This is a genomic window from Lysinibacillus sp. G4S2 (assembly GCF_030348505.1).
In the GTDB taxonomy this organism is placed as follows: domain Bacteria; phylum Bacillota; class Bacilli; order Bacillales_A; family Planococcaceae; genus Lysinibacillus.
Window position 1 is genome coordinate 2133844 of the sequence record NZ_JAUCFJ010000002.1, and the last position, 230686, is coordinate 2364529.

Annotated in this window: 235 protein-coding genes, 8 pseudogenes and 1 riboswitch (1 of these 244 cut by a window edge); of the genes and pseudogenes, 192 read left to right on the forward strand and 51 right to left on the reverse strand. The window is 35.1% G+C overall.

Features of this window, described 5'->3' with window-relative positions:
* The first annotated feature begins 56 nt into the window (after positions 1-56).
* From QUF91_RS10905 to iolI, 10 genes are all read left to right on the forward strand, one after another.
* Positions 57-1232 carry an MFS transporter gene (locus tag QUF91_RS10905; protein ID WP_289417782.1) on the forward strand — a complete coding sequence of 392 codons (1176 nt, stop codon included), beginning with the start codon at positions 57-59 and terminating at the stop codon, positions 1230-1232.
* A 131-nt stretch (positions 1233-1363) separates the two neighbouring features.
* The gene (locus QUF91_RS10910) at positions 1364-2800 is read left to right on the forward strand and encodes a sugar porter family MFS transporter (protein WP_483308083.1); all 1437 of its coding nucleotides are present in this window, start codon (positions 1364-1366) and stop codon (positions 2798-2800) included.
* 111 nt (positions 2801-2911) lie between these two features.
* Positions 2912-3835 carry a sugar phosphate isomerase/epimerase family protein gene (locus tag QUF91_RS10915; protein WP_289417783.1) on the forward strand — a complete coding sequence of 308 codons (924 nt, stop codon included), beginning with the start codon at positions 2912-2914 and terminating at the stop codon, positions 3833-3835.
* A 27-nt stretch (positions 3836-3862) separates the two neighbouring features.
* Positions 3863-5029 carry a Gfo/Idh/MocA family protein gene (locus QUF91_RS10920; protein ID WP_289417784.1) on the forward strand — a complete coding sequence of 389 codons (1167 nt, stop codon included), beginning with the start codon at positions 3863-3865 and terminating at the stop codon, positions 5027-5029.
* Positions 5030-5175: 146 nt separating this feature from the next.
* Positions 5176-6087, forward strand: coding sequence for a myo-inosose-2 dehydratase (iolE, locus tag QUF91_RS10925; RefSeq protein WP_289417785.1), 912 nt, complete (start codon positions 5176-5178; stop codon positions 6085-6087).
* 248 nt (positions 6088-6335) lie between these two features.
* Complete coding sequence (gene iolG / locus QUF91_RS10930; RefSeq protein ID WP_289417786.1) at positions 6336-7376, forward strand: bifunctional inositol 2-dehydrogenase/D-chiro-inositol 1-dehydrogenase; 1041 nt, start codon at positions 6336-6338, stop codon at positions 7374-7376.
* Positions 7377-7419: 43 nt separating this feature from the next.
* Positions 7420-8283, forward strand: coding sequence for a sugar phosphate isomerase/epimerase family protein (locus QUF91_RS10935; RefSeq protein WP_289417787.1), 864 nt, complete (start codon positions 7420-7422; stop codon positions 8281-8283).
* A 76-nt stretch (positions 8284-8359) separates the two neighbouring features.
* Positions 8360-9301, forward strand: coding sequence for a sugar phosphate isomerase/epimerase family protein (locus QUF91_RS10940; protein ID WP_289417788.1), 942 nt, complete (start codon positions 8360-8362; stop codon positions 9299-9301).
* A 74-nt stretch (positions 9302-9375) separates the two neighbouring features.
* Positions 9376-10581: a Gfo/Idh/MocA family protein gene (locus tag QUF91_RS10945; protein ID WP_289420053.1), complete on the forward strand. Its 1206-nt coding sequence runs from the start codon at positions 9376-9378 to the stop codon at positions 10579-10581.
* A 105-nt stretch (positions 10582-10686) separates the two neighbouring features.
* Positions 10687-11541 carry a 2-keto-myo-inositol isomerase gene (gene iolI / locus QUF91_RS10950; protein WP_289417789.1) on the forward strand — a complete coding sequence of 285 codons (855 nt, stop codon included), beginning with the start codon at positions 10687-10689 and terminating at the stop codon, positions 11539-11541.
* 60 nt (positions 11542-11601) lie between these two features.
* On the opposite strand, the gene QUF91_RS10955 is transcribed toward iolI, so the two are convergent.
* Complete coding sequence (locus QUF91_RS10955; protein WP_289417790.1) at positions 11602-12363, reverse strand: DeoR/GlpR family DNA-binding transcription regulator; 762 nt, start codon at positions 12361-12363, stop codon at positions 11602-11604.
* Positions 12364-12866: 503 nt separating this feature from the next.
* Between QUF91_RS10955 and QUF91_RS10960 the strand changes: the two genes are divergently transcribed.
* From QUF91_RS10960 to QUF91_RS10980, 5 genes are all read left to right on the forward strand, one after another.
* Positions 12867-13826, forward strand: coding sequence for a sugar ABC transporter substrate-binding protein (locus tag QUF91_RS10960; RefSeq protein ID WP_289417791.1), 960 nt, complete (start codon positions 12867-12869; stop codon positions 13824-13826).
* Positions 13827-14085: 259 nt separating this feature from the next.
* Complete coding sequence (locus QUF91_RS10965; RefSeq protein ID WP_289417792.1) at positions 14086-15573, forward strand: sugar ABC transporter ATP-binding protein; 1488 nt, start codon at positions 14086-14088, stop codon at positions 15571-15573.
* A 35-nt stretch (positions 15574-15608) separates the two neighbouring features.
* Complete coding sequence (locus QUF91_RS10970) at positions 15609-16607, forward strand: ABC transporter permease (protein WP_483308084.1); 999 nt, start codon at positions 15609-15611, stop codon at positions 16605-16607.
* Positions 16608-16834: 227 nt separating this feature from the next.
* Positions 16835-17368 (forward strand): cysteine hydrolase family protein, encoded by a 534-nt coding sequence (locus tag QUF91_RS10975; RefSeq protein WP_285397332.1) that lies wholly within the window; start codon positions 16835-16837, stop codon positions 17366-17368.
* A 16-nt stretch (positions 17369-17384) separates the two neighbouring features.
* On the forward strand, positions 17385-17930 hold the full coding sequence (locus QUF91_RS10980) for a GNAT family N-acetyltransferase (RefSeq protein WP_289417793.1): 546 nt from the start codon (positions 17385-17387) through the stop codon (positions 17928-17930).
* A gap of 101 nt (positions 17931-18031) precedes the next feature.
* On the opposite strand, the gene QUF91_RS10985 is transcribed toward QUF91_RS10980, so the two are convergent.
* A complete protein-coding gene (locus QUF91_RS10985) occupies positions 18032-18589 on the reverse strand; it encodes a delta-aminolevulinic acid dehydratase (RefSeq protein WP_289417794.1) in 558 nt (185 codons plus the stop codon).
* A 539-nt stretch (positions 18590-19128) separates the two neighbouring features.
* On the opposite strand from QUF91_RS10985, the pseudogene lepB reads away from it, so the two are divergent.
* The 3 genes and pseudogenes from lepB (at position 19129) to QUF91_RS11000 (ending at position 20635) form a co-directional block, all read left to right on the forward strand.
* Positions 19129-19694 (forward strand): annotated as a pseudogene (lepB, locus tag QUF91_RS10990) (signal peptidase I).
* 229 nt (positions 19695-19923) lie between these two features.
* On the forward strand, positions 19924-20475 hold the full coding sequence (locus tag QUF91_RS10995; protein ID WP_350224352.1) for a DUF6773 family protein: 552 nt from the start codon (positions 19924-19926) through the stop codon (positions 20473-20475).
* Positions 20441-20635: a helix-turn-helix transcriptional regulator gene (locus QUF91_RS11000; RefSeq protein ID WP_053482180.1), complete on the forward strand. Its 195-nt coding sequence runs from the start codon at positions 20441-20443 to the stop codon at positions 20633-20635. Before QUF91_RS10995 ends, QUF91_RS11000 begins: the two co-directional genes overlap by 35 nt.
* Before the next feature lie 206 nt (positions 20636-20841).
* Here QUF91_RS11000 and QUF91_RS11005 read toward each other — a convergent pair whose 3' ends face one another.
* A complete protein-coding gene (locus tag QUF91_RS11005; protein WP_285397339.1) occupies positions 20842-21435 on the reverse strand; it encodes a YdeI/OmpD-associated family protein in 594 nt (197 codons plus the stop codon).
* A gap of 172 nt (positions 21436-21607) precedes the next feature.
* On the opposite strand from QUF91_RS11005, the gene QUF91_RS11010 reads away from it, so the two are divergent.
* The 9 genes from QUF91_RS11010 to thrC all read left to right on the forward strand — a co-directional run bounded on the left by QUF91_RS11010 (position 21608) and on the right by thrC (position 33314).
* On the forward strand, positions 21608-22735 hold the full coding sequence (locus QUF91_RS11010; protein WP_289417678.1) for an IS4 family transposase: 1128 nt from the start codon (positions 21608-21610) through the stop codon (positions 22733-22735).
* A 263-nt stretch (positions 22736-22998) separates the two neighbouring features.
* Positions 22999-23814: a hypothetical protein gene (locus QUF91_RS11015; RefSeq protein ID WP_285397337.1), complete on the forward strand. Its 816-nt coding sequence runs from the start codon at positions 22999-23001 to the stop codon at positions 23812-23814.
* Positions 23815-24480: 666 nt separating this feature from the next.
* Positions 24481-25254, forward strand: coding sequence for a hypothetical protein (locus tag QUF91_RS11020; protein ID WP_289417795.1), 774 nt, complete (start codon positions 24481-24483; stop codon positions 25252-25254).
* A 1450-nt stretch (positions 25255-26704) separates the two neighbouring features.
* Complete coding sequence (locus QUF91_RS11025; RefSeq protein ID WP_289417796.1) at positions 26705-27925, forward strand: benzoate/H(+) symporter BenE family transporter; 1221 nt, start codon at positions 26705-26707, stop codon at positions 27923-27925.
* Positions 27926-27959: 34 nt separating this feature from the next.
* A complete protein-coding gene (locus QUF91_RS11030) occupies positions 27960-29111 on the forward strand; it encodes an NAD(P)/FAD-dependent oxidoreductase (RefSeq protein WP_289417797.1) in 1152 nt (383 codons plus the stop codon).
* 56 nt (positions 29112-29167) lie between these two features.
* Complete coding sequence (locus QUF91_RS11035) at positions 29168-29548, forward strand: Rid family detoxifying hydrolase (RefSeq protein WP_285400319.1); 381 nt, start codon at positions 29168-29170, stop codon at positions 29546-29548.
* Between the two features lie 82 nt (positions 29549-29630).
* Complete coding sequence (gene sbnA / locus QUF91_RS11040; RefSeq protein WP_289417798.1) at positions 29631-30608, forward strand: 2,3-diaminopropionate biosynthesis protein SbnA; 978 nt, start codon at positions 29631-29633, stop codon at positions 30606-30608.
* Positions 30609-30622: 14 nt separating this feature from the next.
* Entirely contained in the window at positions 30623-31588 is a 966-nt protein-coding gene (locus tag QUF91_RS11045; protein WP_289417799.1) for a 2,3-diaminopropionate biosynthesis protein SbnB, read from the forward strand.
* A gap of 517 nt (positions 31589-32105) precedes the next feature.
* A complete protein-coding gene (thrC, locus tag QUF91_RS11050; protein WP_285398237.1) occupies positions 32106-33314 on the forward strand; it encodes a threonine synthase in 1209 nt (402 codons plus the stop codon).
* Positions 33315-33541: 227 nt separating this feature from the next.
* On the opposite strand, the gene fumC is transcribed toward thrC, so the two are convergent.
* Both fumC and QUF91_RS11060 read right to left on the reverse strand, forming a co-directional pair.
* Positions 33542-34933 (reverse strand): class II fumarate hydratase, encoded by a 1392-nt coding sequence (gene fumC, locus QUF91_RS11055; protein ID WP_285398238.1) that lies wholly within the window; start codon positions 34931-34933, stop codon positions 33542-33544.
* 425 nt (positions 34934-35358) lie between these two features.
* Positions 35359-35574, reverse strand: coding sequence for a hypothetical protein (locus QUF91_RS11060; protein ID WP_285398239.1), 216 nt, complete (start codon positions 35572-35574; stop codon positions 35359-35361).
* Between the two features lie 913 nt (positions 35575-36487).
* Here QUF91_RS11060 and QUF91_RS11065 point away from each other — a divergent pair.
* Together QUF91_RS11065 and QUF91_RS11070 are read left to right on the forward strand one after the other, a co-directional pair.
* Positions 36488-37222, forward strand: a complete 735-nt coding sequence (locus tag QUF91_RS11065) for an AAA family ATPase (RefSeq protein ID WP_285398240.1) — start codon at positions 36488-36490, stop codon at positions 37220-37222.
* Positions 37219-38442 (forward strand): GNAT family N-acetyltransferase, encoded by a 1224-nt coding sequence (locus QUF91_RS11070; RefSeq protein WP_289417800.1) that lies wholly within the window; start codon positions 37219-37221, stop codon positions 38440-38442. The genes QUF91_RS11065 and QUF91_RS11070 overlap by 4 nt, the downstream gene beginning before the upstream one ends.
* A 396-nt stretch (positions 38443-38838) precedes the next feature.
* Here QUF91_RS11070 and pdxR read toward each other — a convergent pair whose 3' ends face one another.
* Entirely contained in the window at positions 38839-40230 is a 1392-nt protein-coding gene (gene pdxR, locus QUF91_RS11075; protein ID WP_289417801.1) for a MocR-like pyridoxine biosynthesis transcription factor PdxR, read from the reverse strand.
* Positions 40231-40341: 111 nt separating this feature from the next.
* On the opposite strand from pdxR, the gene QUF91_RS11080 reads away from it, so the two are divergent.
* The 7 genes from QUF91_RS11080 (at position 40342) to QUF91_RS11110 (ending at position 45020) form a co-directional block, all read left to right on the forward strand.
* Positions 40342-40782 (forward strand): GNAT family N-acetyltransferase, encoded by a 441-nt coding sequence (locus QUF91_RS11080; RefSeq protein WP_289417802.1) that lies wholly within the window; start codon positions 40342-40344, stop codon positions 40780-40782.
* Positions 40783-40803: 21 nt separating this feature from the next.
* On the forward strand, positions 40804-41232 hold the full coding sequence (locus tag QUF91_RS11085) for a GNAT family N-acetyltransferase (RefSeq protein WP_285396272.1): 429 nt from the start codon (positions 40804-40806) through the stop codon (positions 41230-41232).
* Positions 41233-41700: 468 nt separating this feature from the next.
* Entirely contained in the window at positions 41701-42309 is a 609-nt protein-coding gene (locus QUF91_RS11090) for a CPBP family intramembrane glutamic endopeptidase (RefSeq protein ID WP_285396205.1), read from the forward strand.
* A gap of 267 nt (positions 42310-42576) precedes the next feature.
* Positions 42577-42762, forward strand: a complete 186-nt coding sequence (locus tag QUF91_RS11095) for a helix-hairpin-helix domain-containing protein (protein WP_285396206.1) — start codon at positions 42577-42579, stop codon at positions 42760-42762.
* Positions 42763-42930: 168 nt separating this feature from the next.
* Complete coding sequence (locus tag QUF91_RS11100) at positions 42931-43554, forward strand: hypothetical protein (RefSeq protein WP_285396207.1); 624 nt, start codon at positions 42931-42933, stop codon at positions 43552-43554.
* A 121-nt stretch (positions 43555-43675) separates the two neighbouring features.
* Positions 43676-44194: an RNA polymerase sigma factor gene (locus QUF91_RS11105; protein ID WP_285396208.1), complete on the forward strand. Its 519-nt coding sequence runs from the start codon at positions 43676-43678 to the stop codon at positions 44192-44194.
* Positions 44160-45020: a hypothetical protein gene (locus QUF91_RS11110; RefSeq protein WP_289417803.1), complete on the forward strand. Its 861-nt coding sequence runs from the start codon at positions 44160-44162 to the stop codon at positions 45018-45020. The genes QUF91_RS11105 and QUF91_RS11110 overlap by 35 nt, the downstream gene beginning before the upstream one ends.
* 130 nt (positions 45021-45150) lie before the next feature.
* Here QUF91_RS11110 and QUF91_RS11115 read toward each other — a convergent pair whose 3' ends face one another.
* Positions 45151-45648, reverse strand: coding sequence for a DUF1648 domain-containing protein (locus QUF91_RS11115; protein ID WP_289417804.1), 498 nt, complete (start codon positions 45646-45648; stop codon positions 45151-45153).
* Between the two features lie 90 nt (positions 45649-45738).
* On the opposite strand from QUF91_RS11115, the gene QUF91_RS11120 reads away from it, so the two are divergent.
* From QUF91_RS11120 to QUF91_RS11145, 6 genes are all read left to right on the forward strand, one after another.
* On the forward strand, positions 45739-46479 hold the full coding sequence (locus QUF91_RS11120) for a sulfite exporter TauE/SafE family protein (RefSeq protein ID WP_289417805.1): 741 nt from the start codon (positions 45739-45741) through the stop codon (positions 46477-46479).
* A 13-nt stretch (positions 46480-46492) separates the two neighbouring features.
* Complete coding sequence (locus QUF91_RS11125; RefSeq protein WP_289417806.1) at positions 46493-47428, forward strand: PD-(D/E)XK nuclease family protein; 936 nt, start codon at positions 46493-46495, stop codon at positions 47426-47428.
* A gap of 566 nt (positions 47429-47994) precedes the next feature.
* Positions 47995-48822, forward strand: a complete 828-nt coding sequence (locus tag QUF91_RS11130; RefSeq protein WP_289420056.1) for an MBL fold metallo-hydrolase — start codon at positions 47995-47997, stop codon at positions 48820-48822.
* Between the two features lie 388 nt (positions 48823-49210).
* Complete coding sequence (locus QUF91_RS11135) at positions 49211-50104, forward strand: DMT family transporter (protein ID WP_289417807.1); 894 nt, start codon at positions 49211-49213, stop codon at positions 50102-50104.
* 200 nt (positions 50105-50304) lie between these two features.
* Positions 50305-50532, forward strand: coding sequence for a hypothetical protein (locus tag QUF91_RS11140; RefSeq protein WP_289417808.1), 228 nt, complete (start codon positions 50305-50307; stop codon positions 50530-50532).
* A 700-nt stretch (positions 50533-51232) separates the two neighbouring features.
* Complete coding sequence (locus QUF91_RS11145) at positions 51233-51631, forward strand: hypothetical protein (protein WP_289417809.1); 399 nt, start codon at positions 51233-51235, stop codon at positions 51629-51631.
* Positions 51632-51716: 85 nt separating this feature from the next.
* Here QUF91_RS11145 and QUF91_RS11150 read toward each other — a convergent pair.
* A protein-coding gene (locus tag QUF91_RS11150; protein WP_289417810.1) for an IS3 family transposase occupies positions 51717-52888 on the reverse strand; the annotation gives its coding sequence in 2 pieces (ribosomal slippage) (positions 51717-52627 and positions 52627-52888; 1173 coding nt in all).
* A 363-nt stretch (positions 52889-53251) separates the two neighbouring features.
* On the opposite strand from QUF91_RS11150, the gene QUF91_RS11155 reads away from it, so the two are divergent.
* On the forward strand, positions 53252-53737 hold the full coding sequence (locus QUF91_RS11155) for a hypothetical protein (protein WP_289417811.1): 486 nt from the start codon (positions 53252-53254) through the stop codon (positions 53735-53737).
* A gap of 52 nt (positions 53738-53789) precedes the next feature.
* Here the strand turns inward: QUF91_RS11155 and QUF91_RS11160 are convergent, their stop codons facing one another.
* Together QUF91_RS11160 and QUF91_RS11165 are read right to left on the reverse strand one after the other, a co-directional pair.
* Entirely contained in the window at positions 53790-54035 is a 246-nt protein-coding gene (locus QUF91_RS11160; protein ID WP_285396217.1) for a YkuS family protein, read from the reverse strand.
* A 630-nt stretch (positions 54036-54665) separates the two neighbouring features.
* Positions 54666-55850: a hypothetical protein gene (locus QUF91_RS11165; RefSeq protein ID WP_289417812.1), complete on the reverse strand. Its 1185-nt coding sequence runs from the start codon at positions 55848-55850 to the stop codon at positions 54666-54668.
* Between the two features lie 244 nt (positions 55851-56094).
* Here QUF91_RS11165 and QUF91_RS11170 point away from each other — a divergent pair, with 244 nt between their 5' ends.
* The 3 genes from QUF91_RS11170 (at position 56095) to QUF91_RS11180 (ending at position 57752) form a co-directional block, all read left to right on the forward strand.
* Complete coding sequence (locus tag QUF91_RS11170; protein WP_285396220.1) at positions 56095-56283, forward strand: transmembrane Fragile-X-F protein; 189 nt, start codon at positions 56095-56097, stop codon at positions 56281-56283.
* Between the two features lie 19 nt (positions 56284-56302).
* On the forward strand, positions 56303-56980 hold the full coding sequence (locus tag QUF91_RS11175) for an HAD family hydrolase (RefSeq protein WP_285396221.1): 678 nt from the start codon (positions 56303-56305) through the stop codon (positions 56978-56980).
* Positions 56981-57248: 268 nt separating this feature from the next.
* Positions 57249-57752 carry a hypothetical protein gene (locus tag QUF91_RS11180; RefSeq protein ID WP_289417813.1) on the forward strand — a complete coding sequence of 168 codons (504 nt, stop codon included), beginning with the start codon at positions 57249-57251 and terminating at the stop codon, positions 57750-57752.
* A 51-nt stretch (positions 57753-57803) separates the two neighbouring features.
* Here QUF91_RS11180 and QUF91_RS11185 read toward each other — a convergent pair whose 3' ends face one another.
* A complete protein-coding gene (locus tag QUF91_RS11185; protein ID WP_285396223.1) occupies positions 57804-58379 on the reverse strand; it encodes an LOG family protein in 576 nt (191 codons plus the stop codon).
* A gap of 140 nt (positions 58380-58519) precedes the next feature.
* Between QUF91_RS11185 and QUF91_RS11190 the strand changes: the two genes are divergently transcribed.
* Complete coding sequence (locus QUF91_RS11190; RefSeq protein ID WP_285396224.1) at positions 58520-58837, forward strand: MazG nucleotide pyrophosphohydrolase domain-containing protein; 318 nt, start codon at positions 58520-58522, stop codon at positions 58835-58837.
* A gap of 25 nt (positions 58838-58862) precedes the next feature.
* Positions 58863-59306: a GNAT family N-acetyltransferase gene (locus QUF91_RS11195; protein ID WP_285396225.1), complete on the forward strand. Its 444-nt coding sequence runs from the start codon at positions 58863-58865 to the stop codon at positions 59304-59306.
* A gap of 49 nt (positions 59307-59355) precedes the next feature.
* Here the strand turns inward: QUF91_RS11195 and QUF91_RS11200 are convergent, their stop codons facing one another.
* Positions 59356-59820 carry an NUDIX domain-containing protein gene (locus QUF91_RS11200; protein ID WP_289417814.1) on the reverse strand — a complete coding sequence of 155 codons (465 nt, stop codon included), beginning with the start codon at positions 59818-59820 and terminating at the stop codon, positions 59356-59358.
* A gap of 110 nt (positions 59821-59930) precedes the next feature.
* Here QUF91_RS11200 and QUF91_RS11205 point away from each other — a divergent pair, with 110 nt between their 5' ends.
* Positions 59931-60428, forward strand: coding sequence for a hypothetical protein (locus QUF91_RS11205; protein ID WP_285396227.1), 498 nt, complete (start codon positions 59931-59933; stop codon positions 60426-60428).
* 79 nt (positions 60429-60507) lie between these two features.
* Here the strand turns inward: QUF91_RS11205 and QUF91_RS11210 are convergent, their stop codons facing one another.
* Positions 60508-61680 carry a multidrug effflux MFS transporter gene (locus tag QUF91_RS11210; protein WP_289417815.1) on the reverse strand — a complete coding sequence of 391 codons (1173 nt, stop codon included), beginning with the start codon at positions 61678-61680 and terminating at the stop codon, positions 60508-60510.
* 480 nt (positions 61681-62160) lie between these two features.
* Here QUF91_RS11210 and QUF91_RS11215 point away from each other — a divergent pair, with 480 nt between their 5' ends.
* The 6 genes from QUF91_RS11215 (at position 62161) to QUF91_RS11240 (ending at position 65267) form a co-directional block, all read left to right on the forward strand.
* Entirely contained in the window at positions 62161-63024 is an 864-nt protein-coding gene (locus QUF91_RS11215) for a GNAT family N-acetyltransferase (protein WP_289417816.1), read from the forward strand.
* 99 nt (positions 63025-63123) lie between these two features.
* On the forward strand, positions 63124-63693 hold the full coding sequence (locus tag QUF91_RS11220; RefSeq protein ID WP_285396230.1) for a GNAT family N-acetyltransferase: 570 nt from the start codon (positions 63124-63126) through the stop codon (positions 63691-63693).
* Positions 63694-63836: 143 nt separating this feature from the next.
* Positions 63837-64067: a hypothetical protein gene (locus QUF91_RS11225; RefSeq protein ID WP_285396231.1), complete on the forward strand. Its 231-nt coding sequence runs from the start codon at positions 63837-63839 to the stop codon at positions 64065-64067.
* Positions 64068-64434: 367 nt separating this feature from the next.
* Positions 64435-64821, forward strand: coding sequence for a DUF2178 domain-containing protein (locus tag QUF91_RS11230; protein ID WP_285396232.1), 387 nt, complete (start codon positions 64435-64437; stop codon positions 64819-64821).
* A gap of 12 nt (positions 64822-64833) precedes the next feature.
* Positions 64834-65037, forward strand: a complete 204-nt coding sequence (locus QUF91_RS11235; RefSeq protein ID WP_068985171.1) for a helix-turn-helix transcriptional regulator — start codon at positions 64834-64836, stop codon at positions 65035-65037.
* A gap of 14 nt (positions 65038-65051) precedes the next feature.
* Positions 65052-65267, forward strand: coding sequence for a hypothetical protein (locus QUF91_RS11240; protein WP_285396233.1), 216 nt, complete (start codon positions 65052-65054; stop codon positions 65265-65267).
* A gap of 89 nt (positions 65268-65356) precedes the next feature.
* Here the strand turns inward: QUF91_RS11240 and QUF91_RS11245 are convergent, their stop codons facing one another.
* Positions 65357-65725: a hypothetical protein gene (locus tag QUF91_RS11245; protein ID WP_289417817.1), complete on the reverse strand. Its 369-nt coding sequence runs from the start codon at positions 65723-65725 to the stop codon at positions 65357-65359.
* A gap of 305 nt (positions 65726-66030) precedes the next feature.
* Here QUF91_RS11245 and QUF91_RS11250 point away from each other — a divergent pair, with 305 nt between their 5' ends.
* Complete coding sequence (locus QUF91_RS11250) at positions 66031-66813, forward strand: class I SAM-dependent methyltransferase (protein WP_289417818.1); 783 nt, start codon at positions 66031-66033, stop codon at positions 66811-66813.
* Between the two features lie 439 nt (positions 66814-67252).
* Here QUF91_RS11250 and QUF91_RS11255 read toward each other — a convergent pair whose 3' ends face one another.
* Both QUF91_RS11255 and QUF91_RS11260 read right to left on the reverse strand, forming a co-directional pair.
* Positions 67253-69817 carry an FtsX-like permease family protein gene (locus tag QUF91_RS11255; RefSeq protein ID WP_289417819.1) on the reverse strand — a complete coding sequence of 855 codons (2565 nt, stop codon included), beginning with the start codon at positions 69815-69817 and terminating at the stop codon, positions 67253-67255.
* Positions 69814-70566 (reverse strand): ABC transporter ATP-binding protein, encoded by a 753-nt coding sequence (locus tag QUF91_RS11260; protein ID WP_285396237.1) that lies wholly within the window; start codon positions 70564-70566, stop codon positions 69814-69816. Before QUF91_RS11260 ends, QUF91_RS11255 begins: the two co-directional genes overlap by 4 nt.
* Before the next feature lie 247 nt (positions 70567-70813).
* Between QUF91_RS11260 and QUF91_RS11265 the strand changes: the two genes are divergently transcribed.
* Together QUF91_RS11265 and QUF91_RS11270 are read left to right on the forward strand one after the other, a co-directional pair.
* The gene (locus tag QUF91_RS11265) at positions 70814-71512 is read left to right on the forward strand and encodes a response regulator transcription factor (RefSeq protein WP_285396238.1); all 699 of its coding nucleotides are present in this window, start codon (positions 70814-70816) and stop codon (positions 71510-71512) included.
* A complete protein-coding gene (locus QUF91_RS11270; RefSeq protein ID WP_289417820.1) occupies positions 71509-72921 on the forward strand; it encodes a sensor histidine kinase in 1413 nt (470 codons plus the stop codon). The genes QUF91_RS11265 and QUF91_RS11270 overlap by 4 nt, the downstream gene beginning before the upstream one ends.
* A 208-nt stretch (positions 72922-73129) precedes the next feature.
* Here QUF91_RS11270 and QUF91_RS11275 read toward each other — a convergent pair whose 3' ends face one another.
* On the reverse strand, positions 73130-74596 hold the full coding sequence (locus QUF91_RS11275; RefSeq protein ID WP_285398117.1) for an IS1182 family transposase: 1467 nt from the start codon (positions 74594-74596) through the stop codon (positions 73130-73132).
* Between the two features lie 103 nt (positions 74597-74699).
* Here QUF91_RS11275 and QUF91_RS11280 point away from each other — a divergent pair, with 103 nt between their 5' ends.
* A complete protein-coding gene (locus QUF91_RS11280; protein ID WP_289417821.1) occupies positions 74700-74834 on the forward strand; it encodes a hypothetical protein in 135 nt (44 codons plus the stop codon).
* Between the two features lie 100 nt (positions 74835-74934).
* Here QUF91_RS11280 and QUF91_RS11285 read toward each other — a convergent pair whose 3' ends face one another.
* Positions 74935-75333 carry a glucosamine 6-phosphate synthetase gene (locus tag QUF91_RS11285; RefSeq protein WP_289417822.1) on the reverse strand — a complete coding sequence of 133 codons (399 nt, stop codon included), beginning with the start codon at positions 75331-75333 and terminating at the stop codon, positions 74935-74937.
* Between the two features lie 251 nt (positions 75334-75584).
* Here QUF91_RS11285 and QUF91_RS11290 point away from each other — a divergent pair, with 251 nt between their 5' ends.
* The 5 genes from QUF91_RS11290 (at position 75585) to QUF91_RS11310 (ending at position 79322) form a co-directional block, all read left to right on the forward strand.
* Entirely contained in the window at positions 75585-76175 is a 591-nt protein-coding gene (locus tag QUF91_RS11290; protein WP_289417823.1) for an undecaprenyl-diphosphatase, read from the forward strand.
* A 149-nt stretch (positions 76176-76324) separates the two neighbouring features.
* The gene (locus tag QUF91_RS11295) at positions 76325-76759 is read left to right on the forward strand and encodes a MarR family winged helix-turn-helix transcriptional regulator (RefSeq protein WP_289417824.1); all 435 of its coding nucleotides are present in this window, start codon (positions 76325-76327) and stop codon (positions 76757-76759) included.
* A 54-nt stretch (positions 76760-76813) separates the two neighbouring features.
* Complete coding sequence (locus tag QUF91_RS11300; RefSeq protein WP_289417825.1) at positions 76814-77224, forward strand: serine hydrolase domain-containing protein; 411 nt, start codon at positions 76814-76816, stop codon at positions 77222-77224.
* A 256-nt stretch (positions 77225-77480) separates the two neighbouring features.
* Positions 77481-78275, forward strand: a complete 795-nt coding sequence (locus tag QUF91_RS11305) for a serine hydrolase domain-containing protein (protein WP_289417826.1) — start codon at positions 77481-77483, stop codon at positions 78273-78275.
* Positions 78276-78530: 255 nt separating this feature from the next.
* Positions 78531-79322 carry a DeoR/GlpR family DNA-binding transcription regulator gene (locus tag QUF91_RS11310; protein WP_285396244.1) on the forward strand — a complete coding sequence of 264 codons (792 nt, stop codon included), beginning with the start codon at positions 78531-78533 and terminating at the stop codon, positions 79320-79322.
* A 93-nt stretch (positions 79323-79415) separates the two neighbouring features.
* Here QUF91_RS11310 and QUF91_RS11315 read toward each other — a convergent pair whose 3' ends face one another.
* A complete protein-coding gene (locus QUF91_RS11315) occupies positions 79416-80888 on the reverse strand; it encodes an amidase (protein ID WP_289417827.1) in 1473 nt (490 codons plus the stop codon).
* Between the two features lie 132 nt (positions 80889-81020).
* On the opposite strand from QUF91_RS11315, the gene QUF91_RS11320 reads away from it, so the two are divergent.
* Positions 81021-81752, forward strand: coding sequence for a response regulator transcription factor (locus QUF91_RS11320; protein WP_289417828.1), 732 nt, complete (start codon positions 81021-81023; stop codon positions 81750-81752).
* A gap of 69 nt (positions 81753-81821) precedes the next feature.
* Here QUF91_RS11320 and QUF91_RS11325 read toward each other — a convergent pair whose 3' ends face one another.
* Positions 81822-81977, reverse strand: coding sequence for a hypothetical protein (locus QUF91_RS11325; RefSeq protein ID WP_289417829.1), 156 nt, complete (start codon positions 81975-81977; stop codon positions 81822-81824).
* 199 nt (positions 81978-82176) lie between these two features.
* Between QUF91_RS11325 and QUF91_RS11330 the strand changes: the two genes are divergently transcribed.
* Positions 82177-82401 (forward strand): hypothetical protein, encoded by a 225-nt coding sequence (locus QUF91_RS11330; RefSeq protein WP_289417830.1) that lies wholly within the window; start codon positions 82177-82179, stop codon positions 82399-82401.
* A gap of 336 nt (positions 82402-82737) precedes the next feature.
* Here the strand turns inward: QUF91_RS11330 and QUF91_RS11335 are convergent, their stop codons facing one another.
* Complete coding sequence (locus QUF91_RS11335) at positions 82738-83928, reverse strand: MFS transporter (protein WP_289417831.1); 1191 nt, start codon at positions 83926-83928, stop codon at positions 82738-82740.
* 334 nt (positions 83929-84262) lie between these two features.
* On the opposite strand from QUF91_RS11335, the gene QUF91_RS11340 reads away from it, so the two are divergent.
* From QUF91_RS11340 to QUF91_RS11375, 8 genes are all read left to right on the forward strand, one after another.
* The gene (locus QUF91_RS11340) at positions 84263-85171 is read left to right on the forward strand and encodes a DUF2268 domain-containing putative Zn-dependent protease (RefSeq protein WP_285396256.1); all 909 of its coding nucleotides are present in this window, start codon (positions 84263-84265) and stop codon (positions 85169-85171) included.
* 305 nt (positions 85172-85476) lie between these two features.
* Positions 85477-86343 (forward strand): carbohydrate ABC transporter permease, encoded by an 867-nt coding sequence (locus tag QUF91_RS11345; protein WP_285396258.1) that lies wholly within the window; start codon positions 85477-85479, stop codon positions 86341-86343.
* 3 nt (positions 86344-86346) lie between these two features.
* On the forward strand, positions 86347-87174 hold the full coding sequence (locus QUF91_RS11350) for a carbohydrate ABC transporter permease (protein ID WP_285396261.1): 828 nt from the start codon (positions 86347-86349) through the stop codon (positions 87172-87174).
* A 25-nt stretch (positions 87175-87199) separates the two neighbouring features.
* Complete coding sequence (locus QUF91_RS11355; protein ID WP_289417832.1) at positions 87200-88552, forward strand: extracellular solute-binding protein; 1353 nt, start codon at positions 87200-87202, stop codon at positions 88550-88552.
* A 110-nt stretch (positions 88553-88662) separates the two neighbouring features.
* Positions 88663-89370: an HAD family hydrolase gene (locus tag QUF91_RS11360; RefSeq protein ID WP_289417833.1), complete on the forward strand. Its 708-nt coding sequence runs from the start codon at positions 88663-88665 to the stop codon at positions 89368-89370.
* Between the two features lie 33 nt (positions 89371-89403).
* A complete protein-coding gene (locus tag QUF91_RS11365; protein WP_289417834.1) occupies positions 89404-89730 on the forward strand; it encodes a hypothetical protein in 327 nt (108 codons plus the stop codon).
* A gap of 67 nt (positions 89731-89797) precedes the next feature.
* Positions 89798-90760, forward strand: a complete 963-nt coding sequence (locus QUF91_RS11370; RefSeq protein ID WP_289417835.1) for a sugar phosphate isomerase/epimerase family protein — start codon at positions 89798-89800, stop codon at positions 90758-90760.
* 131 nt (positions 90761-90891) lie between these two features.
* Positions 90892-91992, forward strand: a complete 1101-nt coding sequence (locus tag QUF91_RS11375; protein ID WP_289417836.1) for an ABC transporter ATP-binding protein — start codon at positions 90892-90894, stop codon at positions 91990-91992.
* A 983-nt stretch (positions 91993-92975) separates the two neighbouring features.
* Here the strand turns inward: QUF91_RS11375 and QUF91_RS11380 are convergent.
* Together QUF91_RS11380 and QUF91_RS11385 are read right to left on the reverse strand one after the other, a co-directional pair.
* A complete protein-coding gene (locus QUF91_RS11380) occupies positions 92976-93098 on the reverse strand; it encodes a hypothetical protein (protein WP_285398116.1) in 123 nt (40 codons plus the stop codon).
* Positions 93099-93312: 214 nt separating this feature from the next.
* Complete coding sequence (locus tag QUF91_RS11385; RefSeq protein WP_285398117.1) at positions 93313-94779, reverse strand: IS1182 family transposase; 1467 nt, start codon at positions 94777-94779, stop codon at positions 93313-93315.
* A gap of 103 nt (positions 94780-94882) precedes the next feature.
* Here QUF91_RS11385 and QUF91_RS11390 point away from each other — a divergent pair, with 103 nt between their 5' ends.
* Positions 94883-95062, forward strand: coding sequence for a hypothetical protein (locus QUF91_RS11390; protein WP_285398118.1), 180 nt, complete (start codon positions 94883-94885; stop codon positions 95060-95062).
* An 85-nt stretch (positions 95063-95147) separates the two neighbouring features.
* Here the strand turns inward: QUF91_RS11390 and QUF91_RS11395 are convergent, their stop codons facing one another.
* Positions 95148-95834: a LuxR C-terminal-related transcriptional regulator gene (locus QUF91_RS11395; RefSeq protein WP_285398119.1), complete on the reverse strand. Its 687-nt coding sequence runs from the start codon at positions 95832-95834 to the stop codon at positions 95148-95150.
* A gap of 291 nt (positions 95835-96125) precedes the next feature.
* On the opposite strand from QUF91_RS11395, the gene QUF91_RS11400 reads away from it, so the two are divergent.
* The 6 genes from QUF91_RS11400 (at position 96126) to QUF91_RS11425 (ending at position 103692) form a co-directional block, all read left to right on the forward strand.
* Complete coding sequence (locus QUF91_RS11400; RefSeq protein WP_289417837.1) at positions 96126-97337, forward strand: iron-containing alcohol dehydrogenase; 1212 nt, start codon at positions 96126-96128, stop codon at positions 97335-97337.
* A gap of 24 nt (positions 97338-97361) precedes the next feature.
* Positions 97362-98315 carry an alpha/beta hydrolase gene (locus QUF91_RS11405; protein WP_289417838.1) on the forward strand — a complete coding sequence of 318 codons (954 nt, stop codon included), beginning with the start codon at positions 97362-97364 and terminating at the stop codon, positions 98313-98315.
* On the forward strand, positions 98312-99952 hold the full coding sequence (locus tag QUF91_RS11410; RefSeq protein ID WP_289417839.1) for a flavin-containing monooxygenase: 1641 nt from the start codon (positions 98312-98314) through the stop codon (positions 99950-99952). Before QUF91_RS11405 ends, QUF91_RS11410 begins: the two co-directional genes overlap by 4 nt.
* Before the next feature lie 51 nt (positions 99953-100003).
* Positions 100004-101422 (forward strand): NAD-dependent succinate-semialdehyde dehydrogenase, encoded by a 1419-nt coding sequence (locus QUF91_RS11415; RefSeq protein ID WP_289417840.1) that lies wholly within the window; start codon positions 100004-100006, stop codon positions 101420-101422.
* Positions 101423-101648: 226 nt separating this feature from the next.
* Complete coding sequence (locus tag QUF91_RS11420) at positions 101649-102902, forward strand: MFS transporter (RefSeq protein ID WP_289417841.1); 1254 nt, start codon at positions 101649-101651, stop codon at positions 102900-102902.
* Between the two features lie 28 nt (positions 102903-102930).
* Positions 102931-103692, forward strand: a complete 762-nt coding sequence (locus QUF91_RS11425; RefSeq protein ID WP_289417842.1) for an SDR family NAD(P)-dependent oxidoreductase — start codon at positions 102931-102933, stop codon at positions 103690-103692.
* A 61-nt stretch (positions 103693-103753) separates the two neighbouring features.
* Here QUF91_RS11425 and QUF91_RS11430 read toward each other — a convergent pair whose 3' ends face one another.
* Positions 103754-104572, reverse strand: coding sequence for a MerR family transcriptional regulator (locus QUF91_RS11430; protein ID WP_289417843.1), 819 nt, complete (start codon positions 104570-104572; stop codon positions 103754-103756).
* 711 nt (positions 104573-105283) lie between these two features.
* Here QUF91_RS11430 and QUF91_RS11435 point away from each other — a divergent pair.
* The 9 genes and pseudogenes from QUF91_RS11435 to QUF91_RS11470 all read left to right on the forward strand — a co-directional run bounded on the left by QUF91_RS11435 (position 105284) and on the right by QUF91_RS11470 (position 116427).
* Positions 105284-105913, forward strand: coding sequence for a GNAT family N-acetyltransferase (locus QUF91_RS11435; protein WP_289417844.1), 630 nt, complete (start codon positions 105284-105286; stop codon positions 105911-105913).
* 310 nt (positions 105914-106223) lie between these two features.
* Positions 106224-107954 carry a GMC family oxidoreductase gene (locus QUF91_RS11440; RefSeq protein ID WP_289417845.1) on the forward strand — a complete coding sequence of 577 codons (1731 nt, stop codon included), beginning with the start codon at positions 106224-106226 and terminating at the stop codon, positions 107952-107954.
* 1030 nt (positions 107955-108984) lie between these two features.
* Positions 108985-109167 carry an ATP-binding protein gene (locus QUF91_RS28120; RefSeq protein WP_353957869.1) on the forward strand — a complete coding sequence of 61 codons (183 nt, stop codon included), beginning with the start codon at positions 108985-108987 and terminating at the stop codon, positions 109165-109167.
* A gap of 25 nt (positions 109168-109192) precedes the next feature.
* Positions 109193-110461 (forward strand): VTT domain-containing protein, encoded by a 1269-nt coding sequence (locus QUF91_RS11445; protein WP_289417846.1) that lies wholly within the window; start codon positions 109193-109195, stop codon positions 110459-110461.
* A 442-nt stretch (positions 110462-110903) separates the two neighbouring features.
* Complete coding sequence (locus QUF91_RS11450) at positions 110904-112580, forward strand: S-layer homology domain-containing protein (protein WP_289417847.1); 1677 nt, start codon at positions 110904-110906, stop codon at positions 112578-112580.
* Between the two features lie 850 nt (positions 112581-113430).
* Positions 113431-114227, forward strand: a pseudogene (locus QUF91_RS11455) (MerR family transcriptional regulator).
* A 21-nt stretch (positions 114228-114248) separates the two neighbouring features.
* On the forward strand, positions 114249-114893 hold the full coding sequence (locus QUF91_RS11460) for a methyltransferase family protein (protein ID WP_289417849.1): 645 nt from the start codon (positions 114249-114251) through the stop codon (positions 114891-114893).
* A 79-nt stretch (positions 114894-114972) separates the two neighbouring features.
* Positions 114973-115869, forward strand: a complete 897-nt coding sequence (locus QUF91_RS11465) for a hypothetical protein (RefSeq protein WP_289417850.1) — start codon at positions 114973-114975, stop codon at positions 115867-115869.
* A 93-nt stretch (positions 115870-115962) separates the two neighbouring features.
* A complete protein-coding gene (locus tag QUF91_RS11470; RefSeq protein WP_289417851.1) occupies positions 115963-116427 on the forward strand; it encodes a hypothetical protein in 465 nt (154 codons plus the stop codon).
* Between the two features lie 466 nt (positions 116428-116893).
* Here QUF91_RS11470 and QUF91_RS11475 read toward each other — a convergent pair whose 3' ends face one another.
* Complete coding sequence (locus tag QUF91_RS11475) at positions 116894-117082, reverse strand: hypothetical protein (RefSeq protein ID WP_285399886.1); 189 nt, start codon at positions 117080-117082, stop codon at positions 116894-116896.
* 224 nt (positions 117083-117306) lie between these two features.
* On the opposite strand from QUF91_RS11475, the gene QUF91_RS11480 reads away from it, so the two are divergent.
* Positions 117307-117477: a hypothetical protein gene (locus QUF91_RS11480; RefSeq protein ID WP_285399888.1), complete on the forward strand. Its 171-nt coding sequence runs from the start codon at positions 117307-117309 to the stop codon at positions 117475-117477.
* A gap of 72 nt (positions 117478-117549) precedes the next feature.
* Here the strand turns inward: QUF91_RS11480 and QUF91_RS11485 are convergent, their stop codons facing one another.
* A complete protein-coding gene (locus QUF91_RS11485; RefSeq protein WP_285399890.1) occupies positions 117550-117699 on the reverse strand; it encodes a hypothetical protein in 150 nt (49 codons plus the stop codon).
* A gap of 321 nt (positions 117700-118020) precedes the next feature.
* Complete coding sequence (locus tag QUF91_RS11490) at positions 118021-119061, reverse strand: flavin-containing monooxygenase (protein WP_289417852.1); 1041 nt, start codon at positions 119059-119061, stop codon at positions 118021-118023.
* A 435-nt stretch (positions 119062-119496) separates the two neighbouring features.
* On the opposite strand from QUF91_RS11490, the gene QUF91_RS11495 reads away from it, so the two are divergent.
* The 6 genes from QUF91_RS11495 (at position 119497) to QUF91_RS11520 (ending at position 127585) form a co-directional block, all read left to right on the forward strand.
* Positions 119497-121656, forward strand: coding sequence for a type IA DNA topoisomerase (locus tag QUF91_RS11495; protein ID WP_289417853.1), 2160 nt, complete (start codon positions 119497-119499; stop codon positions 121654-121656).
* Between the two features lie 279 nt (positions 121657-121935).
* Positions 121936-122976, forward strand: a complete 1041-nt coding sequence (locus QUF91_RS11500) for a serine hydrolase domain-containing protein (RefSeq protein WP_289417854.1) — start codon at positions 121936-121938, stop codon at positions 122974-122976.
* Between the two features lie 405 nt (positions 122977-123381).
* A complete protein-coding gene (locus QUF91_RS11505; RefSeq protein WP_289417855.1) occupies positions 123382-124992 on the forward strand; it encodes a spore germination protein in 1611 nt (536 codons plus the stop codon).
* Positions 124993-125003: 11 nt separating this feature from the next.
* The gene (locus QUF91_RS11510) at positions 125004-126194 is read left to right on the forward strand and encodes a Ger(x)C family spore germination protein (protein ID WP_289417856.1); all 1191 of its coding nucleotides are present in this window, start codon (positions 125004-125006) and stop codon (positions 126192-126194) included.
* A gap of 2 nt (positions 126195-126196) precedes the next feature.
* A complete protein-coding gene (locus tag QUF91_RS11515) occupies positions 126197-126433 on the forward strand; it encodes a hypothetical protein (RefSeq protein WP_285399898.1) in 237 nt (78 codons plus the stop codon).
* A gap of 36 nt (positions 126434-126469) precedes the next feature.
* Positions 126470-127585 carry a GerAB/ArcD/ProY family transporter gene (locus tag QUF91_RS11520; RefSeq protein WP_289417857.1) on the forward strand — a complete coding sequence of 372 codons (1116 nt, stop codon included), beginning with the start codon at positions 126470-126472 and terminating at the stop codon, positions 127583-127585.
* A gap of 292 nt (positions 127586-127877) precedes the next feature.
* On the opposite strand, the gene QUF91_RS11525 is transcribed toward QUF91_RS11520, so the two are convergent.
* The 3 genes from QUF91_RS11525 to QUF91_RS11535 are packed head-to-tail and all read right to left on the reverse strand — an operon-like array spanning position 127878 to position 130292.
* Entirely contained in the window at positions 127878-128612 is a 735-nt protein-coding gene (locus tag QUF91_RS11525) for an ABC transporter permease (protein ID WP_289417858.1), read from the reverse strand.
* A gap of 13 nt (positions 128613-128625) precedes the next feature.
* A complete protein-coding gene (locus tag QUF91_RS11530; protein WP_289417859.1) occupies positions 128626-129384 on the reverse strand; it encodes an ABC transporter permease in 759 nt (252 codons plus the stop codon).
* Positions 129381-130292, reverse strand: a complete 912-nt coding sequence (locus QUF91_RS11535; protein ID WP_289417860.1) for an ABC transporter ATP-binding protein — start codon at positions 130290-130292, stop codon at positions 129381-129383. The genes QUF91_RS11530 and QUF91_RS11535 overlap by 4 nt, the downstream gene beginning before the upstream one ends.
* Positions 130293-130557: 265 nt before the next feature.
* On the opposite strand from QUF91_RS11535, the gene QUF91_RS11540 reads away from it, so the two are divergent.
* The 7 genes from QUF91_RS11540 to QUF91_RS11570 all read left to right on the forward strand — a co-directional run bounded on the left by QUF91_RS11540 (position 130558) and on the right by QUF91_RS11570 (position 138710).
* Positions 130558-131250, forward strand: a complete 693-nt coding sequence (locus QUF91_RS11540) for a response regulator transcription factor (protein WP_289420058.1) — start codon at positions 130558-130560, stop codon at positions 131248-131250.
* On the forward strand, positions 131247-132659 hold the full coding sequence (locus QUF91_RS11545; RefSeq protein ID WP_285399904.1) for a sensor histidine kinase: 1413 nt from the start codon (positions 131247-131249) through the stop codon (positions 132657-132659). Before QUF91_RS11540 ends, QUF91_RS11545 begins: the two co-directional genes overlap by 4 nt.
* Before the next feature lie 353 nt (positions 132660-133012).
* Positions 133013-133393, forward strand: coding sequence for a MarR family winged helix-turn-helix transcriptional regulator (locus tag QUF91_RS11550; protein WP_289417861.1), 381 nt, complete (start codon positions 133013-133015; stop codon positions 133391-133393).
* Positions 133394-133450: 57 nt separating this feature from the next.
* Positions 133451-135214 (forward strand): ABC transporter ATP-binding protein, encoded by a 1764-nt coding sequence (locus tag QUF91_RS11555; RefSeq protein ID WP_289417862.1) that lies wholly within the window; start codon positions 133451-133453, stop codon positions 135212-135214.
* The gene (locus QUF91_RS11560) at positions 135207-137036 is read left to right on the forward strand and encodes an ABC transporter ATP-binding protein (protein ID WP_289417863.1); all 1830 of its coding nucleotides are present in this window, start codon (positions 135207-135209) and stop codon (positions 137034-137036) included. Before QUF91_RS11555 ends, QUF91_RS11560 begins: the two co-directional genes overlap by 8 nt.
* Before the next feature lie 317 nt (positions 137037-137353).
* Positions 137354-138094, forward strand: a complete 741-nt coding sequence (locus tag QUF91_RS11565; protein WP_289417864.1) for a YwqG family protein — start codon at positions 137354-137356, stop codon at positions 138092-138094.
* Between the two features lie 256 nt (positions 138095-138350).
* Positions 138351-138710 carry a hypothetical protein gene (locus QUF91_RS11570; protein WP_285399911.1) on the forward strand — a complete coding sequence of 120 codons (360 nt, stop codon included), beginning with the start codon at positions 138351-138353 and terminating at the stop codon, positions 138708-138710.
* Between the two features lie 389 nt (positions 138711-139099).
* On the opposite strand, the gene QUF91_RS11575 is transcribed toward QUF91_RS11570, so the two are convergent.
* Entirely contained in the window at positions 139100-139246 is a 147-nt protein-coding gene (locus QUF91_RS11575; RefSeq protein WP_289417865.1) for a YrzI family small protein, read from the reverse strand.
* A gap of 908 nt (positions 139247-140154) precedes the next feature.
* Here QUF91_RS11575 and QUF91_RS11580 point away from each other — a divergent pair.
* The 9 genes from QUF91_RS11580 (at position 140155) to QUF91_RS11620 (ending at position 148126) form a co-directional block, all read left to right on the forward strand.
* Positions 140155-140502 (forward strand): CPCC family cysteine-rich protein, encoded by a 348-nt coding sequence (locus QUF91_RS11580; RefSeq protein WP_289417866.1) that lies wholly within the window; start codon positions 140155-140157, stop codon positions 140500-140502.
* A 540-nt stretch (positions 140503-141042) separates the two neighbouring features.
* Positions 141043-141432: a GntR family transcriptional regulator gene (locus QUF91_RS11585; protein WP_289417867.1), complete on the forward strand. Its 390-nt coding sequence runs from the start codon at positions 141043-141045 to the stop codon at positions 141430-141432.
* Positions 141429-142118, forward strand: coding sequence for an ABC transporter ATP-binding protein (locus tag QUF91_RS11590; RefSeq protein WP_289417868.1), 690 nt, complete (start codon positions 141429-141431; stop codon positions 142116-142118). The genes QUF91_RS11585 and QUF91_RS11590 overlap by 4 nt, the downstream gene beginning before the upstream one ends.
* Entirely contained in the window at positions 142115-142924 is an 810-nt protein-coding gene (locus tag QUF91_RS11595; protein ID WP_289417869.1) for a hypothetical protein, read from the forward strand. The genes QUF91_RS11590 and QUF91_RS11595 overlap by 4 nt, the downstream gene beginning before the upstream one ends.
* A gap of 12 nt (positions 142925-142936) precedes the next feature.
* On the forward strand, positions 142937-144112 hold the full coding sequence (locus QUF91_RS11600; protein WP_289417870.1) for a hypothetical protein: 1176 nt from the start codon (positions 142937-142939) through the stop codon (positions 144110-144112).
* Positions 144113-144538: 426 nt separating this feature from the next.
* Positions 144539-145009, forward strand: coding sequence for an inner membrane protein YiaA (gene yiaA, locus QUF91_RS11605; RefSeq protein ID WP_285399865.1), 471 nt, complete (start codon positions 144539-144541; stop codon positions 145007-145009).
* 212 nt (positions 145010-145221) lie between these two features.
* Positions 145222-145620, forward strand: a complete 399-nt coding sequence (locus QUF91_RS11610) for a hypothetical protein (protein ID WP_285399864.1) — start codon at positions 145222-145224, stop codon at positions 145618-145620.
* Between the two features lie 559 nt (positions 145621-146179).
* On the forward strand, positions 146180-147838 hold the full coding sequence (locus QUF91_RS11615; RefSeq protein ID WP_289420059.1) for a DUF6138 family protein: 1659 nt from the start codon (positions 146180-146182) through the stop codon (positions 147836-147838).
* A 24-nt stretch (positions 147839-147862) separates the two neighbouring features.
* Positions 147863-148126: a hypothetical protein gene (locus QUF91_RS11620; RefSeq protein ID WP_289417871.1), complete on the forward strand. Its 264-nt coding sequence runs from the start codon at positions 147863-147865 to the stop codon at positions 148124-148126.
* 109 nt (positions 148127-148235) lie between these two features.
* Here QUF91_RS11620 and QUF91_RS11625 read toward each other — a convergent pair whose 3' ends face one another.
* The 3 genes from QUF91_RS11625 to QUF91_RS11635 all read right to left on the reverse strand — a co-directional run bounded on the left by QUF91_RS11625 (position 148236) and on the right by QUF91_RS11635 (position 150333).
* A complete protein-coding gene (locus tag QUF91_RS11625; RefSeq protein ID WP_289417872.1) occupies positions 148236-149123 on the reverse strand; it encodes a sigma-70 family RNA polymerase sigma factor in 888 nt (295 codons plus the stop codon).
* Between the two features lie 82 nt (positions 149124-149205).
* Complete coding sequence (locus QUF91_RS11630) at positions 149206-149439, reverse strand: DUF2798 domain-containing protein (RefSeq protein ID WP_289417873.1); 234 nt, start codon at positions 149437-149439, stop codon at positions 149206-149208.
* A 36-nt stretch (positions 149440-149475) separates the two neighbouring features.
* The gene (locus QUF91_RS11635; RefSeq protein ID WP_285399859.1) at positions 149476-150333 is read right to left on the reverse strand and encodes an NAD-dependent epimerase/dehydratase family protein; all 858 of its coding nucleotides are present in this window, start codon (positions 150331-150333) and stop codon (positions 149476-149478) included.
* A 240-nt stretch (positions 150334-150573) separates the two neighbouring features.
* Here QUF91_RS11635 and QUF91_RS11640 point away from each other — a divergent pair.
* Positions 150574-151745 (forward strand): IS3 family transposase gene (locus tag QUF91_RS11640; protein ID WP_289417810.1). Its coding sequence is split into 2 segments (ribosomal slippage): positions 150574-150835 and positions 150835-151745, totalling 1173 coding nucleotides; the frame shifts between segments, so codons are not numbered across the junction.
* Between the two features lie 471 nt (positions 151746-152216).
* Positions 152217-154403, forward strand: a complete 2187-nt coding sequence (locus tag QUF91_RS11645; protein WP_289417874.1) for a helix-turn-helix domain-containing protein — start codon at positions 152217-152219, stop codon at positions 154401-154403.
* Between the two features lie 136 nt (positions 154404-154539).
* Here the strand turns inward: QUF91_RS11645 and QUF91_RS11650 are convergent.
* Positions 154540-154740: pseudogene (locus tag QUF91_RS11650) on the reverse strand (IS5/IS1182 family transposase); the annotation flags it as partial.
* 288 nt (positions 154741-155028) lie between these two features.
* On the opposite strand from QUF91_RS11650, the gene QUF91_RS11655 reads away from it, so the two are divergent.
* The 12 genes from QUF91_RS11655 (at position 155029) to QUF91_RS11710 (ending at position 167788) form a co-directional block, all read left to right on the forward strand.
* A complete protein-coding gene (locus QUF91_RS11655; protein ID WP_289417875.1) occupies positions 155029-155454 on the forward strand; it encodes an acyl-CoA thioesterase in 426 nt (141 codons plus the stop codon).
* A gap of 310 nt (positions 155455-155764) precedes the next feature.
* The gene (locus tag QUF91_RS11660) at positions 155765-155929 is read left to right on the forward strand and encodes a hypothetical protein (RefSeq protein WP_289417876.1); all 165 of its coding nucleotides are present in this window, start codon (positions 155765-155767) and stop codon (positions 155927-155929) included.
* A gap of 26 nt (positions 155930-155955) precedes the next feature.
* On the forward strand, positions 155956-156828 hold the full coding sequence (locus QUF91_RS11665) for a branched-chain amino acid ABC transporter permease (protein ID WP_289417877.1): 873 nt from the start codon (positions 155956-155958) through the stop codon (positions 156826-156828).
* A gap of 14 nt (positions 156829-156842) precedes the next feature.
* The gene (locus QUF91_RS11670) at positions 156843-157883 is read left to right on the forward strand and encodes a branched-chain amino acid ABC transporter permease (protein WP_289417878.1); all 1041 of its coding nucleotides are present in this window, start codon (positions 156843-156845) and stop codon (positions 157881-157883) included.
* Between the two features lie 2 nt (positions 157884-157885).
* Positions 157886-158653, forward strand: coding sequence for an ABC transporter ATP-binding protein (locus QUF91_RS11675; protein ID WP_289417879.1), 768 nt, complete (start codon positions 157886-157888; stop codon positions 158651-158653).
* Complete coding sequence (locus QUF91_RS11680) at positions 158653-159375, forward strand: ABC transporter ATP-binding protein (protein WP_289417880.1); 723 nt, start codon at positions 158653-158655, stop codon at positions 159373-159375. The genes QUF91_RS11675 and QUF91_RS11680 overlap by 1 nt, the downstream gene beginning before the upstream one ends.
* Before the next feature lie 46 nt (positions 159376-159421).
* Positions 159422-160588, forward strand: a complete 1167-nt coding sequence (locus QUF91_RS11685; protein WP_289417881.1) for an ABC transporter substrate-binding protein — start codon at positions 159422-159424, stop codon at positions 160586-160588.
* Between the two features lie 419 nt (positions 160589-161007).
* A complete protein-coding gene (locus QUF91_RS11690; protein ID WP_289417882.1) occupies positions 161008-161886 on the forward strand; it encodes a 3-hydroxyacyl-CoA dehydrogenase family protein in 879 nt (292 codons plus the stop codon).
* Positions 161883-162662: an enoyl-CoA hydratase/isomerase family protein gene (locus tag QUF91_RS11695; protein ID WP_289417883.1), complete on the forward strand. Its 780-nt coding sequence runs from the start codon at positions 161883-161885 to the stop codon at positions 162660-162662. Before QUF91_RS11690 ends, QUF91_RS11695 begins: the two co-directional genes overlap by 4 nt.
* A 114-nt stretch (positions 162663-162776) precedes the next feature.
* Entirely contained in the window at positions 162777-164480 is a 1704-nt protein-coding gene (locus tag QUF91_RS11700; RefSeq protein ID WP_353957846.1) for an acyl-CoA dehydrogenase family protein, read from the forward strand.
* Positions 164481-164963: 483 nt separating this feature from the next.
* The gene (locus QUF91_RS11705) at positions 164964-166139 is read left to right on the forward strand and encodes an acetyl-CoA C-acetyltransferase (protein WP_289417884.1); all 1176 of its coding nucleotides are present in this window, start codon (positions 164964-164966) and stop codon (positions 166137-166139) included.
* Positions 166140-166237: 98 nt separating this feature from the next.
* Positions 166238-167788, forward strand: a complete 1551-nt coding sequence (locus tag QUF91_RS11710) for a class I adenylate-forming enzyme family protein (protein ID WP_289417885.1) — start codon at positions 166238-166240, stop codon at positions 167786-167788.
* Positions 167789-167916: 128 nt separating this feature from the next.
* Here QUF91_RS11710 and QUF91_RS11715 read toward each other — a convergent pair whose 3' ends face one another.
* Positions 167917-168042 (reverse strand): hypothetical protein, encoded by a 126-nt coding sequence (locus tag QUF91_RS11715; RefSeq protein ID WP_289417886.1) that lies wholly within the window; start codon positions 168040-168042, stop codon positions 167917-167919.
* An 882-nt stretch (positions 168043-168924) separates the two neighbouring features.
* Here QUF91_RS11715 and QUF91_RS11720 point away from each other — a divergent pair.
* The 3 genes from QUF91_RS11720 (at position 168925) to QUF91_RS11730 (ending at position 170775) form a co-directional block, all read left to right on the forward strand.
* Complete coding sequence (locus tag QUF91_RS11720; RefSeq protein WP_289417887.1) at positions 168925-169659, forward strand: DUF2087 domain-containing protein; 735 nt, start codon at positions 168925-168927, stop codon at positions 169657-169659.
* A 178-nt stretch (positions 169660-169837) separates the two neighbouring features.
* A complete protein-coding gene (locus QUF91_RS11725; protein WP_289417888.1) occupies positions 169838-169981 on the forward strand; it encodes a hypothetical protein in 144 nt (47 codons plus the stop codon).
* Between the two features lie 71 nt (positions 169982-170052).
* Positions 170053-170775: an SDR family NAD(P)-dependent oxidoreductase gene (locus QUF91_RS11730; RefSeq protein ID WP_289417889.1), complete on the forward strand. Its 723-nt coding sequence runs from the start codon at positions 170053-170055 to the stop codon at positions 170773-170775.
* Between the two features lie 225 nt (positions 170776-171000).
* Here QUF91_RS11730 and QUF91_RS11735 read toward each other — a convergent pair whose 3' ends face one another.
* Positions 171001-171735 (reverse strand): helix-turn-helix domain-containing protein, encoded by a 735-nt coding sequence (locus tag QUF91_RS11735; protein ID WP_289417890.1) that lies wholly within the window; start codon positions 171733-171735, stop codon positions 171001-171003.
* A gap of 257 nt (positions 171736-171992) precedes the next feature.
* Between QUF91_RS11735 and QUF91_RS11740 the strand changes: the two genes are divergently transcribed.
* Entirely contained in the window at positions 171993-173087 is a 1095-nt protein-coding gene (locus tag QUF91_RS11740) for a DUF418 domain-containing protein (protein WP_289417891.1), read from the forward strand.
* Positions 173088-173423: 336 nt separating this feature from the next.
* Here the strand turns inward: QUF91_RS11740 and QUF91_RS11745 are convergent, their stop codons facing one another.
* The gene (locus QUF91_RS11745; protein ID WP_289417892.1) at positions 173424-174362 is read right to left on the reverse strand and encodes a helix-turn-helix transcriptional regulator; all 939 of its coding nucleotides are present in this window, start codon (positions 174360-174362) and stop codon (positions 173424-173426) included.
* A gap of 117 nt (positions 174363-174479) precedes the next feature.
* On the opposite strand from QUF91_RS11745, the gene QUF91_RS11750 reads away from it, so the two are divergent.
* Positions 174480-174932 (forward strand): VOC family protein, encoded by a 453-nt coding sequence (locus QUF91_RS11750; RefSeq protein ID WP_289417893.1) that lies wholly within the window; start codon positions 174480-174482, stop codon positions 174930-174932.
* A gap of 177 nt (positions 174933-175109) precedes the next feature.
* On the opposite strand, the gene QUF91_RS11755 is transcribed toward QUF91_RS11750, so the two are convergent.
* Complete coding sequence (locus QUF91_RS11755) at positions 175110-175820, reverse strand: hypothetical protein (RefSeq protein WP_289417894.1); 711 nt, start codon at positions 175818-175820, stop codon at positions 175110-175112.
* Positions 175821-176077: 257 nt separating this feature from the next.
* Between QUF91_RS11755 and QUF91_RS11760 the strand changes: the two genes are divergently transcribed.
* From QUF91_RS11760 to QUF91_RS11905, 32 genes are all read left to right on the forward strand, one after another.
* Positions 176078-176872, forward strand: coding sequence for a MerR family transcriptional regulator (locus tag QUF91_RS11760; RefSeq protein ID WP_289417895.1), 795 nt, complete (start codon positions 176078-176080; stop codon positions 176870-176872).
* A gap of 456 nt (positions 176873-177328) precedes the next feature.
* Entirely contained in the window at positions 177329-177931 is a 603-nt protein-coding gene (locus QUF91_RS11765; protein WP_289417896.1) for an NDxxF motif lipoprotein, read from the forward strand.
* Between the two features lie 258 nt (positions 177932-178189).
* Positions 178190-179023 carry a CPBP family intramembrane glutamic endopeptidase gene (locus QUF91_RS11770; protein WP_289417897.1) on the forward strand — a complete coding sequence of 278 codons (834 nt, stop codon included), beginning with the start codon at positions 178190-178192 and terminating at the stop codon, positions 179021-179023.
* Between the two features lie 568 nt (positions 179024-179591).
* Positions 179592-180062 carry an SMI1/KNR4 family protein gene (locus tag QUF91_RS11775; protein ID WP_285397705.1) on the forward strand — a complete coding sequence of 157 codons (471 nt, stop codon included), beginning with the start codon at positions 179592-179594 and terminating at the stop codon, positions 180060-180062.
* Positions 180063-180186: 124 nt separating this feature from the next.
* On the forward strand, positions 180187-180675 hold the full coding sequence (locus tag QUF91_RS11780) for a hypothetical protein (protein ID WP_285397704.1): 489 nt from the start codon (positions 180187-180189) through the stop codon (positions 180673-180675).
* A 159-nt stretch (positions 180676-180834) separates the two neighbouring features.
* Positions 180835-181413 (forward strand): imm11 family protein, encoded by a 579-nt coding sequence (locus tag QUF91_RS11785; RefSeq protein WP_285397703.1) that lies wholly within the window; start codon positions 180835-180837, stop codon positions 181411-181413.
* Positions 181414-181778: 365 nt separating this feature from the next.
* On the forward strand, positions 181779-181856 hold the full coding sequence (locus tag QUF91_RS28125) for a hypothetical protein (RefSeq protein ID WP_353957870.1): 78 nt from the start codon (positions 181779-181781) through the stop codon (positions 181854-181856).
* 71 nt (positions 181857-181927) lie between these two features.
* Positions 181928-182488, forward strand: a complete 561-nt coding sequence (locus QUF91_RS11790) for an SMI1/KNR4 family protein (RefSeq protein ID WP_289417898.1) — start codon at positions 181928-181930, stop codon at positions 182486-182488.
* A gap of 218 nt (positions 182489-182706) precedes the next feature.
* On the forward strand, positions 182707-183030 hold the full coding sequence (locus tag QUF91_RS11795; protein WP_285397701.1) for a hypothetical protein: 324 nt from the start codon (positions 182707-182709) through the stop codon (positions 183028-183030).
* Positions 183031-183305: 275 nt separating this feature from the next.
* Complete coding sequence (locus QUF91_RS11800) at positions 183306-183794, forward strand: SMI1/KNR4 family protein (protein ID WP_289417899.1); 489 nt, start codon at positions 183306-183308, stop codon at positions 183792-183794.
* Positions 183781-183966 (forward strand): hypothetical protein, encoded by a 186-nt coding sequence (locus tag QUF91_RS11805; RefSeq protein ID WP_285397699.1) that lies wholly within the window; start codon positions 183781-183783, stop codon positions 183964-183966. Before QUF91_RS11800 ends, QUF91_RS11805 begins: the two co-directional genes overlap by 14 nt.
* Positions 183963-184334, forward strand: a complete 372-nt coding sequence (locus tag QUF91_RS11810) for a hypothetical protein (RefSeq protein ID WP_285397698.1) — start codon at positions 183963-183965, stop codon at positions 184332-184334. The genes QUF91_RS11805 and QUF91_RS11810 overlap by 4 nt, the downstream gene beginning before the upstream one ends.
* A gap of 444 nt (positions 184335-184778) precedes the next feature.
* On the forward strand, positions 184779-185096 hold the full coding sequence (locus QUF91_RS11815; RefSeq protein WP_285397697.1) for a hypothetical protein: 318 nt from the start codon (positions 184779-184781) through the stop codon (positions 185094-185096).
* A gap of 509 nt (positions 185097-185605) precedes the next feature.
* Positions 185606-186181 carry an imm11 family protein gene (locus QUF91_RS11820; protein WP_285397696.1) on the forward strand — a complete coding sequence of 192 codons (576 nt, stop codon included), beginning with the start codon at positions 185606-185608 and terminating at the stop codon, positions 186179-186181.
* A gap of 285 nt (positions 186182-186466) precedes the next feature.
* Positions 186467-187114: a hypothetical protein gene (locus tag QUF91_RS11825; RefSeq protein ID WP_285397695.1), complete on the forward strand. Its 648-nt coding sequence runs from the start codon at positions 186467-186469 to the stop codon at positions 187112-187114.
* 497 nt (positions 187115-187611) lie between these two features.
* A complete protein-coding gene (locus QUF91_RS28295) occupies positions 187612-188400 on the forward strand; it encodes a DUF5713 family protein (protein WP_483308085.1) in 789 nt (262 codons plus the stop codon).
* A gap of 175 nt (positions 188401-188575) precedes the next feature.
* On the forward strand, positions 188576-189220 hold the full coding sequence (locus tag QUF91_RS11835) for a hypothetical protein (protein ID WP_285397694.1): 645 nt from the start codon (positions 188576-188578) through the stop codon (positions 189218-189220).
* A gap of 434 nt (positions 189221-189654) precedes the next feature.
* A complete protein-coding gene (locus QUF91_RS11840) occupies positions 189655-190176 on the forward strand; it encodes a hypothetical protein (protein WP_289417900.1) in 522 nt (173 codons plus the stop codon).
* A gap of 225 nt (positions 190177-190401) precedes the next feature.
* Positions 190402-190827 (forward strand): hypothetical protein, encoded by a 426-nt coding sequence (locus QUF91_RS11845; RefSeq protein ID WP_289417901.1) that lies wholly within the window; start codon positions 190402-190404, stop codon positions 190825-190827.
* 240 nt (positions 190828-191067) lie between these two features.
* A complete protein-coding gene (locus QUF91_RS11850; RefSeq protein ID WP_289417902.1) occupies positions 191068-191388 on the forward strand; it encodes a hypothetical protein in 321 nt (106 codons plus the stop codon).
* Positions 191389-191698: 310 nt separating this feature from the next.
* Entirely contained in the window at positions 191699-192148 is a 450-nt protein-coding gene (locus tag QUF91_RS11855) for an SMI1/KNR4 family protein (RefSeq protein ID WP_289417903.1), read from the forward strand.
* A 135-nt stretch (positions 192149-192283) separates the two neighbouring features.
* Positions 192284-192814 carry a hypothetical protein gene (locus QUF91_RS11860; protein WP_289417904.1) on the forward strand — a complete coding sequence of 177 codons (531 nt, stop codon included), beginning with the start codon at positions 192284-192286 and terminating at the stop codon, positions 192812-192814.
* Between the two features lie 783 nt (positions 192815-193597).
* Positions 193598-193945, forward strand: coding sequence for an immunity protein TriTu family protein (locus QUF91_RS11865; protein ID WP_285397688.1), 348 nt, complete (start codon positions 193598-193600; stop codon positions 193943-193945).
* Between the two features lie 71 nt (positions 193946-194016).
* The gene (locus QUF91_RS11870; protein ID WP_289417905.1) at positions 194017-194691 is read left to right on the forward strand and encodes a hypothetical protein; all 675 of its coding nucleotides are present in this window, start codon (positions 194017-194019) and stop codon (positions 194689-194691) included.
* A 13-nt stretch (positions 194692-194704) separates the two neighbouring features.
* Positions 194705-195379 carry a hypothetical protein gene (locus QUF91_RS11875; protein WP_289417906.1) on the forward strand — a complete coding sequence of 225 codons (675 nt, stop codon included), beginning with the start codon at positions 194705-194707 and terminating at the stop codon, positions 195377-195379.
* Between the two features lie 64 nt (positions 195380-195443).
* Positions 195444-195614, forward strand: coding sequence for a hypothetical protein (locus QUF91_RS11880; RefSeq protein WP_289417907.1), 171 nt, complete (start codon positions 195444-195446; stop codon positions 195612-195614).
* A gap of 31 nt (positions 195615-195645) precedes the next feature.
* The gene (locus QUF91_RS11885) at positions 195646-196287 is read left to right on the forward strand and encodes a hypothetical protein (RefSeq protein ID WP_285397684.1); all 642 of its coding nucleotides are present in this window, start codon (positions 195646-195648) and stop codon (positions 196285-196287) included.
* A 1-nt stretch (position 196288) separates the two neighbouring features.
* Positions 196289-196744 (forward strand): SMI1/KNR4 family protein, encoded by a 456-nt coding sequence (locus tag QUF91_RS11890; protein WP_285397683.1) that lies wholly within the window; start codon positions 196289-196291, stop codon positions 196742-196744.
* A gap of 38 nt (positions 196745-196782) precedes the next feature.
* On the forward strand, positions 196783-197142 hold the full coding sequence (locus tag QUF91_RS11895; protein ID WP_285397682.1) for a hypothetical protein: 360 nt from the start codon (positions 196783-196785) through the stop codon (positions 197140-197142).
* Positions 197143-197569: 427 nt separating this feature from the next.
* Positions 197570-197776 carry a DUF7716 domain-containing protein gene (locus QUF91_RS28300; protein ID WP_483308086.1) on the forward strand — a complete coding sequence of 69 codons (207 nt, stop codon included), beginning with the start codon at positions 197570-197572 and terminating at the stop codon, positions 197774-197776.
* Positions 197777-197888: 112 nt separating this feature from the next.
* Positions 197889-198329: an ankyrin repeat domain-containing protein gene (locus QUF91_RS11900; protein ID WP_285397879.1), complete on the forward strand. Its 441-nt coding sequence runs from the start codon at positions 197889-197891 to the stop codon at positions 198327-198329.
* A gap of 143 nt (positions 198330-198472) precedes the next feature.
* Positions 198473-198865 carry a hypothetical protein gene (locus QUF91_RS11905; protein WP_285397878.1) on the forward strand — a complete coding sequence of 131 codons (393 nt, stop codon included), beginning with the start codon at positions 198473-198475 and terminating at the stop codon, positions 198863-198865.
* A gap of 165 nt (positions 198866-199030) precedes the next feature.
* Here QUF91_RS11905 and QUF91_RS11910 read toward each other — a convergent pair whose 3' ends face one another.
* Complete coding sequence (locus tag QUF91_RS11910; RefSeq protein ID WP_285399037.1) at positions 199031-199393, reverse strand: hypothetical protein; 363 nt, start codon at positions 199391-199393, stop codon at positions 199031-199033.
* Positions 199394-199446: 53 nt separating this feature from the next.
* Positions 199447-199888 (reverse strand): annotated as a pseudogene (locus QUF91_RS11915) (IS4 family transposase); the annotation flags it as partial.
* On the opposite strand from QUF91_RS11915, the pseudogene QUF91_RS11920 reads away from it, so the two are divergent.
* The 4 genes and pseudogenes from QUF91_RS11920 to QUF91_RS11935 all read left to right on the forward strand — a co-directional run.
* Positions 199887-200075 (forward strand): annotated as a pseudogene (locus QUF91_RS11920) (IS4 family transposase); the annotation flags it as partial. The pseudogenes QUF91_RS11915 and QUF91_RS11920 sit on opposite strands and share 2 nt — an antisense overlap.
* A gap of 296 nt (positions 200076-200371) precedes the next feature.
* Positions 200372-200524, forward strand: a complete 153-nt coding sequence (locus QUF91_RS11925; protein WP_289417908.1) for a hypothetical protein — start codon at positions 200372-200374, stop codon at positions 200522-200524.
* Between the two features lie 153 nt (positions 200525-200677).
* Positions 200678-200992: a thioredoxin family protein gene (locus QUF91_RS11930; RefSeq protein WP_289417909.1), complete on the forward strand. Its 315-nt coding sequence runs from the start codon at positions 200678-200680 to the stop codon at positions 200990-200992.
* A 329-nt stretch (positions 200993-201321) separates the two neighbouring features.
* Entirely contained in the window at positions 201322-201531 is a 210-nt protein-coding gene (locus QUF91_RS11935; RefSeq protein WP_285399041.1) for a hypothetical protein, read from the forward strand.
* A gap of 95 nt (positions 201532-201626) precedes the next feature.
* On the opposite strand, the gene QUF91_RS11940 is transcribed toward QUF91_RS11935, so the two are convergent.
* Positions 201627-202607 (reverse strand): hypothetical protein, encoded by a 981-nt coding sequence (locus tag QUF91_RS11940; RefSeq protein ID WP_285399042.1) that lies wholly within the window; start codon positions 202605-202607, stop codon positions 201627-201629.
* 878 nt (positions 202608-203485) lie between these two features.
* Between QUF91_RS11940 and QUF91_RS11945 the strand changes: the two genes are divergently transcribed.
* Positions 203486-204013, forward strand: a complete 528-nt coding sequence (locus tag QUF91_RS11945; protein WP_289417910.1) for a sigma-70 family RNA polymerase sigma factor — start codon at positions 203486-203488, stop codon at positions 204011-204013.
* On the forward strand, positions 204003-205013 hold the full coding sequence (locus QUF91_RS11950; RefSeq protein ID WP_285399044.1) for an LCP family protein: 1011 nt from the start codon (positions 204003-204005) through the stop codon (positions 205011-205013). The genes QUF91_RS11945 and QUF91_RS11950 overlap by 11 nt, the downstream gene beginning before the upstream one ends.
* Positions 205014-205221: 208 nt before the next feature.
* On the opposite strand, the gene QUF91_RS11955 is transcribed toward QUF91_RS11950, so the two are convergent.
* From QUF91_RS11955 to QUF91_RS11965, 3 genes are all read right to left on the reverse strand, one after another.
* On the reverse strand, positions 205222-205371 hold the full coding sequence (locus QUF91_RS11955; protein ID WP_285399046.1) for a hypothetical protein: 150 nt from the start codon (positions 205369-205371) through the stop codon (positions 205222-205224).
* 193 nt (positions 205372-205564) lie between these two features.
* Positions 205565-206518 (reverse strand): TRM11 family SAM-dependent methyltransferase, encoded by a 954-nt coding sequence (locus tag QUF91_RS11960; protein ID WP_289417911.1) that lies wholly within the window; start codon positions 206516-206518, stop codon positions 205565-205567.
* Between the two features lie 202 nt (positions 206519-206720).
* A complete protein-coding gene (locus QUF91_RS11965; RefSeq protein ID WP_289417912.1) occupies positions 206721-207074 on the reverse strand; it encodes a hypothetical protein in 354 nt (117 codons plus the stop codon).
* A gap of 223 nt (positions 207075-207297) precedes the next feature.
* Here QUF91_RS11965 and QUF91_RS11970 point away from each other — a divergent pair, with 223 nt between their 5' ends.
* A complete protein-coding gene (locus tag QUF91_RS11970) occupies positions 207298-208125 on the forward strand; it encodes a DNA alkylation repair protein (protein WP_289417913.1) in 828 nt (275 codons plus the stop codon).
* Positions 208126-208230: 105 nt separating this feature from the next.
* Here QUF91_RS11970 and QUF91_RS11975 read toward each other — a convergent pair whose 3' ends face one another.
* A complete protein-coding gene (locus QUF91_RS11975; RefSeq protein ID WP_289417914.1) occupies positions 208231-208464 on the reverse strand; it encodes a TetR-like C-terminal domain-containing protein in 234 nt (77 codons plus the stop codon).
* 697 nt (positions 208465-209161) lie between these two features.
* Here QUF91_RS11975 and QUF91_RS11980 point away from each other — a divergent pair.
* The 11 genes from QUF91_RS11980 (at position 209162) to QUF91_RS12030 (ending at position 218533) form a co-directional block, all read left to right on the forward strand.
* Positions 209162-210520, forward strand: a complete 1359-nt coding sequence (locus QUF91_RS11980) for an aspartate kinase (protein ID WP_289417915.1) — start codon at positions 209162-209164, stop codon at positions 210518-210520.
* A 94-nt stretch (positions 210521-210614) separates the two neighbouring features.
* Complete coding sequence (locus QUF91_RS11985; RefSeq protein ID WP_285399053.1) at positions 210615-210797, forward strand: hypothetical protein; 183 nt, start codon at positions 210615-210617, stop codon at positions 210795-210797.
* A gap of 736 nt (positions 210798-211533) precedes the next feature.
* Positions 211534-212796: a group II intron reverse transcriptase/maturase gene (ltrA, locus tag QUF91_RS11990; RefSeq protein ID WP_289417007.1), complete on the forward strand. Its 1263-nt coding sequence runs from the start codon at positions 211534-211536 to the stop codon at positions 212794-212796.
* A gap of 96 nt (positions 212797-212892) precedes the next feature.
* On the forward strand, positions 212893-213576 hold the full coding sequence (locus QUF91_RS11995; protein WP_289417916.1) for an adenosylcobinamide amidohydrolase: 684 nt from the start codon (positions 212893-212895) through the stop codon (positions 213574-213576).
* Entirely contained in the window at positions 213573-214529 is a 957-nt protein-coding gene (cbiB, locus tag QUF91_RS12000; protein WP_289417917.1) for an adenosylcobinamide-phosphate synthase CbiB, read from the forward strand. Before QUF91_RS11995 ends, cbiB begins: the two co-directional genes overlap by 4 nt.
* Entirely contained in the window at positions 214516-215595 is a 1080-nt protein-coding gene (locus tag QUF91_RS12005; RefSeq protein WP_289417918.1) for a pyridoxal phosphate-dependent aminotransferase, read from the forward strand. Before cbiB ends, QUF91_RS12005 begins: the two co-directional genes overlap by 14 nt.
* 11 nt (positions 215596-215606) lie before the next feature.
* A complete protein-coding gene (locus tag QUF91_RS12010) occupies positions 215607-216215 on the forward strand; it encodes a histidine phosphatase family protein (protein ID WP_289417919.1) in 609 nt (202 codons plus the stop codon).
* Between the two features lie 12 nt (positions 216216-216227).
* A complete protein-coding gene (locus QUF91_RS12015) occupies positions 216228-216803 on the forward strand; it encodes a bifunctional adenosylcobinamide kinase/adenosylcobinamide-phosphate guanylyltransferase (protein WP_289417920.1) in 576 nt (191 codons plus the stop codon).
* A 40-nt stretch (positions 216804-216843) separates the two neighbouring features.
* The gene (cobS, locus tag QUF91_RS12020; RefSeq protein WP_289417921.1) at positions 216844-217620 is read left to right on the forward strand and encodes an adenosylcobinamide-GDP ribazoletransferase; all 777 of its coding nucleotides are present in this window, start codon (positions 216844-216846) and stop codon (positions 217618-217620) included.
* The gene (locus tag QUF91_RS12025) at positions 217593-218192 is read left to right on the forward strand and encodes a histidine phosphatase family protein (RefSeq protein ID WP_289417922.1); all 600 of its coding nucleotides are present in this window, start codon (positions 217593-217595) and stop codon (positions 218190-218192) included. Before cobS ends, QUF91_RS12025 begins: the two co-directional genes overlap by 28 nt.
* Positions 218141-218533 (forward strand): bifunctional adenosylcobinamide kinase/adenosylcobinamide-phosphate guanylyltransferase, encoded by a 393-nt coding sequence (locus QUF91_RS12030; RefSeq protein ID WP_285399062.1) that lies wholly within the window; start codon positions 218141-218143, stop codon positions 218531-218533. Before QUF91_RS12025 ends, QUF91_RS12030 begins: the two co-directional genes overlap by 52 nt.
* 1 nt (position 218534) lies before the next feature.
* Here the strand turns inward: QUF91_RS12030 and QUF91_RS12035 are convergent, their stop codons facing one another.
* A complete protein-coding gene (locus QUF91_RS12035; RefSeq protein WP_289417923.1) occupies positions 218535-218972 on the reverse strand; it encodes a hypothetical protein in 438 nt (145 codons plus the stop codon).
* On the opposite strand from QUF91_RS12035, the gene QUF91_RS12040 reads away from it, so the two are divergent.
* The 5 genes and pseudogenes from QUF91_RS12040 to QUF91_RS12060 all read left to right on the forward strand — a co-directional run bounded on the left by QUF91_RS12040 (position 218964) and on the right by QUF91_RS12060 (position 224329).
* Complete coding sequence (locus tag QUF91_RS12040) at positions 218964-219584, forward strand: ECF transporter S component (protein WP_289417924.1); 621 nt, start codon at positions 218964-218966, stop codon at positions 219582-219584. The two genes, QUF91_RS12035 and QUF91_RS12040, sit on opposite strands and share 9 nt — an antisense overlap.
* Entirely contained in the window at positions 219581-220264 is a 684-nt protein-coding gene (locus QUF91_RS12045; RefSeq protein WP_285399066.1) for a hypothetical protein, read from the forward strand. Before QUF91_RS12040 ends, QUF91_RS12045 begins: the two co-directional genes overlap by 4 nt.
* A 110-nt stretch (positions 220265-220374) precedes the next feature.
* Positions 220375-220561, forward strand: a riboswitch (cobalamin riboswitch).
* Between the two features lie 162 nt (positions 220562-220723).
* A pseudogene (locus tag QUF91_RS12050) lies at positions 220724-222025 on the forward strand (ribonucleotide reductase N-terminal alpha domain-containing protein); the annotation flags it as partial.
* Positions 222026-222363: 338 nt separating this feature from the next.
* A pseudogene (locus QUF91_RS12055) lies at positions 222364-223275 on the forward strand (ribonucleoside-diphosphate reductase subunit alpha); the annotation flags it as partial.
* A gap of 13 nt (positions 223276-223288) precedes the next feature.
* The gene (locus QUF91_RS12060) at positions 223289-224329 is read left to right on the forward strand and encodes a ribonucleotide-diphosphate reductase subunit beta (protein WP_285399067.1); all 1041 of its coding nucleotides are present in this window, start codon (positions 223289-223291) and stop codon (positions 224327-224329) included.
* Positions 224330-224674: 345 nt separating this feature from the next.
* Here QUF91_RS12060 and QUF91_RS12065 read toward each other — a convergent pair whose 3' ends face one another.
* Both QUF91_RS12065 and QUF91_RS12070 read right to left on the reverse strand, forming a co-directional pair.
* A complete protein-coding gene (locus QUF91_RS12065; protein ID WP_289417925.1) occupies positions 224675-225571 on the reverse strand; it encodes a M23 family metallopeptidase in 897 nt (298 codons plus the stop codon).
* Positions 225572-225791: 220 nt separating this feature from the next.
* A complete protein-coding gene (locus tag QUF91_RS12070) occupies positions 225792-226853 on the reverse strand; it encodes a tetratricopeptide repeat protein (RefSeq protein WP_289417926.1) in 1062 nt (353 codons plus the stop codon).
* Positions 226854-227136: 283 nt separating this feature from the next.
* On the opposite strand from QUF91_RS12070, the pseudogene QUF91_RS28305 reads away from it, so the two are divergent.
* A pseudogene (locus QUF91_RS28305) lies at positions 227137-227347 on the forward strand (multidrug ABC transporter ATP-binding protein); the annotation flags it as partial.
* 165 nt (positions 227348-227512) lie between these two features.
* Here QUF91_RS28305 and QUF91_RS12075 read toward each other — a convergent pair.
* Positions 227513-227941 (reverse strand): NUDIX hydrolase, encoded by a 429-nt coding sequence (locus tag QUF91_RS12075; protein WP_289417927.1) that lies wholly within the window; start codon positions 227939-227941, stop codon positions 227513-227515.
* A 262-nt stretch (positions 227942-228203) separates the two neighbouring features.
* Between QUF91_RS12075 and QUF91_RS12080 the strand changes: the two genes are divergently transcribed.
* The 4 genes from QUF91_RS12080 to QUF91_RS12095 form a co-directional block, all read left to right on the forward strand.
* Positions 228204-228626 carry a DUF1801 domain-containing protein gene (locus tag QUF91_RS12080; protein WP_289417928.1) on the forward strand — a complete coding sequence of 141 codons (423 nt, stop codon included), beginning with the start codon at positions 228204-228206 and terminating at the stop codon, positions 228624-228626.
* A gap of 130 nt (positions 228627-228756) precedes the next feature.
* A complete protein-coding gene (locus QUF91_RS12085; protein ID WP_289417929.1) occupies positions 228757-229746 on the forward strand; it encodes an alpha/beta fold hydrolase in 990 nt (329 codons plus the stop codon).
* Positions 229743-230414: a response regulator transcription factor gene (locus QUF91_RS12090; protein ID WP_285398843.1), complete on the forward strand. Its 672-nt coding sequence runs from the start codon at positions 229743-229745 to the stop codon at positions 230412-230414. Before QUF91_RS12085 ends, QUF91_RS12090 begins: the two co-directional genes overlap by 4 nt.
* Positions 230411-230686: the 5' end (the start) of a sensor histidine kinase gene (locus QUF91_RS12095; protein WP_289417930.1), read on the forward strand. 723 nt of this gene lie beyond the right edge of the window; 276 of the gene's 999 nt are visible here — the first part of the coding sequence; it begins with the start codon at positions 230411-230413; its stop codon lies beyond the right edge, outside the window. Before QUF91_RS12090 ends, QUF91_RS12095 begins: the two co-directional genes overlap by 4 nt.

A 230686-nucleotide genomic window follows, 5' to 3' on the forward strand; every position in this document is an offset into this window, starting at 1 on the left:
GATGTTGAAATGATAGAACCATCCCCATGTGTAATTGAAAAGATGGACGTGGTAAGTTGAGAAAGTTACATATTAATAAAACTAAGTATCTCTTCATCATCGTTTCATTTTTATTATGGTTTCCGCACTTTCTTTATGTTTCCATTTTATCACCCTATATGGAATCAATCGGGGGTGGTTATACATTTATCGGAATTGTGTTAAGCAGTTATGGACTAATGCAGCTTCTGTGCAGACTCCCGATTGGAATTTTTTCTGATTTACTAAAATTGAAAAAGCCTTTTATTATTTTAGGGATGATTGCAAGTACCGTCAGTTGTACGCTTTTTTTGACAACGGATCGTTTAGGATGGATTCTAGTGGCTCGTTTAATTGCAGGACTCGCAGCATCATCATGGGTAGCATTTACCGTATTATATTCTAGCTACTTCACAGATAAAGAAGTTCATCGGGCAATGGGGCGCATTTCATTTATTATTGTCGTAGCTCAATTTTTAGGTATGACTTTTAGTGGATATTTAGTAGATGCGTGGGGATGGAAGGCTCCATTTTGGATTGCCGCACTATTTAGTCTGCTCGGTACCATTCTTTCCTTCTTTATTTTTGAACCGAAAGAAAGAATTGAAAGGCCTTCTGTAAAGTTGAATGAATTAGCATCCGTTATACGAGAAGCGTCGTTATTAAAAGTATCTGTCTTATCAATATTAGCCCATAGTATCATCTTTTCCACCATGTTTGGATTTACATCCCATTATGCTTTAGAGATCGGATTTAAACCTAGGGAACTTACATTTATTGTGAATGCTTTTATGATCCCTCATGCAGTTGCAACACTTTTTATTGGGAGTGTTCTAGTTCCACGGTTAGGTGAATGGCGATCCTTGTTAATAGCATTTTCTATAACAGCCTTTATTACATTAATGATTCCTATTGTACAAACTAAATGGTTATTTTTGGTCATTCAAGGATTTAGCGGTTTTACGCTTGGATTAATTTTTCCACTCCTATTAGGGATGTCAATAGAAAAAATCTCACCTGATAAAAGAGCGACAGCGATGGGAGCATATCAGGCACTATATGCTATTGGAATCTTTGCCGGTCCGTTTTTTACAGGAATATTTAATTCAATGTTTGGAATTAGTGCTGGATTTTATTTTGTTGGGCTACTAGGCTTACTAGCTACTATTTTAGTTATTATGTGGGGTAAGAGTGGGAAAGTTCAAAATTTGTAAACGTTCAACAAAAATGACTGGAGAGCAAAAAATTTAGTATTTATCTAATCTTAACTGTAAGCGCTAACATTGGGTTTTGTGTGAGAAAAATGGTTTTGATTTGTAATGGAGTTTCAGGGGGAGGGGAAAGCATGAGTAATCAAACAATTAAGACAAATAATCACAAAAGCTATTTGCAAATTATTATGATTTCTGCAACATTCGGGGGACTTCTTTTTGGTTACGACACAGGTGTAATTAACGGTGCCCTACCTTTTATGTCAAAAGCTGATCAACTGAATTTAACACCAGTTACACAAGGTCTTGTTACGAGCATTCTCCTAATAGGGGCAGCATTAGGTGCTTTGTTTGGAGGTAAATTAGCTGATCATTTTGGTCGACGCAAAATGATTCTTAATCTAGCATTCTTGTTCTTTGTTGCATCTCTGGGAACTAGTTTTGCACCAAACGTACCTGTTATGGTTTTAGCTCGCTTTTTCTTAGGTCTTGCAGTTGGTGGTGCATCTTCAATGGTACCAGCCTTCTTAGCTGAAATGGCGCCTACTGAGAAAAGAGCACGGATGGTTACACAAAACGAACTAATGATTGTAGGTGGACAATTTTTAGCATATGTTTTCAATGCAATTCTCGGAGTTACAATGGGTGATGTTGGGCATGTTTGGAGATATATGTTATTGATATGTACGATTCCGGCAGTAATGCTATTTTTAGGGATGCTTATTGTTCCAGAGAGTCCACGTTGGCTTATTTCAAAAGGGAGAAAAGAAGAAGCCTTGCAAGTTCTTCGACAAATACGTGATGAAAAAAGTGCAAATATTGAATTTAAGGAAATTGAAGCAGTAATAAAAAAAGAAACGGATATTGAAAAGGTTTTATTAAAAGACTTTTCTACACCATGGCTACGTCGTATTTTATTTATTGGAATTGGAGTTGCCATTGTTAATCAAATTACAGGTGTTAATTCGATTATGTATTACGGCACTCAAATTCTCGAAAAATCTGGCTTTGGTACACAGGCTGCATTAATCGCTAATATTGCTAATGGTCTTATTTCAGTAATAGCGGTATGTTTCGGTATTTGGCTTATTGGTAAAGTTAACCGTCGTCCAATGTTGATTCTTGGTTTATCTGGAACTACAACAGCACTGTTTCTAATTGCGATCTTCTCAATCATTCTTGAAGGATCTTCTTTACTGCCATATGTAGTTCTTTCCTTAACTGTTATGTTCCTTGCCTTTATGCAAGGGTTTGTTGGACCGGTAACATGGCTAGTAATAGCTGAAATATTCCCACAAAGATTAAGAGGTCTTGGTACGGGGATCAGTGTATTTTTCCTATGGATCGTAAACGCTGTTATTGGTTTTTCCTTCCCAATTTTACTAAGTTCAATAGGTTTGGCTGCAACATTCTTTGCTTTCGTGGCAATTGGATTATTAGGAATCTGGTTTGTTTATAAATGTATGCCAGAAACTAATGGCCGTTCCCTTGAGGAGCTAGAACAAGAATTCCGTTCAATATATGAAAAAGAAAACAATATTAATCTAGCTACAATAAAAGAGGCTCAATAAGAATTGTTGTACTTAGGTGTGCATTGGTTTAGGTGAAATTTCTGAATTTTTCAGAATGGGAGATTTCCCCTGCTAAACGAATATATAATTCTAAGGGGTGAGGTGTTTTAGATGAGCATTAAAATTTCAGGAGCCCCATGTTGTTGGGGTGTGGATAATCCAAAAAATCCTTATCTTCCACCTTGGGAGAGGGTGTTAAATGAAGCAGCGGAAGCAGGTTTTAAAGGGATTGAGCTAGGCCCATATGGATATATACCTATGGATATTGAAAGGGTAAAAGCTGAGCTTTCTAAAAATGAATTAACGATTATTGCAGGAACGATCTTTGATGATTTAGTATCTGAATCTAATTTAGAAAATTTATTACATCAAGTAGATGACATTTGTTCATTAATAACCAAACTTCCCTCAACACCACAGGAAAAGGGTCAGAAATTTCCAACGCCATACTTAACGATTATGGATTGGGGACATGATGGACGTGATTACTACGCAGGTCATCCAGATAAAGCAGTAAGATTATCAGAGGAGAATTGGAATCAAATGATGAAACATATTCGTTTAATCTCTGAGCGAGCTTGGAAAAAATACGGGGTACGTCCAGTTATTCATCCACATGCAGGGGGATATATCGAATTTGAAGATGAAATAAATAAGCTTATTGGGGACCTTCCATATGAAACTGCGGGTCTTTGCCTAGATACGGGGCATCTATACTACTCAAAAATGGATCCGGTTGAGTGGCTTAGAAAATGTGTAGATCGTCTTGATTATATACATTTTAAAGATATTGATCTTACTATTTATAATCAAGTAATGGGAGAACGTATACGCTTCTTTGATGCATGTAGTATAGGCGTTATGTGTCCGATTGGTCAGGGCGTGATTGATTATGATTCTATTCACCAATTATTGATGGAAATTAATTATCATGGATACATTACAATTGAACAAGAACGTGATCCTAGAAACGCTGGTACAAGTTTACATGATGTTAAACAAAGTATTGATTATTTAATAAGTGTTGGTTATTAATTCGAAAAAGAAAAGAGGAATATAGGCATGATCTATGGAGAAAAAAATGTTGATAAACCAATTCGGTGGGCAATGGTTGGTGGTGGCAAGGGAAGTCAAATTGGGTATATCCATCGTTCAGCAGCATTACGAGATAATAATTTTCAATTAGTAGCTGGAGCATTTGATATTCATCCAGAACGCGGAAAGGATTTCGGGGTCAATTTACATGTTGATCCAGAGCGCTGCTATCCCGATTATAAAACAATGTTTGAGGAAGAAGCTAAACGCGCAGATGGCATTCAGGCTGTTTCTATTGCTACTCCAAATGGAACTCATTTTGAAATAACGAAAGCTGCGTTAAACGCCGGTTTACATGTGGTTTGCGAAAAACCATTATGCTTTACGACCAAAGAGGGTGAAGAATTAGAGACTCTTGCCAAAATAAAAAATCGCGTTGTCGGTATTACATATGGTTATGCTGGATATCAGATGATTGAACAGGCACGTCAGATGATTGCTAACGGAGATTTAGGTGAAATAAGAATTGTCAAAATGCAATTTGCACATGGCTTCCATTCATCAGCGGTTGAAGAAGGAAATGCGAGTACGAAATGGCGTGTCGATCCTAAAATAGCAGGCCCTAGCTATGTATTAGGTGACTTAGGAACACATTCTGTTTATTTATCTGAGGTGCTATTGCCAAATTTAAAAATTAAGAAATTAATGTGCTCACGTCAAAGTTTTGTAAAAAGTCGTGCTCCGTTAGAGGATAATGCTTTTACGATTATGGTATATGATAACGGTGCAATTGGAGAGGTTTGGTCTTCGTGTGTGAATGCTGGTTCCATGCACGGGCAAACGATTCGAGTCATCGGTTCAAAGGCAAGTATTGAATGGTGGGATGAACACCCTAACCAATTACGTTACGAAGTTCAAGGGAAACCTGTCCAAGTTTTAGATCGTGGAATGGACTATCTTTACCAGGAGGCTTTAGCGGATGACCGTATAAGTGGAGGACATCCTGAAGGACTCTTTGAAAGCTGGTCTAATCTATATACGCGTTTTGCCATTGCCATGGAAGCTACGGACCGTGGAGAAACATTAGAAAATATATGGTACCCAGATATTAAAGCAGGTGTCGAAGGAGTTCGGTGGATAGAGAACTGTGTACGTTCTGCTGATAATGGTGCAATTTGGGTTGAATATAAATAAATATCACTGATTGATCTAGTGATAAGGTTTTGGAACAGCTTACACCAATAACCATTTTTAATTTTCGGAAATTTAAAACTACTTCGATAAATATAAGTAATAATTTTCGGGTCTTATGATGAATTAAAAGTAGAAAGGAGACTTTAATGCGAACAATTGAGAAAATCAAATTTGCCTGTGCTCCTATCGCATGGACGAATGATGATATGCCAGAGTTAGGTAAAGAAAATACATTTGAGCAATGCATTAGTGAAATGGCATTAGCCGGCTATTCTGGAACAGAAATTGGTAATAAGTACCCTAAAGATCCAGCTGCATTAAGAAAATATTTAGAACCGAGACAACTTCAGGTGGCAAGTGCCTGGTTCAGTACTTATTTAACAATAAAACCATTTGAAGAGACGAAACAGGCTTTTATCCAGCATCGTGATTTTTTACATGCAATGGGGGCAAAGGTTATTGTTGTAGCGGAACAAGGGCTAAGTATTCAAGGTCAAATGGATACACCCTTATTTCAAGAAAAACCAATTTTTAAAGATTCAGAGTGGGGTTTATTAATACACGGCTTAGAATCCTTAGGTGAATTAGCGCACGAAAAGGGGATGGAGATTGTTTACCATCACCATATGGGAACGGGGATTCAAACAACAGAAGAAATTGAATACTTAATGGAAAATACATCACCCAATAAAGTATCCCTATTGTTCGATACAGGACATTTAGTATTCTCGGGGGAGGATCCTTTGGAGATTTTTAGGAAATATCAATCTCGTATCAAGCATATACACTTTAAAGATATTCGTGAGGATGTGGCAAAAGAAGTTAAAGAACAGAAAGATAGTTTTTTAACAGGGGTTAAAAAAGGTGTCTTTACGGTACCAGGAGATGGAATCATTGACTTTCATCCTATCATGGATGCAATTGTTGGAAGTGGATATGAGGGATGGATAGTAGTAGAGGCCGAGCAAGACCCCGCAAAAGCCAATCCATTTGAATATGCTCTTAAAGCAAGAAAATATATCAATGAATTAATAGTAAACAAACTTATTGTTCGATAAATAGTTTCAAGTAGAATGGATGCGATAAAGTCGGATATCCTCCTTTTTTCATAAAGTTGCTCATCACCACACGTTTTGGTGAAGAGCTCATAAAGTCGTAAAGCTGTGGATTTTTGGAAATATAGATTAGTTAGTTTATAAGATTATTACCGAAACATTTTTTTAAGAGTGCTTTAAATTTACAGAATATTTATAAAGTAAAATTTCTTGATAAAAATTGAAGGTTAAAAATGAGGGGGATTTTAACTATGACATTACGATTTGGTGTAGTAGGTACAGGCGCAATAGGTAGAGAACATATTAATAGAATTACAAATAAATTATCTGGTGGTGAAATAGTTGCCGTAACAGATGTTAATCAAGATTCAGCAAGACAAGCAGTTGAAAAATATCAATTGAATGCAGTAGTGTATCAGGATGATAAAACCTTAATTGCCAGTGAAAATGTAGATGCAATACTTGTTACGAGTTGGGGGCCTGCGCATGAAGGAACTGTTTTAGCTGCTATTGAAGCTGGAAAATATGTATTTTGCGAAAAACCTTTAGCAACTACTGCAGAAGGTTGTAGGAGAATAATTGAGACTGAAATGAAGAAAGGGAAAAAATTAGTTCAAGTTGGTTTTATGCGCCGTTATGATAGCGGTTACATCCAATTAAAACATGCGATCGAGAATAATGAAATAGGCGAGCCATTAATGATTCACGCTGCACACCGCAATCCAGAAGTTGACGAAAGCTATACAACTGAGATGGCTGTTGTTGATACATTAATCCATGAAATTGATGTCTTACATTGGCTAGTAAGTGATGATTATACATCAGTACAAGTTGTTTTCCCGAAAAAAACAAAATATGCACATAATCAATTACAGGATCCTCAACTATTTACAATCAAAACGAAAAGCGGAATTGTTATAACTGTAGAGGTATTTGTCAATTGTAAGTATGGATATGATATTCAATGTGAAGTGATTGGCGAAGAGGGAATCGCAAAGTTACCTGAATACTCCAGTATCGTATTAAGAAAAGCTGAAAAATTAAGCACCAATATCTTAAATGATTGGAAATCCCGTTTTATGGAGGCGTATGACGTTGAATTACAGGATTTTATCGATTCAATTACCAAAACTGGTGAACCTAAAGGACCGACATCGTGGGATGGCTATGTTGCAGCTGTAACGTCTGATGCCTGTGTTAAAGCTCAACTAACAGGCGAAAAGGAATTCATTACACTTCAAGAGAAACCAGAGTTTTATTGTGAAACTACAGTTAGTGAAATTATGAAATAAACTGTTGGTGCTTGTGTACCTACTAAAGAAAGGGGAAATTAAATTGCGTTTAGCATATGATCCGTCACATTACCGTGACAATACTAATTTAAAAAATACTATCGATACAGTTGCTAGATTAGGATATGAATGGGTAGAGTTATCTCCACGTAAAGATTTTATATGGTTTTATCAATATCCGAAGGTTGATAAGCAGCTCATAAAAGATTTAAAAAGATATTGTACAGATGCTGGCGTGAAAATATCTTCTGTACTTCCTGTTCAACAATGGTCTTCACCAATCGAAGAAGAACGTCAGGCTGCGGTGAGGAATTGGAAACGTAGTATAGAGATCACTTCTGAATTGGATGTAGATTTGATGAACACTGAATTTGCCGGTGACAAAAGCCGTCCTGTAGATAGTGAAGGCGCCTTTGTGAAATCAATGGAAGAGCTCATGCCACTTTTTGAAAAGGAAGGCATCAATCTGAATATACAATCCCATCCTAATGATTTTATTGAGTTGAACTCAGAAGCAATTCGAATGATTCGTGCCTTTGATAAAGATTGGATTAAGTTAGTATACTCTGTGCCACACGCTTTCTACTATGATGATGGCATTGGTGATGTAGCAAGGCACTTAGATGAAGCTGGAGATTTACTTGCCCATGTTCTAATTGCTGATACGCTTAATCACAAAGCTGCATTTGGGTTACGTTATATTATTAACCCTCCTAATGCCAATGTAACTATCCATCAGCATTTGAATCCTGGTGAAGGGGAAATTAACTTTGATGCATTGTATCGGAAATTAAGAGAAATGAAGTTTGATGGGATTGTCACAAATTCAGTATTTGCTTATCCTGATAAACCAGAGTGGTCAAATGAAGTAACGCTGAAATCGATTAGAGAGGGATTAAATATTTAGGTAGTTTGAAATCCCCATCTTACGGGAAGCCGATTTTCAGAATACGTAACTTGAAAGAGAAGGAGGAAAAGATTCTATGAAATTATCATATGTAACAGATAGCTTAGGCCACTTACCCTTTGAAGAAATGTTGGACTTTGTAGCAGAGTTAGGTATTGATACGATTGAAATGACTACGGGAGGGTGGTCTTCAGCACCTCATTTAAAATTAGATGAATTATTAGAAAGTGAGCAAAAACGAAGTGAATTTTTAACTAGTTTAGAAAAACGTAATATCAAACTTTGTGCTTTAAATTGTTCGGGCAATCCTTTAGAGCCGGGTGAACTTGGTAAACAGCATCAGGAAGTTACAGAGAAAACAATGGAATTAGCTAAATTGTTAGGCGTAAAAAAAGTCATTATGATGAGTGGACTCCCAGCAGGAGGCCCTGAAGATAAGATTCCCAACTGGATTACATATACTATTAGCTGGCCGCCAGCCCTTAAAGAAATTTTAGATTATCAATGGAATGAAGTGGCTATTCCGTATTGGAAATCTTTGGTGAAAAAAGCTGGAGCATGTGGTGTAGAAAAGATTGCTCTAGAAAATTTCAGTTCCCAATTAGTATATAATCCAGAAACTTTATTTAGATTGCGCAATGCAGTTGGACCAATCGTTGGCTTAAACCTAGATCCAAGCCATCTAATTTGGATGGGTGCCGATCCAATTTTGGCAGCTAGAGAATTAGGGGAGGCTATTCATCATGTTCATGGTAAGGATGTTCGACTAGAGAGACATCTATCAGCTGTGAATGGTGTTTTGGAAACAAAAGAAATAACAGATATTACAAAAAGAGCTTGGAATTATGTAGCAGTGGGTTGTGGACAAGACTTGCAATGGTGGAAAGAGTTCTTCTCAGTAGTGAAGATGATGGGATACGATGCAGAAGTATCTTTAGAGATGGAAGATTTAACCATGTCAGCGGAAGCGGGGATAAGAACGTCTATCAATGCTTTACAACAAACATTAAGCTTTTAGAGATCAAAGGGAAATAATCACTATCGCAATTCTATGTCAGAATATTCTAACGAAAATTTCGGAGAGAGGCGATTATAATGTTAAACGGTGAGAAAAAAATTCCAAGACCATTACGTTGGGCTATGGTCGGAGGTGGGCGGCTTGGTCAGGTTGGATATAAACATCGTACTGGTGCACTGAGAGACAATACAGCTTTTCAATTAGTAGCAGGTGCATTTGATATAGATCCCGTAAGAGGAAAGGATTTTGGTATTAATATTGGGGTAGATGAAAACCGTTGTTATCCTGATTATAAAACAATGTTTATGGAGGAAGCGTTAAGGGAGGATGGTATTGAAGTTGTATCGATTGCAACCCCCAATGGGACTCATTATGAAATATGTAAGGCAGCACTAGAAGCTAACTTGCATGTTATTTGTGAAAAACCTTTGTTTTTTACCTCTGAGGAGGGTGAAGAGATTAAATCTCTTGCAGAGGAAAAGGGAAGAATTGTTGGTGTTACTTATGGTTTCTCTGGAAATCAAATGTTACTTCAAATGCGGGCTATGGTTGAACAAGGTAAGATTGGTGACATACGTGTGGTTGAATTGCAGTATACCCATGGTTTTAATTCCAATGACAATGGAGATAAAACAAGTGATGCTCAAAAATGGCGTGTTGATCCTAAGATTGCAGGACCAAGTTTTGTTTTAGGGGATCTTTCCACCCATACGTATTATATGTCTCAGCTGATCATGCCACATATGAAAATTAAAAAATTGCTATGTGATAGGCAGAGTTTTGTTGGGAGCCGTGCTCCTTTAGAGGATAATGCTTTTGTTCTAATGCATTATGAAAACGGAGCAGTAGGAAGGCTTTGGACTTCCTCTATTAATGCAGGTTGTATGGACGGTCATAGAATTCGCATTGTAGGATCAAGGGCAAGTTTAGAATGGTGGGATAGCAAACCGAATGAACTTAGGTTTGAGGTTCAGGGTGAACCTATTCAAACCCTCATTCGTGCAATGCCTTACTTAGACGAATCCTGTAATGCGGATGAGCGTTTAGGAGCACTACATCAAGAAGGATTGTCTGAATCGTGGGCAAATATTTATCTAAAATTGGCCCTTGCTATTGATGCTAAAAATCGGAACGATGAGGAAACATTAAAGAATCTAGTTTATCCTGATATCGACGCAGGTATTGATGGGATTCTTTGGATTGAAAATTGTGTTCGCTCTGCTGAAAATGGATCGGTGTGGGTAGAGTTTAAAGACAAAAAAACTTTCGGTATAAAGTGAAACTTTAATCAGTGGAGGTTTTTCTTCATCCTTCACTGATTACTAGTCACCAATCAGAGCAAGTCTTAGTTTACTGATTTTATATAAAAATTGGAGATGATACTTATGAAATTATGTTTTAATCAAGCTACTACACGTGATAATTCAAATCTTGCAAATGATTTGGAGTTATGTGAAAAACTGGGCTTTGATTCGATTGAAATCCGTACAATGGACAAGTTGCCTGAGTATCTAAAAGACCATCCAATTGAAGATTTAGCTAGTTACTTCAATACGCATCATATTAAGCCTCTAGCATTTAATGCATTAGTTTTCTTTAATAATCGTGATGAAACTGGACACCAAGAAATCATCAATGAATTTAAGGAGATGATGGAAGTAGGTAAAAAGTTAGGCGTTCAATATGTCGTAGCTGTTCCACTCGTGACGGAAGAAAAAATAGTAAAACATGATATTAAAAATAGTTGTGTAGAAGTATTAACAGAACTATCAAATATTGCAGATCCATATGGTATTAAAATTGCAGTGGAGTTCGTTGGACATCCACAATGTACAGTTAATACATTTGGCCAAGCATATGATATTGTTGAATCCGTTAATCGTGATAATGTAGGTTTAGTGTTGGATTGTTTCCATTTCCATGCGATGGGATCCAGAATAGAAGACTTAAAAAAAGCTGACGGTTCTAGAATCTTCATCTTACATATCGATGACACAGAAGACTTCCCTATTGGATTTCTAACAGATGAAGATCGCTTATGGCCGGGGTTAGGTGCAATCGATCTGGATGGAATTTTATCAACATTAAAAGAAATTGGTTTTTCTGATGTTGTATCCGTTGAGTTGTTTCGACCAGAATATTATCAACTTGATGCGGAAGAAGTAATTAAAACAGCTAAAGAAACAACAGTAAAGGTTGTCTCTAAATATTTTAAGTTTGATACTGCTAAAGTGGGGTGAAAGTGTTAAATAACGGCCTTTCCTTAGTGCAAAACACTATGAGGAAAGGCCGTTCTGGAATTATTCAGCTATAATAAGTTGGATATCATTCTTTTTTGCATAACTCTGGTAGACCTCACTAGGTATTGCATCAGTTATAAGGAAGTCGATTTTATCTAAGCCGCAATAGGTCATTAATCCATACTTATCAAACTTATTATGGTCTATTAATAAAAATACTTCAGAACTTCTGTTAACAATAGAAGATTTTAATTCACTTTCAAGTGGTGAAGCATTCGTAACACCATTTGATAAGGAAATTCCTGTCGATGCCATAAAAGCTTTATTAATATTATAAGTATTTAACATATCCATATATTTCAAAATCCCGAATGAATTTGTTTTTCTTTCAAGGATTCCTCCAGGTGTAATTACATTTATATTTTCATATGGAAGAGCGCGAACAATAAAATCGAGATTATTGGTGATAACTGTAACCTGCTTTATATTAATATAGTCAATCATTTCAATTGTTGTTGTCCCTGAATCGATAAAAATAATATCTCCGTCATGTACATAATTTGCAGCTGCTTTCCCGATCATTTCCTTTTCTGTTTGATTACGTACTTGACGGTCATGGAAAGACTCTAATTTTGCACGCTCATCATTTACCGCTACTCCTCCATATACCTTTTTAAAATCTCCACTGTCTACTAGTTCCTGAACATCACGGCGAATCGTATTTTTAGATACTTTAAACACGTTCATCAATTCATCTAAAGACACTGATTTGTGTTGAATAATATATTCCTCAATTTTATTGACCCGTTTATCTTTAATCATTCTTAACCACCCTTTGTTTCCGAATAATACTCTATATATAATTATATATTACCAACAAATTATCAAAACTTCATTATTTAAATAAATAATGTCGTAAAAATAATGATCATTTTAATGGTATTTCACTGTAATTGCAGACTCCTTTGTATAAACTAGCTTAATAAAAAGGGTTTAGGATTGTTAAATTGTCGGAAAATAAAAATAATATTGACTGAAAGCGTTTTTATAATTATCATGAAAGTATCAATATGTAATCAACATTTAACAAAAAGTTAATTAATAAGATAACTTTAGGGAGTTTTTTTGGGGGATGATACTTTGGATTACAAAAAGTTGACCAAAGTTATATTGAATCTCTTTTTGTGTGAAACAAAATAGTTTCAAAGATTCTTTTTAACTATTAAAGGAGGTGAATCGCTTTAATTTTTCGAAAATTATGACAATTTGATTTTTAATGCGTGAAATTTTTGGTCTCCAAATTAAATATTAAAGGGGGAGTAGAGATGAGTAAGAAATTAATCGGTTTTCAAATGCTTTTTGTGTTGCTTGTAATCATACTGGCTGGTTGTGGATCTAGTGAAAAGGATAAAAAGAACATCGTTATTGGGGCAGCAATGCCGGTATTTGATGATAAATTTTTATCTTACTTGTATGACGGGATAAAAGAATATGACAAAGAACATGATGATGTTGAAGTGAAGATGGTTGACGCGAAGAATGACTCAGGTAAACAGATTTCACAAGTAGAAACCTTTGTTTCACAAGCTGTGGATGCTATCATTATCAATCCGGTTGATACAGATGCTGTTGCGCCAATGGTAGATATAGCTAACGGGGCTGGAATACCAGTTATTATGGTTAATAGAATGCCAGATGAAAAGACTATGGAAAAAATCTATGCCTATGTTGGTTCTGAGTCACTTGAAGCTGGATTCATCCAAATGGAAAAAGTAGCTGAAATGCTTGATGGAAAAGGGAATATCGGCATTATAAACGGAACATTGGGAGATGAAGCCGTAGTCAAAAGAACAAAGGGTAATAAAGACGTGGTTCAGAAGAACCCGAGTATCAAGATTATTCGCGAAGCTACAGCTGATTGGCAAAGATCGCAAGGAATTACCTTAATGGAAAACTGGATTCAATCAGGTGAACATTTTGATGCGATTGTATCAAATAATGATGAAATGGCAATTGGAGCCATTATGGCTTTAGAACAAGCAGGTAAGCGTGGAAATATTATCGTTGCTGGTATTGACGGAACCCCAGATGCTTTAGAATTTGTAAAGGAAGGGAAATTAGATGTCACAGCCTTCCAAGATGCATATGGTCAAGGCAAGGGGGCAATTGAAGCAGCTATCAAGGCAGTCAATGGTGAGGTAGTAAACGATAAGTTCATTAATATCCCATTCGAACTAATAACGAAGGATAACGTTGATGAATACATCAAAAAGTGGGAAAAGTAATGAGCTGCACAAAGTGAAAGGATTTAATGCAGGCCGTTCAGGACGGAATATGGGCGGCCTTTAAAAATTCTTTCAGCAGGTGAGTATTCGTAGTGAAAGTGAAACGTCAGCTGCAAATGTTCCTTGTATCGAAAGCGTAGAGATAGGTACAAAAGCCTCCCACCTCTATAGGTGGAGAGATGAAGCGGATTTAAGCTATCTTTCAGTAGTGTCCAAACACCGGCTGAAAGATTCAATTATGATATAGGTGGTGACTAAGGTGGCTGAATATATTTTAGAACTTGAGCACATAACCAAGGAATTCCCTGGTGTAAAGGCTTTAGATGATATTCAATTACAAGTGAAGAAAGGGACAGTTCATGGCTTGATGGGGGAAAATGGTGCAGGAAAATCTACTTTGATGAAAATTATATTTGGCATTTTTTCCCCTGATAAAGGAACGATGAAATTTAAAGGCAAAGAATTAAAAGCTTCAGGACCAAAAGAATCAGTGAAAAACGGAATTTCTATGATTCACCAAGAATTAAGCCCAGTCCCGCATATGACAGTAGCAGAGAATATATTTTTAGGCAGGGAATTCACATATGGAAAGACTAGTTTGATCAACAATAGAAAAATGATTATGGAGTCAAGGAAATTATTTGAGTCGTTAAATATGAAAATTGATCCAACAGATAAGATGAAGGATTTGAGTATTGCGAACATGCAAATGGTGGAGATTGCTACTGCAGTGTCGTACAATGCGGATTTAATTATTATGGATGAACCGACATCGGCAATAACGGACAAGGAAGTAGAGCAATTATTTGGGATTATTCAATCCTTGAAAGCAAAAGGGGTTTCTATTATTTATATTTCACATAAAATGGATGAGATTTTTAAGATTTGTGATGAGCTAACAGTATTCCGAGATGGCAAATATATCGGTACAAAGAGTACAAATGATTTTGATCAGGACACTTTAATTCACATGATGGTCGGCAGAGAAATTAAGCAAGTGTTTCATAAAGAAAAGGCTGAAATAAAGGAGGTCGTGTTATCCGTACAAAATTTATCCCGAAAAGAGAAGTTTCAGAATGTTAGTTTTGAATTAAGAAAAGGGGAAATCCTTGGAATTGCTGGATTAATGGGGGCAGGGAGAACAGAGGTAATTGAAAGTATTTTTGGCATCGCTCCTTATGATTTTGGTGATATTTATGTAAATGGTGAAAAAGTGAAAATTAAATCACCACAAGATGCGATTAAACACAAAATGGCACTGTTAACGGAAGATCGTAAGTTAACGGGTGCATTTCTGCCAATTTCCATTAAAGAAAATATGATTATCTCTAATATCAATAAATTTTTAAAGTTTGGTTTAATGAATCGGCAGTTAGTAAATGATGCGTGTAATGAAATGGTACAGCTTTTAAATATTAAAACACCGCACCTTAATCAGATTATTATGAATTTAAGTGGAGGAAATCAACAGAAGGTGCTCCTTGCTAGGTGGTTGCTGAATGACCCTGACATACTTATTTTAGATGAACCAACAAGAGGTGTGGATGTAGGTGCAAAATCGGAGATTCATAAGATTATGTCAAAGTTAGCTCATGAGGGAAAAGCGATTATCATGATCTCCTCTGAACTGCCGGAAGTATTGGGGATGAGTGACCGAATCGTTGTTATGCATGAAGGATATAAAAAAGGTGAACTAGCCAGGGAAGAAGCTAATCAGGAAAGGGTCCTAGAACTAGCCTATAGTTAATTTTTTATTAGAAAGATTAAAGGGAGGTTCTTCATTTGAGTAATCCAATTAACAGTACAGTTTCTGCAGTTGAAAATAGTAGTAATAATTCCATATGGAAAGAAAAGATTGCTCCGTTCATGAGCAAGTATGGAATTCTATTTATTTTGATTGCTATGATTATAGTAATGTCTTTTATGTCAGATGCTTTTCTTAAAACACAGAATATTTTGAATATAATACGTCAAATTTCCTTTATCGGAATAGTGGCGATGGGAGTTACAATTGTTATTATAACAACGGGTATTGATTTATCATCTGGTTCTGTTATCGCATTAACATCTGTTTTGGTAGCAAGTGTGGCTCATCCGGGTGATTCGTTGATTGGAGCATTAGCACTTGGTGCCGGAGTCGGTCTTGTTTGCGGCGCGGTTAATGGAATTCTTACTGCCAAGGGGAAAATTCCCCCGTTTATCGCGACCCTTGGAATGATGACCGCAGCAAGAGGGCTAGCCTTACTATTTAGTGATGGAAGGCCAGTTCCGAATTTATCTGAATCGTTCATGTTCTTGGGGAAAGGTGTAATTGCGGGTATCCCAGTTCCAATTATTGTGTTTGTTTTAATTGGTATTCTCTCACACGTTCTATTAAGTAAAACAAAGTTTGGTAAATATACGTATGCAATAGGAGGAAATGAACACGCGGCGAAAATTTGTGGAATCAATGTGGATCGCTATTTAATTTTGATTTATATGTATGCGGGCTTACTTTCAGCGATTGCGGGGATGATGCTTACAGCAAGAATTAGCGTTGGACAACCAAGCATGGGAGTCTCTTTTGAATTAGATGCCATCGCTGCCGCAGTTATTGGTGGGACTAGTCTTTCAGGGGGAGTTGGGACAATTCCTGGGACCATTATTGGTGCATTGATTATTGGTGTCTTAAATAATAGCCTTGATTTATTAGGTGTATCCTCTTATTGGCAACAAATTTTAAAGGGTTTAATTATTGTGAGTGCAGTGTTAATTGATTCACGTAAAAATAAAAAGGTGTAATGATTAAAGTGAATGTGTTAAGTGGCTTGTACCTATGATAGGTTTAAGCCGTTAATCGCTTTTGGTATCAGAGTTAAGCTGTGGAGGAGAAAACTGCATTGAAAAGAACGTTAAGGATGGTGTTTTTTTAATCTCTTTATGCTTTCATTTCTCATAATTCCCTTTAAATAGAATGTGAATTTCTGTACAATAAGAGAATTAAAGTCAGATTCTTGAAGGAGAATGGAATGAAGCGGGCAGTAATTATTATAGATATGCAAGAAGCTTTCTTTTTGGATAGCCAAAACTACTTATTTGATTATGAAAAAGTGGTAGATAATATTAATATGTTAATAACTTCGGCACGAAATAGCGAAGTCCCGATCATTTTTATCCAGCATACGGATTCAAATGAAGACGATGATTTCGCGTTTGGCAAGCCAGGGTGGGATTTATATCACGGGCTTCTACGACAACCAGAGGATAAGGTCATACAAAAAACAACGTGGGATGCATTCTATCAAACGGAATTAGCGCAATACTTACAAGAACAAAAAGTTGAGCAGCTTATTTTTGCAGGAGCTCAAACAGAATTTTGTCTTGATACGACAATTCGAAGTGCGTATAGCCATGGTTACCACCAAAATATTTTAGTCGAAGATGCACACTCTACATTAGATAGTCAGGTATTAGATGCGCAACAAATTATTAAGCACCACGAGTCCGTTTGGCATAATCGATTCGTGAACATTCAGCCAAGTACCTTTTTCAAAAATAAGTAGTAGAGAGGATTCAACTTTGATAATAAATAGCCAAGAATTTAATGTAAATGAACTCCAATATACAATTAGATCTGCCAAAATAGAAGATGCCGAAGCTTTATCTGCAATAAGGTTACAACTTGATGGAGAAACGGAAAACTTTGATCGAGAACAAGGGGAAGCTCTTATCGATACAAAAGGTTTTGAGCAGATCATTAGGGTTGACACAGAAAGTCCAAGGAATTTGTGTTTAGTAGCAGTAGTTGATAATCGCATCGTCGGATTTTCTAGATGTGAGGGGTCTCCATTAAAAAGATTTGCTCATAAAGTAGAATTTGGCGTAGGGGTATTAAAGGAGTTTTGGCGCTATGGGATAGGGAAAAATTTCTTAAAAGCATCGATAGAGTGGGCTGACGCTAATGACATTAAAAAAATAGCCCTGAATGTTGTAGAGACAAATGACAAAGCGATTTTACTTTATAAAAAACTAGGCTTTGAAATTGAAGGCGTTTTAAAAAATGATAAGATCCTTTCAGATGGCAACTATTATAATACGATTGTCATGGGAAGAATTGTGAAATGAAATAAACCTAGTTAAGCGAAAGATGAAATGACCAAAAAAGTTAGACTTTGAATTTAGTCATGTAAAAAACTGCACCGCCAATAATGGGGGTGCAGTTTATTTTATGATAAATAAAGATGATACATTGCAGTTTCATCATCCAAAGATTTTGCAATTTCAAATGCTTCTTGTTGATTTTTTTTATTGTTAATTATTTCATACATAAATCGAATTAAAAACAATAAATTTGCATTACCATCTATGTAATCATCAGGCCCCATATATGAATGACAACCGCATTTTAGAAATGCTGAAGCTAATTGTTCAACACCTAATGTACAGCCTGCTGCGATAACTTTTACATCATTCAATTTTGAATAACGTTTTACTTCTTCTGCACCAAAAAATTCTCCTCTTGGCTCGTCGGCTTCATAATCCTCATCATCCAGTTCAGGTATACAAAATCTTCCTTCATCGCCATGGAAATATAAAATCAAATAATCCATTTTCTCTACTCGATCTTCTCCAGAAAGAACATCCACCAAATCATTTGGTCTTCCACCTATCCAATGAATGTTAACTCTTGCTCCAAAGTACTCAAGTGCTGAACGCAAAGCAAATGCCGCCCCGTCACAATCTGGGCCAACAGCTAAACTAACATATAATTCTGGTTTACTCATTAAATAACCTCTTTTCTTTATAACCATTTATTCGAAATATTGGTTTAAATTATATTGTAGGATTCTAGAAGTTACTTTTCAAATTTTCACCTTGCCTTGAAGGCCACGAACTAAATCATAGTACATGACATAGTATAGAAATGAAACATTTATAAAAAAGGATGATGTATATACATGTCATTGATGTTATTGTGAGTATTTCAGTAAAAAAAACTGGTATCCTTCCCTGTGTCGGCGAAATAACTGACAGCTGGGACGATGTTGTTTGGGACATTGATCGTTGGGAGAATGACGGAGGTAGAAGTGTTGATACATGACTTGGCTACGGCCGTTGAATGAAAAATTTTTTTGTATTGAGAGGGAGGCAAGCCTGTCTCCCTTAAAAATTTGTACGGACACCAATCAAATAAAAACTTACGACCTTTGTTTGTAGATGAATTTCCAAAAAATATAATATTTGATAAGAAAGTTGAAACTATTTTCCTTGTATAGCGTATTAAATAATAGAACACTAGGAGGTGAAATTTTTGGAAGAAAAAATGCATGGAAAACAAAAAAGTGAGCTCTTTGAATGGGTAAAAGCAATTGCGTTTGCTCTAGTGGTTACGTTTGTAGTGAAGCAGTTCTTATTTACGCCAGTACTTGTTAAAGGTGCTTCTATGATGCCGACACTTGAAGACCAAGATCGTGTGATTGTTAACAAAATTGGTCCAAAGTTTAAGTCATATGATCGCTTTGACATTGTTGTTGTTGAAATGGATGAAGAAACAAACTATATTAAGCGAATCATTGGTTTACCAGGAGATAAGATCGAGTATAAGGACGATCAATTATACATAAACGGTGAGAAGTACAATGAACCTTATTTAGACCAATACAAAAATAAATTAAGGATACTGGGACACTTACATATGATTTTACATTAGATCAAAATTTAGGTGAAACTACCGTACCAGAAGCGCATTACTTTGTATTAGGCGATAATCGTCGTATAAGTAATGATAGTAGAAATCCTGAGGTTGGGTTCATCCCTGAAGAAAAAATAATGGGGACAACCAGTATCATCTGTTGGCCGATGGAACATATTGACTTAAGCTTTAACTAAATTGAACCTCAAAGTTTAAAAACTCAATAAAGATAATAATCATGACCACTCTACAAATGAGTGGTTTTTTTGTATTGTCATTTGTTTAATCAACAGCTGTGGAAACAAACGCACCTAGCGTCTTATTTCACTGATGAAAAATATAATTAGCTTTATGCAATATATATATTGCTAAAAGACAGATATTCTGTATAATATAAATTATAAAATAAGGGGAGGTAAAATATTGATGTTTGGAAAAAGTAAACACGTTGATGAACGAGTTATAAATCAGCAAAATAAAATTTACAGAGAGATTAATTACATTGTCTTATTAGTATGTTCAATATCGATCCTAATAAAGTCCATTACAATGGGAGCGCCCTCACAAAATGTATTAACAGAGTTGTTGATTTTAATAATCATATCAGTATATTATTCTGTTAGAGTAGCTTATCTCGGCATATTTACAGATGAAGTAGAGATTCACGACAGTACAAGTAAAATTAAATTAAGTACTAAATATATTATTTCTGGAGTGTCTATTGGCATGATTGTTGCTATTATTATGGGTGTTAACAGTGCATTCAACTATGCAGAAAGCACTCCACAAGCAATATATTTTTTCTTTATGGTATTTTTTGTATCACTGTTCATGTATTCTTCATTTATTGCCGGAATTTTAATTTTATTTTATGGGCTTGCTAAAAAGAAAAGTGATCGAGTTATTCAAAGAATGTTAGAAGATGAAGATAGTGGTGATAAAGGTGAAAAACATACGTTTGAAAATGGCTCGAATTGAACACGATTTATCACAAGGTGAATTGGCTGAAAAAGTGGGGGTCACTAGGCAAACAATCGGTTTAATTGAATTAGGAAAATATAACCCGACGTTGAATTTATGTATTGCTATATGTAAAACTTTAAATAAAACCCTAGATGAATTGTTCTGGGAGGAGTAAATTGTGGTCAATATAGGATACTAACTTGGTAAAGATTCAGTGATATCCAAGGATTAGTTCAAGATGTAAAAAACTCGTGTTATTCTTTATCGAAGAGGCTATCGACTAAACAGATAGTCTCTTTTATTCTTTGGAATTTTAGTTACGCCCAAAATAAAAAAGATTGAAGCAATTTGCTCCAACCTGCTATTTTCTCACGAATGAGCTTAATCATTTAATCCCTTACCATCAAGAATTTGCTGTGTGCATTTTTCAATTCTTGACACGCGAGTTTTGGATTGTTTAGGCTGAGAAAAATGTAGAATGTATGCTCTCTGCCTTCCTGGCGTCAACTCTTCAAAAGCAGTTTTTAATGCAGGCATTTCATTGAATTTATTGTGAAGTTCATCAGGGATAATGTATTCCTTATGCTCTTTCATTGGCACTTCTAAACCTGCTTTTTCAACTTCAATGGCTTCATTAATATAGTCTTTAATGATCGTTTCCATTGCAACTATTTCTTGAACATTGGTGAACCGAATTTGGCGCGCTGCTTGTACATTTTCCGTTTGTTGGATTAGTATCCCCTGGGCATCCTTTAACAGGGCACCTTTGTGAAACAGAAGCGCACAATACTCCTTAAATCCATGTATTAACACAATGTTTTTTTCCTCTAACGTGTAACAAGGATGCATCCACTTGAATTCTTCGGTCAGCTCACAGTCAAGAACGATATTTCTCAATGCCGAATATTCTTCCTGCCACTTTTTAGCTTTACTTAAAAATTCATCAACCTTTGGATTCGTTCTACTATTTGTCATCAAGGAACACCCCTCTACAATTTTTTAATTACTCTAATCGATTTATAATAAAACATTAATTAGTCACGCGTGTTGATTATCTAATTTCTTCCAATAAAAATTATACAAAAAGAGAGATTCTCATGTAAAATGTTAGTTACTACACAAACAATTACGAAATGAGGAATCTCTCTTGAACAAGAATAACACGATTTTTACACTCATTCAAACCTTTCTTTCAGAGGAAGAATGGCAATCAATCTTAAGCGAATTCGGTTATGTAGAAACAGCACGAAAATGTACAGTTCCCACGCTCATTTCGTATTTAATTGGTGCTGCCACGAACGAGTGGAAAAGTTTACGCCACGCAGCGGATGTGGGTCCAAGTAACGGTCTTGTTTCGGTGAATCATTCATCGCTTTCTAAACATTTAAAGGCACTTGATTATGGCATCATCAAACGAATTTTTGAAGTGATTGTCGGGAAGCTCAACCGTGCAGCTCGTCGTAAATTGAAATTGCCGAAAAGATTATTAGCCGTTGATTCAACTACCATTACAGTAGGCAAAACAAGATTACCTTGGGCTGTCTATCACGGCGAACGTTCAGGAATCAAATTACATGTTAGTTTTACTAATGAAACTGCGATGCCCTTAAAAGTCGTAGAAACAACCGGTTTAAAACATGATGGTCCCATTGGCGAATTCCTTGAAGATAAAAGGTTTATCCTCGTTTGTGACCGTGCCTACTTTTCTATTGATAAAGTCGATCGCTACCTGAAAGAATATCAACATTTTGTGTTACGTTTAAAAGACAATGTGCAATTAAATCGCAAAAAATCGCTCCAAGGTAGTCGTACCAACGATTCCAATGTGACAGCTGATTTTACTTGTACGCTTGGGACGCCACAAAAACAAACGAAAAAACGCCATCGTGTCGTTCAATTCATAGATCATGAAGATAAAGAAATACGTGTCGTGACAAGTTTAATGGATATCACCGCTGAAGAAATTGCCAACATGTATAAGTCACGTTGGGCGATTGAAAATTTTTTCCGTTGGATTAAACAAAACTTGAACGTACCTGTTCTATTCGGAACAACAAAAAATGCTGTATTCAATCAGCTATTCGTAGCCCTTATTGCCTATGTTTGTTTGAAATTTCTTCATACACAAGGGAATAAGAAAAATAATATCAAACCCTTATCATTCGTAGGTTTTACACGGATGTTTCTTTGTGCTGCCCTGCCAATAGAATGGCGAATCAGGGTGAAAGAAATCCTGGTGTTTCATTGGAACATAAATCATTCAACTACTGTATAATTTTGGTTAATCAACACGTGTGTTAATTAGTATCATGTCTAGCTAAAAAAACACTCTAATTTTGTTTTACATTATTATGCTCATGACCATAACTAGGTGTTTTATTAGCCGCTTCGCTTGCGCTCTAGTGTCTCATCTGGGACGCTGATGCCCAGAACTTTTGGTGATGAGCCATTATTATATTTTTGTTGGTAGAATATTATATTACTAGTATATAATACAAATTGATTATGTTTAGTAAAATTAAGCTGAGGAGGAGAATGATGAAAAAATTATTTATTATGTTACTAGCAGCATTTGTATTTGCAACAGTAAATGCAACAAAATCAGAAGCAAAAGTGATGTATGATGGAGCAGAAATTGTCAAAGGGCAAACAGGGAAAATGACCTTTAATAAAGATGTAAAAGTGTACAAGAAAAACGTCAATGGAAAGTTTGAATCGATGTTAGTTAAAAAGGGAAACTATTTCCGCGTATATAATATCGAAAAATACAATGGACAAACGTATTATTGGATGAGCTCTGGTTATCGTGTACAAGCCACAAATTTAACAGTATTTATGGCGATTCCATTTGAACAGCGTGTACAATTTTATGATAACCCAGCATATTTGTGGATAAATAGAGATAAACCATTTAAATCATTTTACATGGAAGATGATAGTTCGGGGACTCATACACATTCCTATTACACGTATTTAAATAATTGGGGAGATTTTAAAATTGAACAAGGAGAGCTTGTCCATACCTATGATATGGGTTTTATAGGTGGCGGTATTGAAAGAAATAAAATTGATTCAACAGACATTCTAATAATAGAACCTCAACCTGTTAATACGGATACATTATTTATTGTAACAAAGGATACAGTGCAGCATATAAAACCATATCTAATCAACAATAATGATTATTATCAAAGAATTGCTGGTCAATTGAAAGCAGGAACCGTTCTAAAAAGTGAAGGTTTTAAAATTGGTAACTATTACGCGGTGAATTTAATTGAACCAGAACCAGAGTTTTACACCCGAACATTTTTCATACCTCAAAGCTATGTAATTGAAAAATCTTTAGAGAATTAAGGTGCAAAATGTTTTTATTCCTAAGTTAAACGTAAGGTTTAGTTGTAGTTGCTACATTCGATCATCCTCCAAGTTTATGGTAATTGATAATTTCAGTCACAGTGCTATATGTTAATATGCTTATTAAACTAAAAATAGAAGCATTTAATAGTTTTTATGAAAAAGCATCCGCTCCAGTAGATGCTTTTTTGTGCTGCTATTCCTCGTTTTCTACCAAAGTACATTACACAACGCTCCTAAATTATGTCGTTGGTATTGTATAGTAGTTTCATTATACAGACGACGAACGGTTTCTTTTTTTAACTATGCCATTTCAGTACACTTACTAATCGAAAGACCTCTTTCATCGAGAACTTCCTTTTCATTTAATGGAGTAATAGCTATCTTCGTATTAACAAAAAAACACTTACATCAAACAATAAAATTAACAATGAGTTTATTAAAAAACAATCGTAAAATGTTGCTATGAAGCTTTCTATCAAGTTTCAATCAATAAGTAATAGACCATGTAATTTAGAGAATTGGCTTGAATGGTAGATGCATGAAGTTATGTTATGGAAAAACACACTATTTTTGTTTGGTTTTTGACATCCTTAATTTCTATTGATAAAATATTACGTTCTTAGTATATAATGCTAATTAATTATCAATACGAGGAGGAGAATGATGAAAAAATTATTTATTTTGTTACTAGCAGCATTTGTATTTGCAGTAGTAAATCCAACAAAATCAGAAGCAAAAGTGATGTATGATGGAGCAGAAGTTGTAAAAGGGCAAACAGGAAAAATGACCTTTAAAAAAGACATCAAGGTATATAAGCAAAATTCAAATGGTACATTTGATTCGTTAGTGGTTAAGCGAAATAACTTTTTTAGAACGTATGATATTGAGAAATATGATGGAAAAACATTCTATCAAATGGGGCAATATCGGGTACAAGCAACCGATTTAGTGGTTTTTAAAGAAGTACCGATCGATATTCGTGCATCTTTCTATAACAATCCAGCCTATGTCATGATTAATCATAAGGGCTTGAAATTTGAAGGAGTGTATAGCCTTGAATATGGTGAACTTTTAACAGTTGGAAAACGAGAAGATGCTTGCAGACCACAAATATTTGTAGTTTCTATTGGGAAGGGTAAATTAAATTACTATCTATGTGCTGGAGATATTGAAGGAGAGGATGTAATTACTCCTGGTATTCTTGATAGCACTGATATTCGAATTTTTGAAAAGATAATAAGAAATAAAGGCTCGTATATATTGACAGAAGATACAGAACAATACAGTGGTCCGATGATAACAAAATACCATGGGGAAGAGTTGAAAGGAACTGTCTTTTATTCACCAGGAATTGAGATAAATGGATATTTGATGGTGGGAGATGTGAATTTTGGTTTTATTCCAGCAAACCTACTGAAGCCAGTGGATGGTAAGTGAGGTTTTAAAAATTAAACCTTAAAAGAGAAATGTGCTTGCGTTCCGAGCTAACAGAGAAGACAGGAGCGCAACTGAGTCCAGTTAAAGGATACGTTGTAGATTGGGATAACAGAATTTATTTAAAGGAAATTTTTATCGATAGGTATTGAAATTAATGGTTGTCAATATGTAAAGAATGAATTTGATTCGTTAGCTAGCTATTTTTTAAGCAAGTTAGAGATAAATGATAGATTATGAATTATAGCTCTCTTAATTTTTGTTAAGAGGGCTATTTTATATGGTTGGTTGACATATGGATAGGATGTTTGTCGATGTCTTAGGCTTAGCTGAATAAACGATAAAAGATGGGACTCCTAATTGTAAGACATAGTTATTTTATTAGTCAGCGGTTTGGGCATGTGTATTGGACTCATGCCTTTAATTTTGCCTTAATTCGTTTGGTATTGTAATACGTTATGTGATTTAGAGAATTGGCTGGAATGGTAGATGGGTGAAATTATATTATGGGAAAACAGGCCTGTTGATTAGGAAAAAATAGGTTTATTATTGATCGATGAAAGGGTTTTTCTTGTTGCTAATTAGTGTCGAGCCCTAAAATAGAATCGCTAAAGCTACTTTCGTTCGTTTTATAGGAAAACTTTGAAGATTTATCGAAACAAAATCGCTCTTTATCGAAACTATTTGAGCTTTTATCGAAATAAAATCTCATTTTATCGAAACTATTTGGGCTTTTATCGAAAAACAAGCTCTTTCTATCAAAGAAATCAACCACATGTTATGATGAAGAGCTTGTTGCGTAGGGCTACTCGACGCTCGCCCGTAGCGAAAATCAGCCTCTTCGAATGTATAAATGGTTAATCGACACACCTGATATCAAAATTAAATAACTGTATTATCACCATTATGTAATCCATAAAAATAAATTTTATTATATCGAAGTATGATAGTCAATTAATTATAAAAATTTTCTTTTGTGGTGAAAATTAACATTATTCTTTTGTATAGACAAATTTGAAATAGGATAATAATTTAATCCGGCGAAACTTTAGCTAGATAACAATTTAAATAATTAAAGTGTCCATCTCTAAAAATTGAAAATAGTTAAATGGATAAACAACTTTCCAAATGTGTTTATAAAACAAAGTGATCCTATCTGAGGTATGCATAAAGTTTTGTTTCTTCTTAGATATGTATACTATTCAAGTATTCAAAAATAAAAAAGATTTTTAAAAAAATTCTTGATATTCAGAGCTGTTTTTGTTTTCTTCAGATAACTTAAGTTTATTTTTCAAAAAAACAAGAAAGTTTTATTAAAAATGACAGAAAATCGAACGTGGAAAAAAATGGTTTTCGGCTGAGGGTTGTTGTGATATTGTAAAAAATAGTAAAAGAGGGAGGGGGGAAAGGAATATAAATTTATGAAAACAGATACTGGAGGAAGGGTTGCTTTTTGTTAAAGACAAGACACTCCTTTAATATGGGAATGTTAAAAGAAGATTTATCAATATCATCTGTAGTTGTCGGATTAATTGCCACAATGGTATCTTATGCAGGGCCTCTAGTAATTGTTTTTCAAGCTGCGAAAGTAGCACATTTAAGTGATTCTCATTTGTCCTCGTGGATATGGGCGATATCAATGGGGAGTGGGATAACTTGTATTTTGTTGAGTATTTGGTTTAAAGCTCCAATTATAACAGCGTGGTCTACACCAGGAGTGGTTTTACTTGTTTCAAGCTGGTCAACTTATTCTTATACAGATGCTATTGGAGCGTTCATATTTTCTGCATTAATTATCACATTCTTAGGGTTTACAGGGATATTTGAGAAAATGATGAATCGGATACCATATTCAATCACAACTGCTATGCTTGCCGGAATTCTTTTAAACTTTGGAGTTGAAGTTTTTACGTCTTTAAGAAATCTACCTGAATTGGTTTTTCCGATGATACTGTGTTACTTACTTTTTAAAAGGTTTTCACCACGTTATACAGTCGTAATTACATTATTTTTAGGATTATTGATTACTTATTTTACTGGGAATCTAAAGACTGACAGTATTGATATATCTTTAGTGAATCCTATTTTTACAATTCCTACATTTTCGCTTGATGCTTTGATTGGGATTGGCGTTCCATTATGTATTGTAACGATGGCATCTCAAAATGCTCCTGGCATAGGGGTACTAAGAGCGGATGGATACAATGTTCCTATAAGTCCATTAGTTACAACAACGGGTATTTTTTCTATTTTACTTGCACCATTTGGTTCTCATGCTATTAATTTAGCGGCAATTACTGCTGCGATTTGTACTGGAAAAGAAGCTCATGAAGATAAAAATAAAAGATATATTGCGGGTATTTCATGTGGATTATTTTATTTAATCTTTGGTTTATTTGGAGCTGCAATTGCATCAATTTTTCAAGCACTTCCCGGTGAGTTTATAGCAACTATTGCTGGTTTGGCTTTATTTGCTTCACTTAGTTCGAGCCTAGCTTCAGCAATGGAAGGTACTCAAAAGGAAAGTGCATTAATTACTTTTCTAGTTACTATATCAGGTATCTCCTTTTTAGGTATTGGAGCTGCTTTTTGGGGATTAATAGCTGGCATTCTAACAAATTCAATTTTTCAAATGAATTTTAATATTTTCTCAAAAAACAAAAGAATTGACTAAAGAAACTAGTAATTCGCAAAAGGGATGATATTTAATGAAGGATCAAAGCGTAGATTATTTAATTATTGGTGCGGGAATTGCAGGTGCATCGGCAGCATATGAATTGGCTAAAGAGGCTAATGTAATCCTTATAGAAAAAGAGACTCAATTAGCCTACCATTCCACAGGACGTTCTGCAGCAATTTACATGCAAGCATATGGTAATAAAACAGTAAGAGGATTAACAAGGAATAGCTATGAGTTTTATACTAATCCCCCAAAAGGATTTAGTGATAAACCTTTATTAAGAGAAAGAGGGGCAATTTTTTTAGCAACAAAAGAACAGAAGATATTAGCAGAACAACATTATAAAGAAATGAAAAATGAAGTAAATAATTTGGAACTGCTAGAAGGTGAAGCGTTACGAAGTCTTGTTCCAGTCATTAATACAGATATATATACATCGGGTATATTTGAAAAAGATGCAATGGATATCGATACACATGCTGTTCATCAAGGATATATCAATGGATTTAAAGGAAATGGTGGGACTCTGATTACCAATTGTAATGTGAATTCAATATCTCGCCATAACAATATTTGGTGTGTAGATACAACCCAAGGTAAGATTGTCGCACCGATGATTATTAACGCAGCAGGTGCTTGGGCTGACCAGATAGCAAGTTTAGCAGGAGTTAGAACTATTAACCTTGAACCAAAGAAGAGAAGCGTCTTTTATCTATCAATTGATGAATATAATACAAATAAATGGCCGTATGTAGGAGGTTTAAGTGAATCTTTTTATTTTAAACCAGACTCGGGAAAATTGTTTGTAAGTCCATGTGATGAAATTCCAATAACACCTTGTGATGCAAAACCATCAGATTTAGATATCGCTATAGCTGTAAATAATCTTGAAGCGGTAACTAACATAGAAGTTAAGAAAGTTGGTCATACATTAGCAGGTTTGCGCTCTTTTGTGGCAGATAGGACGCCGGTGGTAGGTGAGGACGCAGATGTACCAGGTTTCTTTTGGTTAGTAGGACAGGGAGGATATGGGTTTCAGACAGCACCTGCTATTGCAAACTGTTGTAGAATGCTTCTAACAAGGAATTGTTTTCCTGAATCTTTAAAAAAACTAGGAGTCGTAGAAGAAGCACTTTCACCAAATAGAAATAGTTTAGATCGTAACAGTGTAACGGTATAGCATTTTGAATGACCAAGTAAAACGTATGAACTTAACGAGAGAAGGAGAGTATAAAAATGTCTATTAGAGAAATTTATACAAACAAGGCGCCAGAACCAATAGGTACCTATTCACAAGCAATTCTTTCAAACAATATTGTATTTCTATCAGCTCAAGCGCCCATTGTTCCTGAAACAATGGAAGTAGTAGAAGGCGGAATAAAGGAACAGATTCAATGCTCTTTTAATAATTTGAAGTCAGTTGTGGAAGCTACAGGCGGAAATCTTTCTAATATTGTTAAGCTAACAGTATACCTAACTGATTTAACTCATTTTTCATTAGTTAATGAAGAAATGGCAAAACTTTTTACAGCCCCATACCCAGCAAGAGCGGCAGTTGGTGTTAAGGCATTACCTAAAGGAACAGACTTTGCAGTTGAAGCCATTATGAGTTTATAACTTAACTGATTTTATTACGAACTTCTGAGATACAAGTCGTTTATTTTTAATACTTTTATTTATGAAGGGAGATTATTAAAATTTGCTTAAAAAACTGGATCTTCTTAATCAATATATAGGCAATACACCTTGTGTGAATCTAGGCGTAAATCCTATTAATTTATTTGCAAAATTAGAATCTTATAATTTAATGGGTAGTGTGAAAATGAGACCAGCCTATTATGTTATTAAAGAGGCAATTAAAAATGGAAAGATTGACGAAAATACAACAGTAATTGAATCATCATCTGGAAACTTTGCTATAGCATTAGCTACTATATGTAAATTCTTGGGAATTAAGTTTATTCCTTTTATTGATATGAATATTAGTCCAACCTATGAAAAATTGCTTCATACAATATCACACGATGTAGTAAAAGTTACTGAAAGAGATGAAACAGGCGGATATCTCTTAACAAGACTTAACGAGATTAAACGTTTTCAAACTGATAATGATAATATTTTCTGGACCAATCAATATGGAAATATAGATTGTTTACGAGCGCATTATTACGGATTGGGAACTGAAATATCTGAAAATTTTGATAAAATAGATTATGCATTTATTGGTGTTAGTTCTTGCGGTACGATTGCAGGAGTTTCAAGGAAATTAAAAGAGAAATTTCCTAATATAAAAATTATTGCGGTAGATACAGAAGGTTCAGTTATTTTTGGAAAACCACCAAGTAAACGTTACATTCCCGGTATTGGCTCTAGTATGACACCAGATATTTTAAAAGAAGCATTAATAGATGAAGTAATATATGTCCCTGAAACCAAAGCAGTAGAAGGATGTTATGAGCTTTTTGAGAAATTTGCTATCTTTGCAGGTGGGTCTTCAGGTGCATCATATTATGCAATTAGTGAATATTTTAAAGATAAAAAACTTAACCAAGTTCCAAATGTAGTGTTTTTATGTCCCGATGGTGGTTCACCATATGTTGACACTATTTATAGTAATGAATGGGTAAAATGGATTAACAATCAAAAGGATACAGTGGTGAGTTTGAAATACACATAGGAGTTGAAAATACTATGCTCTATTTAAACAAAACAGATATATCAGCAATTCCGATAGATTGGGATGAAAATATTTCTAATCTTGAATACGCTGTAGAATGTTTATCAAACAATGATTTTTCTCAACCGATTAAACCTTATTTGAAATTTAAAGATCCGAATGATCGTATCATTGCTATGCCTGCATATGTTGGCGGTGAAATTTCTGCTACAGGTATAAAATGGATTGCTAGTTTTCCGAAAAATATTAAAAAGACTATTCCAAGAGCTCACTCAATAACTGTATTAAATGATGTTAATACAGGAGAACCAAAATGTATAATAAATACCGCTTTAATAAGCGGGATTCGTACAGCATCTGTTTCGGGATTGATGATACGTAAATTTCAAGCAGCTAGGAACTTAGATAAAATTAATATCGGCATTATTGGATTTGGACCAATTGGACAGTTACATTATCAAATGGTCACGGAGTTATTAAATGAAAAGATAGATAAAATATGTATTTTTGATCTTGCTGGAATTTCTATGGAGAAAATACCTACAAATTGGTTAGAGAAAACAGAAATTTGTAGTTCTTGGGAAGATGTTTATAAAAATAGTGATATCTTTATAACTTGTACAGTTTCAGAGATGAGATATATAAATAAAGAACCTAAAAAGGGTGCACTGCTGCTTAACGTTTCTCTTCGAGATTATGAACCTAGTATTATTGATTTCACTCAATCGATTATTGTAGATGATTGGGACGAGGTTTGTAGAGCAAATACTGATATAGAAGTTATGCATAAAGAACGGAATTTGAATAGAGAGAGTACAAAATCCATTGTTGATGTAGTTTTGCATAATGCAATGAATGAATTTCCTGACAATCAAGCTATAATGTTCCATCCAATGGGAATGGCTATCTTTGATATAACTATAGCTAAATTGTATTTTGAAAAAGCTAAGAAAAATAATATTGGTCTCATCCTAGATTAATGAAAGAATTTTTTTGTTATTACACGCGTGTTGATTAGGAATAAAAAAGGTTTATCATTGAGCGATAAAAGGATTTTTTTTGTTGCTATTTAGTGTCGAGCCCCAAAACAGAATCGCTAAAGCTCCTTTCGTTCGTTTTATAGGAATACTTTGAAGATTTATCGAAACCAAATCGCTCTTTATCGAAACTATTTGAGCTTATATCGAAACAAAATCTCATTTTATCGAAACTATTTGGGCTTTTATCGAAAAACTAGCTCTTTCTATCAAAGAAATCAACCACATGTTATGATGAAGAGCTTGTAGCGTAGGGCTATCGACGCTCGCTCGCAGGAAGCCTTGCTCTGTGCGAAAGCGCAGCGTCAGCGACAAATTGTTTTATCTGTGCGAAAGCGAAGCGACAGCAACAAAGCGAGTAGCCCGTAGCGAAAATCAGTCTCTTCGAATGTGAAAAAATGGTTAATCAACACACCTGTTATTTTTATATTAAGGAGTACGCAAGGGAGGGGCAATTAAAGTGATACGATTTAGTTGTGTTTCATGTGGATATGAATTTCAATCAGAAGGAATCGTTTATCTTTGTCCTGTCTGTAAAAATGCTAAGAATAATGGTTTTCAAAAAGGTATATTATCCGTTAAATATGAACCAAAAAACAATGTTAAGAGAAATTCAATGGTTGAACCAGATTCATTCCTTCCGATTGCCATTCAAAATTCGAATTCTTTAAAGGTTGGTAATACACCATTACTAGAGCCTACTTATTTAAGAGAAGAAGTAGGACTACCCAATCTTTTTATTAAAAATGAAAGTTTAAATCCATCAGGATCATTAAAAGATAGAGCATCATTATTAATTGCAGAACAGGCTATCTTCCATAATGAGCATAAAATTGTACTTGCATCAACTGGTAACGCCGGTTCTGCAATGGCTTGTATTTCTGCAGCTTATGGATTAAAAACCGTTTTATTTATACCCGAAACTGCACCTAAAGAAAAAATAGCACAGGCCAAATTTTTTGGAGCGAGTGTTATCCCTATTCAAGGAACATACGATGATGCATATAAACTATCAATAGAGTTTACAGAAAAATTTGGAGGTATTAATAGAAATACCGCTTATAATCCTTTTACGATAGAAGGAAAAAAAACAGTATCCATTGAATTGTACAATCAGTTAGGCTTCAAAGCACCCGATATTATTTATATACCAGCTGGAGATGGTGTAATTTATGCTGCTGTTTGCAAAGGTTTTATTGACCTTAAACAAGAGGGGCTTATTGATAAGTTACCTCAATGTATTTTAGTGCAAGCAAAAGGTAGTGATGCAATAGTAAGAAGCTGGAGAGAGAAAAGAGATTTAGTACTAGACAAAACAGATTCTATAGCAGACTCTATCTCTGTTAAATCACCTGCAAATGCTGAAATGGCAATTGATTATATACTGAAGACAAATAGTTGGGGCGTTTCCATATCGGATGAAGAAATTTTAGACTCGCAAAAAAAACTAGCTACCAAGGCCGGAATTTTTGTTGAACCTTCAGCAGCGGCAGCATGGGCAGGTTTAGAATCGGATCTTAGAAACAAGCTAATAAATCGAGATATGAATGTAGTTGTTTTAGTTACTGGCTCAGGATTCAAGGATATGAATAGAATGAAAGAGTCGAACAATGGTTTAATGTCATGTACGAATAATATTTCTGCAGTTAGAGATTATTTGAAAAGTTAAGGACAAATATAAGAGTTCGGATTCCAACTTTATTTGTTCTGTACACCAAGCACTTTTTCAAATCTTCAATTAATGGAGCCTGGGCTTTATTATAGTAATAGAAAAACACTTTCAGCTGCATGATTAGCCGAAAGTGTTTTTTGCTCGATTTATTCTTTATTCGACTGATGAATAATCTTCTACTTCGAACTCCAAGTAATCACATAATTTGTCTATCATGCTAATGATCACTTTACATTTGGATAAATCATCGTTGCAGGGTCCACATATTCATCGAACTGTTCCTCTGTAAGTAAACCTGTTGCAATTGTTGCTTCTTTTAATGTTGTGCCTTCTTTATGGGCTTTCTTCGCAATTTTAGCCGCATTTTCATAGCCGATATAAGGGTTCAAAGCTGTTACAAGCATTAAGGAGTTTTGTAAATTGTGGTCGAGTACTTCTTTATTTGGCTCAATCCCTTCAGCACAATGATCATTAAATGATTTCATTGTGTCTGCTAATAGACGAGTTGATTGTAAGAAGTTATAGATAATTACTGGCTTAAAGACATTCAGCTCAAAATTACCTTGGGAAGCGGCAAAGGCAATTGTTGCATCGTTACCAACGACTTGTGTGACAACCATTGTCATCGCTTCACTTTGCGTTGGATTTACTTTACCAGGCATAATGGATGAGCCTGGTTCGTTTTCTGGAATTGTAATTTCTCCAATACCTGAGCGGGGACCACTTGCTAACCAGCGAACATCATTGGCAATTTTCATTAAGTCAGCTGCAAGAGCCTTTAATGCGCCATGTGCGACAACAGCTTCATCATGACTTGTCAGTGCATGGAATTTATTTGCTGCAGAAGTAAAATGTTTTCCTGTCAATTCACTAATTTCCACTGCAACACGCTCACCAAATTCAGGATGTGCGTTAATACCTGTACCTACTGCTGTTCCACCAATTGCCAGTTCCTTCATATATTCAATATTTTGGACAATCATCTGTTCAGATTTAGCAAGCATTGCTGCCCAGCCACTAATCTCTTGGCCTAAAGTCAATGGTGTTGCATCTTGTAAATGTGTTCGACCAATTTTAATAATATCTTTAAACTTCTCTGCTTTGTCATCAAGTGTTGCTTTTAGCAAGCGTAGACGCGGAAGTAAATAATCTTCAACTTTTAACACTGCTGCAATATGCAAAGCTGTTGGGAAAGTATCGTTTGAACTTTGAGATTTATTGACATCATCGTTAGGGTGAATACGATCAGCTTCACCAGTATTTTGTAAAATCTGGTTTGCTCGGTGCGCAATTACTTCGTTGACGTTCATATTTGATTGTGTACCACTACCAGTCTGCCAAACGACAAGAGGGAATTGATCGTCCCATTGTCCATTTAAAATTTCATCAGCTGCTTGTACAATTGCATTTGCTTTTATATCTGAAAGTTTACCTAGCTTGTTATTGGCAATAGCAGCACTTTTCTTTAAAATTGCCATTGCTTGAATAAGCTCAATCGGCATTTGCTCTGTACCGATTTGGAAATTTTCTTTACTGCGCTGTGTTTGAGCACCCCAAATTTTATCTGCAGGTACTTTAATTTCACCCATAGTATCTTTTTCAATACGATAATCCATGTCAAACAGCTCCTTTATTTATGTAATCTCTCCAATTAATTAAAGAGCAATTACACCTTGGCATAATTGCGTCCGGATTCGGCTTTGTGCTTACACAAAGTACTCCTTTCCGATTCCGTGACATCTTTCAGTGAGTGTCCTAACATTCGCTGAAAGAAGTAAAAAAACGGATATTCTTAGTCTGATGTAAGAATATCCGTTTGATACATGCTTATATCAAAAAAATAGGGGGGATTCTGAACTAAGCAATGTGGAGTAAAGAAATAATCTATTGATAATGATAATTGTTATCAATTAAAAAGTCAATTATTTAACTTGAAGAAATATAAATAGTTGAGAATGATTCGCGATGAATAATTGCTTATAGTTCGATCCCCACTTTTAAAAATTAAACGCTACCCATTGGATGATAGCGTGGGAAAGAGCTATCTCTTTTTCTTCCCAAGTTCTTTTAATGGTAGTTTCTTAGGTATTTTTTCAAAAATGATACTCACATGAAAGTTGTTGTCGTCTATTTGAGCAACTCGAACAACTTTTGCTTTACGACCTTTAATTTTAATGTTCTCTTCAACGGTAGGTAGAGTTACTAGAAGCTGACTTAAAACGGACGTTTTGTTTTCATAAAAATGAGTTACAAACATAATTTTTCTCCTTATAACTTTTTTATTTTACTTTGAAAAAAGCTTGAGTTTTACCTTCCTTTACAGGGGTAATTAGCAGGAGGGAAGGTTTACTCAATGTATGAAGAGGACCTTTAAGATAGAACATTTGTGAAAACGGCTTTTAGAACAATAATGGATTTTGTGCATATTGAATGTAGTTAGCAGTAGAGAGATGATGGCTGGTAAAAATCATCGCAAACCATTTATGAACTCATTCAACGCTAGAAATATAGTAAAGTGAGCTTTTTAGCTATTCAGAGGTACCCCGGATCACTTCGTTTTAATATTTATTTGGGAAATCAGGTAAAGGCTCCTATACAGAAGCGCTTAGGTAAGTAAAATTTAAAGCACAGGTTGGAGGGTTTACGGCAAGAAAATAAGGGAAAAAAGGATGGGAATCACTAGAAGATAGGCAACGACGATTGGTTTAGTAGCTCTTGTTTCAAGTCGGGAGCACAATGGAAAATTACAAGGAGGACATTCATTGCTTGTACTAGTAGTGGTTGTTATTGGGAAATTAGCTGTTCAAAGGGCCTTCGATATTGGCAGTAGTAGTAGGACCGATTTCTGAACAGTAAGGCTGATTGGTGTTCCTCAATGTTTTTGGTTAATCGCTATTATATGGCATGATTTTATTATTTTTATTGCAACTTTCGACACGCTTTTTATTTATTTCTCGGGAAATATTTCATAGGGATAGTAGCAGAAAGTGATTTGTATGTAATGGATCGCATTTACACAACTAGGAATCTGAAATGTTCAATGTCAAAGATAATGATGAGTTTTTGCTAAGTTAAAATATTCCGAATTTAAATTTTGGGTGCAATTAGCTAAATGGCGGTTTCAGAGTAGTATAATCGCGTTATAATAGTAGTAAGGGAGGAAACAAAAAATGTATTTAAAATCATGTAAGGTATTACAGGATAACATTACAGATAAAGATGTGTATCCCTTTAACATACCGAGTTTGCAGGACTTACAGGAGATAGAGTTTCCTACGAATGTGACCTTTTTTGTTGGGGAAAATGGCTCTGGGAAATCAACACTTTTGGAGGCAATAGCTGATCGTTGTGATTTTAATACAGCGGGTGGCGGTCGCCAAAACTTATATGACGTACATAAAGCTGAATCGGCACTTGGGGAATTTATTCGTTTATCCTGGTGGCCAAAAGTTTCAAATGGCTTTTTCCTTCGTTCAGAAACGTTTTATCAATTTGCGAGTCATATTGATTTGTTGCAGGAGGTAGACTTTAAAAAGTATGCTGCGTTTGGTGGCAAGTCATTACATCATCAATCACATGGCGAGTCCTTTTTATCGTTATTTATGAATCGCTTTAAAGGGAAGGCCATTTATTTATTAGACGAGCCTGAAGCGGCGCTGTCACCAACGAGACAGCTCAGCCTACTGAAAATTATTAAAGATTTAGAGCATGAGGCACAGTTTATTATTGCTACACACTCACCTATTTTACTTGGCTATCCAAATGCCACTATCTACAGTTTTGATAATGGGGAAATTGAATCAATTCGCTACGAAGATACTATCCATTACATTGTCACAAAGCGTTTTTTAAGTGCTCCAGAAACGATTTTTTCGGAGTTATTTGATGAGGAGAGAGAGTCATGAATCAACGAAAAGGCTTAGTCATGCGAGAAATTCGATTAGATGAAATGGCACAGTCAATCGATTTACTTAATTATGTGTTTCAAGTGTCCATGTCCATTCATAAGGACCGCCGCTTTGTAAATGCCAAAAGCAAGCAATTTAATGAGGGACATGCAATTGGTTGGTTCGACGGTTCACAGCTTGTATCCCAAATTTTAAGCTTACCATTTGAAGTAAATGTTCATGGTAGGATTTATGAAATGGGAGGCATTACCGCTGTTGGAACTTATCCTGAATATTCAGGGCATGGTTTGATGGAGGGCCTCATTTTTGAGAGCTTGGAGCGGATGCGAAATGAAGGGAAATGCATATCCTATTTATTTCCATATTCTATCCCTTATTATCGAAAAAAGGGCTGGGAAATTATGAGTGATATTGTGGAATTTCAGATCAAGGATACGCAGCTTCCTCGCTACGCAAATTTAAACGGTAAAATACGTCGTGTCGATCCGAAGCATGAAGATGTTGTGACCATCTATGCGCGCTATGCCCAAAAGACGCATGGTGTTATGGTACGTAATAGCATTGCCTGGAATGAAAAGTTTCAGGAAGATTTTTGGGAAGAGAAATTTATTGATAGCGATGTGAACCTCCAGGCAGCAGTATATTATGATGAGGATGATATACCTCAGGGTTATATGTTTTACCACATCATGGAGGAAAATTATTACATTGATGAAATTGTTTATTTGCAGGAAGAGGCGCGAAAAGGCTTATGGAATTTTGTCTCTGCACATAGCTCGATGATTTACAATGTCTATGGTAAAACAACTGGTAATGAAGCAGTCGCCTTTTTATTAGAGGATAGTGAAATTATTCAAAAGGTATCGCCGTATTTTATGGCACGAATAGTAGATGTAAAAGAATTTCTACTACGTTATCCATTCATGGGCAATGATTTTCAGCTTCGACTAGCTGTTAGTGATCGCATTGTGGCCTGGAATAATGGCACATTTGTCATAACGATGCAAAATGGAAAAGCTACCGTTGAAAAGGTTAGCGAGACATTGTCTGAAAATGCTATTCAGCTAACAGTCCAAACACTTGCTACGATGTTACTAGGCTATAAAAGACCAAGCTATTTAGAAAAAATCGAGCGTCTACAGGGCAATGCCATCGAAATTGCGCTATTAGAGACTGTACTACCAGTCGGCATTCCAACGTTTATTGATTACTTTTAAATATGATGGGAATTTGTGCAGGGGGGCCTGTGCAAATTCCTTTTTCTATGGGCTCAACTAAAATTGCTACTGTCAGGAAAAGTAATGCTCGGGTCCAAGAGAAAAGTGATCGGGTCAGCCGAAGAACCGCTCGGGTTCAAGGGAAAAGTGATCGGGCCAGCCGAAGAACCGCTCGGGTCCAAGAGAAAAGTGATCGGGTAAGCCGAAGAACTGCTCGGGTTCAAGAGAAAAGTGATCGGGTCAGCGGAAGAACAGCTCGGGTTCAAGAGAAAAGTGATCGGGTCAGCCGAAGAACTGCTCCTGTCCCCAAAGAACTGCTCATAAGAACAAATAATTTCCTAAAAAAGGAAAAATCACTCCACTGAAATTGCCCCTTAAAACCATTGCAGTTATGGCTTAAAATTGCGTTATCCAAGCCTTTTTCAAGAGTTGGACACCGAGGATGATTTCCTCCATTGTTAACTTACTAAAGCCTAATTGTATAATTGGCACAGAGCTTGGCTGTTGTAGAAAATATGGGCTTGTAGGGTAGACCTTGATTCCGTGTTGTTCTGCATTTTGAATAAGCTGCTCTTCTGAAAGTTGTGTATGCACCTTCACCAATATATATAACCCAGATTGCTCTCCTAATATCGTAATTTTTTCTCCGAATTGCTTGTTAAGCTCCTCTACAAGACCGTTTATTTTATGTTTATAGGTGATACGCATTTTTTTAATATGCCGTGTCCATTCACCTTGTTCCATAAATTTCGCCATTGTTAATTGATGTATAGCCGAAGCGTTATGTTCAAAATGAGCAAAGCGTTTTTTATATGAATGAACAAGTGTTTTCGGTAGCACCATATAGCTTAAACGAATGGCTGGTAAAAACGATTTTGAAAATGTTCCCATATAAATAACACGTGATTTATCAATAGAGGCGAGAGAAGGAAATGGTTGCTGTGTATATCGAAATTCACCATCATAATCATCCTCGAGTATATAACCATCAACTTTTTTTGCCCACTGAATTAAAGCTTGCCGCTGCTGAATACTCATGGAAACTCCATATGGGAAATGATGAGAAGGTGTGACATATAGTAAGCGCGAAGGTAAATGGGCTAAATGCTCAAGCTGTGCACCAGTTTCCAACACAGGTAATGTCTCTATTTGAAAGCCATGCATTTTGAATGCTTCCCTTGCACCGTCGTAGCCAGGATCTTCTAAAATAACACTTGGGAAATCCCACTTTAATAGAAAGCCCAGATAAATTAACATTTGTTGCGTGCTGCTACCGATAATAATGTCCTCCGCATGTACCTGAACTCCACGAGCTTGGAGCAAATAATGCACAAGCTGTTCCTTTAAAAGTGGCTCACCGAAAGGATCTCCATATGCATAGCAATTTTTTAAAGCTAATACTTGATTAGCCATTTGACGCCATGTTTTTAAAGGAAAATGTTGTTGATCGACAGCACCTGCACGAAAGTCAATGATGATATCTCCAGATTTAGTAGTCGTTTTTTGTGGAAGGCTTGGTCGTTCCTCCTCCAGTAGAAAAACTTGCTCAAAATCATTAACGAAATAACCTTTTCGTCCCTCGCCACGTATGTATCCTTCTGCTACAAGTTGCTCATAGGCAGTTAAAGTTGTATTCCGACTGACATGTAAAGTATCGGCTAGCCTTCGAATAGAGGGAAGAGAATCATTCGTTTTCAATCGCCCTTTTTCGATTAACCATTTGATTTGCTGATAAATTTGTTTATATTTTGCCTCTCCTTCTGTGAATAAAAAAATAAAATCATCCATGTAAACCCTCCTTGACATGTTGAAATGTCTTGAACTGTTTCTTTTTAAATGTCAGTTTGTTTTTTATCATAATACTAGAATTACATATGAAAAGAAAAGGGGAGAAAGTTAATGGAGATTTGTACAGTAACTCTAGCAACAGTTGGAGAAGTGGTGCCATTATTTAATGCATATCGAGAATTTTATGGTCAACAAGCTAACTTAGGGCAAGCCGAGCAGTTTCTAACGGAACGTTTAAATAAGGGAGAGTCGGTTATTTTTCTAGCATATTTGGATGCGCAGCCAGTTGGTTTTGTTCAGCTATATCCTGTTTTTTCATCTGTAGCGATGAAAAAAGCTTTTATTTTAAACGATTTATTTGTGGCAGAGCATGCCAGAAAACGAGGTGTCGCACAGGGCTTAATTGAACAGTGTTATTCATACTGTTTACAGAAGGATGCAAGGTATATAGCCTTAGAAACAGCGACAGATAACGTTCGTGCTCAAAAACTATATGAGAAGCTCGGAATGAAGATAGATGATGGAGTATTTCATTTTATTAAATATTGGTAACGGAGAGGAGTCTTGGAAAAAATGACGGCAACAATCAAACAATTAACAACTCAGCAAGAATGGATTGAAGCGTATGCTGTTTTGGTGCAACTTCGTACGGAATTAACAATAGAAAAGTACCTACTATTATTAAAGGAAATGATGCAAGATGGCTATATGTTGTTTGCCTTATTTGAAAACAAACAAATGGTTGCAGTAGCCGGATTAAGTTGGAGAGTCAACTTCTACAGTGAACGTCATATTTTTGTCTATGATTTAGTAACGCATGAGGCCTATCGTTCAAGAGGCTATGGTGAGAAATTATTGCACTATATTCATCAATGGGGCAAAGAAAAGGGTGCACACTATATTGCTTTAGAATCTGGAGTACTAAGAAAAAATGCACATCGCTTTTATGAAGATCGATTAGGATATGAAAAATGGTGCTATTCTTTTCGAAAAGCATTGTGATCGATTATTTTTAATTGAACGAAATCAGCATTAAGAATGAAAGCAGCGACTAGTATATTGCTAGTCGTATTTTTTTGGAGGAGATTACTGATTAACATTTATTATTTAATTATAAAAAATAAATATTTAACGATTATCATTAAATTAATCTTGATTTTATATCTGCTATTTAATATGCTTAACATGAAGAATGAAAGAAATATTGACTACCCGCGATTTTCGAACATAAATCGGCGGGAAAACATGAGTTAGCGGCGGAATCGGAATGTTTACCGGCGGAAAAGCGTAAGTTAGCGGCGGAACTGGAGAGTTTACCGGCGGAAAAGCGTAAGTTAGCGGCGGAACCGGAACGTCACCCGTCGAAAAGCCGGAGTCACCGTAGCAACTGTAACATCAACTGGCACAAAAGCATCTACTACTAGCTCTAGACATTCTTCATGGAAAACTTCATAAACAGGAGGCAAAATCATGGTTATGGAAAGTGCAATAAGTGCAATTATTCAGGTCATTTTATTTTCAGTTATACCGTTTATTTGGTGGTTTTTCTCAGGGAAAAAGGAACAATCATTTTTAGCATGGCTCGGCATCAAGAAGCCTGTCATTGAAAGTAAGGGTAATTATTTTGTATGGTTTTTAGTCATTATTGTTTTATTAGTCGTTCCACTTGCTACAATTACCTATTTCTACCTAGATAGTTCAATCTTAGCGTCAAATCGTTTTATAGGACTTGGCTTTTCAGCGCTCGTACCAGCACTGTTCTATGCAATTGTCCAAACAGGGTTATCGGAGGAGCTGTTTTTCCGAGGTTTTTTAATGAAGAGATTCATGCATAGGTTTGGTTTTCAAATAGGGAATATCATGCAAAGTTTACTATTTGGCACTATACATGGGTGGATGCTGTTTTCTTTTATTCCTTTTGGAGGTGTTGTGTTAGTTGTTATGGCAACTGGATTTGCAGGTTATTTAATGGGCTGGATCAATGAACGAAAATCCAATGGCTCTATTTTAACAAGCTGGAGCGTACATGGCATTGCTAATCTATTTGCCTCTGTTATGGCAATGTTTAATATGCTCTAAAGACTGACTAATTTGCATTAAATTGTTTTCGATTGCATAATAGCTTAGAGGTGTTTGAATGAAATTGATGGAGCACATTGTAAAAGGATGCTTATTTGTTGGTTTTATTTTGCTGGGAGGGCGTATTCTTACCGCAATATGCAGTTATTATAATATAGCATTACAACTTTTTTCGTTGATTATCATGTCGCCTCACTAATTATACTATTAATAGGTATTATAGGAACAGAGATCCTAAATAGACGAAAAAAGAAGGGACGAGCATAAATGACGGAATGGCCAAAGGGTGTAGCGAAGCCTGCTATACGTGCATTAAATGCGGCGGGGTATACACAATTAGAGCAATTGGAAAAGGTTGATCTTTCAACATTAAAAAATTTACATGGTATGGGACCGAAAGCGCTGGCGGCCATTGAAACAGCACTGAATGAAAGTAGGAAGCACAGTGAATAAGCTGACATTATTTTTGCTGGTAATGGTCGTCTATTATATTTTTGTTGTGTTCCTTATTAGTAAGCTATTTATTATTCCTATCATGAAGTTTATGGCACTTGTATTTTTCCTGGGGGCAGGCTTTATTTTTTCTCGAAAGATGCGAAGGAAACTACAGTAGGAGGAATTATGAAAATTACAAAACTAACCCTATTTTATTTGGTCGTTATTTTGGTTGCAATGGCGCTATCACTAGCTGGGGTTCGTCTATTCATTTCGCTCGGCATTATTGCCTTTATTCTGATCGCAATGATTTATAGACATATACATATTTTATTTCGAACAAATGATATGAAGTTGGTAGATAAGCTAGTAAAAGATCGTAAAAATGATCCTTTTTTTGCCTATCTTTTCGCTGCTGCTTATGGTACAAGGGAAGATCAGCTGCACTCATTAGAAACAGCCATTGAAAAATATAAGCAGCCAGCCATGAAGTATAACTGTAAATTTTTAAAGGCGATCATGGAAGAGAATTTAGAGGAAGCAAAAGATGCAGCTGATAAAATAAATAAAGAGCCTTTAACAAGCTATGCAAAATGTTATATCGCTGCGCTTGAAGGACGAACAGCAGATATGCGAAGCGATCAGCTTACACAGCAATGGATGCAGCCAGCGATTGAAGCGGTTTATGCATACAAGGTGAAGAATGAAGCCGCGTTTGAGCAGAATCAGAAAGAAAGCATTGCCTTTGCACGCGGCGTACAAAAATATGTGTTAATACATACCTTTGAACAGATGAAAATGGATCTATAATAAATATAGGCTACTTGATGCTAATTGGTGTCAAGTAGCTTATTTTTTAGCATAGAAAATTTACATTAATCATACAAATCTTGTTTACTCATTCGTCTAATAAAGTAAGAGAGGTGAGAAGATGGAGTTTGATGAGCTTTATGAACAATATTTTCAGCGCATTTATCAATTTATTTATTATATGGTCTCGGATCCAAGCTTAGCGGAGGATTTAACGCAGGAAACATTTATTCGGGTTTATAAAGGACATTTTAGAAACGAGGCTGCTATAGGCACTTACATAAGGAAAATTGCACGAAACCTAGTCTATGACACTTATAGAAAAAAAGCACTTATTAAATGGTTGCCATTTCAAAAAGAACATGAAAAACGGGAGACGCAATATGTCCCACATGATTGGATTATGCAGTCTGAGGATCGACGACTATTATATGAAGCAATTCAATTATTAAAGCCTGAATATCGAGAGGTTCTTATATATAGAAAAATTGAGGAGTTAAGTTTAGCCGAGACTAGTGAAATTTTAGGATGGTCTACAGTGAAAATAGCGAATACTCAGCGAAATGCTATGAAGGCATTGGAAAAAGTACTTGGAGGTGATGAATTTGGATTTAAACAATCGACTGAAGAAACTCAATAAATTACCGGAGGATCATGCTGTAAAAAACCGTATTTATAAACGCATCCAACATAAGAGGAAAAAAGACTTACCGCTATGGAAAGAGAGTGTTCTACTACTAACGATTGCCATGATTGCTCTATTTTTTATTATGATTCCACAAAATTCTTCACCTCCTCAAACCGCTGACCAATCCATCCAAGCAATATATAAGCATTTCGGAGGAAAAGAAGGGAAATTTTTTGCGAGAAGTTCGAGTTTATATATATCTACGGAAAAGGTTGAAGATACAATAGTTTATAACTTTTTTGAAGATTTAACTCAGTATGTTGAAGAGGCTGATGGAAAGTTAGGTAACTATATTACAGATGTAATCGTTGTTAGAGATCGCGAAGAAGAGCACTATCAGATTTCAGATACAGGCATGCTAAATGTTGATTCTGGCCAGTTTTTTGTTGGGAATACTGAAATGTATGATGATGTATTTGAAACGTTATATTCTGCAGATACAATAGCTTGGATGTTTTTCCTTCCACTTATCGTAGTAGTGGTAAATAAATTCTCTATGTACTATTATAAACGTCATAATCTAGAAGAATCTAATCCATTTAAGCATAATTGGTGGCTGTTTGTATTTGTACTTACAATGTTATCTGGCGTTTTTGCTTGGGCAACTTGGGTCGGTCCATTATATAAACCGTTAATGATTATGTTGGCGCTTTTATATGGTGTAATTATTTGGCATTATATAAAACGAGATGTACAGACATATTCCATATATAAAGTAGAAACAATCAAAATAAGTATTATTAGTGCAACAATTGTTGTTATTATTATGCTTTATTAACAGATTTATCATCAAATCCAAGAAAAAACACCTTTACTTTTTTGCATAGACAATCGCAAATGTAAAGGTGTTTTTAATGATATATCATGGCAGCGCGTTAGGGAGGGGTGTACCTTTAGTTACTGATTAATTATTCCTTTTTGCTCAACAAAATTCCTCGAATGATGCCAGTGATAAAAATTAAAAATATCAATGCCAAAAATAAATAAGCATGCCACTGCTGTAAAATACGATTATTACCTAAAGCAACTGTTAAGTCATTGAAAAGTGAATATGTAAAGTACAGTAGAATACTATTTTTGATCAGACAAAAGGTAATGATCCCATTTTGTCGCTGTACATGTGATAGAGTGGGCTTATTTTTACGTAGAATAGGATAAGCGGCTTTAATTTCTAAGTAGTGTAAAAGTAAAAATAGCATTAAGGCAATAAACGGTAAGTAAAAAATAGCGATTTTTGGTCCGAATTGTGCATGTTCACTCGAAAAGCTTTGTAAAACTGGTATAGATTTTGGGAGCTTATTGTATTGAATAAGCGTTGCCGTAATGGCAGCTAAATAAATGGTTGCGACAATCAACGTCAGCTGCTTACAAAAACGCGGTGTAGTTGTTTTTTGTTGTTCTAGCATTCATTCACCTCATTTTTCATCTTTAAAATACTATTCTGTTATACTGTATCATATGAATTGCATCATGTGTGTTATAGAAAGAAGGGTTGTATGGAATACTTATTGTTTTTACTTATAGGAATCATCGGTAACGTTATTGGAACGTTAGTTGGTGGTGGCGGATTAATTACATTACCGACGATGATGTTAATGGGGGTACCAGTCCATTCAGCGATTGGTGCAAATAAAGTTTCTAATATGGTAAGTGCCTTTTCAAGTTTCTATACGATTTTTAAAAGAAAAGAATTGTTATGGTCAGAAATGCGTTCAGTATTACTTGTTTCCCTAATAGGTGGTACACTTGGTGGTCTGTTTGCATCGTTCATGAGCAGTCAAACATTGACACTCATCGCTATTGTGTTATTAGGCTTTGCTTTTATTATGTCCTTTATCGGTGGGGCTGATTTTGGAGAAAAGGAAAGCTTTACAATGAATCGCAAAAATGGTCCAATACTTTTTGCTGTAGGGTTTTATGATGGGTTGTTCGGTCCTGGTAGCAGTACGTTGGCACTTTATACATATGCACATGAAAAAATCTCCTATATGAAAGCTGTAGGTCTGTCACGTGTTGGTGTTTTTGCGATGTGCTCAGGTGCCGCGATTACGTATATTGCAACAGGTAAAATTGAATGGTCAATGACAATCGTTTTAATGATTGGTTCAGTAATTGGTGCGCAAATAGGGATTATTCTAGCAAGGAAGGTTAAGGCAAATCAAGTAAAGCTATTGCTACGAATTGTTACGATTGTGTTGATACTACAGCTTGTGTACGACTTTATCAAACAAATATAGGGAGGCGATATCAATGTTTGAAATCACACCGTATCCATCTTTTTCGTGGTCACTGTCACGTCATAAAACGTTAACAAGCTGTGCGCGAAAATATGGCTATGAATATTATTTTTCTCATAACGGCTGGCTTAGTTATAATGTGGAGCCATATCATCAACATGTCTATCGCTTAAAAAAGCTTCAATCTATGCCAATTTTATTTGGGCAAATTGTCCATCATTTAATAGAGCAATCGATCAACGATTATTTACAAACCCGCAAAACGCCGACATTGGAAGAGCTAGTAAATCGTGCACGTGGCCAGCTTAATGCAGCTTTTATTGATTCTACACGACATGTAGATTTATGGAGGCATAAGCCTAATAAATTTTATATGATGCAGGAAATTTATTACGAAGGGAAGCTAAATCCTGAACTTGTACAGGACTATAAGGAGCGAATGACGGCTGTGTTTGACAACTTTCTGAACAGTGAAACGTTCCAGCAAATTACTGCACAAAAAGGCTCCTTACGAATCGGCGAGCCTGAACAATTTCGCTCCATGAAAATTGAGGGTGTTCAGGTTTTCGTCGTGATGGATTTTCATTATTATGATGAGATGGCAGACAAGTGGATTATTATCGACTGGAAAACAGGCGGGGAGTCCGATGATGATCGCCAACAATTAGCGCTCTATGCTTATTATGTTCAACAGAAATATCGTGTAACTCTTGACCAGATTGATGTCTATAATGAATATTTACTGACTGGTAAACGAAAAAAATACGCCTTTACAGCATTTGATATGGATAATATTTTACATACGTTTCAGCGGAGTGTGCTGGAAATGAAAAAATACCAAGCAGATATTTTCGCCAATGAACCAGTAGACGTTGAGGAGTTTGAGCAAACCCATGAAAAATGGCACTGTAAAGGGTGTAATTTTAAAGAATTGTGTGCTCAAAATTAATTGAAAAATGAAGTAGGAGACCAAAAATAAATTGTCAAACTTGCTTCATTATTAATGATTATAAGTACTTATGTGATCTTTATATTATAGTGACCTAATTGCCCTTGGATTGGTTTGAAATTGGATCCTTACCATAACATGTGGTTGATTTCCGTTCCGACTTGGCGCTTTGTTGCTGTCGCTACGCTTTCGCACAGAAAAAACATTTGTAGCTGTCGCTTCGCTTTCGCACATAGCAAAGCTTCCTCGGGGTGTCCAATGAGCCGCTTGGGCCAAGGATGATCGTTATAAAGACGTTATCATAGGATCTGATGCCATTCCTTTATTTGCTTGCTTCTTGGTCTCATCTGTGACGCTGTGAAGCCAAGGAGCCGCCCAGCCCCCACTATTGACTTGAAAAAACGTGATATCTGTTCGGAATATGTAATATACCAAACGGAAAGTACAAATAAAAAATGAAATACATAATAATGAAATTCATCCTAAAGTTGTAAACAATTTTTCGGATCGCGTTGGTAAAATAAGGTGTGTAATGAATTGAAGTCATGGATTTTAAAGGGGGAGTAATTTTGAATTACTATATTTGTGAAACATGTGGGGCGCAGTATGAAATTTCAATGGAAGAGCCAAAGCAATGTACTATTTGTTCAGAAGAAAGACAATATGTTAGTGTAAATGGGCAAACTTGGACAACTTTGGACAAAATGATTTCTTCTGAGATTTATAAAAATAACGTTATTCTTGAAGAAAATGGGTTGTTTAGCATTACAACTAGTCCAACATTTGGAATTGGACAAACAGCTTATTTAATTCAAGAACAGGGTTTTAATTTGTTATGGGATTGTATTTCATATATTGATCAAGAAACGATTGATAAAATAGAGGAGTTAGGGGGAATTGATGCCATCGCATTATCTCATCCTCATTATTATTCAAGTCAAGTTGAGTGGGCAGAAACTTTTAACGCACCAATTTATATTCATGAGGATGATAAAGAATGGGTTACACGAACTAGTGACAAGATTATTTTTTGGTCTGGTGAATCTCTTACTTTACAGAATGGATTAACTCTTTATCGTATGGGTGGTCATTTTAAAGGAGCCACTATACTAGAATGGAAAAATGGTTATCAACAAAAAGGCATATTACTAGTTGGAGATATCATTCGTGTAGTTGCTGACCAAAATTGGGTAACATTTATGTATAGTTTCCCTAATTTTATACCTCTTCCTGTTCAAACAGTGGAAAGAATCTTAAGCCAAGTAGAGGATCTACATTTTGAACGAATATATGATGCTTTTCTCCGGATTGTGAAAAAAGATGCAAAACAAGCTGTTCATAACTCAGCTGTAAGGTATATAAATGCTTTAGAGGGTAAGCTGTTCACTACTTAAGTTAATTCTACAGGGCGGATTAAGATAAATAAAAGTAAAAAGATCACTCGGTATGAAATGCACCGGAATTAGAGGTGCATTTTTTCTATCTAAATTTATATTTGGGAACTTTGGGGTTTAGTTCTCAGTTTCTACATTGGTACGTTTAGTTTGAGCAAATCCTTGATAAATAAAAATGGTAGAAGATGCAATTTTAAAAAATTGTGTGCGCAGTGATGACGAAGACACTCGAATGGTATTGCAACAGGGAATTTTGCCCAAATGAAAAATATAATGTATTATTACTTAAGATTACTATAAAAGAAATACTGACTATCTACGCAGCTCCTATTATTCTGCAAGTGAAGTAATTAAAGAATAACGATTGACAGAAGGAAGATAATAGTTAATGACAAATCTAATGTATGTATTTTGTTTAATAGTATGGGGTCTTAATTTTATTGCAGTGAAAATTCAAGGAACACCAGTAAGCTTAGAATTATCGTTGACCTATAGGCTAGTTATGACTGCAATTTTATTTACTGTACTAGTTTTATTTCTTAAACCAAAAGGGAAACCGAAAAGTAAAGATATACCATTTATCGTTGTGTTTGGTGTTTGTAACTTTGCTTTAAGCTATTTATGCTTATATTACGCAACAATTTTAAGCTCAGCTGCAATTGTAACATTAATCTTTTCATTGAAAGTGATATTGACTCCACTAGCTCTTCGAATTTTTTTGAAAGAGGAACTACATCCACGTGTTATATTTGGTGGAGTTCTAGGGGTATTTGGTGTATGTGTTTTAATTTATCCGACTTTAAGTAGTTTTTCTGGTTTAGAGGATTTAAAAGGCATTATGATTGCTCTTTTAGGTACGATACTTACAGCTATTGGAGATGCAAGTTCAGCAAGGAATGCCAAAGTAAAGATTGATCCAATCTATGCAAATGCAATTGGCTTTACTGTAGGAAGTATTTTAATGTTAATAATTGTATTGCTGCAAGGACAAAAGATTATGATTCCTACATCAATAACTTATATTTCTGCTTTATTGTACTTAACATTGATAGCATCTTTCCTAGCATGGCTATTTTATTTAAAGCTTGTTGAACGAATTGGCGGCGCAAAAAGTGGGTACATGGTGGCATTATTTCCGGTAATTGGAGGCATTGCTTCAGTTCTAATTGGTGAATCTCCGCTTTCAATATATTTGATAATAGGATGTCTATCTAGTTGTATAGGTGCTGCTATAGCTTTAGGATTTAGAATTCCAAGGAGAATTAATACGCTTGCTGATTAGGAGGTATATGATTAGACTAGCAAAAATGTACATGGTTATTTTGACATTTACACTCGGAATTGAGTTAGAAAATGGAGCGGAAGACCAAAAAGAGAAAACCTATATAAAATGTCATACCAAAACTAGGTGTGGCTTTTTATTTTTCTTCATATTTTTTGTAATTGTAATCCATGATAAAGGTAGATGGGAGGTGTTTACTTATGGAGTATGAATATAAAGTGAAGTTTTACTTTAACGAAGGTCGTGAAGAAGAATATAAAATCAAGAATAATATTGAACAGGAAACATTTACAGAAGAAATTTCTAATGAGTTCAATGAGAAATCTTGGTACTCATTTACTGAAACGGAAAATTATAAATCGATTTTAATTAGTGTTGAAAATGTTTACAAAGTAGTAGTAGAACAAAATATTTTAGAATTTGATTAATCTAATGTATGAAGTCACATCTTTTTAACAAGGTGTGACTTTTTGCTTTGATAAAGACAGGATTAATTTTTGAAAACGACTATAAGATTGTGTATGAAGAAGTACAACGTCAAAGTTATTCAAAAGTATCGAGCTCAAAAAAACATTTGTGAAGATTGATAAAGCGAAATTCAGGAAAATAGGGAGTGAGTTATAAGGCACCAATCTACGCAATGGAGAAGGAGACCAAAAAGAAACCTTAATATAAATCGTCAAATTGATCACTTGTAAATAACAAACTGGTTTTTAAGATAAATGGAAATATTTATCCAAATGAATCGAATTTGAGGTATTATTAAATTAACAGTGAAGATTAAAGATTTCTTATTGAGGAACATAAATGCTGGAGGGGTTTTATTGAATAATAAAATAGTTGGAATAGTATTCTCGTTAATATTCGGTAGTTTAGCCATTTTGCTAGTATTGATTCTTTTGTCTATTTCATTTTTTGGCCGAGAAATACTAGAAGCGTTTTTTGGGAATCCCTAGTCAATATTTATAATATTCCATTCCATTTCGGTATCTATTATGAAAATTTAAAAAAGAAAGAGACTAAAATATGACAGAGAAAAAAATAGTTCAAAAAGTTAAAGAAACTATTGATTGAATTGAAATTGGATATTTTGACACAGCTAAAAGTTATAGTTTTGATGAATACTATATGTATTTTAATGATGAAGATAAAGAGACTAGAAAATACTCATTATTAATTTTTATTTCAATGTTGGGGAATTGGTATAGTAAGTCTACTTTCGTATTTAAACCAGAAAAAGAACGGTTAAAATATAAAGATAAAATAACTAATTATTATAATTTTGAGGATTATTTACGTTCATTTATAGACCACTTTCAAAATATTGAAAAGGAATTTCCCTATATGTTTGAATATATAGTAAGTTTTTTAATTTTAATTGAAGAAGATAGAGGATTAAGCTATGAAGAATGGTTTCCTGAAATCAATTTAGAAATATTTAAAGAACTAAGAGAAAAAATTTTAATTCCTAACAGTAATGATACTATGTCAAGAAAATGGACAGGGAAAATTGAGATTTTGCTTTAAATCTAAGCGCGCTATCGCTTGCTCGCCTCACAAATAATTTAAGGGGCGTAACCCTTAAATTATTTGTGAGGTTAAAAGGGTTTAATTATATGACCTTAGTTTTTTGTGAAGTTTTGAAATATTGCTTTTCGTATGCAATGGGCGACATATAATTTGTAAAAGAATGGATACGCTTGTAGTTATAAAAACTAACGATGTATTCAATGATACTTTTCTTGGCCTGATCTCTCGTTTTATACTTTTCATGAAAAACTAACTCTCTTTTGATGACGCTATGAAATGACTCGATACATGCATTATCGTAACAGTTTCCTTTTCTACTCATACTTGTAATCATTCTGTTAGTTCGTAACACTTGTTGGTATTCCTTCGACGCATACTGGCTCCCACGATCTGAATGATGAATGAGCCCAGGCGTTGGAGTCTGAGTTCTGATTGCTCGTTTTAAGGCGAGGATCACTAATTCCTTTGTCATTCTCTCATCCATTGCCCAACCGATGATTCGTCTTGAAAACAACTCCATAATCGTTGCTAGATAGAGCCAACCTTCACTGGTCCATATATACGTAATGTCAGCTACCCACGCTTGTCCAGGGCGTTCTACTTTAAATTGTTGGTCTAATAGATTTGGATATACTGGTAGATTATGTTTTGAATTCGTCGTCGCTTTGTATTGTTTCACTGTTTTTGAGCGAATGCCTTCTTCTTTCATAATTCGCGATACTGTTTTTTGCGATACAGAGACTCCTTCTGAATTCAATTGTTTTGTAATTTTCGGACTACCATAATTTCTTCTTGAGTCCAAATACACTCGTTTTATTTGGCTGGTTAACTTTTCTTTCCGTTCTTTTTGATTACTCTTTGGTCGGTTCAGCCACTCGTAGTAACCACTTCTTGAAACACCTAATACTTCGCACATCTTTGCCACACGGAATTCGTGTCGGTGCTGTTGAATAAAGTTGTAAATTACTTCCGGTCTTTCGCAAAGATGCCCATAGCCTTTTTTAAGATGGCATTTTCCTCTTCTAGGTCACGTATTCTTTTTTCTAATTCTTTATTTTCCTTATCCTCAGGCTTTAAATTCCCACTACCAACAAATGCAACTTCGCCATCTTTACTAAATTTCTTTACCCAATTGTGTAATGTCTGTTCTGCAAGATCCAGCTCACGTGCAACCTCAGCAACTCTCTTGCCACTTTCAACTAATTGTACTGCCTCTAATTTAAATTCTTTGTCATAACTTTTTCGTTTTGTCATCTTAGACACTCCTAGTAAATTGTTAAGATTATTATACTTTATAAACTCCCAATTCTCTGTGTCCATTATTTAGACTAACATCAGTAATGTGGTTCAGGACCGCCATCCAATAAAGTACTTATTTAGAGAAGTTGGAATTGAACCATTCTTTTTAACGGATTTTTTTGAAGAATAAATTAAAGTGACAAGTTAAAATTAGAGTTCAAATACTATGAAAACAGGAACTGAAACGGACATGCTGTAAAGGATAGTATTATTCGAGCTTCATATTTGTAGTTGGGGTGTATATTACGATCCAACAATATAGAACAAACTAAAGCTCTGATATACTCAATTATTTTATAGTGGAAAGGAGATTTATTTATGGCTATATTAAAAGATTGTTCTAGTAAACCTGATTGTGAAGTTGAACTAAATATCAAATTAGTTAATGATCAGAGTGTAAAATTTCACGTTGATTTTCGCTATGGTCCTGCTTTTCCTGAGGTGAATACGGAAATCCTTTGTTTAAAAAGAGACTTCCTAAAGATGTTAGATGATTTACAGCATATGGATAATATCCATCTAAGTATGCTAGATTTTCATGACCCAGGATTGTGTATTTATAATATTCCTGAATATGGTACCTATCATGTTCCTGGATATGGGCTTTTTCAAATTCCTGAGCAGGAAAGACAAGAAAATGAGCCTCGTTTTAGATTAATTTTTGTTTTAGATGCTGGCGAGAAAAATCATTTTAGTGCAACGGAATGTGGACCAGCACTATGTATAATAGTGAAAATGGAACAAATTAAGGAATTTGTAGAAAGTTTGAAAATGGAGGTTTCTCATATTTGCGGAAAAAATTAAAAGGTGCTGCTCTATAGTCAAAAAAGCTACAGCAACAGCACCTAGTTGTTTGTTAGTGGAAATATTTGTCGACACGTTGGAGTACTTCGTCAGCAGAAAGACCATTCGCATCAATAACAGGCCCTGCCAGAACAGGATCGCTAATACCCATAATATCTCTGTCCTGCCCAGTGATTACACAGGCATCACATTTTTTTGCATCTTCTTCAGTACGAAGTTGAATAACTTCATAACCTTGTGCTTTTAAAGCATCTTCAACGTTTGTTAATGATTGTTCCACACCAATTATTCTAGACATTATTCTTCCACCTCCTATATGTAATGTGTCATATAGGATTGCTATTTATTCACTTAAAACGCTTTTTTGTTGGGATTAATAAATATCCAAAGCAGTGACATATAATATTAATAACATGAATTTGAATTTTAAATATGATCATCATCAAAAGTAGGGGATGACATTTGTAAACCGTATGCCTTTGGAAAGGAAATCAACTACACGTTATGGTGATGATCCAAAATATGGTGTAATGTAAAATGCTTTTCCATGACAGCGAAATTGTTTAGCAATATTATGAATACTTGGTTAGGGGGGATTCAATTTGGGAAGTCTAGGATGAAAATAATAAGTATTTTATTTATTATCGCATTTATATGGATTATTATGCTACTTAATGCGGGACCACCCAAGCCTAAGGTATTGTCAGAAGGTAAAGCGATACCAATAGTACAAGGTTCATATTGCTGGTAAAAATTTACAGGTACTAAATGTGTTGATAAAATCTCACTACCAGAAATTATTGCTCATAATAAAATTGCTCCGTTTTCTGTTTCACCTCAAAGTGAAATCAAAATCAATTTTAAGAAAAAAAAGGGATAATCCCAAAAATCAATTAATGACTTTTGAGACACCCCTGAATTTTTTTACTTATTGAGGAAGATATTCTTGGCCGTTTATTGTTAATTTAGAAGCAGAGATTAGAGTTTCTTTATTTGCTATAAAATATGGGTCTAAAATTTTGAAAAATTCGTCCCATTTTTCTTGAGCTTTTTCAGTTTCCTCTTTTTTATCAAGAGCTACGGCTTCTTCATAAAGCGGTTTTAATTGCTTTTTATCCTCTTCACTGATTTTAAACTCGTAGTCAGAAATGTATTCTTCAAATGTTACTGGCTTGATGAACTCGCTAATAATTTTATGGAATTCCTGCCATAGCTTATCAGACAACTCCACATCTTCCTCTTTATCTGCTTTTAGAGCATTTTCATAAATAGGTTTTAGTTTGGCTAAAGTTTCAGCAGGGATATCCAATTCCAATTCTTTTATTAACTCTTCAAAAGTTAGTGGTGGATATAGTTCATCTAAATATGGTTGAAGGGTTTTATAGAATTCTTCCAATTTATCGCTAGCTTTTTCTTCATCTCCACTTTTTTCAAGCTTCACCCATTCTGTATAAATAGCTTTAAGCTGTATATTATCGTTTTCTTTAATAACGATATTTTTCTCTTTAAATCCGAAGTCTTGCATATATTCTTCATAAGTTTGAGGTTGCCAAATAGCTAAATAATATGGCTTCGTAATTTTATGCATTTCTTCGTAAACTTTATTCATTTCCTCATATTTTTTATCGATCACTTCATCTGTTGCGTTTTTATCTAACTCAGCTGACACTTCTTTTTCTAGCTTCTTGATGTCATTAAACATTTTTTCTAATTTTGTTAAATCTTCTTTTGTTACCTCTTTAGGCAAATCTCTTTTATAAACTTCGAATGTGTAGAAATCTGAATAACTTTCTACAACGCTACCTTCTACAGAAATTTCCTGTCCTTCTACTAAGTTCATTTTTTCGATTTGCTCTGGAGAAAATTTATAGAAATTAACATAGTAATTTTTTCCATCAATTCCTTTTAGGTTCATTCCATCGCCATTGAGGTATTGAATAGTTCCTGTAATTTTTTGTTCAAGTTTAACAGTAATACTACTATCTGTTGTTTTTACTTCTTCAGCTCCTGCTTGAAGTGGTGTCAGAACAGCCATTCCTATTGTTAATGCAGATGCAAGCATCCAAGTTTTTTTAATCGGTTTTCTCATATTTATTTCTCCTTTTGGTTTCAAAATTAGTTGTTACCAATAATTAGACGATTTACCATTTGAAAAAGTTCATTATTTTAGAAAAAAAGTTAAAAAGAAAAAAAGATGAGTTGATGAAAAGACATATTGCATGATTGGTGCTTTAATAGTTGTATAACAAAAAAGTTTAAGCATTCTAATTTAAGTACAGACTTCACCATAAAGTCTGGGGCATGATGAATGTCAGGCATGCATTGTAGAGACTTTATAATTGACAGGTGGTGTGAACATGGGAGTCGCTGAAGTATTAACAATTGTCTTGGTAGTGTTAAAGCTTACAGGTGTTATTGCATGGTCTTGGTGGTTAGTGCTATTACCAGCAATCATATCCTTTAGTATTTACCTATTAATTTTTGTGGTAAAGATAATAACGGTCATAATTACTGCAATAGCAGTGAAAAAACGTAAAGAAGTGTAGGGAAAGGAGATAAATAACTTTGATTAAAGCGGTAATATTTGATTTAGATGGAACATTATTAGATCGTGATCAATCTGTTCGTGTATTCATTAACCAGCAGTATGAGCGATTAATGCCACATCTGTCACATATTTTAAAAGAGAACTTTGTTCAACGCTTTATTGAGCTGGACGATCATGGGTATGTTTGGAAAGATAAAGTCTACCAGCAATTAATCGAAGAATTTACTATTGAGCTTTCTCAGGAAGCGTTGTTAGAGGATTATTTACAACAATTTAAACATCATTGTGTTCCATTTAAAAACTTGCATAGCATGTTACACAATTTGAAAAAGCAAGGCTTAAAACAGGGTATGATAACGAATGGATATGGACAATTTCAACTAGATAATATACGAGCTTTAGGCATTGAAGATGATTTTGACGTGATTCTTATTTCTGAATGGGAAGGCATCAAAAAGCCAAATGCTGAAATATTTCATCGAGCACTATCCAAATTAGAGGTATCAGCTAACGAAAGTATGTACATAGGGGATCATCCTTTCAATGATGTGGAAGCTGCTAAAAAAGTAGGGATGGTGGCTATTTGGAAAAGAAATGATGGATGGCAAAGTGTTGAAGCGGATTACATCATGGATAATTTAATTGAAATTCAAGATATTTTAGTAGTTTTGCAAAAGACCAGGCATGATGATTAGGAAAAAAACGGGTTTATTATTGAGCGATAGAAGGATTTTTCGTTGCTATAATGCCAATGGATTTCCATTTTTACTGATTGTAGCGTAGGGCTACTCGACTCCTGCGGGAAAGCGAGTAGCCCGTAGCGGAAATCAGAGACTTCTAATTAGAGTGGATAAAAATGGTTAATCAAAAACCTAGCAAAAGACATGAAAAGACTAAAATTCATATTCCTTCTGATTTAGGAGATATTAAAAAGAAAACGAAATCAGGAGGCAATAAAATTTATTGAAGAAAATTAGCGTAAGTCTTTTATTATTTCTATGTATTCAAATCCATCATGTAGAGGCAATTACTACTGATTTAGGAAAGATCTATTTAGAGGGTGGAGAATATACAGAGGTTAATGAGGCGATTCAAGAATGTGAAGCGTTTCTTAAGCGTGACATAGCTTTACCAACACGACTTCCACCAATTGCTTTTACTCATGTTTTTGGGTCATTTGATCCTAAACATGTTCCACAATTATCAATCTATTATTTAGTGGAGAATGCTGGCCGTACACATTATACGCTAAATATAGTCGACAATGTGTATGAACGTTCATTTCCTAAAGACGCGAAGACAGTGAAATTACCAGATGGAAATGAAATGGTCTATTATAAACGCTCAGATTTTGTGCATTTTAATATCGTTAAAAATGATTTTCAGTACACTTTTACTGTAGATAAAGTCAGTGCTGACACTATTACTGTTGATGGCATGGTAAAAATAATTAATTCCATGAGATAATAGGGAAGGCCAGTTATTCCATATGTTGAATACTGGCCTTTTTGTAATACCTTATTTAGTTGTTTGATATGTTTTAACTGCAGGAGGAACATACGCTGCACATTTATCCAAAAGCGCTGCAACGTCTTTATCTACAAGTAGTGCTTCTCGATATTGGGCTTGTAAAAATTGTTCGTTTTGCATATGGTCAAATAATCCAATAAGTAAATCGTAATAATGATTGATATTTAAAATACCACAAGGTTTTTGCAGAAGGCCGATTTGATTCCATGTGAATACTTCGAAAAATTCTTCTAACGTACCAGGTCCACCCGGTAAAGCGATAAAGCCGTCAGCTAGTTCCATCATTTTGCTTTTACGTTCATGCATTGAATTAACGACAATTAGCTCTGTTAAATGCTTATGAGAAATTTCTCGTTCCTCTAACAAAGTAGGGATAACTCCAATCACTTTGCCACCTTCACGAAGAACTGTGTCTGCAACTGTTCCCATTACACCGACACTAGCTCCTCCATAAATTAAGGTAATATTACGTTTTGCTAATTCTTTTCCTAGAAGAATAGCTCCTTCTTTATATGCCTCAGAAGCACCGATGCTTGATCCGCAAAATACTGCAATACTATTCATAATCGTTCCTCCATATCTGATAAGTTTTTTCCTCAATTACGGTTAGTGAACAATAAGCGGGATTAAAAAAACTTACCGATTCACTTTTCACTTTTATAGTATAATTTAATTTTAAGAGGAAAGAAATGGAGGAAATAGAAATGGAATTAAATGAGTTTCAAAAATTCGTGAAAGATTACTACGATACACGTGGATGGTCTGATTTAAGTATATTTACGCGCATAGGCTTTCTTGCTGAAGAAACAGGGGAAGTAGCAAGAGCTATACGAGCATTGGAAATTGGTAGGGATCGACCAGATGAAAAGATTCAATCCTATGAAGAAAATAAGCAAGAATTAGTAGAGGAGCTTGGAGATGTTTTAGGGAATATTATTGTGATAGCTAATAAATATGATATTTCACTCGAAGAAATTTTCACAGCTCATCAGGAAAAGCTAATGGAGCGTTATAAAGCATAGAGATACATATGGAAAGGGGAAACATATGGATTATCAAGTAGAGATTTTGTTAGAAAATCACGATGACTTTACTACGTTTTTAAATACAAAGATTAGAGAGTACAACGATGAACATTCAGCGTATCATAAAGAAAGTAGACAAAAGGGTACTATTCTTCCGTTGAATTTAATCGTAACCGATCTTCAACAGCAATGGATTGGCGGTATTACTGCTGAGGTTTATTGGGGATGGGTGGAAATCAATAAGTTTTGGTTTTGTAAAGAATATCGTGGAAAAGGCATTGGTGGACAGCTACTAGCGAAGGCTGAAGAAACAGCTAAGCAAATGGGGGCAACAAAGGCACTATTAACTACATATGACTTTCAAGCACGCACGTTTTATGAAGCTCGAGGTTATCAGGTTGTTGGAGAAATAAAAGATTATCCTCCGGGAAGTAGCTATTTCACAATGGTAAAACATCTAGTTTAAGTTTTGAAAGGCTGTCCAATATTTTACCGCGACAGCCTTTTGCCACATATTAATTTATATCTCCTAAATAGATGGGAGTTACTTGACTGTTATTATACTGCTGAATATACTTTATTAATTCTTTCGGGTAAAGTTGATAGCTTGATAAGTCTTCAATCGATACCCATTCTAATCCGATTTGATGACTATCAGGATTTGTTGGTTGAAAGTTCGTTTCTTTTCCTCGTGCTAACTGACAAACAAAATAAAACTCTACTTGATGAGCATTGAAATCGAAAGAAGCATGCTCATGGTTTTTTCCAATATATTCACGAATAAAAAGTAGCTCTCCGATATCAACCGAACAGCCAATCTCTTCGATACATTCTCTTATCAAAGCAGCGTGAAAAGTTTCTCCATGCTCTTGCCCACCTCCAGGACAAAGATAAAAGTAGTCTTCGGTGTATTTATTTTTTGTCAGTAAAATTTTATCTTCTTCTATTATTAAAGCCTTAATGGAATTTCTAATATGCATGTATATCGCTCCTAAATTAAATTGGGTAATGAAAATATATGGCTTAAAGATGACTAAAAAAACTCCCGAATGTCAAACTTATAGAAAAGGGGAGATTTAATGTGTACTCGATGTCAAATTTTAAATTACTCGTTGAAAAGCAGGCAGAAATTGATACTATTTATCAAAACTGCGATACATTAATACAAAATACGGTAACGCCAAAATTAGATGCTGAAGTCAATACATTTCTTGATAGCATAAATAAAAAATTAACAGAACAAGGTTTTACAATAACAGTGACATCTACAGGACTGATTGCCAATTATAATGAAGCTGTTATTAATGTTGATAAGTCTTCGAAAAATCTAGAGGAGTGCTTTTTCATTAATTTAAATAATTATGCGGAGGATCAAGTTTCCATTGTGTTAGACATTTCGGATTCGAATATGACAAAAATATCTAATAATCTTGATGGCTATTCTGAGATAATCGAGCAAATGACCGATACGCTGAAACAAGCAAAAAGTCTTGAAGAAGCCTGTACTTCACCAAAGTTTATTTATAAAACTAAAAATAATGTCGTTTTAACTTCGGCGGACGAGGCAGTCAATTACTATTTTCAGTAAGAAGAAGCCACCCGAATAGATATAAAGGGTGGCATGAAAAAGAAGAGTTATTGAATATGTTTATTCCCGCTACAATAAGTTAAACAATAAACTTTCTTCCGAATATCAACATAATAATCGTTAAGATGAAGAAATATAGTGGCATAGTTATCAACGAACCATTATGCAGGAAACTCATCCCAGACGTTATAAGGCTAACGAGTAAATAATAGCCTAAGCTGAAAATCGCGCCAGCTGTTCCTATAACATCTTGAAAATTGACAAGTGCAAGGCTTAAACAGTTTGGTAGTGCAATTCCTGATCCTAATAACGTAATAAACATAGTCACTAAAATGCCTATTATTGAGACGATATTAGGGAGTGGTAAAGTACTAACGATTAGTAGTAATAGAGCACCGACCGTCATGACAAAAATGCCAAGATGAATTACTTTTTCTGGCTGATAATTGTTTACTAATCTTTTGGAAATCATAGCACCGATAATAGATGCAAGTGCTACAATGATGCCGAGAAATCCATAAAGTCCTGGCGATAATTTGAAGTGGTCAATAAAGATAAAAGGTGCTTCAGCATAGTAACTGAATAATACACCATTTATCCCTCCAATCAGCAATCCAAAAACAAGAACTCTTGGAGATGAAATAATGCGTTTCACTACTGGGAAAATAGCGATTCTTCTTCTCGTTGATTTATCTGTTGTTTCAGGAAGTCTAAAATAAGTATAAATAAACAACAAAATACTCATCGCAACGAGCACAAAGAAAACAGCTCTAAAACCAAGTGCTTGATCGACCCAGCCACCAATAAGCGGTCCCACTGCAGGAGTAAAGGCAATGACTGCAGAAATTTGAGCAAACATCGCATTTCTTTTACTGCCAGATACACTTTCTCGCAAAATGGTTTGTGTGATAATAGAGCCTGTCGCAGCTCCAAAAGCTTGTATAAATCTACTAACTAATAGAAATGTAATCGTTTCCGCGTAAAAACACATGAAACTGCCAATACCATAAAAAATTAAACCGGCCAACATTGCTGGTCTTCGTCCGCTTAAATCAGAAATCCATCCCCAACAAAAGACACCAATAGCAAACCCTATAAAATAAATACTTAAGGTTAACTGTACAGAGCTATTTGAAGCATTCAAGGCATCTGAAATATCAGGTAGAGATGGTGAATAGATTGTCTCGCTAATCTGTGGAAAAGCTACAAGAACAATCATTAAAAGTAAAGATGGTGCTGTATATTTTTTCAACTTATTGCCCTCCTACAAGCAAAATCTACTTCTTCAAAAAAGAGTAGACGTAGCTAGGGAAACGGCGGGACCATTATAAGTATTCGTTCATAAGATGTCATTTTCAATCACCTAAATATGCTTAAAGTAGGAGTGCATAGTCTAGCTACTAGTATATAGCATTTTTGCTTAGGATAGAAATAATTCCAATCATTAATAATATATTCCTTGGTTTCCAATTACGTTAGTTACTATCATAACGTGTGGTTGATTCACATTTCGATGAGCCGCTTCACTCGCAATGCTCGCTTCAGGATCCCATCTGTGACACTAATCCCCCAAGGAGTCGCCCAGTCTCCACTTCAATCAAATGACATATGTTATAACAAAATGCATCCTCAATTTTCGGTAATGAGTCAAAATTTTTGAAAAATTAGACTTGTGCATAATAGTGAATACATATAGAATGGAAACAAATGTTCTTAATTGTGGGGGGGAAGAATGACTACATATAAGCAATTAAAGTTAGTGTTATTCGATGCAAAAGATATTCCAGGATTAATTGCTCTATCTGACTCTGTCGGGTGGGATTACGATGAACTAGAAATTAGAACGGTTATGTTGTCGGGTAAAATATTTGGTCACAGAAATGCTGAGGGGAAAATCGTTTCAAGTGCTGCTATTATTGCTTATGATAGTAATTTAGTTTCAATTGGTATGGTCATTGTGCATGAAAATTATAGAGGTTTCGGTCTAGGGAAATTAGCTACTCAAAAATGTATTGACAGTGTTTCAGAGCATACAGCAATTATGCTCGTTGCAACGAAAGAGGGCGAACCGTTGTATAAGAAAATGGGCTTTACCACTGTAGATTATGTTCATAAATATATTGCAGATAATTATAGCGGGGAAAAAAACTTTGTTTCTCACGAGTGGTCAGTAGAAGATTTTCAAGAGGTGGACTTTGCTGCCATTGTTCGTCTGGATGAAGTAGCCTTTGGTGAAAAAAGAAGCAATTTTCTAAGGAACAGGATAAAACAATCTAAGCGTTGTATTGTTGTGAAAGATCATCAGGCAAATATTATAGGCTTTGGCATGTCTATTGCAGGACCTATCAATCTAATTTTAGGTCCAATTGTAGCTCCAGATGCACAAACGGCTACCGATATATTTGATACTTTAACTAAAGATCATAACGGGAAATTAAGAATTGATGTACCATCTGGTCATGCTGAATTTACAAAATTTTTAGAGCAAAGTGGCTTTACAGAGGCAAATACACCTCCAGTTATGATCCTTCGTGCTGAAAAAATGCCAGCAAGAAATAATACACTATTCGCCATTGCCGCTCAAATTTTTGGATAAAACTAATAAGGGCATCATTCAATTGGATGTGCTCTTTTCTTATTTTTTAAAGGATTTTAAAGGAAATAAAGAGAAATAGAAAGAAAGGGGGAGATCTGAATGTTTCCTAATTTAGAGACAGAAAGACTTATTTTAAGAGAGCTAACACAGGATGATGCAGAGAGCGTTTTTAAGTGTTTTTCTAATGAAGAAGTCACTCGCTATTATGGACAAGAGCCATTCGTAGAACTACAGCAAGCAGAAAAACTAGTGAAATACTTTTCAAAGAGCTTTGCTGAAAAAAGAGGAATAAGATGGGGAATTGAAAGAAAAGAAACGAAGGATATTATCGGGACAATTGGTTTTAACGTTTGGTCACCGATCCATAAACGAGCAGAAATCGGTTATGAAATACATCCTGATTATTGGAGAAAAGGATATACTTTTGAAGCGGTTACCGAAATAGTATCTTATGGCTTTGAACAAATGGGGCTGACTCGTATAGGGGCTGTTGTCTTTATAGAAAATGAAGCCTCAAATAAATTACTAACTAAAATTGGATTTCAACAGGAAGGGATTTTGAGAGATTATATGTATCAAAATGGCCAAGCGCACGATACTTTTGTCTATTCAATTTTACAAAGAGATCAGAAAGAGACTTTCCGCGATAAAAAGCCTATTAATCTATAAAAATATCATCTGTAAACACCGTTAATTGGAAAATAAACAGTAAATTAGATACAGTTTTGCCCTTACTTTTTTCGGTTAAATTACTAGTAAGAATATAAAAGTCTTATTAGTGGTGAAAAAGTAATATGTAAGGGGTTTTAAGTATGGAAATACAATATAGCACAGCTTATTTTGAAAAGTTGGATTTATTAGAAATTCTATATGCAGGGCAGGCAGCGTTAAAAGAAGCCATGCCAACGCATAACGTCAGCAGGCGTCAATTGGAGCGTTTTGAACAAATAGAAGCTGCAATTGCTAAGTTAAATAAGGAAATTCGAATACTTGAGCTAAACATTATCCAGTCCGTAGATTCTGCTGTAAATATGAAAGAATAATAAAATAAATAAGATGAACTCATGCAAAAAACAATTAATTGCATGAGTTTTTTGTTGAGAATATTAGCTTTTTGTAAAGTAGCTAATATTGAATACCAGGTACTCGATTTTATTTGAGTATTTGGTATTTTTTTGTTTCTGTACTTATTCTAATTTTTATTCGAAATGATAAAAAACTCAGCATTATTTTCTCCTTTTGACGTCCGATGATAAACATGTTACATAGTAAAATTAGTAAATTCATTAGTAATTTAAATAAAATATTCATTATTTGGCAAATATTTAACTTGACTGCGTTTTGAGAAGTATGTAATATGAAATAAACTTCACATGAAGTAAACTTCATATTTCGGAAGGGAGTATTGTATTGAAACGAAAGTTATTTCAAAGATTATTAACATCTTTCCTTGCGATAATGTTAGGTGTTATTAGTCTTTTGATGGATCCGGCAGACAAAATGACAGCAATCTATCTTTTCATTACGGGAATTATTATTTTGATTGTATCGATTACAATCTATTCAAGAAAATCAGAAAATGAGGACGATTTATCGAAAGAGTATGATGAAAGAGATGCTCTTATTGATGGTCATGCTTCAAATATAACTATGCAGTGTATAACGTCATTAATAATAGTGTTGCTATTTTTGAGTAATTTTATTGTATTATCTGTAAAAGCGGTTCTTTTACTATTAATAATCGCTCTTTTCATCTTCAATACTGTAACGAAATTTTTCTATGAACGAGTCCTTTAAAGGAGGGCGAACATGGAGAATAGAGTACGTGATTTAAGAAAACAGCATAATTTAACTCAACAAGAATTGGCTGATCGTGTAAGCGTATCTTCAAGGACGATTATTTCACTTGAGAATCAGAAGTATAATCCTTCTGTATTACTTGCCTATAAAATTGCATCGATTTTTAATCAATCGATAGAAGAAGTGTTTATTTTTGATGAAAATGACAAATAAGGAGATTATTTAATATGTTAGGTTTAGTAAGTATTTTTATTGTTTTTGGGATTGTTTTAACTGCTTGGGGATTTTATAGAATGAAAACAGATGATGCTTTGTTTGGAAAGTCTCAAAAAAGCAAAAATATTTTTAATCTGTTTTTAATGGGACAGGCATCCGGAATTGGACAATTTTTAAGTGGAATTGTTTGTGTAATTATAGGGGTAGCTATTTTATTGTTCGGGTAATCCAAAAAGCTACCAACCGTTCAATTTAATACATTAAAGCAAAAACCAGGACTCACTTTATTAATGAGTACCTGGTTATTTTGTGTTTTTTAAATCGCCTTTTCTTTTTGGTTGAATAGGGAAACAGCTGCTAAAAATACCATAGCTACGTTAATGACAAGTGCAACAATATTTAAAAAGTCATTTGTCGGCATAAATACAATAATCAATGATGTTACTGCGACAAATAATGGAATTACATTATTGATGTTTGAGACTAATTGTAGCTTGTGATAATGTCTTAGGATGAAATAAATACCTATTAACATTGGCGCTGTAAGGAATACTCCTAAATATCCCCATGCATCTTCAATAAACCAAGGGGAAAAGCGCATAGTTGATGTAAAGATAAAAAGATTTAATATGATAGTTCCTATTAATACGCTGTTTAATATAGTGACTTTCTTGTTTTTTTTCATTTTAAAAACTCCTTTTGAGTAACTTATAGTGTAATTTTACACCATAAGTTACTCTTTTGTAAAGGGTGATTTTAGTGGTAAATATTCACATTTAATACGGTTGTTTATGTCTCGGAAGGGGAAATGTTTTGGAAAACACCTAATTGCAGCTTTTTATGCATACGAAAACTAAAATTAATAGAGAAGATTTTATATACATAAGAATAACTTATGGAAAACTATAATTAACATTAATTTTACTTATGTTCTGTGATGGATGTAAAATAAAGATAACAAAAATATCCATAAAGAAAAGAGTGATGAAGATGGGCATTGATTTTCATAACAAGGGCAATCAAACTTCTTACACAACTCGACATGCTGACCGCTCATGGGTGGAATTAATGAAAGAACTTGTCCCGGTCATGAATATTTCTAAGGCCGCTGATATTGGCTGTGGTGGGGGGATTTATTCAAAAGCATTAGCCGATATGGGGGTCCTTACTGTGATCGGCGTGGATTTTTCGGAGGCTATGCTTGTAGGGGCAAAAGAAAATTGTAAAGACTATCATAACGTAACGTTTAAGCAAGGGAATGCATTGGATACAGGCTTAGACGATGACAGCTTTCAATTAGTACTGGAACGAGCTTTAATACACCATATCCAAGATTTAAAAACTTGTTTTCAAGAGGCATATAGAATATTGGAGGATAAAGGGGTTTACATTATACAAGACCGAACACCAGAAGACTGTCTTTTAAAAGGTGATGATTCCCACATTAGAGGCTTTTTCTTTGAACAATTTCCTAAATTAATGGAACAAGAAATTAATCGCAGATATAATAGTGAGTTAGTGGTTGCAATGCTAAAGGAAATTGGATTTAGCGAGATTAAAGAGGTAAAGTTATGGGAAATAAGAAATGTCTATGAACAGAAGGAGCAATTATTCCAAGATTTACGAGAAAGAACAGGAAGAAGCATTTTACATGAAATAAACGATGAAGAATTACATGCATTGGTGAATTATTTAGATAAATCAATTTCAAAAGAAAGCAATATTGTTGAAAAAGACAGATGGACAATTTGGAAAGCAGTGAAAATTAGATAGATTATTATTATGAGCAGTAATTAACGTTGAAGATGCGTATTCGGGAGAGAATACTATCGGAAACAACAAATTGTACTGGAAAACTAAACAGCTAATGAGGAAGACCTAGACATGTCAAAAGATGTGATGATTGCAGCATTGCAAAATAGAATGAGTAACGCTATCCTTTTTGTGTATTTCTGCAAAAAGAATAGCGTTTTTTTCGTTTTACGGATACAAATTTTTTTCTTTGCTTGATTGCAATGTGGCTGTACCCCTTTATTAAAAGGCAGTTAGTGGAATTACATAATCATAATAGTGTTTTTTACCAACTTGATAATTGGTCAATTTGACAGCATTGTGCGCAACGGTTTGATTAAGTAGATAGTAAATTTCTTGTGAGACGTAGGATAATTCCTCAATTTAGCCTTTAGAGATACTGGTGATCAAGTCGAGCTGTTTACTTTGTTAACATTTGTGTAATGTTTTGTCTAGTTATCCATAGAGCAGGCGTAAATACAGATAATAGACCGAGCAGTGGGCTAGCTACTATTAGACTTATAATTAACTTAATCGGAATACTAGTAACTGGAGATCCTAAAGCTAATATAAACATACAACCTATAAGCGTGGCGGTAAGGGTAGAAATAATGCCAACAAGACTAGTAATGAAAGAACCTTCTAATAATAAGATCCGCATCAATTGGCCTTTAGAGCTTCCTAGTGCGCGAAGCATTGCCAATTCTGATATTCTTTCTCGGATACTACTAGCAGTATTATTCATTAATCCTATACCTGCCATTATAATAATCAAGAAAACTGTAACAGATAAAATCAATAAGCGTTGTTTGGATTGTTTTTCGATTTTATCTAATTCTTGTTTTTGATCGTATAAGATAGTAGTAGAATAGGCAGAATCATTTAGAAGTTTATTTATGTTAGCTTTAATTTCTGAACTTTTCTCCGGATTATTTATATTAATTTGAATTTTATAGAGAGAGTTTATACCGAATTGTTGTGACATAATATCGGCAGTTGTCAGTAGTGTATAATCAAGTTTTTCATCTTTGATAATACCTTTTAAAATAAAAGTCTTTGCTTCATATTTTTTACCACTTATTACATCATCAAATTGACCTATCTCTATTTCATCGCCAATCTGATATCCTAATTGTTTACTAGTTTTTTCATTTAAAATAACTCCGTTTTGTCCTAAATCTTCTTCATTAATAGTTCCATCAACAACTTTTACTGTCCCTTGCTCATTTATTATTGGAAAACTAATTCCTTGAATGCCCAGCATAGCTTGTTTTTCTTCATTAACAAGTAATTCAGGATTACCTCCTGACGCATGGATAGGTAAATTCAGTGTGGATAATAGCACTAAATTAGTAAAGTATATATTCTCTAATTCTTTTATCTGCTGTAATTGTGAAAAAAGTTTTGGTGAAAAACCATTTTCTTCAGTTGGATTAAGAGAAATAATACTTAAATCAAATGGATATTGTTCTTTTAGAAAGGTTTCTTCTCCTTCCTTTAATGAATTAAGTATAATATTTCCAATGATTAATACGTGTATGCCCACTATTAAAATACTAGCAATTTGACTATTTCTTCTCATTTGACGCAGTGTATTACGAGAAGCAAGCATCCATTCTGGCGAATATAATTGTTTAGGTAAACAATTATAGAAAGAAGTTGAAATAATAAAGATGAGAGGAATGCTGATAAACAAACTACAGAATAATAATAGTGCGATCATTACATAGAGTATTTTTTCTTCAAAGTATAAGTAATTGGCCAAGAATAAACTAATAGTACTCAAGCTTAAGATGGATGAAATTATAGCTCGTTTCTTTGTTGGAGCTTGATGGACAGACGTTGATTGATGATAGGCAACTAATGGAGATAACTTAGTAGCTTGATATGCAGGTACGCAAGAAGAAATAATTAGAATAAGGAAAGCAGCTGTAATCCCTAAAATAATATTTATCCAAGGTAACGATAGTGTTACGTCTGTAGCAGCTAATCCCATTAGATGACCAACTAATTCAAGTAATAGCATGGAGGATATAATCCCCGCCATCAATCCTAATAGAAGTGAAAATACTCCAATTATACATCCTTCTATTAATATAAGTAGAAAGATTTGTTTACGATCAATAGCTACTAGACGTAGCGTTGCTAGCTCGTGTTGTTTTTCTTGAATAGACATTTGAAGAGTGCTAATGACAATTAGTCCACTTGCAATGAATACAGCGATACTAAGCCCTTGAATAATCGGTTTTAATCCTCCGATATTTTCATGTTCTTTATCAAGTTCTTTGCGTTTATCGATAAAAGTATCTGGAAATTTTTCTTTTATCGCCTTTACTACATCATCTTTGTTAGTAGGACTGTCTAATTTAATTAGTAAAGCGGTAGTATTATTATTGTTATTTGTAATACCTTGTAACCAATTATACTGAAAGACGGCGACATGGTTTAGACGCTGATCTGTATCTAGAATTCCTGAAATCTTAATTTTCTGAGTTCTGTTTGGTGGGAACGGCCATTCGATATATGACCCCACTTCTAACTGCTTACTTTTTGCGAAAGATGCTGGAATTAGCACTTCTTTTTCTTTCGGAAAGTTCCCTTCGGCTATTTTAATGAGGGGATATTCGTAAGCTAACTTTTCATCTTTAAATCCTACATAACTTGGATAATCAGATAGTTGCATCTCTACTTCTTTACTTAAGTAGGGATACAGAAATGGGGAGGTGTCCATAATATGGTTAATGTTCTTTATCTGTTCAATATCTTGAGTTGACAGGAACTGGTTAGAATTTTGATAACCTACAACTAAGTCATAATCACCGTACTGTTCACGTATAGAATCGCTATGAGATTCCTCAACGCTAGTAATTAAAATTTGAGAAGAGACTAACAGAACTATGCCCATAGAGATACCAATAATTGCAAAGATAGTCCGGTTTTTACGTACCGCTAAAGAGTTAAGAGCTATTTTAAATAGTACCTTCATTGTTTTAAGCCCTCTATTCGCGAAATAATATCAAAAATATTTTTTTGCCTGTCATGTTCACAAGTACTTAAAGATAGTTCATCTACAATTTTACCATCATGCATAAATAGTACACGATGTGCATAAGAAGCAACATGTGCATCATGTGTAACCATAATTAATGTATGGTTCATATGCTCACAAAAATTTTTCAAGATACAAAGAATCTCTTTCGATGTTTTCGAATCAAGGCTTCCGGTTGGTTCGTCAGCTAAAATAAATTCTGGTTCATTCAATAATGCCCTCGCAATAGATACACGTTGTTGTTGCCCTCCAGACATTTCACTTGGTTTTGAATGAGATAGATGACCGATACCAACAAGCTTCAATAAATCTTGGGCTTTTTTTTCTACAATCTCAGGGTTTTTCCCTGCTAAAATTGCTGGCAATGTTACATTTTCTAAAGTCGATAAAACAGGAATTAAATTAAAAAATTGAAAAATAAATCCGATATGATGTCTTCTGAAATTTGTCAGTTCTTTATCCGATAAAGAACTAAGCTGTTTTCCTTTTATATAAACTTCGCCACTAGAAGGAACATCTAGCCCTGAAATTACATTCAATAAGGTTGACTTACCAGATCCACTCGTTCCCATTATAGAAATAAACTCGCCTTTCTGTACTGTTAAATTGATATTGTTTAATGCAAACGTTTTATTTTGTTCCTGACCATATACCTTAGTTATATTTTTTACATTTAATATTTCCATTATTAACCCCTCCTATATTTCTAGTTTAGCTATTAGTTATCAATACAATCTCAAGGAAGTATAAAAATAGTATCAAAATATGTCGGGTGTGTTGAGTAATCATTTTTATCACCCTAAACTAATTAGAAGGCGTGGCTCATCGGACGCTCCAGGAAAGAGCCCCGTCGGAACGGAAATCAGCCACATGCTATGGTGATGATCCTTAAAGCTGGTATAATTGATAAAAATTAGTATCAGGAGTGATAAAATGGAACGATTTGAAACAATTATGATTGTAGATGACGAGGAAGAAATTATAGAGTTAATGACAGATTTCTTATCTTTAGAAGGTTATCAAGTGTTACAAGCAACGGATGTAAAATGTGCAACAGAGTTATTTGCTAACAATAGAGTGGACTGCATATTATTAGATGTAATGATGCAAGGGGAGGATGGTTTTTCTTTTTGTAAAAAATTACGCATGCATTCTGATGTGCCAATCCTTTTTTTAAGTGCAAAAGAGACAGATACGGATAAAATAAGAGGATTTACATTGGGTGGGGATGATTATATTGTTAAATCAGCAACTCCTAGTGAAATTGTTGCGAGGGTGAAAGCGGTAGAGCGAAGATGTATGAAGCCCTATTCTTTTAGTCAACAAAGAAGTTTAATATTTGGAGATTTTCAAATTGACGTGGAAGCACAGAGTATATCTTATAGAAATCAGCAACTTATTTTCACGACAACTGAGTATAAAATTTTGAAATACTTAGCTGAAAATGCTAATAAAGTACGTACATATGAGCAGATTTTAGAACAAGTATGGGGAATGGAGCATTATGACTTTCATACTGTCCGGGTATATATTGCAAAAATTAGAGAGAAGCTAGATGCATTTAATTGCGGTGTAACGATTGAAACCGTGTGGGCTACAGGATACAAATTTAAGCAAGGTAGAGCGGCATGAAAAGAAAACAATGGAAATTAAAATATTTCATTTGTATTTTTTTACTAGCTATTTTTGTTATTCCAATTGGCGTTACGAAAATAATTATAACGAATTATGAATCTAATCAAATGGAGAAAAAGGTTAGAGATGATTTAAATGGAATTACATGGATAGAAGATGTCATTGTAGCTGGATATGATAAGTGGGAAGAGGAATCATGGCAGCAACATGTTCTCCAGTTGGCAAAAGAGAAAAATATGCAAATTTCTCTTTCTTCATCTCAAGGAAATACTCTTTTTTCGAACATAGAGTTAGTAGGAGAGTATCCTATTAATCGAATAGATGGAGAGTTATCTTATCAATATTCCAATTATGAGGTTCAACAAGTTGAAATGTATAATAAAGAAGAGCCTATTGGTACTTTAAAAGTAAGGGATATGACCAATCCATCATTGTCAGAAACTAGTTGGTTTGATGAATGGGGGACCATGCTATGTATTAGTATAATTGTCTCTATCATTATCATTATAATGTCTCTTTTTATTCAACATAATATTTTAAAACCGCTATCGAATTTAAATAAAGCAACACGTTTAATAGCGCAAGAAGAATTTCGAGTCTCGATCGAACAGTCTTCCATTCAAGAAATGAACAGTGTTTTAACAAGCTTTAAAGGAATGGCAGAAGAGTTAGCACGGTTAAGGAAACAACGGACAAGTATCGAGAAAGAACGGCAATTTTTCGTCTCAGCCATTGTGCATGATTTACGAACACCTATTTTTTCGTTACGAGGATATTTAGAGGGCATTTACAATGGAGTAGCAAATACACCTGAAAAGTTACAGCGTTATTTACATATTTGCATCAATAAATCAGAGTTACTAGAAAAGCTAGTGACGAATTTAAGCCAATATACGAACATATTAGAGTCTATTTCCGTTCGTAAGATAGAGGAGATAAACTTAACAGAGTTATTTACTAGTATTTTAGAAGATAGGTATTTAGATATACAGAATAAGGGTATTACAGTAAATCATACGTTCAATGGACAAGTGATCGTATATGGAGATTCCCTTTTATTACATCGATCATTTGAAAATATAATCAGCAATGCCATTCGGTATACACCAATAGGCGGCATAATAGAGCTCCAAGTAGTTCGTGAAATAGATATGGTGAAAGTTTGTATTACTGATAGTGGTGATGGCATCGCTGAGGAAGATTTACCTTATATTTTTGAGCCGTTGTACCGCGCAGAGAAATCGAGGAATAAAAATACAGCAGGATTAGGATTAGGGCTAGCCATCGTAGAGAAAATTATGACAGAGCATAAAGGCACTGTAAGAGCGTATAACCATCTTGAGAAAGGCGCAGTGTTTGAAGTAGTGCTTCCACTTTTATTATGTAAGCAAGATATTAAACGATAAAAAAATGGCTCATTACCAAAAGTTGTGGATGACATTTTTAAAAATATATGCACTGTATATTGGTTGATTGGAGTGGAGGCTGGGCGACTCCTAGGGGATTAGCGTCGAGGGCACTGAAAAACTCATCAAAATTAAAATTTTTTAACTCAAAAAAAATATCGGGCGCCATTTCATCCTTTTTTAGGAAGGGGTCGTCCGATTTCTTTCATTATTCTTTGCTTTTTTCGTTCATTAGTTTTAAAATTCTCTTCATATTCACGACAAATAGCGTTGCGGCTGCTTGTATTTGCATACCAAATAGACCCGTGGCGTTTGCTTGATTATACCCGTGTCTGTTTTTTATTTCACTATTCTTTGCTTCGATTTTATAGCGTTCTTTTGCCAATTGTTTAAAGGATTCCGTTTCCTGAAACACTTCTTGTTCTATGTGTTCATTTGACAGAAGAGAAACTGAATAACTTTTTGTTTTCGCTCCTTCTTTATAACACCCTTCTTTTAAAGGACAAACTTTACATTTTTCTATATCAAAGAAATATTTTAATTGTGTATTTTGCGTGGAATTCTTACGCTTTTTAATACTTTTACTCTTTGCTAAATGTCCAGCAGGGCACACATATAAATCGGCATCTTTATTAAACTCAAACTTACTTTCTTGCTTCCGTTGACCGTTCGTAATAACAGGATGTAGCCTTGAAATGAGTTGAATCTCTTTCTTTTTTGTGTATAATAAATTCTCTTTACCAGAATACGCTGTATCTCCAAGAATGGTGTTCACTTCTATGCCTGCTTGCTCACTCTTCTCTACTAGCTCTTGTAAATAATTCCCGTCACTTTTTTCACCTGTTGTTACAACTACTGCTGTTATAAGTCTTTCATCACTCATTGCCAAATGTGTTTTATAACCAAAGAAAGGATTCTCTTTAGATTTATAACCGACACGTGCATCAGGATCAGCTGAGTAATTTATTTTAAGCTCATAATCTTCAATAACTTCTTTGAGGACATTTACTTTTTCTTGTACACTTGGTATTTGAGCAATAGCCTTATTTTCTTCTATTATTTGAATGACTTGGTGACAATAGTCCACTTCTTTTTGGATATCTTGAGAAGTCGGTTTAGTGGGAAATTTTGATTTCATTGTTTCATCGAATTGATACACGGCTTTTCGTACCTGTTTTGATTTCTCTTGTAAAAACTCTTTCGGGGACTTCTGTTGGTAGCGTGCCTTCGTATGTGTTGCGTCTACAATCAATGTTTTACTTTTTAAAACACCCTGTGCAATAGCTAGTTCTACGGTTTTGTGAATGAGTAAATCTAACAATTGGACATCTTGTAAACGTAATCGACGGAATTTTGTTAAAGAACTTGCCTCAATAACACCTTCTTCTGGTGCCATATCTAAAAAATATTTAAAGGACATATCATATTTAGAACGTTCTACTACATCAACATCAGAAATATCATAAATTGCCTTAAGTAATAAATATTTGAACATACGAATAGGTGAAATAGCGTAACGACCATTATCTAGACAATATTTAGTCTCTAATTCCTCTAAAACAAAAGTAAAATCAATTAATTCCTTCATTTGACGAAGCATATTATCTTTTGGCACAACTAAATCATAGATTGCCATATGAGGACTAAGAGCAAGCGTTTCTTGTTTGGAAAGCATAAAAAGCACCACCTAAAATGAACAGTATACTAATAATTATAGATGAAAAAGAAAAGGAAGTAGAGAAAAAATTCGCTACTTCCTTTATCTAACCACTTTTTCAGTGCCCTCGATTAGCGTCACAGATGAGACCCTGGAGCGAGCAACGCGAGTGAAGCGGCTCATCGGACGCCCCCTGGAAAGCGCCCAGTCGGAACGGAAATCAACCACACGTTATGGTGATGAACCAAAAAAATAGATTCTTAATTCTTTCAAAAATGGTTCGGCAGGAATGTTGTGTGCATTCACCTCCATTCTAAAGAAGCTCTCGTTTTAATTTTAAACGAGAGCTTCATCTTTTATTTGCCTATTAGTGCTAGAAGGTATTTGTCTCGATCTGCTTCCTCTTGCATTTTATTATCGACCAGCATGGCACCGTATCTCACTTTTGTAATGTCACGGTCAACTAAAAATTGAACATTCACTTTTGCAGTTTTATTATTGACTGGACAATCTCCTTTAAATTCTACAACGTCCTGTCCTTTTTGTGTTTCAAAATACACCCAATGTGGATTTTCACAAGCATTTGTAAAGCCCGATTCTATAGTTTTACTACTATTTTCAAATGAATAGTTTTTAACGTATGTAATATATTCATTATCTGTAATTTCTTTTTGCGGACCATAAAAATACCAAAATACCCCTAAAATACCGATTGGTACAATCCACAGTATGTTTCTTTTGCTTAATTTCCCCATATTTGTAGCCCCCTTTATTAGAATATTTTATCACCTTTATACTAATTTTTGCTAGCTTACAATAATATTTTCTGTTTAATGATTTTATTTTGTAGTGAAAGAAATTAAGGAAACTAAGAGGCGAATGATGACGTCAATTATGAATGCAATAAGGTATTCAATTTGTATCTTTTAAATTATGTTAGATGATTTTCAGAATGACTTGGAGGCCAAATGCGACATCCAAATATAAAGCAAGGAGATAAACATTAATGAATTATGAAGTATTTCAATGGATTAATGATATAGCAGGTCGTTATCCTTTTCTAGATAAAGGGATGATTTTCATCACTAATAGCGTTCCTTATGTCGTAATCGTATTCATGTTATTTTTGTGGTTTACTGGAAACAAGGACAAAAGAGCTGAAAAACAATATACAGCTATATACATTGTCTTTACCTGTTTACTAGGATTGGCTCTAAACGCAATCCTTCACTCTGTCTATTATCATTCACGCCCATTCGTGACGCATCATGTTCATCAACTAGTACCTCATAATACTGACTCTTCATTTGTAAGTGATCATGCGGTATTAGTATTTTCGGTAGCTTGTACGTTGTTGCTACGAAAAGACTCGTGGAAGTATCCTGTATTAGTATGGGCTATCATTGTCGGTATTTCGCGTATTTTCGTTGGAGTCCATTATCCAGCAGACGTGATTGGCGGCGCTCTTCTTTCTTTAGGAGCAAGTATGATTGTTATGCAGCTCTCAAAAAAATTGGAGCCTATAGTACAAGTAGTTTTCAATATATATAAGAAACTAACAAAATATATCCCAGTCCTAGCGAAATTTAGCCATTAAGACGTAAGCCAGAAAAGATAAGGAATATAAATTCAAAGATTGAAAGAGTCGTATTTTTATACGGCTCTTTTTGTAAGCAATAATAAAGATTGACGTTTTATCATACACTCGCTAATATGTTAGATATCTAACGCATCAGGAGTGATTTTTTGTCTTTATATGAACAAGTTAAGCGTATTAATGAGGCTGAATATTCAATAAACCGTCTGATCTTTAAACATTATAAGCAATATTTAAATAGTGGCATTACAACACAACAAGCGGTTGTATTAGATATTGTGTACTTAGCAGAACGCATTACGGTCGGTGAAATTGCGAATGAAATGAATATTAGTTCTAGTGCAGTTAGCCAATTGATTGCGAAATTAGAAAAGAATCAATATATTAAGCGAGAGATTAATCCACAAAATCGACGCGAAGTATTTATAACGTTAGATGAAAAGGGAATGGAGTATTTTTCAAAGCAAGATTTTGTAGAACAACAAATTGCAGATAAAATTTACAGCAAACTTTCATCAAAAGAGGTTGACGAATTAGAACGCATTGTTAAAAAATTAAGACAGATTGCGATGAAGGAATTATAATAATTTCTTCATGTTTAATATGTTAGGTATCTAAAATATTTAGGAGACTAATAAATGAAGGATTTACTTAAAAATATTGAGTTTAATGGCGCTGTGTATCATGAAACAAATGGGCAAATAAAGGAGTATTATCATGGTTTTCAAGAAATCACAAAGCAGCATCTTATTACAGAAAATACACAATTTAATCTCGCATCATTAAGTAAAATGATTACAGCCGTAATGACGTTCCAGCTAATTGAAAAAGGACAATTGCAATTAGAAGATAAAATTACAAATTGGTTTAACGTACCGCATTTCCCAGAGGTGACAGTTGCACAGTTACTTACACACACATCTGGCATCCCGGAATATATTACAGAAGATTTAACAATAAGTATTGAAACATTTAACGAAGTGATGCTACCACAATTCGAGCCAAATGAGCATTGGGGCTATAGTAATACAAATTATCAGGCGTGTTGATTAGGAAAAAATAGGTTTATTATTGAGCGATAAAAGGATTTTTTGTTACCATTTTGCTAATATATTTCCATTTTAACTGATTGTAGCGTAGGGCTACTCGACTCCCGCGGGATAGCGAGACAGACGAGACCCTGCACGGAGCGGAGCGGAGGAAGCGGCTCGACGCTCGCCCGCAGGAAAGCGAGTAGCCCGTAGCGGAAATCAGCCTTTTAAAATGTATAAAAATGGTTAATCAACACACCTGACAAATTATGTTTTGCTTGCGAAAATTATTGAGGAAGTGAGCGGTGAATCGTATGAAACCTGTTTACAACAAAATATTGCAGAACCATTAAATCTTACCTACATGACAACACAACCTTCAAAGCAATACGAAGCGCAAGGTCAAACGTATAATTATGAGAAGCAGCAATATATAAAGGTCGTTGATGACCCGTATTTGTGCAAAACTGAAAAGTATAATGATGTGTATGGTGATGGTGGTATTTATGCAACAGTGACAGAAGTAGCGAAGTTTTTAAAAGGGCTATGGCAAGGTCAGTACATTAGCAAAGAGATTGTGCAATTTATGCTAACACCAACAGAAGTTGCTAAGCATTATAGTTATGGGTTTATCATTCAAGATGAGTGGGTTGGACATACAGGTGGATGGAGTGGTTGCTCAGCACAAGCCTTTATTAATATATCAACGGAAGAAGTAATTGTGTTAGCGACGAATCAAGAAGTTTTTCCGCAATATGAACAAGAAATTATGGATTGCTTAATGGGTAAACATCATGCAGTTGAAGCACTAAAACATGTAGTAATTTTGCCGCTCACAAATAAAGATGATATTACGGGGCGATATGAATTAGCAGATGGATTTGGAACAAGATTTACGATTGAAAAGGATATACAATTGATCATTTCATTTGAGCATCAGTTGTCAGTGCCACTATTTAAAATAGATGAGTCGTATTATTGGGTACGCAATACGATGAGTTATGTAGATGTTGCAAATCAATTATTTATCGACGAAGGTGTTGAAGTAACTTATAAAAAATTTGATTGAGTTAGTTCGAATTGAATAGTATTAACTTTTCTCAGACATCACTTAAAGAAATATATACCTTTTGAAATGTAAATGAAATGTTTAAAAAGTTAAGTGTTAATAGGAGAACTTCCATTTGCTTAGTAACTTAATTACAATATAACTAAGGGTCAATACTGAAGTCTGGTCTTGAAAAGTACGTCGGTATAAAAGTTATATTTTAGTAATTGTTCTTGAAGGTTAAAATATATTTGTGGAATACAAAGAGGTGTTATGATGAAATCTTATACACAATTTGAGCGAAGAAAATACATACTCGATGAGCTAGATCAATACAATCGTGTGATGGTCAATGATTTAGCAAAAGTGTTAAATGTTACGACAGAAACCATCCGAAGAGATTTAGATTTGTTGCATAAAGAAGGCAAGTTAACGAAAATACATGGTGGAGCTCTTAAGAAAAATGATCATACCGTGGAATTATTTTTTAATAAACGTCGCAATGAAAACATTGATAAAAAACGTAGTATAGCAATGGCAGCAAGTAAATTGGTAGAGGATAATGATATTATTGCCATTGAAGTTGGAACAACTACGCTGCAAATATTGGACTATCTTTATGACAAAAAAAACCTCACCATTTTGACAAACTCCATACCTGCTGCTAATAAAATTATTGAACTAAAAGAGCAGTATGAGTCATTTGATTGCAAACTTATAGTAGCTGGTGGAATGTTAAATACAAATTCATTAGCGTTGTCTGGTGATATGACGTTAAACTTACTTGATCATTTTACGGTTAATAAATTATTTGCTTCTTGTGATGGAATCTCATTAGAAAAGGAATTAACATGTACGTATATTGAGGATGCTCAAATATTTAATCGCTTAAAGAAAAATGCAAGACAAGTTGTCATGCTGGTAGATGAATCTAAATTCAACTTAATGAAGTTTTATAAAAGTGGGAGTTTTGATGATATCGATCTATTATTTACGAATGCTAAACTCGATGCAGAATGGCAAAGTGCTTTAACAGCAAAAGGTGTTGAAATAATAACCGTACGATAAGTAAATGAGGTTAGTTCAAGTTGTAATGGAATGTCGTACATGGCCGAGACTAGTAAAAAGTAGGTACAAGAAAAAAACTTGCACCTACTTTTTTTATGTTGTCGCAATTTCCGCAACTTCTGCACTCACATGAACGGGTGGTTTACGATCTTTCCACGGAGCAGATTCTTCTAATTGTTTTCCGAGCTGTAGAAGGGTTAGCTCATCTGCGAAGCGACCTGTAAATTGCAGCCCGATTGGTAAGCCTGATGCACTCATCGCAAGTGGCAATGATAACGACGGTTGACCTGTTGCGTTAAACAAATTGGTAAACGGCGCGTATGTGAAAATTTGCTCTGTCCATTCAGTCGCCGAGATATTTGGATTATCCGCATTTAGCTCACCAATTTTCGCTGGTAATGTACCGATTGTTGGGCTTAAAAGCACATCATAATCTTCAAAGAATGTCGCTACTTGACGTGATACAAGTGCATTCGTATTAATGGCATCTAAAAGTGCGCTAGCTTTTAAGTTTTTGCCATATTCATAGCATTGCCAAATGGCTGCTTCAATATTATCACGTGAAGGTGTTTTACCTGTTAATTCCGCTGCACCCATAATCATTTTATAAATATTCGCTGTCCAAATATTTACTGTTGCGCGTGAAAATGGTGCTTGGTCGTAAACTGGTCGAGCTTCGACTACTTCATGCCCTAACTCTTCTAATAATTTTACGGCCTTATGTACGGCCTCGATACATTCCGGATCAACGAATGCACCAGAATTTGCTTCTGTTGTCCAGGCGATCTTCAGTGGACGTACCTTGTGCTGAATTGCTTTACTGTAAGGCATTTCTGGGCTTTGAATAATCGAATAACATCCTAAGTCTGGCCCAGCTACTTGGTCCAATAATGTAGCAGTATCACGAATGGTTTTTGTCAGCGCAAATTCAATTGCTAGCCCATTTAATGCCTCACTATTATAAGGTCCCATTGGCACGCGACCACGTGAAGGCTTTAAGCCAACAACACCACTGCATGATGCAGGAATACGAATGGATCCGCCCCCATCATTACCATGCGCGATTGGGACGATACCACTTGCGACAGAAGCGGCTGCACCGCCACTTGAACCACCAGGGCTATGGTCTAGATCCCAAGGGTTACGTGTTGGCCCATAAATGACAGCTTCCGTTGCGGCATTATAGCCAAACTCGGGTGTTGTGGTTGTACCGCTTAACACAAAACCAGCGTTTTTAAATCGTTTCATTAATTCACTATCGACAGAAATCACAGCATTTTCTGCAATACGACTGCCCATACTATGTGGCACACCTTCCGCATGGAGTACAACTTCTTTAATTAAAAATGGGACACCTGCAAATGGTTGATTATCATTTAAATTTAAAGTAGAAATCGCGTTGTCAGCCTGTTCCTCTAACACGCTGACAACGGCATTAATCGAAGGGTTAACTTTTTCAATACCTTGTAGTGCTAATTTTGTAAGTTCTTTTGGTGTCACTTGCTTTGTTTTTACTAACTCTGCTAATCCAATACCGTCATATGATGCATATTCCTGTAAATTCATCTGATCACCTCAATATAGTTTTGACTTACAAATTCATCTTAGATTGAAATGAAAAAAATTGATATTACCCAAAAGGATAATTCTTCTTTAGCGAGAATATATGGGTTTAATGGAGAAAAGGAGGGATTGATATTGTATGAGCAAAAAGAGGTGGGAAATTTATTAGAAGCAACGATTAGGATCTCGAATATGAATATGCAGCAAACAAGTAGAGACTTTAAATTGAATATGTTGCAAGTATTGAGTGAATGTTTTCAATTTGAGCATACGCTATTTTGGGAAGTGGCAGATGGGGAGTTAAATGAACAGCCTGTCTGTTTCAATGTTGAGACATATACGATACAAAACTATTTGCATGAATATAAATATTATGATCCTTTACATCCAGTGAACATGCAAAACCAACCCGATATTCAATTAATGCAACGAAATGAAGCAATATCGAAGAAGAAAAAGCGGTATTATGTTGAGCGCTTTTTGCAATTAAATGATTTTATAGATGAAATGGTTATGTATCTGTACAATCAGCAAAAGCCAACAGCAGCTATTGGCTTTTTGCGAAAAGAAGGGGAAAAACCTTTTACAGAGCAGGATAGTCAAAAGCTATCTTATATTAAGCGGATGATTGAAAATGCTTATTTATTACATCAATATGTTCAGCCAAGCGAGTCATGGCAAATTACACAACGTGAAAAAGAGCTGTTAATGTATTTATGTAAGGGATTTAAAAATGGGGAAATTGCCAGTTGTTTATATGTCAGTGAAAATACAGTAAAGAAGCATCTGCAAAATTTGTATCGGAAATTTAAAGTAACTTCACGAACACAGCTTGCATTAAAATATGCAGAAAGCTTACGAGCATAAAAATATGATGTAGGCAATCGATAAAAACCGAGAATGAGATTTTAGGAACATGAGAATTCCATCGTGTTATTAATAGTAATAGTCTTCATCACGCGCTACAAAATCATTCATTTCTCTATTGTAAACAAGCTCACTAAAGAACGGTGCGTCAATATTTACAACTACATCTACATCATCACGTTCTTTACCTACCCAAACACTTGCTGCACCCCAATCGATTCTCATAATAATTTCTGAGCTTACTTGACTAACTTACAAGGTAGGATACTGAAAAGGGGGGACTTGTTGTTGAAGTCCAAAATTTAAAATCAAAGCTTTAAATTTCAGAGAACCAAATTTGTGTTTGATGAGCATAGATGATTAAACGGAAGAATAAAGAAGGAAACAATTTTTGGGGATACTCCCTCACTTTTGGGGGCAGGGAATGAACCATATCACAAGTAAGAGCGGTTTTTTTAGAGGCTGGGACAAAAAACCTCATTTTTCTGAAGCGAAAGTGGAGCGGGGCGCAACGGCAGTGACAAAATCTTTAATGGGCTGCAGTTTTGAGATTTGTCGAGAACTTTTGATTGTTTATCGACCAACTTTATCGATTTATCACCCAACTTTTGAAAAATATCGACATCTACCTTCATGCAACACTTTCTGACCGTACTGTTATGACATAAGCATATTTTTTTACGCAAAATTTAAAAACTTAACATCAAAAAACGCGATAAATCAACGTTTCTAAATTGATTTATCGTGCTTTTTAAGGTTTTGACCAGTTTTGTCCCAGCCATTTGAATTGTATTTCTACTTATAAATAATGTCTATTAATCCTGTAACAACTAGGTACAGCGCACATGACATAAAAAACCACATACGCTTTATGTGTTCGTTTTTTCATAAGGAAGTGTGTCAGTATACTGAGTAAAATAATTAGACCCAGCCCAGCAATAATCGTTGTAGCGTAAAGTTCACTCATGAATAATCATTTCATTTTTTATGCTGATTTCTTTTGTTTTTGGTCTAAAAGATGACAAAAGATAGTTAGTAGACTTGCACAGACTGCAACTATTCCACCGACCCATGTTACATTCATTAAATTTCCTTGATGGTATACAATTCCTCCTAATGCAGAACCAAAAGCTATGCCTACGTTGCTTGCCACTGGCATAAGTGAAGCAGCGAGTCCTGTAGCATTTGGCTGATAAATTCCGGCGAGGTCTATTAAATATAGCTGAGTAGACGTTGTTAAGAGGATGGACATTAACGACATTAGGCCAATGTTTACCAGTCCTAAAATAAAATGATTTGTAGTCCAAAATAAACTTGTTAGAACAACTGCCTGCACGAGAAAAACAAACCGAAGGCGACCGATTGGATTGTGGCTGGCAATTTTACCGGCGAGGATATTGCTGAAAATCGAGATAAATCCGTAACCAAATAAGATTAAACTAATTGAATTATTTGGTGCGCCCATTCCCTTTAAGATAGGAACAAGGTACGTAAAGACGGCATAAGTTGCACCAAATCCGAGCGCTGGAATGAAAAAAGCCATCAAAATTCTAGGCTTGGTCAGTAAAGAAAACTGATCCCGTATCGAACTACGTACTTGGCTGAGATTATTAGGTAAGACAAAGAAGGACGCCAAAAACGCCAGTACTCCTAGGAAAGTGGTTAACATGAAAGTGGCATTCCAGCCGTACCATTCGGCGATTACAATACCAATTGGCACTCCAACGACATTTGCAAGTGTGAAACCACCGAAAACGAATGATATCGCAAGTCCGCGTTTTTTAATCGGCATGGTTTCACTTGCAACAATCATAGCTAGGGAGATTAATACTCCTGTTACAATCGCTGTCAAAATTCGAAGGGCAAGGAGCATGATGTAGCTCGTCGAAATAACACACAAAGCATTTAGGATGATGAAAGATCCTATCAAAAACAACATCCATTTACGCTTTGGAAAATGACTTGTTGCTGACATCACTAGTGGTGTGGCGATGGCAAACGTAATGGCAAACGCAGAAACGAGTGTGCCTGCTTTCGCATTTGTCATATGTAGGCTTGAAGAAATATCAGTTAAAATTCCAACAATCACAAATTCACTTGTCCCGAGAACAAATGTTAATAAAGAAAGTGTTAAAATGAGCAACCAATGTCGCTTGGATAATTTTGTGGGGTGCATAAATACCTCTTTTCTAAGATGAATGTAAATGTGTCAAATAGTAGATACACAACCTGAACATCATACCATAAAATTTTTAGCGAGAAAAACCCTTTCAAAATAGAGGTTAATGGATTGCCAGAATCGACAAGGCTGCATGGTTAGAAGAAGACTATTTAAGAAAGAACACTTCTGTTGATAATGCTATTGATTGCAGTAGGTTTTAAAAAATATGTATGTAAATTATTAAGAAACGGACTAAGTACATTGAATTTATATATAGCAATTTAAAACATTAAAAGCTTTACATTGCCGTTGCGTAAAGAATTAAGCTATTCGATATGGAGGAGATAAAATGGAAAAAGTAAAAATCAACTTAATCAATAGCTTAGATTTCTATAATAAGTGTTTAATAGGAAATGATAATGAGAATTCATTCCGATATGAATTGATGCAACCAATGAAAATAATGTGGGATTATTTAAATGTACCGTTAAAAGCAACCCAACCTAATGGATATGATGTTGTTATGGCATCTGAGATGTTAGGGATTTGGACTCCTAGAAAATCTATTCAACAAGTTGAGGATAATCTACCAGAGCTAATAGAATCTAGAATTTTTGATGAATATCAGGAAGTGATCTCAAAAGGAATTGATAAATTTGAAAAGATAGATTATTTTATTCCACTAGAAGAAATCACTGTAAATATTCTTTTAGGGGATGAAGATAGTCAAGAAATGAAAGTAAATAAAGGATATTCAGGTTTTGGTGGAATACCGGGATATATTTTGCTAATGGTTGTTCCTAATGATTTTAATAAGAAAAGATTAAAATCCGCTTTAGCTCACGAGTTTAATCATAATGTTCGTTTTACATTTGAACCATTTAATCATGGCGACGTGACTGTAGAAGAATATTTAGTATTGGAAGGTTTAGCTGAATGTTTTGCTGAAGAAATGTATGGGAAAGAATTGATAGGACCTTGGATTGAAGATTTTGATAAAGGAGAGATGGAGTACTCAATCGAAGTGATAAAAGAAGGACGGAAGACTAAAGGTTTTGGAGAAGTAGCAGCTTATATGTTTGGTGATGAGGTTGCGAAGAAACAAGGATACAGTCCAGTTGGTTTATCACAGAATGCAGGATATACTATTGGTTACCACCTGATTAAGCAATACTTAGCCAACAGTAACAAAAGTATTGCCGAAGCGACACTGACACCTACTGAAGAAATAATTAGAGTCTCTAGATTTTTCGATTAACCTCATATACAGCTGATGCGGTGAATAAATTAAACGAACTTTAATGCAACAAGGGTTTTAAAAATAATCAAACTTTTGATAAAGAATTTAGAATTTAATTTGCAGCATTAAATAAGAGCATATCAATATCGCTAATTGAATCAAACTATTTCTCAATGACAACGAGAAATAGTTTTTTTATGATAATATATTGGTTTTTGTGTTGTTTTACTTTGTTTATATGTTTATTTTTACAACTTGTTAATAAAAATACAACATCTGATTAATAATTTGGCTTTACAATGTGAAACAGGAGGTGACACTGAATGCAAATAAAATTTTCAAAGGCTGCGTTCTTTTTATTACCGGTTGGAATACCTCTTACACTCTTTTGGATTATTCCGAATTTGTTTAGTTTAGGTATTAGTTTTACAGACTGGGATTTCATGACAAATGATTTTAATTTTGTTGGTTTAGATAACTATTTCAATTTATTTACCCAGTCAGCTTTTAAGCAGGCATTGCTAAACACGCTGTATTTTGGATTTGGGACAGTTATTCCAACGATTGTATTAGGATTAATTTTTGCTTTGTTCTTTAGAAAAAATTTCAGAGGCTCTGCCATTTACAAATTGATGATTTTTTCGCCATGGGTAACACCAACAGTAGCCGTATCGATTGTATGGTCACTTCTATATGAACCGGAATTAGGTGTTATCAATAAGGTGCTAGGTTTGGTAGGCATACCTGGTTTGGATTGGCTGAAGAGCAGTGAAACCGCGATGCTAGCCGTCATTATTGTAACGGTTTGGAAACTAGTTGGATGGACAATGATTTTCTATATTGGAGCGCTCGAGAAGGTACCTGATAGCTTATATGAAGCGGCAAGTATTGATGGAGCTAATGCATGGCAGAAGTTTCGACATGTCACACTTCCGATGGTTTCACCAACAACTTTTTTCTTAATTGTTGTAAATACGATTGTATCGCTGCAAGCATATGATCAAATTAAAATCTTAACACAAGGTGGACCGAGTGGTTCGACAAGAACATTACTCTATTTATTCTTCCAACAAGCGTTTGAACAATTTGATATGGGATCCGCGACAGCCATCGCGTTTATCATATTAATTATTACAATCCTATTATCGTTTATAAACAAGATAATAGGTGACAAGTGGGTGAATTATTAAGACATGAGTAATCATAAAAAGACACCGAAAATTTTAAAGCATCTCTTTTTAGCTTTATCGAGCATCTTGTTTGTCTTTCCTTTTATTTGGATGATCCTTAGTTCGTTTAAAACATCCAGTGAAGTACTACAAGGTGGTTTTTGGCCAAAAGAATTTCATTGGGAAAATTATCAAGAGGTATTAGGAGTCATTCCTTTTCACACGTATATATTTAATAGTTTCTATACTTCATTGATTATTACGATCTATGTTCTTATTTCGTCGGCACTCTTTGCTTATATGTTGGCATTTTATAAATTTAAAGGGAAAGAATTAACGTTTGGCGTTGTCATGGCAACATATATGATTCCAGGCGCTGTATCGTATGTTCCTGTGTATGTGATGTTAGCGAAAATGGGAATGTTAAATACTCATTTTGGATACATTATTTCTTTATCAGTTAGTGTATTTGGGATTTTTTATTTTAGACAAGCGTTCCTTAAAGTTGGTCATGAAATCGTAGAAGCAGCCAAGATAGATGGAGCAAGTGATTGGAAGATTCTTTGGAAGATTGTCTTCCCGATGACAAGATCATCATTTGTGACACTAGGTTTAGTGACATTTATCGAAAACTATAATAACTATATTTGGCCAGCGCTAGTATTAAAAGATAATGATAAAAAATTAATTACTAATGGGATTGCTGATTTTTTCATTAATAGCTCATTAGGCAGGGATTGGTCACACATTATGGTTGCAAGTACAATCGCTACAGTCCCACTTTTACTTGTATTTTTAGTATTACAAAAATGGTTCCTCTCAGGTGTTTCTGATTCTGGAATAAAGGGTTAACTAATTTTAAAGGAGGCAGTTCATGTTGAAGAAATTATTAGCGCTTTTGATGGTTGTATCATTATTTGTTGGTGTACTTGCAGGTTGTTCTGGAGGAGAAGGAAATACAGTTAAGGTAACGAAAGAAGGGGATAAAATCGTTGTCCCATTCATAAACGGGGTTGGGGGATCACTTGCTGATCGTTTAGATAAAATTGTGATGGATTTCAATCAAAGTCAGGACAAGTACGTTGTAAAAACGACAAAAGCAGGTAACTATGATGAGTCTTATCAAAAGCTTCAAAGTGGATTTGCGGCAAACAATCAAGAAGCCATTGCTTTACTAGGTTCAGACGTTATTCAAAACTATATTAACAAAGAGCTAGTTGTCCCAATCGATAAATTAATAAATGATGATAAAGAATTAAAAATAGAAGATTATGGTAAAGGTTTTGTTAGTCAAGCAACAGTTGATGGGAAATTATATGGAATTCCTTTATATGGCACAACACAGATTCTTTATTATAATAAAAAAGTATTAGAGGAAAATGGTTTTACTACAGATGACTTAAAGACATGGGAAGGAGTAGAAAAGGTAGCCAAAAAAGTATCAAAGCGTGATGCAAATGGAGACGTTCAATACGCAGGGTGGATGCCAATTTGGGGTACGACGAACTTAATTGATTCTGTTCGAAGTGCTGGAGGAAATGTATTAAGTGAAGACGGAAAGAAAGTTTTAATTAACGATGAAACATGGGTAAAGGTATGGGACAAATACCGTACGTGGCTTCATGAAGATAAAATCATGAACATTCATACAGGTGGTACTGGATGGGAATATTGGGATAACACAATTATTGATTTTGTTGAAGGTAGAACATTAGGATATACAGGTTCATCTGGTGACCAAGGATTTGTCTATAAATCGTTAGGTGAGGGAATGGATGAGGCCGAAAGACTGGCTACATTTGGAGCAGTTCCACAACCAGGCTGGGGTGACCATAAGCCAGCACCTAAATTAGAAGCTTATTTTTTAACATTAACTAGAAATACCGATCCAGAAGTAGCTAAAGGTGCATATGAGTTTATGAAATTTGCGACAAGTACTGAGAAAACAGCAGAATGGTCAATGGAAACAGGCTATATCCCTGTACAAAACAATGTTACTGATTATAAGCCTTATGCTGATTTCGTGAAAAAACAACCACAGGCGTTAGTTCCGTTAGAGCAAGCAAATAAAAATGGAGTTTCGCCATTTATCGATCCAACAGGCGGAAAAATCTATGATGCATTAGATATAGCGAAAGATAAAGTAGAAATCGAAGGAATCTCTGCTAAGGAAGCATTAGATGAAGCGGCGAAAATTGCTCAGGAAGAATTAGATAAAGTGAAGAAGTAAATTTTTTAAAAGAGGGGTGGAGGTGCTTCTCTCTTGAATGAAAGAAGTACCTTCATTATTTCATGAATGGGTCTTATATAATAGGTTTTATGTTTAGGGAGGCGAAGAAGATGAAGAAAGGAATCATTTTCGATAAGGATGGAACATTAATACAGCTAGATACTGTTTGGTACAAAATTGTTGATTGTGTGCTTAATGATATATTTCAAAAGTTTCCGAATGAAAAAAACAAACGTGATGAATATATGCAGATAATTGGAATGGACAATAATGATTTTGAGAGTACGAGTTTACTTGCTAGTCAAACGAATTCTTTTATTGCAGCTGCATGGTATTCAATTTTGGGAGAAAAAAATATTAAAAAAGGGGAATTTATACACGATGTTTGTGCTTCATTCAAAAAGCATTCTACATCAGATGACCTCGTATTTACAGAAGTAAAAGGTGCACAGGAAACATTAAAGTATTTAAAAGATCATGATTATATTATCGGTATTGTGACAGCAGACGATGTTGATGCAGCCATTCATTCGCTTAAAATGACGAAGCTATATGACTATATTGATTTTTTAGGTGCAGATGATGGCATCAATAAACCTAAGCCTAATAGTGAATATTATCATATTTTCAAAGATAAATTCCTACTGAATGATGAGGAAGTTTTAATGGTAGGTGACACGTTAACTGACATTCGATTTGCACGAAATAGCCGTATTGAAGTAGCCGGGGTACTTTCTGGTGCATGCAATAAGGAAGATTTAGAAGGAAAAGCAGACTATATTATAGATAGTGTTAAAGATATTCAAAAGATTTTATAGCACATTGTAGAGAGGTCTATCTGTCGAAAAACAATGACTACTTTAATTGAAAACAAATGGGTAATATTGTTGTGCTTAGAGATTTTAGCGTGGTTGTCAACATTTTTTATGTTGTATGCAAGATACGGCTTGAAGTCAAAATTATGGTTCCGGATTAGTTCAATCGCATTTGCAATTACCGGAGTGATACCGCAAGTGATTATGGGAATAATTAATTATTGGTTTACAAAGGAATTGGATTTATTTACATTCATTATTGTTTTAATAATTGGATATGGTATGACTTTCGGTAAAAAACAAGTTAAAAAGCTAGACAAATGGGCTGAAGCTAAATTTTCTAGGAAAGTAAGCTTGAAATAGTTTTATAGGAATATATTAGGCTTACTCATGGAAGATTCGAGAAATTTTATAAGAGATGGTGAAACGGATGAAATTAGGATTAGAGACGGAAACCTATCATTTACTTTTTCAAAATGGCCGAATGGATATTTTTGATTTTATTAGAAAAACAGCGGAACACGGTTTGGATGGGGTAATGATTAATGTCATTGCTTATCCCGGCGATAAATATTTACATCCTAAGTGGGGTGCTCTTGGCGGCGCTGAACCTGATCATTTAGAGAAGGTGCGTAAAGAAATTAAAAAATATGGATTATACGCAGAGATTGACGCGAGAGGAACAGAACCAGAGCATTTATCAGAGGTTATCGAAGTAGCACATAAAATTGGAGCAGATGTGATTCGGACGTATTGCTGTCCAGGCAAATATGATAAAGAATTACTAGATCAGGCCCCAAACAATATAAAAAAAGTGGTGCCACTTCTAAAAAAATATCGAATTAAATTAGCTATTGAAAACCATGAGGAAGAAATAGCTGACGAAATTATACAAATTGTCAATGAAGTAAACAGCTATTGGGTAGGAGCTCATTACGATTTTGGAAATTCAATGATGGCATGGGAAGACCCAGTGGAAGCAGCAAGAAAGCTTGCTCCGTATACGTATACAACCCACTTTAAAGATCATATTATCATCGAAGCAAAAGATGGTTATAAAGTGTGCGGTGTTCCGGCAGGACAAGGAAATATCGATTTAGACGAAATCTTTAAAATTATGGTGGAGCATTCCCCATTAACAAGAATTAATATTGAAATGTGCTATCCGTATGTAGCTCAATTTAAAAGGGAAAAAGGTACAGGTGGTGTTTTTGAAGTAGGAGAAGGTGCGTTTAAAGTGGAGAATCCTCCATTTGATCGAAATGTGATCGAGCCAGAAAATTATTACTATCCTGCTGATGAACATTTAGAAGTACTGATTGAAAAACAAATTCAAGGTGCTGAACAATCGATTAAACATGCAGTAGAGCTTAGAGATAAGTATTGTAGATAACGTCAATTTTATTAGAATATTGGCCAAGCGTAGGGTTGATTTCGCCTTGACGTAATGACATATGTTTTATTAAATGACATACTCAATTTTCGGCGATGATTCTGAAAAAATTACAATATTAGGAGGCAATGATGGCTCAGCTATTATTCGAACATATTTATAAAAAATATGATAATGATACAACGATCATAAAAGATTTTAACCTAGAAGTAAATGATGGAGAATTCATCGTTTTTGTAGGACCTTCAGGGTGTGGGAAATCGACAACATTACGTATGATCGCAGGTCTTGAAGAGATTACAGATGGGGACTTTTATATTGATGGAAAGCGTATGAATGATGTTGCACCTAAAGATCGAGATATCGCAATGGTCTTCCAAAATTACGCTCTTTATCCACATATGACGGTTTTCGATAATATGGCATTCGGTTTAAAACTTAGAAAGTATAGCAAAAAAGAGATTGAAGAACGTGTAAAACATGCAGCGGAAATCCTTGGGCTTGAGAATTATTTAGACCGAAAACCTAAAGCACTTTCAGGTGGACAACGTCAGCGTGTGGCATTAGGACGTGCGATCGTTCGGAATGCAAAAGTCTTTTTAATGGATGAACCGTTGTCAAACTTAGATGCCAAGCTACGTGTTCAAATGCGTGCTGAAATTTCGAAATTGCACCACCAATTGCAAACAACAACGATATATGTTACCCATGATCAAATCGAAGCGATGACGATGGCTTCACGTATTGTTGTGTTAAAGGACGGCATCATCCAACAAGTGGGTACACCTAAAGAAGTTTATGATCGACCTGCAAACGTATTTGTAGGAGGTTTTATAGGCTCTCCTGGAATGAATTTCTTTAAAGGAACATTAACAGAAAGTGCTTTTATAGTTGGCGATTGGAAGCTTCAGGTACCAGAAGAGAAGTTAGAGTACTTTAGAAATAACGGATATATGAATAAAGAAATTATCTTAGGTATACGACCAGAAGACTTCAATAATGGTCAAACATCTTTAGACGTATCCGATCAAACGAAAGTAACGGTCAATATTGAAGTATCAGAATTAATGGGATCAGAAACGTATCTCTATTCGAAAAATGATGGTCAATCCTTCGTTGCACGTGTTGACTCCTCAACAGATGTGCATAGCCAATCAAAGATAGACCTTATGGTGAATATGCAGAAAGCTCATTATTTTGATGCTCAAACTGAAAAAAGAATAATTTTATAGATTATTCATTATGGAAGTAGATTTCTATAGAAGAATATAAAAAAGAGGCTAAACAAAACTGGGCAAAACCTAAAAAGCGCGAGAAATCAATTTAGAAACGTTGATTTCTCGCGCTTTTTTGATGTTAAATTCTTTAATTTTGTGTAAAAAAATATGTTTATGTCATAAGCAAAGCAAATGCATGAAGGTAGATGTCGATATTTTTTGAAAGTTGGGTGATAAATTAAAAAAGTTGGGTGATAAATCGATAAAGTTGGTCGATAAACGATCAAAAGTTCTCGATAAATCTGAAAACTGTTTCGTTAAACTCTCAATGCGAACAGAGATACTGTATTTTTTAATATGTTCCGATAAATTGATGAAACATTCCGATAAAATCTGAAATTGTTCCGATAAAACACGAAATTATTCTGATAAATCACTCATCCGCGCTTTGTCGCTGCCGTTACGCTATCGCTCCACTTTCGTCGCAGAGAACTTGTCGCTGCCGTTGCGCCTCGCTCCACTTTCGAGACAGAAAAATGAGCTCCCCACCAGGTATTCTATTGAAAGGCTGAAAGTAAATGACTTTAGAAAAATTCCTTTGATCAAGTGAAGCGGTGCAAACCATCAGTGCAGTCAGATAGTGTTGCATGAAGGTAGATGTCGATATTTTTCGAAAGTTGGGTGATAAATTAAAAAAGTTGGGTGATAAATCGAAAAAGTTAGTCGATAAATCGAAAAAGTTAGTCTACAAACAATCAAAAGTTCTCAAGGTAGTAAATCTCCGGAAATATACTGCTATTAACAGAGAAATAGAGTAAAGAAAATAGAATGACTTAGTCAAACAAGAAAAAAGAGAAATCGAACAGCATCGATTTCTCTTTTTTCTTTAATAGCAGCTAGTTTTATCCTAGCCTCTTTCTTGTGTTGAAAAATAAAATGGTCAAGGAAATCTTTGTGAATGTTGGGGCGCTTTAGATGAAGGTGATTTCAGTTCCAGGCTACTCGCTTTTCCATGGGCGAGCATCGAGCCGCATCCTCCGCTTACGTTGTTGCTGTCGCTTCGCTTTCGCACAGATAAAACAGATTGTTGCTGTCGCTTCGCTTTCGCACAGATAAAACATTGCTGAAGTTTCGTTATATCACTATAAATTAGAGTGATATGCCAGAAGATACATGCTATGTGAAGTAGGTTGATTGGAGTGGAGACTGAGCGACTCCTTGGGGATTAGCGTCGAGGGCACTGAAAAACTCATCAAAATTAAAATTTTTTAACTCAAAAAAAATATCGGGCGCCATTTCATCCTTTTTTAGGAAGGGGTCGTCCGATTTCTTTCATTATTCTTTGCTTTTTTCGTTCATTAGTTTTAAAATTCTCTTCATATTCACGACAAATAGCGTTGCGGCTGCTTGTATTTGCATACCAAATAGACCCGTGGCGTTTGCTTGATTATACCCGTGTCTGTTTTTTATTTCACTATTCTTTGCTTCGATTTTATAGCGTTCTTTTGCCAATTGTTTAAAGGATTCCGTTTCCTGAAACACTTCTTGTTCTATGTGTTCATTTGACAGAAGAGAAACTGAATAACTTTTTGTTTTCGCTCCTTCTTTATAACACCCTTCTTTTAAAGGACAAACTTTACATTTTTCTATATCAAAGAAATATTTTAATTGTGTATTTTGCGTGGAATTCTTACGCTTTTTAATACTTTTACTCTTTGCTAAATGTCCAGCAGGGCACACATATAAATCGGCATCTTTATTAAACTCAAACTTACTTTCTTGCTTCCGTTGACCGTTCGTAATAACAGGATGTAGCCTTGAAATGAGTTGAATCTCTTTCTTTTTTGTGTATAATAAATTCTCTTTACCAGAATACGCTGTATCTCCAAGAATGGTGTTCACTTCTATGCCTGCTTGCTCACTCTTCTCTACTAGCTCTTGTAAATAATTCCCGTCACTTTTTTCACCTGTTGTTACAACTACTGCTGTTATAAGTCTTTCATCACTCATTGCCAAATGTGTTTTATAACCAAAGAAAGGATTCTCTTTAGATTTATAACCGACACGTGCATCAGGATCAGCTGAGTAATTTATTTTAAGCTCATAATCTTCAATAACTTCTTTGAGGACATTTACTTTTTCTTGTACACTTGGTATTTGAGCAATAGCCTTATTTTCTTCTATTATTTGAATGACTTGGTGACAATAGTCCACTTCTTTTTGGATATCTTGAGAAGTCGGTTTAGTGGGAAATTTTGATTTCATTGTTTCATCGAATTGATACACGGCTTTTCGTACCTGTTTTGATTTCTCTTGTAAAAACTCTTTCGGGGACTTCTGTTGGTAGCGTGCCTTCGTATGTGTTGCGTCTACAATCAATGTTTTACTTTTTAAAACACCCTGTGCAATAGCTAGTTCTACGGTTTTGTGAATGAGTAAATCTAACAATTGGACATCTTGTAAACGTAATCGACGGAATTTTGTTAAAGAACTTGCCTCAATAACACCTTCTTCTGGTGCCATATCTAAAAAATATTTAAAGGACATATCATATTTAGAACGTTCTACTACATCAACATCAGAAATATCATAAATTGCCTTAAGTAATAAATATTTGAACATACGAATAGGTGAAATAGCGTAACGACCATTATCTAGACAATATTTAGTCTCTAATTCCTCTAAAACAAAAGTAAAATCAATTAATTCCTTCATTTGACGAAGCATATTATCTTTTGGCACAACTAAATCATAGATTGCCATATGAGGACTAAGAGCAAGCGTTTCTTGTTTGGAAAGCATAAAAAGCACCACCTAAAATGAACAGTATACTAATAATTATAGATGAAAAAGAAAAGGAAGTAGAGAAAAAATTCGCTACTTCCTTTATCTAACCACTTTTTCAGTGCCCTCGATTAGCGTCACAGATGAGACCCTGGAGCGAGCAACGCGAGTGAAGCGGCTCATCGGACGCCCCCAGGAAGCTCTGCTCTGCGCGAAAGCGAAGCGTCAGCGGCCAAAGCGCTCAGTCGGAACGGAAATCAACCCCTCGTTTTGCCGAAGAGCCATACTGTATTTAAAATGAACCTTAATATTATTGAGATAATAGTTTTCAACAACATAAAAAGAGAAAGGTTCTCACTACATCATTACTTTTGTGCAAAATGATTTTATTGAATTAGACCTCTACGTAATGCTTCGGCAACTCCTTGGACACGATTGAAAGCATCAAGTTTGCGAATGGCAGAACGAACATAATCTTGGACAGTAAACTCACTAATACCAATAGATGCTGCCATCTCCTTTGTACTTTCTCCCCAGGACATTTTTTGCAAAACCTCTAACTCTCTTTTACTCAGTTTCTTAGGATTGTTTGAGTAATCGTCTTTGCCGAAAATTTGCCCTAAATGCTCACCGTACAGACCTAAAGAATACATAAGACTATCCTTAACAGTAAAAGTATCTGTACTGCCCATACAAGCATATCCAACTACATGTGAATTGTCACTGAGCGGAACAACAAGCATTTCTGTTGAGACACCATTCGTATATTTTACAGGAATCTCTCGAATTAAATTTGTATCGATATGCTTCGGTTTGCGTTCTTGAATAGCAGCATAAATCGGTGGCATGTTTCGTACATCTTCTCGCCAATCCCTTAAGGAAGAAATCCCTTGCTTGTCTATTCGTAATATACCTTCTCCAACCTTGCTGAGTGTTGAATAGAAATATAGACCTACACGTGAAAATTGGAAAATATCCATGAAACCTCTAACGGCAAGAACTTGCTTATCATCAAGAGAAGTAGCAGAAGAGATCGATTGTATTTGATTTTTAATCGTTGTACTAATAAGCAAAAAGACATACCTCCTCTCACTAAAACTATTAGAATATTCTCATAATATCAAAAATACTGCAGTTTGAAAATGACTAAATTCCTTTTTCCATGTTATTAATGAGGTTTATGTATATATAATGCTGAAATTGTTAATTTGAAACCCCCTATTTTTAGGGATATGTAAAAAGAGAAGAGCAAGTTATGATGAAAATGTAAACCCTTACATTGCGAGGGAGCACGGTGTAAGTGCAGGTATGATGTACATCATTTCCACAGTGTTGACTATTACTTTGAAAAGTAGGTGAGAGAAATGAATAATTCTTTTTCGGAATTTCATTTAAGAACCGCTATCTCAAGTGGAGAAGGTTCAAGGAAGCAACTTTTACAAATGATTCATGGGTTAGGTGGCAAAAGAGTTTTATTAGTAACAGATAAAGGGCTAGTTCAAGCAGGAATTACTAATGAAATCATTGATTTGTTTCAGGGGCCAGATAGTTTTATAGAATTGGTTGGTATTTTTGATGCTATCGAACAAGATGCCAAAGCCCAAAATATTACGAAGGCGGTTCAATTTTTTAAAGATCAGCAGGCAGATACGTTGGTTGCACTTGGCGGAGGAAGCGTGCTAGATGCAGTGAAAGGGATTAAGTGGTTGCTTGGGAAAGAAAGTGATGATATGGAGGGGCTATTGCTAAATAGTGTAAGAGAGTTTCCTCCAGAAGCAAAGCCAAGTAGCGTTCCACACATAGCCATCCCAACTACTGCTGGAACAGGCGCAGAAGTATCGCCAATGGCAGTTATTTTCAATGAAAAATTAGGTGCAAAATTTGTTGTAAGAACACCTTATTTAAATGCAGATATTGCTATTTTAGATCCAGAGTTAACGGTTGGATTGCCTCCTCGGATAACGGCATTTACAGGAATGGATGCATTAACACATGCAATTGAGGGGTACTTTTCAACAACTGCCACACCATTCACAGATTCGTATGCATTGCATGCAGCTCAAATAATTGCAGAAAATCTACCGAAAGTAGTGAAAGATGGGGCCAATGTAAAAGCACGTGAAAATATGCTAATAGCCAGTGCGATGGCAATTACTGCTTTTGGCTTTGGTAATAATGGCGTGCCTGTACATAATATGGCGCATGTCTTTGGAGCAAAATTTAGAATTCCACATGGATTAGCAAATGCTGTTCTTTTACCGAATGTAATGGCTGCCATTCCTTCACTCTATTTGCCAAAAATTAAAGGCTTCGCAAAAGCGTTAGGAATCGAAAATTCATCATCAGATGATTTGGAATGTTTAAGGGAAGTTATTCAGTTCATTCGAGATTTACGCGATGAAATAGAGATGCCAGAAACATTTTCTGAATTCGACATCCAACCTTCCGCGCTAGAGTCAATTGTTCAAGAAGTCCAAAACGATTCAGCTGCAGGAAAGTTTCTGATCCCAGCAGAAATTATTTTGAAGGTAACCAATGAAGTTTCAGCTGTAACATCGCGTAAAGTTGAACAATGATTAGGGAAAAGAGGTGAAGAACATATGCTGGACCCTCAGGCAAAAGTATTTTTAGATACTTTGAAAGGAAGACCGTCAAACTCGACGTTAACGGTTGAAGAAAATCGGGCAAAAAACAAAGAACTTCGCAAACTGGCAGGCCCTACTGAATCTGTAGCAGAGGTGCGTGACTATATGATTCCAGTAGAAGGTGGCGAAATTGGACTGAGGATTTATAAGCCAGAAGGTGAAGGTTTATTTCCTATTTTTATCTACATTCATGGTGGGGGATGGGTTTTAGGAGATCTTGAAACAGTAGATGTGCCCTGTCGGAATATCGTAAATAAAGCAAACTGTATCGTAGTATCTGTAGACTATCGTTTAGCTCCCGAGCATAAATTTCCAACGCCATTAATGGATTGCTATGCAGCGGCAAAATGGGTGTTTGAACATGCACATGAATTAAATGGAGATTCTGAAAAAATAGCTGTTGGCGGAGATAGTGCAGGTGGGAATTTGGCAGCAGCAGTTACAATGATGGCGCGAAAAAGTGGAGAATTTAATTTTGTGTCACAAGTATTAATTTATCCAGTGGTGGATTTCTCTTTTAATACCGATTCGTATAAAGAAAATGGAAAAGATTATTTTTTAACATATGAGAGTATGGTGTGGTTTTCACAAGCATATTTGGAGAAAGAAACGGATAAAGGAAATATTTATGCAGCACCGTTACTTGCAGAAGATTTGACCAAATTACCTCCAGCGTTAGTCATCACAGCAGAATATGATCCTTTACGTGATGAAGGATTAGCATATGCAGAGCGACTAAAATCCGCAGGTGTTCCAGTAACATCGACATGTTATAAAGGCATGATACACGGATTCTTTTGGATGAGTGGAATTTTAGAACAAGGAAAAGAAGCGGTAAATGAGGTTGCTACCTATCTAGCAAACAATTTCAATAAATTAAACGTTTTCGGAAAAGAGGAGATAACATGACCAATACAAATAAGGGAGTAAATGTAGACGCAATTGTTATTGGAGCGGGCTTTGCAGGATTATATATGGTTCACCGTTTAAGAGAAGCGGGATTTTCAGTGCAGGCTTTTGAAGCAGCACCAGATGTAGGTGGCGTTTGGTATGCCAATAGATATCCTGGAGCGAGATGTGACTCAGAAAGTATTATTTATAACTACACATTCTCAGAGGAATTAATTCAGGAATGGACATGGACTTCTAGATTCCCGGAGCAAGCAGAAATTTTAAAATATTTGAGTTTTGTAGCAGATCGCTTAGATTTACGTCGTAGTATTCAGTTTAATACACGCATTGCAGCAGCACATTATGATAAAAAGCAAAAAAAGTGGCTTATTTATACGGATGAGGGAGAGAAATTAACTGCAAAGTATTTTATCACGGGTGTAGGTTGTTTATCTGCCTCGAATATTCCGAACTTTAAAGGCTTAACTAGCTTTCAGGGGCAAGCGTATCATACAGGACATTGGCCACATGAAAAGGTAGATTTTACAGGGAAACGAGTTGGTTTAATTGGGACAGGCTCAAGTGGAATCCAAGCTACGCCAGTGATTGCACAAGAAGCGGAACATCTTACTGTTTTCCAACGAACGCCAGCATATAGTACGCCTGCGAGAAACTATCCGTATGATCCAGAATTTCTGAAACAGGTGAAGGAAAACTACGCTGACATTCGTCAAAAAATTCGCTGGTCTAAAATGGGATATCTTCATACGATTGTGAATGATCGTTCCGCCCTTGAAGATTCACCGGAACAACGTAATGAAGAATATGAAAAGATTTGGGAACGAGGCGGCTTAGGGTTTAGTCAAACGTATAATGATCTTTTAGTCGATGAGGCTGCCAATGAAACAGCAAGTGAATTTATTCGCTTAAAAATTGCTGAAACAGTGAAAGATCCAAAAGTAGCTGAAAAATTAAAACCAAGTTATTACTACTCGGCTAAACGACCAGTATTGGATACAAATTATTACGAAACATTTAATCGTGAGAACGTCACTCTAATTGATGTGAAATCTTCTCCAATTGTAGAAGTGACACCAAAAGGCTTAAAAACTTCTGAGCAGGAACATGAATTAGATATTCTTGTTTTTGCGACAGGTTATGATGCAATGACAGGTCCGTTATTTAAAATTGATATTCGTGGTAAAAACGGTGTATCACTGAAAGAAAAATGGGAAGACGGTACTCAAACAAGAACTTATTTAGGGCTTACAACTGCAGGATTTCCGAATATGTTTATGATTACTGGACCTGAAAGCCCATCTGTACTTTCCAATGTGCCTATATCAATTGAGCAACATGTAGAGTGGATTGGTGATTGCATGGAGCATATGCGTGAGCAAGGGATTGAAACGATTGAAGCGAAAGTAGAAGCGGAAGAAGCTTGGAGTAAGCATTGCTTTGAGTTAGCGCAAAAAACGCTTATGACAAAAGTAGACTCATGGTACACAGGAGCAAATATAGAAGGGAAATCTCGAGGATTCCTCATTTATGTAGGCGGTGTAGGTGAATATCGCAAAATTTGTGATGAAGTAGCTGCTAAAAACTACGAGAGTTTTAACCTAACTCTCAAAACAGAAAAGATACCACTTTCGTAAAATGGTGTACGTTTTTTATGACGTCTATTATGAGCAGAGGATGTGTTAGCTATGTATATTAATGGGAAGTGGATTACGACAGATACGTTGTTTGATGTTCATAATCCAGCAACTGGAGAAAAGGTGGATTCGGTATATTTTGTAGGTGAAAAAGAAACAGAGGACGCAATTAAGGCAGCAGAAAAGGCCTTTAAAGAATGGTCTTCACTTGCCGCAGAGCAACGAAGCTCATATTTATGGAAAATAGTCGAAAAGCTCAAAGAACAAAGAGAAGCATTTGCTCAAATCATTACGAAAGAAATGGGGAAAACCATTCATCATGCGAGGCAAGAGGTTGCTTCAAGTATAGCTTTCTTTCAATGGTATGCCGAAGAGGCTCGTAGAATTTATGGTGATATTGTTCCTGCATCAGCCGCTAATAAACGTATTCAAGTAATTAAGCAACCTGTAGGGGTAGTTGGAGCGATTACACCTTGGAATTTTCCGTTGTCGATGGCTGCGAGAAAACTGGGACCTGCTTTAGCAACGGGCTGCACGATTGTTTTGAAACCGTCTAAAGAAGCGCCGTTATCGTCTATTGCACTTTTTAAAATCTTTGATGAAATTGACCTTCCTGAAGGGGTAGCGAATTTAGTGATGGGTAGTTCCGGCCCTATTGCAAATACATTGATGAAAAGTAAAGCCGTTAAAAAAATTTCATTTACAGGATCTACAGAAGTAGGAAAAGTGTTAATTGGCCAATCCGCAGAAACGGTAAAACGTGTATCGATGGAGTTAGGTGGACACGCTCCGTTTATCGTTTTTGATGATGCAGATCTTGAATTAGCGGTTGATGGACTGATAAAAAGTAAATTCGGTTCTAATGGCCAACAATGTGTTTGTCCAAATCGTATTTATGTACAAGAAAAAATTTATGATGAATTTTCGGAAAAGTTAAATAAAAGAGTTCGAAATATTCAGGTTGGTAACGGATTAGATGAAGGAAATGACATGGGACCTTTAATCAATGCGGAAGCACTTGAAAAAGTTCACGAACAAGTTGAAAATGCGGTGGGGTTAGGTGCTAGCATTTTAAATGGCGGAAGAAAATTATCGGATGGTCAGTATGCTCAAGGATATTTTTATGATCCAACAGTTTTAGCTAATGTTACAGATGACATGCTAATCGTAAAAGAAGAGACATTTGGGCCTGTTATTCCATTGATTAAATTCCAAACAGAGGAAGAAGTAATTCAACGAGCAAACGATATTGAATATGGATTAGCTTCGTATTTTTATACTACGGATTTATCCCGCAACTATAGGGTTTCTGAACAATTGGACTATGGGATGGTTGGGGTGAATGATGCATTACCATTCGCAGTTCAGGCACCATTTGGTGGTGTAAAAGAAAGTGGAATGGGCCGAGAAGGTGGCAAGTACGGCTTAGAGGATTATTTAGATATCAAGATGATTTCTGTGCAAATTTAGGATTACTACTAAAATCTGTTCTTGAAAGTAGGTTGAAAAGCACATTCTTTTGTGGGAGGTCACGTCCTCCCGTAGCGGAATGTGCAGTCAAGTACATATTTTGGTGAAGAGCCCAAATTTCAAAATAATAGCTTTATATAAATTTATTCCACGAAATCAAAAAGTGGAATTACCACCTTTTTTTCCGTGACACAAAGTTTTTACTAACCATGTAGGAGGAGTGCTTATGCGGTGGATTGTACTCGGTATTCTGTTTTTGGGGTTTTTAATTAACTTTGCTGATAAAAGTGTAGTTGGTCTGGCCTCGGTACCCATAATGGATGAATTAGGATTGTCCTATGCGCAATGGGGCATCATTGGCAGTAGCTTTTTTTGGATTTTTCCTATTGCTGCCATTGTAATTGGTGCACTGACAGATAAATTCGGCTCTAAAAAAATGATTACCATTATGCTATTAGTATGGTCTGTGCTTCAATTTGGAGGCTATGTGATTGTTGGATTTTCTACACTTCTGTTGTATCGCATTTTACTTGGTATGGCTGAAGGCGGCTATGCACCAGCCTCTTTACGTCTACTATTCTCTTATTTTCCAACTGAAATGCGAGCGAGGGTTACGACTATTTTTACATCAGGTGCAACAATTGGAGCTTATGCTGTTGCACCGATAGTTGTGTTTTTAATTCAAGCATTTGGTTGGAGACATACATTTGCCATGATGGGGGTAGCTAGTCTCGTATTACTTATTTTATGGGTGTTTGTTGTGCCTAAAAAGAGTCCAACACTTTATGAAGAAGTAGAAGTAGTAGAAACACCAAAAAACAAAGTGACGTGGGCAGAATTATACCCAGTATTATTGTCTAGAACATGCTTATTTACACTCTTTGCAACGTTTGGTTATTTCTGTTTATCTAGTTGGATGCAAATTTGGATGCCTTTATACTTTACACAAGTTGTTAAATTGTCTGAAATGAATATGGCATACTCTACGTTGATGATTGGTGGATCATCTGTATTTATCGCCTTCTTAATGGCATGGATTTCTGACAAAGTGTTTAAGAAAACTAAGAGTATTCGTAGAGCACGTGTTGGTGTAACAGGGGCTGGAATGTTAGTAGGTTCTGTATTCTTCGCTTCACTTTATTTTATTCATTCACCAATATGGTCGGTTATTGCAATTAGTTTAGCGTATGGCTTAGGATACCTTATACTTTCAACATCACATATTATTATGAGTCATCAACTGCCAGAACGTACTTCAACTTTATCAGGTATTATCGTGGCATTCCAAAATGTAGCTGCGGCAATAAGCCCAATTTTAACAGGCTTTATTATTGAAATGGTTGGGAAAGACCATTTAGCACAAGGATTTAACTATTCATTTTTAATGGTTGCAGGAATTATTTTTATTGTAGCTATCTTGTTTATTGCTTTAGTTCATCCGGATCGAAAAAAAGCAGACGTGCAAGAAGCTGTAAATTAAAAATTTGCAAGATACGAGGAGTGGGGATATGGAATTTACAGAAAAAGTTGTGTTGATTACAGGTGCAGCTGGAGGTATTGGTAAAGAAACTGCTAAACTATTCGCTTCTCACGGAGCAAAGCTAGTATTGGTTGATTTGGATAAGAAAGCGGTAGGTGCACTTGTCGATGAATTGCAGCTAGAAGATTATTTAATCCAAGAAGCAGATGTTACAAACGAACAGCAAGTAGCAAATTTTGTGCAAAATACAAAAGCTAAATTTGGAAAAATAGATGTATTTTTTAATAATGCAGGCATAGAAGGAAAAGACGCTTCTATTATCGAAACAACTGCTGAAGATTTAGATAAAGTTCTAAATGTAAATATTAAAGGTGTTTTCTTTGGCTTAAAACATGTGTTGGCGCTGATGGTGGAACAGGGATATGGCAGTGTGATCAATTCAGCGTCTATTACAGGGCTTCGAGGTGCTAGAGGACTTGCACCATATTCAGCATCCAAACATGCAGTTATCAGCTTATCAAAATCAGCAGCATTAGAAGTTGTAGATGCTGGAGTTCGTGTAAACGCTATTTGTCCTGGCTATGTAGATACACGTATGATGCTTGCCATTGAAGAAGGTAAAGCGTCTGGACAAGCACAGCAATTAAGAGCAAAGACAATGGAGAATGTCCCAATGAAACGTTATGCGAAGCCAGAAGAAATAGCTAATCTCGTGTTATTTTTAGCCTCAAATGCGTCCTCCTATATTACGGGAAGTCATTACGTGATTGATGGCGGTCTTCTAGCATAATAATGGCTCATCACCAACTTTTGGTGATGAGCCATTATTAAACTCTGAGAAATATTTTTTCTTAACAGTCAACTGTGTCATTATTTTCTATACATATTTGAATTTGACAACTATAAGATTCTGTATTAAAGAAATCGTTATATAACTCCACTTCCATGAAGCTTTTTACCTTTAAATTATGCTCTTTTACATATTTAATTATTTTATTTCGACGCTCCTCTTCATTTTCTTTCCTATAAGCTATCGTTAAATACTTTCCTTTTGGTAATATTTTTATATTTTGTTCAGCTTCTAAAGTGGCATTTCCTTGAAGTCTACTAAAAACATACATTGGTACTACATTCGACTCTGCCTTAACGTTGTAGAGGATTCCTCTTTCAAGTGACATTTTTCCGCCTTTATCTTGAATGATTTTTTCTAAGTCTGAATAGTATAGTAATTCCTGCAAACTTCCTACTTCATCACAAGGGGCTACAACTACAGCACGCTGTTCAAGGAACTGAATAGAAATCTCATCATTCATTAATAGTTCCTTAGAAGTCTCTACCTTCGTATTTAAGTTATCAATGGTTTGGATGACTTCCTGCATTTTCTTTATTTTTTCTGCGGCTTCACATTTTTTTAATTGTAAAAATGCTAGTAATTCATTCGTATCACAATTCTTAAAAATATCTTGAAGTTCGACGATACTTGTGTTTAACTCTCTACAGCTTTTAATAATATCTATATGAATAAATTGATCTATAGAATAGTATCTATAACCTGTTGCTTCATCAATATTTTTTGGAATAAGAATCCCCACTTTGTGATAATATCTTAACGCTTTTATTGTAATGTCTTTCATTTTCGAAACTTCGCCAATAGAAAATAAATGTTGCATCTTAATCACTTCCTTTATATTTTTCCAGTTTTTTATCCAATGTAATTAAATTAGAAGGCTCTGATTCGCTGTGAGCGAGCGTCGGGCCGCTTCCTTCACTAGGCACGTGCAGGGTCTCGTCTGTCTCGCTTTCCAGCGGGAGTTAAGTAGCCCTACGCTAGAATCAGTTAAAATAGGAATATATTAGCTCTTCACCATAATGTGTGGTTGATTTCTTTGATAGAAAGAGCTTGTTTTTCGATAAAAGCCCAAAAAGTTTCGATAAAGAGCGATTTTGTTTCGATAAATCTTCAAAGTATTCCTTGCGCTGAGACAACTTTTTTTGGCTCTTCGGCAAAAAAACGAGTGGGTGATTTCCGTTCCGACTGGGCGCGTCCGATGAGCCGCTTCACTCGCGTTGCTCGCTTAGGGTCTCATCTATGACGCTAATCCCCAAGGAGTCGCCCAGCCAGAACGAAGATCAACTAATACATGACATATGTTTTAACAAATGTCATCCACAACTTTTGGTGATGAGCCAATATATTAGCAAAACAAGAAAAACCCTTTCATCGCTCAATTATAAATCTATTTTTTTCCTAATCAACACGCCTGATATTTTTCCGTACAGAATCGTTGACTCTCCTCTTAGGGGAGACGTTAATATCATAATATAAGGTATTCGCAAGAAATACTAAATAAATTTACTTATATAACAGGGAGTTTTTAAACATGGAAAAAGTAATATACAGAAGTCTAGTTAAAGAAGATTATGAATCCGTTAAAGAATTGATTGGTGAAGCATTTGGTTTCAACGAATTTATTAAGGATAAGAAATTTTTAGATTCTGTATTAACCATCTATCTTCAAGGTTGTATTTTAGAAAGCTCATTTAGCAAAGTAGCAGAAAAAGACAATAAGGTGATTGGTATTATTTTGGGTGATTCAAAAAAAGACAAAAACCGTTTAAAGAAAGCTCATAATATTTTCAGCCTTGCCACTTCCATGCTTAAAGCACTTATGACTAATAAGGAAAATAAAAAATTCATGAAAGAGTTTGGAAAGGTTCAAGAGGCATATAAAGAGCTTATAAACGGAAAAGAAAATGATTTTCAAGGTTGTATAGAATTATTTATTGTATCGGGGGAATCAAGAGGTCTTGGGGTTGGGAAGGCTCTAATGAATCATCTGTTTAATTATATGGAAAGTATGGATGTAAAATCTTTATATTTATATACAGATAATAGATGTAACTATGGATATTATGACAGTCAAAACTTCGATCGTATAGATGAAAAAGAAATTCAATTTGATAAAACGAAAGAAAACCTTAACGTATTTTTATATAGTTATGATTTTTAACTAGAGGCGTTAATGTACCGGACATTGCGCTTAGGGCCAATGTCAACCAGTTATACTTATCCAAACTATATAAAGCATAAAACAAGCGCACACCACATGACAGGTGTGCGCTTGTTTTCGCTTACTTTGTGAATGGTAGCTACGAGTTGCTGTTTGTGAGAGATTTTTTTAAGAATCCCTTGTGTGCAGTACGATAATGTAACTTCAAAAAGAAAAAACTTTTATAGCATTTTATTCAATGGCCCTTACGAGAATAAAGATTCAAACATATGATAAAAAGATTCAAAATTCATAAGAAAAGGAGAAACGAATGAGTAAATGTGAAATTTTTGATTATATTATTATTGGAGCGGGCACTGCAGGTGGAATTATAGCAAAAAAGCTTACTGACGATAACTGTACATCTGTATTAGCACTCGAAGCAGGTACAAATTTAACGAAGCAACTTAGTAGTCCCTCGATAGAAGACGCACTGAATTTTGCGAATGATAATAAGTTTTCGTATAATATTTTATCGAAAACAGAGCAAACGCTTGGTCGTCAATTAAGATTAGCAGGTGGTAGAGCAATCGGTGGCAGTTCATCGCATAATGCGATGTATGCCGTACGAGGCAGTAGAGAGTTATATAATGAATGGGCAAGTTTAGTAGGAAATCAGTGGGACTATCGAAATATTACTCCACTATTTAAAGAAAATGAAACTTATACAGGAGCTTCACAAAATCCAAATCAGCGGGGAACTGACGGTCCTATCTTTATCCGACAACAAATTACTCCTGCAAGAGGATTAATCAATACACTCGCTCAGGCATCTTCTGATGTATTAAACATTCCGATTGCTAGAGATTATAATACTGGGATAAGAGATTGTACATTTTTAAAATCTCAATTTTTACAACAAGAAATAGAGGATGAATTTGTTCGTTCCTCAACAGCTACAGGATATTTAAATGAAACGATTGTTACACAGGGCAATCAAGTTGACTCTGATGAGTTTGGTGTTGATGGAAGGAAATTAATTATTTTAACGAAAACAACGGTAAATAAAATCCTCCTTCAGAAAAAAGGCGAAGAGTACGTTGCATATGGGGTGGATTTTGTACGAAATGGTAATTCTCAAATGGCATTTGCGAGAAAAGGTATTATTGTGGCAGCAGGCGTTTTCTCTCCTACTATTTTGCAACGCTCAGGGATTGGCAAACTAGAGGATCTAGAAGTTGCTGGTGTACCAGTTCTCATTGAAAATGAGCATGTTGGGCATAATCTTCAGGCACATCATGCAGTGGGGATGGGTGTAGAAGTTAGAACAGACCGACTGTTACCAATATTATTTGCAGATCCGAATGAACCCATTGCATTAGGCGCCTTTAAAAAAGTAACTGGACCTGGCCGTAATATTCAAATACTAGGCGTTCCATCGCCACTCTTTGTACCAAACCAAGATGTACTCATTAATAATTGGGAATTCAATATTAATAATCTAAGTAACGTAATGAGTTTTGGTCTTGTCAATTTAAACCCCAAAAATCGAGGTGAAATTGTCATTGCTCACAGCGATCCAGAGGCGACACCAACACTTCAATTTAACCCACTAGATAATGACGACGACCTTAATTTCATCATCGATCAATATATTGAAGTTTATAATATTGTACAAAGAGCTAAACAGTTAGATCCAAAAGGTATTTATCGTACTGTGTTTCCAGATGAAGCGATTTTTAAGTTAACAGATGAAAATGAAAAACGAAGTCAACTAGCTAATTTTGCGAAAGCCTCCTATATTAGTTTTGAACATTATGGCGGGCAATGTAAGATGGCAAAATCGATTCAAGATGGCGTTGTTGATGGGTTTTTAAATGTATTCGGAACAAAAAATTTAAAAGTAGCAGATCTTTCAGTTTCACCAATATTACCTGATGGAAATACAACCCTTGCTGCACAAATGATTGGCTTAAATGCTGTGAAATTCATTCAAAATGAACAACAAACGGATACGATACAAGATTATGAATTCCAATTTTTTATGGACAAGATTGAATAATTTTCATTGAGGACACTTAATGGGTGTTTAGTAAAAAAATATTGTACCGTAAAGAAGAAGCCAAAAAGAATTTATGGATATTAGTAAATCATTGAAAATTTACGATATTAATAATAGAACCAAAAGTCTATCTGTTAATAGGTAGGCTTTTTATGTATTTCATTAGGTGTATTGTTTCACCATTTTTATCCATTCTGATTTACTTGAAGACGCTGATTTCTGCTAAAGGCTACTCGTGTTCATGCGGGCGAGCAGTCGAGCCGCTTCCTATGCTACGTTGCTGCTGACACTTCGTTTTCGCGCAGATAAGCATTGTTGCTGTCGCTACGTTTGCACTTCGCTTTCGTACAGAAACATTCGCTTCATGCGGGATCTTGTCTGTCTCACTTTCGCTACGCTACAATCAGTTAAAAAATGATGTGTTGTTGTTTTAAGTTGTAGAGGAGAAAGGGGATAAAGTAGTTCTTTCTCCTGTAAATCTAAAAAGAAAAAAGAAAGAAAATGCGATCATCTCTTTTGCTAATTGTAGATGGTGAAATATCTTATCAAGCGTGTTGATTAGGAAAAAAATAGGTTTATTATTGAGTGGTAAAAGGATTTTTTTGTTACCACTTCGCCAATATATTTCCATTTTAACTGATTGTAGCGTAGGGCTACTCGACTCCCACGGGAAAGCGAGACAGACGAGACCCTGCACGGAGCAGAGCGGAGGAAGCGGCTCGACGCTCGCCCGCAGGAAGCCTTGCTCTGCGCGAAAGCGAAGCGTCAGCGACAAATGTTTTATCTGTGCGAAAGCGAAGCGTCAGCAACAAAGCGAGTAGCCCGTAGCGGAAATCAGCCTCTTTGAATGTATAAAAATGGTTAATCAACACGCCTAATATCTTATATCAAAAAGGTTCGTCAATTGTTGGCAATCCTATTGCACTTCCTGTAACCGAGAATAATATTGCCTTATCAAGAGGATACAAGCGTTACTTGTGCAGAAGAATTAAAGATTAAGCAAGTAATCATTATTTTGTTGGATAATGCAATGAAATATAGCCATGATAAGATACAGATTTATTTAGATAAAAATGCCCAATATGCCATTATACGTGTAAAAGATTATAGTATTGGAATCCTTCAAAATGAAATGAATATATTTTTGAACGTTTTTATTGAGTGGAAAAACAAGAAATCGAGAAACAGGAAGAACTGGTGGATAAGACTTTAAAAAAAATAATAAAGGACGGCAATCCATGGGCGATGTTACAGCATATATCGATCAGTTTGGATATATTGTGTTATTTACAGCACTTTTACTAGAATTACTCGCACTCCCATTACCTGGAGAAGTGCTTATGAGTTATACTGGATTTCTTGTTTACAAAGGAGATTTAAATTGGATATTAAGCATAGGAATAGCTGGTACTGGATCTTGTTTAGGGATGACCATTTCCTACTGGATAGGTTATAAATTAGGAAAACCATTCTTTGAAAAATACGGTTATCGTGTTCATTTAGGGCCAAAACGATTAGAAAATACATCTTTGTGGTTCAGCAAATACGGCAATAAGCTCTTGGTTATCGCCTTTTTTATACCTGGAATTAGACATATTACAGGGTACTTTTCTGGGATTACCAGACTTCCCTATAAAACCTATGCTATTTTTGCCTATACTGGGGCATTCCTTTGGGTGACAGTATTTATTTCACTCGGTAAAATATTGGGGCCACAATGGGAGATGTTTCACAGTTCAATTAAAAAATACCTCATTATTGGTGGAATAGCTATTGCCATTATTATTATCGTTTATTTCCTATACAAAAAAAACAAAACATTCATTATAGAGTCGACCACTAAATTATTAAACATAACTTTGACAATATTCCAGACGAAAAGGAAAGTTGCATTTCTATTAGCACTGACTTTAATACTGACTTTAGGACTAATCATTTTAATGATAGGAATGATAGAGGACTTCCTAAGCAATGAATTTACCACTTTTAATCAGGTTGTGGGTATGTTAATGCTGTTAATTTTCAACCAAAATTGGTCAGAGGCTATGCACATATTCTCATTAATGGGTTCGAGAATAGTTCTTTGTATCGTGATTATTTTTACTCTATTTTTGATTTTATTGAAGGGGCAAAATAAATTAATGGAATTAAGCTCTTTTTTGATAGTTCTTGTTGGGGGAGAGCTGTATGAAGAAGGTTTAAGAACAATTTTCCAAAATCATTTTCCAAACGAGCAAACTCTAATGAATTTTATCATCTATGGTTTCGCAAGTTATATTGTTGTTCGTTCTGTTGAAAGTCGATGGATTCACACCTTCGTTCCAGTTACTGGATTAGTTGTATTAATACTAATCGCAATCAGTCATTTGTATTTTAACGATGAACTTCCAAGCGATATTACTGCTGGTTTTGTTTTTGGTGGAGTTTGGTTAGGTTTAAATATACTTTTACTTGAAATATGCCGATTACTAAGAAGTATAGATAGGCATCAAGCAAATACAAAATAGAGGATATCGGGAGTAAAAAATCGATTTATACAAAGAAAGGAAAGAAGGTAGAGCAGTAACAAAAGCTTGGGCGGATAAAATAACTTTAGATGCAATGAATGAATAGAGGCTGGGACAAAACTGGTCAAAACCTTGAAAAGCGCGAGAAATCAATACGTTGATTTCTCGCGCTTTTTTGATGTTGAATTTTGCCTTGAAAATATACTTATGTCCCAGCCGTAATTCTAAAAAGATTTTCTTTTATACGTAATTTATTTTATCACTTATTTAATAATCTGTTTATTTTTTTAGAAAAGTTCATACATTGTTTTTCTTATTTAATACTGGTATAATTTTGGGAAAATTCAAATAAAAGGGCTCGTTACCAAAAGTTACGGATGACATACGTTATGGTGATGATATCCATATAAAAAGAGTAGTTACATCGGGGGGACCGATCGATTTGCTTAAACGAAAAATCTGGAGCAAAATTTTATGCTCTATGTTAGTGTTAATGATCTTGACTTCATTTCCATTAAACAGCACAGGTGGCGATGAAAATAAAATATCTGAACCTAGCGAGAGAGTTTCTCTAGCATTACCGAATTCCACACAATTACATTTGGAAGCCAATGGTTTACTACTACAAAAAACAACAAGTTCCAATAAAACGTATATTCGTTCAATGGATCAAACAACGGTTTATGATCTATTTGAAGATGGGGAAAACTTAGGTTCTATCAAGGTTACTGTTCGAGAAATCGATAATGGGGATTTCTTCATTTTCACTCAATTACAAAATAAAAGCAGCAAAGGGTATAGTGCTTCGATATCGTACCCTATCAGCGGAAATGTACAGTATGATTTGATAGATTTTGAACGACAGGAAATTCAACATGAGCACGATAATGTATCAGGTGTAGATCCAACCACCTATCCTATCGGTCTGTTAAAAGTAAACGAAAACGAAAACGAAAACTTAGTTACTAATATGATGATAAGCAGAAACTACGTAACGAAAGAACTGATAAAAAAGTATGAGAACGGTGACAAGAGTGTGGTTCGGGAGTTGACGAGTGAAAATAAGAACTTGAATTTAATTAAAGATAATAATGGACTTACTGTAACACTTCCACTTCACTCAGTAGGAAATGATTTATCTGAAAACTGGGTGTTAGTGGCACAAGAGCCTCTGTTTAAAAAAGAACAAGCTCTCGATGAATGGATTAGTCAAAGTACCAAACATTACAAAGAAATTAACAAATGGTATACAGCCGAAGGGCCTTATACAAAACTCCCGTGGTCGATCGAACCGGAAACTAAGTTAGGATATGGGCGAAATCTAGTGAGGGTTCAAGATAAGAAAGCATTAAATTACTATGAAACTACACAGGAGCGATACTTCTACGATTTGCTATTAAATTCTATTGCTAACTTATTTATTTTTCAAGGAGATAAAAAAGGGTTATGGGAAACGGAGTATACGAGTACGTGGTTGAAAAAAGATTACGGAATCAATGCTCCCTATATCGATACTAGGCATAACGAAAAAATCGCGTTATTCCTAAAAGAAGCTGGGAACATTCTTGACATCAAAGAGCTCAAAAACTCGACCATCATCTATGCGGATTTCTTGGTCAATCAGGCGAAAAACGGAAACATAATAGAAGTTCCCAAAGGTGGTTACCTTGTGACTGATTATTATTCTCCTCAGCAGGCAAAGAAGACACATGTATCTTTAAATCATGCTTTAGGAGAAATGAATTTTTTACTAGAAACCTATCAACAAACAAAAGGAGAATCCTATATAGACGTAGCCAGAAATATGAGAAGGGGCGTTGAAAGCATCGGAGAAAAATGGTTACGAGAGAATGGGGATGTGTGGTATCAAGTGAATGGTGATTTCACATTTGAAGGAACCGATTATCCTCTCTTGACTTTAGAAGATTTACTGAAGTCTCAACAAACTTGGGAGGCAGTCGGAGAAAAACGAAGTGAAATATTTGATCGTCTCATTCGCTCGAAAACACAATATCTTGTGGAAAGCAAACAGGAAATTCTTCGACCGGTAGCAATTTCTCTCATCAACCAAGGATTTGGGGATATCATAGAAGGATACAATAATATTCCTAAGTTCTAATAAAACCCATTAAGGCTATTCTTACTCTATAAATGGGGGTCGTGATTGTTTGACAATAAAGGAAGAAAATGACCAATATTTTTTATAAAAATCAATCTTCATACTATTATATAAGAGCAGGCGTGTTGATTAGGAAAAAATAGGTTTATTTTGATCGATGAAAGGGTTTTTCTTGTTGCTATTTAGTATCGAGCCCCAAAACAGAATCGCTAAGCTACTTTCGTTCGTTTTATAGGAATACTTTGAAGATTTATCGAAACAAAATCGCTCTTTATCGAAACTATTTGAGCTTTTATCGAAACAAAATCTCATTTTATCGAAACTATTTGGGCTTTTATCGAAATACAAGCTCTTTCAATCAAAGAAATCAACCACATGTTATGATGAAGAGCTTGTAGCGTAGGGCTACTCGACGCTCGCTCGCAGGAAGCCTTGCTCTGTGCGAAAGCGAAGCGACAGCAACAAATTGTTTTATCTGTGCGAAAGCGAGTAGCCCGTAGCGGAAATCAGATCCTTCTAATTTAATTAGGGTGGATAAAAATGGTTAATCAACACACCTGATATAAGAGTCCATTTTGATTAATTCTTTAAAAATGGATTCTTTTTATTTATCTCAAAATGCACGTGACATTGACCAAAAGGTGTTACTAGAAAAATAAAAATCCCCTGTGAGTGTATACCCAACTTAAGGTTTAAATCAAATTCAATAAAATTCTTCCTGATGCAGTCTCATAATCGATTACTCCTGAATTTTACCAATATCTTATTGACCTAATAAAAATTTAGCTGTATTGATTGACCCTCCCCTTACAGGAAACATTATATTTATAACAGGAGGGAGGTGATTGTTATGTTGACAATTGGTGAGTTTTCAAAAATATCACATCTCACATTGAAAACTCTTCGCTACTATGATGAAATTGGACTTTTAAAACCTGCTTTCATAGACGCTAAAAATAACTATCGTTATTATAATATTTCTCAATTAGAAACAGCTTTATTGATTGCTCGCTTAAAAAGCTATTTATTTTCGTTAGAAGAAATTAAGGTTATTTTAGCTAATTGGGAGGATACCGAACTTTTTAACTCTAAAATGAAAGCGAAACAACAAAATCTGACACAACAGATTACATTTTATTCTTCGTTGTTAAAAAAATTAAAGCTTGATATTCAACTGTTAGATGAAGAAAAAAATATCATGGGTTATTTAGATCAGATTGAGATTAAACTTGTGGATCACTTAACCTATAATATATTATCTCAACGAAAACAAATGAATACTGCTGATTTTCTAATGCACTTTAATGAGTTGTTTTGTAAAATTATGTTTGAAAAATTATCAGCTATTGCAAAGCCACTTGCTATTTTCCATAGTTCAGAATATGAACCTGAAAATTATGATATAGAAATGGCGATTCCCCTTGCAATGGCCACAAATGAAACAAAAGTGTTTAATCCTGGTCTTTGCGCAATGGCTGTGCTTATTGGCTCTTACGATGATTTACCTTCTATTCATACAAAGCTGCATGTTTGGATTGAGGAAAATAACTATAAACTGAACGGTGCTCCGTTTGAAGTTTATCAAACGGACCCTATAGTACACCGGAGGAGAGTAATATCATAGAGGTATATTTTCCTATAAAGTAAAAAATGAAGGAGCGTCTTGCAATGTATGGTATAAAAAAGTCAACGATAAAAGAAAAAATCTTGATATTAGTTGCTGAGATTATCTATTTAATCATTGCCTATTATTTGCTTTTCATTACATATGACAAATCAGGCATTTCACTTGGACTTTTTATTGCTTTAATTATTACAGCTTTACGATTAACAGCTATGATGTTTATATGGTTGCCTAGGGGGATTGCATGGCAAGAAGCCATCATGAACAGTATAGCTTTTGGGATTTATTATTTAGGTTTCCCCATTTTAATGATTACTAGTAATCAGGATCCAAACGTAACAGTACTTATTGTAGGCTGGGTATTATTTTTAGGTGGCAGTATGTTAAACACAGTTTCAGAGTTACTTAGAAAACCTTTTAAAGACAATCCTGAAAACCAAGGTAAACTATATACAGATGGATTATTTAAATATGCAATTCATATTAATTATCTTGGAGATTGTCTTTGGGTACTAGGTTTAGCGCTAATCTCCAACAATATTTATAGTTTGCTTATCCCTCTAAGCTTATTCTTAGTATTTGTTTTTGGCTATATTCCAAAATCTGATGACTACTTACAAAACAAGTACGGAGAACAATTTACAATATATAAACAGAAAACTAAAAAACTTATTCCTTTCGTTTGGTAAATAGTAGCATGGGAATGAAGGGTTCATCACTTACATTAATTGCAATTTACGTAATTTTTTTCATGAGGGAAATGAAACATTGAGTTATTCATTAGAGTTTTCACCAACTGGTGGTTTTGAAAAGCTTAATCGCAAATTAGAGGAAATGTCGTATATTTCTGACGGATACGGTTGGACCAATTACATTTTTGATAAATTTAAACAAGAAAAAGTTACTTTTAAAGAAGTCATTGAAAGTGATTCTGAATCTGAAACTTGTGTTTTGATAACGTTTAACGAAAACGATTTTAGAATGCTACTGCAAAAAGTATCTCTTTATGTCAGAGAGCTTTCGCTAACGAAAATTAGTGATAACTGTGAAGAAAATACAAAAACCATGATAATCAGCCGATTTTGGAGTCACGAAGATGAAGACGATGAAATATGCAAACCTGAGATTATGTTTAGAAGACCACGCGTGGACTATAGAATTAGCGAATATATATGGTCTTTTTTGGAAAGCACTCTGTTGATGGAAAAAAGGATTTTGCAAAAAAACAGTATGGCGATAACCTTGTTTATGGGGCCGATATACAAACGTCATAAGTTCTTTTATGATTCCGCATACAACACAGAGACCAAAAAGTTCCGCCCAGCGATGAGGGGAAGTAAACTGAAGGATATCAGTATATCATGCAGTTATAATGGTTTTAATGAAAAAATGTCGCCCGCAGAATATGCAGATATTGTTTATGATATGTACTGTTCATTTTTAGTAGACAGTTATAAAAAAATAACAAAGGAAGAATGTGATGAGTTAAAAGGCATGATCGATTTTGATGTCATCCATTCGTTTGAATTTCCTGCGACTTTTGATAATCAGAAGTACTGTGCAGATGGAGGCGGATATGGTGGCAGAACTGTAAATGGAATTGTGGATGAAAAGGCTGTTCCCTATAATTATCGAGAAGCCTACATTAACCAGTTTGGAAAATAACTATACCGAAAAGAAAGCGGGAGCTTGCGGAAAATGCATAAATGATTGCAGATGAGCTGTTATAACTCAACTTTCGCTAAATTTGGAGGTTTTATGAAAAACAAGAATTTGATTTGTCGAAAACAAGGTGCATATTCCGAAGCATTAACAAGAGGGAATACATACCAAGTAATTGATATAAATAATGATAAAGAAATGGTTCGTATTAAATGTGACAATGGACGAATAAGATGGTTTCCATTATACCTTTTTAATATGAATAGTGAGGACGTCATAGATTTAATAAGCTGGAATTTTGATGATGAAGTATCAAATGACGCTAATGAAACAAATTGGATAGAAATAAGTTTGAAAATGAGTGACGGAAGTGAAAGATGGTGTATTCTTTATACTCCAGAACGGTTAAGAAACTGTTTACAACAGCCAAACGTATATCCAACAGGACTTCACATAAAGCATATGATCGTTGTTAAAAGTTACAATGTAGAGGATATACAGAGTGTTTTGGACTATCTTAATCAGGAAGACGAGTTGATTGGTGCAACATTACCACTATAGCAGTTCTTATTGAACTAACGAGGGTTTGACTTCAATAAGAAGTAAAACCTGTTTTTATTTATATTAAAGGTGCAAATTAGGGAAAGAAGATTATAAAAAGCTGATTAGAATAAAAAAAACTACGCCAATGATACGAGTTGTTTTTCGTTTATTTAATTTGATGTTATTGAAATAGGACTTTTAGTTTCAGTATCAAATATTGGGCTCGTCAAACACTTTTAGGAGCTTGCTAATATAGGTTAATACTCAAAGCTGAAGCTGTTTAGTCACTTTCATAACGGTTGAAAATACATATGGTACAGATACAAAGAAATCTAACCCACCACATTTTTCGGGCGCAACTTCCATGCATTTTCCGATCTACTTCCCGAGTAGGCGGTCAAAGGTTTGGTGTTATTCCGTTGGCCACTTGTTGTTGTTTAGCAGATAAAGAACCTTTGAAATAAAATCTTCCTTTAAAGCCAAACTAAATCGTGTTTTTGCCATCACTGTACTTTTTGATGCCCAAATTTGGTTTGTTGGGTGCATCTTGCCATAGTGTTTCTAGTGGGGGATCGAGTTGGTCTTTGATTTCTGCTTGTTTCGTAAGCCAAGCGTCTCGTTCTTCTTTTGACTTTCGTCCATTTTTTGGGGTGGTACCGCCTCTTTTTTTCATCAGTATACTTCAGTTGAAATTACGCTTCGGTTTATCGAATACGTGGTAGATAGCAAAACAATTCGTTTCGTAACAGGTAAAGGTATTCGGGATTGTTCTCTATTTTTGTTATTGGATATTTATGTTAATATTAATTTGTACTTAAGCTAACCGCGAAGTTTATTTCAATAAAAAATTTTATATATTGATTTCCTATAATCTTATCTGAAAAGAAGGGAAAATGATTGAGCCAAAAAAATCAAGATAGAAAACAGATGCAAAAAAAGATTCAAGTTTTATATAGAAAGATAAAACAGCAGCAGAAAGAAGATAAAGATGTCAATAAAATTGCAATAGTCATTGTAAATATTTGCGCAGTATTAGCTATTTTAGTACTTATCTTATACTATTGGTAGATTCAATTGAAAAAAGAACTCCGAATAAAGAAAACCTAGGGAGATTTTAGTCTTCCTAGGTTTTCATTCATATTATTTATCTGTTTGTTCTTGCTTCTTTTTCAAATACTCCGCACGTATTTTTTCAAGTTGCTGCTTTTTATCAAATTGGGCAGGCTTGTGTTTTTCATGATACTTTGTCACAGCTACCTTACCTTTGGTATCCAATTGATATTTCCCCACTTTGTTCACCTACTTTTCTTGTCCTTGAAGAAAATCTATTCTACAAATATAATATACCTTATTTTACTGAAGTAAACCTTATTAGTGTACTGCTAACCTTGCATATATCCGTAAAAACATTAAAAACAAAGTAAGCCCGAAATATAAAAAGAAAGCGTCCCTTTTCGGTACACACGACGAATGGTCAGAAAAGCTGTGGTCGTCTTTTCCTTGGGATTTTGTATAGGTTAATGGCACATAGAGCAACAGTTAAGAAGAGCTTATTAATGAAACGGAAGTGGGGAAGCAATTATCAATTACGCCAAGGTGAAATTGAAAAACTTAAATCCTCTTTTTCAGAACCGAGTATAAAAACTCAGCATCTTTTCCGACTCCACAAATAAGTGCCGATCCTCTTTGATGTTGCCACGGTAGTCCGATATAATATAACCCTTGTATTGGACTCAAACCTCTTTTATGAAGAGGAAAACCATTTGCATCTAAAACTCCCTCTATGTCTATCCATTTGTAGTCAGGAACAAATCCTGTTGACCAAATAATATTTTGCACGTTACTTTTACTATGATCATTAAACATTATTTCTCTGCCTTGTGTCTTTATGACTCTCGGTTTAATATGTATTCTCTCATTGCTGATCAGATGCTTTAACTCAAGGCCAAAAATTGGGTCATTTTGTTTTCGAAACCATAATCCGCGCCTTGTATCCGTTCCTGCATATAAGAGACCAATTTTTTCTAACCAGTAAAAAATGCTTTTGCCTAAAATATTTAGTGGCAAAAATTTAAAAGGATGGCTAATAGCAATGGTTACTTCGCGATTTTCTGCAAGCTCTGTTGCAATTTGCGTGCCAGAATTTCCTCCTCCAATTACAAGAACAGGACCATCTGGAATCATCTCAGGTGATAGGTATTGGGAAGAATGAATTTGAAACACCTCTTGTGAAAGACTTTGGGAAATTGAAGGAATGAACGGTTTCTGAAAAGCGCCAGATGCGATGATAACATGTTTAGAATGAAATATCCCCTTATCAGTATTGACTTCAAATGTACTTTTTATTTTTTGTACTTTAAGTACAGTCGTTTCCATTTTCACAGGTAACAAAAAATGTTTAGCATATGCTTCAAGATAGTCCGCGATTTCCTCCTTTGTAGGCAATGCGTTTTTATCTCCTTCTAATCTCATCCCTGGCAGTGAACTATATGATTTAGGTGTAAATAAAATCAAGGAATCATACCTATTTCTCCATGTATTTCCAATTCTTTTTTCTCCATCGAATATGACAAAATTATAGCCTCCTTGTTGCAAATAATACCCCATGCTTAATCCTGCTTGTCCAGCACCAATCACAATAATATCTAACATCGCTCTATCCCACTTTCTATTTTAAATTAATATATGTTCATTTGTTCATATATTCATATGTTAACGTCATTATAACAACTCTTTCTCAGACGTCAAGTAGTGTTCGTCGATTATTCTGGTCACGTATGAATCCTCAAATGATGATTCTTGAATAATGACCCTGTGAGGTGAAAAATGATGGAAATGTTCTGTTACAATCGTGTGTGTAAAAAGAAGTGCAAATATTCTAGTATAATAGAGCATTTTTTAGTAGATATATTTTCTAAAATCTGCTCTATTTGATATAATTTTTCGATAGATGAAAAAGGTGAAAAAAATATATAGTAGTTAAATGACATTGTATTTATAACCAGTATGTTTATTTAGGAGCCTTAATGAGGTTTTCCTAAAATGAATAATTCGAAAGAGAAAAAGGATAGGGGAGGTTGATCTAAAATGGGACTTAGAATGATCATTGCTGAGAAGCCGTCCGTAGCGAAGAACATTGCAGATGCTTTAAAAATTAAAAACAAAAAAGATGGTTTCTTTGAAGGAAATGGTTATGTCATTACATGGGCTTTCGGCCATCTATTACAGCTTTTTGATGCCAAGGATTATGATAAAAAGATGGAAAAATGGCATATGGAGAACTTTCCATTTATCCCCGAGCATTTTCGTTATAAGGTGAAAACAGATCCTAAAAAAAGAGGGAAAGAAGATTTTGGGGCAAGAAAACAGCTAAGAATCATTAATAGTTTAATGAAGCGACAAGATGTTCAAATGGTCATTTCTGCGTGCGATTTTGATAGAGAGGGACAAATTATAGGAGATAGTATTATTTATCAGCTTAATAGCCAAAAGCCGGTGTATCGTCTGCTCTTAAATGAATGGACAGCGGAGGAAGTACTTAAAGGGCTAGAAAAAATTATGCCTAATAGTGAGATGAAACCTCTTCAAGATGCAGGTATTAGCCGTCAATGGGCTGACTGGATCATTGGCATTAATTTAACCTCTGTAGCTACATTAAAATACCAAAAAGGCTCTGGGAAAGCGTTGAATATTGGACGAGTATTGCTGCCTACTTTAAAAATAATTTATGATCGTGATAAAGAAATAGAAAATTTTGTACCAGAGGACTACTTTAAGCTTGTAGCTACGTTTAGCACGGATGATGGGCGAGCATATGAAGGCATTTATATCGAAAATAAAGTAGAAAAATTTAAAAATAGAGCTGAGTTAGAAGCAATACAGCAAGAGCTAATAAATAAACAAGCGGTGATTGTGGATAAAAAGGTTGAACTGAAAAAAGAATATCCTCCGTATTTATTTAATCTTTCAAATTTACAAGGATTTATCACAAGTAAATTTAAAGGCTGGACTTCAGATAAAGTGTTAAAAGTAGCACAGTCTTTATATGAAAAGAAATATATTACCTATCCTCGAACAGCAAGTGTTGTCTTAGAGGAAAGTTTAGTAGAGAAGACAGCAAATGTATTGAATAAGTTGAAAACAGGATTACCGTATGAACATGAAATCCAATTTTCCAAAAAGAAACGTGTTTTTGATAACGCTAAAGTAGAGAGCCATAGTGCGATTATACCGACGTATGTCATCCCTAAGTCGCTTAATAATGATGAGGCCATAGTTTACAATGCTATCAAAAATCGCTTCATTATGCAGTTTATGCCTGTTGCTGAATATGAAGAAACTCGAATTTCTACGAAAGTGAATAGTAGTGATATAAAAGGGATATTTGCAACAAAAGGAAAGGTTCAATTAGTTGAAGGTTGGAAAAAAGTCGAAGAAATTAAATCGAATGACGTCATTCTTCCTTTAGTAAATATAAATGAACTAGTAAATATTGTAGAGCATAAGATTACAGCCCATACAACAACGCCACCTAAACAACATACTGAAAAAACATTACTTAGAGTGATGGAGACGTGTGGAAAAGGGGTTGAAAATGAAGAGAGTAATGAAATCATGGCTGCTATTTTAAGCGGATATAGCATTGGTACCCCAGCGACGAGAGCGGAGACGATAAAAAAACTGATTACAGTCGGCTATATAGCTATGGACAATAAAAATTTGGTGTGTACAGAGCTTGGTAAAAACTTAGTAGAAACATTTCCGGTTAAAGATTTATTCGATTTAGAGTTCACGGGTCGATTAGAAAAAACATTATCGGAAATAGAAAAAAGAAAGTTTACGAAGGAGCAGTTTCTACATTTAATTGTTAATTTTACAGTCAATGCGGTTCATACGATTAAAAATAGTGAAGATGTGACACTCAGCAAAGTAACACGAGCGCAGAAGAAATTTGAAGTAGTAGGGAAATGCCCATTATGTGGTCATGGTGTGATCGAAGGGCAAAAAGGATTCGGCTGCAGTAACTGGAAAAAGGGCTGTAAATTTGTCATCTGGAAAAACGATAAATTTTTAGCCACTATGAAGAAGAAGCCTACGAAAACAATGGTGAAGAAATTGCTAGCCGATGGAACGGTCTTGGTAAAAGGCTTAACGAGTAAAAAAGGCTCTAAATTCGATGCTCATTTAAAATATGAAAAAAATCCAGACAATGAATATTTTAGTTGGAAGATGGAATTTGAAAAATAAGGATTGAAATTTTGAATCTTTTTGAATTAATTCTCTACTATCCTAAACAATAAATAAGTGCAAGTCTGTAGAGAGCACTGAAAGATTTGATAGTAGATCATGTAGAGTATTGTCCTCACTGTGGTGTTAGGTAAAGGTTTTTGATTCTAAATTTCGCTATATTATTAAAGGTATGCCTCCCATTAACTATCCTTTCGATGTAATAGAAAAGCAAAAGCAGGTGAAATTTGGTGCTTCGTAGAATGTATCCAATAACATAATCAGGGGAGGTAATAACCATTGAATATAGAAATCGAATTGTCAACGGATTATAACTCTGTTATAGACCATGTCAGAAATACTCGTAATGTGGTGCAGGCTTCTGGACAATCTTTAATTATCATTCAAAATGGGAAGATTGTAACGGAGCATTATGAAGGTCATCATTCAAATATAAGGAATGCTAAATCTCTTACGATGGATTCGCTATTTCATATCGCTTCTGTACGTAAGAGTTATACTGGTTTTTGCGTGGCTTGGGCTATTTGTAACGGACATATAAATTCAATCGATGACCCTGTATTGAAATATCTTCCGGAATTAAACGAAGAGACTTTAAAAGGAATTACACTAAGACATTTTCTTACACATACACACGGTTTACGAACAAATCCAGATGGAAATCTATTTAATTATTTCCACGCTGGTGAGAGATGGGATTATCGAGATGAAAACATTCGAATGCTGGCTGAAATTATACGTCGCACAACAGGAAAAACAGTAGCAAAAATTGCTTCTGAAGAAATCTTTGTTCCTTTAGGATTTAAAAAAGCTGGTTGGTATACTGAACCTTCTGATGATATGGTTTTAACAATCTTTGAACCTGATGGAAAATCTTCATTTGAAACTCGAAACAGTGCAGATGGCGACCGACCGAATATGTTCTCTACTGCTCGCGAATTAGCTTATTGGGGCTTTCTACATTTAAATAACGGGAAAATCGGCGATGAACAGATTGTTAATCCTGAGATACTAAAAATGGCAACAACGGTGCAGAGTCCGAAACTATTACGAAAAGAATTTCCGAATAATGGTTTCTTGTGGCAAGTACAAATGAATCCTACAAAGAACAGTGAAATAGGTTTAAATGTTCCAAAAGGGTCATTTCAAATTCTTGGCATTTGTAATCAAACCCTCTTAGTTATGCCTGAATTTAATCTGGTAGCTGTCAGATTACTAAATCGTCTAGGAAATCCTCCGGGGTTCAACTATTTAGAGGACGTTAAGTCGTTTGGTGATTGTGTAACAGAGGCTTCAACTAAGTTATTAGTTAAAATATAATTTTGTGTTAAAACAATAAAGTCGTTTAATTTTGTCCTAACAAACAACCACCTATCAAATATAGATAGGTGGTTGTTTCATTAAGTCCAGCGTGTTGCACTGGAGTGTACAAGTGTCGAAAAAAGCTATATTAATCCATTCAGTTTTTTTATTTATTGGTAGATTTGGGATGTACATTTTCCCATTTACTTTTTTTTGTCCCTTAATTAGAAGTTTTGTCGAAATCATTTTGCTAGTTATTTAAAGTAGTATAATTCAAAAAAATAGTAGGTGTATTGATTGGGGAAAAATTTATCATTGAGCGAAAAAAGATTTAAACGGATCAATCGATATTTTCCTGATTAGCAAAGTTATAAATAAAATTATTAAAATTGCGCAAAAAATAAATAGTAAATGAGGTAGTCTATGGGCTTTTTTAAAAAGAAAAGTAATTCTCAATTGCATGCCAATTCTATTTCAACTAGCCAAATGATGAAGACAGGTTCAACAAATGAATTAAAAATAAATCTTCAAGAAAATATAAAAAGAATTAAAGATTCCCTTGGAAAAAGCTCGGATATTATCATTCGAGAAATTCGATTTGGAAAAGAAGAAAGTATTAAAGCCGGTATTATCTATACAGATGGATTAACCGATACAACCTCATTACAAAATTTTATTTTAGAAACGCTCATGATAGATATCAATGGGACCGAATTACAAAAAAAGCTATCTCCTGATCAAAATCTTATTAGCGTATTAAAAGATTTTGCCATGACTGTGGGAGAAATTAAAGAACTAACTAATTTTGAAGAACTTTTTACTGGACTATTATCGGGGGATACGATTATTTTAATCGATGGATATGCCCAAGGTTTAATCATTTCCAATAAGCATTGGGTTGAGCGTGGAGTTACGGAAGCATCAGCCCAAGTGGTAGTAAGAGGACCCCGCGAAGGATTCTCCGAAAATTTGCGTGTAAATACAGCCTTAGTTCGTAGAAGACTGAAAGATCCAAATCTCTGGATGGAATCGAAAGTTATTGGGAAACGCACGAAAACGAATGTTGCCATGATGTATATCAAAGGTATTGCAAATGACAAAATAGTGAAAGAAGTCCGTTTACGTTTGGATAAAATAGATATCGATGGAATTCTCGAAAGTGGGAATATCGAAGAATTAATTCAGGATGCACCTTATTCACCCTTTCCAACTATATTCAATACAGAACGGTCGGATGTCGTAGCTGCAGCATTATTGGAAGGGCGCGTAGCCATTTTGGTAGATGGAACACCATTTGTCCTTATTGTTCCAGCATTATTCGTCCAATTTTTTCAATCTTCAGAAGACTATTATCAACGTGCGGATATTGCTAGTCTTATTCGACTTCTTCGTTTTTTTGCATTTGCGATTGCAATGCTTGCACCTGCACTATTTATTGCCATCACAACTTTTAATCATACAATGCTACCTACTGGACTCCTAATAAGTCTGGCAGCCCAACGAGAAGGTGCTCCATTTCCGGCATTTGTTGAAGCAATCATAATGGAAGTCACCTTTGAAATCTTGCGTGAAGCAGGCTTAAGAATGCCACGAAACATCGGTTCAGCCATTTCTATTGTAGGAGCATTTGTAATTGGAACAGCAGCAGTTGAAGCAGGTATAATCTCTGCTGCGATGGTAATCGTGGTTTCAATAACCGCCATTTCTAGTTTCGTTTCTCCAACTTACAACCTAGCTATCTCGGGGAGGATGCTACGTTTTGGATTTATGGCAATAGCTGCTTCTTTTGGTTTATTAGGAATAACGATTGGTTTAATAGCTCTACTTCTGCATTTATGTAGTTTGCGATCTTTTGGCGTGCCTTATATGTCTTCAATAGCTCCATTTAATCTTTCCGATCAGAAGGATACGTTTATTCTCTTGCCTATATGGAAAATGTTTACTCGACCTCGTCTAATCAGTCAACAAAATATCGTTAGGCAACAAGATTCAGCCTCTGCAAAACCAGAACCACCAATAAATAAAAGAGTCTGAGGGGGGAAACGATGAAAAAGTGCATGTTGGTTCTCCTAATTCTTATCCCCCTTCTTACGGGCTGTTGGGACAAGAGGGAATTAAATGAGCTTGGCATTACACTGGCAATCGGAATAGATAAAGTAGGAGGTGAATATCAAGTAACTACTCAAGTGGTTGTACCTTCGGAAATATCCATGAAAACAAGTACTGGGCGTTCACCAGTCATTCTGTTTCAAGAGAAAGGCGAAACAGTATATGAAGCGTTTCGAAAAATTACAAAGACATCACCTCGAAAAATATATCCAGGACATCTTCGAATGCTTGTGCTTGGTGAGGATTTAGCTGAAGAAGGTATAGCAGAATCCTTAGAGTTAATGTCAAGATATCGGGAACTTCGATCTGATTTTTTTGTTGCTATTGCCAAGGATAGGACCGCAGAGGAAGTACTGAATGTTAGAACAACGATTGAAAGTATACCCGCCAATAAAATGTTTAACTCCCTTCAAACGTCAGAAGCTTCTTGGGCTGCAACGAACGGCATTAAGTTAGATGAGTTGATAGCTTCTATGACAAGTGATGGAAAGGAAGCCGTATTAACAGGGATACTAGTAACAGGGGATCAAGAAAAGGGGTCAAGCAAAAAGAATGTGGAATCGATTAATCCTTCTGCGCGAATTGTATATGATGAATTAGCGGTGTTTAAAAAAGATAAGCTGGTGGGCTGGTTAACTGAACGAGAAAGCAGAGGGTATAATGGCATCGTCAACGAAGTGCAAAATTCTGTAACTGCTATATCTTGTCCTGAAGAAGGGAAAGCCACTATAGAGATTATTCAAGCGGATACTAAAATGAAAGGAAAAATAAACAAAGGTAAGCCTGAAGTAGATGTCAATATTAAAGTTAAAGGAAATGTTGGGGAAGTAGAGTGTCAAATTAATCTTAATGACCTAGATACGATTGTTGAGCTAGAGAAGATTACTGAAAAACAGATGGAAGAAACCGTTAATCTGACCATTGAAACGTTACAAAAACAATATAAGTCAGACATATTTGGATTTGGTGAAGCCATTCATCGGTCTAACCCGAAAGAATGGAAAAAGCTTAAAGAGCACTGGGATGAAGAATTCGCTGGGATGACAGTGAATGTTAAAGTAGACGTAAAACTTGTGCATACGGGCACAGAAGGTAATTCCTTCTTAGAAAAGATAGAGGTTAAATAATCATGATAAAAACTATAGGAATACTTATAATTGCGGCAATTATTGTGTGGATTGAAGTTCCGCCTCTCTTGGAAAAAAAATATAAAAAAGAGTTACTTGTATTTTCAATTCTTCTTGCAATTGGGGTAGGTCTAAGTATTACACTTTTCGGATTTGAAAGATCTATTCCAAATCCATTTGATTTACTCACTTTTATTTTTAAACCTCTTAATGACCTGATTTCACTTTTGTTGACATAATAGAACAGTGTAGAGGGGAAGGTATGATGTGAAATGATGCAAGACGTTAAAATTAATTCGTACCAATTTCTAGTTTTAGTTATTTTATTTACGATTGGTACGAGCATCTTGACTGTGCCATCAGCATTAGCAACCGACGCAAAGCAAGACGCCTGGATTGCCACTATAATTGGTACGGGAATCGGTTTATTAGTCGTATGGCTATTCATCACTATAGCACAATGGTTCCCTAACCTCACCTATGTCCAAGTCATTGAAAAACTATTTGGAAGATGGATAGGTAAAGCTTTTTCTGCTTTTTTTGTAATCATATCACTTCTTTATGCTTCTGAACTTTTGTATTACTTTGGACTATTCCTAAACATCCATATGATGCCGAATACTCCAATGGTAGTCCTTAATATTCTTATGGCGGGTATTGTGGTGATGGGAGTCCGTCTTGGATTGGAAACCTTCGCTCGTACTGCAGAAATCTTAATAGTCGTGTTTTTCGTCTTTTTTTTTATTTTAGTTGTGTGTATTTCACCTGAAATGAAGTTTGAAAATATACAGCCTGTCTATGAGATGGGGACAAAAAAGATCGTCCAATCATCCATTTTCTATGTCATAGTATCTTCAGTAGATGCTATTGTTCTCTTAATGATTTTCCCCTCTTTTGTTAATAAAATGAAACAAGGTAAAAAAGCTTTTTTCATTGGAAACTTAATAGGTGGCATCGTCATCATCATTATTACATTTTTATGTGTTACAGTATTAGGTTTTGAGAAAACTGCAGGAGAGATTTATCCAAGTTATGAATTGACCAAAAAGATAAATATCGGGAATTTTATACAGCGTATTGAGGGATTAATGGCATCGCTTTGGGTTATCACTCTCTTTTTTAAGACGACCCTTTATTTTTACGCCTCCGTTTTAGGGATGGCACAAATTCTGAATTTGAAAGATTACCGCCCTTTAACATTACCGTTAGGCATGATTGCTGTTGTCCTTTCACTAGTGATTTATCCTAATATCATCTATCAACAGCATTTTGACAAAACAACGGGTAATTCCTTAACATTATCAATCGGACTTTTCTTACCTCTTTTGTTGATAGTAGTATATACAATTCGAAAAAGAACGAAAAGGAATGAAATAGAAATAAAAGAATAGAAGATTATTTTGAAAAATCTATAGATAGGCCTTTAATGTGGATAAAAACGTAGATAGAAACTCTATAATACATAGAGAATATAGATTTAAAAAATATGCCGTATTCACTTGGATTGGCAATGTCCAGATTGTCATAATAGTTAGTCATTGAAATAAGCCGTATATAGCTCTTTTTTAGACTATACGGCTTATAATATTTTTTACCACAAGCTCTCTGGAAACGATTAATTCCTTTACGAAAAACCTCAGAGGACCTTTTTCAATTCTTTTGCATTCCTGAATACATAATCGGTCAATATGTGTCACGTGTACTAAAACTTTTCAATCCATAAACTAGTAAAATGATAAAAGTTCCACTCAATAGTGTATAAAATAAGAAATAAGATTGAATAGGTGATTCATCCTCAGGTGACATCGCTAACATTGGCTGTGTCCATGGATAAATCTGGCCTAATGGGGTGCTGGCAACAATAATGGCTGGAAGTGTGAAAACAATACTGATGGCTAATGGTATGCCAAATGTCTTAGCTTTTATGGAGATAATTAGTTGTAAAAGTATTAAAGGTAGGCACGTTATAATGCCTTTAATTATATACCCCAGTATTGTAAAGAGCGGAAGGTTGCCTTCGATTCCCGTTATATAACCAACTCCTATAAAAAAGATTAATAAAATTAGCATCGTAATGGTTACCATTCGAACCACTGTAAGAAATTTACCTAGAAAGATGTCTGAGTGTTTGACAGGTAAAGCTAGTAGTTGTTTCCATCCGCCTCCCACATGTTCACCTCTACAAATAAGGGCTGAGTATATTCCTACTAAAATTGGTAATACAAAAGGGCCCATAAATAATGCGACTTGTGTCCATACTTCTATCCAAGCATTTTCTCCAGGTTGCATAAAGAGGTCATAGTTTTTAAAGAAATTAATATACGCTAATGACACACCTAGTAAAGGGCCAATAAAGTAAAGTAACCATGAATTGGAGCGTTTTAACTTTAATCGTTCAACAAATAAGATGTTTTTCAAAATTAGCCCTCCCTTACTGGACATTCCGTTTGGCAAAATGCATGGACCCCATAAAAAATAGGATGATACCTACTATTAGATTAACAACAAGAAATGCCGAAAAATCTGGGTTATATCCTATTCCTTCATACTGCAATATAACTGTCGATGATTGAATTGGATAGGCAATTGGGAACCATCTTGTTGTTTGGGTAGCTGCTAAAAATAGCCCCATAATAGCAGAAACTGATCCGATAAGAATAGAGAAGGCCTGATTTTTAATGCTCATAGCTAGCCAAAATTGAAAAGCCATTATTGGTAATACTGCAATTAACATACCGTAACAATCGCCTATCAATAAGCCCCAAGGAATATCCCCTTCAAATGATAGTACCTTTCCTAGAAAAACCATGCCAATCAGAAAAATCGTAATTGAAAGGAATAGACTAATCGTTAACCAAGTAAATTTACTCAAATAAATTTTTCCTCTTGCTATAGGCATTGAAAGGGTTTGTTTCCATCCATTTGCCTGATGTTCAATATTTGCAATCACTGATGCAGCAAGTGTAACGGCTAATGGAAAACCTAGACCAAATAACAAACTATTGTCATATATTAAATACATCCACAAGGAGCCTGCACCGAACATCTCAGCTTGCTTTTCCACAAACTCAGCGCGATAGGTGAGATTCACCAACTCATATGCAATGATAAGTAACGGAACCAATGAAACAATAATCAATAACGACGAACGTTTTAATTTGATTTTATCTGCCCATAATATATTTTTCATAAGCTTCCCTCAGTACCAGTCAATTCTAAGAAAATATCTTCAAGTGATCTTTTCACTTCTTCAAGTCGATACACAGATAGTCCTGAGTGCACTAGAATGGAATTGATTTCCGAAACAAACTCAGGCTCTGTTTGGTGAAGCCACAAAAAATCTTTTTGCAAATCGGTCTTTAATCCTTTTCCTTTTAGAATTGTATTTGCTTCAACTAAATTACTAGCTCCTACTTTTAATAATGGTTGCCGTTTTTGTCTTAATTGCTCAATTGAATCTTGAAAAATCATTTTTCCGCAATTAATAATCCCAACTTGTGTGGCCATCTGGTCTATTTCACTTAATAAGTGACTAGATACAAGGACGCTCATACCAGACGCAGGCAATTTTTTTATCAACTCTCTTATTTCTTGAATGCCTGACGGATCCAAACCATTTGTCGGCTCATCCAATATTAATAAATCTGGCTTGCTTAATAGTGCTGTAGCAATCCCAAGGCGCTGCTTCATTCCAAGTGAATATTCTTTTGTTAATCTGTTCGCAACGTTGGTTAATCTTACTACTTCCAATACTTCGTTAACGCGATTTTCTGGAAGGTTTCTTAGCCTACGAACAGCCTCTAAATTTTCATGTCCTGTTAAGTTCCCATAGAATGTTGGAAACTCTACTAATGATCCAATTCGTTGTAAAATTTGAAGCCGATCTTTTTTTAGACTTTGACCAAAGATTTCAATATTTCCCTTTGTCGGTTTAATTAACCCTAGTAACATTCGTATTGTTGTAGTTTTTCCAGCTCCATTAGGTCCAAGGAATCCATAAATTTGTCCACGTTCAATTCGTAAGTTTAATCCATCTACTGAAGTATGTTGTTTATACTTTTTAGTAAGCTCATTTGTCACTAAAATTTGATTTTTCATCTATTTCCTCACCTCATTTCAATCGTAAATGAAACTTACTAAACACGAATGAAACTCTTTCTAAACATTTGCTAAACGGCTAGTTCAAAAATTTTAATAACCAACATGAAATGCTACGGATTCCACATTCTGACTTTTCTGAAACTTAAACGGAGTATTAATTCTTTTATTAACGACTTTTTATATTTCTGTTTAAGGTAAAATAATAATTGAGATAGAGAGGATGATGTAGGTGACTTTTAAAATCGAGAATCATAAAATTCTGATGGTTGATGATGATCAGTACATATTAGATTTATTAGTAACAGTCTTTGAAAAGGAAGGTTTTCAAAATATCTTAATTGCCACTAATGGAGCAGAAGCACTTTCTATAACAACTCAAAAAAACCCAGACATTATATTGTTAGATGTAATGTTACCTGATACAGACGGCTTTACTTTATGCAATAAAATTCGTTCGGAGACAGATGTACCAGTACTGTTTCTTACAGCTAAAACTACCGATTTAGATAAATTACAGGGGTTTAGTTTTGGAGGAGATGATTATATTACAAAGCCTTTTAATCCATTAGAAGTTGTTGCTCGTGTTAAAGCACAATTAAAACGTTCTACTAAAACTCCAGCACAGCATGTAAGAAAACAGATTTACGATTACACATACTTTTCCCTAGATCCCAATATGGGAAAACTGATCGTTAATGGCGAAAGAATAGAGTGTCCTACTCAGGAGATGAAACTTTTGCTATATTTTTGCGAGCATCCCAACCGAATTTTAAGTAAACTTCAAATTTATAAGGATGTATGGGGTGAAATATATGGTGGAGATAGCACAGTGATGGTACATGTACGACGTTTACGTGAAAAAATAGAAAAAGATCCTAGTAGACCTAAATGGATAAAAACCGTTCGAGGATTAGGCTATATTTTTGAAGTAGACACTAAAGAGGACTTATTGTGAAATTAAAAAATCGTATTGCCTATTATTTCATATCACGCCTTTTCTGGTTAATGCTTACTTGGAGCTTACTCATTGTAATAACCATTATTCTTTTCAGTTTCTTTCTTGGACATAACAAAACAGAAAGCACACAACTGTTGATTAACAATGTTGTGGAACATACGAGTGTCGTAGATCAAAAACTTTCAGTCAGTTCTAAGGTTAAAGATGCTTTATTGAAAAAAAAATTGTGGATGCAAATATTGGATGAAAATGGCGATGAGATATTTTCCTTTAACAAACCTCAAAATATAAAAGAACATTATACTCCAGGAGAACTAGTTTCTGATTACCTGTATCCCGATAAAAAAGGATATCAGCTGTCTACATGGTATAAAACTATTGAAAACCAGAATCTCACATGGGTTTTAGGAAAGCCGATGTCAAATAATAATCCGTTTTTCTATTGGGTAAATAATCTATGGATACTTTCAATCATAATACTTGGAATATTGCTTGCTTTATTTTTTGGAAGACAACTTGGTGCTCCTTTACTACATATTGTATCTTGGATTGAAAATCTATCGAATAATAAATATGAAGAGCCTTTTTCTATATGGAAGTTTAATCAAAAAAAACGGTGGAGAAATAAAACTAAATATAGAACGTATGAAGAATTGACGCAGGCTCTATCTAACCTTACATCAACTCTTCAAAGAAATTCAGAAGACCAAAAGTTATTAGAAAAGACTAGGGAAGAGTGGCTGACAGGAGTCTCGCATGATCTTAAAACCCCATTGTCTGTTATAAAGGGTTATACTGTTCTATTATCTTCACGTGAATATAAATGGGAACAAGATAAGATACGTCAATTTTCCGAAATTATGGAGAATCGTGTAGCGTATATGGAACGATTAATTGAAGACTTTAACTTAACATTTCAATTAAAAAATGAAGCAATCCCGATACAATTAGAACAAAATAATCTTGGACATATTCTTCAAGATGTTTTAGAACAACTGTATGGATTGCCTGAATCGAAAAATAAGATGTTTTCATTTGAATCAAGTAAGGAACAAATAGTCTTTAATATGGATGTAAGATACATGAAACGTGCATTTGAAAATTTAATTGCTAACTGCATTAAGCATAATCCTCCTGAAACGAACATTAAAATTTCCCTTCATGAAGATCTGTCACAAATTCGAGTTTTAATTGAAGATGATGGAGTCGGTATGGATCAAGAAACGATTGAACACTTATTTGATCGATATTACCGTGGAACTAGTGCATCTTCTAACAACCAAGGAACAGGGTTAGGGATGGCAATTGCAAGACAAATTATTATAGCTCATGGGGGAGATATTGACATAAAGAGTACACCGCAATTAGGAACTCAGTATAATATTACTTTCCCGATTGAAGTATAGATTTTAATCATTGTATGGGTAGAGACGATTAGTTATTTTGCTTTTGGAGAATATACGGAATTGCAAGCAAAACCACTTATTAAAACTTAGTAAGTGGTTATGCTTGTTGTTGGATTTTTTGCAGACAATATGGCAGAATTAATACGTCTGAACGTGATCTAATCACTAAAGGCATAAGCATCTTACGTTTTATTATGTATTGAGATCAGTATGCCATATTCCACCAGGGACACTATAAACTAGTTTTTAAATACTAAAGTTTAGACGTTAACATATTGGAGGTAGAAAAATTGAGCACAAGGAGATCAGTTGGGTTAGAGTTGCGCACATTGTCCCTTTTGATGAGAAGACAATTGGATCAAGCCGCATGCACTACTCTAACAGAAAGGGATAACCTTACTGCAATGCACGGTTGGACTATTAGTTATCTTTATAAAAACCAAGATAAAGATGTGTTTCAAAAGGATTTTGAAAGAGCATTTTCTATTCGCAAATCAACAGCGTCTAGAATACTAAAATCCATGGAAAGTAATGGTTTGATTACAAGGCATTCTGTTCCCTACGATTCAAGACTTAAAAAAATTGTCTTAACAGAAGATGCGCTGAAAATACATGACAGTATCATGATTCGTAGAGCGATGCTTGAACAAAAATTACTAACAGGTATCCCAGAAGAGAAACTTGAAGTTTTTTTTGAAGTGATGGATGCCATGAAAGAGAATATTGAATCATGAAGAAGTTGTATTTTTTATATAGTTAGCACGCTAACTATAATGAGGGGGAAGGCAAATATGTTGAAAATATTTAAATACTTAAAACCAAAAGAATGGACGCTTATTGTAGCCAGTATTGTGTTCATTGTTGGGCAAGTATGGTTGGATTTGAAGTTGCCGGATTATATGTCTAAAATTACGACCCTTGTACAAACAGAGGGCAGTGAAACGAGCGACATATGGGCAGCTGGAGGGAAGATGCTGTTATGTGCCCTTGGCAGTATGATATTGGCGGTCATTGTTGGCTATTTTGCGGCAAGGGTAGCAACATCTCTTTCTAAGGAATTGCGAAAAGGAGTATTTGACAAAACATTATCTTTCTCTATGGAGGAAATTAACGGTTTTTCAATCGCAAGTCTTATTACCCGTTCTACTAATGATATAACGCAAATACAGCAAACTGTTGCAATGGGTCTTCAAGTTATGATTAAGGCTCCAATCCTTGCAGTATGGGCTATTTTGAAGATTATGGGGAAAAGTTGGGAGTGGTCTGCGGCAACAGGAGTAGCTGTCCTTGTTTTACTTATTTTGATAGGTAACCTGATCATCTTTGTGTTACCGAAATTTAAAATCGTTCAAAAACTAACGGATAATCTTAACCGAGTAACAAGAGAAAATTTAACTGGTATTCGTGTTGTTCATGCGTATAATGCACAAGCGTATCAGGAAGAAAAATTCGATAAAGTCAATAACTCTTTAACGGATACAAACCTTTTCGTGAATCGACTTATGGCCCTTATGCAGCCGGGGATGGGTCTGATTATGTCAGGTTTAACTCTTTCTATCTACTGGATTGGCGCTCATTTGATTAATAATGCAGGCGGTATGGATCGAATCGGTTTGTTCAGTGATATGGTCGTATTTTCAGCTTATGCTATGCAGGTGGTTATGGCATTTATGCTTTTATCAATGACGTTCATTTTACTGCCGAGAGCATCAGTATCTGCAGCCCGAATTAATGAAGTACTAGATACACCTCAAACAATTATTGATGGAGAAATGCAATCGTCACCTAAAGGAATCGAGGGTGAAATCGAACTGCGTAATGTTAGCTTTAAATATCCTAATGCAGAGGACTATGTTTTAAAAGATATTAGCTTTACAGCACATAAAGGCGAAACTGTCGCTTTTATCGGTTCTACTGGTAGTGGTAAAAGTACGCTTATTAATTTAATCCCAAGATTTTATGATGTGACTGAGGGAGAGGTATTAGTCGACGGCATTAATGTGAAAGAATATGCACAGGAAGCTCTTCACAATAAGATTGGCTATGTTTCTCAAAAGGTCGTACTATTTTCAGGTACAGTAAAATCTAATGTTGCCTACGGTGGTAACGGCCAGACCCCATCAACAGATGAAGAGATCAAAAAAGCGGTGGAAATTGCTCAAGGGAAAGAATTTGTAGAGAAAATGGATGACGAATATGATGCAGCTATTGCCCAAGGCGGTACAAATCTTTCGGGGGGACAAAAACAACGTCTTTCTATTGCTAGAGCAGTGAATCGAAATCCAGAAATCTTTATTTTTGATGACTCGTTCTCGGCCTTAGATTATAAAACAGACCGTCAACTTCGTTCTACCTTGAAAAAAGAAACGAAAGGCGCAACTTCTTTGATTGTGGCACAACGAATTGGAACGATTAAAGATGCTGATAAAATCATTGTTCTTGATGAAGGTAGCATCGTTGGTATGGGAAAACATAGTGAATTATTGAAAACGTGTAAGACATATCAGGAAATTGCCTATTCACAACTATCGAAGGAGGAGCTGGAAAATGAGTAATATACAAACAAATAAGCCCAGAAAAGGTCCCGGTGCTTCAGGTCATATGGCAGCTCCTGGAGAAAAGCCAAAGAATTTTAAAAAGCCTTGGGGAAAGTTGATTGCTTATTGTAAACCTTATTTACCAGCGATTATCTTTGCCCTTGTATTGGCAGTTGTAGGAACAATTTTCACGATCATTGGGCCCAATAAGCTTAGTGAGATCACCGATTTGATAACAGAAGGCATTACTGGTGAGATTGATATTGCGGCTATAGGGAAAATTGGTATGCTCCTTGCTATTTTGTATGGATTGAGCTTTATTTTCAATTACATTCAGGCCTTTATTATGGCTACAATTACGCAGCGAGTTTCCAAAAGTTTACGTACAGATATTTCGAAAAAAATCGATAAATTACCGTTGAAATACTTTGACTCAACAACGTATGGAGATGTGTTAAGTCGTGTCACGAATGATGTGGATATGATTGGACAGTCTCTAAACCAAAGTATTGGTTCGCTAGTAACAGCGGTCGTTATGTTCTTTGGGTCTTTGATTATGATGTTCACTATTAATGTGACGATGACACTTTCTGCCGTTGCTGCAACTTTTGTTGGGTTTGTATTAATGACCTTTATTATTTCCAAATCCCGCAAATACTTCACACGCCAACAGCAAGACCTTGGTAGAATGAACGGCCATATTGAAGAGATCTATTCAGGGCATGATGTCATGAAAGTTTATAACGGTGAAAAAGCAGCAAAGCAAGAATTTAATGAAATCAATGAAAGTCTTTTTAGTAGCGCTTGGCGAGCACAGTTTATGTCGGGGATGATGATGCCTCTCATGATCTTTATTGGAAATTTAGGCTATGTTGTTGTGTGTGTCGTAGGGGCTGCACTAACAATGAACGGTTCCATTACATTTGGTGTGATTGTTTCATTTATGGTTTATATCCGCTTATTTACGCAGCCATTATCACAGTTAGCACAAGCAGCTACAAGCTTGCAGGCAACTGCTGCAGCAAGTGAACGTGTATTTGAATTCTTAAGTGAAGCGGAACTTGAAGACGAAAGTGATAAGAAAGCCATTTTAGAAGCCAAAGATGTCGAAGGTAATGTGGAATTTAAAAACGTTAAGTTCGGCTATACGAAAGAGAAACTTATTATTAAAGATTTCTCTGCTCATATAAAAGCAGGTCAGAAAGTTGCTATTGTCGGACCTACTGGGGCAGGGAAAACAACACTTGTGAACCTTCTTATGCGTTTCTATGAAGTAGATAGCGGGGAAATCATGATTGGAGACGTGCCGACTAAGTCGATTTCTCGTAAAAATGTTCACGACTTATTTTGTATGGTGCTACAAGACACTTGGCTATTTGAAGGTACCGTTAAGGAAAATATCGTGTATAACAAAGAGAATGTAACGGATGAAGAAGTAATTGCAGCTTGTAAGGCTGTAGGTCTGCATCACTTTATTAGAACTTTGCCAAAAGGTTATGACACGATTTTAAACGATAAAACTAGTTTATCTGTTGGGCAAAAACAGCTTATTACCATTGCAAGAGCGATGGTTAAAAAAGCGCCATTGCTTATTTTAGATGAAGCTACTAGTTCCGTTGACACACGTACTGAAGCACTTATTCAAGAAGCAATGGATAAATTGATGGTGGGAAAAACATCATTTGTTATTGCACATAGACTTTCAACGATTAAAAACGCCGATTTGATTTTAGTGATGAAAGACGGAGATGTTATTGAAAGTGGTAATCATGAAGAACTGATTGCAGAAAAAGGATTCTATGCGGATCTTTATAATAGTCAGTTTGAAAATGCTTCTTAAAAATGAATGCCCATATACACTCGCTTTCGGCTACTAGGGTAGAGTGTAGCTTTGTAAAAAAGATTGATCGTTTAAAATAAAGATTTAAAAAATCACCTCGTTAGTTTTTCTAGAGGTGATTTTTTTTGTTGGATATTTATGTTAAAATCGATTTGGAGATTGGGAAGAGTAGTTGAGAGTGTTGTTAACAATAAACAAAGTAATATAGTTTTTTCCATTATTAGTATAAACATTTGTCTCAGAACTACGATGAAGTATAATTAAATATGGGGAAAATTTCAAACCGCATTTAAAAAAACACACGTATGGAGGATATAATGAATAGGAATAATTTTCTAGAGATGATTGAACAGTCAAAAATTGCAAATCATAAAGAGTATTTATCTCAAGTGTTGAGGCCAGCAATTGATATACTTAGGAATAAAGATGCGGAACCACAATTGGGCTGTAGTCGGTTTGGAGGAGCACCTGATTTACCAGTTGGTAGCGAATGGCCAACGTATGAGGAGAAGCCGTATCGCTTCCTTGGCCAGATCAATTTCAAAGAAATCAATTCAACTGATAGAGATCTGCCATCGGAAGGACTTCTAAGTCTCTTTGTAGCAGATGATAATTATGATGATGATGCTTATCTAGAGGCGTTTGAGGACGGATATATTCATGGTATCTATATTCCTGAAACAACGAATCTAGAGACGATAATGCCGCCCCATGCAGATATTGGCATGACCACAGTGATTGAGTTTTTCCAGACTATTGATATTCCTTATGACGAATACCAGTTGAAGGACTGGCCTTTCGATGAAGTTCAGAGCGACATATACACTGAAATCCGGGATTCTCTACATAAAAGTTCGGACTATCTTTTAGGATACCCTTCTCATTATTCACTAGCATATGATCCAACGCCTGAAGGAGAATGGATCTCACTGTTAACAGTTGATTCGGATGATAGTCTTGAGTGGTGTTGGCATGACGGCGATAAATTAATGATATTTATCGAAACAGAACGACTGAAAAATTTAGACTTTAGTAGACTAAGGTCTGATGCAGGCTGAAGAGCAATTTCTAACTACAAACGCGCGCAATTGTTTAATAAGCTCTGTTTTCTTATTCAACTAACTGGTGTGTTAATTAAAAATCATTGAGTTGCATAGGCAGCTCTTTTTTCTTTATTAAACTCTCACGAAAGAACGTAATAATCTTTGATTCTCTGTGTATAGCGCGGGTTTTGCGCTAAATGGATGGCTAACGGGTAACCGATTTCTAGCATTGACTGGAACAAATATTCATATAAAAGGAGGGAGGGGCAGCATGAAAAATAAGTATAAAAAATTATTGATGTACTTATTTTCAATCGTGGTTATAATTATTATTTCTTTTGGTATTTATCAATATTCGACTCACTTTTCAACTCGTGATGAAGCAATTGAAAAATATATAACAACAGTGTTTGATAATGATTCTACACAGTTAATAGATGTTGTTGAAACTGATATTTCTAATACTTATTTTTTGTTATTAAGAACAAATGGTTCAGATATTATTAATACGACATCAAACGTGAAAATCCAAAATAACATATTTGGTTGGAAAGTCACTGCTGGGTATGAAAGTGCAAATGTAGATTTAGGTAAACATCTAATAGATAGAGAAACTAACACATTAAAATAATTCGTAACACTAATTGTTAAATCCTTATTGTGCTAACGGGGCAGAATAATTGAATTAAGCTAAAAATCGCCAAATTCAATTTTAGTATCGAGGAATTATGCTTTTTAGAATTAGAATTTCCCTTACATTGTAATTCCGCATTTTCTTAAACTACATCAAGTTGTATGTGTAAAATATCGCTTAAAAAAGTGCAAAATACCTCCTGAAGCAACCCGTCCTAGGTTAGAACGGGTTAGCTTTATTGAAATTATAAAATTAAATAGCTATATTGTCACTTTATATTACTTCATCTGGTGGTTGTGTCTTTCTCCACCCATAAAACTGCATGACGTCTTTTGATCATATAAATCATTTCAATTCCCACCTTTCATGTTTTTTAATTAACAAAATTAATATGGACGAATACGAATATAACTTTCTACTTTTCTTCGGTTCTCTTCAAAGATTTTTTTTACATTTTCATTATGAAGTGCTTTCTCAAGAGAGATCTCACGTTTAGTAATAGTTATCGTGAGAGCAAAAAAGTTTAATATCATTTATTATCACCTCCTTAAATTACCATGAAAAATGAAAAAAAACGTAGAGAGACTCCCCTACGGTGAAAAAAGGCACAAAAATACCGCAGGGGCACACTTCTCCCTGCGGTATGGGTATGCTTAATTACAAAAAAACTTAAGCGATCCATTCCAATCTGGTCGAATGTGTGATTTTCATTTTTACTGAAGTTGTAACTACCAATGACATCAATTTAACGATAACGATCATTTCATTCGACCTCCTTAAGAATTTTTTGTTTACTTTGGAAGTATATCCATCTTTAAGTTGTTTGTAAACATCTTTTACTAAGTTTTCCTGATTGTGTTAATGACTAGAAACACTCTTTGCTGCTTTACATTGTTAGTTACCTGATTTTTTCGGAGGAGCAAATAGAAGGTATAGAAGACTTAAAGCCAAAAAACATAATTATTATTAAGGCAGGGATTTCTGAAATGGTTTAGAATTATTAAATTTAAGGACAATTTAAAGGAAAACCTAAACAAAAACTGGATCTTTGGAATTTTAATGTACTTGAGAATTTTTGTACTTAAAGTAAAGGAGGCTTTAGTTGAAAACCAATCTTCAACAATTGGGCGCTTTTCTGGAATAAGGAAAGTGCTTTTTCCACTAAAGGGCAATATTGTGTGGCAATATAGTTATGTGCTAGTCCAAAACAGGAAAGCGTTGTGAAGAAATTTACTTAAACTAAACGAAGCAGGTTGCTCAATAATAAGGAGATTATAATTTTAAAAACTAATAAAACTAAGAAACTCATAGTATTTTATCAAAATGAAAAGATAAAGATTGTTGTTCCAGAACTTAGGTAAAGAGAATTTGAAGGGTTTTACCACAATTTTGATACAATAATAAGGATAAAGTTGACGGGTATGTTGGAGGTCTATGAAAAATGAAAAACGAAGAAAATAAGACAAATAAATACGTGCCAAAAATAAGCTGCGATGATACAACTAACTGCGAACATGACATTGAATCTGATATAGTAGTTGGAAATTCACCATGCCCTTGCTGCGAGTTTATTACAATTCCGAATAATGGCGATGCCCTTGCTTACATTTGCCCCGTATGTTTTTGGGAGATAGATTTGTTTATTCAAAGTAATATTGAGGCAAGTGACCAAAACAATGGCTTAACATTGACTGAAGCAAGAAAAAATTATCAAAGTTTTGGGGCAGTATTGCCCATGTTAAAGAAGTCTTGCAGGCAACCAAAAGAATATGAATATCCAACAAAATGAAGAAGCAGATTCAAAGTTAATTGGAGTGGAAGACGGCGACTACGGGAGGATCGGTGGGACGTGAAACAAACAACGGAAGCGTACGCCCTCCGGAACGCGTCCGTCTGGAACGGAAATCAACGGTTTTACACTGTTCAAGAATCGGGCGCGATTGTTCAGGAAGCGTCGCTGTTCATATTAAGCTAACGGGGTGCTTTACTTCAATAATGAGTAGAGCCTTTTTCTACCTAAACTTTCGTGGTAGGTTAGTTTAACAACTGGTTGTCTTTTTAAACATTGAGATATATTTCCATGGATTTGATTGACATGAAAAGTGTATTAAGCCTATAATACATTACGAAGAGTGTATTGTGTGCTTAATACACTTTTACATTTTTTTGAGAACGGTGTATTAAGGTATTAATACACCAAGACCAATTAGCGGGGTAATGGCTAAATAATAAATTGGGTGGTTTTGTTAAAGTACTTAGTCCACCATTATGCACAATCTGTATTAAGTGCTTAATACATGAAAATATGATTTTCTGGGAGTTGAGTTAATTGACTGTAAAGTTTAATAATCGGGATCCAGTTTATGTCCAGGTTATCCGGCATTTTAAAGAGCAAATCGCCAAGGGGTATTTTGAACCTGGTCAGGAGATTCCATCAAGAAGAGAACTAGCCAACCAGCTGAAGATTAACCCAAATACTGCACAACGAGCTTATAAGGAAATGGGGGAACAAGGATTGATTTTTACTGAGGGGAATATGCCGAGCTGCATTACTAAAGATGAAAAGGTCCTTAAAAGTGTCCGCGAGGAATTGATTATTGAAGCGGTTGACTTATTTTTAGGTTCTATTAAATCCATTGATGTGCCGTTATCCGAAGTGTTGGAACTAGTTAAGAAAAAGCATGATGCCGAAAGCGGAGAAGCGGAGGAATCGAAATGATTGAAGTGAAAAATGTCATGAAAAAATACGGCAGGAAACAGGTATTAAAAGGTCTTTCTTTTACTGCTGAAAAAGGTGAAATTACTTGTTTAATCGGAATAAACGGAGTAGGAAAGACGACAATCATGAAAGCTATTATGGCGCTCACTCCGATTGATAGCGGTGAAATTTTGATTGATGGGGAAAAAATCCGGAAAGAAAGCTTCGAAAAAATTACCTTTATTCCAGATACGATTACGATGTTGCCACAAATGAAAATTTGTGAAGCCTTTACGTTCATGGCCGATTTTTATAAAAACTGGGATCCAAAAAGAGCAGAAGAGTTGCTGCAATTTTTTAAACTAGACCCTACCGAACGGATTGCCAATTTATCAAAGGGGAATATGGCTAAAGTCAATATGATATTAGGTTTGGCACTGAATGTGGATTACTTACTGATGGATGAACCATTCTCTGGTATCGATATATTCTCCCGTGAACAGATTGCCGAAGTGTTTACAAGCCATTTAATTGAAGATCGTGGTGTGATTATCACAACCCATGAAATTAGTGATATTGAACACTTGATTGATAGAGCAGTGCTTATTGATAACGGTGAAGTTTTAAAGGAATTTAGTGTAGAGGAAGTACGTGAAAAGGAAGGGAAATCAGTCGTTGATGTCATGAGAGAGGTGTATCGCGGATGAGAAACTTTTTAAAGCTTCTTAATTTCGAAGTAAATCGATTTTTCAAACTGTACCTAGCCTTAATAGGATTGATAATTGTCAGTCAGTTCATTGGGGCGATTGTCGTGTCAAAAGGATATATGGATAGAGCGGATCAGAATCAACTATCAATGAGCCAATATGTTAAGGATTACTTTTCATTTAATTATTTCTTTGACTCTGAATGGTTTCTGATGCCAATCTTTTTTAGCATCGCTATGTTGATGATTTATGTTTTCTTTATTTGGTATCGGGATTGGTTTGGAAAAAACACGTTTATTTACAGATTATTAATGTTGCCAACTGAAAGAATTACTATTTATTTCGCAAAATTGACGACTATTATGCTTTTAGTACTTGGTTTAGTTACCTTGCAAATATTGTTAATCCCGATTGAAATACAAATTGTTAATAGTATTATACCAACAGATTTGCAATCGCATTTTTCATTTTATGATATTAATAGTTTAGAAATGTGGGGCTGGCTGTATCCGAATACCTTAACGGAATTTATCCTGATTTATGGAGTCGGGCTAATCTTTGTAGCAGTTCTATTCACTGCTATTTTAATTGAACGAAGTTACGGTTTAAAAGGCATATTTTTCGCAATCGTTTATGGAATGCTTTCGTTCGGAGTCTTTTTTGCGCCAATTTTTTTGAATGAATTTTCTAGTGGCTATTTTTACTCACTTGAAGTCCTTCTAATGGTATTAGTAATGGGAACCATCGTATTAGGGAGTGCCATTTGGATCGCAAATCATTTGCTAAAATATAAAATCAGGGTCTAAGGGGGGATAGCAATGAAAAAATATTGGAAAACGATATTGATTAGTTTAATCATCGTGACGACAATCGGTTCTTACTATATTCAACAGGCAATGGCAAAGAATGTATCTTTTAAAATGGAAACTACTAACGGAAATAAGGGAGAAATCGACAATCTAATCATTCATGCAAGTTATCAAAATGGTGATATTTCTCGTAGCTTGGATATATCAAAGGATGGTTCGACTAATCAGAGCGGGTCTTTTATTGGAGAGTTGAAGAGTCGATATTACCCTGGGATGTTTCAAAAATATATTCAAGAACACCGTAAGTTTATGCGTGGAAAAGAAGCAAATCCTGGACAGTATTTTGAAGATGAAGACCGTTTAATTTACACGATTTTTTCAAATAAAGAGGGCCGAGGAGATTCTTTCACTCTGCAAATCGATATACTTGATAAAAATACAAATGAAAGTTCTTCATTTGAAATCAATATGCCAGACCAAGTTAGATATGACTGGATCAATGAGCAAGATGTCTATGTAGAAAATGGAAAAATAAAGATTTTAGCAACAAGTTATCTCAATGGCGAGGAAGAGTTGCACATATATACGGTTGATGAAAACAAAAAGGAATTAGAACATGACTCAATACTTGCAAAATTAGAGTCAGAAGAGGTAGGCCGCGCCAGCATCGATATATTTAATGACTATAATAAAATACAAAATGAAAATTATTTCTTATATATGGTTGAAAAATACAAATATCTAGAAGATGGTGAGCGTGAAATTATCTCTAGCCCAATGTATCTGTATAACTATCTCAATAATGAAGTGAAAGAATGGACAATTCCAGCCGAATTAAAACCACATACGAAGTCGTTGGTTCTACATGGAACAGATATATTCATTCCTGTTTATTCAACTAATGGGTTAGAGCTAAACCGATATAATATTGAAAAGAAACAGTGGGAAGAGCCTTTAAACTTTAAATATCCAAGCATTGCTAATGATAAAGAAGAACCTTCTTTACAGATTACTGATGATAAACTATATTTAGTCAATCGTGTTTCGGATGGTCATTTGTTCTTGATCGGTGATTTACGTACAGGTGAATTATTATATGAAGGTAAAATCATCATCGGAAATAAAGAAAATCGAGATGCAGATTACTCACTTTTTATCGAGCAAGTATATAACCACAATGATTAAATCGAAGAACAGCCGATTTAGAAAATTAGAGCAAGCAGCTTTGGCAGGTATGAATTCTATGATTCATATCTGCCGATTTTTGTTCCCAGGGTGGATGTTTGTGAAATACTAATTGACAGTATGACGATAATGAAATATGTCATTGGGTAAAGTTAAAGGCTCCCAGGAAAGCGCCCAGTCGGAACGGAAATCAACCACACGTTATGGTGATGAGCCAATTAATAATAAAATTATATATTATTTGTAAGGGATTTTTATATAATAGATGTAGGAAGATGCACTACAGTGTCTCTTGTGCTTTTTTTAATTACTTACAAATCGGAAAGGGGGTTCTTGGTCCAAGCACAAAGCAGATTCTGGACGCAATTATGCTGTGGCATAATTGATTAGTAGTACATAGATTAAAAGATGGAGGCGATAAATTGAATGTCCAATGATAATGAAGTTTTATTAGATAAAGAAAAGCGAAATGATGTAAAAGTGAAAGAAGTAAGGAAAGAGGGAGAGCCGACTCCAGCCTTCAAAGGGGCTTCGTGGGCAGCGCTACTAGTAGGTGTTTCGTCTTATCTTATAGGTTTGTTTAACGCAAATATGGAATTAAACGAAAAAGGATATTACTTTGCAGTTTTAGTATTCGGACTCTATTCGGCGATATCTTTACAAAAAGCAGTTAGAGATAAAGATGAGGGAATACCAGTTACTGGTATTTATTATGGTATTAGTTGGTTCGCACTTATTGTATCTATTTCATTAATAGCTATCGGTTTATACAATGCAGGAAGTATTGTTCTAAGCGAAAAAGGATTTTATGGTATGGCATTTGTTCTTAGTTTATTTGCAGCAATAACGGTTCAAAAGAATATAAGAGATACACAGAGGGCAAAAGAAAGAGATTGAGTTATGTACCATGATGGAGCAGAATTCTACTATGCTGCAAGGCTTTCATTTCATTTTTCAACTATCGGAGTGCTTGAATAAAGGTTGTTGAGTTGCCTAGGCAGCTCTTTTTTTCTTTATTGGGATAACGGAGCAGGGATTATTCAAGAAGGAGTACAATCAGTTTAGGAGAATATAGTTCTTCAAATGGAAAACAGGGGGAACTGTGATTTATGGATAAAACTGAAGAACTTTTAAAAAATTTTGGTTTAGTACCTAAGATAGATTTTGTGGATAGTATCAGAAATTTATTAAAAGAAGAAATAGAGAATAAATCGTCCGAAGATAATGAATACTTAAAAACACTATGTATTCAATTATTTGCTTTAGGATGTGTTGACGATACTGTATTAATTTGGAGAGCAAAGGAAAAGGACTTTGATACACATTGTTATATTGATGTTCAACTATTATGTGGTGCAGGATTGGAAAAGACACTGGGGTATCTCGAAAAAATTGATACTTTAGAGACAAAGAAAGAATTAAGCTATTTACAGAAATGTAAAGAAGATTTTGAGGATTTTAACGTAGAAGAAGTTCTAAATTTTTATAAAAAGTATTACGGAATTTAGGAATTTTTGTATTAGGTCATGATAATACCTTGTTGAACTAATGGTTGTGTTGATTACAGAAGGATTAACGCTTTTTTGTTGAGTTTTTTGTACTCCCATGAAAATAAAATTTCTGGCACTAAAAAGTCTAGGCTAAAACAAACTCGACCTTCATATCCGAAAAATGGTAGTGCTTAAAATAGAGATCCGGTTTAGATTATATTAGGAAGCTCCCAATTCAGTGATGGTCACATTGTAACCCAAACTTTCAAGTCTAAGAACAGAATATCGAATAATGGATTGTTCTTTTTGTTTATCAAAGAGTCTTCGCCCAATAAATGGGTCTCGCGCCCAATTGTTCTGTTTGTGAGGGTGGGATATAATGGGGAATAATTCATAACTAACTATATTTTGGAATTCCGAAAGCAGAATGCGCATTACAGCGAAGCATATAGTTCATGAACTTTTTATCAAAGATAAAGGTTGTTGCGATGTTTGCAAGAATTCTTCAAAATCGCTGCCGTCAGAATATATGAAGGGGAACGGAAAATCAATCTATACAAAGGAGCATAAGTTGAACATGGGTCTCACTCTGGAAACGATTCTAGACAAAATGAAACAGGAAATCGATAAATGGATAACCAATATTAGCGATAAGGACGCGGAACAAATCGTAAAGCGTAATTCGCTACAGGCGGGAATACATGATTACGCTCTGCTCGAATATGTTAAGGGCAGGGTGAAGGTGAGGGAAACGGAGAACTTTTTAACATTGCCAGTAGTCAAGACCGGCAAATCTTCGGAAACGCTGACCGAGGAACAAGTGAGAGAGCGGATCGTCCCTGAGCTTGCTTCTTACATACGGCAAAAATTGGACGAGGTGTCGCCGGCGTTGTTCAATTGTCCATTTACTTTTAACGGCAAGTTCCGGACGCGAGAAGGAGATGTTAACGTTCGTATTCTAGAATACGTCGACGAAACGAAGAAGAAACAATTACTGAAACGAATCTCCTTTTATATCGCGGATAAGCTCGAAGCGGGAAAAAATCCGACTAAACCTTTGGAGACGTTTTTCCTCTCCAAGCACCTGCTGGACGAGAGACTGTTTCCAGATTTAGATGTAGTCCATATCATCTCTATTTTCGAGAAAATTCAATATGTGAATAAAGAGAACGAACATCTTGCCAAACATCGCAGATATCTGATTGGTGCTTTGCGGAATTGCTTGGAGAATCACTGGTTGCCCCGTTATTTCGAAAATATGGGAACACAATGGCAAAAAGAATATAAGAAAAAAAGCGATGCCCTTCTTGAAAATACTGAGCAAGGTCCAATCGAACTGGTCATCTATGCTGCAACCTTAATTCTGAAATATGAGCCCTCCCACAGAAGAAATGAGGGGTTGGATATTTTGAATTGTGCTATCGAGTTGGGAAGCGACCGAGCGAAACGTATGACAAAGGAAGGCAGTGGAACGTTCGCCAAGGAAGATGTCAGCTTTTGCGACGAACTGGTGAAATACACAGCCAACGATGTGTTTGCCGAGGTAACCATTGCCATTAAGCAGGAAACGGAGGAGAGTTATGCACGTGCGCTCCGGTTTCTAACTCGCTTGTTAAGCATGGGCTTCCACAATAGCTATCAAATCAAGCTGAAATCTGGCGTCAGGCAATGGCTACCAATCAAAGGATTGGCCAAGTCGGGTACGCATCGCTTCTTCGCCAATGCCCTGGAATATCCGAATTTGCATCCCTTGGTGGAGGAATATGCCCGTGCTGCGATGGAATCGTTTGAATGGTATACGGATACAGAAGGTGAAAAGAATTGCATGGCGGGTAGTTATGCAGTCTTCGGCCTCGGATTGGTAGACCAGACTTATTTTCCGTTAGTAGAAGAATATATGGGAAAGGTTGACGAAGAACACCAATCCGTTCAGAACAACTTCACGGTCGCTTTGGTTGAGTGTCATGGAGTTAACGCGGAAACGATTCCTACGCTGGTGAAGTGTATGCTGCATAGCACGGATTCGATGAAACTGAAGATCAAAACCGATATGGAAAATGCGAGGTATCTCATGCTGCTGCTAAATCAGGTTCGTGGCCTTCAGGATTACGAGGTCGAGCATATCGTATACTTAATCTGGGGCGGAACCGACAAGATGAAAAAGATAGCTTCCAAAACCAAAGGAGACCAAGGAAAGTGGCTCACTGAGTTGGCACAGGCCGCCAGCCGCGGTTAAATTGGCTATAGCTATAGAACATTTTTGAATTTAAATAAAGTAAAACTTCAAGTGTTTGGCTATGACAACAGGACAATTTGCTCTATTAAAAATACGGTTCTTTTGGAAGGTACTCTTAAAGAAGAACTTTTTAGATTGGGTAAATATTACGATATTTATATTGCGGGTTTACTAGGTAATACTAGAAAATTCAAAGGGATAAATAACACTTGCATAGGAAGACCAGTTAAATGGTCTGTTTTTTTATCTGTTATTCAACAAACTGGGGCTTTACTTGAAAATCATTGAGCTGTTTAGACAGCTCTTTTTTCTTATTGTACTAACTGGAAGATTAATTTAACAAGAAAATAAATACGGATAGCTCTTTAAAAAGAACAATCCGTATACCAACGCACCCCTAAAAAGGATTGTATTTTAACTTATTTGGAGCTACTACATAGAAAATCTTTTTAATTGTTCGTGTTGAAGAATTCCAGTCAAAACAAAAAACTCCTGTTATTTTTTGACCTTCAGTGACTACTATACCATATTGATTATTTATTAAAGCTGTAGTAGCACTTTTTCCAAAGAAAAACTTCTTTGAAATTCCTGAAATAAGTGCGGATACTCGCTCTTTCCCTTCAATGATGTTTATTGCTGTTCTTACATTACCTCCTCCATCTGCAGCAAATAGCACATCATTAGATAACAAATGAGTTACTCCTTGAATATCCCCGTTGGATAATGCCAATATAAATTGTTCTATATAATTTTTCTGAAGATTAACAGCCAAATCTTTTCCACTTTTTCTTCCCATTTTAATTTGTGCTCTACTCAATATCTTTCGGCTATTGACAGTCGTTGTTTTTAGAATATCGGCAATCTCACTATGCTTTAGCCCTAGAGCATTACTTAAAACGTAAGCTATCCTCTCTCTAGGTGAAAGGTTTTCCATCAGAACCATATATGAATAGCTTAATTGATCTGCCTGGATTAGCTTCTCAAGAGGCTCACTATTGAATTCCTGTAGTATAGGTTCAGGTAACCATGTACCTATATAACTTTCTTTCTTTTTTCTACTTGACTTTAGTTCATTCATACAGCGGTTAACGATCATTTTATTTATATAAGCCTTTAAATTAGTGATGTCTTTCTCAATCTTTTCATGTTCCTTTATTTTCAAAAAAGTATCTTGAACAATATCTTCAGCATCTGTCATTGAACCAAGCAAATAGTATGCGATTGATAAACAATAATTCTTATATTCTTTATATAAGTCCTCTATATTCAAATCATTGATTAACATGATAAACCCTTCCATCTCTAATGTAATGCATACCGTAATCCTTGGAATATTCTACATACATTTTTATTTTTTATTGTATCTATCATTTTTCTACAAAAGTAATGAATTTCATAAGTTTATTTATTATCTTTGGAAAAATGTAAGCACAAAGTATAGCACAAATAAATGCTTCTCCCCACATTCGTAGCCAATGGATTAAAAATGTATGGCTATATCCTGAGTTTATAGAAACAAGGATAAACGATATGAAACAAGAATTAAAAAGTCCAATTAGAACAGTGTAAATAAAAGACTTATAAATTTTATTTATTTTCATAAATTTAACCTTCTTATATTGTAGTTCATTTTATTCTTAATAATGATGCAAAAATTTAAATCCTTTTGTCCAAGAAGGGTAAGTAGGTTCCCAGCCATATTGTTTTTTTGCTTTTTCATTTGATGATCCTCGTTCCCAAGAATTACATATATCTTTTGTAGGAGGGAGGGGGGCTCCAATAACTTCAGCAAAATAGGGAAGCCAAATAGAGCTTTTTGCAGGTTCATCATCTACGATATTTACAGAACCTGACTGCCAATTTAAAGCTAATACAGCTGCTTTTGCTGCGTCTTTTACGTGGATAAAGGATGTCATCCCATTTGTTGCGTATAACTCCTGCATCTGTAATTGTTTAGCAATTTTACCGTTACCCGAATACCAAGTTCCAGGACCATATAATGTACCATAGCGAAGGATAATGAACTCAGGAATTTCTTTTACCTTTTCCTCTAAAGAAATAACTCCCTCAATTGTTTTTTTGCGAGGTAAAGAGGCATTAATATCTAAAGGTGTTTCTTCGGTAGCTAGCGTATTCCCAGGCTCATAAGCCCATGAAATACTTTGTGCAACTATCTTTTTTACGCCAACGTAATTAGCTGCATCAACAAGGTTTTTTGTTCCTTCTATTCTTATTTTTGAATTATCGTTTATATCGCCACTACTTAGTGCAGTAAGTTGATGCATTACAACATCAGGCTGAGTTTCAGTGAAGGCTGCGTGAACACTATCTCGATCAAACGCATCTGCAACTACTGGTTTTACCCCCATCTCTTGCATTGTTTTAACATGTTTTTCTGATCGAATCATCCCAATTACTTCATACCCTTCTTGTATTAACATTGGAATCACCATTTTTCCAATTACACCTGTAGAACCAGCAAGTAATATCTTCATAAATAAACCTCCTAATGATCATAAATACAAAATTAGTATCTCTAATAACTAAGACAATTAGGGGTTAGGAAGTGTGACACTATTTAAAGAAATGATAAAAATATTTATGTGCAATATTAGAGAGAGTTGAATCCTTACAGTATCTTTTCATGTTTTATGATGTTAGTCTAAATAATGGACACAGAGAATTGGGAGTTTATAAAGTATAATAATCTTAACAATTTACTAGGAGTGTCTAAGATGACAAAACGAAAAAGTTATGACAAAGAATTTAAATTAGAGGCAGTACAATTAGTTGAAAGTGGCAAGAGAGTTGCTGAGGTTGCACGTGAGCTGGATCTTGCAGAACAGACATTACACAATTGGGTAAAGAAATTTAGTAAAGATGGCGAAGTTGCATTTGTTGGTAGTGGGAATTTAAAGCCTGAGGATAAGGAAAATAAAGAATTAGAAAAAAGAATACGTGACCTAGAAGAGGAAAATGCCATCTTAAAAAAGGCTATGGGCATCTTTGCGAAAGACCGGAAGTAATTTACAACTTTATTCAACAGCACCGACACGAATTCCGTGTGGCAAAGATGTGCGAAGTATTAGGTGTTTCAAGAAGTGGTTACTACGAGTGGCTGAACCGACCAAAGAGTAATCAAAAAGAACGGAAAGAAAAGTTAACCAGCCAAATAAAACGAGTGTATTTGGACTCAAGAAGAAATTATGGTAGTCCGAAAATTACAAAACAATTGAATTCAGAAGGAGTCTCTGTATCGCAAAAAACAGTATCGCGAATTATGAAAGAAGAAGGCATTCGCTCAAAAACAGTGAAACAATACAAAGCGACGACGAATTCAAAACATAATCTACCAGTATATCCAAATCTATTAGACCAACAATTTAAAGTAGAACGCCCTGGACAAGCGTGGGTAGCTGACATTACGTATATATGGACCAGTGAAGGTTGGCTCTATCTAGCAACGATTATGGAGTTGTTTTCAAGACGAATCATCGGTTGGGCAATGGATGAGAGAATGACAAAGGAATTAGTGATCCTCGCCTTAAAACGAGCAATCAGAACTCAGACTCCAACGCCTGGGCTCATTCATCATTCAGATCGTGGGAGCCAGTATGCGTCGAAGGAATACCAACAAGTGTTACGAACTAACAGAATGATTACAAGTATGAGTAGAAAAGGAAACTGTTACGATAATGCATGTATCGAGTCATTTCATAGCGTCATCAAAAGAGAGTTAGTTTTTCATGAAAAGTATAAAACGAGAGATCAGGCCAAGAAAAGTATCATTGAATACATCGTTAGTTTTTATAACTACAAGCGTATCCATTCTTTTACAAATTATATGTCGCCCATTGCATACGAAAAGCAATATTTCAAAACTTCACAAAAAACTAAGGTCATATAATTAAACCCTTTTAACCTCACAAATAATTTAAGGGTTACGCCCCTTAAATTATTTGTGAGGCGAGCAAGCGATAGCGCGCTTAGATTTAAAGCAAAATCTCAATTTTCCCTGTCCATTTTCTTGACATAGTATCATTATGCATAGCTATAGGGGCAGCATCTTTTTCTTGTCGTGTTAACGGAGCAGGTTATCTCAACCAAAGAAACATTGAATTAAGCTAACTGGTAATCTAACAAAAGCCTCATTTTCGCATATATAAAAATCTCCTTCAAAGGTTTAACGATATAAAAAGGATAATTAATACATTTTGTTAGGAGGGAAGCTTTTGTTACGATGGTCTATTTCTCCAGTATCTGATTATCTAACATAACCCATTCAACTAGAAGCGGTGTACCAAAAAAGGTAGTACCACTTTTCATGTCGAATAGTTAATTACAAATATGCTTTTAGACAAGAAGGGAGAATTTTTACATGGTTGAGACGAAAAAAGAAAAGATTATAAATAGACTTGAACATCATTTGCGAATGACTTCGAGGCAATTGATAAAAATGGGGACGGAAGAAGAAGCGATTCATTATTTAATAGAGTCATTTAAATCAGAGCTATATTGTGATTTTGTTGGAGTGATTTTGGCGGATGCTGATGAATTCGTACCGAAAGCATGGGGTGGAAATGCTAATGAGTTTAGTAATGTTTTTCCTATGGAAATAGAAAAATGCTCACCGCTAATACTTGGGCAAAGTTTACATAGTAAAGAAACAAACAAACAGGAAGACTGTATATTAATGGCTAAGTTAAAAGAAACGGGTGTAAAAACATGGTTTACAGTGCCTCTTACAGATGATGTACATCGATTTGGATTTTGTATTATCGGATTTTTTACCTATGTACCTTTGCTTGAGATGGATAAAATATTTGACGAGTTCGGTAAAGATGTTGCGATTGCGATTTCTTTGGCAAGACGGAAGGACCAGCAATTAAGAAAAATTGAGGGAATTGAATGGATTAGTCGAAACTTATCAATCAATCAGTCACTCAAGGAGAATATAAATGAATTTACTATCCGAGCTGGACTAGGGACAAATGCACAATCTGCCTGTATTTATTTATTTAATGAAAAAGAAAATTGTTTCGATTTACAAGTCCCTGTTTTTGGTATTAAAGATTTCGATGAAAAGGTTATAGTGGATCATAAAAATACATTTAAAGAGTATTTTCCATTCATCGAAAAATCGGGTGGTCATCAAATAACAATTCCAATTGTCGTTGATTTGAAAACAATCGGTGTTCTGCAAGTAGGAAATAAGAATGGCAATCTCCTATTTTCACAAGACGATGTAAATACACTGAAATTATTAAGTGATCATATAGCAATTTTGCTCGAAAATGCGCTACTTTACAATTTAGAGAAAGATAATCGTAAGCGTTTACATATTCTCCTCGATTATCAGCAAGCTCTTGTGAAAGAAACGGTTGTCAATGATGATTTTCACGGTGTAACGAAAATGTTAGCTGAATTATATGGTGGTTCAGTTATTTTATTAGATCGTTTTTTCCATCCTTTATCATACAAAATTGAAGAAAGTGAATTAGGGGATATTGGTAAGTTGAGAGAGGTATTGGAAAATGAGCGTATAAGGACAGGGACGTTTAAAGTATTGGAACAAGGCGGGCCCCCTTTTTTGATTTCGCCAATCAATGGTGTGAATGCGCTATTGGGCTATCTGGCAATTTGCATGAATAATGGAGATTTAGATGAATTTGATCAATTGACGGTGGAACTTTCAAGAAATATTTGTTCCATTCAGTTCATTAAGCAGAAACTTGTGTTGGATGCCGATAAACAGGCGAAAGATACATTGATGAGTAAATTACTTGTGAAAAATATTGAAGATGACCAAAGTATTTTGCAGTATGCAAATCTTTTTCAATGGGATATTTTTAAGCCTCATCGTGTTGCAAATTTGGCAATCGACTTGGCTGAATCTGAAGTAGCTGGACTGAATTTATTTGAGCAAACAGCAAAAAAATCGATTGTATGGGATTACATTAATGAAGGAATTACGCTGAAATCGAAGAAAATTTTAATGGCTACATTCAGTGAACACTTTTTATTCATCGTGCCGATAGAGGATGAAAAAAATCGCAAACAGTTTTGGATGGATTTTTATAAAACAGTAAGAAAAGCAGTATCCAAAAGTATGATAAAGTGTGAAGTTCACTTAGGCATTGGGAGTAAGGTAGAAAATATGAATGAGTATTTCAATAGTTACGAACAATCATTGCAAGTATTAAATGTCGTTAAAAGCCGATTTAAATCTAAGGGCTATTCACTGTTTGAAGAAATAGGATCATACACAATCTTGCATGATCTAAACTTTTCAGTTGTCACTACATTCATTGAAAGTCAGTTGGGCGTATTGCTTGATTTTACAGATAAAAAGAATAGCGATTTGCTTCAAACACTTAGCACATACTTGCAGCATAACGGCAATGCTAAAGGTACCTCTGAAGAGTTATATATTCATCGAAGCTCATTACTTTACCGTTTAGAAAAGATTGAGAGTCTACTGGAAATAGATTTAAATGATTCAGAGACACGTTTTAACTTAATGATGGCAATCAAACTATACGATTTAAATCGACAGATCTTTTAATGGGGCTACTTAAAAACTTGTAAGTGTGAGCTAAATCAAAAAGAGGCAATTCGTTCAAAATCGAACGAATTGCCTCTTTTCCTTTTCATATTTTTTACTCCGGATTTACTGTCAATATGGCAGGGTACCTTGGATTTTACATACTAAATAGATCTATAGATGATGCCACATCATAACAGTGCCTGTGTTTCAACTCACTATTTTTCGCTTCAATTTTATAGCGTGATTTCGCATTCCCTTTAAATTCCTCACTATTTTAAATCACTTCTTGATCTTTTTGTTCAGTCGATTTAATTGTCACAGAATAGGTTTTATTTTTTGCCCCCTCTGTATAACAACTATAATCGTGGACTTTATCAGTGGTCACTGTTTAATGGGTCTGTCTTTTTTATTTAACAATTTTGATGAAAAAAATAGAATGATTCCTACAGAGTGTACGTATCAAATAAAATGTTTGAAAAATATAATTACGATAACAATTAAAATTATCACATTGTTACAGAATAGTTACAAAAAAGGGAAATGTTACAAATTATTTATGGGGCATGAAAAGACTATTGGATTAAAGAGTAAAATCAAAGCAAGTTTGTGGATACACGATTTATTCAAAATCAGGGGGGATATAATGGCTGTAGATTACTCGTTTAAAGTAAGATTTGGCGATACGGATGCTGCGGGAATTGTTTTTTTTCCAAATTTTTATAGGTGGATGGACGAAGCGACGCATGAATTTTTTACCGAGTTGGGACATCCAACATCTGAGTTATTATCCATAGAAAAAGTTTCGACGCCTCTTTTAGATTCTAAATGCGAATTTAAGACGCCGCTTTTTTTCGAAGATGAGGTAATTGTGAAAACAGAAGTCATCGAGCTTCACAATAGAGTATTTAAATTATCTCATACATTTTATCGTGGAGAGACATTGATTGCTGCAGGGTACACATTGCATGCTTGGACTTCATTTAAAGAGAAACCAAAAGCATTAGCAATTCCAGAACATATTCGTGAAAAACTAACAGTACATCAAAAAATATTATCAGGTAGCAATTGAGATTATCTTTTTAATGTAGAAGACAAACTAAGTATATAAAAGTTGAGGGTTTGAGTTTTTCAGAGTCTTCTATAGTAGGAAATATAAAAGAGTTTAATTGCTTTATTTTTATTTTTATGAAAGCGTTATCTTTTTTGTGGGGGTCTTGTCAGAACTGTAGTACCAATAACTCAATAGTGAAAGAGAAATGGACGGATATAGGAAAGTGATTTTTGTCATCATTTTCAAAATCGACAATAATCTAGGCTCATCACCATAAGTTGTGTATGACATTTTTAAAAATATATGCATTGTATATTGGTTGATTGGAGTGGAGACTGGGCGGCTCATCGGACGCCCCCTGGAAGCTCTGCTCTGCGCGAAAGCGAAGCGTCAGCGGCAAATGTTTTTTCTGTGCGAAAGCGAAGCGTCAGCAACAAAGCGCCCAGTCGGAACAGAAATCAACCACACGTTTTGGAGAAGAGCAATAATTTAGAGCTATTTCGGAAGGGGTTATATCAGATGGATTTGTTTTTACAATACTTAATTACTGGACTGACTGTGGGGAGTATTTATGCATTATTAGCTATTGGATTTGTAACAATTTATAACGTTACAGGGGTATTGAATTTGGCGCAAGGAGAATTTGCAATGATTGGAGCACTATCTTGTGTCACATTTGTCAATTTGGGTATCCCCATCTTAGGTGCAATTCCACTTGCGATTTTGCTTACGGCCTTTATCGGCTTAGCAGTTGAAAGATTAGCTATAAATCCTGCTGGAAAAGCAACGCCGATAGTGTTGGTTGTTATTACATTAGGTGTTTCAACTTTTTTAAAAGGGATGGGTTTGATCATATGGGGAACATCTCCAAAATCTCTGCCACCGTTAGTTGAAAGTAAGTCAATCGAGTTTTTCGGGGCTGTCGTAAATTCGCAAAGTTTATGGATTCTTGTAGTATTACTTGCACTTTTAATAGTGCTTTATTGGTTTTTTGAAAAAACATTTCTCGGTTCTGCTTTACGCGCAAGTGAAAAAAATCCACGTGCTGCAAGCTTAATGGGGATTAACACAAAAACGATGTCTATGATTGCTTTTACAATTGCTGCTGGATTAGGCGCTATAGCGGGTGTCATGATTGCCCCACTGACAGATGCAACATATGAAATGGGCTTTTTTCTCGGTATAAAAGGTTTTGTAGCAATGATTTTCGGTGGAATGCACAGCATACCTGGAGCTGTTGCAGGCGGATTACTATTGGGCGTCATTGAAGCATTTTCGGGCGGATACATCTCTACTTATTATACGGATGCATTGGCATTTGGTTTCTTATTGCTCGTTTTATTTTTCAGACCACAAGGCTTGTTTACAAAGGCAACTGGAGAACGTGTTTAGAGGGGGGATTTATAGTGGAGAAAGTAGAAACGATTTTATATGGAAGGCGCTGGAAAAGTTTTTTAGGATTTATTGCATTGATTTTGTTATTACCACTGGTTGTAAGTTCGCAATACGTATTTACGCTTTTGATTTTAATCGGGATTTATTGCATCATCACCATTGGTCTAAGTTTACTTATAGGTTACGCCGGACAAATTTCGATAGGACACGCTGCATTTGTCGGAATAGGCGCTTATGTTTCCGGTGTCTTAACAGTTAAATATAGCGTATCACCTTGGATTGCGATGGGAATTGGAATGGTCGCGACGTTCATCATTGCTTATTTGATAGGAATGCAAGTTTTAAAACTAAAAGGTCATATTTTGGCATTGGCTACAATTGCGATTAACGTCATTGTATACATTTTATTGGTGGGGCTAAGTGATTATACAGGGGGAGCTGGTGGTTTAGTCGGTATTCCAAATTTATCATTACTGGGACTGGATTTAGGAAACCAAGTGAACTTCTACTTCTTTGTTTGGAGTATTGTCTTTGTTGTTATCTTGTTTTCTACTAATATTATTCGTTCGAGTGTTGGGAGGATATTACGAAGCATTCATGATAGTGAAATTGGAACGGAGACACTAGGTGTCAATGTAACAAAATATAAAGTAGCTATTTTCGCATTAAGTGCTGTGTATGCTTCATTGGCGGGGAGTCTGTACGCGCATTACATTAATTTTATCGCACCGCCAACATTTTATATTTCATTTTCAATTTTACTTCTTGTAATGGTGATGGTCGGTGGTGTCCATTCCATTTGGGGAGCAATTATCGGAACGGCTTCTATTATGTTTTTAAATGAAGTAATTCGTTTTGTAGGGCATACGTATTTCAATATTAATGGTGAAGTCGAAATCGTAGTGTATGGTTTAATCATAATACTTGTTATGATCTTCATGCCTAAAGGATTGGTTGGAATACTAGACGTCAGGAAAATATCACCTGTTAGAAGTTCTATAAAGAAAGATGTAACTATTGAGAAAAATGTTGCTTCTGAGAAAGGGGTCTAGATATGGGCAATTTACTCCAAGTAAATGGTTTAACGAAAAAGTTCGGTGGAGTGACAGCGGTGAATGATGTTAGCTTTCATGTCGGTGAAGGAGAAATTGTCGCTGTTATCGGCCCTAATGGAGCGGGTAAAACGACATTGTTTAATATGATTTCTTCATACATTCAACCGACAGACGGAGAAGTTCTTTTTAAAGGAAAAAAAATCTCAGGAAGGAAAATTTTTGATTTAGCTCACCTTGGAATCTCCAGGACGTTTCAAAACTTGCAAATTTTCAGTAATATGACGGTTTTGGAAAACGTGATGATGGGGACTTCAGTGAATATAAAAACGAATGTTTTTAGTGCTGGATTCCGTCTTCCAACGGTAAAAAGAGATGAAGAATATGCATTTAAAGCAGCTTATGAAGTATTAACGATGATGGAGATGAGTGATCTATTACATGAACAAGCTGGACAACTATCTTATGGATTGCAAAAGAAGTTGGAGTTCGCACGGGCAATTGTTTACAAACCAGAGCTCATCATGTTGGACGAGCCTATGGCAGGCCTGAATGATGCCGAGACAAATACAATGGCAGGATATATTAGTGATTTAAAGGAAAAAGGACATTCGTTTTTATTTGTAGAGCATAAAATGGCGACAATTATGCAACTTGCTGATCGGATTGTGGTTCTTGATTTCGGGGCTAAGATTGCGGAAGGTACCCCTGATGAAATACAGAAAAATGAAAAGGTAATTAGTGCTTATTTAGGAGAGGAGGCAATTTAATGTTCAAAGTTGAAAGTCTTAGTTCACGTATCGGGAAGATTCAAATTTTACATTCGCTCGACTTTCATGTGGACAAAGGAGAAATTGTATCCATTATTGGTGCTAATGGCGCTGGGAAAAGTACGTTATTAAATACATTAGCGGGCATTTACACACCAGTCGAAGGAAAAGTAATACTTCAAGATGATTTGATTAGTGGTCTCCCTGCCCACAAAATAGTTGGGAAAGGTTTATGTCTTGTCCCAGAAGGACGTCAAGTTTTTCCGGGACACACCGTAAAGGAAAACCTAACGTTAGGGATTTACTCGAAATACTATAAAGACCGGAAACATGTTGAGGAGAATTTGGAAAAAATGCTGAATTTATTTCCAGGATTGAAAAAACATTATCATAGGATTGGTGGGAATTTGAGTGGCGGGGAGCAGCAGATGCTTGCGATTGGACGTGCGCTCATGTCTGATCCTAAAATAATTCTACTAGATGAGCCATCGATGGGGTTAGCGCCAAAAATAGTGAATGAAATTTTGGAGATTTTAGTGCGAATTAAAGAAGAAATGGGAACAATGGTCATTTTAGTAGAACAAAATGTTAAAGCAGCGTTAAAAGTGGCTGATCGTGCATACGTAATGGATCAAGGAAAATTCATAATGGATGGCACGAATGAAGAAATTAGTTCGAATCCCGAAGTGAAATCAGCATATCTAGGCATAAAGGTAGGGTAAGTGAACGAATTGTTTTGACAAAAAATTGGGGGAGTGGAGGGTTTGTATGAAAAAATTTTTAAAGGGTAAACTAGTTGCTATTTTATCTTTAGTTTTTATATTAGTTGTTGCGGGATGTGGAATTGAGAATGCAGAGGAGGCAAGCGGGAAGAAAAATGAGGAAGGAGTTATAAAAATTGGTGTGATTGTAGCTGAAACAGGTCCAGCATCAACACTTGGTAGCGCACAAGCAAAGACTGTGGAGTTACTACAAAAACAATTAGATGAAGCAGGGCCAATTGATGGTAAGAAAATTCAGCTTATCAAACAAGACTATGAAACGAATGATACAAAAGCGGTAGTCGCGATGGATAAATTAATTTCAGAAGATGTTGTAGCGGTTATTGGAGCGACTCAATCGAGTACTACGATGGCCATTATACCAAAAGCAATTGAGAAAAAACTACCATTACTTACAATTGCACCGATTGAATCGGAAAGTGAGTATGTATATAGCATGGCACAAAGCACAACTGTCATTGCAATGCCGATTGTTGAATATTTAAAGAAGAATAATATTAAAAACGTAGCGTGGGTAAATGCTTCTGACGGCTTCGGAGTAACTGGTAAGCCAGCATTTGAAGCGTTGGCTAAGGAAAATGGCATCGAGATTATTGCTCATGAAGAGTTCGATGCTACAGCTACAGATATGACAATTCAATTGACAAAAGTTCGTAAAAAGGATCCTGAAGCGATCATCGTTTGGTCGAGAACACCTGGCGCTGGAATTATCGCTCGTAATTTTAAAGCAATGAATTTCGACATTCCGATGATTCAAAGTACTGCTGCTGCAAACCAAGGATTCTTGGAACAAGTGAAGGATAACAATGAAAACATTATGGTCGTTGGTAGTAAACTAAGTGTTATCGATCAATTGCCAGATTCGGATCAAAAAGAAATGCTAAAGGCATTCAGTGATGCATATAAAAAAGAATTTAATAGTGAACCGGACTTATTTGCTGCGCATCTTTTGGACGGTGTAAATGTTGTCGTAAAAGCGATTAAAGCAGGAAATGTAACATCTGAAGATATTCATACTTATTTACAAAACGATTTAGGAAAATACTTAGGGGCTACGGGAACTTTTGATTTTGGTGTATCACAAGCAAGCCCTGAGCCTGATGGAATATCTGTTTTAAGTATTGAAAATAATGATTGGAAATTTACTGAGTAAATAAAGAGACCAATAACATTAAATATTGATATAGGTAGGTCTCTTGTCTTTTACGCGAAAGCGATTTATCTATTGTAATATGAAAGAACATATTTAAACATCGTAACTTACAACAGAAAAGCTGAACCGGAGCTACCTCCAGTTCAGCTTTTTTGTATTTATTATTGTAATAGAAAAAGATATTCGTAATGTGAAATGATCTATTTTGAGATGGAGGATGACTTGAATAAAGGATTTTTGGCAGTTTGAAGGATCATGAATTTATATAAAGGATTTCAAAGGTAACAGTTATGAATGGAAAGTAAGATATTCATATAATTTGATGAAAGAAGATGTCTTTTTCCTACACTATGTAGATACAACGTAAATTATTGTCTGTATATAATGAAAATATAGAAAAAAGTTAGGAGAGATTAATAATGATGATTAAAACAATTGGTGTAGTTGGCGCTGGTTCTATGGGTGCAGGTATTGCAAATCTTGCCGCACTGAATGGCTTTAACGTAGTTTTGCGAGATATTAAAGATAGTTATTTAGAAGGGGCCATGGCTCGAATTAATAAATTTATGTCAAAAAGTGTTGAGCGAGGGAAAATGACTGAAGAGCAAAAGCAGGAAACACTTTCGCGCATCCAGACAACTACAAAGCTTGAAGATTTGAAAGATGTCGATGTTGTTATTGAAGCAGTTCTTGAAGATCTGGATTTAAAGAAAGAGGTATTCTCACAGCTTGATGAAATTGTTAGAGAAGATGTCATAATAACTACGAATACATCATCCATGTCCATAACAGAAATTGCGGCTACAACGAAACGTCCGGACCGTGTCGCAGGTATGCATTTTTTCAACCCTGCACAATTAATGAAACTGGTAGAAATCGTACGCGGTTACGAAACGAGTGATGATACGGTGTCTGCTTTGAAAGCGCTATCAGTTCAACTGAAGAAAGAAGTTGTGGAAGTCAAAAAAGATACGCCTGGATTCATTGTCAACCGCATTATGATTCCTCAGTTTATCGAGGCGATTCGTCTTTTAGAAGAAGGTGTAGCATCTGCAGAAGATATTGATAAAGCAGTGAAATTTGGGTTGAACTACCCTATGGGACCGTTCGAATTACAAGACTATGCTGGTGTCGATATCGGCTACCATGTAATGGAATATTTCAACAATGAATTTAACGATCCACGCTTTGCACCACCTTTACTAATGAAACAAATGATGAGAGCTGGTCGTTTCGGTAAGAAATCAGGAGCAGGATTTTACGATTATGAGGAAAAAAAGGAGCTGGTGAAAAAATGATATATAAATCTTTGTTAGTGGAAGTTGAAAATAATATAGCTACAATAACGATTAACCGTCCACCTGTAAATCCACTAAATACTCAAGTGTTCAATGAGTTATCTGATGTGTTCAGTAAGTTGGATGAAGAGGATGATGTTCGGGCAATTGTTTTAACTGGCAGTGGTGAAAAAGCATTTGTTGCTGGTGCAGATATTTCCGAAATGGCGGGATTGGATCTTGTCGGAATCAATAAGATGAATAAAGTATCTAGATCAGTATTCACACAAATAGAAAATTCAACTAAGCCAGTCATAGCAGCGTTGAATGGAATGGCACTTGGTGGTGGACTAGAACTTGCTCTGGTGTGTGACTTACGTATTAGCACTGAAAAAGCAAAGTTCGCATTTCCAGAAGTAGGTCTTGGAATTATTCCTGGCGGAGGAGGCACTCAACGTTTACCTAAAATTGTTGGGCAGGGGATAGCGAAAGAACTCCTCTATTTTGGAGAAATGTTCGATGCTGTTCGTGCACTTGAACTGGGTATTGTAAATAAAGTTGTGCCAGCTGAAGAAGTTATACCTGTTGCAAAAGAATGGTCAAAAAAACTTGCTCAAAAGCCACCAGTTGCCCTGCAAATGGTAAAACAGGCCGTCAATGCCGGAAGTAATACGGATATCGAGTCTGGGTTAATCATTGAAGCAGCATGTTTCGGTAATGCATTTTCCACAGAAGATCGAAAAGAAGGGTTGAATGCATTCGTTGAGAAGAGAAAGCCAGTTTATATTGGTCGTTAATAAAATTAATAGAAAACGTTCATATACAAAGTCACCAGGTTCTTCATTTTCTACAAAACTTTAGTAGGGAAGACAGTGAATGATCAGATTTCTAGATGGAGGGAGTGAAAGAAAGTGTTGATAGAAGAAATGGAGACAAATAGCTTCTTATCTGGAAGTATTGTTCCGGAAGATATATTCACACCGGAAGATTTTAGTGAAGAGCATAAAATGATTGCCGATATGACTGAGAAGTTTGTGGTGAATGAAGTTATGCCTGCACTAAAAAAAATTGAAAATCAAGAATTCGATGAAACGGTCCGTCTTATTAAAGAAGCGGGAGAACTTGGATTAATCGGTGCTGATATTCCAGAACTAGATGGCGGATTAGAACTTGGGAAAGTGTGTGGCGCAATCATTTCTGAGAAGATGGCTATTAGCCGTTCTTTTTCCATTACATTCGGGGGACAAACTGGTATTGGTGCACTACCAATAGCTTATTTTGGGAATAAAAAGCAAAAGGATAAATATTTGCCTGTTTTATTAACTGGAAAAAAGATTGCTGCGTATGCGCTGACGGAGCCATCTGCTGGAACTGATGCAATGGGACTGAAAACAACTGCCAAGTTATCAGCTGATGGAAAATATTATGTGCTCAACGGAGAAAAACAGTGGATTACAAATTCGGCGTTTGCAGATATCTTTATTGTTTATGCAAAAATAGACAACGCTAAAATAACGGCATTTATCGTTGAAAAAGAGTACGAGGGTCTAACGACTGGTCCTGAAGAGAAAAAAATGGGGCTGAAAGGATCGTCAACTCGTTCACTCATCTTGGAAAATGTAAAAGTACCGATAGAAAATGTGATTGGAGAAATTGGTCGTGGTCATATCATCGCTTTTAATGTCTTAAATATTGGTCGTTTTAAATTATCTTCAACGGCACTTGGTATTTCCAAGCGATCGATTGAACTTGCGACAAAGTATGCCAATGAACGTAAACAGTTTCACAAGTCGATTTCTAGTTTTAATTTGATCAAACAAAAAATTGCTGATATGACGATTCAAACATTTGTCAATGAAAGTAGCGTTTATCGCACGGCTGGCGGAATGCAAAAAGGTTTTGAGGAAATGAAAGACAACGGTGCGAGTTACGGTGAAACGATTGCAGGTTTTGCTGTCGAATGTTCGATGAATAAAGTTTTGTCTTCCGAAACGCTAGATTTTGTTATCGATGAAGCCGTTCAAATTCATGGTGGGTATGGCTATATGGGTGAATATGAGGTAGAAACTCTTTACCGTGATTCACGTATCAATCGAATTTTTGAAGGTACAAATGAAATAAACAGAATCATAATAGCTTCTACATTGTTGAAACGTTATGTTGCAAAAAATCATTCAATACATCCTGAAAATGGGCCACTTCAACATGAAAAACAGACACTCCGTCTTTTGAAGGATTATTACCATGTGACAATCCAAGCGATTCATCAGGCTAGTATCGATAATATGAATGAAGAGCAAGAAATCGCGGCATTCCTTGCAAACCTTGCAATTGGTATTTACGCAAGTGAAAGTGCCATCCTGCGTGCTGAAAAAGCAATCAAGCAGTCTTGGGAAGAACAAAATGGACAAAAATTAGATTGTGCAAAAGTCTTTATTCATGAAATTGCGCAACGGAGTGCAATTGTAGGGTTAAATTTACTTAATCATCTTAACGATCATGAGGGGTTCTCACAGGCAACAGGACGGCTGATTGCAAGTAGTAAAGAAAATATAGTTGAAACAAAGAGGCGTATTGCTGATCGAGTAATTACGATAGAACGCTATATTGTTTAATTAATATGAAGAAGAGGTACTGAAAAATAAAAAAAGTAGAGTTTTTAACAGGTGTGTTATTGGGGGGAAATAGGTTTTTTATTGAGTGATAAAAGGAATTTTTCGTTGCTTTATTTGCCTATATATCCCTATTTTAACTGATTATAGTGCAGGGCTACTCGCCCCCCGCCCACAGGAAAGCGAGTAGCCTGTAGCGGAAATTCGTCTTTTAAATGTATAAAAATGGTCAATCAATACACCTGAATTTTTTATAATCGTTCAGAATATGCGAGAAAGTCGAGTCCCTACACGAAGCGAAAGAGAAGAAGGCTTACTTAGGGGCGCGTCGTCCTAAGTCGACGCCTTCATGACCAACTTCCAATTGTCTCAGGAAGCTCGGTATCGCTCATGGATAGCGTATGTCAGAGTAGTGGATCCAAATAGTAGATTTTTCAGGTAAGTCATTTTTCAGTTGCCTTAAGAATAGTGAAAGGAATGTATAGAATGACAGACATTGTTTTATTAGAAGGTGCACGTACGCCATTTGCAAAAATTTCAGGTTCATTCCGTGACATTACGGCTACTGAACTAGGTGTAATCGCAGCAAAAGAAGCAATTCGTAAATCAAATATCAACCCCAATGACATCGATCAAGTCGTATTCGGCAATGTTCAGCAATCGAGTAAAGATGCTCATATGTTAGCAAGACATGTTGGCTTGAAAGCGGGTACATCTCTTGAGGTACCTGCAGTCACAATCAACCGTGTCTGTGGTACTGGTATTGAGGCAATTTTAACTGGTGCACGCTATATTCTTACAGGAGAAGCGAATGTCGTTTTGGCCGGTGGTACTGAAAATATGAGCCAAGTACCTCACGTTATTCGCGGTGCGAGATGGGGAAGCCCTCTTGGAGGACCAATGGTTGAAGACTGGGTATGGGATGGCTTGCTTGATACGAACGCTGGATACACAATGTCGCAAACCGCAGAAAACCTTGCAGAAAAGTATAAAATAACACGTGAAGAAGTGGATGCCCATGCACTTTCTAGTCATGAGCGCGCTATCAAAGCGAGAGAAAAAGGCTATTTTAAAGAAGAAATTGTCTCTGTAAATGTAAAAGGAAGCAAAGGTGATACCATCGTTGAACATGACGAACATATCCGTGAGACAACTATGGAAAAGCTCGGGAAACTGGAAGCCCGTTTTGTTATGGGAGGGGTTGTTACACCTGGAAATGCAAGTGGAATGGTTGACGGTGCAGCGGCAGTTATTATTGCATCTAGCCATTATGCAGAGAAAAATGGATTGAAACCGATTGCGCGTCTTGTTTCATGGGATGTTGTTGGTGTTGATCCGAAATATATGGGGATTGGTCCGGTACCGGCAATTAGAGGAGCTTTGAAAAAAGCAAATTTACAGTTGGAAGATTTGGATTTGATCGAAATTAATGAGGCTTTCTCTGCACAATATTTAGCTTGTCAGAAGGAACTTGGATTTGACTTGGAAATAGGAAACGTTAATGGTGGTGCTGTTGCTCTCGGACATCCACTTGCAGCAAGCGGAACAAGAATTACGCATTCACTTATTTACGAATTAAAAAGACGTAATAAAAGGTATGGTGCAGCGGCAGTTTGCATCGGCGGGGGGCAAGGAATCGCAGCAATTTGGGAATCATTATAAAAAATATAAGTATTTCTAAGTGTTGTTCGTAGAAGTCGATTTGAGCATTTATTTCTAGCCAGTTGTTGGGACTATCTATAGTAGGAGAGGTGGAAAATTTGGATAACATTTTAATACATTCCAATGTCAGTGATTTATTGAAAATCAAAGCTAATAAATTGCCGAATCGGGAAGCAATCTATTATGAAAAAAGAAGAATGACTTACGGACAATTAGATCGTGAAGTGACAAAACTTGCACAAGGACTAATAAGTAATGGTATTAACAGCGGCGATCGCGTGGCGGTTGCCCTCATAAATTCAATTGAATTCGTCACATCATTATTTGCTATTGCACGTGTTGGAGCTGTTTTGATTCCTCTTAATCCATTTTTCACCAAGGAGGAAAGTTCCTATATAATGCAACAAACAGGAGCCAAAGCGTTACTTTGTGGGGAAGTAAGTTTTTATTCAGAACTTCGTGAAGAAATAGAATCGTTGGAGATTCTAATTTCCGTTGGTTTTCAGGCAGAGGGATATCTTTATTATGATGATTTATTAGTTGGTAATGAATTTGAAGATATTCACGTTGAGCCGAAGGGTAATTTATTTACAATTATGTTTACATCGGGCACAACAGGACGTCCAAAAGGTGCGATGCTAACACATGAAAATGTATTATTTAGTTCTGGTTCAGCTTCAAAAATTATGGAATGTACAGAGGATGATGTGTTTTTAATTCCAAATCCATTATTTCATATTATGGGTATCACATTTCTCCTTCGGGCAGTATTTTGTGGTGGGAAATTAGTGATAATGGGGAAGTATTCAGTGACAGGGGCATTGGCACTCATCGAATCAGAAAAAGTAACTGTACATCCAGGAGTTCCAACGATGTTTATATTGGAACTGAATTCTCCTGATTTTGAGAAATATGACTTAAGTTCCCTTCGAACAGGTGAAATGGCTGCTGCACCATGTCCGGTGGAAGTTGTAAAAAAAATACGGACGGATATGAACTGCAATATTTTAATCGCATATGGCTCAACTGAAACGTCTGCAACACTTACCCTGACTGGATTTGATGCCGATGATAAGGCTCGTTCGGAGACAGTGGGGCAACCGATACCTGGCGTGGAATTAAAAGTGGTCGATGAAAATCGTCAGGAGTGTAAGGTCAGCGAGGTTGGTGAACTTGCTTGTAAAGGTCCTGGCGTGACTAAAGGATATTACAATATGCCGATAGAAACTGCTCAAGCGATTGATCAGGAAGGTTGGTTTTATACAGGAGATTTGGCTACAATCGATGAAAATGGTTACGTTCGTATAGTCGGTCGGAAAAAAGAAATGATTATTAAAGGTGGATTTAATATTTATCCGCGGGAATTAGAAGAGACGCTTCATCAATATCCAGCTATTTTGGAAGCGGCAGTCATCGGTCTTCCAGATGCGATATTTGGCGAATTGACATATGCCTGTGTTGTCCTTCGAGAAGGGGAGGCATCTACAGAAGAGGAATTACTTGCTTTTATGAAAGAGCGGTTTGTCAAATACAAAATTCCAGACAAGTTCCTCATTCTAGATAAGTTACCCGTCACTGCGTCAGGGAAGATAAGCAAAATAAAGTTGAAAGAAGAGCTAGTTAAGTATAATCAACCCCTTTCAACTTAGTATGAGATAGGACTATTACCACGTCTGATGCGCATTCTAATAATTGGATATTTTATCAGGAGTGTTGATTGGGAAAAAATAGGTTTATTATTGAGCGATAAAAAGATCTATTTATTCAGGTGTGTTGATTAACCATTTTTATACATTCTAAGAGGCAGATTTCCGCTACGGGCTACTCGTTTTGCCACTGACGCTTCACTTTCGCACATATAAAACATTTGTAGCTGACGCTTCGCTTTCGCTACAGAAAACAATTGCTGCCGCTACGTTACACTATGCTTTCGCACAGAAAACATTCGCTCCGTGCAGGGTCTCGTCTGTCTCGCTTTCCAGTGGGAATCGAGTAGCCCTACTCTACAATCAGTTAAAATAGGAATATATTGGATCATCACAATAACGTGTGGTTGATTTCTTTGATAGAAAGAGCTTGTTTTTCGATAAAAGCCTAAAAAGTTTCGATAAAATGAGATTTTGTTTCGATAAAAGCTCAAATAGTTTCGATAAAGAGCGATTTTGTTTCGATACTAAGAAAAGAGTTGTCTCTTGCGCTGAGACAACTCTTTTCTATGGCTCTTCGACAAAAAACGAGGGGGTGATTTCCTTTCCAGCTGGATACTTTCCTGGGGCGTCCGATGAGCCGCTTTACTCGCGTTGCTCGTTGCAGGGTCTTATCTGTGACGCTAATCTCCAAGGAGTTGCCCATCAGAACGAAGATCAACTAATACATGGCATATGTTTTAACAAATATCATCCATAACTTTTTGTGATGAGCCAACAAAAATCCTTTTTTTCGCTCAAAAATTAAACCTATTTTTTCCTAATCAACACGCCTGCTATTTATTACCACTTTGCTAATATATTAGATGAAAATAACAAAGATAACTATTGGTTTATCCCTAAAAATGATTAACCCTAGTGTAATCAGTATTTATTGTTAAAAGTTGTATGGAAAATTGATATGTCTATCGTTTCTTTTAAGATGATTTATCTATAGGAATCTATTTTGATTAATTATTGTCAAAGTAGATTCTTTTTTTGTTGTTTTTAGATAAACAAACAAAATGAATGTTTGTTTACAAATAGATGGATTTATTATATATTGTTTATTAAATAATGAACGTGAAGGAGTTTTGTTTATGAATATAACTGATTTGACAATAGAGGAATTATCGAGGGGGTATGTTAATAAAGGTGATGCTTATGAATGTATTTTTTGTAAAGAGACATTTGATTCTGAGGAAGTATTCAAAATAGATAATCGTTTTTTTACGGCTAAAAAAGTTATACAACTCCACATCGAGAAAGAACATGGCTCGGTGTTTGAAGCGTTAACTCAATTAGATAAGAAGTATACGGGCTTATCAGATATCCAAACCGAATTGCTTCAGCTATTTGCAACAGGGGCACCAGATAAAGAAATTATCAAAAATACTTCTGCGAATAGTATTTCAACGATTCGACAGCACCGATTTAAACTGAAAGAAAAAGAAAAGCAAGCAAAAGTTTTTCTAGCGATCATGCAGGCTCTGGAAACAACAAAAGTTTACGAGCCAATTCATAAGGGGGCGACACAGGTGGATGAGCGTTATGCGATTACAGTAGATGAGAAAGAAAAAGTACTAGCGACATACTTTAAAAATGGCTTAGACGGTTCTATTGAAAGCTTTCCAAGTAAGGAAAAACGAAAAATAATTTTACTGCAACACATTGTTACGAAGTTTGAGGTAGGGCGTAAATATAACGAAAAAGAAGTAAATGCGATTTTAAAGCCTATTTATAGCGATTATGTATCAATAAGAAGATACTTAATTGAATATGGTTTCCTCGATCGAAGTGATGATTGTACAACGTATTGGGTGAAAGAGGTTTAAAACATAGATTATTTTTATTACCCAAATATTCCGAGAAATCACTTTAGTTGGGTTCATCACCAAAAGTTGTGGATGACATTTGTTAAAACGTATGCCATATAGGGGTTGATTGGAGTGGAGGCTGGGCGACTCCTAGGGGATTAGCGTCACAGATGAGACCCTGGAGCGAGCAACGCGAGTGAAGCGGCTCATCGGACGCCCCCTGGAAGCTCTGCTCTGCGCGAAAGCGAAGCGTCAGCGGCAAATGTTTTATCTGTGCGAAAGCGTAGCGTCAGCAACAAAGCGCTCAGTCGGAACGGAAATCAACCACACGTTTTGGTGAAGAGCCTTTAGTTGTTACTAAATTTGATATTAACTATACTTACGTTGTAGTTATATAGAAGGGGTGATTGGATGAGTAAGAACTTTATTATATTTGGAGCAAGCCAAGGATTAGGTGATGCATTTGTAAAGGGGTTACCAACAAAAGGGGATACAGTATGGGTGGTGTCACGCACACGACCAAGTAGTTTAGATATAAATGATGGCGTAAATCGTAAATGGCTGACTATTGATTTATCTAGTCAACAACATATTCCTGCTTTAAAAGAAGCTTTACAAGGCATTGCTATTGATGTATTAATTTACAATGTTGGAGTATGGGAAAAGCGTGGTTTTGAAGATGACTATTCGTTTGATAAAGATGAGATTGAGGATATAGCAAACTTAATTAATATCAATTTAACTTCCACGATTACATATATTCAGGCGCTATTACCTAATTTAAGACAGGCCGAAAATGGAAAAATAATTTTAATAGGATCGACAGCAGGTTTAGATCATACGAATAATGCGCAAGTTTCATTTGTTACATCTAAATTTGGCTTGCGAGGCATTACAAATGCTTTGCGTGAGCATGTGAGAAAAGATAAGATCGCCGTAACATGTATAAATCCAGGGGAACTTGCTGCTGAAGTACCTTTTGAAGAAGGGGCTGAAAAAGCAATTAAGTTGTATGAAGGTACACGTATTCCTGTACAAGATATTGTAGCCATTGTCCAATGTGTGATTAATTTATCACCAGTTTCATGTGTAAAGGAAATAAATATTCCTGCTATTACAGATATGAATGTATAATTCAGTATAAAAAAACGGCTCACATGTTGATCGATTCTGTTCAACATGTGAGCCGTTATCATTATGAATGATGGAGCTCGTAAAGTTGTACGAGGTTTATTACGTACGACATTTGATTGTAAATGAGTTCGAGCAAAATTCCTTGATTACTGCAATAACAGCTTTCGACCTCCTTTGCTTTTATATTCCGGATGAACACATATAACATTGTCTAGCGTGTGGTTACTATTCTAATAAATTATTTTTTTCGGGGATTAAAACTTCTAACTCAAGAATATTACTATTAGTAAAAATGCCGCTTGAGAGCTCCATTACATAGATAGGGGTATTTTTCTTGTCGATAATGGATACTATTTGTTCCTCAAATTCATCATCAGATTCCCCAAAAATAAATATTGAACTATATTTACCTTCATTCATGATGAAATCAGTTTTCCGTTCTGTTTCTATACATATATGATATTCATCTTCTTCAAAAACATAAATAATATCACTATAAAAAAATTGCTTGGATAATTGAAATTTAAACATATCCTTGGCTGATAAAGTTTCATTTGTTTTTAAAGTGATTATTTTTTCTAAATGTTTATTTTTTAAGTATTTTGTTGAATTTACTTTTTGGTTTGTCATATTTACATAATGGTGATCAACTACCTTTTTTATTTTTTGTAGTTTGCTTATTTCATCGGAAAGTTCTTTTGATTTTTCTTTTAATAACTTCAAATAATCATTTTTTTCATACGAAGTTAAAACCTCTGTAATTTGTGCGATTGAAAGATTTAAGTTTCTCAACATTAATATTTGCGCAAGTTGATAAATTTCCTTCAGCGAATATTTTCGATACCTATTATTATCCGTGTAGGATGGAAATAAGAGCCCTTTCTCTTCGTAATATCGTATTTGATGATGACTAATATCAAATATTTTAGCCAATTGATTTATTGTAATTGTTTCATCCATAATATCCCTCTTCTCTAGATAAATATAAGCTCTAGGGCTAGCCTAATGTCAACCAATAAACCTAAGATAAAACCTTAAACAGTTATCAATGAGAATGAATGAAAATTCCATGTGATAAAGCTAACGGATTTTCGATGTGTGTTTTAGCCTCTACTAATGAATAAATTGTGCAGAGGTGAACACAAACAAAAGTTGGTTTGACATTAGGTCAACCCTATAGTTTATAGTGATGGTGATTAACAGAAGGAGGAACAGTTATGACCGAACCGTTACAACCTAAACGTATTGAAGGGTTAGATTTTGCTCGAGCATTGGCTATGTTTGGGATGCTGATAGTCAATTTTAAAATTATTATGGGAGCGACAGGGAATGGGCCGGATTGGATTATATGGTTTACTGGACTTTTCGAAGGAAGAGCGTCTGCTACTTTTGTTACGCTAGCTGGTATCGGAGTTGCGTTGATGACAAGAAAAGCTAGAAATGGAGGTGAGCTTTCTTACATTAAAGAAAATAGAGTGAAATTATGGAAACGTTGCGCTTTTCTTTTTATTCTAGGTTTACTTTTATATGTGGCAGATTGGACTGGGGATATCCTCCATTATTATGGTGTTTATATGTTGATTGGATCATTTCTTATCGTAGCCTCTACAAAGCTGATGATCATTCTCTCTAGCCTTTTTTTAATAACCTCGCAAGTCTTACAAGTGACAATGAATTATTTGAAAGGATGGCATCCAGAACAACCGTTTATGGAATATCTAGATTTTTGGACGATTGAAGGTTTTATTAGGAATCTTTTGTTTAATGGGTATCATCCAGTATTCCCTTGGATCTGTTTCTTTTTGCTTGGAATGCTCCTTGGCAGACTTGATTTATCGAAAAAAGCTGTAAGAAACAAAATGTTGTTTATTTCTGTGGTTTTACTCGTAACAGTAGAGGTACTTTCAAAAGTATTAATACGACTATCGCTATCGGTGTTAGATGTAAACAGTGCTGAATTTTTGTTTCAAACAGGGCCAATTCCACCAAACATTTTATATATATTATCAAATTCCGCTTCTGCGATCATTGTCATCGTTGCTTCTATTTATATCGCAGAAAAGTTTGCAGGACAATGGTTGATAAAATCACTTGTTCAAACAGGACAATTAACATTAACGCATTATGTAAGCCATGTATTCATCGGTGTTGGCATATTAACTTTATTAAATAGGTTAGAAAACCAAACGTTAGCATTTTCAGTATTATTTACACTATTGTTTTTCGTAGCGAGTATTTTCTTTTCTGTTTTATGGAGCATAAAATTTAAAAGAGGACCGATTGAATGGATTATGAGAAAAATGACAAATTAATATTGTAGTAGAATGGCTGTTACGTTAAGGCAAACAGAATAAAAAGTGTTGTTTCTTTAAGTGGCAAAAAGTAGTGGTGCAACTTTCTACCACTACTTGTCATTCTAACTCCATTTTTTAAATTGTTGCCTTTAGCAATGCTAAATATTGAGAGTCCCCTAAACCATACTGAGGGAAGAGATGTAGTAGGTTTCGTATGATTTCATGATGAAGTAGATTTTGATGTGCTTGAATATATTTTGTAATTTCATTGTCATCCTGTAAAAGTACTAAATACGATTTGATTCCTTGGTACTAAAAGTAAATAAACGAGGTTTTAACATTATGATCGCTAATTTATAATTTCTGATAGTGATTGAAGAGGCTCTCTATTTTATCTTGGATAAATTGTTTTAATGATGCAGGCTTCACGGATATAACATCATGTCCATATCTCATAAAATAGTTGGCGATAAATTCCTCTTCTCCAGGATTATAAAATCCCTTCACGACTGTTTTATTACCAATTTCTATTTTCATGGAAGGATAATGTTCTTTATAAAAGAGATCCTTTGCTTGTGCTAAAATTTCTACCTCAAAGTCAATACTCTTGTCAGATTGATAAATTTCTAATGAACGACTAATAAGTTCATCTATAGAAAAGTGAGAGTGGAAATCGTGTTCTTCAATAAAGGTTATTCTATCACATCTAAAAACTCTATATCTATTCGTATTTAACTCTATCCCAGTAGCATACCATTGACCAAACTTAGCGGAAATTTTGAAAAATTGAATATGGTAACTTTTTTGCTCGTTATTTTTCAAATATCGAATCTTACAGATGCTTTCATTGAGAATGCTCTTTAGAATTTTATCTAAAAAGCGACTAACATTTTTATGTTGATTTACTTCAAATTGCAGGACTTTTTTCATTTTGTGAATCTGCTGTATTTGATTTTTAGATAGACAGTTTTCAAATTTTTCATTTAGTTTATGAACACTTAAATGAAATGGGGTTGATTGATAAGATTCTAGCGTTAGCATGGCAAAGTACAAAGCAAACACTTCATCAATCGTAAAAATAATAGGGGATAACAATCTATTTTTTAAGATACCATAACGGCCATGTCTGCCATGCTCCGAAAAAATAGGCATACCTAATTGTTCTAATGAACTAATATCACGTAAAGCAGTACTTTTTGAAATATTGTATTTAGCCATTAGATCGTTTAGATTAAAGTACTCCCTACTGTTCAAGTATCTAATCATGTCATTTAATCTTTCTGATTTTTTCATGTAAAAGCTCCTTAAAGGTGTCATGTTTTGATACCTTTACATCTTAAAATAAGGTCAAGGTAATATCAATTGATAAGATATTTACCTACAATCATTTTGTTAAGGGAGATTGATACCATGAATACAACACTGGAAGTAGCTATATTCTTATCCATGAACGGAAAGACAAAAGAAGCGGTCGATTTTTACAAGAAGCATTTTAATGCAGTGGAATTGTTACTCGTTACCTATGAAGACATGGCGAAACGTGATAGCTTGCTGCAGATTACTGAGGAGAATAAACATTATATTACTCATTCCGTCTTAGCAATCGGAAAAACAAAGATAATGATGGCAGAGGATACAATGGATATCACAGAAAAATATGTAGTAGGGAACAACACTTCATTGTGTATTCAAAGTGCGGACTTAGAAGAAATTGAACATTTTTACAAAAGCTTGACGACAGATGAGAGAGTGAGAATTATTGTTCCTTTATCAAATAATATTTTTAGTAAAGCATACGGAATTATTGAAGATCCGTTTGGTGTTCAAATTCAATTAATGTTTGATGATCGGCTAAGCACTTGAAGCTTCAGGCATTGGATATCTATAAATATGTTCTTTAAGTGGGTCTATTCTTTTACGAAGGATGTTTTCCCGAAAATAGGATTTCTTGATGTCCAATGATTGGGGTGATTGAAGAGGGAAATAACTTAGAAAAATCAAAAATAGAAAGTGAACCAGAAGTTCACTTTCTATTCGGATTTATTTTGTTTTTGGGTGTTTCATATCATATGCTTTCCAATCAGATTTGGAATTTTCTTTTATCAAATACAGGTCGCTGTAAAATCCATTGTGCGAAGATACCATATTTTCGTAAGGTTTGCGATATTGAGAGATAAGTAGATATTCTTTACCATCCTTTTTGCTATAAGTTACAGTAGGTTTTTTAACGTATTGATCTTCTTCCCAGGAATATATAAAGATTGTGTTTGGATTTGCTGTTATATCATCAGTGCCTCTAAATACATATTTGTTATTATCTTTCAGAAATATCATATCTTCTTTAATGTACTTATCAATATATTCAGGTGTGAATCCAGGAGATAAGATTTTAATTATTTCTGCCTTTGTGAAATAGTAGGTTTCTCCAAGTCTTATCTTATCTTGCATGTCTATTAGACCATCAACTATTTTCTTGGCTTCAGAAAGTTTGTAAATTTTTTTTTCTAGTTTCCTAATGTGGGAATCGCGTTTTAAAGAAGAATGCTTTATTTGCTCTTTGTTATCACTAAACATTTTATTTAAGTATGTAACTAGGTGTGGGTTACTCCCTGAAGTTGTTTCTTCTTTAGTAAGATTTTCGGGGTCAAGATTTGGTATAGTTTCTGCTTTTGTTTCTTGTGGTTTTACACCACTAAGAATGACTGATAAAATTGTGGTAATCATTAAAAGGTACAAAAAATTTCTTTTCAAAAAAATCCTCCTTTTTCCGTTTCGGACAATTATATCATTTCTCTTCCAATAAAATCAATTTTTTACAGGTTATTATTCCTGTTTTTTAGAGGAATGTAATTCTTTTGTATGTCTAAGTGTATTGGATATCTATGAAATATGTCTCTCTCAATGGGGGGATGCTCAAAAATAAGTGGGGTTTATATATACATTAGATGATAAATCGAGGTAATTAAGTGGGGCTTTTTGGTTCTGTTTTTATCTATAAGGAGAGTAAAATGTACACAATAGGTCAAGTAGCTAAATTTTTAGGTGTATCAAGAGATACTTTGAAATTTTATGAAGAAAAGGAATTAGTAAAGCCGGAGCAAAATGTTGAAAATGGCTATAGAAAATATAATCATTTTGATATTTATGATATAACAACAGTCAATTTTTACAGAGAAATTGATATTGAAATTAAAAAAATCCAGGAATTAAGAAAAAGTAAGTGTGTTGAGGGAATCCAATCATTATTAGAAGAGAAAGAACAAGAGGTTTTACGGGAAATAGAATATCAAAAACTTCTATTAAAAAAGCTTCAGATAGTAAAAGAAGATTGCGAAAAAATTAAACAATTTTTAGGGAAATACATAGTAAAACAAATGAAGCCCTTAGAAATAAAAGGAGAAATAGAACATTTTACTGCGTTTGATGAGTATGAAACCGTAAAAAAGAATTCAGAAAACTTTAAAAATGCAGTAACGCTAACATCTTTAAGAAGAGCCATACGTTTCAATGAAGAAGGTATGATAGAAGAAAAGTTTTTCGTTGTAAGAAAAATAGAGGACGTAGATAAAGAAATAGATGGAGAAATTCTATCTCATCCAAAATGTATTTATACAGTTATTGAAGATGGAAGGTGGTCAACTGGTGGAAAAAATATTGACCATAACGTGGAAGCAAGTTTAAGAAAAGTAGCAATAGAAAAAGGGTATGAGCTTTTGGGACTCGTTTATATAAATTTATTACTTACCACGTACGAAAATGGACTTGAACGTGCATTTTTAGAAATTTATGCACCTATCAAGTGAAACTTATTATTTTCCTCGCTTTGTATATCCGAAGGAATAGCCCTTAATTTAGAGGTTATTCCTTTTTTTTGAATTTAATGTTTGTAAACTTAAAAGTTATAGTGTACTATTTGACTAGTACACTATGATGCGAGGTGTATGAGGTAGAACCTATTTTACTACAAGATGGTTCGATTATTGCACATAAGAAAGTAGAGACGATTCGAGATATTACAATAAAGGTGCTGTGCAATGGAAGAAGGCATATTATAAGGAAGGGTGAAAATAATAACAACACAACCAATTGTTTACTTGTAAAATTTATCAAAAACCATTAGTAGTAAGGAATTGATTCAATAATTAAATATCGATTTAATAAAGGTAGTGAGAGTTCACTTGAACAAAAAAATGGGGGTATTAGAAACCAATAGTTCTAGTAATACTACAAATATCTGATGGATTAATAAGGAGATTAAAATGAAAAGATTTACTTTATATCTATTAATGGGCTTCACTATTGTATTGATGTCTGCTTGTTCACAAGACACAACGACTAATGAAGAAAGCAAAGAAGAAAGCAATGAAAAGTCTGTAAGCAATGTTACTGTTAAAATTCCTGATGATATATTTGATTCTAATAAAAAGAATGAAAATATTAGTGAAGATGAAATGAAAGCTAGTATAAAACAGTATATGGATTATAGTGATGTGATCGATAAAGAAATGGAAACAATTGTTTATAAATATGAGGATATTACTGAATCCGATCGGGAAAAATTACATAAATTAACAGATGAATGGGAAAAGAATGATGCAAATTTCAATGATTTTATTAGTAATAATAATATCCCTGATGATTATAAAGAACCTTCAAAGACAATCTATGAATTTGTTTCATCAATCAGGGAAACTTTAACACAATTTGAAGAGGAAATTGACGGAATGATTGAAAATGGTAGCTTAACAGATGTATCAAATTTTGCTTCAGAGCATTTTACGAAAGCGAACGGAAGGCAGCAATTAAAAATCGAAAAATTTTTGGACGAGAAAAATATTAAAACTACATATTTCGATGAATAGAAAGAATATATTTATTTGAGGCTGGGACATAACTGGTCAAAACCTTAAAAGCGCGAGAAATCAATTTTAGAAACGTTGATTTCTCGCGTTTTTCTGATGTGAAATATAAATGTCCCAGCCTCATCTTTTCTTTCGCTGAATATATTGAGGTGGTAAAAGTATTGACCTGTGAGTAACTCCTAGGTTTAAGCTGAAGATATTGGTAAATATGCGCGTTGTTATATTTACAAAATACTTAGTTTGAAGCGGGGAATATGTATGAATAGTGAAAAGAAATTAAAAAAACCAGTAGCAAGTTTTATTCTACTAACCAATCTCATTTTTTTGCCACTTTTTTGTCTTGTTGGAGTCATAAGCATGTTAGGATTTCCTGTATGGGTCATTGACGTAATGTCTTGCATATCAGCTTGGTCCTCAACCTTTGCTTTTGCAATTCTATTTAAAAAAATCTATCCAGGGCAAAGTTTTTTCCGATTTGTAAAAGATAAATTCAACAATAAACTTAAATTTTCTGTGATTCTTACTGCGATAATGATTCAAACCTTCATATTTTTGATAACTTTGCTTCTCGTATCGAAAAATAGAGAAGTAGATTCTATTTTTACTATTTCGTCAGGGGGAGTGCTAATCTATTACTTTTTTAAACACCTCCTTTCTGGGCCACTTGGAGAAGAATTAGGGTGGAGAGGTTTCGCTCAAATGGAACTCCAAAAGAAGTATTCGCCATTAAAAGCTTCGGTAATTATAGGGTTTTGGTGGGGGATGTGGCATCTACCCATATGGTTTACGACAGGTCTTGTAGGCATTGATTTAATCAAATATATTCTACTCTTTATGATTGCAATTATGTCTACTAAGATCGTCATGACAGCATTTCATAACTTAAATCAAAATTTAATCGTCCCAATCATCATCCACCAATTCTTTAATTTTTTTATTGGCTTAATAAACGGAAATTTAATCGATTTAATCATGTATAACGCAATTCTATATTTAGTGGTGGCAGTTTTACTCATCGTGATAAATCCAAAGAATGTATTGTACGGAAAGCAAGATACAAACGTTGTTACTGGAAAACATTCGGTGATTTAGTTAAAGTTGGTAAAAGATATGCACAAATCAAACTTTATCGTAAAAAATCGATTACATTAAATAAGAGCATGTTTTGATCAATCTATTTTCAAAACATGCTCTTTATACTTCATCAGGCTCGATGCTTACTACTTGAAGCCGGGGCGAAAAATAACAATGTTCATTTTTACTATCAAAGGATGTATTTTTCGCGTGCGTAAAATTTGACACAGAGCCTTTACTAGTCATTTTCCCACTCCATGTAGGATGAAGAATCCCCCACTGTACATCTAACTACCAAAATTCTTATTTCCCGAAACTTTAGGAGTATATTTAGTCTATTCTGGAAAATATTGAATACTGATGTTGGCTTTTTATCAACGGTTTATTAGCATATTTACAGATAAAAATAACCAAATAATACCTTGATGGAGATGTAATTAACATAAAGGTAAATTAAATTCTATGTATTGCTGTGAAAAATAGATTTAATGACTTAAAGCATCGAATAATTGCTAGTTTGGAGGAATTATGATGTTCGACCGATGCCTAACTGAAAAAAGCTGGACCATGTTACTAGGAGAAAATTATGAGAAAAATAAAATTCATTAGTAGATATGATAAACGACCAGTATTAGAGGATGATTTTGTTAAGTTAGAAAAAACTATAGAAAAAAAGTTGCCAGATTCTTATGTTGAATTTTATAAATTTTCAAACGGTGGAGCACCAGAAGAAAATACTATCTATGACGAAGATGAAGAAGTATTTAATATCAGCTTTTTATATCCACTATTGGCAAAAGAAATCGAAAGTTCAATTTCTGAAAATGTACTTTTTATGATTACACAGAATGTTTTGAGGGATAAGTTATATATTCCGTTTGGGGAAGATGGATCAGGTAACATATTATATCTGGATTTTAATTTCAAAGAACCTACAGTTTGTGCATGTTTTTTTGATGAGCCGGATGAAGAAGCTGAAATGCCATATACACACATTGATATTGCTGACAATCTATTCGAGTTTCTTGAAATGCTCGAAAAATATAGGGAAGAGTAGGGGTACATGTAAATGTGGAATGAGTATACTTGAAGCCTAAGGTAATTGGAATATAAAAGGAAATACTCATAAATTACACAAAGAATTAAAATCTGCATCTAAGGTGTATGTTATAAGGGGACGTATGGAAATAAAAGATATTTTAAAACAAAAAAATTATGAACAACTGCATGTTTTTTTATCAAACTTTTTATTTAGTGTAGAATCCAAAGTGAATAAATTTTTGGAAGATAGTGGTACGTTGGGAGAGTTGGTAAAAAAAGGAATGGATATCGGAAATATTTCAACAGGGAAGCTTTTGCGGGGTGATAAGGAAATTACTCCTATAGGTTATGGCTTGCATTACACTTTTTTTAAAGATGTAGAAGATTATTATGGACAGCGTCCAAATGATGTTGCATTAGGGTTTGTAATTCTCTTTTCTGATTTTAACGATATTGAAATTACTAGAGATATTGTTTCGGAGTTTGGAGATGTAGATTATGATGCGTTTAAGTTTCAAGGACTAACAAATGAACTAGAAAAAGATATACTTGAAATGGAACAAATATTCATCCAAGTAATAAAGAACTTTCTCGAAAAAAGCTTAGGTATTGATATACCTAACTTATAACGAGGAGTTAGAAAAATAATTAACAACATGAGATGATGCTCATGTGATTTTATAAAGATTCCAAAACCTATGTAAAGAAATGATATAAACACTTTCTTTACATAGGTTTTATTTTGTGAGAAAAGGTTAAAGAAGATTACATTGTGAAGGGTGATATTTATGAGTTACTATCAGCTATATAGCAATTACAGACGAGATGTATTTTTTTGTTACACTAAAAAGAACACTTTTAATCAGTTTGACTTAGAAGAAGGTAATGTCTATGCTTTAGATGAGAAACTTTTTTATTCAGTAGATAAATTTGATACTTATTTAAACAAGTATGATATTTTGCCAACAATAGGGGGAGTATTGGTAAGTTTAAAATTTAAAAAGCTGATAGAAGGATTAGGTTCAGATTGTCAGTTCATACCTGCAGTTATAACGTCCACAAAGACGGGCGAAATCAATGAATCGTTTTTTGTCATGAATGTATTAAATGTAGTACCTTGTTTAGATATGGAGAACTCGGAATATAGACCATTAATAAAATCTTTACCTGATGGACCAATCAAACTATTATCTATAAAATATGTAACAAATTCTCTAAATGGGCATCATATTGTAAGAATGAAAGAATATACAGGAAATATCACCGTTGATGATATTTTTGTAAAAGCATGTATAGATGAAAAGATAAAGGGAGTAATGTTTGTTAAAGAGGGAAGTACCCAACGACCGGAATTCGTCGAAATGTAGAGTAGGATCACAACCTAATGCGAATTAAATTGGTATTTAATATTCAAAAATCTCTAAAAGGGAATTTGATACTCGTGATACTGCAAAGTAATAAGATTTAAACAGTTTGTACTACAGCCTATTCTAAATGATTGTTATTAAATACCGAAACATATGTAAAGAAGAAATCAATAACCTCTTTCTTTACATATGTTTTTTTGTTAGATATGTACTTGTTTTTACTTACAAGAAAGCTTGGATTAAATAGTATTACATTTTCTGGGAGAGATGATCGGAATTGAATCCACAGACATTAACTACATCGAATCAATTTTAGTAGATAACTATTCTAAATTAATGGTATCACCTAAATAGATGACATATAGATTAAGCATTTCCCAGAACACGCAGGTTATAAATGGGGTGTGTTAATTCATCATCATGTTAATTCTGGGAGATTGTAATACCAGTACCAGGGGAAACACACGTTGTTTCTGGTGGAGTTGGGCATAGTAAATGAAGGATGTGAAATATTATGAATAATACGTTATTAAATATTGATGAAATAACAACAATTTTAGATAGAGATTTTATTCCTATAGAGTCAATTGTCACAGGATTAAGACTAAAGAAACAAGTTGAGATGCAAAAAAATGTAAAGCAAGTAGAGCGAAGATTTGGGATGAATTTCCCTGATGATTTTGTTAATTTAATTTTAAACTACGATTTTGGTGATTTTAGTATTTTAGGGGTACATTTTGGGAGTGAAACTAATTATCTAGAAAAGTTAATAAGCCTCCATGAACATTTATCTAATGAAGATAAAACAAATTTTTCTAATCGATTTATATGTATAGCAACTGAGGATTACTTCACATTTATTATGGATGTAAATAGTGGGAATATTTACGTTTTTGGTTCAGAGACACCATTTAATAATAAAATAAAAATAGCTGAGTCTTTTACGCAACTAATTCAAGCGTTAGGAACGGCATATTTTCATAGAACTCAAAACACCCAAACGGAGTTTTTAGATATAATAATAAAAACATTTGACTCAGAAAGTATAGACTTTTGGAAAGAAGTAATCAAATAAATGTTAAATAGAGCTATCGAAACAATGTTTATTGTAACTTAATAAATCTATTGTTCTAAGTGGAAAAATAAAGTGGATACTGGATTAAATCACTCCACTGAATCCGTATTAATCGCCGAAGTGGAACTAGGTTTTTTTATCTGAAGAAAATTTATCAAGAGGCAGTACGGGATGTCTTTAAGTTAAATGCAAATAAATTAAAAGGAAGGGTTTTTAATATGGATGAAAATATTACTCTATACGATGCCACAATTGTAAAACTTGAATTGGTTGAAACGTATCTGTGTATGACGTACTTAGATTGGAAGGAAGAGTTAAAAAAAATAATTTTTATAGATACGATTAGTGTAGAAGCGCTTGATGCTATAGGTGAGGAGGTAGGAGACTTTATTGTTGAAATTGATAATATTAAAATACAAGAAACATGTAACAAATTAAAGGAATCAGCAATTGATTACAAACTATTTAAGATATTGCCGGCCTGGAATAGGGAAACGTTAATTGAAATTATTGCAAAAGAAGTTGATTTTTGTGTTAGGTAAGGCGTTGTATGGAATTTTTTCTTTTCAACCCTAAGAAGATACGAACATTTATCCTCATATTATAGTTTTCGTTCTTGTTGCTTGTTTAATTACGATTTTGATAAGGTTCCCAGATAGTTTCGATGATTTTAGTACATTCGGTCAGCGAATGAGGCTTAGTGTATGAATGAAAGTAATGATAAATCAGGAGATTGTACTGGATAAAAGAATCGCTTTCCGATTATGGGTATCGACGATAGGACATATTTAGTTCGGATAACTATGGGGGGACGTAAGTGAATGTGAAAGATATTATTGAAAAAATAAAGTGTATGCCAAATTACCTAGTGTTACCACCTGAAGGTATTCCAAAAACTGAGGATAATTTAGAATTGCCTGCAGATGTACAAGATTTTTACGAAGTTTGCGGAGGTGTAAAATTATTTCAAAATGCTGATTATAATATAAATATAATGCCTCCTCAGGAATTTGTTTTGGCAAATCCTGTGATTGTAGGTGAAAAATGCGAAAATGATATTACTTCATACTGGTATATTGTTACAGATGATGGAAATGGTGAATTTTTAACAATTGATTTAGAGGGAAATCGCAAAGGAAGGTGTTATGATAGTTTTTATGATAGACATGGGGTTGTAGGTGATAGTAAAATTATCGCATTTTCTTTTACAGAGTTGTTAGATAGACTTCTACAAAACGAAGGGCAATATTGGTATTGGCTTAATGAGCATTTTAATTTAGGAGATGCATACGATGAAATTGATTAAATACATAACCATTTCTGATGCTAAAAGGGACATGCATTATAACTACATCTTACATCCAGTTGATGGGAAGGTAATCAGAGTTAGATTGGATGGAGCTATGATTCCGCAGTTAGAGTTTGAGGTAAAAAGAAAATTAATGGCTGTCATGAAAAATGAGGGGAAATTTAGTTGAACAAATTAGATACAAAAATTTGGTATGGGATTTTTAGTCATAAAGCATATTCAGTTGTTGCTCAAAAGACCTATGAAGATGATAAGCTGGTTTCGTGGGTGGGTTTTCATATAATTGAGAAATATAGTATTAATCATCAGTCATACGAGTTTATTCAATTAGCTAGAAATAACAAATTTTGTGTTATAAGCATGACAATTGACAAAGAAACTTTTGAAAATAGTGATGGGTTGAATCCTTCAGATTTTAGAGATTTTACTTTATTTTGTTTTGATACAGAAGAAAAATTGTATGAGATATGTGATTTGATGAAAGTTGATGCATCAAAATTTACACAAGGCTGGCATTGTGAATATCCATTTGATTAATTGTTGTCAAACAATAGATAAAATTGTTAGAAATAGAACTGCTTCATCCATCTCATCTCGTGTATTTAGTGGCTATACTTGTAAAATAGCTAAAGTGTAGCAAAAATCCTTTGAAAAAGTGGGCAAGGTATTCTAAAGCCAAAACTAGCTCACAAAACAATACTAAATCAACATGTTGCAGGAACATAACATTCTAGAAACCCATGTGTTTCTACAACAAGAAGCTAAGAATCTGCTGAATTTTTTGCTCCTCCTAGTGGTCCAAATACAATTAATACTATTCCTATAGTTAAAATTGATCTATCGAAAATGACTCTAGCAATATTGTTGATGTCTCTAATGCTACAAAGGCAAGTCAACATTTGCAGACACCATTTAGACGTAATACCGCTGCTGAACATCAAGAAGTTTTAATAAAAGGTGATATAGAAGGTGGTGGATGTAATGGACAATTTATTAAAAAAAAGATTGTTGAGTAATACGTTCGTTGACAAAGTTAGAAATCAAATGGAAATTAATGACGCAGAATATCAAGAATTAATTGAAATATTGAGTAATTTGTCCGGTGAATTAAAGTCTCAGAAAGTTATCGATAAAGAACTGGCATTGATATTATACAGTATGCCTCAAATTATTAGAAATATTTTTCTAACTTACGAAGAGCACAATGGAAAGGCTACGGATTTCGGGAACAAACTTGAGGATATCTGGATTGATTTGGACGCAATGGTTTTAGAATGCTTTAGCGATGCATCCATCTGATTCATCAAAATTTATACACAGTCTGTTTTGATAGAAAGACTAAATTAAAACCAAAATCAAAGCTCATGTAAAGAAAAGACTTTTTGCACATGTGCTTTTTGCTTGCTATTATTATCCAATATTTAGTTAATTTGGCTTGGTTTGGACAAAGCCCGAGGTTTAAACAATGATTCTGTATGTATTTGCGGTTTTGGGGTTTCTAATGTTGATAACAAGCGATAGGGAAAAGTTAATCTTACTATTTGTATATCGCTTTGCCTCAATCCAATTAAGCACCAAAGATCTTTAAGCCGATGAGAAAAGTGGAGGTTTTTTCAGTGAGCAAAGCTTACATACTGATTATAGTAAATTTATGAAAGAAGAATTGGACAGATTTACTATAGAAGGACAAGCTGCTGAAAATTGGACTCAAAAGCATAATAGAGATGAAAATGAAAAGGTAATTAGAGATACTAGAAAAAATTGAGGAATGGAAAAATTCAATTACATAGTAAAGGATAGTGGTGCGAATGAAGTACTATAGATTAGTTGAATTCTATAAAAGGGATGCTTATTTTTACCAAGATGATGAAAAGAATCAGGTGAAATCCTATGAATTAGAATCAGGAGTATCATCTTTTAGTATAGAAAGTATTTATTACAAAGTTGATAAACTTGATAAATATGTTACCAAGTACGACATGTTACCATCAGTTGGCGCGCCTTTAGTAAGCTTAAAAATGAAGATTTTTTTAGAGGAAATCGCTAACAACGCTTGTGAATTTTTTCCGGCCGTTATTGTAGATGAAAAAGGTGAAATGAACACAGATTTCTTTGCACTGAATATATTGGCTGTTTCTGATTGTTTTGATGATCAGAAATCGGAATACGATATGACTGCAAACGATCCTAAAAAAATTGGTCGAATCACAAGTATATACTTTGATTATCAAAAACTTGGACAAGAGCATTTTTATCGTATGAGCATAAGACCTTCGATGATAGTTGTATCTGAGGCTTTTGTTGAAGGATATAGAAAGAATAAACTAAAAGGATTACTCTTTGCAAAAGAGGGCAGTCGCCTAAGACCAGAGTTTTTGGCATGATGCATCACTTGTGATAAAGACATCTAAGGAGTACTCTTCATTCAATATTAAGAGATTTTCCGAAATGAAATAAAGGAAAATAATAGTTTTTAAGTAAAAAATATGAGATATTTCAATTGGAATATAAAAATATATATGGAGAATAATATGCTCCCCTTTAAGTAAACAGATTAAAAAAACAAAAATGTGATTACTAATGGGGAGTATTTTTTATGTTTAATAAACCGTCAAAAAATGATGAAACAATATATCAAATGTAAAAATAAACGAGAGGATTGAGTTTTTGTGGAACAACTAGAGAATTCAGTATTAAAATTTGTCCAGGCAATGAATCAATATCCAAAAGAGGAGTCGCTAATAGAAAAAAATGGTGGAGTACGTTATAGGTCAGAATTAGTAAAACTACACGTAGATGAAAAAATTTACCTTTCTTCTGAGTTAAAATTCTTTTATGAACATTGTGAAATAATTTGTTATATTCGTCCTGATGGATATCAATTAGATTGTACAGATATTGATTTAGGGAATAACCTCCTTGCTCTTTGTTCACCTGATAAATTGGGTCGGAGGCAAGAAGGTTTTCGATGGATTGGAAACGAAAAAAAAGAGAATACAAATTGGGATCCAAATTGGCTTGTAGTTGCAGATAAGGATGATGATCCAATTGTAGTTGTAACAAACCAAGAAAATTCACCTGTTTTGGCAAGTTATGAAACTAGCGCCTTATTTCCAATTGCAGATTCTTTTTCAGCTTTTCTAGATTCTCTTTCGGTGACATTAGAAGTAATACATGAAAAATTTAAGGGAGAGATAATGGATGAAGAAACTTTCGAAGTCTACGATGAATTTATTGTGACGTTAAAATCTTCTTTGAGTAAAACTTTGAAAAAAGAAGAATATGCTGAAAATTTTATTGATTACTTATATGGTTAAAATTGTTTGACTTCTATGGTATATGTAGAGAATGATATGCTCCCCTTTAAGATAGATAGGTTAAAAATCCTGCTCACCATCTGTGATACGAAAGGGAATATCTCGGCTTTGATGAGCTGACAAGAACGTATGAGCAAGTCTTGCAAGATAGGCTCAGAGGATTTAAACGTCCAGGTGATCGTTGGATAGCTTATCAACATGACAGCCTATGGAAATCAATCGAGCTTTAATATTATGATGACACCTTGTAGCCGTTTTGATATTTTGGAAAATGAGTGAATATTTCGACTTGTAAAAAAGACAAGAGAGGGTGTTGATATGTTAAAAAGGTTTAGCTGGAAGAAAAACGATATTCATTCAATACAATTAAAAGAAGATTTATACATCATTGCTCAATTATTAGAAAATCCATACGTTGCTTTTTTTAATTTCACGAGTGAAATTAATAATTTTAATGAGAAGCCGTTTGACTTAAATAATTTGAAACCATTTGGAGTATGTATGGTTTTAAAAGGTTTTTTCAAAACATATCGATGGGAAAGGTAGCAAAAAATATTAGCCCTAATTTAAAAGTTCCAATCCCAGAGCTTTTCATTAGTAGTGACAGAGCACAGTGGGGGAATCGGTCTGATTATAGCGATAACCAACTGATTTATAACTTGGTAAGAATAGATCCAAAAATTGGTGATCAAGGTATTATGGGTAATGAGATTATTCATTATAACATTGATAGAAACGATTCAAACATTTTAAATGACTATGAATTTGTTGGATTTAATACTGGATACCAACTTATACGTCGATTAATTATATCGATAGATAATAATCATTGGATTGATCCATTAAAGGAGCAACAGTTGATTGGTGAAGATAAGTATCCATTGAAAACTGTTGAAGAAATGTGGCAAGCTGGAGTTCCGAAGTTTGGAGTAGAGGATAAAAATGAGAACCGACAAAAAAGAGAACAAGGAACTAAAATTAATTATTTAATTAATATGTATAGCGATCCATTCTATCCAGAATTTTTAGTAGATAAAGTAAAGGAATGTATTCTGCAAGTTGTTCGATTTATAGAAAAAGGGGAACATGAAGTAGAGAAGATTATTCAAAGTAAACTTGATGAAATGACAATAGCTATTAACGGTTTGGTAGGTGAGTTTGAACAAAATAATAGTGAAATAGAGACTGTTGCAAGAGATTCAATTGCTAATACGGTAGAATCGATTTTACAATATTTTAAGATAGGTATTGATGTTGAGGATGCTCTTCGAGAAAGAGATTGGTAGTAGCTAATTTGCACACAGTTTTCTATTATTTTGATAGTAAAGGTAAAATGTTTAATAGATTGGATGGAAAGAATAAACAAGAGTTTAAAAAGGAACTGAAAAAGATAAAGAAAGAACTGAACAAAGGAAGGACATGGGAAACAATAACAACTAAAAAATTAGGGAAGTGTACAAGATGATAGAAAAAGATTACGAGATGATTGTAAAAATATTCGAGGACTATCGTTCCTCATACAATGTGTTGCTTCATCAAGTTGAAGACGTTGAAAATGAGACGATTATTTGGAGCAATTCTTATCTAGAAATATACCCATATCAATATGAATTAGATCAATTACCAAAACCAAAAATTTATAAAAAGGAACCGAAATCTAAGGAAGGAATGGTAGTGAATAAGTTGAAAAACAATGAACTGTATTTTTCTTATGACGCTGAAAATAAGGGATGGGGAAGTTCTTTCATTATAAATGAAGTTGAAAAGAAAATTTGTCTTAGATTTCTAAATAACGATGATGACGAAATGGTTTTAAGTCAAGTTTATTGTATAATATATGAAGGATCTGTGATAGAAAAAATATTATTCTACTTAAGGGACGATGATGTGGACGAAGAAACGTTTATGGTTGACAGATATTCTTATAATGACAATTCGACTGTTCATACTATTATTAGAGACGGTTTCTTTGGAGAAAAAATAAAAATTTTATCCACAAGGACATTTAGATTTGAGTATGTAAATGGAGATGTACTTATTTACTCGAAACAATTGAAAAAAAATCTAAAAGTTGTTGAAGATCTATTGTATACCAGTAGAAAGTAAAAAAAAGTATGATTAAACATAGAAATGGTAAGTCAAGATCAGAGAAGTTAGAGGAATTATGAGTAGTTATCAAATATCTTATCTTGATTCTTCAATAGGAATTGGTGGGATTATTGTACATGAATCACTTGAAATTAACAAATAAGATACTAAAACACATGTAAAGAAAACACATAACCCTTTCTTTTCATGTGTTTTTTGTGTTAGAAATAATATATTTTTAGGTGTGTTGATTAACCATTTTTATACATTCGGATTAATTCGAAGAGATTGATTTCCGCTACGGGTAACTCGCTTTCCTGCAGGAGTCAGATTGTGGCGGATTTATGTGGCAACATAAAAGTTTTGGGGGACAACCACGATACATTACATAAAAAAGGAGACCTATTATCGAGTAAATTACTAGGGGAATTAGATTTACTGAGGTGACGAATATGAATAATTATATAAAATCGTTTACTAAAAAAATGGATAAATTCTTATGGAAAGAGGAATTTACAAATATAATCTATTTACATGATAAGGAAGATAATGAACGTTTAGATCAAGTTCTTTTTTTAAAGAAGAATAACGAAGATGTCGTAGGTTTTTACATCAGAGGGACTAATCCATTGATTTCCGTAAATAAAGTACATAATTTGGATGATTTTAATCTATTTGCAACTTATGATGAATTAATTGAATATGAAGAGAACGATTTTAATCTTTTTAAAACAGAATGTATCAGACTATACTTTAATCCTAATTTTCATGAGTTATTAGGGATTTATTTATCTGACATTAATGGAGTCAGTTCTTTAATCATTCTTTTTTTGCAAGATGAAATTCAAATAGTAAATGACTGTAAAATATCGGATATAGACAGTGTGTTTGAAAAATTTTTTCTTCAAGTTTCAGTTGGTAATATGATAGTATACGAAAAAATAAATCCTAACAGTATATGGATGTTATTATAGGATAATCAAGAAAATAAAAAGTAGAAGATCTTAGTTTGAGATAGTTAAGTAAGGTTTCTTCAGTAGATAATAGAAGACTATATGCTGCTTGAGAGGGTTAATTCAAAGGTGAATGGGCGACTGAAGAAAATTTAGGAAAAATGAATTTAGATACACGGTTTAGCACTGAAACAGCCGGTAGGACAATTGAAATTCGTTGCCATAGGTAAAGAAATGGAGGGCATAATGAGAACCAGATTAATAGATACAACAGTGGGTGTAATTAATGCTAGAGATGCGTTGATTTTAAATAAGTTAGCTATGGATCGATTTCCAAGAGAAGTTGAACTTTCGTTAAATTTAGCAACAGAGTTGGCATCAAATATCTCGACAGACGAACGATACATAGATATCTCTTTCATTTTTAAAAATGTAGTCAAGTTTGGACTTTGTGGTCTTGATTATTTTAACGAAAATGTATTAGATACGTGTTTTTGTGAAGTGATTGATTCTGACTTTTTGAATCAGCAAAAGACACTGGTTGAAAAAGGATTTAAGCATTATTTTCTAGAAAGTTATGATGAAGTTATTGAAGTTGTGGCTCAAGAATACAATCTTATTTTGCCAGAAGGACTTAGAAGAACTGATGAGAAAATGGATAAAAGCAATTGAAAAGATGCTGAATTGTAAGCCCGTAATTATGATAGGCGGACATCCATTTAAATCAGAAGGTTCAAAGGGAGATGCTTATAAAATGGTGGGAAAAACAGATGTTCTTAGTATATTAATTTACTACTATAGAGATCTAATGGTGATGTATTAAATGACATGGTAAGTAATTAGTGAACACTAATAAAACGCATATTGGTATTAAAAACCCGAATGACTTGTCTAGAGTAAGAGGAAGAAATCATGGAGAAGGGTGTAAATAATATGGGTATTGAATACAGTATAGTTCTTGAAGATAAAGAAAAAATAGATATGGTGATCGAGAAGATATTCTCTGTCCTTAAGTCTAATGAAATGTATAAAGATATAATTATGGATCAAAAAGTAATAGTATTTCCATATGACGATGTTAATTGGAATCAATGGTGTACTATAGAAAATGACCAGGATGAAATATACATTTGGACTATTGGTAACAGAAGAGTGCAAGAAAGTAAGTTAATTGAGGAAATTTATAAAGTGATTGAAAGCCTAAGTTTGCAATATGAGCTGGAAGAGATTTAATATTTACTCCCATATTCTTCTTCATAGTTGATTGATAATTGCTAACTTGTATAGAGAAAAGTTAGCAAATAGATACTGCGAATAAATATGGATTAGCACCTTAACTTTCTGGTGGTAGTTTTGTAACGTTACATCACTTAGGTCAAGATTCGAGTGGAGTATTAGTAGAGGCAAGTGCTCATTTCATGGGGTTGGAGAAAATGAAAAAATAATCCACATTCTATTCAACTAATAAATAGACTTCAATTTAGTGTTGATACACGAGATTTAAAGCACGCTGTGAAAAATAAATTTTAGAGGTGAATGGAATATGAAAGCTAAGAATGAATTACGAAATAAATACCGAGCTTTGTATGATATTGATGGAATTTCTAAAGGGTACTTAGATAAAATTGAACATGAACTTCAAATAAAGTTACCTAATGATTTCCGTGAAATATCGGGATTCTACAGCGGAGGTATTATTGGTGGGATAGATATCCTTTCTTTTTTACTTTCTGAGCCAACTAATTTTATAGGCGAAACTTTAAGAATCAGAGATGCGATTGGCTTACCAACCAGATTTATTGTTATAGCTGAAGAAGCTGAAAGTATTATTGTTATGGATACTGAAAACAAGCCATCAATTATGTGGCTTGACTCTGTAGAAGTAACTAAATTAGAAAAGCAGGATTTTATGTCTAAGCCAGATGTATGGGAGGATTTTTCTGACTTTTTTAATTACTTATTAGATGAAGAAGAGGAAGAACGTAAATATTAAGTTAAATTAAATAAATAAGTAAAAATCAATATTAAAAATATTGAAAAGTAAAATTATAGCGAAAAATAAATGAAAGGCATTTATACATGCAACACTCTTAGTATAATCAATTCAAAGTAACTGTGGAGGAAGAAAATGTCCAAGTTAGACATTAATATTCGATTTTTTATTGACGAAAATAATGATAGTGATATTTGGGGAAAGTACAAATTTATAGAAAATGAGTGTAATGCTATTAAATATTTGTTGATGAAACATAAAGATATGCATAATATTCTGAAGAAAGCTTTTGATTCACCACATGAATGTACAATGGCTTTAGGGTTTTTGCAGTATTTCACGCATCCAGACGAGTTGAAAATCATAGAAAAATTCATGCCACAATTAGTTGATATAGCGATTTATGGAAATCCAACGAATATTACCTACTCTAGAAAAGTGATTGGATTAGTTAATAGAAAATGGTTAGAAGAAAATATTGAGAGTTATATAGAACAGATTCCCATTTTGGGACCAGATGATGAAGAATGGAAATATAGAAGAGTTGCTGAATTATATGTTCAATTAGGTTTTAAAAAGTTACTAAATAATCATTTATCTTTTTGTAGTAACCATAATTCAGTGGAAATAAAAGAGATTGCTGAGGATTACGGGTTTTCAATTTAGTTTAACTTCATTTAAAACTAAATATGACTAAATATGGATTTAAATACTATAATTGAAAAGTACATTTTTCAATCACTGCTTCGAGGACCCTGTCTTGAATCAATCTTACAATAACGACTGATGCCAAAGATATTTTAAATGAATTAGCAATAGTTTGTACATTAAATAGTCATAATTTGAAAAAGGCAAAAGAGATAATAATTAGCTGAATCGTTGATGATTTTAATGTTTTGATAAAATTGAAAATTCAGAAGTATATGTAAAGAAGATGTCATAATCTTTTTCTTTACATATTTTTTTGTTAGATTCCTTGTTTTAGAATTAGTTCAATCATTGCATAAAATCTATTACTTATATGCCGGATGTACTTAATGAGTGTCTATCGTAAGGATGAAAAAAGCGGAAGAAATCGCCCTTCATATTAATTTCAATATATTATCACCAAATGTATAAAATGGTATTATATGTTATAAGGTGTTTAGGGTTCCTTAGTCTAATTATTACTGACGTTGGACAGACGGTCTAGGGATGAAAGTGATTGAAAGTTCAACTGGAACGACGCATGAAACATATCCAGCTGACATTATGGCATTCGGTAAACAAGCGAAAATAGAGCACTTTAAGGTGAGTTTGATGTTCCACTTCCAGTATAAAACCACTACAAAAAGGATGAGTAAAAATCGTAGGACAAGATTCATTGTGGGGCGGATGGCGGCAAAGAAGGGATTACCGATTCCGAATTGCTTGATGTGAAAAATGTTGTTATAAATGGAGAAAATATTGATGGAAAAATCGTTTGCTCAAGGTAGTGAGAATATTTTAAAAGATTTTGAAGAATGGTTTGACAGAGTAGGTAGGTCATCATTAAAATCTCCTGGTTTATTCAATATTGAACATATATTTCATCCAATTGATAACCACTATTATTGTTTGAAAATAGATTTCGATAGTAAAAATCTCATAGCAAGATTAACGCTTTGGGAAGAGAAATCAGTGTATCTAGAAGCTATAGATTTGAAAAATGATGAAAATTTTATTAATGAAAACTGTTTTTTTTCAAATTTAAATGAATTAATTAACACAGTGTTGCTATTTATGAGCAAGTTAAATGATAAAGAGAATAGTGCATAGTATGGAATTCAAAAAGATAAAAATTAGCAAAGTATTTTAAGGGCTAAGTTACATTTAATTGGAGGAAATCAATGATTATAAATTTTAAGTCGACACCTTTAATCACTAGAACAGAAAGAAACATTGATGCAAATGAGATCAATTCTAGTTTTCAAACTAATATACATACAAGGCTAATTGAGTTTTGGAAATTTTTTAAGGAAGTTACATTTGAAAATGGAATAAATATTTATGGTTTTGATATTGCCGAGGAAAGGAACGGGTTGTACGAAGTAAGTGCTTACGCATCAGATTATATTTTGATTGGGGATGATGGTGGGGGTCAAGGAGTGTTTTTAAAAAAGGATAGCGACCAACTAAACGTATACTATCAAGATTTGGGTGCATTGTCGTCACCTTTTTATTCTTTAGATATTGATTTATTCAGTTGGCTTGAAAATAATCCTGTTATAGATGAAGAAGATTCTCCTTCAAACGAACTTGATTTGATAGATGTGGTAAAAGTGTATGTTGTCAGAATACCAAATGATGCAAACAAATTTATTATGGAAATAAGAAAATGTTTTAATTTGAAACTTTCTATTAACGATATTAGAGAAAAACTGAATGGCTTACCTTTTTTAGTTATCCAAGATATCACTCTTATGAAATATGGAAAAATAATTGAAATTTTAAATCAAAAATACAATTGTTTAGAGGTTCTCAATTCAAAAAATGTGATTTTAATTAGTCCAGCAAAAAATTAGGGAAGTGTACAAGGTGATAGAAAAAGAATACGATTTGCTGCTCGAAATTTTTGAAAAATATTACGACTCATACGAAGAAATGCTTTCCCGAGTTAAAGAAGTAGAAAATGATACGGTTATTTGGAGTGATTCGTTTTTGGAATTTTTTCCATACCAAAATGCACTGAATCAATTAAAGGAGCCAAAAATCTATAAAGCTGAGCCCAAATCTAATAAAGGTGTAATAGTAAATAAGTTAAAAAATGGTGAACTGTACTATTCTTATGATAATGAAAATAAGGGATGGAGCAGTGTTTTTTTAATAAAAGAAGATGGAATGAAACTGTATCTTAGGTTTCTAAATAACGATAATGATGAGATAGTTTTAGAACAAGTATATTGTGTAGTTCTTAAAGAGACTGTGATTGAAAAAGTATTATTCTATTTAAAGGACGTTGACTTGGACGGAGACGAAGAGTTGAACGAAGAAACATTTTTGGTGGATAAATATTCATATAATAGCAATCAGGCAATTGATACAATTATAAGAAATGGTTTCTATCATGAAAGTAAAAATATTATACCAACTACCACATTTCGATTTGAGTATGTTAACGAAGATATATTCATATACACAAAGCAATTGAAACTAAATCAAATGGATGTCGAAAAGTTAAGGTGGAAGATCAAAAAATCCAAAATCAAGTAGGCTATTAGAAATGGATAATGTCTGAGGTGCAGTTTTTTCCAAGGTTTTATTGGAACGACATGGTTTGAATCCTGATATAGCTGAAAATGGAGAAAGACTAAAGGGAACAGCACGCTCTCAAAGAAACAAAGCTGCAGCAAGAACACTTGGAAATTATCACGGAGGAAAAAATATTCAAAGGAATGCTGCAAGAAATATAAGTGAAAAGTGGAAAAGGGCGGTTGGAAAAACATAGTGAAATGTTATTAGTTTAATGGAGGAGTAGGATGAATTCAACAGTATTTGAAATTCGAAATGAATTATTAGATAAGTGGAGTGAAGTAGAACAGAATATAGACAGTATGATCGATACAAAGTTATCAGAGGTTTCTTATTGGAAATATGCTTCAGATGAATATTATACTCATCTTCCTTACTTTCATGAGATAAATAAATTTAAAAAGGGGAGAATTTTAAAAAATATAACGGAAAGGGAAAGATTTAGTAAAAGAATGATTCATTCTTTCGGATTTAATGAATTAGATCAACTAATTATTATGCAGTATCCACAAGCTGACAATGATATAAAATTTGGTACAGGAACTCAAATATATACTATAAATGGAGATAATAGTGTGAATGCGTATGTAACAAGGTGGTATCCGGAGAGTAATTTCCCTACGAAATTATCAGCTATTAGCGTATTTAAACCTTTAGATGAACATAGTTGGATAGATGTAGGAATTGGTGGAAAAAAAGATTGGTCAGCAATGAACTATATTTATAATGACTCTAACAGAATGGAAAAGGTAGTTTCTTGTAATTCTGATGTAGAGACACCATTATGTTATGATTTCATCTATGATAATGAAGAAAAATTAGAAAAGATTATGATTGGTGAAGTTGTGTGGTGGAAGGGGAAAAAATAATATGAGCGTAAGTAGTTACAAAGGAGCGAAAAGGATGTTTATAGAATGTTCTACTCAACTAACAATACGCGATTTAAACGATGTTGAAACTAAATTGGGATTTAATTTACCACAACAGCTTAAAGAACATTATTTACAATTTAATGGCGGGGTTCCAGTTAAACCTTGTTATTATGCGAAAGATATTGACCTTGAAACAGAAATTGCCGAGTTCTCTCCAATAAAATATAAAAATAACTCAAGGATACTAGAAGAAAGGTACCTTGAGTTTATAAATAGAGATGAACTCCCCAAAAAATATCTCCCGTTTGCAAATGATTGGGATGGTAATTTATTTTGTATGGATCTAGAAAACGAAAGTGTTGTTCTTATTTGGATGGACTTAGGAGAAGTTACAGAAAGAAGCATCAATTTTTTATCAAACAGCTTTGTAACCTTCATTCATAATCTTGAATAGGAACACCAATAAAAAATTGTTATTGGAGAGCTATTTTTATGAATGAATTGTTAAAAAGAATTAATTTTGGTTTTGATGGTTTAATTAGAAGTTTGAAAGTTAACAACTTTAACTCTGCAGAAATTGTTATTTCTGTTCAAGATACTGAAATAAATGAATGGGTCAATATTAAATTTATTATTGAGTCACTTGAAGAATTTAAAATATTAAAAAATCCAAGAATGTCAAATGTAGTATTGTCCTCTGGTATAAAAATCAAAGAGATTTCGGGTTTATATTATATTGATTTTGCTCCATTCTCGGATGAAATAGATTCAGTTTTTGATTTCCGTCAGTCAGACATTTATTTCTCAGGCAAATTATTACGATGGAACTTTGAGAAGTATTCAGAAATCTAATGTTCAGAGAAAAAATCTGTAAAAAAGGTCAAAGCAAATGTAAAGAAGAAGCGATTAGCCCTCTCTTTACATTTGTTTTGTGTGTTAGAAATGAAATTGTTTTATCAAGAAAGACAGATCGGGTTTAGGGTGACTGATTAGTTGAGCGAAGAGTACCTGAAAATAAAAAAGAATATGAGATAGCTTTTTTGAAATATGAAGGAATTATGTTTGTAAGAATATGAACATTGTGAAATAATTTGTGATATCCGTCATGATGGTCACAAGCTAAAAAGCACGAGCATTGATTTAGGAAACGCACCTTTTCGTCTTTGGTCTCCTGAAAATCTTGTCTATAGGCAAGCGGGGTTTCGTTGGATTGGAATGGATCTGAAAGAAGATCCAGAATGGAATCCATTTTGGGGCGAGTTCAGACCTAATATGTTATTTGGATCTCAATCCAACTATTACAGATGATGATGAGGAAGTATACCCGGATTTTATAATTAATGAATCATTGGAATTCTTTTATGACGGACAACAATTTGAAGATGTGTTAATGAATGTCTTACACCAGAAAAAACAAGCTTCAATTGATGATTTTATATTGGGATTAAATTATTATATGGAACACGATACGTTTATGGGTTTTTAGTCTACTGTATAACAACATTTTCAAAACGGCAGGACCTTGTCTTGAATCAATCTCATAAGGAACGAAGATAAATCATATTCACCATGTAGGAAAGGAAAGGAAAGGAAAGAAAATGAATAAATTTGATGATACCCAGTTATATGTGTTACTAAATGAATCAAATTATGAGAAAATTAATACGTTTTTACAAAAATATGGTTTAGATAGTGTTGATAGAGATGGACGTACATTTTTGATGTCCGCAATCGTTGAAGGAAAGGAGGATGTTGTTAATTATCTTGTGAATATTGGATGTAATGTTAATACTAAAGATAAATCGGGCTTAACCGCACTGCATTTTGCAGTTATTTATGACAGATTTACTATTGTTAAGGTTCTTATAACTCATGGTGCTGAAATTGATGCAGTAGACAACGTAGGTAATACTCCCTTATGGAGAGCGATAATGGAAAATAGTAATGAAACATCAACAATAAGGTATCTATTAGAGAATGGAGCAGATCCTAGTAAGGCTAATAACCGTGGGATAGCACCGAAGGATTTGCTCGAATAGTGCGATCTACAACCGATGCTATATTATTTTCTTGATAATAATGTATTTTATTAAGATTCCAAAGCATAAGTAAAGAAGACGTATCAGCACTTTCTTTACATATGTAAGAACTACAGGATATAAAGGAAGGGAAAATCATTGTTATGAATGAAATAAAACTAGAGGTTGAGGGATATTATGAAGTTTTAAACTTGCATAAAGCTTTATTGGAGGCAAAATTCCATAAGAATCCAGATAATTTCTATGTTGCGGGTAGTCCTATTATTGCAAAAATCTGCAACAATATTGTAGATATGTTAACAGAATACGAAATTGAAGAAAAAGGTAAAGATACATGGAGTGAATGGCGGAAGATTGAAAATCATAATTTTTTTAAAAAAAGAGCATTAGAAAATGCTCAAAATGTTTCATGGGAGAAGTTAAGCTATGAAAAAAAAGAGTCATTAACAAAAAATATGTTTAGTCCATTTACTTTTACTGAAAAAGATGTAATAGATTTTATAAAAACGGTTGATGGAAAATTTAACATAGAATAAAGAAGAATAGCTAAATTTAAGCCCTATCTGGTTATGTTTGATTGAATCATATCATCGTTATAATTATTGGTCACATTTTCATATAAAATAAAATCCATATTGAAACACTTTCAATATGGATTAGTTTTTTTTTAATAAGTACCCGAACCATAACACATTGGTTATTTATTTGGATTTATTAGTTAAGGGTATAGTTTCCGAATGACTATCCCATTTAATTACCGCTTCAATCTTTGAATCCTCTGTAGCATTTGTACATCCGTTTGGCAATGTGAAAGTTCCATTTTCCTCTATTGGCACATCTCCTGTTGAATTACTAATGTCATACTCTACTTTTTTCGGATTAGGTTGAGTTCCGATAAACTTGATATATCCACTTGTTGGTTGACAGTCAGCAGATTTCTCAACTTCGTATTGTACGGCCCAATTTTCACTTTCCCCATACAATATAAATGTCTCACCTTCACAAGCGGTTAAAAGTAAGAGACCAAAGAAAATTACTGAAAATTTAATTTTCTTGTTAATCATTGATAACACCCTTTCGAATACATACTTTTAAACTATAATTATGTTTATTTCTATTCTTCTAGCGACGTATTCGTGATATATATTCATGTCCATTAAACGTTTACTTTTATCCTTCATGACAATGCCTTTCTTCTTTTCACGTATCGATTGGTTATTCAGACGTGTTTGCGTTTGATTATCGGTTAAACGATGGATAATAACACGTGCTGGAAGTTTCTGATTCTGGCCAATGTATGCCTCGGGGAGTTCTATCGTTTCACCATGGATTAGACCAGACATCATTTTTGTCATATCAAGCTGGATGTATTCTGTCTGCTTTTTTAAAGTACCATTGCTGAAGTATTCTGGTTCAGGGTTCTTGATATAAATGCGTGTAATCAACTTCAACCGCGAGATATAGTAAGCCTCTTTATCATGAATGGTCTGTAAGTCTCCTAAATCGAAGTAACCAAGATCATGTAAACACAAATCGCCTGCTTCTACGGTTTCAAGGCAAGCGATTTATATGATTAAAGATTACTTTCCGTTACTGTTTCAAGCGATAGCCGTTGGCACAAAAGAACTTTTAAAAATTCTGCATCGCCTTTATCAGCTGCTCAGAAAAAACGGTCGTAAATGTCATAGGTATAAGAAGCTGACCGTAATAGGCTTCTTTAGCATGCCTACTTTTTATCACTGCTAGTTTTGAAACAAGAATCATTTCGTATCTAGTAATTTACTTGGTTAGCTTGATGGGCATGTGATGTTACCCCTATAAGCGTTTTTTTGATTACTCCCTATTTTACTACAGTAGCAATTCATGAAGACCTATCGACACTGCATCACAGAAAGTATGAAAATGTTTGATTGGTAATTATTCTTTCTTGCTCTGATGAAGATTTTACCATAAGAATATATATTCCTATATATGCGCTTCCCTGTAGAAATGGAACTGCTTTAGCATCCCATGCTTCATCTTAAGGGAGCAGTATCTGTAACATGTCCTTACAGGAAAAAGCCCCAACAATGCTAAATGTCATTGTTGGGGTTTTAGCTTTATACATAAAAAATGGAAAATTTTACGAAGCGGGGGAAACTACTAAATTAGGCCGGTCTGTAGCTGCTGCTGGAGGATATAAACGGCGATGGTAGTTGATTTGGTCAGTACAATTTTGAAAATTGTTCGTTTAATTACGGATATTAAAGCACTTTAATGTTAATTAAAAGGGGATAGTAGGGTCTAATCATAACTAAAAGCATATTATAGCTTCAAGATTTTTATTTTCACAAGGGAGGAAAAGAATTATGTCAATTGTTCATGTTACAACAAAGAATGAACTAAGAGAACAATTAAAAACAAAAAGGATTGTATTATTAAATTTTTGGGCTGAGTGGTGTGGCCCGTGTAAAATGTTTGCAGGGGTTCTTAATCAACTCAATGAAGAATTCAGTGGTAAGGTGAAAATTATAAAGGTGAATGTTGAAAAAAGCCCAGATATTGCAGCGGAATATAAGGTAATGGGAATTCCTCACTCTCGATTGATTATTCAAAAAAAATTACGTGAACCAATTATGGGATATGTGCCTTTTGAAAAACTGAAGAAAATGATGGGAGTCTGATTCGCCAAACGGGAGAAAACTTGATTGTACAATTATTGGTGGAGGAACGGCAGAATAGTTCTTACTTCAGACTTTTCGAATTTGAGGAAGATGGCATTTGTAATTAATAAAATGAGGGGAATATTTTTCCTTCATCATAAAGTGGTAGAATCCGTTGATACATCAATGTTTGTAAAAGGATATTAGTCAAATACGATATTTTCAATCTGTGTAATTATATACGAGCTCATGTTATAATGAGGAGCTTAAGGTAATTAAGACTTTTCCTTATAACTGAACGGATGCCAAGAAAGCCTCCGCATAGCGATAAAATATGGAGGTGTAAGAGATTGAATAAAAAATGGACGATTGATAAAATTAAAGAATTTGTTGAGAATAATTCGGAAAGTAAGTTGCTAACGACTGAATATCACGGTTTTTCTCAAAAGTTATTATTAAAATGTGCATGTGGTAGCAACTTTGAAAAAACATTTACAAAATTTAAAAATAAACATCAACGTAAATGTGACGTCTGCCAACCACCAAAAGAGTCACGCTAAATGAAGTGCTCAAAAAAGAAGTTGGCGTCTTAATTAAAATCACCTCTTACCTATTTTCTTTATAGTGAAGAGGTGATTTTTATTTTTTATATAAGTTATTTATTCAACTCATTTATAAATTTTGATCCTAGTAGTGTGACGATTGAGTAATCAGTTACGTCACCTTCGATAATTACTCCGAATGTCCTTTTTACATCAACTGGGATATCAACTTCAATTACATTGTTATCTTCTGAGAGTGTATAAGTTTTTAATATTTCACCATCTCCAACAAAACTAATAGTAAATAATGTTTGGTTTGTGTATTCATAACCATCCATTGGAGGTGAGTAAGATAAAGTCGTTTGGTATCGATCCATTTTTTCTGGAGAATTAAAAGATACTCCACCAATTTCAAAATTAGTATAGAATTTAGAATGAACACCAATCTGTTCTTCATTTTCACCAAAAGCTACCCAAAATACCTCTTTATATTGTTCTTCAGAATTTGCGTCCGGAAAGGCATTTCCTTTTTTAACTTCTTCATCCGTATATATATGAGTGTTATAACTCAGGTTATTTTCATTCTCAAGTATATTTAACTTGAAATCAGTTTGTATGAAAGAATTAGTATGTATTTGTTCATTCTCATCTGCTGCAAAAGCAATTAAAGCAAATAATAATGAAAAAACGATCCTTATAGCAAGGATAAGTATATTAGCAATACAGTAAAAGTTTAAAAGTTTGCTTTTATTCCATACAAGGTGAAGTGAAAATGTGTAAATTAGAATTAACCCACTAAAAATAAGCGCTTTAATGAAATGATTTTCAGAAAGAATATTAAAAAAGATATCAAAAGTAGAAGGTAAAACTAATATTTTCATAATGATAAATTCATATGCTGGTCTGAGCGTTTCTCCGATAGTTTCATACGAATTAATCATAAAGTATGCTACAGTATCTACAATTGCACCTAATATTCCCAAAGCGACTGTTAAAATAGCAAAAACACCTAATACACAGCCAATCCCATTAAAATCCTTGCTATCGTATATCACCCCACTATTCCCTTTACTTGTAAAAAAAAATTTTGGCATATAATTCCTCCTATAACAATATAATATAACATTTTTTATTAATAGTAACAATGTTGTAGATTTCTTTAAAATTAGATTTAATGATATGATGAAATGTATTGATTTGGCGAAAATGCCGCACATAATATAATGGATAGAAATAAAAAATGGTGTAATATATGAATGCAGGTGGGAGCGCATTCCAGGGATTTTCCACATAAGTGTTCAAGCTATTGGGAAGATCCTAATAATTTGCTCGACGCAAGTTTTATTAATTCTGTAAAGGCCAAATCGTGTCATTGAGAACAGTCTTGATTTCGGTGGCTTCAAGACCGTACGCCTTTTAATAGGTTCAAAGATTGATCTTATCTCTAAGATATTTTTTAAATCAAGTTGGAAATTGGCAGGACCTACCTGACCACTTAAAAACAAGCAGCATGCACCTGTTAAATTTCAAATATACATTAAAAAATCACCTCAAAAAATAACTAAAGAGGTGATTTTTATCAAACTTTTTTACAAAGCTACATATTTTTAGCGAAAATGATCGCCGTTTAATTAATGCATTTACTTATTGAACAACTGCATATTTTACTTAAAAACTAACGCAGCAGTCTTTCATTTTCTGTGATGAAGTGCTAATTTTTGCACTTCATGGGTGGCTAACGGCGCAGTTAAGAGGAATAAGGAATAATTATAAACAATAAGCCTGTATCTATGATTACTTTGTAATCTAAGATACAGGTTTTGTATTTTAGTTATAATTGTATGGATGTTTTTTTACGCGAATTAGTGGAGAATCTTTGTTAAAATAAATATTTTTTGGAAATTGAACCTATTATGATTTGGTAATCGTCTAATAGCAGAATTTGAAGTAGGTTGAAAGGGAGGGTAGTAGATTGGATAGAGAAGAAAAAGATTTCATATTAGAAAAAATAATGATTGAATATGGTAATGAGTTGGTACGATGGGCATTTTCTTATGTGAAAGATACAGAGATTGCTAAGGATGTTGTTCAAAATACGTTTATCAAATGCTACAAGAACCTTGATTCGTTTCGATTTGACGGACAAATTAAAACTTGGCTCTATCGTATAACAATTAACGAATGTAAAGATTATTTAAAAAGTTGGAATTACAAAATGGTACAGGTAAAAAGTTTTATTAATGAAACAGCAAAGTCAATATTACCATCAACAGAAAAAACAGTTATCGATAAATACAATAAAGCTGAAATAAAAGATACGATCTTTTCTCTTCCGAAAGTGTATCGGGAAGTGGTTTATCTATACTACTATGATTCATTAAAGACAGAGGAAATTGCCGAAGTTTTGGATATTCCAGTTAATACAGTGAAAACTAGATTAAGAAGAGCAAAACAAAGATTAGAGCCGATGATTAAGGAGGAAGAACTTAATGGAAGATAAGCGATTAAGAGATAAATTTTCTAATACGTCTGATCAAGAACTAAGATTTACGAAAGAATACCGTAATGAAGTATTTGAACAAATTCATAAACTAGAGAAGAATAATAATACGCAGAAAAAATCTCTTGTTTCTTCTTTTAAAAAATTCGCTCCACTTACAGTTTCTTTATTAGTGGTAGGCTTGTGTATATTTTTGTTTATTCCATCGATTCTTCCTGGAAACGTTAATAAAGAATATAACAGAAGTGATACAAGCGGTACAGTATTACAAGAAGACGAGATTTTTACCACTCTATTTACGGTGAAAGATGAGAATAATAGAATACCTATTAACCTTTTAATTACTTATAGTAAAGATAAAAAGATGGTGAAAGTTCTGTCTATCCCTCGTGATACTTATGTTCCGATATTGGATAAGAGTACTGGAATTACTTCATACGATAAATTGTCATATGCTTATGCTGACGGTTCGGGTGGAGCTGAAAGTGTAAGAACAACAGTTTCTAAGTTATTTGATTTAACAATTGATTATTATGCAGTTATGGATTTAGAAACCTTTTCAACGCTGATTGATTCAGTGAATGGTATAGATTACAACTTGCCAGAAGATATTCGAGTAAGAGCTATTTCTAGAGTGGCATTTGAATTCAAAAAGGGGACGAATCATTTGAATGGCGAAGAGATTGTGGCATTAATGATGGCTGCTACAGAGGGGAAAAGATACGAATTCGATGAAGAAAACCTATTAAATCTCATTCATGCTGTTATTAATAAAACAAAAAACGAAATCCCACAAACACAATTAAAAGAACTTACTACTAAAATAGAAGCCAATACATCAATTGATCATTTGTTAGAGAATAAAATAGAAATTGATTCTGTAAAATCGTTATCTTTAAGTGAGGGAATGAAATCGGAAACGATAGATGGTCAATACTATATTGTGTTTGAGAAAGACTTTTTAAATTCTATTTCAGAAGAGTTAACTACATTTAATTAAATATAAATTGGAATTGTATGTAATTTTATACTAAGAGAAGATAAAGGTGTGTTAATGAAATGTAGATTAACACACCCGGGTTTTTTGTACTTTAAGAAATTGAAAGAAATGGATCATGGTCGATGGTTACATAATAAGAAAAGCCCCAATACACACCTTTTTCTAAAGTGAATATTGGGGGTTAGTTCAATTAATTTAGATATCACGACTAACGTTTATTTTCATTTTGATTACGACTGAAGATTACTTCCTCAGCGAACTCTTCTCTGTTTTCACGTTCTCTGTTAGCATTTTGATTTTGATTTTGCTGTTTTTTGTTGTCTTGAGTTTTATTATTTTTATGTTTATTATTACCCATTATCATCTCACCTCCACCATTAGTGTGAGTGAAAGATGATTTTTTATCCGCATAACTTACAATTAATTAATGATTATATGTGATGAAACAAAAGGCATGGATTATTGCTAAGATGGTTGCTATATTTCCACACACTGATAATTTCAGTACTTGCATTGGATTTACTTTCTTCAAAGATAGAAAGTTCGTGTTTTTATTCACATAATAGAATCTGGCGTAAAAACGATTGCTTTTTAGCAATGCATCGATCTGCTATAACAAAACCTGCATCTTCTATCAAGTCATCAATTGTTTCAATCGTAACGACAACGACTTTATCGGCAATGCGTCGAGCATGTTGTAGAATATTAAATTGATCTTCGGTTGATGTATGCGTAAATAAGTTATAAGGTAAATCAATTATCGCGACATCATAATGTTCCTTAACCTCCGAGATTGGACCTAATGTAATGGTGCCTGTTAACCCAAAATATGAGATGTTTTTTCTGGAACCTTGACAAACATTGTAATTCATATCTCGCCCTTCAATATTAATCCCCATGGAAAGGGCTTCAATTACTACTGTCCCTATACCACAGCAAGGATCAATCGCACGAATATTTTGAGGCTGTGGAACTGCGATATTTGCAACAGTACGAGCTACTCTAGTACTTAGTGCCGTTGAATAACTGTGTGGCTTGTGTAAATGATTATGCCAAATGGATTCACTCTTCATATGCTTTCCGAAATACCATATTCCATCTATTAAAATAAGACCAAATACAACTTCAGGCTCATTAAGTTCTGGTTCGCCATCGATGCACAATCCTACCTCGCGTTCTATCATTCGACGCTCGGGCAGATGAATTTTCTTCTCTTCACCTATATCCATACTATTTAAACAAACTACTTTAAAAGTTGTTTCCTTTACTGTTAAATCCTTTACCAATGTCTTGATGTTTTCTAAGCTGTTTTCTTCATATAGCACTTCAAGTCTGTCTTGTATAAAAGGACTACGGCTTGGATCAATTTTAAAAGGGCTTATTATATAGTTTGATTGGGAATCAAGATTAAAAAATGAACGCATCTCCATTCTGCACAGATCGTATTCATCAACATGATGTACATATGTGTATATAAATTTACTGTTATTTTGTTCGTTACTCAATTGATTATCATCCTTTTATCGTGTTGTTCACTTGATTTCATTAAAGTTAAAAAACAAATGAAGTTGTTTATTTTGTAATCGTATCATAGGTGTCTCTATCAAGCCACTCGATATCAATATCGAAATTAGATCGTATTCAAGTAGTGATGAGGTTAATGCCAAAAGATCGCTCCCCAATCATCAAGCCAAACAAGCAAAAGGGTTAATCCAGTTGCTTGTTAGTTTTGTTATGCTTGATTGCTAAATATAATGAGAAACTTATCGCAACGAACATTATTACAGAAAATACAACCGAGAACGTGGCTTTATAGTAGATGGATGTAATCAGCATGACGAGCGAACTAATGATGATGGCTACACGTAGTAATATATCTGTTTTTGCACTTGGATTAAAAAAATCTTGAAGAATAGCAAATAAATAAGCTATTCCGAAAAATACAAGATACTCATAAACAAACACAGGCTTCACGAAATTTGGGATTCCAAAATAAATTAATTCAAATATAAAAATGAGTAGCACTACATATTTTCCGTATTTGCTTATGAAGTTTGACAAAGTATCACCCCTCGTATTTATTCTAAAAAAATTAGAAATTTTTGCTATAAGCATTTAGTTTCAATTTAAAGAGATATTTCTGAAAGGACGATAATAGATAAAATCGTTAATAGACACATCTGAAGAAATTTATCTCAGGTGCTGCACTTTTAATAGTGGAAATAATTTGTAAGAAAAAATAATATAGAAAGAGACATCTAATAAAATTTCAGGGGGTTATGAAATGGTTGTAAAAGAAGATATTTTAAATAGAAAGGGAGCTAGAAAGGCTAGTGATATCCCAAATGATGTTTTAATGTTGTTGAATCAAGGGGAAATAGAGAGTGTTAATTTAATGGAATGGCAAGCTGTTAACCATATTTCTTTAGTCAAAAATGTTCTACCAACAATAGGGCTAGAAGAAAAATTAGAATTTGTACTAACTGAGATAGAGAAGCAAAAAGTCGAAACGGGAATGAAGGCTATACGTTTAATAGGGAGTTTATTAGATACAGTCATGATAGATGAAAGTGCTACTAAAAAAGAGGATGTAATCAAAGTTTGCTCCCAACATGTATCTGATAGTGTCCGATGTTGGGCAGCATTTATGAATAAAAACAACGATTATTCTTTAGAGGAGAAATTGTTGTATATCCGACCTTTCGCAGCAGATCATCATTTTGGTGTCCGAGAAATTGCTTGGATGTCAATTAGGGAAGACCTTTCAGCAAATATTGAGAATAGCGTAGACCTGTTAGCAGAGTGGGCGAAAAGTGAAGATGAAAACATTCGTAGGTTCAGTTTAGAATCAATCCGTCCTCGCGGAGTATGGACAAAGCATATTGAAAGATTAAAGGAAGAACCGCAAATCGTACTTCCTATTCTACATTTACTAAAATCAGATTCGTCAAAGTATGTTCAAGATTCTGTCGGTAACTGGTTAAATGATGCTAGCAAAACTCAACCAGAGTGGGTTAAAAACCTTTGTGATGAATGGCAAAAAGAATCTCCAACTAAGGCAACGGAGAGAATCATTAAAAAGGCTCAAAGAACGATAGTAAAAGGGAAATAACGTTTTGGTTTGTGTGTCATTTATAATAAAAAACATCCTTTTGGAAAATGGACATGTTGTAATGGACATTTTTTACAGAAGGGTGTTTTTTTATTTTCTTAAGCTTTAACTTCCAAAAGGATTGTCTACATAAGGAACCTTCACTGGAATGCGCATTAGTTGAGTAGCCATAAATTTAGGTGGATATGGCATATCGTTTTCTAACCACCAAACAAGCATCTCAAGAAAAGCTGTGGCAAAAATTCTGATAGCCATTTCAAGTGGAACTGTCCGCTTTTTATCATCTGATTGCGTGCAATTAATCCCGTTTGAAACAATATCGATGAGGATCTCTTTCATGCTTGAAGGGAAATAGGGAATATTTTTTTCTAGAAATTTGTTTGAATAAATTCATGAATGTATCCGTGAGGCTCATCTTCATCATTAAAAATATCAAATTCTATCTTGTTAAGAAAACGTGTAGGATGAGAACGGATATCCGCGCGCAGCAGAGATATCCGCGAAAAGAAACAAATACCAACGCAAAAAGGTGAATTAACTTGAAGTGTGAGCGACTTTCATCAATTGCGAATAGCACAAACATCACAATTTTTTCTGCATATGATAATGAGGAAGCGTTTTTATTAAATAATATAGAAGAAAAGTACTTCTATTTCATCCAAAATGGAAACAATATATAAGGGAAAGATGGCTGCAAAAAAATTGTCAAAATGACATGGTTAAGTTGGGTCGATTTGGCATGTTATATCGTTTTAATCAATCACTAAAATCCTGTATTTTAGATGATTTAAGCTAGTTCAGACTAAGATTTGTACGATTATGTGAATTCCACAAAAAAAAATTGCAAAAACCTTAACTATTTCATACGAAATCCGTATAATAAATCAAACAGTGCGGAAATTGTCCATATTCTATCGGTAAATTGCGTGAATTTTTTAAATTGTATTGACGTAGAGAGCGATAATTTGTACACTGTGTACATTCAATTGTTTTGTGGAGAAATACAATTAATTTAAAAAGTTAGGATTTGATAGATATGATCGTATGTAAATTTGGTGGAACATCTGTAGCAAGTGCAGAACAAATTCAAAAAGTAGCAAACATTGTAAAATCTAATCCGGCACGTAAAATCGTAGCCGTTTCAGCGCCAGGGAAACGCTCCGGTGATGATATAAAGGTAACTGATTTATTAATAAATTTAGCAATGGCAGTATTAAAAAATGAAGATGTGGAAGAGAAAGTGCAAACAGTTGTGAATCGTTTTAAGGCGATTGCAGATGGTTTGCAGTTAGATCATACAATTTGTGGCGTGATAGCTGAAGATTTGCGTGAACGTGTGCAAGGCGATAAATCGAATGAGGAATTATTTATCGATAGCATGAAAGCAGCAGGGGAAGATAATAACGCGAAGCTTATCGCAGCGTATTTCAATTCTATCGGTATGCCGGCTCGTTACGTAAGTCCAAAAGATGGTTTAGTGGTCAATGATTTACCTGAACGCACGTATGCATTACCAGAGGCTTATGCTAATTTAGCACCTCTAAAAAATACAAAAGAAATTATTGTGTTCCCAGGTTTCTTCGGTTACACTAAAGCGGGCATATTGCGAACGTTTGACCGCGGTGGCTCTGATATTACAGGCTCTATTTTAGCAGCAGCTGTTGAAGCAGAGCTTTATGAAAACTTTACGGATGTGGATTGTGTGTTTTCTGCGAATCCGAAAGTCGTGAATGATCCAGTGGAAATTAAAGAAATTACGTATCGCGAAATGCGCGAATTATCCTATGCAGGCTTTTCAGTGTTCCATGATGAAGCGTTAATGCCTGTCTACAAGATTGGGGTGCCCGTTAACATAAAAAATACAAATAATCCATCAGCCCCAGGTACTCGTATCGTACCAAGACGCTCTGCTACAGGTCGTCCAGTTACAGGTATCTCGGCAGACAGTGGCTTTTCAACTTTATATGTGTCAAAGTATTTGATGAATCGTGAAGTAGGCTTTGGACGTAAGCTTCTACAAATTTTAGAAGATGAAAATATTTCGTATGAACATACGCCGTCTGGTTTAGACGATATTTCTGTTATTATGCGCTCAAATCAAATTACACCAGAAAATGAAGCGCGTATTCTTTATCGTGTGAAACATGAATTGTATGCTGATGACGTGCAAATGCGTCATGGTTTCTCTATGATTGTGATCGTAGGGGAAGGTATGCGCAATAACACAGGTCTTGCGGCACGTGCTGCAACTGCTATTTCAAAAACAGGTGCAAATATAGAGATGATTAATCAAGGTTCATCTGAAGTTAGTTTAGTATTCGGTGTGCTACAAGAATTCGAAAATCAAATTTTACAGGCGCTTTATGAAGAATTTTTTGCGCATGTGAGAGTTTAAGTAAATAAACACTAATCCTTGAACGGGATTAGTGTTTTCTTTTTCACGGGAATACGGTAAAATCGAGGGCGTACATAGATTGGAGGTTTTACTTTTGAAAAAATTATCGATTGGTATGTTTCTATCAATGATTGGCATACTATTTGTTTGTTTAACGATCATGGATATTTTACCTGCCTCGACTAAAACAATGAAGTTTGTCTATATCGGGATTGGCTGGGTATTTATCATTGCGGGATCCATTGTTCGTTTTAAACACTTAAAACAAAAGCAATAACGGAATATCTCGAAATTGAACTGTTTTAAAACGCGAATTTATGATACAATTTCAAAAAAATAAATAATTTGAGTATTATGAAGTTGCGATGCTGTGCGAAAATTCAAAAGTTTTAAATTGGGGAAAGATGATTAAGTTAAAAATCAACAGTACAAATTCTTCTTTGTAAGAATTTGTTTTTTTATGTGCGCCCGGCATGCGTATGAACTATAGGGTGCAAGTCCCGAACCCCGAAGACAGAAGTAGAGGTTAGCCAAGAGCAAGGGTGTCCGTGGCGACGCGGAATCTGAAGGAAGCTGGAGGCAAAACACCGGTCCGAGGAACACGAATCTCATATAAGGCTAGGTATGATTGGATGAGTGTGCATAACAACACAAAGTCCTTTCTGTCGAAGGTCATATCGAGTAAATGAGGCGGATAGATGGTGTGAAAGTGCATGCGCTTACCCGGGGAGGTCTGATGGAAACGCAAAGTACACTTTGTAACCTACTTAGCGATAGGTAGCTGAACCATCAGAAGTCAGCAGAGGTCATAGTACCATTCACTTCTAGAATGAATGGGAAGGACCGAACAATTCGGAGAGAATAGCCCTTGGCATGCAGTTTTCTATGGTAAACACAGAAAATCCAGAAGGACCGACTTAATGGAGGTAATGGTGAATCCCATGAGGGACATTGAGCGGGTGCAGTAGAAACTGTTATAAGAAGACAAGCTATTCACGGAGGAGTCGAACGAGATGTTAATGAGTCAAATATTATCACGGGAGAATCTGCTTCTCGCACTCAAACGGGTGGAACGAAACAAAGGGAGTCATGGAGTAGACAAAATGCCCGTAAAATTCCTACGACAGCATGTAGTCGAAAACTGGCTAACGATTAAGAAGCAAATTCTTGAGGGAACCTACCAACCACAACCAGTTCGCAGAATCGAAATCCCGAAACCTGACGGCGGTGTGCGACTATTAGGAATCCCAACCGTGACAGACCGACTCATTCAACAGGCGATTGCCCAAGTGCTATCCAACCTATATGACCCGAACTTCTCGAATCATAGTTACGGATTTCGACCAAAACGAAGTGCTCACGATGCAATCCGAGAAGCCAAAGGTCATATAAAAGAAGGATACCGCTGGGTAGTAGATATGGACTTAGAGAAATTCTTCGACAAAGTAAACCATGACCGTCTAATGAGTACATTAGCGAAGAAAATTTCTGATAAACCTCTACTCAAGCTGATTCGTAGATACTTACAATCGGGTGTCATGATAAATGGTGTCGTTTATGATACAGATGAAGGAACACCCCAAGGGGGCCCACTGAGTCCACTTCTCTCAAATATTGTGCTGGATGAATTAGACAAAGAATTAGAGAAACGTGGTCATAAATTTGTCCGTTACGCCGATGACTGCAATATTTATGTGAAAACAAAACGAGCAGGAGAACGAGTGATGGCAAGTATCAAAACCTTTATTGAGAAGACGCTACGATTGAAAATAAATGAGAAGAAATCCGCAGTGGCTCGTCCTTGGCAACGTAAATTCCTAGGATTTAGCTTTACCTCCCGCAAAGAACCACAAGTTCGAATTGCGAAAGAGAGCATAAAGCGAATGAAGAACAAAATTCGGGAATTAACAGCTAGAAAGAAGCCACTTCCAATGGAGTACCGAATTCAACAATTGAATCAATACTTAATTGGGTGGTGTGGCTACTTTGCATTAGCGGATACGAAATCAATATTTGAATCACTGGATGGATGGATTAGAAGAAGACTTCGTATGTGTTTATGGAAGAATTGGAAAAAGCCTCGTACGAAAGTGCGCAACCTAATTCGCTTAGGAGTTCCAGACTGGAAGGCTTACGAATGGGGCAATACTCGCAAGAGTTACTGGCGTATCTCGAAAAGTCCAATATTACACAGAACCCTTGGTAACTCTTATTGGAGTAACCAAGGGCTCAAAAGTCTGCAAGCTCGTTATGAAATCTTGCGTTATTCACCTTAATTGAACCGCCGTATACGGATCCGTACGTACGGTGGTTGGAGAGGTCGGGAGTTAATCACTCCCTCCTACTCGATTTTCTGAATAGGAGGCGAGATCATGTCAGTACTTCGCAAGGGCGATATTCATATTTCTGACCATTATGTTGCCGTCCGAACAGATTCACCGATGAAGGTCGTATCTTCAGCCGTACATAATCCGGGCTTTGGCTATTATACACATCTGATGAATCGTTCGGTGCCCTATACGTATGATGAACGAAAACCGCAGTTAGAATTACAACTATTTTTACAGTCAGAGGGCTTTCCCGTTGATAAGACAGTTGCGATGATGACGGCTGTCTATGCCAGGTATGCAACAATCCGTGAGTTTACATATGAAGGCATTCATCTTGTCATTATGATTACAGCTGGACTTGGCAATGCCGTAGATATAACGCGTGCTTTTCATCGCAAGGAGCAATATCATGCAGGTACCATCAATACGTGGGTTCTGATAAATGGGAGATTGTCGGATGAAGCTTTATTTCAAGCGATGATCTCTACGACAGAGGCAAAGGTTAAGGCACTCTTTGATGAGGGCATTACAGATCCAACAACAGGCACACAAGCTACAGGTACTTCAACGGATAGTTTGTTGATTGCTTCGACGGAGGAAGGCGACTACCATCAATATGCAGGGCCGATTACGATGCTTGGGAAAGTTATTGGCCATGGTGTTTACGAAACGATGCGAGAAGCTGTGCAAAAATATAAAAAAGATAAAGAGGAGAATCCTTTATGATGGCACTGATGATTGCCTGTATCATCGGGCTTACTTTTGATTTAGTAGTGGGTGATCCTCCTAAAATGCCTCATCCGGTTCGCTGGATTGGAAAGCTCATTCAATCTCAAACTGAATTGTGGAATAAAGGAAGAATGAGAAAACTCCGCGGCATGATTATGGCGCTCGCTGTAGTTGGTACAACGATGTTTGTGGTGACAGCCATTATGTTACTAAGTTATCAGGTTAGCCCATTATTTGGCATAGTGATGGAGGGACTACTAATTGGTATAGGACTAGCACAGCGAAGCTTGAAGGAGGCCGCGATGGCTGTTTATGAACCGCTAGTCAAAGGGGATTTTGCTGAGGCTCGTGTGAAGCTTTCTTGGATTGTTGGGCGTGATACGGAGAAGCTTGACGAAGATGAGATTGTTCGTGGTGTTGTAGAAACGGTCTCAGAAAATACGAGTGACGGTGTAACAGCTCCATTATTTTATGCCTTTTTATTTGGCGCAATAGGGTTATGGGGTTATAAGGCTGTCAATACGTTAGACTCTATGGTTGGCTATAAAAACGAAAAATATAAAGATTTTGGTATGTTTTCTGCAAAGCTAGATGATGTATTGAATTTTATTCCAAGCCGGTTAACAGGCTTACTGATGGTACTAGGGACTAAAAATGAAACAAATAGATCACTTGGTAACCGTTTAAAACGTTGGGCACAGGATGCGAAAAAGCACCCAAGCCCGAATAGTGGTTACTTAGAGGCAGCCACAGCTGTGCAACTTGGGGTACAGCTAGGTGGGAAAAATACATATCAGGGTGTCGTTTCTTATCGTGCAATAATGGGCGAAAAATTAGTTCCATTAACAAAAGAGCATATTGCAACGTCTGTTATTCAAATGCGTATTGCTACTTTGCTCTTTACTCTTGTTATGTTAACAGTGGAGGTGTTAATTTTTGCTATTACCTAATCACGGAGCAAATCCGCAAAATGTCTATCATCAACTAGGGCTTAACATGCCCGAAGAGGTGTATGATTTTAGTGAAAATGTCAATTCGGCTGGACCACCTCAATTCGTTGAGGCGCGTTGGCGGACATTTTTTCCGCTTATTCAACGCTATCCAGATCCGGATGGCGAGCCGTTTTTATCAAAGGTGACCGCTTTTCATCATGTAGAGAAAGATTCAATACTACTAGGCAATGGTGCATCAGAGCTTTTTAGTGTTTTAGCTAGACGTTATGCAAATAAACGTGTAATTATCGTACATCCCTCTTTTTCAGAATATGAACGAACATTACGAGCAGTAGGCGCTGAAATTGTACCGATTATTGTAGAGGATATCGTCCACTACACGTTGCCGATGGAGCGTTTACAAAGAGAGATGGCGAACGCAGATGCTTTATATATTTGCACACCGAATAATCCGACGGGGGTGCTTCCAAAGAAAGAGGAGCTCCTACAATTAATGACGCACGGTGCAAAAGTCAATTGCGAGCTTGTCATTGATGAGGCTTTTATTGACTGGGTCGATGAAGCCTATTCATTGATTCAATATGTGGTCGAAAATCCTCATATGATTGTCGTTCGTTCGATGACAAAAATGTATGCAATTCCAGGGTTACGCCTTGGCTATTTAGTGGCAAGTCCTATCGTTGTTGCTGAGTTAAAGTCTATTTTACCGCATTGGAATTTGAATGCCTTTGCACTCGTTATAGGGGCAGGCTGTTTAGATGAACAAAATTATTGTCAACAGGCGATTGCCTATGCAACAACTCAGCGGGAATTGCTACAAAGCTATTTACAAGAAAATGGGTGCCAGGTGACGAATAGTGTCACGAATTATGTATGTTTTGCGTTGCCTAAAAATCAGCAAGCAGATACATTTTTTACATATTGTTTATCAAAGGGCGTCGTGCTGCGCCATACAAAAAACTTTATGGGCTTACATGGTGAATGGTTCCGTATCGGGATTAAAGATATTGCGGCCATGACGTATTTAAAAAACTGTTTACAGGCATGGTTTAATGCGAATTAGGAGTGAGAAAGGTGACAACTTTTTATTTAGTGAGACACGGTGAAACGATGTGGAATAAAGAGCATCGACTACAAGGATGGTTAGATTCGCCATTATCTGAAAATGGTGTTTTACATGCAGAAAAACTGCACGAGCATTTAGGTGAATTTTCATTTGCAGCAGCATTTAGCAGTACGAGTGGTCGTGCCAAGGAAACGCTGGATATTCTTGTAGGTGATCGACAGATTCCGATTTACTATGCGGATGAATTACGCGAGATTTTTTTAGGAGATTGGCAAGGTAAAACGGTCGAGGACATCGTTAGGACACATCGCTTAGACTATGAATTATATACCGATTATCCTGCGCAATTCACAGCAACTCATACCGAAAGCTTCGGTGCGGTAACTGAACGAGCAATGTTTACGTTAAAAAAAATTGCAGAAAAATTCCCTGAGGACAATGTGTTAATTGTTTCCCATGCTGTAACTATTAAATGCACGGTTAACGCTATTTTAGGCAGAAGTATTAATCAGCTTTGGGCAGAGCCATTCATTCATGGTACAAGTGTAACGATTATTGAACGATCAGAGAATCAATGGCTCGTTAAAGATATCGGTAACATTCAACATTTAAAATAGGAGGCGTAACTATTGCCACTGATTTTCATTACAGGGGGAGTACGCAGTGGTAAATCCCACTTTGCTGAAAAAGCGGCTGTTACTCACTATCAAACAAAGTTCATGCAAGCACAAAGACTTATTTATATTGCTTCTGGTGTAGCGATGGACCGTGAGATGGAGAAGCGAATATTGCGTCATCAGGCAGATAGACAAGCTCAAAATATTGAATGGCTTACGATAGAAGCACCTTATGAAATCGCTGATCCATTGATAAGCCTGACCGATGGCGATGTCGTGTTATGGGACTGTGTCACGACATGGCTGACAAATGCTTTTTATGAAGGTTTTGACACGGGCACGCCATGTGTAGATCAACCAGGCTGTTTAGAGGAGAAGCTGCGTGTCTTAAAAAAAGCAGTAAAGACGTTACTTGAGAAGAGGGTGACGTTTTTTGTCGTCTCGAATGAATTGTTTGATGAGCCTCCATATACAAGCGAGGAAGTTGAATTATACCGACAAATGCTCGGGAATTTACATCAATGGTTCGTTTCTATAGCAGATGAGGCGTATGAAATAAATTATAGTATCGTAAAGAAATGGAAATAATGCAACGCACATTGAAAATAGAAAGAAGGAAGGCAAGACGATGAAAAATTTCTGGCATAGCCTACAACTTGCATTTCAATTTTTTACAGTTTTGCCGGTACATAAGGAAATTCCTTTAACCAAAGCAACCATTACAGGGATGTTCGCCTTTTTGCCGTGGATAGGGGCTCTTATGGGCACCGTAGTGGCAGCGGTGATATATGGTTTAACAGAATGGACGATGAGCAGTGAAGTTTTGCTTTCTTTTTTGGTTGTCGGACTATTCGCTTTATTTACTGGTGGTTTACATTTAGACGGATTTATTGATATGGGGGATGCTTATTTTTCGTATCGGGACCGGGAGAAGCGGCTTGAAATTTTAGATGATCCACGTGTCGGTGCATTTGGTGTGCTTTCGGTGCTATTTTTAGTGCTTAGTAAATTCGTCGTATTGCATGAACTATTCGTGCAGCATAAGTTAGCTCTTTGGATGCTGATTTTTATTCCTTTATTAACGCGTGTGGGCATGAGTTTTTATTTTATGTCGCTAAAGTGTTCAAAAGAAAAAGGGCTTGCTTATTTTTTTAAAACACATATTAAACCGAGTTTGCTTATATGCTTTATGCTTATCACACTAGTTGTGGCGTATACTAGCTTACTGTTTGTCATAGGCTTCTCCATTGTTCCGTTCGTGTTGATTGCTGTATTAGCGATTGCCTTTTTAGTCTTTCGACAATTTACAGTGCGCAACTTTGGTGGTATTTCAGGGGATTTACTCGGTGCTTCAATTGAAGGAATGGAGGTTGTGCTGTGGGTGACGTTGTTATTGTGCGCTTAATGAGACATGCACCAACAAAGGAAAATCTGGAAAAGCGTTATATCGGCTGGACAGATTCATCATTAGCAGATGTATCTTCGCTGACTATTGTAGATAAAGATGTCACAAAGGTGTATGGTAGCGATTTACGGCGCTGTAGAGAAACAGCTGCCCATTATTTTCCGAACGCAACTTACATGGCAGATAAGAGATTCCGAGAGTCGAACTTCGGTGAATTTGAAGGGCAAACATATGAGGAGTTAAAATCTGATCATCGTTATTGTGCATGGTTAGATGACCCGGTACAATCACCGCCTCCAAAAGGGGAAGGCTTTGATGCCTTTTGTGCGCGTGTTATGGAAGGGTTTACAGCGTTATCCAAAGATGAAGATGTTTATCATCTCGTCGTTCATGGTGGAGTCATTCGAGCACTGCTTGTTGCATTTGCACCAACTGAGCAACCATTTTGGACGTATCATACGCCGCATGATAAAATGTTCACTTTAACGTTTTCAAGAAAGGCTTGGGAGGAGGGAGCAAGATGCATGTCTTTATCGGAGGAGCTTATAGTGGAAAAACCGACTATGTCATGAATTTGCTTGCAGATCAAAAAGTTGAGCTAGTAGATGGCTATGTACCTGATGACATTCCTGCCAGTGATATACTTGTTATTAAAAACTTAGAAAAGTGGCTCGTGACACAAGATCTGGAGGATGATGAGGCCCTTGTCAAAACCATTTTGACAAGACTAAAGACTCTTGACGAAAATTGTGCACTGTATATAATTGTGACCGATATGGGACGTGGGGTTGTGCCGATGGAAAAACAGGCACGATTATTACGCGATACATGTGGGCGCTTGTACCAGGCGTTATTTGCTGAAGCGGAACATGTCGTACGCATTTGGTACGGTATCGGGGAACAAATTAAATGATCTAAGAATTTGTAAGGCTCTTTAGTGTGGATGTTTTTTCTAAGGTGTAAGTGACGGAAAGAACCATCAAATTCGTGGATAGAAAGGCCAAATTCGTGGATAGAGCGGTCAAAGTCGTGGATAGAAAGGCCAAATTCGTGGATAGGGCGGTCAAATTCGTGGATAGAAAGGCCAAATTCGTGGATAGAGCGGTCAAAGTCGTAGATAGAAAGGCCAAAATCGTGGATAGAGCGGTCAAAGTCGTGGATAGAAAGGCCAAAGTCGTGGATAGAGCGGTCAAATTCGTGGATAGGGCGGTCAAATTCGTGGATAGAACCGTCAAAATTGTGGATAGAACCATCAAAATTGTGTGTAGAACCGTCAAAGTGACGGATAGAAGACAGAGCGACGGATGGAAGAGCATGTATTTACGTTGATTGGAGTTAAGCTGGTGGCTCATCGGACGCCCCAGGGAAGCTTTGCTCTGTGCGAAAGCGAAGCGTCAGTAAAAAAGCGCCTAACCGGAACTGAAATCACCCCACGCTATGATAATAAAATAACGAAAAGAGGAAATGGAATGGATCGACAAAGGTTAATGAAATTGACACTCGTTGCGATGGTAGCGGCAATATGTGCAGTTGGTGCAGTGATTAAAATTCCAGCATTTATTGCAACTGCTGCGCTGGACTCTGCTCCCGCATTTTTGAGTGTTGTATTTTTATCTCCAGTATTGGCTGGGGTTGCAGGGGTAATTGGGCATTTTATTACAGCCTTAACTTCTGGCTTCCCACTAGGACCACTCCATATTATTATCGCAGTAGAAATGTTTATCGTTGTATGGATCTTCGGGATTATGCATAATAAAGGAATGCATTTCTGGAAATGGCCTGTGGCACTTATTTTAAATGGCGTTGTGGCACCATTACCGTTTTACTTTATCATTAGTCCGGCATTTTATTGGGCATCTCTTACGAGTCTTCCGCTGGCAACATTAATTAATTTAATCATCGTTGCAGTTGCAATGCCAATTTTATCTAAAGTATTTGTGCGTAAGGCAGGGCGATTACATTGAGAAATGCCATAAAAATAGGGGAGCTCATTGCTACGACAGATAATGCCGCAGCAATTGGTGAAAAACCACAAGATGTTGTGTCAGCCTCAGATCAACTAACGGCATACTTGACAGCACGTGTTACTTTTTTAGAGCAGCTTGCCGCAAATGCTTTACCAACACATGTCCTACTCGCTAATTTTTCAGGGGATGCGGCATGGTCTCGGTATGTAGCAGGCATTCAGCAAGTTTTTGATGAAGCTGGTCTTATTTGTCCGCAAATAGACGGTAGCACTGAGTCCAATATGCCAACTGTACAATCAGGTTTGTCTATAACGATGCTTGGAGAACAGCAGAAACGTACACTAACTAAGCATGAACAACTTATTTGGTATACATATGGACTGCCACTTGTAGGCAATGAAGTCCTTGCGCAGCCTGAGGATGTCGCACAGCTACAGCCTGTTTTTCAGGCATGGAAAGAGGACATCGTGCAGCAAGTTTGGCCAGTAGGATCAAAAGGTCTGCAAGCAGAATTTACCCGCCTTTTTGGCAATCAACAGGTCAAAAGTTCGCTAGATGTTGAGAAAACGGCTGGCCCATGTGCAGTCATTTTACTAGGAGTACATCCAGAAAAAGAGCAACTGGCACAAAATATTTTTCCTAGAAATTTTGAAAAACTACGTAAAACTGCATTGTAATAGGGCTTGCTTCGAGAAAAAGTAGCACTTAAAAAAATTCAAGGGGCAAAACGCCTATTGCAACAACAAACACAATATGTTAGATTTGTTTAGGAGTTAAAACACAATATATAGTATTTTGGACAAGAGGTACCAATATGGTTTAAAAGGGAATTCGGAAAAAGAGCATCTTAAGCCGAAGCTGTCCCCGCAACTGTAAGTGCTGACAAATGATGATGATGCCACTGTTAAAAATGGGAAGGCGATCATTTGGAGGAAGCATGAGCCAGGAGACCTGCCAATTTGTTCGAGACAACAACACATTCTTCGGGGATTGAGAAGTGGAGGCGAGAGATTTGTTCACTTCTTTGTGTGCATGTCCTTCATTTCCATTTCCGATTTTACAGCGATCACGCAACCGATAGAGGGTGCATGATCGCTTTTTGTGTTGTTGTAGAAAGAAAGGGAGAGTATGTGTATATGACAATTCAAATCGAACAGCAAATTGCTAAGTTAAAGAATAGTTACACGGAGGATGAACTTGAAAGTTTTGTAAGGTTATCGGATCGATGGCTACGAAAAAATGACAATGCCACATTTGAGGCATGGGCAGATGCGATGATTTTACAAACGCTTAGCCTAATTGATGAAGAGGAGCCATATTGGACATTTGTTGCAGCGCAAATTTATTTAGAAAAATTATATGACCAATTTGCAATGCGTCGCGGCGTTTCAGTGAAAGATGTTTATCAGGTATTCCCAGCACAATTAGCACGCTATACAGAGGCTGGTTTGTATCATGAAAGTTTAACAACAAAATATAGTGAGCAAGAGCTTCAGGAACTTGCTTCTTATTTAGAACAAAGTCGAGATGAGTTGTTTACATATATTGGCTTAAAAACATTGATGGACCGCTATGTTGTCCGTGATTATACGAAAACACCAGTGGAGCTACCTCAGGAACGTTGGATGGTCATTGCGATGACATTGATGCAGGATGAAACAGAAAATCGTTTACAAAAGGTGCGAGAGTCTTACTGGGCAATGAGCAATTTATATATGACAGTAGCCACTCCGACATTATCGAATGCAGGGAAAACACATGGACAGTTATCTAGCTGCTTTATCGATACAGTAGATGATAGTTTACAAAGCATTTACGACACAAATACAGATGTTGCAACCTTATCGAAATACGGTGGTGGCATTGGCGTTTATATGGGCAAAATTCGTAGCCGAGGCTCATCTATTAAAGGTTTTAAAGGGGCATCAAGTGGCGTATTACCTTGGATTAAACAGCTTAATAATACGGCAGTTTCAGTCGATCAGCTTGGTCAACGCCAAGGAGCTATTGCTGTTTATTTAGATGTTTGGCATAAGGACGTCTTTACGTTTTTAGATTTACGTTTAAACAATGGGGATGAGCGTTTACGTGCCCATGATATTTTCACAGGGCTATGCTTACCGGATTTATTTATGGAGACAGTTGAAGAGCGCGGGGAATGGCATTTATTTGACCCACATGAAGTACGAGAGGTTATGGGCTACTCACTAGAGGATTTCTATGATGAGAAAAAAGGTGACGGTTCCTTCCGTACAAAATATGCAGAATGTATCGCCAATCCTTTATTAAGCCGTGAAGTCGTACCAGCGATCGATATTATGAAGCGTATTATGCGCTCACAGCTTGAAACAGGCGTGCCGTTTATGTTCTATCGTGATGAAGTAAACCGCATGAATCCGAATAAACATGAAGGAATGGTTTACTCAAGTAATTTGTGTTAATAGTAGCACCTTCAATCAGAAATGGTTGTCGAAAACTCCGTTAAACGGGGAAAGTCACAATGTGATAACCTACCGTGCTAAATCTTTTGATTAAATTAGTTAATCAAAAGTAAAAGCCTAACGACTATCGAAAGCATAACTCATTGAAAAACATGAGTGAAGAAGCGAGTAGAGTACCCCTCAAGCGAGGCCCGTTATAGGGATAATTCATAAAGGGAAAAGCGGAGCATCCTTCAGGTAGAGCTGAGGATGATGATATAGTCTCCTCTGTATAGTGATATACAGCAGTTCATAAGAGAACGGATTAGGTCTAGCGAACCTAGTTGAAGAAAAGGACAGAAATTTTCCAAAACATGTCACCAACTGAATTTGAGTCTATTACTTTAGAAGATGATGTCATCGTTACACGTCGCAAGCCTGGAGACTTCGTAGTATGCAATTTATCATCCATTAATTTAGGTAGAGCTGTACCGGCTGGTGTTTTAGAGCGCTTGATTCCAATTCAAGTACGTATGTTAGATAATGTTATTGCTCTAAATACAATTCCAGTAAAACAGGCAGAGCGTACAAACTTGCGTTACCGTGGTATTGGACTTGGAACATTTGGCTGGCATCATTTATTAGCTTTAAAAGAAATTCAATGGGAGTCTGAGGATGCTGTAGAATTCGCGGACAAGCTATATGAGGAAATTGCGTATTTAACGATTCGTGCTTCCAACGATTTGGCAAGTGAAAAAGGAGCCTACCCATTATTTGAGGGCTCAGATTGGCATACTGGTGCTTATTTTGACAAACGTGGCTATGACAGTGATAAATGGAATGCATTACGTGCGGCAGTTGCTGAAAAAGGTATGCGCAACGGCTATGTGATGGCAGTTGCACCTAACTCATCGACATCCATTTTAGCAGGCAGTACGGCAACGATTGATCCTATTTTCCAAAAGAGTTATTCAGAGGAGAAGAAGGATTACAAAATACCAGTAACTGTACCAGATTTATCACCAGTGACGACTTGGTATTATAAATCTGCTTATTTCATCGATCAAAATTGGACAATCAAGCAAAATGCTGCACGAGCACGTCATATCGATCAGGGTATTTCGCTTAATTTATATGTTCAAAATACGATTAAGGCGAAGGATTTACTGGCACTGCATATGAATGCTTGGGCGAGCGGTGTAAAAACGACGTATTATGTGCGCTCGACATCTGTAGAATTGCTAGAATGTGAGTCTTGCGCTAGCTAGGGGGAAGTAAATAATGACAACAATTACTAAACGACAAATTATGGATAAAGAAGCACCGAACCGTTCAACAGGCATTGTGAACGGACGCTCTTCTAACATTTTAAACTGGGATGATGTGCGTTTTAGCTGGGCTTATCCAAAGTATAAAAAAATGCTAGGTAACTTCTGGACTCCATTTGAAATTAATATGAGCAATGATGTGAAGCAGTTTCCTGAGCTATCAGCAGTTGAGCAGGAATCCTTCTTAAAGATTATCGGTTTACTGGCGCTATTAGACAGTGTGCAAACTGATTTTGCGGGGAAAGTAGCAGATTATTTAACAGATTCAAGCTTAAATGCACTAATGATCATTTTAGCGCAGCAAGAGGTTATTCATAATCACTCGTATTCCTATGTGCTATCAAGTATTGTGAACAAAGATGAACAAGATCGTACGTTTGACTTTTGGCGTACGGAGCCAGTGTTAGAGCGACGTAATGATTTTATTATTAAGGGCTACCGTGCATTTTCAGAGGAGTCAACTGTTGACAATATGCTAGAGGCGATTATTTATGATGTGATTTTAGAAGGCTTATTCTTCTATTCTGGCTTTGCCTTCTTCTATCATCTAGCACGCAATCAAAAAATGGTGGCAACGTCAACGATGATTAATTATATTAACCGCGATGAACAGCTACATGTTGATTTATTTGTGAAAATTTATCAAGAGTTATTAGAGGAATATCCTGAATACGATACGCCAGAACGAGCAGCACGTGTGCAGGAAATCTTCCGTGAGGCTGTACAACTAGAAGTCGATTGGGCCAATGAAGTGATTGGCGATAAAATTGATGGCCTTGATGTGGAAGATGTCCATGATTATGTGCACTTCTATGCCAATGTTCGTTGTAATCAACTTGGCGTCGAGCGTCCATTTGAAGGCTATCGCAAAAATCCATTGAAGTGGGTTAAAGCTTACGAAGATGTTGATTTAGGGAAAACAGATTTCTTCGAGCAACGTTCTCGTCAATATGTGAAGGTTAATGTAGAAGATAACGGGTTTGATGATTTGTAATGCTCAATGAGGCTAGGGGAAAAGTGTATTTTTAAAGCAAAATTATAAAATTTCACATTAGAAAAGCGCGAGAAATCAAAGTTTATTAAATTGATTTTTCGCGCTTTTTAAATCGCTGATAAAGTTATAACAATCGCTGATAAACCATGAGTAATCGCTGATAAAGTTATAACAATCGCTGATAAACCATGAGTAATCGCTGATAAAGTTATAACAATCGCTGATAAACCATGAGTAATCGCTGATAAAGTTATAACAATCGCCGATAAACCAAGGGTAATCGCTGATAAACCTCCAACGACCGCTGATAAAGGTAATATAACAAGAAAAAGAAATAAGTTAAAATTATCGTACCAAACTATTTCTCACTAAAAATCGATCATTAAATGTGATCGGTACACCTTTCCCGTCCTTTTCGGCGTGAATGTGTAAATGTGGTTCGCTTGTATTTCCGGAGTTTCCTACTTTCCCAAGTATTTGGCCCGTCGTTACTTTGTCTCCTTTTGCCACCACTATGCTGCCTTTTTGCATATGAGCTAATAAAACGGTAGCATCATAGTTCTCGCAGGATAAGGCGACATGATTTCCCTCAGGATTTTCTGGATCAGCTTTAGGAGGAGGGAGATCAGGTAAATCATTTTGGATGTTGACTACTTTTCCGTTACAAGGACTATACAAATCATCTACGAATATTTGATACTTACCCAATTCTTCTGGATAAAGTCCACTTGCGCGGGTTCCAAGCGTATTTAATTTTAAAATGTCTAACGCGTATTTTTGACCTGGATGGTCTTGATGATAGTTCATTAACACCTGATTGCCACCCTGTCCGACATAATAGGTGCCATTCTTAAGTGGAAAAGATAACTCAATTCCTTTTTCAGCTACTGTATAGCTTTTTAAGACCAAAGCATTATACGTACCAAAAACCAAAATAAGGACAATATAAATACCAATTGAAAACTTTTGATTTAGTGTATATTTTATTGTAAACGGTAAATTCCTTACCCTTTTCCAAGAAAAAATGACAGTGACAATCAAGAGAACTAACCAAAGAAAGCGAACATAATATCCGACCCAACTCCAGTTTCCTGCTTGAAATAACCAAATAATTAGTGCTGCAGTTACCAATGAGTCCAACAACCATTCCAGTTTACTTTTAAAAGGAGCTTTCCATAGTGAAATAATAAAGCTCGCAGGTAATACGATTAGCAAACCAATGGAATAAAAGATTGGAAACACTATTTCTCATCCCCTTTTTGTTGCTTTATTGGAAGCTATAACATTATTGGTAATGTTTACTTCATTCTGATTTTCATTCTAACATAGTGATCACAGTTAAAGAACCTTTTCCCCAGAGTTCCAGAAGATGTGAAGAAGATAACAGGTTTGATGATTTGTAATAACTTTAGAGAAAAAAAGCCATGTAGCATAATTAGTGCTGACATGGCTTTTCTCAAGTTTATTCAAAAAAGTCTGATTGGAAAAATGGTGTAATGCCAGCTTCTCTTAAAAAGTATTTGTATTCGGTAGGGACCTCTAATAGTGATTTATTAGGAAGTAATACTTCATCCCTTAATCGTTGAACGAGTTGAGCATCTAATTCTGGAAACCATTTTTCGTAAGGTACTTTTCTTTCTTCTTCTATAGAAATTAAAAAATCAATAATATATTCAAACATCACAGGGAAGTCTTGTTTTATTTGATGATGATGAGCAACGATGGCTTCGATGTAATTGTTCAATTCATGAAACGGTTCATTAGGATCATATCCACCTAAATATTTTCGGTCGTGCTGTGGAATAAAGGTAGAACTACTGCGCGCATGCCAATTACCGAGCATCACTGTAAAAGCGGCAAGGGCACATCTTCGTGTTTCTAAATCTCGAACATTAAAATAATTAAAATATTCATCATACTCACAACCTCCACCAGTATGGAAACCTCCAAGACCAAAATTTTTAAGCCCCTCTGTTACTTTTTCTACGATAGATGTTGGAGTAGGCTGTAACGGCTGATTTATATCAAGCGCAATAATTTCATCGCTACTAGAATCTAATCGATGACCTAGATAAGTAATTGTTCGATAGTATTTTAATATATCTTGATTAGTTGTCGTATAAGCGATGTTGTCAATTAAGAAACCCATTGCTTCAGCGTGTTCTCCTACGTTATATAATGCCATGGCGTAAAATATTTTCATTTGTTCTTTTTTAGGGAATTTACGGAATGCTTCTTGGAAAAGTTTTTTCGCCTCTAAAAAAAGTTCGTGTGTTCGATAAATGCATCCTAATTTGACGTATGCGTCCTCCAGTTCTTCATCTGTTAAACCTAGTTCAATCGCCTGCTCATAAAATGGCATTGCCTTTGTTTCTTCAGCTAAAATATCAAAGCTTCGTGCACATTCATAATGGAGGGAAGGATTGAGTTGGTCGTTTGATAATAATGTCAAAAACATTTGTTTCGATTCTTGTAGTTTTCCTTGTCTTCGTAGCTGTAATGCTATATCTTTAGTGTTTTCCATGATTCTGCCTCTTCTCTGCTTGATATAATTATTATTCTGGAAAAAAAGGATAAAACCTCCTTTTGATTTAAGTATAAATTATCAACCGGGCTCTAAAAAATAGTAGGAGACACAAAAAAATAATTGCCATTTGATAGTTTTCTTCAAAAATATTTAGAAGAAATGTGATATACAAAGAGCGGAGAGGAGAAAATTCCAGCTGATCAAAAAGGAAAGCTACTCGATATTGCCCAGGAAATTTTAGAAAATTCGGATATCTGGAGAAGGCTACATCTATACATAAACAGAGGTTGATATTCAAAAAGGCCAACAGCATTTGATGCAGGGACGCACAAGCTTTGTCATTGCTCACCGCTTAAAAACAATCGAAAATGCCGACTAAATTCTTGTTATTCAATAGGGGAAATTGTTGAGCAGGGGGAATCACTATGCAAAAACAAGGAATTTATAGTAATCTACAGCAAAAAGTTTTGAACTCTTCATCCTTTACATAATAACAAAAAGAAAAACTCCATTTGGAAAAAGTCAAATGGAGTTTCTTTTATAACGAGCTATGATGCCCTCTAGGACCCGATAGCACAAGTGTATAACTTAACAATTTTAGCTTTATTTCAAGAATACTGTCCAATTTTAAGATCGTTCTTTCCTCATCTAGTGATTTAAAGCAAATTGAATAATCCTTCTGGAACTAAGCTTAATTTATTTTTGGAAAAATCGCTAATTGGCTTCCAAAGCAATTTGAAGGTTGCACCATTATCTTCATGTCCAAAAAAAGAAGGTTTTTCATAAAAAGACTTTTCAACAAATTCAGCATCATAAACAAAAACTACTTCGTGTCCAAGGTCACCATTATATGTAAATATGTTTTCAAGTGTACCTAAATAGTTTAAGTTATTTATATTTGCCCCGATTTCTTCAAGTACTTCTCTCTTTATTGCTTTAGAACTTGTCTCCCCGTATTCAATTCCTCCGCCAATTGGTCGATAGTAATGATCTCTCTTTACTTCATCAAAACCTTCTGCGACAAGTATTGAATCGCCTTTCCTAAATATACAAATAGCAATTGCTCGAATTTGCCCTTTTCTCATCCTCTACCTCCATTCTCTTCTTCAAAACCCTGCTCCGCTAGATTCATATGTTGTTCTGTGAATCTGTTTTACTTTATTATAACAATTAAATAAATGGTATATAACTTAACCTGTGCCGTTAGTGAAATAAGAAATTATATTAGCATAAAAGGTAATTGGATTTCTTATCGAACTTTGTTTTAAAGCCACGTTTGTATTAGCAATTGTGGTAAACTTCTGTAAATGTTATGATGCACTAATATTTAGAAGGTGAGGTATAAACATGTACGAATTAAAAACGAAAGAGACGGATGAGAGTGTTATTGAATTTATTGAAAACGTCGATCATCCTAAGAAACGTGAAGATGCTTACCAACTATTGGATATTTTTACTGAAGTAACAGGATATGAAGCTAAAATGTGGGGGCCTAGTATTATCGGATTTGGTAGCTATCATTACAAATATGAATCTGGACATGAAGGCGATGCACCTCTAGTTGGATTTTCTCCTCGAAAGGCTAAAATCAGTTTATATTTTGCCCCAGGTGACAGTGAGCGAGAACAATTATTAAAAGAGTTTGGCAAACATACAACGGGAAAAGCTTGTGTTTATATAAATAAGCTAGCGGATATTGATGTGGAAGTATTAAAGTCGCTCATTAAACAATCTGTAGCCTTTTTACAAAAAACCTATCCCCAACTATAATTCTTTTTGGGTCAAAGGCTGTCTAAGTGGTGTGAAAACTTTAGGCAGCTTTTTGATTTTCTTGAAAAAATTAATTAGAAATTTATTTTTAACGTGTATCCTTTCAAGTATCAACTGAGAGGAGAGTTATATGAAGAAAATATTTAAGAAAATAGGAATCTACTTTTTTGCGTTTATGTTATTTGGGCTTAGTGTGATATTTATCTATCATCAATACGAGCTAAGTAAGGAATCTGACGTTTTGGAAAATAAAGGAACAATTGTTGAGGTAGATCATAATAAAATGAATGTTTATACTGAGGGCGATGGCGAGGACACTTATGTATTTATGGCAGGCTCAGGAATTGCGGCACCTATTTATGAAATGAAAGGACTTTACAGTAAGTTTTCGCAAGAGCATAAGATTGCTGTTGCTGAAAGAGCTGGATATGGATATAGTGATGTTTCTAACGACGAACGCAATATTGATACAATTTTAGCTCAGACAAGAGAAGCGCTCCTGCAAAGTGGCAATAAGCCTCCTTATATTCTAGTACCACATTCTATCTCGGGGGTTGAAGCTATTTATTGGGCACAAAAATACCCTGAAGAAATTAAAGGGATTATTGCACTTGATATCAGTTTGCCAAGTCAATATATAGAGCATAAAATAGGAGTGGTCGAAAAAGCGACTGTTGGAGGAATAAATCTGTTGACCGAAATGGGTTTACACCGACTAGCCCCTTCGAAAGTGTATAATCAAGAAGTCATCAAGCAAACTTTTTTAACGGAAGAAGAAAAAGAAATATATAAAGCACTGTCCTTTAAACAATTTTTGAATGATGATATGAAAAATGAGCTACTACATGTATACGATAATAGTGTGAAATCAGAGGAGCTTCCAAAACCAAAAGATACACCTATTTTATTGATTGATGCCATTGCTGAACAAAATAAAGATTCCAAATATACGAAGTACCATCGCCAGAAATATGCTGAATTTGCCGAGCGAATACATATATCGGATGTGAAGGAATTAAGTGGTACTCATAGCATTTATTTATATAAACCCAATGAGATTTATCAACTGGCGATGGAATTTATGAACAAAGTTGATAACAAAGAAAGGCCGATGGAATGAAAGGATTTACGATATTAATAGTAGAAGACGATCTAATGATTGGCGATTTGATGCAAAAAATACTACAGCGTGAAGGTTACGATGTTGTGTGGAAAACAGATGGACAAGAAATTATGAGCATTATTCATCAAATCGATTTAGTGATTATGGACATTATGCTCCCAGGGGAAGATGGCTATCAGCTGACAAAGAATATTAAAAGCTTAGGTTTAAATATCCCCATTATTTTTCTATCAGCTCGCAATGATATCGACAGCAAGCTTCAAGGGTTAACGGTTGGGGAAGATTATATGACAAAGCCATTTGATCCGAGAGAGCTACTTTTACGAATGCAGAAAATGCTCGAGCAGCAATATGGGACATTTACGCAAATACAGCATTTATTGATTGATATAGAGCTTCGTAAAGTTTTTAAACATACTATTCATGATGAAATTGCATTGACAGCGATTGAACGCAAAATCTTCTTCTATTTATTTGACAACAGGGACAGAGTTTTAACAAAGGATCACTTTTTTGACTATTTATGGCCACTTGAGGATCGAAATCATAATATTATCAATGTCCACATCAAAAAGATTAGAACAAAAATGGATGATCCTTCAGGCAACATCCTTCAAAATATTTACGGAGAAGGGTATCGATTAAATACCTACATAAAAAAATGACGTTAAAAACAAAATATCGATTGTTATTATTTTCAGCGATTGTCAGTGTTCCAATCGTGTTGTTGGGAATAAGTGTGTCAATGTCCATTATTTATGAGTTTGCCTTTAAAACTCGTAATAAAGGCACGCCATTCCATGAATCTTTTGCCTACCCAACTATGCTAATTGTGTTTTTTCTATCATTATGTTTGCTAGCGTTTTTATTTTCGAAATCAATCAATTCATTACTTTCTAAAATAAATATGTTAAACAAAGCCATTCGTGACTTAGCA

What these genes read in the sequence shown, in the direction of transcription:
- QUF91_RS11470 (WP_289417851.1), top strand. Translation starts at nt 115,963, where the DNA reads ATGAAAAACAAGAATTTGATTTGTCGAAAACAAGGTGCATATTCCGAA.
- QUF91_RS11100 (WP_285396207.1), top strand. Translation starts at nt 42,931, where the DNA reads ATGAAAATTACAAAACTAACCCTATTTTATTTGGTCGTTATTTTGGTT.
- QUF91_RS11220 (WP_285396230.1), top strand. Translation starts at nt 63,124, where the DNA reads ATGTTTCCTAATTTAGAGACAGAAAGACTTATTTTAAGAGAGCTAACA.
- QUF91_RS11420 (WP_289417841.1), top strand. Translation starts at nt 101,649, where the DNA reads ATGCGGTGGATTGTACTCGGTATTCTGTTTTTGGGGTTTTTAATTAAC.
- QUF91_RS11905 (WP_285397878.1), top strand. Translation starts at nt 198,473, where the DNA reads ATGAATGAAATAAAACTAGAGGTTGAGGGATATTATGAAGTTTTAAAC.
- QUF91_RS11415 (WP_289417840.1), top strand. Translation starts at nt 100,004, where the DNA reads ATGTATATTAATGGGAAGTGGATTACGACAGATACGTTGTTTGATGTT.
- QUF91_RS11445 (WP_289417846.1), top strand. Translation starts at nt 109,193, where the DNA reads ATGGGCGATGTTACAGCATATATCGATCAGTTTGGATATATTGTGTTA.
- QUF91_RS11265 (WP_285396238.1), top strand. Translation starts at nt 70,814, where the DNA reads ATGGAACGATTTGAAACAATTATGATTGTAGATGACGAGGAAGAAATT.
- QUF91_RS11360 (WP_289417833.1), top strand. Translation starts at nt 88,663, where the DNA reads ATGAAGAAAGGAATCATTTTCGATAAGGATGGAACATTAATACAGCTA.
- QUF91_RS10955 (WP_289417790.1), bottom strand. Translation starts at nt 12,363, where the DNA reads ATGATTAAAGATAAACGGGTCAATAAAATTGAGGAATATATTATTCAA.
- QUF91_RS11135 (WP_289417807.1), top strand. Translation starts at nt 49,211, where the DNA reads ATGACAAATCTAATGTATGTATTTTGTTTAATAGTATGGGGTCTTAAT.
- QUF91_RS11460 (WP_289417849.1), top strand. Translation starts at nt 114,249, where the DNA reads ATGTATGGTATAAAAAAGTCAACGATAAAAGAAAAAATCTTGATATTA.
- QUF91_RS11310 (WP_285396244.1), top strand. Translation starts at nt 78,531, where the DNA reads ATGAAATCTTATACACAATTTGAGCGAAGAAAATACATACTCGATGAG.
- pdxR (WP_289417801.1), bottom strand. Translation starts at nt 40,230, where the DNA reads ATGGATGATTTTATTTTTTTATTCACAGAAGGAGAGGCAAAATATAAA.
- QUF91_RS11930 (WP_289417909.1), top strand. Translation starts at nt 200,678, where the DNA reads ATGTCAATTGTTCATGTTACAACAAAGAATGAACTAAGAGAACAATTA.
- QUF91_RS11615 (WP_289420059.1), top strand. Translation starts at nt 146,180, where the DNA reads ATGGGTCTCACTCTGGAAACGATTCTAGACAAAATGAAACAGGAAATC.
- cbiB (WP_289417917.1), top strand. Translation starts at nt 213,573, where the DNA reads ATGATGGCACTGATGATTGCCTGTATCATCGGGCTTACTTTTGATTTA.
- QUF91_RS11105 (WP_285396208.1), top strand. Translation starts at nt 43,676, where the DNA reads ATGGAGTTTGATGAGCTTTATGAACAATATTTTCAGCGCATTTATCAA.
- QUF91_RS10920 (WP_289417784.1), top strand. Translation starts at nt 3,863, where the DNA reads ATGATCTATGGAGAAAAAAATGTTGATAAACCAATTCGGTGGGCAATG.
- QUF91_RS11645 (WP_289417874.1), top strand. Translation starts at nt 152,217, where the DNA reads ATGGTTGAGACGAAAAAAGAAAAGATTATAAATAGACTTGAACATCAT.
- QUF91_RS11655 (WP_289417875.1), top strand. Translation starts at nt 155,029, where the DNA reads ATGGCTGTAGATTACTCGTTTAAAGTAAGATTTGGCGATACGGATGCT.
- QUF91_RS11975 (WP_289417914.1), bottom strand. Translation starts at nt 208,464, where the DNA reads ATGAAAGAGATCCTCATCGATATTGTTTCAAACGGGATTAATTGCACG.
- QUF91_RS11405 (WP_289417838.1), top strand. Translation starts at nt 97,362, where the DNA reads ATGCTGGACCCTCAGGCAAAAGTATTTTTAGATACTTTGAAAGGAAGA.
- QUF91_RS11495 (WP_289417853.1), top strand. Translation starts at nt 119,497, where the DNA reads ATGGGACTTAGAATGATCATTGCTGAGAAGCCGTCCGTAGCGAAGAAC.
- QUF91_RS11995 (WP_289417916.1), top strand. Translation starts at nt 212,893, where the DNA reads ATGTCAGTACTTCGCAAGGGCGATATTCATATTTCTGACCATTATGTT.
- QUF91_RS11435 (WP_289417844.1), top strand. Translation starts at nt 105,284, where the DNA reads ATGGAAAAAGTAATATACAGAAGTCTAGTTAAAGAAGATTATGAATCC.
- QUF91_RS11770 (WP_289417897.1), top strand. Translation starts at nt 178,190, where the DNA reads ATGAATAGTGAAAAGAAATTAAAAAAACCAGTAGCAAGTTTTATTCTA.
- QUF91_RS11195 (WP_285396225.1), top strand. Translation starts at nt 58,863, where the DNA reads ATGGATTATCAAGTAGAGATTTTGTTAGAAAATCACGATGACTTTACT.
- QUF91_RS11610 (WP_285399864.1), top strand. Translation starts at nt 145,222, where the DNA reads ATGGATAAAACTGAAGAACTTTTAAAAAATTTTGGTTTAGTACCTAAG.
- QUF91_RS11020 (WP_289417795.1), top strand. Translation starts at nt 24,481, where the DNA reads ATGAAAAAATTATTTATTTTGTTACTAGCAGCATTTGTATTTGCAGTA.
- iolE (WP_289417785.1), top strand. Translation starts at nt 5,176, where the DNA reads ATGCGAACAATTGAGAAAATCAAATTTGCCTGTGCTCCTATCGCATGG.
- QUF91_RS11240 (WP_285396233.1), top strand. Translation starts at nt 65,052, where the DNA reads ATGTTAGGTTTAGTAAGTATTTTTATTGTTTTTGGGATTGTTTTAACT.
- QUF91_RS12090 (WP_285398843.1), top strand. Translation starts at nt 229,743, where the DNA reads ATGAAAGGATTTACGATATTAATAGTAGAAGACGATCTAATGATTGGC.
- QUF91_RS11475 (WP_285399886.1), bottom strand. Translation starts at nt 117,082, where the DNA reads ATGAAAAAAAGAGGCGGTACCACCCCAAAAAATGGACGAAAGTCAAAA.
- QUF91_RS11890 (WP_285397683.1), top strand. Translation starts at nt 196,289, where the DNA reads ATGAGCGTAAGTAGTTACAAAGGAGCGAAAAGGATGTTTATAGAATGT.
- QUF91_RS11815 (WP_285397697.1), top strand. Translation starts at nt 184,779, where the DNA reads ATGGACAATTTATTAAAAAAAAGATTGTTGAGTAATACGTTCGTTGAC.
- QUF91_RS11535 (WP_289417860.1), bottom strand. Translation starts at nt 130,292, where the DNA reads ATGAAAAATCAAATTTTAGTGACAAATGAGCTTACTAAAAAGTATAAA.
- QUF91_RS11950 (WP_285399044.1), top strand. Translation starts at nt 204,003, where the DNA reads ATGGAAGATAAGCGATTAAGAGATAAATTTTCTAATACGTCTGATCAA.
- QUF91_RS11090 (WP_285396205.1), top strand. Translation starts at nt 41,701, where the DNA reads ATGGTTATGGAAAGTGCAATAAGTGCAATTATTCAGGTCATTTTATTT.
- QUF91_RS11765 (WP_289417896.1), top strand. Translation starts at nt 177,329, where the DNA reads ATGAAAAGATTTACTTTATATCTATTAATGGGCTTCACTATTGTATTG.
- QUF91_RS11425 (WP_289417842.1), top strand. Translation starts at nt 102,931, where the DNA reads ATGGAATTTACAGAAAAAGTTGTGTTGATTACAGGTGCAGCTGGAGGT.
- QUF91_RS11340 (WP_285396256.1), top strand. Translation starts at nt 84,263, where the DNA reads ATGGAAAAAGTAAAAATCAACTTAATCAATAGCTTAGATTTCTATAAT.
- QUF91_RS11980 (WP_289417915.1), top strand. Translation starts at nt 209,162, where the DNA reads ATGATCGTATGTAAATTTGGTGGAACATCTGTAGCAAGTGCAGAACAA.
- QUF91_RS11560 (WP_289417863.1), top strand. Translation starts at nt 135,207, where the DNA reads ATGAGTAATATACAAACAAATAAGCCCAGAAAAGGTCCCGGTGCTTCA.
- QUF91_RS11200 (WP_289417814.1), bottom strand. Translation starts at nt 59,820, where the DNA reads ATGCATATTAGAAATTCCATTAAGGCTTTAATAATAGAAGAAGATAAA.
- QUF91_RS11015 (WP_285397337.1), top strand. Translation starts at nt 22,999, where the DNA reads ATGAAAAAATTATTTATTATGTTACTAGCAGCATTTGTATTTGCAACA.
- QUF91_RS11775 (WP_285397705.1), top strand. Translation starts at nt 179,592, where the DNA reads ATGAGAAAAATAAAATTCATTAGTAGATATGATAAACGACCAGTATTA.
- QUF91_RS11575 (WP_289417865.1), bottom strand. Translation starts at nt 139,246, where the DNA reads ATGATATTAAACTTTTTTGCTCTCACGATAACTATTACTAAACGTGAG.
- QUF91_RS11335 (WP_289417831.1), bottom strand. Translation starts at nt 83,928, where the DNA reads ATGCACCCCACAAAATTATCCAAGCGACATTGGTTGCTCATTTTAACA.
- QUF91_RS11740 (WP_289417891.1), top strand. Translation starts at nt 171,993, where the DNA reads ATGACCGAACCGTTACAACCTAAACGTATTGAAGGGTTAGATTTTGCT.
- QUF91_RS11140 (WP_289417808.1), top strand. Translation starts at nt 50,305, where the DNA reads ATGGAGTATGAATATAAAGTGAAGTTTTACTTTAACGAAGGTCGTGAA.
- QUF91_RS11185 (WP_285396223.1), bottom strand. Translation starts at nt 58,379, where the DNA reads ATGAATAGTATTGCAGTATTTTGCGGATCAAGCATCGGTGCTTCTGAG.
- QUF91_RS11300 (WP_289417825.1), top strand. Translation starts at nt 76,814, where the DNA reads ATGAAGGATTTACTTAAAAATATTGAGTTTAATGGCGCTGTGTATCAT.
- QUF91_RS11170 (WP_285396220.1), top strand. Translation starts at nt 56,095, where the DNA reads ATGGGAGTCGCTGAAGTATTAACAATTGTCTTGGTAGTGTTAAAGCTT.
- QUF91_RS11385 (WP_285398117.1), bottom strand. Translation starts at nt 94,779, where the DNA reads ATGCTTTCCAAACAAGAAACGCTTGCTCTTAGTCCTCATATGGCAATC.
- QUF91_RS11860 (WP_289417904.1), top strand. Translation starts at nt 192,284, where the DNA reads ATGTCCAAGTTAGACATTAATATTCGATTTTTTATTGACGAAAATAAT.
- QUF91_RS11155 (WP_289417811.1), top strand. Translation starts at nt 53,252, where the DNA reads ATGGCTATATTAAAAGATTGTTCTAGTAAACCTGATTGTGAAGTTGAA.
- QUF91_RS11095 (WP_285396206.1), top strand. Translation starts at nt 42,577, where the DNA reads ATGACGGAATGGCCAAAGGGTGTAGCGAAGCCTGCTATACGTGCATTA.
- QUF91_RS11555 (WP_289417862.1), top strand. Translation starts at nt 133,451, where the DNA reads ATGTTGAAAATATTTAAATACTTAAAACCAAAAGAATGGACGCTTATT.
- QUF91_RS11820 (WP_285397696.1), top strand. Translation starts at nt 185,606, where the DNA reads ATGAAGTACTATAGATTAGTTGAATTCTATAAAAGGGATGCTTATTTT.
- QUF91_RS11365 (WP_289417834.1), top strand. Translation starts at nt 89,404, where the DNA reads ATGACTACTTTAATTGAAAACAAATGGGTAATATTGTTGTGCTTAGAG.
- QUF91_RS11225 (WP_285396231.1), top strand. Translation starts at nt 63,837, where the DNA reads ATGGAAATACAATATAGCACAGCTTATTTTGAAAAGTTGGATTTATTA.
- QUF91_RS11145 (WP_289417809.1), top strand. Translation starts at nt 51,233, where the DNA reads ATGTATTTTAATGATGAAGATAAAGAGACTAGAAAATACTCATTATTA.
- QUF91_RS12035 (WP_289417923.1), bottom strand. Translation starts at nt 218,972, where the DNA reads ATGAGCCACCAGCTTAACTCCAATCAACGTAAATACATGCTCTTCCAT.
- QUF91_RS12060 (WP_285399067.1), top strand. Translation starts at nt 223,289, where the DNA reads ATGACAACAATTACTAAACGACAAATTATGGATAAAGAAGCACCGAAC.
- QUF91_RS11400 (WP_289417837.1), top strand. Translation starts at nt 96,126, where the DNA reads ATGAATAATTCTTTTTCGGAATTTCATTTAAGAACCGCTATCTCAAGT.
- QUF91_RS11085 (WP_285396272.1), top strand. Translation starts at nt 40,804, where the DNA reads ATGACGGCAACAATCAAACAATTAACAACTCAGCAAGAATGGATTGAA.
- QUF91_RS11530 (WP_289417859.1), bottom strand. Translation starts at nt 129,384, where the DNA reads ATGAAAAATATATTATGGGCAGATAAAATCAAATTAAAACGTTCGTCG.
- QUF91_RS11680 (WP_289417880.1), top strand. Translation starts at nt 158,653, where the DNA reads ATGTTCAAAGTTGAAAGTCTTAGTTCACGTATCGGGAAGATTCAAATT.
- QUF91_RS11035 (WP_285400319.1), top strand. Translation starts at nt 29,168, where the DNA reads ATGTCTATTAGAGAAATTTATACAAACAAGGCGCCAGAACCAATAGGT.
- QUF91_RS11835 (WP_285397694.1), top strand. Translation starts at nt 188,576, where the DNA reads ATGATAGAAAAAGATTACGAGATGATTGTAAAAATATTCGAGGACTAT.
- QUF91_RS11690 (WP_289417882.1), top strand. Translation starts at nt 161,008, where the DNA reads ATGATGATTAAAACAATTGGTGTAGTTGGCGCTGGTTCTATGGGTGCA.
- QUF91_RS11885 (WP_285397684.1), top strand. Translation starts at nt 195,646, where the DNA reads ATGAATTCAACAGTATTTGAAATTCGAAATGAATTATTAGATAAGTGG.
- QUF91_RS11235 (WP_068985171.1), top strand. Translation starts at nt 64,834, where the DNA reads ATGGAGAATAGAGTACGTGATTTAAGAAAACAGCATAATTTAACTCAA.
- QUF91_RS11685 (WP_289417881.1), top strand. Translation starts at nt 159,422, where the DNA reads ATGAAAAAATTTTTAAAGGGTAAACTAGTTGCTATTTTATCTTTAGTT.
- QUF91_RS11900 (WP_285397879.1), top strand. Translation starts at nt 197,889, where the DNA reads ATGAATAAATTTGATGATACCCAGTTATATGTGTTACTAAATGAATCA.
- QUF91_RS11205 (WP_285396227.1), top strand. Translation starts at nt 59,931, where the DNA reads ATGTCAAATTTTAAATTACTCGTTGAAAAGCAGGCAGAAATTGATACT.
- QUF91_RS11260 (WP_285396237.1), bottom strand. Translation starts at nt 70,566, where the DNA reads ATGGAAATATTAAATGTAAAAAATATAACTAAGGTATATGGTCAGGAA.
- QUF91_RS11160 (WP_285396217.1), bottom strand. Translation starts at nt 54,035, where the DNA reads ATGTCTAGAATAATTGGTGTGGAACAATCATTAACAAACGTTGAAGAT.
- QUF91_RS11590 (WP_289417868.1), top strand. Translation starts at nt 141,429, where the DNA reads ATGATTGAAGTGAAAAATGTCATGAAAAAATACGGCAGGAAACAGGTA.
- QUF91_RS11120 (WP_289417805.1), top strand. Translation starts at nt 45,739, where the DNA reads ATGGAATACTTATTGTTTTTACTTATAGGAATCATCGGTAACGTTATT.
- QUF91_RS11570 (WP_285399911.1), top strand. Translation starts at nt 138,351, where the DNA reads ATGAAAAATAAGTATAAAAAATTATTGATGTACTTATTTTCAATCGTG.
- QUF91_RS11760 (WP_289417895.1), top strand. Translation starts at nt 176,078, where the DNA reads ATGTACACAATAGGTCAAGTAGCTAAATTTTTAGGTGTATCAAGAGAT.
- QUF91_RS10940 (WP_289417788.1), top strand. Translation starts at nt 8,360, where the DNA reads ATGAAATTATCATATGTAACAGATAGCTTAGGCCACTTACCCTTTGAA.
- QUF91_RS11665 (WP_289417877.1), top strand. Translation starts at nt 155,956, where the DNA reads ATGGATTTGTTTTTACAATACTTAATTACTGGACTGACTGTGGGGAGT.
- QUF91_RS11580 (WP_289417866.1), top strand. Translation starts at nt 140,155, where the DNA reads ATGAAAAACGAAGAAAATAAGACAAATAAATACGTGCCAAAAATAAGC.
- QUF91_RS11845 (WP_289417901.1), top strand. Translation starts at nt 190,402, where the DNA reads ATGAGAACCAGATTAATAGATACAACAGTGGGTGTAATTAATGCTAGA.
- QUF91_RS11030 (WP_289417797.1), top strand. Translation starts at nt 27,960, where the DNA reads ATGAAGGATCAAAGCGTAGATTATTTAATTATTGGTGCGGGAATTGCA.
- QUF91_RS11840 (WP_289417900.1), top strand. Translation starts at nt 189,655, where the DNA reads ATGAATAATTATATAAAATCGTTTACTAAAAAAATGGATAAATTCTTA.
- QUF91_RS11330 (WP_289417830.1), top strand. Translation starts at nt 82,177, where the DNA reads ATGAACCATATCACAAGTAAGAGCGGTTTTTTTAGAGGCTGGGACAAA.
- QUF91_RS11065 (WP_285398240.1), top strand. Translation starts at nt 36,488, where the DNA reads ATGTATTTAAAATCATGTAAGGTATTACAGGATAACATTACAGATAAA.
- QUF91_RS10985 (WP_289417794.1), bottom strand. Translation starts at nt 18,589, where the DNA reads ATGAGTAAACCAGAATTATATGTTAGTTTAGCTGTTGGCCCAGATTGT.
- QUF91_RS11370 (WP_289417835.1), top strand. Translation starts at nt 89,798, where the DNA reads ATGAAATTAGGATTAGAGACGGAAACCTATCATTTACTTTTTCAAAAT.
- QUF91_RS11270 (WP_289417820.1), top strand. Translation starts at nt 71,509, where the DNA reads ATGAAAAGAAAACAATGGAAATTAAAATATTTCATTTGTATTTTTTTA.
- QUF91_RS11795 (WP_285397701.1), top strand. Translation starts at nt 182,707, where the DNA reads ATGGATGAAAATATTACTCTATACGATGCCACAATTGTAAAACTTGAA.
- QUF91_RS12080 (WP_289417928.1), top strand. Translation starts at nt 228,204, where the DNA reads ATGTACGAATTAAAAACGAAAGAGACGGATGAGAGTGTTATTGAATTT.
- QUF91_RS12070 (WP_289417926.1), bottom strand. Translation starts at nt 226,853, where the DNA reads ATGGAAAACACTAAAGATATAGCATTACAGCTACGAAGACAAGGAAAA.
- QUF91_RS11490 (WP_289417852.1), bottom strand. Translation starts at nt 119,061, where the DNA reads ATGTTAGATATTATTGTGATTGGTGCTGGACAAGCAGGATTAAGCATG.
- QUF91_RS11695 (WP_289417883.1), top strand. Translation starts at nt 161,883, where the DNA reads ATGATATATAAATCTTTGTTAGTGGAAGTTGAAAATAATATAGCTACA.
- QUF91_RS28120 (WP_353957869.1), top strand. Translation starts at nt 108,985, where the DNA reads ATGAAATATAGCCATGATAAGATACAGATTTATTTAGATAAAAATGCC.
- QUF91_RS11005 (WP_285397339.1), bottom strand. Translation starts at nt 21,435, where the DNA reads ATGACAAATAGTAGAACGAATCCAAAGGTTGATGAATTTTTAAGTAAA.
- QUF91_RS10915 (WP_289417783.1), top strand. Translation starts at nt 2,912, where the DNA reads ATGAGCATTAAAATTTCAGGAGCCCCATGTTGTTGGGGTGTGGATAAT.
- fumC (WP_285398238.1), bottom strand. Translation starts at nt 34,933, where the DNA reads ATGGATTATCGTATTGAAAAAGATACTATGGGTGAAATTAAAGTACCT.
- QUF91_RS12085 (WP_289417929.1), top strand. Translation starts at nt 228,757, where the DNA reads ATGAAGAAAATATTTAAGAAAATAGGAATCTACTTTTTTGCGTTTATG.
- QUF91_RS11255 (WP_289417819.1), bottom strand. Translation starts at nt 69,817, where the DNA reads ATGAAGGTACTATTTAAAATAGCTCTTAACTCTTTAGCGGTACGTAAA.
- QUF91_RS11380 (WP_285398116.1), bottom strand. Translation starts at nt 93,098, where the DNA reads ATGTTTTATCTGTGCGAAAGCGAAGCGACAGCAACAATCTGTTTTATC.
- QUF91_RS11440 (WP_289417845.1), top strand. Translation starts at nt 106,224, where the DNA reads ATGAGTAAATGTGAAATTTTTGATTATATTATTATTGGAGCGGGCACT.
- QUF91_RS11045 (WP_289417799.1), top strand. Translation starts at nt 30,623, where the DNA reads ATGCTCTATTTAAACAAAACAGATATATCAGCAATTCCGATAGATTGG.
- QUF91_RS11750 (WP_289417893.1), top strand. Translation starts at nt 174,480, where the DNA reads ATGAATACAACACTGGAAGTAGCTATATTCTTATCCATGAACGGAAAG.
- QUF91_RS11115 (WP_289417804.1), bottom strand. Translation starts at nt 45,648, where the DNA reads ATGCTAGAACAACAAAAAACAACTACACCGCGTTTTTGTAAGCAGCTG.
- QUF91_RS11735 (WP_289417890.1), bottom strand. Translation starts at nt 171,735, where the DNA reads ATGGATGAAACAATTACAATAAATCAATTGGCTAAAATATTTGATATT.
- QUF91_RS11275 (WP_285398117.1), bottom strand. Translation starts at nt 74,596, where the DNA reads ATGCTTTCCAAACAAGAAACGCTTGCTCTTAGTCCTCATATGGCAATC.
- QUF91_RS12030 (WP_285399062.1), top strand. Translation starts at nt 218,141, where the DNA reads ATGCATGTCTTTATCGGAGGAGCTTATAGTGGAAAAACCGACTATGTC.
- QUF91_RS12075 (WP_289417927.1), bottom strand. Translation starts at nt 227,941, where the DNA reads ATGAGAAAAGGGCAAATTCGAGCAATTGCTATTTGTATATTTAGGAAA.
- QUF91_RS11315 (WP_289417827.1), bottom strand. Translation starts at nt 80,888, where the DNA reads ATGAATTTACAGGAATATGCATCATATGACGGTATTGGATTAGCAGAG.
- QUF91_RS11705 (WP_289417884.1), top strand. Translation starts at nt 164,964, where the DNA reads ATGACAGACATTGTTTTATTAGAAGGTGCACGTACGCCATTTGCAAAA.
- QUF91_RS11595 (WP_289417869.1), top strand. Translation starts at nt 142,115, where the DNA reads ATGAGAAACTTTTTAAAGCTTCTTAATTTCGAAGTAAATCGATTTTTC.
- QUF91_RS10910 (WP_483308083.1), top strand. Translation starts at nt 1,364, where the DNA reads ATGAGTAATCAAACAATTAAGACAAATAATCACAAAAGCTATTTGCAA.
- QUF91_RS11510 (WP_289417856.1), top strand. Translation starts at nt 125,004, where the DNA reads ATGAAAAAGTGCATGTTGGTTCTCCTAATTCTTATCCCCCTTCTTACG.
- QUF91_RS11855 (WP_289417903.1), top strand. Translation starts at nt 191,699, where the DNA reads ATGAAAGCTAAGAATGAATTACGAAATAAATACCGAGCTTTGTATGAT.
- QUF91_RS11730 (WP_289417889.1), top strand. Translation starts at nt 170,053, where the DNA reads ATGAGTAAGAACTTTATTATATTTGGAGCAAGCCAAGGATTAGGTGAT.
- QUF91_RS11870 (WP_289417905.1), top strand. Translation starts at nt 194,017, where the DNA reads ATGATTATAAATTTTAAGTCGACACCTTTAATCACTAGAACAGAAAGA.
- QUF91_RS11290 (WP_289417823.1), top strand. Translation starts at nt 75,585, where the DNA reads ATGAATTATGAAGTATTTCAATGGATTAATGATATAGCAGGTCGTTAT.
- QUF91_RS11125 (WP_289417806.1), top strand. Translation starts at nt 46,493, where the DNA reads ATGTTTGAAATCACACCGTATCCATCTTTTTCGTGGTCACTGTCACGT.
- QUF91_RS11850 (WP_289417902.1), top strand. Translation starts at nt 191,068, where the DNA reads ATGGAGAAGGGTGTAAATAATATGGGTATTGAATACAGTATAGTTCTT.
- QUF91_RS11080 (WP_289417802.1), top strand. Translation starts at nt 40,342, where the DNA reads ATGGAGATTTGTACAGTAACTCTAGCAACAGTTGGAGAAGTGGTGCCA.
- QUF91_RS11625 (WP_289417872.1), bottom strand. Translation starts at nt 149,123, where the DNA reads ATGTTAATCAATGATTTGAATATAGAGGACTTATATAAAGAATATAAG.
- iolG (WP_289417786.1), top strand. Translation starts at nt 6,336, where the DNA reads ATGACATTACGATTTGGTGTAGTAGGTACAGGCGCAATAGGTAGAGAA.
- QUF91_RS11925 (WP_289417908.1), top strand. Translation starts at nt 200,372, where the DNA reads ATGTCCTTACAGGAAAAAGCCCCAACAATGCTAAATGTCATTGTTGGG.
- QUF91_RS11190 (WP_285396224.1), top strand. Translation starts at nt 58,520, where the DNA reads ATGGAATTAAATGAGTTTCAAAAATTCGTGAAAGATTACTACGATACA.
- QUF91_RS11325 (WP_289417829.1), bottom strand. Translation starts at nt 81,977, where the DNA reads ATGAGAATCGATTGGGGTGCAGCAAGTGTTTGGGTAGGTAAAGAACGT.
- QUF91_RS11600 (WP_289417870.1), top strand. Translation starts at nt 142,937, where the DNA reads ATGAAAAAATATTGGAAAACGATATTGATTAGTTTAATCATCGTGACG.
- QUF91_RS10960 (WP_289417791.1), top strand. Translation starts at nt 12,867, where the DNA reads ATGAGTAAGAAATTAATCGGTTTTCAAATGCTTTTTGTGTTGCTTGTA.
- QUF91_RS11675 (WP_289417879.1), top strand. Translation starts at nt 157,886, where the DNA reads ATGGGCAATTTACTCCAAGTAAATGGTTTAACGAAAAAGTTCGGTGGA.
- yiaA (WP_285399865.1), top strand. Translation starts at nt 144,539, where the DNA reads ATGTCCAATGATAATGAAGTTTTATTAGATAAAGAAAAGCGAAATGAT.
- ltrA (WP_289417007.1), top strand. Translation starts at nt 211,534, where the DNA reads ATGTTAATGAGTCAAATATTATCACGGGAGAATCTGCTTCTCGCACTC.
- QUF91_RS11285 (WP_289417822.1), bottom strand. Translation starts at nt 75,333, where the DNA reads ATGGGGAAATTAAGCAAAAGAAACATACTGTGGATTGTACCAATCGGT.
- QUF91_RS11250 (WP_289417818.1), top strand. Translation starts at nt 66,031, where the DNA reads ATGGGCATTGATTTTCATAACAAGGGCAATCAAACTTCTTACACAACT.
- QUF91_RS11630 (WP_289417873.1), bottom strand. Translation starts at nt 149,439, where the DNA reads ATGAAAATAAATAAAATTTATAAGTCTTTTATTTACACTGTTCTAATT.
- QUF91_RS28295 (WP_483308085.1), top strand. Translation starts at nt 187,612, where the DNA reads ATGTATGGTTTTAAAAGGTTTTTTCAAAACATATCGATGGGAAAGGTA.
- QUF91_RS11635 (WP_285399859.1), bottom strand. Translation starts at nt 150,333, where the DNA reads ATGAAGATATTACTTGCTGGTTCTACAGGTGTAATTGGAAAAATGGTG.
- QUF91_RS11970 (WP_289417913.1), top strand. Translation starts at nt 207,298, where the DNA reads ATGGTTGTAAAAGAAGATATTTTAAATAGAAAGGGAGCTAGAAAGGCT.
- QUF91_RS11720 (WP_289417887.1), top strand. Translation starts at nt 168,925, where the DNA reads ATGAATATAACTGATTTGACAATAGAGGAATTATCGAGGGGGTATGTT.
- QUF91_RS11790 (WP_289417898.1), top strand. Translation starts at nt 181,928, where the DNA reads ATGAATAATACGTTATTAAATATTGATGAAATAACAACAATTTTAGAT.
- QUF91_RS11565 (WP_289417864.1), top strand. Translation starts at nt 137,354, where the DNA reads ATGAATAGGAATAATTTTCTAGAGATGATTGAACAGTCAAAAATTGCA.
- QUF91_RS11215 (WP_289417816.1), top strand. Translation starts at nt 62,161, where the DNA reads ATGACTACATATAAGCAATTAAAGTTAGTGTTATTCGATGCAAAAGAT.
- QUF91_RS11350 (WP_285396261.1), top strand. Translation starts at nt 86,347, where the DNA reads ATGAGTAATCATAAAAAGACACCGAAAATTTTAAAGCATCTCTTTTTA.
- QUF91_RS11745 (WP_289417892.1), bottom strand. Translation starts at nt 174,362, where the DNA reads ATGAAAAAATCAGAAAGATTAAATGACATGATTAGATACTTGAACAGT.
- QUF91_RS11910 (WP_285399037.1), bottom strand. Translation starts at nt 199,393, where the DNA reads ATGATTAACAAGAAAATTAAATTTTCAGTAATTTTCTTTGGTCTCTTA.
- QUF91_RS11505 (WP_289417855.1), top strand. Translation starts at nt 123,382, where the DNA reads ATGGGCTTTTTTAAAAAGAAAAGTAATTCTCAATTGCATGCCAATTCT.
- QUF91_RS11785 (WP_285397703.1), top strand. Translation starts at nt 180,835, where the DNA reads ATGAGTTACTATCAGCTATATAGCAATTACAGACGAGATGTATTTTTT.
- QUF91_RS11430 (WP_289417843.1), bottom strand. Translation starts at nt 104,572, where the DNA reads ATGCAACATTTATTTTCTATTGGCGAAGTTTCGAAAATGAAAGACATT.
- QUF91_RS11865 (WP_285397688.1), top strand. Translation starts at nt 193,598, where the DNA reads ATGGAAAAATCGTTTGCTCAAGGTAGTGAGAATATTTTAAAAGATTTT.
- QUF91_RS10975 (WP_285397332.1), top strand. Translation starts at nt 16,835, where the DNA reads ATGAAGCGGGCAGTAATTATTATAGATATGCAAGAAGCTTTCTTTTTG.
- QUF91_RS11805 (WP_285397699.1), top strand. Translation starts at nt 183,781, where the DNA reads ATGAAATTGATTAAATACATAACCATTTCTGATGCTAAAAGGGACATG.
- QUF91_RS11540 (WP_289420058.1), top strand. Translation starts at nt 130,558, where the DNA reads ATGGTTGATGATGATCAGTACATATTAGATTTATTAGTAACAGTCTTT.
- QUF91_RS11375 (WP_289417836.1), top strand. Translation starts at nt 90,892, where the DNA reads ATGGCTCAGCTATTATTCGAACATATTTATAAAAAATATGATAATGAT.
- QUF91_RS11410 (WP_289417839.1), top strand. Translation starts at nt 98,312, where the DNA reads ATGACCAATACAAATAAGGGAGTAAATGTAGACGCAATTGTTATTGGA.
- QUF91_RS11245 (WP_289417817.1), bottom strand. Translation starts at nt 65,725, where the DNA reads ATGAAAAAAAACAAGAAAGTCACTATATTAAACAGCGTATTAATAGGA.
- QUF91_RS10995 (WP_350224352.1), top strand. Translation starts at nt 19,924, where the DNA reads ATGTTTGGAAAAAGTAAACACGTTGATGAACGAGTTATAAATCAGCAA.
- QUF91_RS11940 (WP_285399042.1), bottom strand. Translation starts at nt 202,607, where the DNA reads ATGCCAAAATTTTTTTTTACAAGTAAAGGGAATAGTGGGGTGATATAC.
- QUF91_RS11070 (WP_289417800.1), top strand. Translation starts at nt 37,219, where the DNA reads ATGAATCAACGAAAAGGCTTAGTCATGCGAGAAATTCGATTAGATGAA.
- QUF91_RS11345 (WP_285396258.1), top strand. Translation starts at nt 85,477, where the DNA reads ATGCAAATAAAATTTTCAAAGGCTGCGTTCTTTTTATTACCGGTTGGA.
- QUF91_RS11955 (WP_285399046.1), bottom strand. Translation starts at nt 205,371, where the DNA reads ATGGGTAATAATAAACATAAAAATAATAAAACTCAAGACAACAAAAAA.
- QUF91_RS11515 (WP_285399898.1), top strand. Translation starts at nt 126,197, where the DNA reads ATGATAAAAACTATAGGAATACTTATAATTGCGGCAATTATTGTGTGG.
- QUF91_RS11060 (WP_285398239.1), bottom strand. Translation starts at nt 35,574, where the DNA reads ATGTTTGTAACTCATTTTTATGAAAACAAAACGTCCGTTTTAAGTCAG.
- QUF91_RS11895 (WP_285397682.1), top strand. Translation starts at nt 196,783, where the DNA reads ATGAATGAATTGTTAAAAAGAATTAATTTTGGTTTTGATGGTTTAATT.
- iolI (WP_289417789.1), top strand. Translation starts at nt 10,687, where the DNA reads ATGAAATTATGTTTTAATCAAGCTACTACACGTGATAATTCAAATCTT.
- QUF91_RS11520 (WP_289417857.1), top strand. Translation starts at nt 126,470, where the DNA reads ATGCAAGACGTTAAAATTAATTCGTACCAATTTCTAGTTTTAGTTATT.
- QUF91_RS11780 (WP_285397704.1), top strand. Translation starts at nt 180,187, where the DNA reads ATGGAAATAAAAGATATTTTAAAACAAAAAAATTATGAACAACTGCAT.
- cobS (WP_289417921.1), top strand. Translation starts at nt 216,844, where the DNA reads ATGAAAAATTTCTGGCATAGCCTACAACTTGCATTTCAATTTTTTACA.